This is a genomic window from Micromonospora sp. NPDC047467 (assembly GCF_040643095.1).
Taxonomy (GTDB): domain Bacteria; phylum Actinomycetota; class Actinomycetes; order Mycobacteriales; family Micromonosporaceae; genus Micromonospora.
Genome location: NZ_JBEYTO010000003.1, coordinates 516,928 through 747,613 on the forward strand (window position 1 = coordinate 516,928; position 230,686 = coordinate 747,613).

204 protein-coding genes and 3 tRNA genes (2 of these 207 running past the window's edge) are annotated in these 230,686 nt (G+C 72.3%); 72 read left to right on the forward strand and 135 right to left on the reverse strand.

Translation table 11 applies throughout. The annotated features are described in order from the left end of the window. The 5 genes from ABZ780_RS11070 to rimP form a co-directional block, all read right to left on the reverse strand. A protein-coding gene (locus tag ABZ780_RS11070; RefSeq protein ID WP_357485651.1) for a DUF503 domain-containing protein crosses the window boundary here: on the reverse strand, positions 1 to 21 show its 5' end (the start). The gene continues 276 nt to the left of window position 1, outside the view; 21 of the gene's 297 nt are visible here — the first part of the coding sequence; its start codon is at positions 19 to 21; its stop codon lies off the left edge, out of view. A gap of 90 nt (positions 22 to 111) precedes the next feature. Next, positions 112 to 3,135, reverse strand: coding sequence for a translation initiation factor IF-2 (gene infB, locus ABZ780_RS11075; protein ID WP_357485653.1), 3,024 nt, complete (start codon positions 3,133 to 3,135; stop codon positions 112 to 114). Positions 3,136 to 3,228: 93 nt separating this feature from the next. Further along, entirely contained in the window at positions 3,229 to 3,561 is a 333-nt protein-coding gene (locus ABZ780_RS11080; RefSeq protein WP_357012086.1) for a YlxR family protein, read from the reverse strand. A 16-nt stretch (positions 3,562 to 3,577) separates the two neighbouring features. Next, on the reverse strand, positions 3,578 to 4,621 hold the full coding sequence (gene nusA, locus ABZ780_RS11085) for a transcription termination factor NusA (RefSeq protein ID WP_357012084.1): 1,044 nt from the start codon (positions 4,619 to 4,621) through the stop codon (positions 3,578 to 3,580). Then, positions 4,618 to 5,337 (reverse strand): ribosome maturation factor RimP, encoded by a 720-nt coding sequence (rimP, locus tag ABZ780_RS11090; RefSeq protein WP_357485654.1) that lies wholly within the window; start codon positions 5,335 to 5,337, stop codon positions 4,618 to 4,620. Before rimP ends, nusA begins: the two co-directional genes overlap by 4 nt. 154 nt (positions 5,338 to 5,491) lie before the next feature. Between rimP and ABZ780_RS11095 the strand changes: the two genes are divergently transcribed. The 6 genes from ABZ780_RS11095 to ABZ780_RS11120 all read left to right on the forward strand — a co-directional run bounded on the left by ABZ780_RS11095 (position 5,492) and on the right by ABZ780_RS11120 (position 11,192). Beyond that, on the forward strand, positions 5,492 to 6,019 hold the full coding sequence (locus tag ABZ780_RS11095; protein WP_357485656.1) for a hypothetical protein: 528 nt from the start codon (positions 5,492 to 5,494) through the stop codon (positions 6,017 to 6,019). Further along, positions 6,016 to 6,453, forward strand: a complete 438-nt coding sequence (locus tag ABZ780_RS11100; RefSeq protein ID WP_357012078.1) for a ferritin-like domain-containing protein — start codon at positions 6,016 to 6,018, stop codon at positions 6,451 to 6,453. Before ABZ780_RS11095 ends, ABZ780_RS11100 begins: the two co-directional genes overlap by 4 nt. A 54-nt stretch (positions 6,454 to 6,507) precedes the next feature. Continuing rightward, positions 6,508 to 7,110 carry a PadR family transcriptional regulator gene (locus tag ABZ780_RS11105; RefSeq protein WP_357012075.1) on the forward strand — a complete coding sequence of 201 codons (603 nt, stop codon included), beginning with the start codon at positions 6,508 to 6,510 and terminating at the stop codon, positions 7,108 to 7,110. Continuing rightward, positions 7,107 to 7,841, forward strand: coding sequence for an ABC transporter ATP-binding protein (locus ABZ780_RS11110; protein ID WP_357485658.1), 735 nt, complete (start codon positions 7,107 to 7,109; stop codon positions 7,839 to 7,841). The genes ABZ780_RS11105 and ABZ780_RS11110 overlap by 4 nt, the downstream gene beginning before the upstream one ends. 89 nt (positions 7,842 to 7,930) lie before the next feature. Then, the gene (locus ABZ780_RS11115; RefSeq protein WP_357485659.1) at positions 7,931 to 10,612 is read left to right on the forward strand and encodes an FtsX-like permease family protein; all 2,682 of its coding nucleotides are present in this window, start codon (positions 7,931 to 7,933) and stop codon (positions 10,610 to 10,612) included. 97 nt (positions 10,613 to 10,709) lie between these two features. After that, the gene (locus ABZ780_RS11120) at positions 10,710 to 11,192 is read left to right on the forward strand and encodes a nitroreductase family deazaflavin-dependent oxidoreductase (protein ID WP_357485661.1); all 483 of its coding nucleotides are present in this window, start codon (positions 10,710 to 10,712) and stop codon (positions 11,190 to 11,192) included. A 28-nt stretch (positions 11,193 to 11,220) separates the two neighbouring features. On the opposite strand, the gene ABZ780_RS11125 is transcribed toward ABZ780_RS11120, so the two are convergent. Together ABZ780_RS11125 and map are read right to left on the reverse strand one after the other, a co-directional pair. Beyond that, the gene (locus ABZ780_RS11125; protein ID WP_357012068.1) at positions 11,221 to 11,934 is read right to left on the reverse strand and encodes a VIT1/CCC1 transporter family protein; all 714 of its coding nucleotides are present in this window, start codon (positions 11,932 to 11,934) and stop codon (positions 11,221 to 11,223) included. Then, positions 11,931 to 12,788 carry a type I methionyl aminopeptidase gene (gene map / locus ABZ780_RS11130; protein WP_357012066.1) on the reverse strand — a complete coding sequence of 286 codons (858 nt, stop codon included), beginning with the start codon at positions 12,786 to 12,788 and terminating at the stop codon, positions 11,931 to 11,933. Before map ends, ABZ780_RS11125 begins: the two co-directional genes overlap by 4 nt. A gap of 95 nt (positions 12,789 to 12,883) precedes the next feature. On the opposite strand from map, the gene ABZ780_RS11135 reads away from it, so the two are divergent. After that, positions 12,884 to 13,198, forward strand: a complete 315-nt coding sequence (locus ABZ780_RS11135) for an STAS domain-containing protein (protein ID WP_357012064.1) — start codon at positions 12,884 to 12,886, stop codon at positions 13,196 to 13,198. A gap of 10 nt (positions 13,199 to 13,208) precedes the next feature. On the opposite strand, the gene ABZ780_RS11140 is transcribed toward ABZ780_RS11135, so the two are convergent. From ABZ780_RS11140 to pcaF, 11 genes are all read right to left on the reverse strand, one after another. Beyond that, on the reverse strand, positions 13,209 to 16,865 hold the full coding sequence (locus tag ABZ780_RS11140) for a SpoIIE family protein phosphatase (protein ID WP_357485662.1): 3,657 nt from the start codon (positions 16,863 to 16,865) through the stop codon (positions 13,209 to 13,211). Positions 16,866 to 17,055: 190 nt separating this feature from the next. Further along, on the reverse strand, positions 17,056 to 17,607 hold the full coding sequence (locus tag ABZ780_RS11145) for a pyridoxamine 5'-phosphate oxidase family protein (RefSeq protein WP_357012059.1): 552 nt from the start codon (positions 17,605 to 17,607) through the stop codon (positions 17,056 to 17,058). A 46-nt stretch (positions 17,608 to 17,653) separates the two neighbouring features. Beyond that, positions 17,654 to 18,409 carry a gamma-glutamyl-gamma-aminobutyrate hydrolase family protein gene (locus ABZ780_RS11150; RefSeq protein ID WP_357485664.1) on the reverse strand — a complete coding sequence of 252 codons (756 nt, stop codon included), beginning with the start codon at positions 18,407 to 18,409 and terminating at the stop codon, positions 17,654 to 17,656. Between the two features lie 44 nt (positions 18,410 to 18,453). Beyond that, positions 18,454 to 19,221, reverse strand: coding sequence for a 3-oxoacyl-ACP reductase (locus ABZ780_RS11155; RefSeq protein WP_357485665.1), 768 nt, complete (start codon positions 19,219 to 19,221; stop codon positions 18,454 to 18,456). 5 nt (positions 19,222 to 19,226) lie between these two features. Further along, a complete protein-coding gene (locus ABZ780_RS11160; protein ID WP_357485666.1) occupies positions 19,227 to 20,582 on the reverse strand; it encodes an aldehyde dehydrogenase family protein in 1,356 nt (451 codons plus the stop codon). A 207-nt stretch (positions 20,583 to 20,789) separates the two neighbouring features. Further along, positions 20,790 to 22,154, reverse strand: a complete 1,365-nt coding sequence (locus ABZ780_RS11165; RefSeq protein ID WP_357485667.1) for a glutamine synthetase family protein — start codon at positions 22,152 to 22,154, stop codon at positions 20,790 to 20,792. A 158-nt stretch (positions 22,155 to 22,312) separates the two neighbouring features. After that, a complete protein-coding gene (locus ABZ780_RS11170; protein WP_357012048.1) occupies positions 22,313 to 23,899 on the reverse strand; it encodes an amino acid permease in 1,587 nt (528 codons plus the stop codon). A gap of 298 nt (positions 23,900 to 24,197) precedes the next feature. Beyond that, a complete protein-coding gene (locus tag ABZ780_RS11175; protein ID WP_357485669.1) occupies positions 24,198 to 24,698 on the reverse strand; it encodes a DUF456 domain-containing protein in 501 nt (166 codons plus the stop codon). Further along, positions 24,695 to 26,860, reverse strand: coding sequence for an EAL domain-containing protein (locus tag ABZ780_RS11180; RefSeq protein ID WP_357485670.1), 2,166 nt, complete (start codon positions 26,858 to 26,860; stop codon positions 24,695 to 24,697). The genes ABZ780_RS11175 and ABZ780_RS11180 overlap by 4 nt, the downstream gene beginning before the upstream one ends. A 4-nt stretch (positions 26,861 to 26,864) precedes the next feature. After that, positions 26,865 to 27,677 carry an SAM-dependent methyltransferase gene (locus ABZ780_RS11185; protein ID WP_357012042.1) on the reverse strand — a complete coding sequence of 271 codons (813 nt, stop codon included), beginning with the start codon at positions 27,675 to 27,677 and terminating at the stop codon, positions 26,865 to 26,867. A 153-nt stretch (positions 27,678 to 27,830) separates the two neighbouring features. Next, the gene (pcaF, locus tag ABZ780_RS11190; protein ID WP_357012040.1) at positions 27,831 to 29,036 is read right to left on the reverse strand and encodes a 3-oxoadipyl-CoA thiolase; all 1,206 of its coding nucleotides are present in this window, start codon (positions 29,034 to 29,036) and stop codon (positions 27,831 to 27,833) included. 107 nt (positions 29,037 to 29,143) lie between these two features. Here pcaF and ABZ780_RS11195 point away from each other — a divergent pair, with 107 nt between their 5' ends. From ABZ780_RS11195 to ABZ780_RS11210, 4 genes are all read left to right on the forward strand, one after another. Then, positions 29,144 to 30,109: a glutathione S-transferase C-terminal domain-containing protein gene (locus ABZ780_RS11195; protein WP_357485672.1), complete on the forward strand. Its 966-nt coding sequence runs from the start codon at positions 29,144 to 29,146 to the stop codon at positions 30,107 to 30,109. Beyond that, positions 30,102 to 30,788 (forward strand): DUF998 domain-containing protein, encoded by a 687-nt coding sequence (locus ABZ780_RS11200; RefSeq protein WP_357485673.1) that lies wholly within the window; start codon positions 30,102 to 30,104, stop codon positions 30,786 to 30,788. Before ABZ780_RS11195 ends, ABZ780_RS11200 begins: the two co-directional genes overlap by 8 nt. Before the next feature lie 201 nt (positions 30,789 to 30,989). Next, the gene (locus ABZ780_RS11205; RefSeq protein ID WP_357012415.1) at positions 30,990 to 32,294 is read left to right on the forward strand and encodes a dicarboxylate/amino acid:cation symporter; all 1,305 of its coding nucleotides are present in this window, start codon (positions 30,990 to 30,992) and stop codon (positions 32,292 to 32,294) included. A gap of 68 nt (positions 32,295 to 32,362) precedes the next feature. Then, positions 32,363 to 33,427 (forward strand): NADH:flavin oxidoreductase/NADH oxidase, encoded by a 1,065-nt coding sequence (locus tag ABZ780_RS11210; RefSeq protein ID WP_357485675.1) that lies wholly within the window; start codon positions 32,363 to 32,365, stop codon positions 33,425 to 33,427. A gap of 45 nt (positions 33,428 to 33,472) precedes the next feature. Here the strand turns inward: ABZ780_RS11210 and ABZ780_RS11215 are convergent, their stop codons facing one another. Further along, positions 33,473 to 37,087, reverse strand: a complete 3,615-nt coding sequence (locus ABZ780_RS11215; RefSeq protein ID WP_357485677.1) for an ABC transporter ATP-binding protein/permease — start codon at positions 37,085 to 37,087, stop codon at positions 33,473 to 33,475. A gap of 771 nt (positions 37,088 to 37,858) precedes the next feature. Between ABZ780_RS11215 and ABZ780_RS11220 the strand changes: the two genes are divergently transcribed. Then, positions 37,859 to 38,443 carry a hypothetical protein gene (locus tag ABZ780_RS11220; protein ID WP_357485678.1) on the forward strand — a complete coding sequence of 195 codons (585 nt, stop codon included), beginning with the start codon at positions 37,859 to 37,861 and terminating at the stop codon, positions 38,441 to 38,443. A gap of 246 nt (positions 38,444 to 38,689) precedes the next feature. Here the strand turns inward: ABZ780_RS11220 and ABZ780_RS11225 are convergent, their stop codons facing one another. Continuing rightward, a complete protein-coding gene (locus ABZ780_RS11225) occupies positions 38,690 to 39,529 on the reverse strand; it encodes a GNAT family N-acetyltransferase (protein ID WP_357011599.1) in 840 nt (279 codons plus the stop codon). A 57-nt stretch (positions 39,530 to 39,586) separates the two neighbouring features. Continuing rightward, a complete protein-coding gene (locus ABZ780_RS11230; RefSeq protein ID WP_357485680.1) occupies positions 39,587 to 40,810 on the reverse strand; it encodes an MFS transporter in 1,224 nt (407 codons plus the stop codon). 108 nt (positions 40,811 to 40,918) lie between these two features. On the opposite strand from ABZ780_RS11230, the gene ABZ780_RS11235 reads away from it, so the two are divergent. Beyond that, positions 40,919 to 41,500 (forward strand): PadR family transcriptional regulator, encoded by a 582-nt coding sequence (locus ABZ780_RS11235; RefSeq protein WP_357485681.1) that lies wholly within the window; start codon positions 40,919 to 40,921, stop codon positions 41,498 to 41,500. Between the two features lie 73 nt (positions 41,501 to 41,573). Here the strand turns inward: ABZ780_RS11235 and ispG are convergent, their stop codons facing one another. From ispG to ABZ780_RS11265, 6 genes are all read right to left on the reverse strand, one after another. Continuing rightward, a complete protein-coding gene (ispG, locus tag ABZ780_RS11240) occupies positions 41,574 to 42,746 on the reverse strand; it encodes a flavodoxin-dependent (E)-4-hydroxy-3-methylbut-2-enyl-diphosphate synthase (protein WP_357011593.1) in 1,173 nt (390 codons plus the stop codon). Positions 42,747 to 42,755: 9 nt separating this feature from the next. Beyond that, on the reverse strand, positions 42,756 to 44,006 hold the full coding sequence (locus ABZ780_RS11245; protein ID WP_357011591.1) for a site-2 protease family protein: 1,251 nt from the start codon (positions 44,004 to 44,006) through the stop codon (positions 42,756 to 42,758). Next, on the reverse strand, positions 44,006 to 45,217 hold the full coding sequence (gene dxr / locus ABZ780_RS11250; RefSeq protein WP_357485683.1) for a 1-deoxy-D-xylulose-5-phosphate reductoisomerase: 1,212 nt from the start codon (positions 45,215 to 45,217) through the stop codon (positions 44,006 to 44,008). The genes ABZ780_RS11245 and dxr overlap by 1 nt, the downstream gene beginning before the upstream one ends. A gap of 163 nt (positions 45,218 to 45,380) precedes the next feature. Continuing rightward, on the reverse strand, positions 45,381 to 46,034 hold the full coding sequence (locus ABZ780_RS11255) for a Uma2 family endonuclease (protein WP_357485684.1): 654 nt from the start codon (positions 46,032 to 46,034) through the stop codon (positions 45,381 to 45,383). A 422-nt stretch (positions 46,035 to 46,456) separates the two neighbouring features. Beyond that, a complete protein-coding gene (locus tag ABZ780_RS11260; protein WP_357485686.1) occupies positions 46,457 to 50,143 on the reverse strand; it encodes a CARDB domain-containing protein in 3,687 nt (1,228 codons plus the stop codon). 441 nt (positions 50,144 to 50,584) lie between these two features. After that, positions 50,585 to 51,136, reverse strand: a complete 552-nt coding sequence (locus ABZ780_RS11265; RefSeq protein ID WP_357485687.1) for a GNAT family N-acetyltransferase — start codon at positions 51,134 to 51,136, stop codon at positions 50,585 to 50,587. Between the two features lie 51 nt (positions 51,137 to 51,187). Here ABZ780_RS11265 and ABZ780_RS11270 point away from each other — a divergent pair, with 51 nt between their 5' ends. After that, entirely contained in the window at positions 51,188 to 52,018 is an 831-nt protein-coding gene (locus ABZ780_RS11270) for a YhjD/YihY/BrkB family envelope integrity protein (protein WP_357485689.1), read from the forward strand. 34 nt (positions 52,019 to 52,052) lie between these two features. Next, positions 52,053 to 53,648 carry an NAD(P)/FAD-dependent oxidoreductase gene (locus ABZ780_RS11275; RefSeq protein ID WP_357485690.1) on the forward strand — a complete coding sequence of 532 codons (1,596 nt, stop codon included), beginning with the start codon at positions 52,053 to 52,055 and terminating at the stop codon, positions 53,646 to 53,648. Positions 53,649 to 53,756: 108 nt separating this feature from the next. Here ABZ780_RS11275 and ABZ780_RS11280 read toward each other — a convergent pair whose 3' ends face one another. Continuing rightward, a complete protein-coding gene (locus ABZ780_RS11280; protein ID WP_357011575.1) occupies positions 53,757 to 55,337 on the reverse strand; it encodes a Rieske 2Fe-2S domain-containing protein in 1,581 nt (526 codons plus the stop codon). 198 nt (positions 55,338 to 55,535) lie between these two features. Here ABZ780_RS11280 and ABZ780_RS11285 point away from each other — a divergent pair, with 198 nt between their 5' ends. After that, on the forward strand, positions 55,536 to 55,757 hold the full coding sequence (locus tag ABZ780_RS11285; protein WP_357011573.1) for a DUF2631 domain-containing protein: 222 nt from the start codon (positions 55,536 to 55,538) through the stop codon (positions 55,755 to 55,757). Between the two features lie 88 nt (positions 55,758 to 55,845). On the opposite strand, the gene ABZ780_RS11290 is transcribed toward ABZ780_RS11285, so the two are convergent. The 8 genes from ABZ780_RS11290 to ABZ780_RS11325 form a co-directional block, all read right to left on the reverse strand. Continuing rightward, on the reverse strand, positions 55,846 to 57,027 hold the full coding sequence (locus ABZ780_RS11290) for a DivIVA domain-containing protein (protein ID WP_357011571.1): 1,182 nt from the start codon (positions 57,025 to 57,027) through the stop codon (positions 55,846 to 55,848). A gap of 31 nt (positions 57,028 to 57,058) precedes the next feature. Continuing rightward, a complete protein-coding gene (rlmN, locus tag ABZ780_RS11295; protein WP_357485692.1) occupies positions 57,059 to 58,216 on the reverse strand; it encodes a 23S rRNA (adenine(2503)-C(2))-methyltransferase RlmN in 1,158 nt (385 codons plus the stop codon). Positions 58,217 to 58,320: 104 nt separating this feature from the next. Further along, on the reverse strand, positions 58,321 to 59,787 hold the full coding sequence (locus ABZ780_RS11300; RefSeq protein WP_357485694.1) for a phosphatidate cytidylyltransferase: 1,467 nt from the start codon (positions 59,785 to 59,787) through the stop codon (positions 58,321 to 58,323). 399 nt (positions 59,788 to 60,186) lie between these two features. After that, entirely contained in the window at positions 60,187 to 60,744 is a 558-nt protein-coding gene (gene frr, locus ABZ780_RS11305) for a ribosome recycling factor (protein WP_088946658.1), read from the reverse strand. Between the two features lie 84 nt (positions 60,745 to 60,828). Beyond that, a complete protein-coding gene (gene pyrH, locus ABZ780_RS11310) occupies positions 60,829 to 61,596 on the reverse strand; it encodes a UMP kinase (protein ID WP_110562390.1) in 768 nt (255 codons plus the stop codon). Positions 61,597 to 61,755: 159 nt separating this feature from the next. Then, a complete protein-coding gene (gene tsf / locus ABZ780_RS11315) occupies positions 61,756 to 62,583 on the reverse strand; it encodes a translation elongation factor Ts (protein ID WP_357011565.1) in 828 nt (275 codons plus the stop codon). A gap of 135 nt (positions 62,584 to 62,718) precedes the next feature. Further along, entirely contained in the window at positions 62,719 to 63,624 is a 906-nt protein-coding gene (gene rpsB, locus ABZ780_RS11320; protein WP_357011563.1) for a 30S ribosomal protein S2, read from the reverse strand. A gap of 358 nt (positions 63,625 to 63,982) precedes the next feature. Next, on the reverse strand, positions 63,983 to 65,179 hold the full coding sequence (locus ABZ780_RS11325; RefSeq protein WP_357485695.1) for a hypothetical protein: 1,197 nt from the start codon (positions 65,177 to 65,179) through the stop codon (positions 63,983 to 63,985). Positions 65,180 to 65,385: 206 nt separating this feature from the next. Here ABZ780_RS11325 and ABZ780_RS11330 point away from each other — a divergent pair, with 206 nt between their 5' ends. From ABZ780_RS11330 to ABZ780_RS11350, 5 genes are all read left to right on the forward strand, one after another. Then, positions 65,386 to 65,745, forward strand: coding sequence for a YraN family protein (locus ABZ780_RS11330; protein ID WP_357011559.1), 360 nt, complete (start codon positions 65,386 to 65,388; stop codon positions 65,743 to 65,745). Between the two features lie 39 nt (positions 65,746 to 65,784). After that, positions 65,785 to 67,305 (forward strand): YifB family Mg chelatase-like AAA ATPase, encoded by a 1,521-nt coding sequence (locus ABZ780_RS11335; protein WP_357485697.1) that lies wholly within the window; start codon positions 65,785 to 65,787, stop codon positions 67,303 to 67,305. Continuing rightward, positions 67,302 to 68,522, forward strand: a complete 1,221-nt coding sequence (gene dprA, locus ABZ780_RS11340; RefSeq protein ID WP_357485698.1) for a DNA-processing protein DprA — start codon at positions 67,302 to 67,304, stop codon at positions 68,520 to 68,522. The genes ABZ780_RS11335 and dprA overlap by 4 nt, the downstream gene beginning before the upstream one ends. A 126-nt stretch (positions 68,523 to 68,648) precedes the next feature. Then, positions 68,649 to 69,620 carry a tyrosine recombinase XerC gene (locus ABZ780_RS11345; RefSeq protein ID WP_357485700.1) on the forward strand — a complete coding sequence of 324 codons (972 nt, stop codon included), beginning with the start codon at positions 68,649 to 68,651 and terminating at the stop codon, positions 69,618 to 69,620. A 44-nt stretch (positions 69,621 to 69,664) separates the two neighbouring features. Next, on the forward strand, positions 69,665 to 70,846 hold the full coding sequence (locus tag ABZ780_RS11350; RefSeq protein WP_357485701.1) for an aminotransferase class V-fold PLP-dependent enzyme: 1,182 nt from the start codon (positions 69,665 to 69,667) through the stop codon (positions 70,844 to 70,846). A gap of 6 nt (positions 70,847 to 70,852) precedes the next feature. On the opposite strand, the gene ABZ780_RS11355 is transcribed toward ABZ780_RS11350, so the two are convergent. After that, positions 70,853 to 71,500, reverse strand: coding sequence for a M23 family metallopeptidase (locus tag ABZ780_RS11355; protein ID WP_357485703.1), 648 nt, complete (start codon positions 71,498 to 71,500; stop codon positions 70,853 to 70,855). A gap of 193 nt (positions 71,501 to 71,693) precedes the next feature. Between ABZ780_RS11355 and ABZ780_RS11360 the strand changes: the two genes are divergently transcribed. Next, positions 71,694 to 72,821 (forward strand): sulfite oxidase, encoded by a 1,128-nt coding sequence (locus ABZ780_RS11360; RefSeq protein ID WP_357485704.1) that lies wholly within the window; start codon positions 71,694 to 71,696, stop codon positions 72,819 to 72,821. 57 nt (positions 72,822 to 72,878) lie between these two features. Here ABZ780_RS11360 and ABZ780_RS11365 read toward each other — a convergent pair whose 3' ends face one another. The 12 genes from ABZ780_RS11365 to proS form a co-directional block, all read right to left on the reverse strand. Further along, on the reverse strand, positions 72,879 to 73,202 hold the full coding sequence (locus tag ABZ780_RS11365; RefSeq protein WP_007075222.1) for a DUF2469 domain-containing protein: 324 nt from the start codon (positions 73,200 to 73,202) through the stop codon (positions 72,879 to 72,881). After that, positions 73,199 to 74,011 carry a ribonuclease HII gene (locus tag ABZ780_RS11370; RefSeq protein WP_357485706.1) on the reverse strand — a complete coding sequence of 271 codons (813 nt, stop codon included), beginning with the start codon at positions 74,009 to 74,011 and terminating at the stop codon, positions 73,199 to 73,201. The genes ABZ780_RS11365 and ABZ780_RS11370 overlap by 4 nt, the downstream gene beginning before the upstream one ends. Further along, positions 74,005 to 74,484 carry an NUDIX domain-containing protein gene (locus ABZ780_RS11375; RefSeq protein ID WP_357485707.1) on the reverse strand — a complete coding sequence of 160 codons (480 nt, stop codon included), beginning with the start codon at positions 74,482 to 74,484 and terminating at the stop codon, positions 74,005 to 74,007. Before ABZ780_RS11375 ends, ABZ780_RS11370 begins: the two co-directional genes overlap by 7 nt. 48 nt (positions 74,485 to 74,532) lie before the next feature. Continuing rightward, positions 74,533 to 75,168, reverse strand: coding sequence for a signal peptidase I (gene lepB / locus ABZ780_RS11380; protein WP_357011543.1), 636 nt, complete (start codon positions 75,166 to 75,168; stop codon positions 74,533 to 74,535). A gap of 10 nt (positions 75,169 to 75,178) precedes the next feature. Beyond that, positions 75,179 to 76,048 (reverse strand): signal peptidase I, encoded by an 870-nt coding sequence (gene lepB / locus ABZ780_RS11385; RefSeq protein WP_357485709.1) that lies wholly within the window; start codon positions 76,046 to 76,048, stop codon positions 75,179 to 75,181. Between the two features lie 181 nt (positions 76,049 to 76,229). Continuing rightward, entirely contained in the window at positions 76,230 to 76,586 is a 357-nt protein-coding gene (gene rplS, locus ABZ780_RS11390) for a 50S ribosomal protein L19 (protein ID WP_238648843.1), read from the reverse strand. A 143-nt stretch (positions 76,587 to 76,729) separates the two neighbouring features. Then, positions 76,730 to 77,503 (reverse strand): tRNA (guanosine(37)-N1)-methyltransferase TrmD, encoded by a 774-nt coding sequence (trmD, locus tag ABZ780_RS11395; protein WP_357485710.1) that lies wholly within the window; start codon positions 77,501 to 77,503, stop codon positions 76,730 to 76,732. Between the two features lie 13 nt (positions 77,504 to 77,516). Further along, on the reverse strand, positions 77,517 to 78,074 hold the full coding sequence (gene rimM, locus ABZ780_RS11400; protein WP_357485712.1) for a ribosome maturation factor RimM: 558 nt from the start codon (positions 78,072 to 78,074) through the stop codon (positions 77,517 to 77,519). Beyond that, positions 78,074 to 78,334: an RNA-binding protein gene (locus ABZ780_RS11405; protein ID WP_200212006.1), complete on the reverse strand. Its 261-nt coding sequence runs from the start codon at positions 78,332 to 78,334 to the stop codon at positions 78,074 to 78,076. Before ABZ780_RS11405 ends, rimM begins: the two co-directional genes overlap by 1 nt. Continuing rightward, entirely contained in the window at positions 78,309 to 78,800 is a 492-nt protein-coding gene (rpsP, locus tag ABZ780_RS11410) for a 30S ribosomal protein S16 (protein ID WP_357485713.1), read from the reverse strand. Before rpsP ends, ABZ780_RS11405 begins: the two co-directional genes overlap by 26 nt. Before the next feature lie 241 nt (positions 78,801 to 79,041). Beyond that, positions 79,042 to 79,662 (reverse strand): DUF402 domain-containing protein, encoded by a 621-nt coding sequence (locus ABZ780_RS11415; RefSeq protein WP_357485714.1) that lies wholly within the window; start codon positions 79,660 to 79,662, stop codon positions 79,042 to 79,044. A 49-nt stretch (positions 79,663 to 79,711) separates the two neighbouring features. Continuing rightward, positions 79,712 to 81,118, reverse strand: a complete 1,407-nt coding sequence (gene proS / locus ABZ780_RS11420) for a proline--tRNA ligase (protein WP_357485716.1) — start codon at positions 81,116 to 81,118, stop codon at positions 79,712 to 79,714. Between the two features lie 144 nt (positions 81,119 to 81,262). Here proS and ABZ780_RS11425 point away from each other — a divergent pair, with 144 nt between their 5' ends. Then, the gene (locus tag ABZ780_RS11425; RefSeq protein ID WP_357011529.1) at positions 81,263 to 81,865 is read left to right on the forward strand and encodes a TetR family transcriptional regulator; all 603 of its coding nucleotides are present in this window, start codon (positions 81,263 to 81,265) and stop codon (positions 81,863 to 81,865) included. A gap of 134 nt (positions 81,866 to 81,999) precedes the next feature. On the opposite strand, the gene ABZ780_RS11430 is transcribed toward ABZ780_RS11425, so the two are convergent. The 7 genes from ABZ780_RS11430 to ftsY form a co-directional block, all read right to left on the reverse strand. After that, entirely contained in the window at positions 82,000 to 83,079 is a 1,080-nt protein-coding gene (locus tag ABZ780_RS11430) for an amidohydrolase family protein (protein WP_357485717.1), read from the reverse strand. Between the two features lie 113 nt (positions 83,080 to 83,192). Next, entirely contained in the window at positions 83,193 to 84,752 is a 1,560-nt protein-coding gene (gene ffh / locus ABZ780_RS11435) for a signal recognition particle protein (protein ID WP_357011525.1), read from the reverse strand. Positions 84,753 to 84,966: 214 nt separating this feature from the next. Next, positions 84,967 to 87,240 (reverse strand): [protein-PII] uridylyltransferase, encoded by a 2,274-nt coding sequence (locus tag ABZ780_RS11440; RefSeq protein WP_357011523.1) that lies wholly within the window; start codon positions 87,238 to 87,240, stop codon positions 84,967 to 84,969. A gap of 16 nt (positions 87,241 to 87,256) precedes the next feature. After that, positions 87,257 to 87,595 (reverse strand): P-II family nitrogen regulator, encoded by a 339-nt coding sequence (locus ABZ780_RS11445; protein WP_007456507.1) that lies wholly within the window; start codon positions 87,593 to 87,595, stop codon positions 87,257 to 87,259. 25 nt (positions 87,596 to 87,620) lie between these two features. Beyond that, the gene (locus tag ABZ780_RS11450) at positions 87,621 to 89,033 is read right to left on the reverse strand and encodes an ammonium transporter (RefSeq protein ID WP_357011521.1); all 1,413 of its coding nucleotides are present in this window, start codon (positions 89,031 to 89,033) and stop codon (positions 87,621 to 87,623) included. 277 nt (positions 89,034 to 89,310) lie between these two features. Then, on the reverse strand, positions 89,311 to 90,174 hold the full coding sequence (locus ABZ780_RS11455; protein WP_357011519.1) for an aminoglycoside phosphotransferase family protein: 864 nt from the start codon (positions 90,172 to 90,174) through the stop codon (positions 89,311 to 89,313). A 6-nt stretch (positions 90,175 to 90,180) separates the two neighbouring features. After that, a complete protein-coding gene (gene ftsY / locus ABZ780_RS11460) occupies positions 90,181 to 91,371 on the reverse strand; it encodes a signal recognition particle-docking protein FtsY (RefSeq protein WP_357485719.1) in 1,191 nt (396 codons plus the stop codon). An 83-nt stretch (positions 91,372 to 91,454) separates the two neighbouring features. Between ftsY and ABZ780_RS11465 the strand changes: the two genes are divergently transcribed. The 5 genes from ABZ780_RS11465 to ABZ780_RS11485 all read left to right on the forward strand — a co-directional run bounded on the left by ABZ780_RS11465 (position 91,455) and on the right by ABZ780_RS11485 (position 96,407). Further along, positions 91,455 to 93,167, forward strand: a complete 1,713-nt coding sequence (locus ABZ780_RS11465) for an alkaline phosphatase D family protein (protein ID WP_357485720.1) — start codon at positions 91,455 to 91,457, stop codon at positions 93,165 to 93,167. Positions 93,168 to 93,193: 26 nt separating this feature from the next. After that, complete coding sequence (locus ABZ780_RS11470; RefSeq protein ID WP_357011513.1) at positions 93,194 to 93,634, forward strand: MarR family transcriptional regulator; 441 nt, start codon at positions 93,194 to 93,196, stop codon at positions 93,632 to 93,634. Positions 93,635 to 93,727: 93 nt separating this feature from the next. Continuing rightward, a complete protein-coding gene (locus ABZ780_RS11475) occupies positions 93,728 to 95,332 on the forward strand; it encodes an MDR family MFS transporter (protein WP_357485722.1) in 1,605 nt (534 codons plus the stop codon). Between the two features lie 10 nt (positions 95,333 to 95,342). Further along, on the forward strand, positions 95,343 to 95,837 hold the full coding sequence (locus ABZ780_RS11480) for a universal stress protein (protein ID WP_357011509.1): 495 nt from the start codon (positions 95,343 to 95,345) through the stop codon (positions 95,835 to 95,837). Between the two features lie 42 nt (positions 95,838 to 95,879). Then, positions 95,880 to 96,407, forward strand: a complete 528-nt coding sequence (locus ABZ780_RS11485) for a DinB family protein (RefSeq protein ID WP_357485723.1) — start codon at positions 95,880 to 95,882, stop codon at positions 96,405 to 96,407. Positions 96,408 to 96,415: 8 nt separating this feature from the next. On the opposite strand, the gene ABZ780_RS11490 is transcribed toward ABZ780_RS11485, so the two are convergent. The 3 genes from ABZ780_RS11490 to ABZ780_RS11500 all read right to left on the reverse strand — a co-directional run bounded on the left by ABZ780_RS11490 (position 96,416) and on the right by ABZ780_RS11500 (position 101,207). After that, the gene (locus tag ABZ780_RS11490; protein ID WP_357485725.1) at positions 96,416 to 97,036 is read right to left on the reverse strand and encodes an HAD-IA family hydrolase; all 621 of its coding nucleotides are present in this window, start codon (positions 97,034 to 97,036) and stop codon (positions 96,416 to 96,418) included. After that, positions 97,036 to 100,653, reverse strand: a complete 3,618-nt coding sequence (gene smc / locus ABZ780_RS11495; RefSeq protein WP_357485726.1) for a chromosome segregation protein SMC — start codon at positions 100,651 to 100,653, stop codon at positions 97,036 to 97,038. Before smc ends, ABZ780_RS11490 begins: the two co-directional genes overlap by 1 nt. A 359-nt stretch (positions 100,654 to 101,012) precedes the next feature. Beyond that, positions 101,013 to 101,207, reverse strand: a complete 195-nt coding sequence (locus tag ABZ780_RS11500) for a hypothetical protein (protein WP_007456482.1) — start codon at positions 101,205 to 101,207, stop codon at positions 101,013 to 101,015. 371 nt (positions 101,208 to 101,578) lie between these two features. On the opposite strand from ABZ780_RS11500, the gene ABZ780_RS11505 reads away from it, so the two are divergent. Next, positions 101,579 to 102,706 (forward strand): CAP domain-containing protein, encoded by a 1,128-nt coding sequence (locus ABZ780_RS11505; RefSeq protein ID WP_357485728.1) that lies wholly within the window; start codon positions 101,579 to 101,581, stop codon positions 102,704 to 102,706. A 37-nt stretch (positions 102,707 to 102,743) separates the two neighbouring features. Then, positions 102,744 to 103,667: an endo alpha-1,4 polygalactosaminidase gene (locus ABZ780_RS11510; protein ID WP_357485729.1), complete on the forward strand. Its 924-nt coding sequence runs from the start codon at positions 102,744 to 102,746 to the stop codon at positions 103,665 to 103,667. A 59-nt stretch (positions 103,668 to 103,726) separates the two neighbouring features. Here ABZ780_RS11510 and ABZ780_RS11515 read toward each other — a convergent pair whose 3' ends face one another. The 9 genes from ABZ780_RS11515 to rsmD form a co-directional block, all read right to left on the reverse strand. Beyond that, entirely contained in the window at positions 103,727 to 105,946 is a 2,220-nt protein-coding gene (locus ABZ780_RS11515; RefSeq protein WP_357485730.1) for an MMPL family transporter, read from the reverse strand. 222 nt (positions 105,947 to 106,168) lie between these two features. Continuing rightward, positions 106,169 to 107,026, reverse strand: a complete 858-nt coding sequence (gene mutM, locus ABZ780_RS11520) for a bifunctional DNA-formamidopyrimidine glycosylase/DNA-(apurinic or apyrimidinic site) lyase (RefSeq protein WP_357485731.1) — start codon at positions 107,024 to 107,026, stop codon at positions 106,169 to 106,171. Further along, complete coding sequence (gene rnc / locus ABZ780_RS11525) at positions 107,019 to 107,927, reverse strand: ribonuclease III (protein ID WP_357485733.1); 909 nt, start codon at positions 107,925 to 107,927, stop codon at positions 107,019 to 107,021. Before rnc ends, mutM begins: the two co-directional genes overlap by 8 nt. Continuing rightward, the gene (locus tag ABZ780_RS11530; protein WP_357011617.1) at positions 107,924 to 108,889 is read right to left on the reverse strand and encodes a phosphate acyltransferase PlsX; all 966 of its coding nucleotides are present in this window, start codon (positions 108,887 to 108,889) and stop codon (positions 107,924 to 107,926) included. The genes rnc and ABZ780_RS11530 overlap by 4 nt, the downstream gene beginning before the upstream one ends. A 135-nt stretch (positions 108,890 to 109,024) precedes the next feature. Beyond that, a complete protein-coding gene (gene rpmF / locus ABZ780_RS11535; RefSeq protein WP_030335284.1) occupies positions 109,025 to 109,198 on the reverse strand; it encodes a 50S ribosomal protein L32 in 174 nt (57 codons plus the stop codon). A 5-nt stretch (positions 109,199 to 109,203) separates the two neighbouring features. Continuing rightward, on the reverse strand, positions 109,204 to 109,767 hold the full coding sequence (locus tag ABZ780_RS11540) for a YceD family protein (RefSeq protein ID WP_357485734.1): 564 nt from the start codon (positions 109,765 to 109,767) through the stop codon (positions 109,204 to 109,206). Between the two features lie 110 nt (positions 109,768 to 109,877). Beyond that, positions 109,878 to 110,375 (reverse strand): hypothetical protein, encoded by a 498-nt coding sequence (locus tag ABZ780_RS11545; protein WP_089017300.1) that lies wholly within the window; start codon positions 110,373 to 110,375, stop codon positions 109,878 to 109,880. Between the two features lie 263 nt (positions 110,376 to 110,638). Continuing rightward, the gene (gene coaD / locus ABZ780_RS11550; RefSeq protein ID WP_357485735.1) at positions 110,639 to 111,121 is read right to left on the reverse strand and encodes a pantetheine-phosphate adenylyltransferase; all 483 of its coding nucleotides are present in this window, start codon (positions 111,119 to 111,121) and stop codon (positions 110,639 to 110,641) included. Continuing rightward, a complete protein-coding gene (gene rsmD, locus ABZ780_RS11555; protein WP_357011485.1) occupies positions 111,118 to 111,681 on the reverse strand; it encodes a 16S rRNA (guanine(966)-N(2))-methyltransferase RsmD in 564 nt (187 codons plus the stop codon). Before rsmD ends, coaD begins: the two co-directional genes overlap by 4 nt. A gap of 306 nt (positions 111,682 to 111,987) precedes the next feature. Here rsmD and ABZ780_RS11560 point away from each other — a divergent pair, with 306 nt between their 5' ends. Together ABZ780_RS11560 and ABZ780_RS11565 are read left to right on the forward strand one after the other, a co-directional pair. Continuing rightward, positions 111,988 to 113,496 (forward strand): cell wall anchor protein, encoded by a 1,509-nt coding sequence (locus ABZ780_RS11560; protein ID WP_357485737.1) that lies wholly within the window; start codon positions 111,988 to 111,990, stop codon positions 113,494 to 113,496. Positions 113,497 to 113,819: 323 nt separating this feature from the next. After that, positions 113,820 to 114,848, forward strand: coding sequence for an LPXTG cell wall anchor domain-containing protein (locus ABZ780_RS11565; protein ID WP_357011481.1), 1,029 nt, complete (start codon positions 113,820 to 113,822; stop codon positions 114,846 to 114,848). 318 nt (positions 114,849 to 115,166) lie between these two features. Here the strand turns inward: ABZ780_RS11565 and recG are convergent, their stop codons facing one another. Continuing rightward, on the reverse strand, positions 115,167 to 117,365 hold the full coding sequence (gene recG / locus ABZ780_RS11570) for an ATP-dependent DNA helicase RecG (RefSeq protein ID WP_357011479.1): 2,199 nt from the start codon (positions 117,363 to 117,365) through the stop codon (positions 115,167 to 115,169). Further along, the gene (locus ABZ780_RS11575) at positions 117,362 to 118,975 is read right to left on the reverse strand and encodes a DAK2 domain-containing protein (RefSeq protein WP_357011477.1); all 1,614 of its coding nucleotides are present in this window, start codon (positions 118,973 to 118,975) and stop codon (positions 117,362 to 117,364) included. The genes recG and ABZ780_RS11575 overlap by 4 nt, the downstream gene beginning before the upstream one ends. Before the next feature lie 281 nt (positions 118,976 to 119,256). Between ABZ780_RS11575 and rpmB the strand changes: the two genes are divergently transcribed. Further along, the gene (gene rpmB / locus ABZ780_RS11580; RefSeq protein ID WP_007456456.1) at positions 119,257 to 119,448 is read left to right on the forward strand and encodes a 50S ribosomal protein L28; all 192 of its coding nucleotides are present in this window, start codon (positions 119,257 to 119,259) and stop codon (positions 119,446 to 119,448) included. 103 nt (positions 119,449 to 119,551) lie between these two features. Here the strand turns inward: rpmB and ABZ780_RS11585 are convergent, their stop codons facing one another. Both ABZ780_RS11585 and ABZ780_RS11590 read right to left on the reverse strand, forming a co-directional pair. After that, positions 119,552 to 120,013 (reverse strand): GNAT family N-acetyltransferase, encoded by a 462-nt coding sequence (locus ABZ780_RS11585; RefSeq protein WP_357011475.1) that lies wholly within the window; start codon positions 120,011 to 120,013, stop codon positions 119,552 to 119,554. A 29-nt stretch (positions 120,014 to 120,042) separates the two neighbouring features. Continuing rightward, positions 120,043 to 121,032: a thiamine-phosphate kinase gene (locus tag ABZ780_RS11590; RefSeq protein ID WP_357011473.1), complete on the reverse strand. Its 990-nt coding sequence runs from the start codon at positions 121,030 to 121,032 to the stop codon at positions 120,043 to 120,045. 96 nt (positions 121,033 to 121,128) lie between these two features. On the opposite strand from ABZ780_RS11590, the gene ABZ780_RS11595 reads away from it, so the two are divergent. Then, on the forward strand, positions 121,129 to 121,362 hold the full coding sequence (locus ABZ780_RS11595; RefSeq protein ID WP_357011471.1) for an Lrp/AsnC ligand binding domain-containing protein: 234 nt from the start codon (positions 121,129 to 121,131) through the stop codon (positions 121,360 to 121,362). Continuing rightward, positions 121,363 to 122,055, forward strand: a complete 693-nt coding sequence (locus ABZ780_RS11600; RefSeq protein ID WP_357485738.1) for a DUF3515 family protein — start codon at positions 121,363 to 121,365, stop codon at positions 122,053 to 122,055. Between the two features lie 179 nt (positions 122,056 to 122,234). On the opposite strand, the gene ABZ780_RS11605 is transcribed toward ABZ780_RS11600, so the two are convergent. Both ABZ780_RS11605 and ABZ780_RS11610 read right to left on the reverse strand, forming a co-directional pair. Further along, positions 122,235 to 123,335, reverse strand: a complete 1,101-nt coding sequence (locus ABZ780_RS11605) for a D-alanine--D-alanine ligase family protein (RefSeq protein ID WP_357011467.1) — start codon at positions 123,333 to 123,335, stop codon at positions 122,235 to 122,237. Between the two features lie 162 nt (positions 123,336 to 123,497). Continuing rightward, on the reverse strand, positions 123,498 to 123,716 hold the full coding sequence (locus tag ABZ780_RS11610; protein WP_357011465.1) for a hypothetical protein: 219 nt from the start codon (positions 123,714 to 123,716) through the stop codon (positions 123,498 to 123,500). A 277-nt stretch (positions 123,717 to 123,993) separates the two neighbouring features. On the opposite strand from ABZ780_RS11610, the gene ABZ780_RS11615 reads away from it, so the two are divergent. Together ABZ780_RS11615 and ABZ780_RS11620 are read left to right on the forward strand one after the other, a co-directional pair. After that, the gene (locus ABZ780_RS11615; RefSeq protein WP_357011463.1) at positions 123,994 to 124,839 is read left to right on the forward strand and encodes a helix-turn-helix transcriptional regulator; all 846 of its coding nucleotides are present in this window, start codon (positions 123,994 to 123,996) and stop codon (positions 124,837 to 124,839) included. A 5-nt stretch (positions 124,840 to 124,844) separates the two neighbouring features. Further along, complete coding sequence (locus ABZ780_RS11620) at positions 124,845 to 125,045, forward strand: DUF397 domain-containing protein (RefSeq protein ID WP_357011461.1); 201 nt, start codon at positions 124,845 to 124,847, stop codon at positions 125,043 to 125,045. A 167-nt stretch (positions 125,046 to 125,212) separates the two neighbouring features. On the opposite strand, the gene ABZ780_RS11625 is transcribed toward ABZ780_RS11620, so the two are convergent. From ABZ780_RS11625 to ABZ780_RS11645, 5 genes are all read right to left on the reverse strand, one after another. Then, positions 125,213 to 126,262: an ROK family protein gene (locus ABZ780_RS11625; protein ID WP_357485740.1), complete on the reverse strand. Its 1,050-nt coding sequence runs from the start codon at positions 126,260 to 126,262 to the stop codon at positions 125,213 to 125,215. Positions 126,263 to 126,655: 393 nt separating this feature from the next. Then, positions 126,656 to 127,444: a putative protein N(5)-glutamine methyltransferase gene (locus ABZ780_RS11630; protein WP_357485741.1), complete on the reverse strand. Its 789-nt coding sequence runs from the start codon at positions 127,442 to 127,444 to the stop codon at positions 126,656 to 126,658. Positions 127,445 to 127,478: 34 nt separating this feature from the next. Then, positions 127,479 to 128,582, reverse strand: a complete 1,104-nt coding sequence (locus ABZ780_RS11635; RefSeq protein WP_357485743.1) for a cystathionine gamma-lyase — start codon at positions 128,580 to 128,582, stop codon at positions 127,479 to 127,481. A gap of 7 nt (positions 128,583 to 128,589) precedes the next feature. Continuing rightward, on the reverse strand, positions 128,590 to 129,597 hold the full coding sequence (locus ABZ780_RS11640) for an NAD(P)H-dependent glycerol-3-phosphate dehydrogenase (RefSeq protein WP_357485745.1): 1,008 nt from the start codon (positions 129,595 to 129,597) through the stop codon (positions 128,590 to 128,592). Then, positions 129,594 to 130,334, reverse strand: coding sequence for a lysophospholipid acyltransferase family protein (locus ABZ780_RS11645; RefSeq protein WP_357485746.1), 741 nt, complete (start codon positions 130,332 to 130,334; stop codon positions 129,594 to 129,596). The genes ABZ780_RS11640 and ABZ780_RS11645 overlap by 4 nt, the downstream gene beginning before the upstream one ends. 126 nt (positions 130,335 to 130,460) lie before the next feature. Between ABZ780_RS11645 and cofC the strand changes: the two genes are divergently transcribed. From cofC to ABZ780_RS11670, 5 genes are read left to right on the forward strand one after another with little or no spacing between them, the layout of a single operon-like run. After that, positions 130,461 to 131,108, forward strand: coding sequence for a 2-phospho-L-lactate guanylyltransferase (gene cofC, locus ABZ780_RS11650; protein WP_357485747.1), 648 nt, complete (start codon positions 130,461 to 130,463; stop codon positions 131,106 to 131,108). Between the two features lie 22 nt (positions 131,109 to 131,130). Next, positions 131,131 to 131,328, forward strand: coding sequence for a cold-shock protein (locus tag ABZ780_RS11655; RefSeq protein WP_151489789.1), 198 nt, complete (start codon positions 131,131 to 131,133; stop codon positions 131,326 to 131,328). Between the two features lie 54 nt (positions 131,329 to 131,382). Beyond that, positions 131,383 to 133,716, forward strand: a complete 2,334-nt coding sequence (locus ABZ780_RS11660; RefSeq protein WP_357011447.1) for an RNA degradosome polyphosphate kinase — start codon at positions 131,383 to 131,385, stop codon at positions 133,714 to 133,716. A gap of 24 nt (positions 133,717 to 133,740) precedes the next feature. Further along, entirely contained in the window at positions 133,741 to 135,261 is a 1,521-nt protein-coding gene (locus ABZ780_RS11665) for a CYTH and CHAD domain-containing protein (RefSeq protein ID WP_357485749.1), read from the forward strand. Continuing rightward, positions 135,249 to 136,127 (forward strand): NUDIX hydrolase, encoded by an 879-nt coding sequence (locus ABZ780_RS11670; RefSeq protein WP_357011443.1) that lies wholly within the window; start codon positions 135,249 to 135,251, stop codon positions 136,125 to 136,127. The genes ABZ780_RS11665 and ABZ780_RS11670 overlap by 13 nt, the downstream gene beginning before the upstream one ends. A gap of 71 nt (positions 136,128 to 136,198) precedes the next feature. Here the strand turns inward: ABZ780_RS11670 and ABZ780_RS11675 are convergent, their stop codons facing one another. From ABZ780_RS11675 to leuC, 4 genes are all read right to left on the reverse strand, one after another. Continuing rightward, entirely contained in the window at positions 136,199 to 138,121 is a 1,923-nt protein-coding gene (locus tag ABZ780_RS11675) for an endonuclease/exonuclease/phosphatase family protein (RefSeq protein WP_357485750.1), read from the reverse strand. A 140-nt stretch (positions 138,122 to 138,261) separates the two neighbouring features. Further along, a complete protein-coding gene (locus ABZ780_RS11680) occupies positions 138,262 to 138,954 on the reverse strand; it encodes an HU family DNA-binding protein (protein WP_357485752.1) in 693 nt (230 codons plus the stop codon). A gap of 172 nt (positions 138,955 to 139,126) precedes the next feature. Beyond that, a complete protein-coding gene (leuD, locus tag ABZ780_RS11685) occupies positions 139,127 to 139,714 on the reverse strand; it encodes a 3-isopropylmalate dehydratase small subunit (RefSeq protein WP_357011437.1) in 588 nt (195 codons plus the stop codon). Positions 139,715 to 139,728: 14 nt separating this feature from the next. After that, positions 139,729 to 141,174, reverse strand: coding sequence for a 3-isopropylmalate dehydratase large subunit (gene leuC / locus ABZ780_RS11690; RefSeq protein ID WP_357485754.1), 1,446 nt, complete (start codon positions 141,172 to 141,174; stop codon positions 139,729 to 139,731). Between the two features lie 49 nt (positions 141,175 to 141,223). Here leuC and ABZ780_RS11695 point away from each other — a divergent pair, with 49 nt between their 5' ends. Further along, positions 141,224 to 141,910 (forward strand): IclR family transcriptional regulator, encoded by a 687-nt coding sequence (locus ABZ780_RS11695; RefSeq protein ID WP_007456408.1) that lies wholly within the window; start codon positions 141,224 to 141,226, stop codon positions 141,908 to 141,910. A gap of 131 nt (positions 141,911 to 142,041) precedes the next feature. Here ABZ780_RS11695 and ABZ780_RS11700 read toward each other — a convergent pair. From ABZ780_RS11700 to ABZ780_RS11715, 4 genes are all read right to left on the reverse strand, one after another. After that, positions 142,042 to 142,114 (reverse strand) — tRNA-Glu (locus ABZ780_RS11700). A 155-nt stretch (positions 142,115 to 142,269) separates the two neighbouring features. Further along, positions 142,270 to 142,342, reverse strand: a tRNA-Glu gene (locus tag ABZ780_RS11705). Between the two features lie 137 nt (positions 142,343 to 142,479). Then, positions 142,480 to 142,551 (reverse strand) — tRNA-Gln (locus ABZ780_RS11710). 108 nt (positions 142,552 to 142,659) lie between these two features. After that, positions 142,660 to 143,463, reverse strand: a complete 804-nt coding sequence (locus tag ABZ780_RS11715; RefSeq protein ID WP_357011433.1) for a fumarylacetoacetate hydrolase family protein — start codon at positions 143,461 to 143,463, stop codon at positions 142,660 to 142,662. A 175-nt stretch (positions 143,464 to 143,638) separates the two neighbouring features. Here ABZ780_RS11715 and ABZ780_RS11720 point away from each other — a divergent pair, with 175 nt between their 5' ends. Together ABZ780_RS11720 and ABZ780_RS11725 are read left to right on the forward strand one after the other, a co-directional pair. Beyond that, the gene (locus tag ABZ780_RS11720) at positions 143,639 to 145,084 is read left to right on the forward strand and encodes a hypothetical protein (RefSeq protein WP_357485756.1); all 1,446 of its coding nucleotides are present in this window, start codon (positions 143,639 to 143,641) and stop codon (positions 145,082 to 145,084) included. 34 nt (positions 145,085 to 145,118) lie between these two features. Continuing rightward, a complete protein-coding gene (locus ABZ780_RS11725) occupies positions 145,119 to 145,985 on the forward strand; it encodes a 3-methyladenine DNA glycosylase (protein ID WP_357485757.1) in 867 nt (288 codons plus the stop codon). Positions 145,986 to 146,080: 95 nt separating this feature from the next. On the opposite strand, the gene ABZ780_RS11730 is transcribed toward ABZ780_RS11725, so the two are convergent. From ABZ780_RS11730 to ABZ780_RS11770, 9 genes are all read right to left on the reverse strand, one after another. Next, on the reverse strand, positions 146,081 to 146,677 hold the full coding sequence (locus tag ABZ780_RS11730; RefSeq protein ID WP_357011427.1) for a TetR family transcriptional regulator: 597 nt from the start codon (positions 146,675 to 146,677) through the stop codon (positions 146,081 to 146,083). A gap of 73 nt (positions 146,678 to 146,750) precedes the next feature. Then, positions 146,751 to 147,749, reverse strand: coding sequence for an aldo/keto reductase (locus tag ABZ780_RS11735; protein ID WP_357011425.1), 999 nt, complete (start codon positions 147,747 to 147,749; stop codon positions 146,751 to 146,753). 118 nt (positions 147,750 to 147,867) lie between these two features. After that, positions 147,868 to 148,293, reverse strand: a complete 426-nt coding sequence (gene arfB / locus ABZ780_RS11740) for an alternative ribosome rescue aminoacyl-tRNA hydrolase ArfB (RefSeq protein WP_357011423.1) — start codon at positions 148,291 to 148,293, stop codon at positions 147,868 to 147,870. A 34-nt stretch (positions 148,294 to 148,327) separates the two neighbouring features. Beyond that, entirely contained in the window at positions 148,328 to 148,624 is a 297-nt protein-coding gene (locus ABZ780_RS11745; protein ID WP_357011421.1) for a hypothetical protein, read from the reverse strand. A 109-nt stretch (positions 148,625 to 148,733) separates the two neighbouring features. Next, positions 148,734 to 149,594, reverse strand: a complete 861-nt coding sequence (locus tag ABZ780_RS11750; protein ID WP_357011419.1) for a trypsin-like peptidase domain-containing protein — start codon at positions 149,592 to 149,594, stop codon at positions 148,734 to 148,736. Between the two features lie 34 nt (positions 149,595 to 149,628). Further along, positions 149,629 to 150,588: a VWA domain-containing protein gene (locus ABZ780_RS11755; protein ID WP_357011417.1), complete on the reverse strand. Its 960-nt coding sequence runs from the start codon at positions 150,586 to 150,588 to the stop codon at positions 149,629 to 149,631. Next, the gene (locus ABZ780_RS11760) at positions 150,585 to 151,568 is read right to left on the reverse strand and encodes a DUF58 domain-containing protein (RefSeq protein ID WP_357011615.1); all 984 of its coding nucleotides are present in this window, start codon (positions 151,566 to 151,568) and stop codon (positions 150,585 to 150,587) included. The genes ABZ780_RS11755 and ABZ780_RS11760 overlap by 4 nt, the downstream gene beginning before the upstream one ends. Before the next feature lie 26 nt (positions 151,569 to 151,594). After that, a complete protein-coding gene (locus ABZ780_RS11765) occupies positions 151,595 to 152,644 on the reverse strand; it encodes a MoxR family ATPase (RefSeq protein WP_357011415.1) in 1,050 nt (349 codons plus the stop codon). Between the two features lie 231 nt (positions 152,645 to 152,875). Next, the gene (locus ABZ780_RS11770; RefSeq protein ID WP_357011413.1) at positions 152,876 to 153,382 is read right to left on the reverse strand and encodes a hypothetical protein; all 507 of its coding nucleotides are present in this window, start codon (positions 153,380 to 153,382) and stop codon (positions 152,876 to 152,878) included. 306 nt (positions 153,383 to 153,688) lie between these two features. Between ABZ780_RS11770 and ABZ780_RS11775 the strand changes: the two genes are divergently transcribed. Continuing rightward, complete coding sequence (locus ABZ780_RS11775) at positions 153,689 to 154,684, forward strand: endonuclease/exonuclease/phosphatase family protein (RefSeq protein ID WP_357011411.1); 996 nt, start codon at positions 153,689 to 153,691, stop codon at positions 154,682 to 154,684. 181 nt (positions 154,685 to 154,865) lie between these two features. Here the strand turns inward: ABZ780_RS11775 and cimA are convergent, their stop codons facing one another. Continuing rightward, on the reverse strand, positions 154,866 to 156,449 hold the full coding sequence (cimA, locus tag ABZ780_RS11780; RefSeq protein WP_357485759.1) for a citramalate synthase: 1,584 nt from the start codon (positions 156,447 to 156,449) through the stop codon (positions 154,866 to 154,868). 289 nt (positions 156,450 to 156,738) lie between these two features. On the opposite strand from cimA, the gene ABZ780_RS11785 reads away from it, so the two are divergent. Both ABZ780_RS11785 and ABZ780_RS11790 read left to right on the forward strand, forming a co-directional pair. After that, entirely contained in the window at positions 156,739 to 157,197 is a 459-nt protein-coding gene (locus tag ABZ780_RS11785; protein ID WP_357485761.1) for a PRC-barrel domain containing protein, read from the forward strand. Positions 157,198 to 157,254: 57 nt separating this feature from the next. Next, entirely contained in the window at positions 157,255 to 157,998 is a 744-nt protein-coding gene (locus ABZ780_RS11790; protein WP_357011407.1) for a tyrosine-protein phosphatase, read from the forward strand. A 55-nt stretch (positions 157,999 to 158,053) separates the two neighbouring features. On the opposite strand, the gene ABZ780_RS11795 is transcribed toward ABZ780_RS11790, so the two are convergent. Further along, positions 158,054 to 159,151, reverse strand: coding sequence for a branched-chain amino acid aminotransferase (locus ABZ780_RS11795; protein WP_357011405.1), 1,098 nt, complete (start codon positions 159,149 to 159,151; stop codon positions 158,054 to 158,056). A 162-nt stretch (positions 159,152 to 159,313) separates the two neighbouring features. After that, positions 159,314 to 160,348 (reverse strand): 3-isopropylmalate dehydrogenase, encoded by a 1,035-nt coding sequence (locus tag ABZ780_RS11800; RefSeq protein ID WP_357011403.1) that lies wholly within the window; start codon positions 160,346 to 160,348, stop codon positions 159,314 to 159,316. 212 nt (positions 160,349 to 160,560) lie between these two features. On the opposite strand from ABZ780_RS11800, the gene ABZ780_RS11805 reads away from it, so the two are divergent. Further along, complete coding sequence (locus ABZ780_RS11805) at positions 160,561 to 161,403, forward strand: FAD:protein FMN transferase (RefSeq protein WP_357011401.1); 843 nt, start codon at positions 160,561 to 160,563, stop codon at positions 161,401 to 161,403. A 378-nt stretch (positions 161,404 to 161,781) separates the two neighbouring features. Next, a complete protein-coding gene (locus tag ABZ780_RS11810) occupies positions 161,782 to 162,138 on the forward strand; it encodes a hypothetical protein (protein ID WP_357011400.1) in 357 nt (118 codons plus the stop codon). Between the two features lie 85 nt (positions 162,139 to 162,223). Here the strand turns inward: ABZ780_RS11810 and serA are convergent, their stop codons facing one another. From serA to ABZ780_RS11835, 5 genes are all read right to left on the reverse strand, one after another. Beyond that, on the reverse strand, positions 162,224 to 163,822 hold the full coding sequence (gene serA / locus ABZ780_RS11815) for a phosphoglycerate dehydrogenase (RefSeq protein WP_357011398.1): 1,599 nt from the start codon (positions 163,820 to 163,822) through the stop codon (positions 162,224 to 162,226). A gap of 472 nt (positions 163,823 to 164,294) precedes the next feature. Continuing rightward, positions 164,295 to 165,308, reverse strand: a complete 1,014-nt coding sequence (gene ilvC, locus ABZ780_RS11820; RefSeq protein ID WP_357011396.1) for a ketol-acid reductoisomerase — start codon at positions 165,306 to 165,308, stop codon at positions 164,295 to 164,297. A 96-nt stretch (positions 165,309 to 165,404) separates the two neighbouring features. After that, positions 165,405 to 165,920 carry an acetolactate synthase small subunit gene (gene ilvN, locus ABZ780_RS11825; RefSeq protein ID WP_089017348.1) on the reverse strand — a complete coding sequence of 172 codons (516 nt, stop codon included), beginning with the start codon at positions 165,918 to 165,920 and terminating at the stop codon, positions 165,405 to 165,407. Between the two features lie 58 nt (positions 165,921 to 165,978). Beyond that, positions 165,979 to 167,856 (reverse strand): acetolactate synthase large subunit, encoded by a 1,878-nt coding sequence (locus ABZ780_RS11830; protein ID WP_357485762.1) that lies wholly within the window; start codon positions 167,854 to 167,856, stop codon positions 165,979 to 165,981. 185 nt (positions 167,857 to 168,041) lie between these two features. Beyond that, complete coding sequence (locus ABZ780_RS11835) at positions 168,042 to 170,414, reverse strand: bifunctional diguanylate cyclase/phosphodiesterase (protein WP_357485764.1); 2,373 nt, start codon at positions 170,412 to 170,414, stop codon at positions 168,042 to 168,044. Between the two features lie 110 nt (positions 170,415 to 170,524). Between ABZ780_RS11835 and ilvD the strand changes: the two genes are divergently transcribed. Continuing rightward, positions 170,525 to 172,372, forward strand: a complete 1,848-nt coding sequence (gene ilvD / locus ABZ780_RS11840; protein WP_357485766.1) for a dihydroxy-acid dehydratase — start codon at positions 170,525 to 170,527, stop codon at positions 172,370 to 172,372. A gap of 110 nt (positions 172,373 to 172,482) precedes the next feature. On the opposite strand, the gene ABZ780_RS11845 is transcribed toward ilvD, so the two are convergent. Further along, positions 172,483 to 173,664, reverse strand: coding sequence for an ROK family transcriptional regulator (locus ABZ780_RS11845; RefSeq protein ID WP_357485767.1), 1,182 nt, complete (start codon positions 173,662 to 173,664; stop codon positions 172,483 to 172,485). A 163-nt stretch (positions 173,665 to 173,827) separates the two neighbouring features. Between ABZ780_RS11845 and ABZ780_RS11850 the strand changes: the two genes are divergently transcribed. The 6 genes from ABZ780_RS11850 to ABZ780_RS11875 are packed head-to-tail and all read left to right on the forward strand — an operon-like array spanning position 173,828 to position 178,836. Beyond that, positions 173,828 to 174,556, forward strand: coding sequence for an amino acid ABC transporter ATP-binding protein (locus ABZ780_RS11850; protein ID WP_357485769.1), 729 nt, complete (start codon positions 173,828 to 173,830; stop codon positions 174,554 to 174,556). A 19-nt stretch (positions 174,557 to 174,575) separates the two neighbouring features. After that, positions 174,576 to 175,544, forward strand: coding sequence for a glutamate ABC transporter substrate-binding protein (locus ABZ780_RS11855; protein WP_357485771.1), 969 nt, complete (start codon positions 174,576 to 174,578; stop codon positions 175,542 to 175,544). Between the two features lie 16 nt (positions 175,545 to 175,560). Further along, positions 175,561 to 176,205 carry an amino acid ABC transporter permease gene (locus ABZ780_RS11860; RefSeq protein ID WP_357485772.1) on the forward strand — a complete coding sequence of 215 codons (645 nt, stop codon included), beginning with the start codon at positions 175,561 to 175,563 and terminating at the stop codon, positions 176,203 to 176,205. After that, positions 176,202 to 177,071 (forward strand): amino acid ABC transporter permease, encoded by an 870-nt coding sequence (locus tag ABZ780_RS11865; protein ID WP_357011380.1) that lies wholly within the window; start codon positions 176,202 to 176,204, stop codon positions 177,069 to 177,071. Before ABZ780_RS11860 ends, ABZ780_RS11865 begins: the two co-directional genes overlap by 4 nt. Continuing rightward, positions 177,068 to 178,042: an asparaginase gene (locus ABZ780_RS11870; protein WP_357485774.1), complete on the forward strand. Its 975-nt coding sequence runs from the start codon at positions 177,068 to 177,070 to the stop codon at positions 178,040 to 178,042. The genes ABZ780_RS11865 and ABZ780_RS11870 overlap by 4 nt, the downstream gene beginning before the upstream one ends. A gap of 50 nt (positions 178,043 to 178,092) precedes the next feature. Continuing rightward, positions 178,093 to 178,836: a copper homeostasis protein CutC gene (locus ABZ780_RS11875; protein ID WP_357485775.1), complete on the forward strand. Its 744-nt coding sequence runs from the start codon at positions 178,093 to 178,095 to the stop codon at positions 178,834 to 178,836. Positions 178,837 to 178,917: 81 nt separating this feature from the next. Here ABZ780_RS11875 and ABZ780_RS11880 read toward each other — a convergent pair whose 3' ends face one another. The 6 genes from ABZ780_RS11880 to ABZ780_RS11905 form a co-directional block, all read right to left on the reverse strand. Next, positions 178,918 to 180,603 (reverse strand): SulP family inorganic anion transporter, encoded by a 1,686-nt coding sequence (locus tag ABZ780_RS11880; RefSeq protein WP_357485777.1) that lies wholly within the window; start codon positions 180,601 to 180,603, stop codon positions 178,918 to 178,920. Next, a complete protein-coding gene (locus ABZ780_RS11885) occupies positions 180,600 to 180,938 on the reverse strand; it encodes a metalloregulator ArsR/SmtB family transcription factor (RefSeq protein WP_357485778.1) in 339 nt (112 codons plus the stop codon). Before ABZ780_RS11885 ends, ABZ780_RS11880 begins: the two co-directional genes overlap by 4 nt. Positions 180,939 to 181,087: 149 nt before the next feature. Continuing rightward, the gene (locus ABZ780_RS11890; protein WP_357485779.1) at positions 181,088 to 183,529 is read right to left on the reverse strand and encodes a glycoside hydrolase family 2 protein; all 2,442 of its coding nucleotides are present in this window, start codon (positions 183,527 to 183,529) and stop codon (positions 181,088 to 181,090) included. Next, positions 183,526 to 184,368 (reverse strand): carbohydrate ABC transporter permease, encoded by an 843-nt coding sequence (locus tag ABZ780_RS11895; protein WP_357011611.1) that lies wholly within the window; start codon positions 184,366 to 184,368, stop codon positions 183,526 to 183,528. The genes ABZ780_RS11890 and ABZ780_RS11895 overlap by 4 nt, the downstream gene beginning before the upstream one ends. A 53-nt stretch (positions 184,369 to 184,421) precedes the next feature. Then, positions 184,422 to 185,441 carry a sugar ABC transporter permease gene (locus ABZ780_RS11900; protein ID WP_357011366.1) on the reverse strand — a complete coding sequence of 340 codons (1,020 nt, stop codon included), beginning with the start codon at positions 185,439 to 185,441 and terminating at the stop codon, positions 184,422 to 184,424. A gap of 87 nt (positions 185,442 to 185,528) precedes the next feature. Continuing rightward, positions 185,529 to 186,809, reverse strand: a complete 1,281-nt coding sequence (locus ABZ780_RS11905; RefSeq protein ID WP_357011364.1) for an extracellular solute-binding protein — start codon at positions 186,807 to 186,809, stop codon at positions 185,529 to 185,531. 380 nt (positions 186,810 to 187,189) lie between these two features. Here ABZ780_RS11905 and ABZ780_RS11910 point away from each other — a divergent pair, with 380 nt between their 5' ends. Next, complete coding sequence (locus ABZ780_RS11910) at positions 187,190 to 188,209, forward strand: LacI family DNA-binding transcriptional regulator (RefSeq protein WP_357011362.1); 1,020 nt, start codon at positions 187,190 to 187,192, stop codon at positions 188,207 to 188,209. Between the two features lie 19 nt (positions 188,210 to 188,228). On the opposite strand, the gene ABZ780_RS11915 is transcribed toward ABZ780_RS11910, so the two are convergent. Further along, on the reverse strand, positions 188,229 to 190,712 hold the full coding sequence (locus tag ABZ780_RS11915; RefSeq protein WP_357485781.1) for a GGDEF domain-containing phosphodiesterase: 2,484 nt from the start codon (positions 190,710 to 190,712) through the stop codon (positions 188,229 to 188,231). A 217-nt stretch (positions 190,713 to 190,929) separates the two neighbouring features. On the opposite strand from ABZ780_RS11915, the gene ABZ780_RS11920 reads away from it, so the two are divergent. Further along, positions 190,930 to 191,322, forward strand: coding sequence for a PH domain-containing protein (locus tag ABZ780_RS11920; protein WP_357485783.1), 393 nt, complete (start codon positions 190,930 to 190,932; stop codon positions 191,320 to 191,322). Between the two features lie 12 nt (positions 191,323 to 191,334). Here ABZ780_RS11920 and ABZ780_RS11925 read toward each other — a convergent pair whose 3' ends face one another. Next, positions 191,335 to 192,261, reverse strand: coding sequence for a 2-hydroxyacid dehydrogenase (locus tag ABZ780_RS11925; protein ID WP_357011356.1), 927 nt, complete (start codon positions 192,259 to 192,261; stop codon positions 191,335 to 191,337). A 185-nt stretch (positions 192,262 to 192,446) separates the two neighbouring features. On the opposite strand from ABZ780_RS11925, the gene ABZ780_RS11930 reads away from it, so the two are divergent. The 3 genes from ABZ780_RS11930 (at position 192,447) to ABZ780_RS11940 (ending at position 197,153) form a co-directional block, all read left to right on the forward strand. Then, positions 192,447 to 194,264, forward strand: a complete 1,818-nt coding sequence (locus ABZ780_RS11930; RefSeq protein WP_357485785.1) for a SpoIIE family protein phosphatase — start codon at positions 192,447 to 192,449, stop codon at positions 194,262 to 194,264. Between the two features lie 80 nt (positions 194,265 to 194,344). Beyond that, entirely contained in the window at positions 194,345 to 195,517 is a 1,173-nt protein-coding gene (locus tag ABZ780_RS11935) for a PQQ-dependent sugar dehydrogenase (protein ID WP_357011352.1), read from the forward strand. A gap of 61 nt (positions 195,518 to 195,578) precedes the next feature. Then, the gene (locus ABZ780_RS11940; RefSeq protein ID WP_357011350.1) at positions 195,579 to 197,153 is read left to right on the forward strand and encodes a metallophosphoesterase; all 1,575 of its coding nucleotides are present in this window, start codon (positions 195,579 to 195,581) and stop codon (positions 197,151 to 197,153) included. Between the two features lie 25 nt (positions 197,154 to 197,178). On the opposite strand, the gene ABZ780_RS11945 is transcribed toward ABZ780_RS11940, so the two are convergent. From ABZ780_RS11945 to ligA, 6 genes are all read right to left on the reverse strand, one after another. Beyond that, positions 197,179 to 199,536, reverse strand: a complete 2,358-nt coding sequence (locus ABZ780_RS11945) for a pyruvate dehydrogenase (RefSeq protein WP_357485786.1) — start codon at positions 199,534 to 199,536, stop codon at positions 197,179 to 197,181. Positions 199,537 to 199,678: 142 nt separating this feature from the next. Continuing rightward, the gene (gatB, locus tag ABZ780_RS11950; RefSeq protein WP_357485788.1) at positions 199,679 to 201,178 is read right to left on the reverse strand and encodes an Asp-tRNA(Asn)/Glu-tRNA(Gln) amidotransferase subunit GatB; all 1,500 of its coding nucleotides are present in this window, start codon (positions 201,176 to 201,178) and stop codon (positions 199,679 to 199,681) included. Between the two features lie 13 nt (positions 201,179 to 201,191). After that, a complete protein-coding gene (gene gatA, locus ABZ780_RS11955) occupies positions 201,192 to 202,667 on the reverse strand; it encodes an Asp-tRNA(Asn)/Glu-tRNA(Gln) amidotransferase subunit GatA (RefSeq protein ID WP_357485790.1) in 1,476 nt (491 codons plus the stop codon). A 76-nt stretch (positions 202,668 to 202,743) separates the two neighbouring features. Next, on the reverse strand, positions 202,744 to 203,049 hold the full coding sequence (gatC, locus tag ABZ780_RS11960) for an Asp-tRNA(Asn)/Glu-tRNA(Gln) amidotransferase subunit GatC (RefSeq protein ID WP_088991147.1): 306 nt from the start codon (positions 203,047 to 203,049) through the stop codon (positions 202,744 to 202,746). Between the two features lie 157 nt (positions 203,050 to 203,206). Further along, a complete protein-coding gene (locus tag ABZ780_RS11965) occupies positions 203,207 to 205,921 on the reverse strand; it encodes a bifunctional diguanylate cyclase/phosphodiesterase (protein ID WP_357485791.1) in 2,715 nt (904 codons plus the stop codon). A 146-nt stretch (positions 205,922 to 206,067) separates the two neighbouring features. Further along, on the reverse strand, positions 206,068 to 208,203 hold the full coding sequence (ligA, locus tag ABZ780_RS11970; RefSeq protein WP_357011339.1) for an NAD-dependent DNA ligase LigA: 2,136 nt from the start codon (positions 208,201 to 208,203) through the stop codon (positions 206,068 to 206,070). A gap of 187 nt (positions 208,204 to 208,390) precedes the next feature. Between ligA and ABZ780_RS11975 the strand changes: the two genes are divergently transcribed. Further along, a complete protein-coding gene (locus ABZ780_RS11975; protein WP_357011336.1) occupies positions 208,391 to 208,933 on the forward strand; it encodes a type II toxin-antitoxin system PemK/MazF family toxin in 543 nt (180 codons plus the stop codon). A gap of 139 nt (positions 208,934 to 209,072) precedes the next feature. Here the strand turns inward: ABZ780_RS11975 and ABZ780_RS11980 are convergent, their stop codons facing one another. The 7 genes from ABZ780_RS11980 to ABZ780_RS12010 all read right to left on the reverse strand — a co-directional run bounded on the left by ABZ780_RS11980 (position 209,073) and on the right by ABZ780_RS12010 (position 216,173). Beyond that, a complete protein-coding gene (locus ABZ780_RS11980) occupies positions 209,073 to 210,083 on the reverse strand; it encodes an ADP-ribosylglycohydrolase family protein (RefSeq protein WP_357485793.1) in 1,011 nt (336 codons plus the stop codon). A gap of 31 nt (positions 210,084 to 210,114) precedes the next feature. Further along, positions 210,115 to 210,483, reverse strand: a complete 369-nt coding sequence (locus tag ABZ780_RS11985) for a VOC family protein (protein WP_357485795.1) — start codon at positions 210,481 to 210,483, stop codon at positions 210,115 to 210,117. Between the two features lie 36 nt (positions 210,484 to 210,519). Continuing rightward, a complete protein-coding gene (locus ABZ780_RS11990) occupies positions 210,520 to 211,524 on the reverse strand; it encodes a methionine synthase (RefSeq protein WP_357011330.1) in 1,005 nt (334 codons plus the stop codon). 53 nt (positions 211,525 to 211,577) lie between these two features. Further along, positions 211,578 to 212,651: a tRNA 2-thiouridine(34) synthase MnmA gene (gene mnmA, locus ABZ780_RS11995; protein WP_357011328.1), complete on the reverse strand. Its 1,074-nt coding sequence runs from the start codon at positions 212,649 to 212,651 to the stop codon at positions 211,578 to 211,580. A 751-nt stretch (positions 212,652 to 213,402) separates the two neighbouring features. After that, a complete protein-coding gene (locus tag ABZ780_RS12000) occupies positions 213,403 to 214,578 on the reverse strand; it encodes a cysteine desulfurase family protein (protein ID WP_357011326.1) in 1,176 nt (391 codons plus the stop codon). A gap of 114 nt (positions 214,579 to 214,692) precedes the next feature. Next, positions 214,693 to 215,346: a class F sortase gene (locus ABZ780_RS12005; RefSeq protein ID WP_357485796.1), complete on the reverse strand. Its 654-nt coding sequence runs from the start codon at positions 215,344 to 215,346 to the stop codon at positions 214,693 to 214,695. Then, positions 215,343 to 216,173: a DUF4397 domain-containing protein gene (locus ABZ780_RS12010; protein ID WP_357485798.1), complete on the reverse strand. Its 831-nt coding sequence runs from the start codon at positions 216,171 to 216,173 to the stop codon at positions 215,343 to 215,345. Before ABZ780_RS12010 ends, ABZ780_RS12005 begins: the two co-directional genes overlap by 4 nt. A 232-nt stretch (positions 216,174 to 216,405) precedes the next feature. On the opposite strand from ABZ780_RS12010, the gene ABZ780_RS12015 reads away from it, so the two are divergent. Beyond that, positions 216,406 to 217,008, forward strand: coding sequence for a sigma-70 family RNA polymerase sigma factor (locus tag ABZ780_RS12015; RefSeq protein WP_357011321.1), 603 nt, complete (start codon positions 216,406 to 216,408; stop codon positions 217,006 to 217,008). Beyond that, positions 216,962 to 217,789, forward strand: a complete 828-nt coding sequence (locus ABZ780_RS12020; RefSeq protein WP_357485800.1) for an anti-sigma factor — start codon at positions 216,962 to 216,964, stop codon at positions 217,787 to 217,789. Before ABZ780_RS12015 ends, ABZ780_RS12020 begins: the two co-directional genes overlap by 47 nt. A gap of 96 nt (positions 217,790 to 217,885) precedes the next feature. Here the strand turns inward: ABZ780_RS12020 and ABZ780_RS12025 are convergent, their stop codons facing one another. The 4 genes from ABZ780_RS12025 to ABZ780_RS12040 form a co-directional block, all read right to left on the reverse strand. Beyond that, positions 217,886 to 218,845 carry an electron transfer flavoprotein subunit alpha/FixB family protein gene (locus ABZ780_RS12025; RefSeq protein WP_357485801.1) on the reverse strand — a complete coding sequence of 320 codons (960 nt, stop codon included), beginning with the start codon at positions 218,843 to 218,845 and terminating at the stop codon, positions 217,886 to 217,888. 14 nt (positions 218,846 to 218,859) lie between these two features. Next, positions 218,860 to 219,639, reverse strand: coding sequence for an electron transfer flavoprotein subunit beta/FixA family protein (locus ABZ780_RS12030; RefSeq protein WP_357011315.1), 780 nt, complete (start codon positions 219,637 to 219,639; stop codon positions 218,860 to 218,862). A gap of 187 nt (positions 219,640 to 219,826) precedes the next feature. Next, positions 219,827 to 220,240 (reverse strand): hypothetical protein, encoded by a 414-nt coding sequence (locus tag ABZ780_RS12035; protein WP_357485803.1) that lies wholly within the window; start codon positions 220,238 to 220,240, stop codon positions 219,827 to 219,829. Continuing rightward, complete coding sequence (locus ABZ780_RS12040; RefSeq protein WP_357485805.1) at positions 220,237 to 221,034, reverse strand: GNAT family N-acetyltransferase; 798 nt, start codon at positions 221,032 to 221,034, stop codon at positions 220,237 to 220,239. The genes ABZ780_RS12035 and ABZ780_RS12040 overlap by 4 nt, the downstream gene beginning before the upstream one ends. Before the next feature lie 41 nt (positions 221,035 to 221,075). Between ABZ780_RS12040 and ABZ780_RS12045 the strand changes: the two genes are divergently transcribed. Genes ABZ780_RS12045 through ABZ780_RS12055 form a run of 3 tightly spaced genes read left to right on the forward strand, consistent with a single transcriptional unit; the run spans position 221,076 to position 222,217 of the window. Further along, positions 221,076 to 221,468 carry a DUF202 domain-containing protein gene (locus ABZ780_RS12045; RefSeq protein WP_357485806.1) on the forward strand — a complete coding sequence of 131 codons (393 nt, stop codon included), beginning with the start codon at positions 221,076 to 221,078 and terminating at the stop codon, positions 221,466 to 221,468. Then, a complete protein-coding gene (locus ABZ780_RS12050) occupies positions 221,465 to 221,770 on the forward strand; it encodes a DUF202 domain-containing protein (protein WP_357011306.1) in 306 nt (101 codons plus the stop codon). Before ABZ780_RS12045 ends, ABZ780_RS12050 begins: the two co-directional genes overlap by 4 nt. A 27-nt stretch (positions 221,771 to 221,797) precedes the next feature. After that, positions 221,798 to 222,217, forward strand: a complete 420-nt coding sequence (locus tag ABZ780_RS12055) for a PLD nuclease N-terminal domain-containing protein (RefSeq protein WP_357485808.1) — start codon at positions 221,798 to 221,800, stop codon at positions 222,215 to 222,217. 49 nt (positions 222,218 to 222,266) lie between these two features. On the opposite strand, the gene ABZ780_RS12060 is transcribed toward ABZ780_RS12055, so the two are convergent. Continuing rightward, complete coding sequence (locus ABZ780_RS12060; protein ID WP_357485810.1) at positions 222,267 to 223,889, reverse strand: acetolactate synthase; 1,623 nt, start codon at positions 223,887 to 223,889, stop codon at positions 222,267 to 222,269. Between the two features lie 91 nt (positions 223,890 to 223,980). Further along, entirely contained in the window at positions 223,981 to 224,754 is a 774-nt protein-coding gene (locus ABZ780_RS12065) for an enoyl-CoA hydratase-related protein (RefSeq protein WP_357485811.1), read from the reverse strand. 98 nt (positions 224,755 to 224,852) lie between these two features. Here ABZ780_RS12065 and ABZ780_RS12070 point away from each other — a divergent pair, with 98 nt between their 5' ends. Then, positions 224,853 to 225,335 carry a DUF6232 family protein gene (locus ABZ780_RS12070; RefSeq protein WP_357011298.1) on the forward strand — a complete coding sequence of 161 codons (483 nt, stop codon included), beginning with the start codon at positions 224,853 to 224,855 and terminating at the stop codon, positions 225,333 to 225,335. Positions 225,336 to 225,872: 537 nt separating this feature from the next. Beyond that, positions 225,873 to 226,355 (forward strand): DUF6232 family protein, encoded by a 483-nt coding sequence (locus ABZ780_RS12075; RefSeq protein ID WP_355593503.1) that lies wholly within the window; start codon positions 225,873 to 225,875, stop codon positions 226,353 to 226,355. A gap of 16 nt (positions 226,356 to 226,371) precedes the next feature. Here ABZ780_RS12075 and ABZ780_RS12080 read toward each other — a convergent pair whose 3' ends face one another. After that, the gene (locus ABZ780_RS12080; RefSeq protein WP_357485813.1) at positions 226,372 to 227,754 is read right to left on the reverse strand and encodes an alpha/beta fold hydrolase; all 1,383 of its coding nucleotides are present in this window, start codon (positions 227,752 to 227,754) and stop codon (positions 226,372 to 226,374) included. Between the two features lie 81 nt (positions 227,755 to 227,835). On the opposite strand from ABZ780_RS12080, the gene ABZ780_RS12085 reads away from it, so the two are divergent. Next, entirely contained in the window at positions 227,836 to 228,564 is a 729-nt protein-coding gene (locus ABZ780_RS12085) for a hypothetical protein (RefSeq protein ID WP_357485814.1), read from the forward strand. 8 nt (positions 228,565 to 228,572) lie between these two features. On the opposite strand, the gene ABZ780_RS12090 is transcribed toward ABZ780_RS12085, so the two are convergent. Both ABZ780_RS12090 and ABZ780_RS12095 read right to left on the reverse strand, forming a co-directional pair. Further along, positions 228,573 to 229,469, reverse strand: coding sequence for a ribokinase (locus ABZ780_RS12090; RefSeq protein WP_357011292.1), 897 nt, complete (start codon positions 229,467 to 229,469; stop codon positions 228,573 to 228,575). A 22-nt stretch (positions 229,470 to 229,491) separates the two neighbouring features. After that, on the reverse strand, positions 229,492 to 230,334 hold the full coding sequence (locus tag ABZ780_RS12095) for an ABC transporter ATP-binding protein (RefSeq protein ID WP_357485816.1): 843 nt from the start codon (positions 230,332 to 230,334) through the stop codon (positions 229,492 to 229,494). Positions 230,335 to 230,464: 130 nt separating this feature from the next. On the opposite strand from ABZ780_RS12095, the gene ABZ780_RS12100 reads away from it, so the two are divergent. Continuing rightward, a protein-coding gene (locus ABZ780_RS12100) for an ABC transporter ATP-binding protein (protein WP_357011288.1) crosses the window boundary here: on the forward strand, positions 230,465 to 230,686 show its start. Its footprint extends 786 nt past the window's final position; 222 of the gene's 1,008 nt are visible here — the first part of the coding sequence; it begins with the start codon at positions 230,465 to 230,467; its stop codon lies beyond the right edge, outside the window.

Consider the following 230,686-nt stretch of genomic DNA (forward strand, 5'->3'; position numbering starts at 1 on the left):
GACCGCGGTTCCGGTGAACATCGCTCCGGACGATACCGGTAACCCACCCCGCATGATCAAGGGGTTTACGCCGGTCGGCGTAAACCCCTTGATCAGCGTGTCACTGCCGGATCAGGCGCGAACCTTCTCCCGCATCTCGAAGGTCTCGATGACGTCGCCGACCTGGACGTTGTTGTAACCACCCAGGGTCAGACCACACTCGAAGCCCTCGCGGACCTCGGTGGCGTCGTCCTTGAACCGCTTGAGCGAGGTGATCGTGAGGTTGTCCGCCACGACCGTCCCGTCCCGAAGCAGCCGAGCCTTCGCGTTGCGTCGGATGATGCCCGACCGGACGATACAACCGGAGATGTTGCCGATCTTGGACGAGCGGAAGACGTCGCGGATCTCCGCGCTGCCCAGCTCGGCCTCCTCGTACTCCGGCTTGAGCAGGCCCTTGAGCGCTGCCTCGATCTCCTCGATGGCCTGGTAGATGACGGTGTAGTACCGGATCTCCACGCCCTCGCGGTCGGCCATCTCACGGACCTTGTTCGAGGCCCGCACGTTGAAGCCGATGATCGTGACCGGCTCGGACGAGGCACTCGCGAGCATGACGTTGCTCTCGGTGATCGCGCCGACGCCCCGGTCGAGGACCTTGAGCTGGACCTCCTCGGGGATGTCGAGGTTGAACAGCGCGTCCTCCAGGGCCTCCACCGAACCGGAGACATCGCCCTTGAGGATGAGGTTGAGCGAGGTCTTCTCGCCCTCCTTGAGCTGCTCCATGAGCGTCTCGAGGGTGGCCCGACCACGGGAGTTGGCGAAGGACGCCGCCCGCCGCCGTGCCTGCCGCTGCTCGGCGATCTGCCGCACCGTGCGGTCGTCCGCCGCGGCGAGGAACGTGTCTCCCGCGCCGGGCGGCGCGGTCAGACCCAGCACCATGACCGGACGCGCCGGCCCAGCCTCGGAGAGCTGGTTGCCGTTCTCGTCGAGCATGGCCCGGACCCGGCCGTGCGCCCCACCGGCGACGATCGAGTCGCCCGCCCGCAGGGTGCCCTTCTGCACCAGCACCGTCGCCACCGCACCGCGGCCCTTGTCCAGGTGCGCCTCGATGGCCACACCCTGCGCCGGCCCGTCGATCGGAGCGGTCAGCTCCAGCGACGCGTCGGCGGTCAGCAGGACGGCCTCGAGCAGCTCCTCGATGCCGATGCCCGGCTTGGCTGCCACGTTGACGAACATGGTCTCGCCGCCGTACTCCTCGGCGACCAGGCCGTACTCGGTCAGCTGCTGGCGAACCTTGTCCGGGTTGGCCTCCGGCTTGTCGACCTTGTTGACCGCGACCACGATCGGCACGTCGGCCGCCTTGGCGTGGTTCAACGCCTCGATGGTCTGCGGCATCACACCGTCGTCGGCCGCGACGACCAGGATCACGATGTCCGTGACCTGGGCGCCACGAGCACGCATGGCGGTGAACGCCTCGTGACCCGGGGTGTCGATGAAGGTGACCGCCCGGTCCTCGCCCTCGTGCGGGACGTGGACCTGGTAGGCACCGATGTGCTGGGTGATGCCACCCGCCTCACCGGCCACGACGTTCGCCTTACGGATGGCGTCGAGCAGCTTGGTCTTACCGTGGTCGACGTGACCCATGACGGTCACCACCGGCGCACGGCTGACCAGACGCTCCTCGGCCACCTCCGCGTCGAGGTCGATGTTGAACTGCGCGAGCAGCTCGCGGTCCTCGTCCTCCGGGCTGACGATCTGGATGTCGAAGCCCAGGTGCTCACCCAGCAGGTGCAGGGTGTCGTCAGAACAGGACTGGGTCGCGGTCACCATCTCGCCCAGGTTGAACATCTCCTGGACCAGCGAACCCGGGTTGGCGTTGATCTTGTCCGCGAAGTCGGACAGCGAGGCGCCACGGGAGAGCCGGACGACCTGACCCTGACCCCGGGGAGCACCCGAGCTCATGGTCGGAGCCGACAGGTTGTCGAACTCCTGTCTGCGCTGCTTCTTGGACTTGCGACCGCGCGTCGGCCGACCACCCGGACGCCCGAAGGCACCCGCGGCGCCGCCGCCACGGCCACGACCGCCCGCACCCGGACGACCGCCGCCACCGGCCGGACCACCCGGACGGAAACCGCCACCGGGAGCACCCGCACCGCCGCCGGGACCGCCACGGTAGCCACCGCCACCGCCGGCACCCGCGCCGCCACCAGGGCCGCCGCGGTAACCGCCGCCACCGGCGCCACCGCCGCCACCGCCGGGACCGCCACGGAAACCGCCGCCACCGCCACCGGGACGACCTGCGCCGCCACCGGGACGACCGGCGCCACCGGGACCGGGGCGACCGGCAGCCGGACGCTGGCTCGGCATGGACGCCGGGCTGGGCCGCGGCGGCATGGAGTTCGGGCTCGGCCGCGGCGGCATGCCCGCCGGGCTGTTGGGCCGAGGGCCACCCGCACCGGCGGCCGGGGGCCGCTGCTGCTGGCCACCCTGGATGCCGAACGGGTTGTTACCGGCACCGCGCGCCGGCGGACGACCGCCCGGCCGGGCACCCGGACCGGGAGCCGGCGTGCTCGGACGAGCTGCCGGCGAACCGGGACGGGGCGGCATCGCCGCGGGACCCGGCCGAGGACCGGGCCGGTTACCGCCGTCTGCCGGAGGCTCCCGGCGAACGGGGTTGTCCCGCTGCTGCTGGCGGGCGGCCTGCGCGGCCTTGACCGCGGCCTCCTGCTCAGCCTTCAGCGCGGCGGCACGCGCCTCCGCGGCCGCCACCTCGATGTCGTGGGCACTCGCCGGCTTGGCGACCGGGGTCACCGTCTGCGGGGCACCGGGAACCGGCCCCTTGGGCTTCGGACCGGGTGCCGGCGCGGCCGGCCGCCGAGGCGGCATCGGCTTGGCCGAGACCCGGGGCGCGCCCGGGGTCGGGGACGGCGTGGGGCTCGGGGTCGAAGCCGGCGCCGACGCGGGCGCCGACGGGGCGGCCGGCGCCGGAGCACCGGTCGACGCGACGAATGCGTTACGCAGTCGTCGGGCGACGGGCGCCTCGACGGTGCTGGACGCGGACTTCACGAACTCGCCCATTTCCTTCAGCTTGGCGAGAACGGTCTTACTCTCGACCCCGAGCTCTTTTGCAAGCTCGTGTACGCGGGCCTTGCCTGCCACTGCACTCCTCACTCCGAGGTCGTGCGGGCAGCACCCGCAGCGACCTCACTCGTGCACTTGAAGCCTGGTCATTTCAGGGACTTCATCGTGTGCTCATGTCGGTCGTCCTACCTTGCTAGCGACCCTCGCCCGGTCGGGCTGACCGGACGTAGTGGTTGGCGCATCGACGTGCTCCGCCAGCACACCGTGGTCGAGGACCTCGGTGATGCGCAGCGCTCGCCCGAAGGCTCGGCGCCGCACCGCCAGCGCGAAGCAGGCCGGATCCGGGTGCATGTTCGCTCCCCGACCCGGCAGCCTGCGGAGCGGATCAGGCCGGAGGCTGTAACCAGCCTCGTCCCCGATCGCGACGACCCGCAGCAATTCGCTGGCCGGCGCACGCTTCCGGCAACCCACACAGGTGCGCTCCGGCTGCGCGCGTCGTACCACTGGAGGAAGTCTACCCCTAGCTGCCCGAGATCGCGCCGCCCGGCTCCGGTACCTGATCAGCTCCGCCACGTGCGGCCGGCGCGGCCTGCTCCGCGTCGGAACGGATGTCGATCCGCCAACCGGTCAAACGGGCAGCGAGACGGGCGTTCTGCCCCTCCCGGCCGATGGCGAGAGAGAGCTGGAAATCCGGAACGGTCACCCGGGCAGCCCTGCCGGCCAGGTCCACGACCTCGACCCGCAGCGCCTTGGCCGGCGACAACGCGTTGCCGACGAAGGTTGCCGGGTCGTCCGACCAGTCGATGATGTCGATCTTCTCGCCGTGCAGCTCGCTCATCACGGCTCGGACCCGCTGACCCATCGGGCCGATGCAGGCGCCCTTGGGGTTCACCCCGGCGGTGGTGGAGCGTACGGCGATCTTCGTACGGTGACCTGCCTCACGCGCGATCGCGCCGATCTCCACCGTGCCGTCGGCGATCTCCGGAACCTCCAGCGCGAACAGCTTCTTGACCAGCGCCGGATGCGACCGGGACAGGGTGATCTGCGGCCCGCGCATGCCCTTGGCCACGTGCACCACCACGCAGCGGATCCGCTCGCCGTGCGCGTACCGCTCGCCGGGCACCTGCTCGGACTGCGGCAGCACGCCCTCCAGCTTGCCCAGGTCGACGCTGACGATGCCCTTCTCGATCCGCGTCTCGTGCGCCTGCACCACGCCGGTGACGAGGTCACCCTCGCGGCCCACGTACTCGCCGAAGTGCACCTCGTCGGTGGCCTCCCGCAGCCGCTGGAGGATCACCTGCTTCGCGGTCATGGCGGCGATCCGGCCGAAGTCGTGCGGGGTGTCGTCCCACTCCCGCACCAGGCTGCCGTCGGAGTCCATCTCCTGCGCGTACACCAGGGCAGCGCCGGACTTGCGGTCGATCTCCACCCGGGCGTGCGGCTCAGCGCCGTCGGTGTGCCGGTAGGCGGTCAGCAACGCGGTCTCGATCGCCGCGAGAATCGTGTCGAACGGGATCTCCCGCTCGCGCTCGAGTGCGCGTAGCGCCGCGAGGTCGATGTTCACCTCTCCTCGTCCTCCACATCATCTTCGTCGTCGATGTCGTCTGAATCGTCGATCTCGTCCGAGTCGTCCGCGTCGTCGATCTCGTCGTCCGGCTCGCCCAACTCGGCGAGGCGGGTGAACTCGACCTGAACCCGGCCCGGCCCCAACTGGGCGTACGCCCAGGAGTCCCGGCCGGCGTCGGTCTCCAGCTGCACTGTCTCGTCGTCGGCCCCGACCACCCGGCCGGTCAGCTGGCGGTCCCCGGAGGGCTGCTCACCGCGCTGGCCGGGCAGCGCGACCGCGCCCCGGACGGTGACCTTGACGAGCCGACCCACGTTGCGCCGCCAGTGCCGGGGCAGGGTGAGCGGCCGGTCCACACCCGGCGAGCTGACCTCGAGCTGGTACTCCCCGGCGAGGATGTCGCCGCTGGCCTCCTCGGCCGCGTCCAGAGCGGCCGAGACCGCCCGGGAGACGTCGGCGACGGCGTCCAGGTCGATCCCGCCGTCGGTGTCCACGATCACCCGCACCACGTGCCGGCGACCGGCCCGGGAGACCGACAGGTCCTCCAGGTCGTAGCCCGCGTCGTTGACCACCGGCTCAATCACGGCCCGCAGCCGGGTGCGTCGCGCGGCGAGATCACCGCCGCCGCGCGGGCCGGTGGTGTCGCGCGGGCCGCGGGGACCCGCGGCGTCGCGGGGTCGACCCGTCGACCTGGTGGCACGGCCACGCTGTGTCATCTCCGCACCCTCTCACTGGTCGACCGGGACGCTCGTCCCGCCATGCCGGCACGCCACCGGAGCGGACGCGCCGGCGGCTGCGCAGAGCGTAACGCGCCCGCCGGTCGCCGGACCGGGCGGCGCACCGACGCCGGTGGCCCCCGGAGCGGCGCGGATGGTGTTGACTTGCCCGGTGGGGATCGGCAGAACGACACAGCGCGACCATGCATCCGGACATTCCCGGCGAAACCTCCTGCGTGCCGGGGCACTGGTGGCGCTCGGCACCAGCGTGGCCCCGCTGGCCGGCTGTGATCTTTTCGATCGGGACGACGAGCCGACACCGCCACCAGACCCGCTACGACCGATGGTCGACGAGTCGCTCGGCCTGGCCGCCGCGTACCGGGAGAGCGCCGTGACCCACCCGGACCTGGCCGGCCGCCTCGATCCGATCGCCGAGACGCACACCGCGCACGCCACCGAGCTCGCCCGGGTCATCGGCGTCCCGCTCCCCTCCGCGCCCGCCGCCGCACCGAGCACCACCCCGGCGACCGACCCGGCCGGCGCGCTGGCCGCCCTCCGCGCGCTGGAGAAGACCGCCCAGCAGTCCGCCACCGCCGCCTGCGCGTCCGCCCCGGCGGAACGCGCCGCGCTGCTCGGCTCCATCGCCGCCGCGCGGGCCACCCACCAGGAGGCACTGAAGTGAGGCAGCCGACCGCCGCGGAGGCGCTCGCCACCGCCCTCTCCGCCGAGTACGCGGCCATCTACGCCTACGGGCGCATCGGCGTCCGGCTCACCGGGGCGGCCCGCGACGCCGCACGCCAGGCCGAGGCCGCGCACCGACGCCGGCGCGACGCGCTGGTGGTGCAGCTCAGCACCACCGGCGGCACCGTGCCGCCGGACCGGGCCGGGTACGCGCTGCCGTTCGCCGTCACCGATCGGGCAACTGCGTTGCGACTGGCCGTCGACGTGGAGGAGCGGACTGCGGCGCACTGGCGGGCCGCGCTGGCCTCCACCACCGGCGCCGACCGCGACCAGGCGCTGGCCGCCCTCGTCGAGTACGCCGTACGCGCCACACGGTGGCGCAAGACCGCCGGCGTCACCCCGCTGACTGTCGCTTTTCCCGGTCGCCCGAGCTGAGCCGGATCCGCTCCGGTTGCGGTACGGGATACCAGGTATGCATACTCCGTTGCCATGTCCATCCGTCACGGGCTGCTCGCCCTCCTCGAACGCGGCCAGATGTACGGCTACCAGCTGCGCGCCGCATTCGAGGAGTCGACCGGCTCGACGTGGCCGCTGAACATCGGGCAGGTCTACACCACGCTGTCCCGGCTGGAACGGGACGGTCTGGTGCGCCCGCTGCCGGAGAGCGAGGCCGGGCAGCGCCCGTACGAGATCACCGACGCCGGCCGGGCGGACCTGACGCTGTGGTTCGCCACCCCGATCAGCCGCACCGACCGCCCCCGCGACGAGCTGGCGATCAAGCTGGCGTTGGCGCTGACCACCCCCGGGGTGGACGTCCGTTCGGTGGTGCAGGCCCAGCGCAGCGCGACGATGCGCGCCCTGCAGGAGTTGACCCGGTTGAAGTACGGCAGCGACCGGCCGGAGGACCTGCCCTGGCGGCTGGTCCTGGACTCGATGGTGTTCCAGGCCGAGGCGGAGGTGCGCTGGTTGGACCACTGTGAGAGCAGCCTCGTCCGGCACCAGCCGAGCGGCCCGCCGCCCCCGCTGCCGGGGCCGGGCGGCGGCGGGGTGTCCGACCCGGCGCGGTGGGCCGACGAGGGGGCACGACGGTGAGCGGATCGGACGTCGCGGTGCTGGAGCTACGCGCCGTCCACCGCACCCACGGGAGCGGCCCGGCGGCGGTGCACGCGCTGCGCGGGGTCAGCATGGTCGTCCGGCCGGGTGAGCTGGTCGCCGTGATGGGCCCGTCCGGCTCCGGCAAGTCGACGCTGCTGGCCCTCGCCGGCGGCCTGGACCGCCCGACCCGCGGTGACGTACGGGTCGAGGGGCAGCAGCTCGGGGCGTTGGACCCCCGAGGGCTGGCCCAGCTGCGCCGCCGCCGCATCGGCTACATCTTCCAGCAGCTCAACCTGCTGGGCAGCCTGAGCGCGTTGGAGAACGTCGCGCTCCCGCTGGAGCTCGACGGCGTCGGCGGACGGAAGGCCCGCACGGCGGCCCTGGCCGCGCTGGCCGAGGTGGGCCTGCCTGCGCTGGCCGACCGTTTCCCCGACCAGCTCTCCGGCGGCCAACAGCAGCGGGTCGCCATCGCCCGCGCGCTGGTCGGCGAGCGGCGACTGGTGCTCGCCGACGAACCGACCGGGGCACTGGACTCGCAGACCGGCGAGGCGGTGCTGCACCTGCTGCGTCGCCGGGTCGACGCGGGCGCCGCCGGCATCCTCGTCACCCACGAGGCGCGGCACGCCGGCTGGGCGGACCGGGTGGTGTTCCTACGCGACGGGGTGCTGGTCGACACGACGGCCCCGCTGGGCAGCGTCGAGCAACTGCTGTCCGGCAGCGACCGTTGACCCTCCGCCGGGCGTCGCGGGCACCCGGTCCGGACGTCGGCACGCCGGGGTCTCCTCCCACTCCCCCGGGCCGGCGGCGCTTCGCCGAGATGGCCGGCTCGTGGCGGACGGCGCTGCGGATCGCCCGGCGGGAGTCGCGCCGGGCGCGTAAACGTACCGCCCTGGTGCTCGCGATGATCGCCCTGCCGGTGCTGGTGCTGTCCTTCCTCGCGGTGAGCTACGACATGGCCGAGCTGACCCCGCAGGAACGGGTCGACCGGCGCCTCGGTGTCGCCGACGCGGAACTGCGGTGGTTCGCCGACACCCCGATCGACCAGGACGAGTGGGGCGAGAGCTGGTATCCCCGCAACGGCGACCCGGAGGCGTTCAGCCATCAGGCCACCGCCGCCGAGGTGGCCGCGTTGCTCGGCCCGGACAGCCGGTTCACCGAACTGCGCGACGAGGTCTCCCTGACCGTGCAGGGCCCGGAGGGCGACGAGAACATCCGAGGGCGGGTGCTCGACCTCACCGACCCGCTGGCCCGAGGGCTCGTGCGGTTCCGGTCCGGTCGGGCGCCGCAACAGCCCGGCGAGGTGGCGGTGAGCCCGGCCGCGCTGCGCCGCCTCGACCTACGCCTGGGGTCGGCCGTGGCCACCGCCGACGGGACCACGGCGTACACCGTGGTGGGGGTGGTCGAGTTCCCCGACGATCTCGGCGCGGTGGTGGCGCTGCACCCGTCGGCCGTCCCCCGGGCCGATCCGCAGGCCGTCAGCAGTTGGCTGGTCGACGTGCCCGGCAGCGCCGACGCCGCGCTGGTGGCCCGGCTCAACGACCGCGGCGTGGTGGTCACGACGCGCGAGCCGAACGGCACGGGGACACCGGCCCGCAGGTGGCTCGGGTCCGTCGCGCCGGGCGACGCCGACGACCTGAGCACCGGAGTGCTGATCGCCGGCCTCGGGTTGCTGGAGGTGGTGCTGCTGGTCGGGCCGGCCTTCGCGGTCGGCGTCCGCCGCCGTCGCCGGGACCTGGCGCTTGTCGCGGTGGCCGGTGGAGACGCCGCCCAACTGCGTCGGGTGGTGCTCGCCGACGGCGTGGTGCTGGGTGTGCTGGGCGCCGCCGTCGGACTGCTGCTCGGGGTCAGCGCGGCGTTCGCCGGTCGCCCACTCATGGAGCAGTACGTCTTCGGCGCCCGACTCGGCGGGTATCGCTGCTGGCCGGCGGCGCTGCTGGCGCTCGGCGGGGTCGCGGTGCTGGCCGGTGTCCTCGCGGCGCTCGCGCCGGCCTGGATGGCCGCCCGGCAGGATGTCAGCGCCGGGCTCGCCGGACGGCGTACCCCGCCCTCGTCCCAGACCAGGTGGCTGGTCCTGGGGCTGACGCTGGCCGGCGGTGGGGCGGCGCTCGCCGCGTACGGCGCCACTCAGACGTCTGCGGCGGTGATCCTCACCGGCCTGATCCTCGGCGAACTCGGCCTGGTGTGCTGCACGCCCACGTTGATCGGCGTGCTGGCACGGCTCGGCCGGCTGCTACCGCTCGCTCCCCGGATCGCACTGCGCGACGCCAGCCGCAACCGGGCCGCCGCCGCGCCGGCCATCTGCGCCGTGATGGCCGCCGTGGCGAGCAGTGTCGCACTCGGCGGATACCTGGCCAGCGACCACGTCCGGGACGCGAGCACCTACCAGCCGCTGCTGCCGACGGGCCACCTGCTGGTCAACCCGGCGAGCGAGGCCCGGCAGCCCACACTGACCCAGGTCACCGCCGCGGCCCGGGAACATCTGGGCACCGACGCGGTCGCCCCGGTGCAGGGGATAGCCTGCGCGACGACGGGCAACGGCTACTGCGACGTCACCCCGCAGCTCCCGCCGGAGCAGATCTGCCCCTGGCAGCCCGGGGAGGTTCTCTCCGCGGCGTACCGCCGGCAGGCACGGGCCGACCCGCGCTGCCAGATCCGCGACACGGACTTCTACGGCCCCTCGGCGCGGCCCCTGGTCGACGACGGGACGGCACTGCCGCTGCTCACCGGCGCGGACGCGGCGGTGACCGCCACGGCCGCGGGCGTGCTGCGGTCCGGCGGCGTCGTGGTGACCGACCCCCGCTACCTGCACGACGGCCGGGTGACGGTACGCGTGACCCAAATGGACGGCGAGGTGGAACAACCGCCCGTCACCATTGACTTCCCCGGGTACGCGCTGCCCGCGCCCATCGGCGAGTCCCGCCTACTGCTGTCCGCGGCCTCGGCCCGCAGCCTCGGCCTGGGCCTGTCCCCGGCCGGTTGGGTGATCGGCGCCACCACGCCGCCGGACAAGGACCGGCAGGAGCGGTTCTTTATGGCTCTGCGGCCCTTCGGATCGGTGTCACTGAGCGTCGAGTACGGCGCCGCCCCCAGCGACATCTCACCGCTGCTTCTCCTGCTCGCCGCGGCGGCCGGGCTGATCACGGTGGGGGCCGCTGGAATCGCCACGGCGCTCGCCGCCGCCGAGGGGCGGGCCGAGTTGTCCACCCTCGCGGCGGTCGGCGCGGCCCCGGCGGTACGCCGGCTGCTGGCGATCTGCCAGGCCGGGGTCATCGCCGGTCTCGGCTCGGTGCTCGGCATCGTGGCCGGGCTGGGCACCGCCGCGATCGTGCTGTTCTCGGTGAACCGCCAGTACGCGACGGACTGGCCGACGCCCGCGCCGTACCCGTACCTGGTGCCGTGGCCGGTGCTCGGTGTCCTCGTGCTGGTGCCCCTGGTGGCGATGCTCGGCGCGGGCCTGTTCACCCGCGCCCGGCTGCCGATCGAGCGTCGGTTGGACTGAGCTGGCGCGGCACCGACCCGGGCGAGATTCGATGAACCCCAAACCCGGGGCCGTCCGGGGGTGCCGCCGGGGCGCGGCAGCCGGCAGACTGATCCGCGTGTCAGCGCTCGGAACCCTCACCCGTCGGGTCGGCCACCACCGCTGGTTCGGCGCCGCCGCCCGCCTCCTGGTGCCCGCCGACCGCATCGTCGGCCGGCTCACCCGGGGCCGGGTGGTCGCGCTCGGCCTGATCCCGTCCCTCGTCATCACCACCACCGGCCGCCGCTCCGGCAAGCCACGCAGCAATCCGCTGCTCTACGTGCCCGACGGCGACGCGTACGTGGTGATCGGCTCCAACTGGGGGCAGACCCAGCAGCCCAGTTGGGCGCTGAACCTGCTCGCCGAGCCGACCGCCGAGGTGGACGTGCGGGGTCGGCGGATCCCGGTGCGGGCCGACCTGGCCACTGGCGCGGAACGGGACCGGTTGTGGCAGCTTCTCGTCACCGAGTGGCCGGCCTACCGCACCTACGTCGAGCGGGCCGGCGACCGGGAGATCCGGGTGTTCCGGCTGGTGCCGGCCGGGCCGCCGTCTGCCGGCTAGGCCGACCTCGGGTTCGAGGCCACGGGCGTCAGAGCCCGCCCTGCACACCGATCAGCGAGCCGATGAGATAGGTGGCACCGGCCGCCGCGGCGCCCAGCAGCAGTTGGCGCAGCCCGCTGGTCCACCAGGGTCGGCTGGTGAACCGTGCCACCACCGCGCCGGCGGCGAACAGCCCGAGCCCGCCCACGGCGAGCGCCAGCCAGAGTTCGGTGGCGCCGAGCAGGTACGGCAGCAGCGGGACCAACGCGCCCACCGAGAAGAACGCGAACGAGGAGATCGCCGCCGCCCACGGGCTCGGCTGGTCGTCGGGGTCGACGCCCAGCTCCTCCCGGACGTGCACCCGCAGCGCCTCCTCCGGGTCACGCCGCACCGCCTCCGCGACCTGGGTGGCGAGGTCCCGGGGCAGGCCACGGGCCACCCACGCGTCGGCCAACTCCCGGGCCTCCGCCTCGGGGTGCCGTTCCAGTTCGCGCCGCTCCTTGGCCACCTCGGCGGCGACCTGCTCGTTGGCGGAGCGCACGCTCGTGTACTCGCCGAGCCCCATCGAGATCGCGCCGGCCACCAGGCCGGCGGAGCCGGTCAGCACGATGCTGCGCGGCGACACCCCACCGCCGCCAACCCCGGCGATGAGGGCGATGTTGGTGACCAGCCCGTCCATCGCGCCGAAGACGGCCGGCCGCAGCCAGCCGCCGGACACGTCCGCGTGGTGAGCCTCGCGCAGCGCGGCAGGGGTGTCGGTCACGGCAGGGTGAGGATCTCGTGGCCGTCGTCGGTCACCACGATGGTGTGCTCGAACTGGGCCGTCCACTTGCGGTCCTTGGTGACCACGGTCCACCCGTCGTCCCACATGTCGTACTGGTAGGTGCCCAGCGTGATCATCGGCTCGATGGTGAAGGTCATCCCCGGCTCCATGATGTCCGTGGGGCGAGGACTGTCGTAGTGCGGCACGTAGAGCCCGCTGTGGAAGGACTCGCCGATGCCGTGGCCGGTGAAGTCACGGACCACGCCGTAGCCGAACCGCTTGGCGTACGACTCGATGACCCGGCCGATCACGTTGATCTGCCGGCCCGGCTTCACCGCCCTGATGCCGCGCATCATCGCCTCGTGGGTCCGCTCGACCAGCAGCCGGGCCTCCTCGCTGACCTCCCCGACGCAGAAGGTGGCATCGGTGTCACCGTGCACCCCGCCGATGTACGCGGTCACGTCGACGTTGATGATGTCGCCGTCCTGAAGGGGGGTGGAGTCCGGGATGCCGTGGCAGATGACCTCGTTGATGCTGGTGCAGCAGGACTTGGGGAAGGCCCGGTAGCCCAGCGTCGACGGGTACGCGTCGTGGTCGCAGAGGAACTCGTGCACCACCCGGTCGATCTCGTCGGTGGTTACGCCGGGCTTGCAGTGCTCCCCGGCGAGCTGCGTCGCCTGGGCGGCGAGCCGGCTGGCGACCCGCATCTTCTCGATGGTCTCCGGTGTCTGCACATGCGAGCCGCGCCACTCCTGTGGTTGCTTCTTACCCACGTACTCCGGGCGGGGAATGTGGGCGGGCACCGATCGCCACGGGGAGAGCGTGCCGGGGGTCAGCGGCGGACGGACGGTCATGCCCCCAGCCTATCGCCGGATTCGCCGGTGACCCGCGCCACGGCGGGCCCGTCCCGGTTGTTGCCCTGTCAGGTCGGCTGTGCCATGGTGTCTGCGTGGATCAAGGGGGAGCACCGCCCGTCTTCTCCGCCAGCGCGGAGATCGACGGTGATCACCTCCAGGTTGTGGTGACCGGCGAGGTCGACATGGCGACCGCCGACACCATGCTCCAGACCGCGCTGCGCGAGCCCGCCCAGCGGATCACGCTCGACCTGCGCGCGGTCACCTTCTTCGACTCGGCCGCCATCCACGCGCTGGTCCGGCTCGCCCAGCAGTTCTCCGGCACGCTGTCCGTGCTGCCGTCCCGGCAGGTCCGCCGAGTGCTGGAGATCTCCGGTCTGGGCGACCAGAGCTGGCTCGAACCGGCCTGACCCGCCCCGCTCAGGCCCGCAACTCCCGGCGCAGTGTCACCTCGGTGCCGTCATCGGTACGCCGCACCGTCAGGTCACCCAGGGCGCTGATCAAAGACAGCCCGCGCCCCCGGAACCCGGAGTCGGTCGACTCGCGCCACTGCCCGCTGTCGCGCACCGTGGCGACGACCGTCCGGTCCTCGATGGCCACCTCCACGCCGATCACCGGCTCGGCGGGGTGGAGCGGGTGCTCGATGGCATTGGCGGCGGCCTCCGAGACCGCCACGGTCAGGTCGAACAGGTCGGTCTCGTCGACGTCGTGCGCGACCAGGAAGTCCTCCAGGCGCTTGCGCAGCACACTCAACCGGGTCGGGTCCGCCGGCAGCCGCAACGCGAACCGGTTCAGCTCAGCCGCCTCCAGGGCGAGCACCGCCACGTCGTCGCGGCGCGGTCGGCTGGCGACCCGGTCGACCACCGTGTCGATCAGGTCCGCCACGTGCTCGCCCGGGGTGGCCGCATCGACGCGCAACTGGGCCAGCGCGGCGTCGATGCCGACCTGCCGGTCCTCGATCAACCCGTCGGTGTAGAGCAGCAGCCGACCGCCGGCGGTCAGCTCCCCCTCGACCGTCTGGTACGTCGCGCCCGGAATGGCGCCGACCGGCGGGCCGAGCGCACGGTCGTGCAGGAACGCCGCGTCGCTCCCCCGGATCACCAGGGGGGACGGGTGACCGGCACTGGCATAGCGCAACCGGCCGGTACGCGGACTGAACACCAGGCAGACCACTGTCGCGAAGGAGCGCCCCTCGGTGGACCCGACCAGCCGGTTGAGCCGGGTCAGCGACTCACCCGGGTCGAAGCCCTCCAGCAGGTACGCGCGCAGCGCGTTGCGCAGCTGCCCCATCGCCGCGGCGGCCTGCACGCCCTTGCCGACCACGTCGCCGATGACCAGCACCAACTCGTCGCTCTCCAGCGCGATCGCGTCGTACCAGTCGCCGCCGACCTCGACGTCGGCGGTGCCCGGCAGGTAGCGGCTCGCCACCACCGCGCCCGGCATCTGCGGCAGCGTCCTCGGCAGCAGGCTGTGCTGCAACGTGGTGGCGATGCGGTGCTCGGCCTCGTAGAGCTGGGCGTTCTCCAACCGCACCCCGACCAGCCGGGCCAGTTGGGTAAGCGCGGCCTCGTCGGCCTGCGACTCGTCGCCGGCCGCCTGCCACACCCGCAACTCGCCGAGTTGTTCGCCGCTCGTGCCGGTCAGCTCGGCCACGAAGGACGGGTCGGCGGCCGTGGCGCCGCCCGCGTCGGCCTCGAACCGGGCTTCGGCCGAGGTGACCACCACCCGGGCCGCCTCGGCGAGACTGAGCGCGTGCCGGGCGGCGACCTCGAGGACGTCACCGGTGGAGCGGGCCGTGTTCACCGCCACCGCCGCGTCGGCCAGTGCCCGCAGCCGACGGATGATCTGCCTGCGCAGTTGGCCCAGCTCGACGTTCGCCCGGACCCGGGCGACCAGCTCCTGCCCCGAGAACGGCTTGGTCAGGTAGTCGTCGGCGCCGACGGAGAGGCCGGCCACCGCCTCCGCGGAACCGGCCCGGGCGGAGAGCAGCACGATCGGCACATCCCGGGTACGCGTATCCCCGCGCAACGCGCCGACCAGCCCGAACCCGTCCAATCGGGGCATCATCACGTCGGTGAGCACCAGGTCGAAACCGCCCTCGCGGGCCAGCTCCAGAGCCGCCAGACCGTCGCTCGCGGTGACCACCTCCCAGGTCGGGGAGAGCAACCGGGTGACGTGCTCACGCAGGTCGATGTTGTCGTCGACGACCAGGATCCGGCCGGCGGGAGTGCCCGCGGACGGTTGGCTGTCGAACTCCGGACCCGTGTCGGCGCCGGACCACAGCGCTGTCTCCGCCACGTAGAGCCGGGCCTGCTCGGGCTGGCCGGCCGGCAGGGGGGCGAACCCGGCCGCCCGGTCGGCGGGCAGGTGCGCCGACCCGAACGGGATGGTCACCGTGAAGGTACTGCCCTCGTCGACCTGGCTGGTCAGCCCGACCGTGCCGCCGTGCATCTCGACCAGCTCGCGGACCAGCGCGAGACCGATCCCGGTGCCCTCATGGGTGCGGGCGCGCACTCCGGGCACCCGGTGGAACCGCTCGAAGACGTGCGGCAACTCGGTCGGCACGATGCCCACGCCGGTGTCGGTGACGTCGAGTCGGGCCGCGCCGTCGACCGCACGGACCCGCACCCGGATCTCGCCGTCGAAGGTGAACTTCAGGGCGTTCGACACCAGGTTGAGGACGATCTTCTCCCACATATCCCGGTCGACGAAGACCGGCGTCGGCAGCGGTGGGCAGTCCACCACCAGGCGCAACCCGGCACGGTCGGTGGCCGAACGGAAGGTGCTGGCGAGCCGGGCGGTGTAGCCGGCCAGGTCGGTGGGCTGGTAGCGGGCGGCGAGCCGACCGGATTCCAGCCGGGAGAAGTCCAGCACGGTGTTGACCAGCTTGAGCAGGCGCAGCGCGTTGCGGTGCATCATGGTGAGCCGGTCGATGTAGGGGGCGGGCAGCTTCGGGTCGGCCAGCATGTCCTCCATCGGGCCGAGCACCAGCGTCAGCGGGGTGCGGAACTCGTGGCTGACGTTGGCGAAGAAGTTGGTCTTCGCCCGGTCCAGTGCGGCCAGCTCGGCGGCACGGGCCCGCTCCTGCTGGTACGCCCGCTGGATGCTCACGGCCCGGGAGATCTGCGCGGCCACCAGGTCGAGGAAGTCGCGGTACTCGTCGGCGAGCGGCAGCCGACGGTCCACGCCGACGACCAACGCGCCGACCGTCTCGTTGGTCGCCATGAGCGGCAGCACGCGGGCGATGTCGGCCACGTCGGCCGGCGGCTGGTCGAACAGGTCGGAGACCTCGACGGTGGCGGGCCCCTCGGCGACCAACTGGGCGAACGCGTCCGCGGTCATGCCGACCGCGGCCGGGTCGGCGCCGGTCGCGCCGGTCAGGACGAACCGGCCGGCGGAGTCGGCCTGGTAGATCAACGCGAACGGCACGTCGGCCGAGTGTCGACCGAGCACGCTGACCGCGGTACGGCCCAGCTCGGCCGCGCTTGTCACGTCGACCAGCTCCGCGCCCAACTCCGCGAGTGCCCGCAGTCGACGCTCGCCGAGCACCCGCCCGGTGGTCTCGTTGACGATGCAGTAGACGCCGCTGACCGCGCCGTCGGCACCCCGGATCGGGTCGTACGCGATGTCGAAGTAGGTCTGCTCGACGAAGCCGTGCCGGTCCAGCAGGAACGGGTGGTCCTCGGCGCGGTAGGAGCGCCCGGTACGTCGTACCCCGTCCAGTAGCGGACCGAGCACCTCCCAGGTCTCCACCCAGTGCTGCCGGGCCGGCTGCCCGAGCACGTGCGGATGCTTGCCGCCGATCGTCGGCCGGTAGGCGTCGTTGTAGAAGGCGAGCTGGTCGTCACCCCAGAACATGACGATCTGCGCGCTGGAGGCGAGCATCATGCCGACCGCGCTGGAGAGGGCCACCGGCCAGCGGGACGGCGCGCCCAGCGGCGCCGTGGACCAGTCGAAGGCCCGCAGCCGCTCGCCCAGCTCGCCGCCGTTCGAGAACGCGGCGGCCAGCAGCGGGGGGACCTCATCGCCGTCCGTGACGGAATGCCCCGCGTCCGCGCCCCCCTGAGCCGAGCTCATGCAGCCTCCCGCTCCGGCCGTGCCCCCAGCCGTTGATCTTCCGCGCCGTGCATCGACTTGTACCCAGGCGGATCAGCAACGTAACGCACGGCGGACCGTAGACGCTGGTTACCTACGCCGGGCCGGTCGGACACCCGACAGCGCGGGGCGGGCACCGGCCCCACCGGTGGCGCGGAAGCGGCCCGACGGCTCAGAAAACGGGCAACCCGTCGATGCTCGCGGCATTCTTGGTGGCCCGGTAGGTCACCAGGTCGTCGGCCGTACGCCGGGAGTGTGAGGTGAGCAACAGGTCGCGTTCCGCGCGGAAGTCCATCAGCGGCACGGCATAGCCGCAGGAGTCACTGACCCGCTCCACCTCGACGCTGATCACGGCCCGCACGGCGTGCACGTCCGGCGGCGCGGGGAACTCGGCGAGCCGGTCGGCGAAGGCGGCCTCGGTGACCGCGACGCTGCTGCCCCGGCCGTGCAGGCGGACGATCTTCGGCGGCCCCTCGAACGCGCAGAACATCAGCGTGATGCGGCCGTTGTCCCGCAGGTGGGCGATGGTCTCCGCACCGCTGCCGTGGTAATCCAGGTAGGCCACCCGGTGCGGGCCGAGGATCACGAAGGTGCCCGTCATGCCCTTCGGCGACACGTTGACGTGCCCCTGCGCACCGGACGGCGCGGTGGCCACGAAGAAGACCCGCTGGGCCTCGATGAAGTCACGCAGACGACCGTCGATCTCCGCATACACCTTCCCCATGCGCTGATCCTTGCACCGGCCGCACCATCGGGCGGGGGGACGTACGTCACACCGCCGTCGGCCGGGCCGGACCCCGACCCTCGTCCCGGACGGTGACCGGAGGGGTGGGCCCTCGCCGACCGGCGGCTCTGACCAGCGCGGTGATTGGGCGAGGGTCCGCCTCGTTCTCCGGATGCCACTGCACACCGAGCACGAACGGGCGGTCCGGATCCTCGACAGCCTCGATCACCCCGTCCGCCGCCCACCCGGTGACCACGAGCCGCCCCGGGTCGGCGACCGCCTGATGGTGGTACGAGTTGACCCGCTCCACCCCGGCCAACACCGTGGCGGCAAGACTGCCCGGCGCGAACCGCACCGGATGGGCGCCGTAGACCCCCGGCGCCGGCCGATGCGCCTCGTGACCCACCACGTCGGGCAGATGCTGGTGCAGAGTGCCGCCGTAGGCCACCGCGAGCAACTGCATCCCCCGGCAGACGCCCAGCACCGGCAGCCCGGCGTCGAGCGCGGCGGCCAGCAGGGTCAGCTCACCGGCGTCCCGGTCCGGCCGGTCCTCGGTCCGCGGGTCGGGCGACTGGCCGTACCGCCCCGGGCCCACGTCCGCGCCGCCGGCCAGCAGCAACCCGTCGAGGACGGCCAGCACGTCACCATCCTCGTCGTCCGGCGGCAGCACCACCGCCCGGCCACCCGCGGCGGTCACCGCCCGGACGTACGCCTCGGGCACCAGCACCGCCCGCACGCCACGCCAGACCGCCCAGTCCGCGGGCTCGACGTACGCGCTGATCCCGATCAGTGGCCGCCTCACGGGACCGGCACCGTTCGCTCGCAAACCCGGCCCACTCCTCGCGCTCACAGCGGAGTGACGTACGCGCCGGTGATGCCCCCATCCACCACGAACTGCGCGGCGGTCATGAACGAGGCGTCGTCGCTGGCCAGGAACGCCACCGCGGCGGCGATCTCCTCCGGCTGCCCGAACCGGCCCATCGGCACGTGCACCAGCCGACGCGCGGCCCGCTCCGGGTCGGCGGCGAACAACTCCAGCAGCAGCGGGGTCGACACCGGGCCGGGGCAGAGCGCGTTGACCCGGATGCCCTCCCGGGCGAACTGGACACCCAACTCCCGGGTCATCGCCAGCACGCCCCCCTTGCTCGCGGTGTACGCGATCTGCGACGTCGCCGCACCCATCAGCGCCACGAACGAGGCGGTGTTGATGATCGAGCCCTTGCCCTGACGGCGCATGTGCGGAATCGCGTACTTGCAGCACAGGTAGACGCTCGTGGTGTTGACCCGCAGCACCCGCTCCCACGCGTCGAGCCCGGTGTCCAGGATGGAGTCGTCGTCCGGTGGGGAGATACCGGCGTTGTTGAACGCGACGTCGACCCGGCCGTGCCGCTCGGCGACCCCGTCGAAGAGGTCACGCACCGCCGCCTCATCGGCGACGTCGGCGGCCACGAACTCGCCGCCGCACTCCCGCGCGGCCCTCTCGCCGGCCGCCGCGTCGATGTCCACGCAGACCACCCGGGCACCCTCTGCGGCGAACCGCCGGACGGTGGCCAACCCGATCCCGCTACCCGCTCCGGTGACCACGGCCACCCGGTCCTGCAACCGACCCTGCACTGGCGTCACTCCTCTGTCGCGATGAACACGTTCTTGACGTCGGTGAAGGAATACAGCGCGTCCGGACCCAGCTCACGGCCGAGCCCGGAGCGCTTCATCCCACCGAACGGGGTCCAGTAGCGCACCGAGGAGTGCGAGTTGACGCTCAGGTTGCCGGCCTCGACAGCGCGGGCCATCCGGAGGGCGCGACCGACGTCGCGGGTCCAGATCGAGCCGGAGAGACCGTACTCGGTGTCGTTGGCGAGCCGGATCGCGTCGGCCTCGTCGTCGAACGGGAGGACCGAGACCACCGGACCGAAGATCTCCTCCCGCCAGTGCCGGTCGGCGGGTGAGTCGGCCAGCAGCACCGTGGGCGCGTGCCAGAACCCCGGGCCGTCGGGGCAGGAGCCGGTGAAGGCGACAGTCGCCCCGGTCAGGTAGCCGGCGACCCGGTCGCGCTGGGCGGCGGAGATCAGGGGACCCATCTCGGCGGTGTCCCGGGACGGATCCTCCACCCGTACCGCCCGCACCGCCGGTTCGAGCAGTTCCAGGAAGCGGTCGTACACCGGGCGTTGGACCAGGATCCGCGACCTGGCGCAGCAGTCCTGGCCGGCGTTGTCGAAGACCGCGCCCGGCGCGGTCGCGGCGGCGCGCTCCAGGTCGGCGTCGGCGAACACGATGTTGGCGCTCTTGCCACCCAGCTCCAGGGTGAGTCGCTTCACCTGCGCGGCGCAGCCGGCCATGATCCGGGTGCCCACCTCGGTCGAGCCGGTAAAGCAGATCTTGCGGACGGCCGGGTGGCTGACGAACCGCTCCCCCACCACCGCGCCCTCGCCGGGGACGACGGTGAACACGTCCTCGGGCAGGCCGGCCTCGCGGGCCAACTCGGCCAGGCGCAGCGCGGTGAGCGGGGTCAGCTCGGCGGGCTTGAGCACCACGGTGTTGCCGGCGGCGAGGGCCGGGACGAACCCCCAGGCGGCGATCGGCATCGGGAAGTTCCACGGCACGATCACGCCGACCACGCCGAGCGGCTCGTGGAAGGTGACGTCGAGCCCGCCGGGCACCGGGATCTGCCGCCCGGTCAGCCGCTCCGGCGCGCCCGCGTAGTAGTCCAGCACGTCCCGGACGTTGCCGGCCTCCCAGCGGGCGTTGCCGATGGTGTGCCCGGAGTTGCGAACCTCCAGCGCGGCCAACTCGTCCAGGTGCGCGTCGACAACAGCGGCGAACCGCCGCAGCAACCGAGCCCGATCCCCCGGCGTGACCTTCCGCCACGCCTCGAACGCGGCGAAAGCCCGCGAGATCGCGGAATCAACGACCTCCACGGAGGCCCCCGGCACGTCCCGAAACCCCACCCCAGAAGCCGGATCAACAACCAAAGCCACCCCCACCACCCCTCTCCCGCGCTCCGCCGCGCTCCCCACGCTCCCCGCGCTCCCGCGCTCCCGCGCGCTCCCCGCCCTCTGCCGCGATCTTGCAGTTACTGCCCCGACATAAGCCGCGATCCATCACGAATCAGCGACAGAAAGTGCAAGATCGCGGCGGAGGGTGGCGGCGCGGAACGCGGCGCGGTGGGGGCGGGCGGCGCGGGGTTACAGGCGTTCGAAGCCACGGGTCAGCTCCCAGTCCGTCACCGCTGCGTCGAAGGCTTTCAGCTCGACTCTTGCCTGGTTGGCGTAGTGGGCTACCACCTCGTCGCCGAAGGCGTCGCGGGCCACGGTGGAGTTTTCCCAGAGGGTCAGGGCGTCGCGGAGGGTACCGGGGACGCGCTCGGCCTCCGGGTCGTCGTAGGCGTTGCCGGTGCACTCGTCGCCCAGCTCCAACTCCTGGTCGATGCCGTGCAGCGCGCCGGCGACCAGACCGGCGATCGCCAGGTACGGGTTGACGTCGGCGCCCGGCACCCGGTTCTCCACCCGCATGCCCTGCCCGTGCCCCACCACCCGCAGCGCGCACGTGCGGTTGTCCACGCCCCAGCGCAGCGCCGTCGGGGCGAACGACCCCGGCTGGTAGCGCTTGTAGGAGTTGATGTTCGGGGCGAAGAGCAGGCTGAACTCCCGCATGGTGGCGAGCAGCCCGGCAAGCACCCGCTGGCCGGTCTGCGACAGGTGCGCCGGCCCGTCGCCGAGCATCGCCGACGAGCCGGCCGCGTCCCGCAGCGAGAAGTGGATGTGGCAGGAGTTGCCCTCCCGCTCGTTCGGCTTGGCCATGAAGGTGATCGCCATGCCCTCCTGGGCGGCGATCTCCTTGGCCCCGTTCTTGTAGATCACGTGGTGGTCGGCGCACGCCACGGCCTCGTCGTAGCGGAAGGCGATCTCGTGCTGCCCGAGGTTGCACTCGCCCTTGGCGCTCTCCGGGGTGAGCCCCGCGCCGGCCATCTCGGTGCGGATGCGGCGCAGCAGCGGCTCCACCCGGGCGGTGCCGAGCAGCGAGTAGTCCACGTTGTATTGATTCGCCGGGGTGAGATCGCGGTAGCCGCGCCGCCAGGCGTCCTCGTACGAGTCGCGGAACAGCACGAACTCCAGCTCGGTGCCGGCGTACGCGGTCAGCCCGTGCTCGGCCAGCCGGGCCAGTTGCCGGCGCAGGATCTGCCGGGGCGAGGCGACCACGTCACCGGAGCCGTCCAGCCAGGTCAGGTCGGCGAGCAGCAGCGCGGAGCCGGGCTGCCAGGGCGTCCGGCGCAGGGTGTCGAAGTCGGGAACCATCGCGAAGTCGCCGTAGCCGCGTTCCCAGCTCGACATCGCGTACCCGTCGACGGTGTTCATGTCGACGTCCACGGCGAGCAGGTAGTTGCAGCCCTCACTGCCGCCCGCCACCACCTGGTCGAGGAAGTAGGGCGCGTGGAACCGCTTGCCCTGCAACCGGCCCTGCATGTCGACGAGGGCCAGCACCACGGTGTCGATCTCGCCCTCGGCGACGGCGACCCGCAGTTGTTCCAGCGTGAGCGGTGCTTTCCTCATTCGCGGGCCTCCATCACCAAGGTCTACTGGCAAACCGGACCACCGTCAATGCCCGCTGCGGCGACCCCCGCAAACGGGATCGCTCGGATGTGCGCAGGCGGCGGGCTGCGGCCGTACCCGCGTCCCGGTCCGCCGTGCGACGGACCAGGACGGTCGGGTCAGCCCGGCCCGTCGACCGGCGCCGGGTCGGGCGACCGGGCCGGGTCCTCGACGGTACGCACGGGGCCGGTGAACCACTTCCGGGCCGAGGCGTACCACCAGACGGCGACCACCAGCAGCACCCCGCCGACGGCCAGCGGCGCGTAGTTCACCGCCGACCAGGCGAAGTCGTCGTTGCCGGGCACCCCGGCGGGCACGATCGGCAGCACGAAGTAGACGGCGATGACCACGATCTCGATCACCGCTATCCAGCCGAGCACCTTGTACTTGCGCCCCAGCGTCCACGGGCCGGGGGTGAACCGGTCACCGAGGCGCAGTCGCAGCGCGATCGGGATGAGGAAGGACAGGTAGAGCCCGAGCACCGCGACGGAGACGACCGCGTAGAAGGCGATCGGGATGCCGGCCGAGCTCTCGTAGAGCGCCGGCAGCGTGAGCACCAGGCCGGCCAGGGTGGCGCCGATGATCGCGTTGGCCGGGGTGCCGTTGCGGTCGACCTTGGACCACAGCCGCCAGCCGGGCACGGCCCGGTCGCGGCTGAACGCGTACGTCATGCGGCTCATCGAGGTCACGCAGCTCATGCCGCAGAAGAACTGCCCGATGGTGGAGATGATGATGACGATCTTGAAGAAGACCGGGGTGAGCGCCGACTCGAAGATGGCGCCGGAGAAGCCGCCCGCGGCGTTGACCGCTTCCACGTCGGTGGCCGCGAAGAGGAACGCCAGCAGCAGGATCCAGCCGCCGATCGCCGAATAGAAGATCGACTGCCAGAGCCCGCGGGCGGCGGCCTGCGAGGCGCCGCGGGTCTCCTCGGAGACGTGCGCGCAGGCGTCGAAGCCGGTGATCGTGTACTGGGTGAGCAGGAAGCCCAGCGGCAGCACGTAGAACCAGAAGGTCAACCCGCCGATGTCCCCGTCACCGAAGCCGGAGTTGTTGAACCGCTCGGTGAACACGAACTGGAAGCTCTGGTGGTTGTCCGGGACGAAGACCAGGATGGCCACCACGGCGGCAGCGCCGGCCACGTGCCACCAGACCGAGACGTTCTGGAGTACGTCGATGATCCGGTGCCCGAAGACGTTGATCAGCCCGTGCAGCGCCAGGATGATCACGAAGAGGATGAACGCCTGGCGCAGCGTGCCGGCCCAGCCGTCGAAGAGCGCCGACAGGGTGAGGTTGAGGAACGTCGCGCAGCCGTAGTCGACCGACGCGGTGACCGCGACCAGGCCGATCAGGTTCAACCAGCCGGTGAACCAGCCGTGCACCGGACGACCCATGGTGGCCGCCCACCAGTAGATCCCGCCGGCCGTCGGGTACGCCGACACCAACTCGGCCATGCAGAAGCCGATGATCAGGATGAACAGTGAGATCAGCGGCCAGCCCCAGGAGATGGCGACCGGCCCGCCGTTGTTCCACGCCTGGCCGAACGTGGTGAAGCAGCCGGCCAGGATGGAGATGATGGAGAACGAGATGGCGAAGTTGGAGAAGCCACTCCACTTACGGCGCAGTTCCTGTTTGTAGCCGAGTTCGGCGAGCCGTCGGGCGTCCTCGTCCATCGGTTGCTCGGCGGTCGGCACGGGGGTCGTGGCCACTGCACACCTCCCTGAGGTGGTTCCGCGTGCGAGTGGGCAAAGTGTGATCCTGGCCGATTAAGGCGGTCAATACGTTGGTCGGTGGGAATCGCACCGCCGTCGCGGTAATTGTGTTGCCACGCCGGCCACCCCAGCCGCATCCTTGACCTCGTGACCAGGCCCGTTCACGACGGGCCGACCCCGGGCGCTCGGACCGCCCGGACCGCGGCGGCGCGGGGCACAGCCTCTCTCTCACGGACGGCACCGCCGTACCCAAATGTGCCCCGCGCCCCCTCTCCTCCTGATCGCCGACGAGTGGTCAGGTGAGGAGGAGGCCTGCTGCCCAGAGGACCGCGATGACCAGGCCGGCCAGGAACTCCACCAGCATCGACAGGCCGGCCGCCTTGAGCGCCTGCACGGTGGACGGCCAGGCGAGCTGGTGGCTGCCGAGCCGCAGCCGCTCCGCCGCCCACACCCCGCCGACGAAGCCGAGCACCAGCCCCACGATCGGCACCACGAAGAACCCGACGATGCCGAGCACGCTGCCCGCGAGCAGCGTGGACGTCGGCACGCCGGTGCGTTTCAGGTTCCGCCCGGGCCACGCGTACTTGATCACGGCGCCGGACACGGCGACAAACGTGGCGGCGGCGAACACCGCCCAGCCACCCACGCCGGCACCGCCGAAGATCGCCCAGACCAGGACACCGCCCCAGCACAGCGGCAGCGCCGGCAGACCGGGCACCACCACGCCTGCCAACCCGGCCAGGATGGCCAGCGCGGCCACCACGGTCACCACCGTCTGTGAGTCCGTCAGGCTCACGCCGCCACCCCGCCGCGTAGTCGGGCCGTGATCACATCGGCCGGGGCCGGGGCGCCGAAGTACCGCCCCTGACCGGTGTCGCAGCGCAGCGCCCGCAGCCGCTCCGCCTGCACCCCGGTCTCCACCGCCTCGGCGGTGACCCACAGCTCCAGGGCGTGCGCGAGCCGGACCAACGCGTCGACGATCCGCTCGTCCCGGTGGTCGGCCACGACGTCCGTCCCGTCGGCGCGGATGCCCTCGACGAACGGGCCGGCCAGTTTCAGACAGTGGATCGGCAGCCGGCGCAGGTACGCCAGGTTGGAGTAGCCGGTGCCGAAGTCGTCCACGGCCAGCCGGACGCCGAGCGCCGCGAGCCGGTGCAGGCTGCGCAGCGGCTCCCCGGCGCTGCCCATCACGGCGCTCTCGGTCAGCTCCAACTGGAGAAGCTCCGCCGGCAGCCCGCTGGTGGCCAGCACGTCCGCCACCGTCTCGACGATCGCCGGGTCGTCGGCCTGCCGGGCGGCCAGGTTCACGCTGACCACCAGCTGAGCCTCGGGGAACTCCCGCCACCAACGCTCGGCGTCCTGGCAGGCCTGCCGCAACACCCACTCGCCGAGCCCGACGATCAGGCCGGTCTCCTCGGCCAGGCCGATGAACCGGTCCGGGCCGATCAGGCCCAACTCCGGGTGCTCCCAGCGGACCAGCGCCTCCACCGCGAGCATGGTGCCCTCCAGCAGCGACACGATCGGCTGGTAGTGCACCACGAACTCGCCCCGGTCAAGCGCGGCGGGCAGCCCGGCGACCAGCGCCGACCGGGCGATGTCGCGGGCGCTGCGCTCGGGGTCGTACACCGCCCACCGGCCCCGGCCGGCGGCCTTGGCCCAGTAGAGCGTGGTGTCGGCGGCCTTCATCAGCTCCGAGGCGGTGGTCTCCGCGGCCGGGCAGTCCACGATGCCCACGCTGGCGGAGACCGCCAACTGCTGGTCGCCGACGTGCACCGGGGCGGCGACGGCGGCCAGCGCCGCCTCCGCCACGGCCACCGCGTCGGCGGTGCCGGCCCCGCCGTCGACCAGGATCACGAACTCGTCGCCACCCATCCGGGCGACCAGGTGGCCGTGGTCGGCCACGCACTCGGCCAGCCGCCGGCCGATCACCACCAGCAGCCGGTCACCGAGGTCGTGGCCGAGGCTGTCGTTGATCGCCTTGAAGCCGTCCAGGTCGAGGAAGCACACCCCGACCCGCTGCCCGGCACCCGCGGTGTCGAGGACCCGGCCCAGCGTTTCGAAGAACAGCGTCCGGTTGGGCAGCCCGGTCAGCGGGTCGTGGGACGCCTGGAAGAGCAGCCGCTGCTGGAGTTCGTACCGCTCGGTGATGTCCTCGATCATGGCGACGGTGAAGCGGGGTCGGCCGTCGTCGTGCCGGATCAGCGAGACGACCAGGTTGGTCCAGACGACGCTGCCGTCCTTGCGGTAGTAGCGCTTCTCGGCCCGCGCCGACTCGTGCTTGCCCTCGATCAACTCTTGGTACAGCTCCCACATGCCGGCGGTGTCGTCGGGATGGAACAGCCCCGCCACGTTTGTCTCACACAGCTCCTCGATCGAGTAGCCGAGCATGTCGGCGAACGCCTGGCTGACGTCGAGGATCTGACCGTCCACCCCGGCGATGCCGATCCCGATGGCGGCGCCGGTGAAGACCGCCCGGAACCGCGCCTCACTGTCGCGCAGCGCCTGCTCGACCTCGTCGCGTGCCTGCCACGCCGACCGCGCGATCCGCTCCTGCTGGGTGAAGGTGCGGTCGCGCAACGCGCGGGCGAACCCGGCGGCCAGGCCGCCCTGCACGGCCGCGATCCGCCGGGTCAGGTCGACCGGTCGGTCGTCGGCGGTCAGCACCCGCTGGGGAAAGTCGTCACCGAGGGCGCGCAGCGACCACTCCAGCGCCCGGGGCTCGGTCAGGTGCGCCTCCACCAGCGCCCGCCCGACCTCCTCGGCGGGACGGACCGAGAACGGCTCTGCCCGCAGGGCCTGGGCCAGCCGGAGGGTGTGTGCCAGCAGCAGCCGCTCGGTCTCGGCCGCGCTGAGCGGCACGAAACCGAGGCGGCGTACCGCGCGGGCCCAGTCGGCGGCGTAGCCCTGGGCGTCGGCACGGCCGACGTCGACTCCGGTGGGGTCCGGGACGGCGGCCACGGGGTCAGCCGACGGACTGGTCGTACCGGGCCACCGCCCCGAAGGCGCCGAACCTCTCGGGGTGCTCGTCCACATCGGACGGCGAGTCGGGACGCCAGAGCGGCATGTGCACGACGCCCGGTTCGAGGACGGTCCAGTCGCCGAAGAACCCGGTGACCTGCGCGCGGGAGCGCAGGGTGATCTCGGTGTCGGTGCGGGAGGAGAGACGCTGGGCGTCCAGCATCTCCTGCGGCTGGTCCTCGAAGGTGGAGTGCGAGATGACCAGGAAGCTGCCGGGCGCGGCGGCCGCCCGCAGGGTCGCCAGGATGTCGTCGGGCCGGTCGGCGTCCGGGATGAAGTGCACCACCCCGGCCAGCAGGATGCCCATCGGCCGGCTGAAGTCGATCAACCCGAGCCGCCGGGTCTCGTCGAGGATGCGCTCCGGCTCACGCAGGTCGGCGTGGATCACCCCGGTCAGGTCGTTGCCGGCGAGCAGTTCCCGGCTGTGCGCGACGGCCACCGGGTCGATGTCGACGTAGACCACCCTGGCCTTCGGGTTCGCCGACTGGGCCACCTCGTGCACGTTGCCCACGGTGGGAATTCCGGAGCCGATGTCGAGGAACTGATCGATGCCGGCGTCGAGCAGCGCGCGTACGGCCCGGCGCAGGAACTCCCGACCGGAGCGCATGGTGGCGGCGAGGTTCGGGGTCATGCTGGCGATCTGCTCGGCCAACTGCCTGTCGATCTCGAAGTTGTGTGCCCCACCCAGGAAATAGTCGTACACCCGGGCCGCGCTCGGCCTGGTCAGATCGATCTCGGTCGGCAGTCCGTCCGGCATCAGCGTGCTCCCCAGTTCATCGCCGCGGCGCGAGGCGGCTCCGGCGTCGGCGGGCCCGCGCGACCACCGGCCGACCCCGCGGGTCGTGTGGTGTGGACCACTCTAGGCCGCCGACTCCCGCGTTCGGGAGATCCCTTCACGCTCTTTCCGCGCTCAGGCCGCCGACTCCAGCAACAGCGAGATGCCCTGACCGACGCCGATGCACATGGTGGCCAGCGCCCGGCTGCCACCGCGACGACGCAACTCCAGGGCGGCGGTCAACGCCAGCCGGGCACCGCTGGCGCCGAGCGGGTGCCCGAGCGCGATGGCACCGCCGTTCGGGTTGACGTGCTCGGCGTCGACCGGCAGGCCCAGCTCCCGCAGCACCGCCACCGACTGCGCGGCGAACGCCTCGTTCAGCTCGATCACATCCACCGCGCTCAACTCGACACCGACGCGGTCGAGCAGCTTGCGGGTGGCCGGCACCGGGCCGATCCCCATGATCCGGGGCGGCACGCCGGCTGCCGCCGCACCGCCGATGCGGGCCAGCGGGGTCAGGCCGTACCGGGCGACCGCCGCCTCGCTGGCCACCAGCAGCGCGACCGCACCGTCGTTGACGCCCGAGGAGTTGCCCGCGGTCACCGTGCCGCCGTCGCGGAACGGGGTGGGCAGCGCGGCCAACTTCGCAAGCGTGGTCTCCCGGGGGTGCTCGTCGGCCTCGACCAGCCGGGTCTCCCGGCGGCCGGCCGGCACGGTGACCGGCACGATCTCCTCGGCGAACCGGCCGTCGGCCTGCGCCTTGGCCGCGCGCTGCTGTGAGCGGTACGCGAAGGCGTCCTGCTCGGCGCGGCTGACGCCGTACTCGGCGGCCACGTTCTCCGCCGTCTCCGGCATCGAGTCGACCCCCCAGCCGTCGCGCATCAGCGGGTTGACCAGCCGCCAGCCCAGGGTGGTGTCGTGCACCTCGGCCGAGCGGGAGTACGCCGACGTGGCCTTCGGCATGACGAACGGCGCCCGGCTCATGCTCTCCACCCCACCCGCGACCACCAGCTCCGCCTCGCCGGCCACGATGGACCGGGCGGCGGTAGCGAGGGCGTCCAGCCCGGAGCCGCAGAGCCGGTTGACCGTGCTGCCCGGCACCTCCTCGGGCAGACCGGCCAGCAGCGCCGCCATCCGTGCCACGTTGCGGTTGTCCTCGCCGGCCTGGTTGGCGCAGCCCAGCACGACGTCGTCGACGCGGGCCCAGTCCACCGACGGGTGGCGGGCCACCAGCTCGCGGATCACGTGCGCGGCCAGGTCATCGGGGCGGACGCCGGCCAGCGCGCCGGCGTACCGGCCGATCGGGGTACGGACACCGGCCACCAGGTATGCCACGGTCATCGCGAGTCCTTCGGGGGTGCAGACGGCGGGGGTGGGGGCACGCCCACCGGGTCGCGAGGGCTGCCGGCCGCCAGGATATCCGCGCCGGCAGCGGATAGGTTGACGGCATGGCCCGGGCCCAGTTCAGCGCAGAGACCAGCGGCGACGGCGCGTTCGTCCGCCAGCCCAACCGGTTCACCGGTCGGGTCACCCCGCACTCGACCTCCCCGCCCGGCGGCGGCCCCGACGATCAGGACCGCTGGCCGCTGGAGGCCGGGCGTTACCGGCTGATCTGGTGCCGCGCGTGCCCGTGGGCGCACCGGGCGAAGATCGTGCGCGGCCTGCTCGGCCTGGACGGCGCGATCTCGCTGGGCACCGTCGACCCGATCCGGGACGAGCGCGGCTGGGCGTTCGCCCTCGACCCGGACGGCTTCGACCCGGTCCTCGGCGTCGGTTTCCTCTCCGAGGCGTACCTGGCCACCGACCCGGACTACACCGGCCGGGTGACCGTCCCGGCGCTGGTCGACACGCTGACCGGCCGGGTGGTGACCAACGACTACCCGCAGCTCACCCTCGACTTCTCCACCGAGTGGCGGCGGCTGCACGCCCCCGACGCACCGGATCTGTACCCGGTCGAACTGCGCCCCGAGATGGACGCGCTGATGGCCGAGATCCACGCCGACGTCAACAACGGCGTCTACCGGTGCGGGTTCGCCACCTCGCAGCAGGCGTACGACGAGGCGTTCCGGGCGCTCTTCGCCCGGTTGGACGCGCTGTCGCGGCGGCTGGCCGGGCAGCGCTACCTGATGGGCGACGCGATCACCGAGGCCGACGTGCGGCTGTTCACCACGCTGGTCCGCTTCGACGCCGCGTACCACGGGCACTTCAAGTGCAACCGCGACAAACTGACCGAGATGCCGGTGCTGTGGGCGTACGCCCGGGACCTGTTCCAGACCCCGGGCTTCGGCGAGACGGTGGACTTCGACCACATCAAGCGGCACTACTACGGCACCCACCGGGAGATCAACCCGAGCGGCATCGTGCCGCTCGGGCCTGACGAGGCCGGCTGGACCACGCCGCACGGGCGTGACTGAGCCGGGCCGGGCCGGCACCGGGACCGCGTCCGTCGCCCGCAGGGACATCGCCCGCCGGGCCGCCGCGTCGGCCGCTGCCGGGGGCGCGCTGGCCGGCGCGGTCGCGGTGACGTTCGCGGTGGTCTTCGGTCCGGGTCCGGGCCTCACCGGGTACGTGAGTGAGGCGGGCATCGCCGGCAGCGCGTACGCCGCGGCGTACCGGATCGGGGTCCTGGCGTTGGCCGGCGCGTTGCTGCTGCTCGCCGTGGCGTTGCCGCCGGGGGTGCGGGTGGCGGCCCCGGCGCTGCTGGCCACCAGCGCGGTGTTCACCGCCGTGTCCGGGGCGGTGACCTGCTCGGCCGGCTGCCCGCTGCCGCCGTTCGAGCGGGCGACGGTGGCCGACCTGGTGCATGGCGGCGCGAGCATCGTGGCGACCGCGGCGGTAGTCCTCACCATGGCCGTGCTGGCCGGGTCCGAGCAGTCGGGTCCGGCGGTGCGCCGGCTGGCCGCTCGCGCGGCGACGCTCGCCTTTCCGCTGTGCGCGGCGGTCGGGGTGGCCATGCTCGTCGTCGGCCGGGGAACCCTGGTGGGCGTGTTGGAACGGCTGGTCCTCGGGCTCGCGGTGCTGTGGGCGGTGGCCACCGCCACCACGCTGGCCCTGAGCAGGTTTATTCCGCAGCTTGAGGTCGCGCGACGGTAAGGAGCATCACGGCCAGCACTCCTTGCGGTGGCCCACCATCGGCGTAACCTCGCTCAGCGATGACCAATGTCTGGGGCCTCACCGTTCGCCTGTATGTCGATCTTCGACTGCAGGCCAGCGGCATCTGTCCGGCGTAGCCGCCCTCCCCGCGCCTACCTCGACCAGACCCCGACAATTGGATACGTTCTCATGTCTTTCGGCCTGCGCAAGATCCCCTTCTCCGTGCAGATACTGCTCGGCCTCGTGCTCGGCGTCGCACTCGGTTTCGTTGCCCGAAGCAATGACCTGAGCTGGCTGACCACCACCCTGCACACCGTCGGCAGCCTCTTCATCCAACTCCTCAAGCTGGCCGTGCCGCCGCTGGTCTTCACCGCCATCGTGGTCAGCGTGGTCAGCCTGCGCGGCGTGGCCAACGCCGCCCGGCTCGCGCTGAAGACCCTGATGTGGTTCGGCATCACCGCGCTGATCGCGGTGAGCATCGGCATCGGCATCGGCCTGCTCACCAACCCGGGCAGGGGCGTCACCCTCGACCTGGGCGGCGCGGCACCGCCGAAGAACACCGGCTCCTGGACCGACTTCCTCACCGGCATCGTGCCCACCAACCCGGTCGGCGCGTTCGTCGAGGGCAACGTCCTCCAGATCGTCTTCCTCGCCCTCGTGGTCGGCGCCGCGGCGCTGCTGGTCGGCGACGCCGCCGAGCCGTTCGTGGCGCTGAACCGCTCCCTGCTGGAGATCGTGCAGAAGGCACTCTGGTGGGTGATCCGGCTCGCCCCGATCGGCACCATCGGCCTGCTCGGCAACGCCGTCGCCTCGTACGGCTGGGACCTGCTGGCCCCCCTCGCGAAGTTCGCCACCGACGTCTACGTCGGCTGCGCCATCGTGCTGTTCGTGGTCTACCCGCTGGTGCTGATCCTCGCCGGCCGGCTCAACCCGCTGCGCTTCTTCGCCGGCGCCTGGCCGGCGATCGAACTGGCGTTCGTGTCCCGCTCCTCGGTGGGCACCATGCCGGTGACCCAGCGCTCCGTCGAGCGGCTCGGCGTGCCCCGCGAGTACGCCTCGTTCGCCGTGCCGTTCGGCGCCACCACGAAGATGGACGGCTGCGCCGCCATCTACCCGGCGCTCGCCGCGATCTTCGTGGCCCAGGTGTTCGGCGTGCACCTCGGCATTACCGACTACCTGCTCATCGCCTTCGTCTCGGTCGTCGGCTCGGCGGCCACCGCCGGCCTGACCGGCGCGATCGTGATGCTCACCCTCACCCTGAGCACGCTGGGTCTGCCGCTGGCCGGCGCCGGCCTGCTGCTGGCCATCGACCCGATCCTGGACATGGTCCGGACCGCCACCAACGTGGCCGGGCAGGCACTCGTGCCGACCGTCGTCGCCGCCCGCGAGGGCACCCTCGACCGGGCCGCGTACAACGCCGCCGGTCGACGGGACCTGACCGATCCGGAGCCGGCTCCGCCGGCGCGCCCCGACCGGCGGGACGAGCTGAGCCCCGTCCCCGCCTGACCTCGGCACACCGACATCGACGGACCCCTCCGCACGGGGTCCGTCGACGTTTCCGAAAGGATGACGATATGAGCTCCCTGTTCGCACCGCTGGCCCTGCGCGCGGTCACTCTGCCCAACCGGATCGCCCTGGCGCCGATGTGCCAGTACTCCGCCGGCCCGGACGGCCTGCCCACCGACTGGCACCTGATCCACCTCGGCAGCCGCGCGGTCGGTGGCGCCGGGCTGGTGCTGAGCGAGGCGACGGCCGTGCTGCCCGAGGGCCGGATCAGCCCGCAGGACACCGGGCTGTGGTCCGACGCGCACGTCGACGCGTGGCGACCGGTGACCGCGTTCGTGGCCGCCCACGGCGCGGTGCCGGCCGTCCAGCTCGCGCACGCCGGGTTCAAGGCCTCCACGTACCGGCCGTGGGCACCGGAGCGCGGCGGCGTACCGGACGCCGAGGGCGGCTGGACGCCCGTCGCCCCCGGGTCGGAGCCGTTCGCCGCCGACTACCGGACGCCGGCCGCCCTCGACGCGGCAGGCATCGCCGGGGTCGTCGAGGCGTTCGGCACCGCCGCCGAGCGGGCCCTCGCCGCCGGCTTCGCCGCCGTGGAGATCCACGCCGCGCACGGCTACCTGCTGCACGAGTTCCTGTCGCCGCTGAGCAACCACCGCACCGACGGCTACGGCGGTGACCGGGCCGCCCGGATGCGGCTCACCCTGGAGGTGGCCCGGGCGGTACGCGCCGCGGTCGGCGAGAGCGTGCCGGTGCTCACCCGGATCTCCGCCACCGACTGGGTCGAGGGCGGCTGGACGATCGAGGACAGCGTCGTGCTCGCCGGCGAGCTGGCCGGTGTCGGCGTCGACCTGGTCGACGCGTCCTCTGCCGGCATCAGCGTGGCCCAGCGCATCCCGCTCGGCCCCGGCTACCAGGTGCCGCTGGCGGCGCAGATCCGCCGCGAGGCCGGCGTACCGACCGGCGCGGTCGGCCTGATCGTCGAGCCGGAGCACGCCGAGCAGATCATCGCCAGCGGCGAGGCCGATCTGGTGCTGCTCGGCCGGGAACTGCTGCGTGACCCGTACTGGCCCCGCCGGGCCGCCGCGAAACTCGGCGTCGCGTACAACGGGCCGGCGCAGTACGCCCGCGCCTGATCCCCGCCGGCCGGGCGGCTGCCGCGTTCGGCAGCCGCCCGGCCGTCAGCCGGCCAGGTGCGACCAGTCACCCTCCAGGTCCCGCCAGGTGCCCTGGGCCGCCACCGTGCCACCGAGCAGCACCACCACGTGATCGGCACGGACCAGCGCCGCCCGCTTCGCGGTCGAGCCGACCACTGTCACCCCGTGCGCCCGCAACGCCTGCCACAGCGCCAGCTCGGTGGTGACGTCCAGCGCCGACGACACGTCGTCGGCGACCAACAGTTCGGTACGCGGTGCCAGCGCCCGAGCCAGCGCCAACCGCTGCAACTGCCCGCCGGAGAGCCGGGTGCCCTTGTGCCCGATGAGCAGCCCCAACCCTCCGCCAGCGGCAGCCAGGTCGTGGTCGAGCTGCGCGGTGCTGACCGCCCCGGCCGCGTCCACCTGGTGCCCGAGCGCGATGTTGTCGGCCACCGTGCCGGACAGCACCCGGGGCAACTGGCCGACGTAGCCGACCTGGTTGGGGCGCAGGAACAGCTCCGGTTCGGTGACCGGGTCGCCGTTCCAGGTCAGCTCACCGGTGTGGTGCACGATCCCGGCCAGCGCCCGCAACAGCGACGACTTGCCCGAGCCGACCGGCCCGACGACCAGCACCAGTTGACCGCGCCGCACGGTCAGGTCCACGTTGCGGACGGCGACCGTACCGTCGGAGTGCACCACCCCGAAGTCGCGCAGCTCCAGGTGGCGCAGCGGATGCCGGGGCGGCATGCTCGGCGCGGGCGCTGTCCCGGCGGCCAGGTCGACCGCCGGCACCCCCTCGGAGTACACGTTCGCCCCGGTCATCGCCACCGTGCGTCGGGTCCAGACCCGCGCCGACGGCAACTGGGAGATCAACGACGCTGTCGTCCAGGCGAACCAACGGGCCGCGCCCAGGGTGGAGACGGCCACCAGCACCGCCCCGGCGGAGAGCCCACCGCTCAGATAGAGCGCCCACGCGCCGATCGGCAACAGCCCGCTGGCCACCGACGGCGTGGAGCGCGACCACACCTGCACCGAGATCTCCCGCCGCTGCCGGTCGCTGCGCAGCGCGTCCAGGGCCGCCAGGTGGTGTAGCACCGCCGCGGTCGCACCGGCGAGCTTCACCGTCCGCGCCGCCGAGAGCGCGGAGACCAGCGCGGTGGCGAAGGCGGCCCGCGCCGCCACCGTCGCTCGGGCCGCGCGCTCCAGCGTCGGCCCGAACAGCGTCGCGGCCAGCCCGGAGACGACCATCGTGCCGAGGAAGAACAACGCCGGTACGACGCTGCCGGTGACCGCCGTCATGGCGACCACCAGGACCACCGCGACGGCCTGGTCCAGCACGTTGTCGGCGAGCTGCACCACCCGCTCGGTGTCGCCGCCCTGCGCCACCACCTCGGCCGGGGTGTGCGAGCTGACCCGGCGCGGCCCAGTCTGACCGTGCACCAGACGCAGGCCGATCCGCAGCATCTGCCGCACCCACCACTGCGGGAACCAGACATGGGTGTAGAACGGCACCGGCAGGGTGACCAGCAGCCCGGCCACGATCCCCACCGCCGGCAGGTACGGGTCGCCGGTCCCGTCGACCAGGTCGGCCCAGAGCCAGGGCAGCACGGGACCGTCCAACCCCAGCAGGGTGACCACGAGGAACAGCCCGACCGCGGCCAGCCCGTACCGGGGATCGTTGGTGCAGAGCCGGGCGATCTCCCGCAGCGTCCGAGCCGGCGGCACCGGCGGCAGCGGCGGCGGATCGGCACGGGTCGGCGCGCCCTGCGCGCCCAGCCCGCTCAGCTCTGCCCGCTCGCTCAGCTCTCTTCGCTCGTCCAGCTCTCTTCGCTCGCCCTGCTCGATCCGCTCGGCCAGCTCGATCCGCTCGGCGGCCTCCACCGACGCGAGCGCCGGCCCGGTCGGCCAGGCGGCGGCCGGGTCGGGGCCGACCAGCAAGTCGATGCCGGCACCGCCGCGGCCGGTCGGCGCCGCTGCCGCGTACGCGGCGGCGTGACTGGTCGCCAGCAGTTCGGCGAAGCGCGTCGACGTCGCCAGCGGACCGGCCTCGACCACCGCGCCGTCGGCCAGCACCACCACCTCGTCACAGCGGCGCACAGAGGAGAGGCGGTGGGCGATGACGATCCCGATCCGGTCGCGCAGCAGTCGTTCGGTGGCCCGCTGCACCCGTGCCTCGGTGACCGGGTCCAGCCGTGCGGTGGCCTCGTCGAGGATCACCACGTGCGGCTCCCGGACCAGGATCCGGGCGAAGGCCACCAGCTGCTCCTGACCGGCGGAGAGCACGTGCCCACCCTCCCCCAACCGGGTCGCCAGCCCGTCCGGCAGCTCGGCGATCCAGCCGGCGAGGCCCAACTCGTCCAACGCCCGGGCGGCGGCATCGAGCAGCTCCGGGTCGAAGAGCGCGACGTTCTCGGCGAGCGTGCCGGCAAGGATCTCGGTGCGCTGCGGCACGAGTGCCACCCAGCGGCGCAACTGCTCGACGTCGAGGTCGCACAGGTCGGTGCCGCCGAGGAAGACCGTTCCGGGCGGCACGTCGACGGCCCTGGTGAGCACCTTCGCCAGAGTCGACTTGCCGGAGCCGGTGCGCCCGATCAGCGCGTACGAACGGCCGCGCGCGAAGGTGAGGCTGAGCCCGCGCAGCGCGGCCCCCCGGCCGCCCTCCTCGCCGCTCACCTGGTACCCGAACGTCAGATCACGGATACGCAGATCACCCTCGGTCGGGCTGGCTCCGCCGACGGGCTCCTGCCGGGACTTCTGAAGCAACTGCACCCGGGCCCACGCGCCGAGGGCCTCCTGGATCTCCGGCACCATCCGGCTGACGTGCTCCGCGGTGGCCCCGAAGGCCAGAGCGAGCAGCCAGATGGCGGTGAGGCGGGCGGCGTCGACCCGGTCGGTGGCCAGCGCCCACGCCCCGCCGAGCACCACCACGCCGATGCCAGCCCGGATCGTCGCGGTGGCGGCCGTGGCCACCCGCGCGGACAACACCCAGACCACGCGGCCCCGGGACAGCACAGCGGCTGCCCGCTGGGCGTACAGGCGCAGCACATAAGGCCGGGCCAGACTGGTCCGTACGTCATCCTGGCCGTGCACCGCCTCCTCCATCACCGCGGCCAGGTCCGACCAGGCCTCCTCCTCGGCCATCCGGGCCGGGCCGATCCGCGCCGTGGGCCGGCGCAGCCCGACCGCGAGCACCACCGTGAGCAGCAGCATCGCGACACCCGCCGGCCACCACACGGCCAGCGCGACGACCATCGACAGCAGACCGACGCAGAGGCCCTGCGCGAGCCGGGTGCCCTGGTTACGCACCGCCGACGCCACCTGGTAGACGTCCCCGTCGATGCGGTCGAGCATCTCGCCCACCGGGGTGGTCTCCAGGGTGGGCAGGTCCTGCCCGAGGGCAATCCGGCAGAGCCGGCGGCGCACGTCAGCGGACCAGTCGGCGGTCAGGCCGGCCATCAGCAGGCTCACCGCGAGGTCGCTGAGCACCACGGCGACGAGCGCCGCGGCCAGCACGGTGAAGAAGGCGGCCGAGCGATGCACCAGCACCGCGCCCGCGAGCGCCGACGCGCCGGCCTGGCCGGCCGCGCCGAGCACGATCAGGACCGCCACCAATGTCATACGACGTGAAGAGGTGCCCCACAGATCACGGAGCAGGCGCATGGGTGTCCCCCCGGACGTGGTTGGCGGCGACCCCAGCGTGCCGGTACGGAGCAGGTCCACTCAACCGATTTACCGGCCCTGAGCAGGACCTCCGGTCAGGGCCGCACGACCCGACGGACGATGGCGATATGCCACCGCAGGTCGGAAATCGGCCAGCGGGCCTCTCGTCGGAGATCGCCCGAGGTGATCGACTCCGTATCGCCGACAGTGCGGTATCCCGTGCCGACGATGCCCCCATGTCGGGGACCTGGAGTTGACCATCCCCAAGCGGTCCGGTCCGGACACCGGAACGCCGGCGCATCGCGCGCCCGATGTCCGGTATCTGCCCCTATAAGCCGTGACGGGCGTCACAGGGTTGGTGGAATGGGGGCCGGCCCGGGGTCGTTACATACCCTGACGATCGCAGGACCACGGCCCTGCGCCCCCGCTCGCCGGGGGTTGGCAAGCCGCTCGGGGTTGGAATGCTGGTCCCCGCCCGGTCGTTACATCCCCACGGACGACCGCACCGGTTCGACGGGCCCCCGGAATGGCCCCGGCCCCTCGGTCGTTACAACCCCCACGATCGAGGTTCGACGTGTGGATGGGCCGCTCCCCGGAATGACCCCGGCCCGCCGGTCGTTACACATGGACCCGGCGCCACGAGCCCCCCGCCCGTAGGCCGCCGACGTTAAGACTCTCCCCCCGTTTGTGCAGCGCCGGACGAGGTGCTCACACCCGCGCCACCGTCCCCCTGGTGGGTGGGTGTCCTTACCCCCGAAGGAGCTAACCCTCATGAACACGATCATTCGTAAGAGTGTGCTGTCTGTTGCTGGTCTCGCGTTCGCCGGTGGCGTCTTCGCCGGCCCGATCGCCCACGCCGCCACCCCGGTGGATGCCAAGCCGGCAGCGGTCGCCGTGCAGGCTGACAAGCCCGACACCGCCAAGCTGATCCCGCACGGCGTGCAGGGCGCCCAGTCGCACATCACCCTCAACGACGAGCAGACCGCCAACGTCAAGGCGATCATCGCCGCGACGAAGAAGGCCGGCCTGCCGGAGCGGGCTGCGGTGATCTCGATCGCGACGAGCTTGCAGGAGTCGAAGTTGGAGAACCTGGGCCACCTGGGTGACCGTAACGACCACGACTCGCTGGGCCTGTTCCAGCAGCGCCCGTCCAGTGGTTGGGGCACGCCGGAGCAGATCACCGACCCCGACTACTCCACCACCGCCTTCCTCAAGGGCCTCAAGCAGGTCGACGGTTGGCAGGACATGCCGCTGACCGACGCCGCGCAGACCGTGCAGGTCTCGGCCTACCCGGACGCCTACGCCCAGTGGGAGCAGCAGGCCGCCGACCTCGTCGGCCAGTACTGGAACAGCTGACCCCCTCGCACGACACCGACCGCTGGCCGGCACCCCGAGCACGGGGCGCCGGCCAGCGGCATGTCACCTCCAGATCTTGGACAGTTTCCGTTAGCAGGGCCCGCCCGGATAACGGAAACTGTCCAAGATCTGCTGACCGAGCCCAGCCACGGCGGCCAGGCCAGGCCCAGGGCCGGGCCGGGCCGGGCCGGGCCGAAGGCAACCCGCGCCCGGGGGGGCTGACCCGCCCACGAGAGAGGTCGGCGGTTAGAAGAGGATTGTGGCGAGGGTGCCGATCGGCTGGAAACCGCAGCGCTCGTAGACCCGGCGGGCTGGCAGGTTGAAGTCGTTGACGTACAGGCTGACCGTGGGGGCGACCCGCAGCAGCGCGTCGCGGACCACGGCCGCCATGGCGGCGGCGGCGATGCCCCGGCCCCGCCACTCGGGCGCCACCCAGACTCCCTGGACCTGCGCGGTCCGCTTGGTCACGACGGCCAGTTCGGCCTTGAACACGACCTTGCCGTCGACGAACCGGGCGTACGCGCGGCCGGAGCGGACCAGGTCGTTGACCCTGCGGCGGTAGCTGCGCCCGGCGTCCTCGGCCAGCGGGGAGACGCCGACCTCCTCGGTGTACATCGCCACGGCTGCTGGAAAGAGTCGGTCGACCTCGCCGGAGCGGACCTGACGTACCTCCGGGTCGGCGGGGATGGCCGGCAGTGTCTCGGTGGCCAGCAGCGGCTGGTTGGGGCGGACGTCTCGCGCTGGCCCCCACGTGTCGGAGAGCCGGTCCCAGAGACCGAGGACGGCGTCAGCCCGGCCGACGATCGAGGAGCAGAGCCGCTCCTCCCCCGCGAGCAGGTCGGCGAAGGCCGCAACGGCGGCGTCGTTGGCGAGCACCGGGGTCAGGTTGCCGCCGAGCCAGCAGAGTGATTCGAGGTTGCGCCGCGCACCGTACCCCAGGATTCTGCCCTCGGCCCGCCACCAGGACAGCCCGCGCGCGGTGATTCGCTCAGCGACCTGCGCGCTCGCGAACGGGTCACGGTCAAGCAGTCGCTCGACCGCGCGGCGTTCCGATTCTCCCAGTTGCCGTACCGGCACCGTCAGCACGTGTACCAGCCTGCCAGATCGGAACCCCGCCCCGCCGGCCGAGTGACGAGCCCGGCCTCAGACGGGCACGGGCTCGGCAGGAAGGCTGGTCGGTCGGGTGCGGCCGGCCCACCGGACGACCGGGGGCACCAGAGCCCCGAGCAGGAGGAACAGCCCACCGAGCAGCAACCAGCCCGGTACGCCCCAACCGAGTGCGAGGCTGGTCACGACGACTGGAGCGAGCATCTTGCCCAGTTCGTACCCCATGCCGTAGGCCCCCTGGTACTGCCCCTGTGCGTCGGCGGGTGCCAGCCCGAAGGAGATTCCCCACCCGGCTGCCGAATGCCACAACTCCCCGATGACGTGCGCCAGTGACCCGCAGCAGAGCAGGGCGACGGCGGCCACTGTGGGCAGCGTCCCGCTGGCGGCGAAGAGTACGCAGGCCAGCGCGATGGCGACCCCGGCTCGGCGGGAGGCGCGGGCGGCTCCCGGCAGGGTGACGGCGCTGCGGGCGGCGCGTACCTGCAGGAGCACCACCAGCAGGGTGTTGACCAGCGTCAACCCGGAGATCATCCAGGCGGGTGCCCGGGTGTGCCCGGCGATCCACAGCGGCAGGGCGATGGTGAGCAGGCTGAAGTGCATGGACATCAGCCCGTCGAGCAGGGTGAAGGCGAGGAACGGGCGGTCCCGCAGGGCGATCAGGCGGGGGCCCTGGGTGGGGGCGGCGACCGGCGCGACGGTGGGCAGTCGGAGGAAGACCAGTGCCGCGCCCAGCGACGCGGCCGCCGCGGTCAGGATCAGCGCGACGTACCCGGTGCGGGTGTCGGCGGCGATGGCGAAGCCGCCGAGGACGGCGCCGACGGAGATGCCGACGTTGGTGGTTGCCCGCAGGTAGGCGCGGGTGTGCACCCGCTGGTCGGCGGGGATCGCGCCGGCGATCAGCGCGCCCCGGGCGCCGCGCTCAATAGCGTCGGCGAGTGCCGTGGCGGCGCCCACCACCAGGAAGGCGGCGAACGAGCGGACGGTGATCAGGCCGGCGGTCAGGGTGCCGGCGGCGATCAGCCCGCCGACCTGCGCGCCGCGCGGCCCGATGCGGTCGGCCAGGTAGCCGCTGGGCGCGCTGGCGAGTACGCCGACGAGCGCCGAGATGGTCAGCCCGACACCCACCTGGGTTGGCGATAGGCCGACCGACCGGGTGAGGAAGAGCGCGCTTGCGACCAGCCAGAGGCCCCGCCCGACGGTCTTGACCAGGGTGCCGAGGGTGAGGGTCCGGGCCGGGCCGGGTGGGGGAAGCAGTCGCATGCCCGGACTTTAACAAGACGTACGTACGGTTTGCAGTCCCTCCCTTGTCGGCGATGCATTGCCGATATATCGTTGATGCATCAGCGATAGTTACAGGAAGGATCGGACATGAGATTCCATCGACAGCACCACCCGATGCACGAGGCCCGGATGCGCGGCTTCGGCTTCCCACCGTTCCCGCCCGGTCCGCCCGGCCACGGCCACGGCGGGCCCTGGGGTGGACGCGGTCGTGGGCGCGGCAGGGGCCGCCGTCCCAACGTTCGGGGCGCCGTGCTGGCCCTGCTCACTGAGCGGCCGATGCACGGCTACGAGATGATCCAGGAGATCGACTCCCGCACCGGCGGTGCGTGGCGCCCGAGCCCCGGCTCGATCTACCCCACCCTCCAACTCCTGGAGGACGAGGGCGTGATCGTCGCCAGCACCGAGGAGTCCGGCGGCGGGCGGAAGCGGTTCACGGTCACCGAGGCGGGTCAGGCCGAGGCCACCGCGGCCGCGCAGACCCCGCCGTGGGCGGACGTCGCCGAGGGCACTGTGAGCAGTTGGCACGACATCCGCGACTCGGGCGCGCAGGCGATGAACGCGCTACGTCAGGTGATGATGAACGGCACCGACGACCAGCGTGAGCGGGCCGCCCAGGTGCTCGACGAGACGCGGCGCAAGCTGTACGCGATCCTCGCCGAATCCGAGTGACGCGCGGCAGCACCGCACAGAAAAGCGGCCGTCTCCCCCTCGGGGAAGACGGCCGCTTTTTCCAAATGGAAAATCAGTGCACGGTGACGGTCGGGCCGGTGACCAGCCCGCGCAGCTCCTCGGGAAGCTCGGCGCCCATCTCGTCGGCGATCCGCAGCGCCTCCTCGATCAGCGTCTCCACGATCTGCGCCTCGGGCACCGTCTTGACGACCTTGCCCTTGACGAAGATCTGGCCCTTGCCGTTGCCGGAGGCGACGCCGAGGTCGGCCTCACGGGCTTCGCCCGGGCCGTTGACGACGCAGCCCATGACGGCGACCCGCAGCGGCACCGGCAGCCCTTCCAGGCCGGCGGTGACCTCCTCGGCGAGCTTGTAGACGTCCACCTGGGCCCGCCCGCAGGACGGGCAGGAGACGATCTCCAGGCCGCGTTCGCGCAGGCCCAGCGACTCCAGGATCTGGTTGCCGACCTTGATCTCCTCCACCGGCGGGGCGGAGAGCGACACCCGGATGGTGTCGCCGATGCCCTCGGCGAGCAGCGCGCCGAAGGCGACCGCCGACTTGATGGTGCCCTGGAAGGCCGGGCCGGCCTCGGTGACACCCAGGTGCAGCGGGTAGTCGCACTGCTCGGCCAGCTGCCGGTACGCGCGGATCATCACGACCGGGTCGTTGTGCTTGACCGAGATCTTGATGTCGCGGAACCCGTGCTCCTCGAACAGCGAGCACTCCCACAGCGCCGACTCGACGAGCGCCTCGGCGGTGGCCTTGCCGTACTTGGCCAGCAGCCGCTTGTCCAGTGAGCCCGCGTTGACGCCGATCCGGATCGGCGTACCGGCGGCGGAGGCCGCTGCCGCGATCTCCTTGACCTTGTCGTCGAACTGGCGGATGTTGCCCGGGTTGACCCGGACCGCCGCGCAGCCGGCGTCGATGGCGGCGAAGACGTACTTCGGCTGGAAGTGGATGTCGGCGATCACCGGGATCTGCGACTTCTTGGCGATCGCGGGCAGCGCCTCGACGTCGTCCTGGGACGGCACCGCCACCCGGACGATCTGGCAGCCGGACGCGGTCAGCTCGGCGATCTGCTGGAGGGTCGCGTTGACGTCGGAGGTGAGGGTCGTGGTCATCGACTGCACGGACACCGGCGCACCGCCGCCCACGGGGACCGAACCGACCATGATCTGGCGGCTGGCCCGGCGGGGAGCGAGCGGCGGGGGCGGCGCGGCGGGCATACCGAGACTGATTGCGGTCACTTCAGGCACTCACCTTGAGAAGAGCGTGATCGGGTTGACGACATCCGCGGCGATGGTCAGCAGCGTGAACGCGCCACCGATCAGGATCACCACGTACGTGAAGGGCATCAGTTTGAGGTAGTCGACCCGGCCCGGATCGGCCCGGCCGATCCGAGCGTAGACCCACGAGCGGACCCGTTCGAACCAGGCGACGGCGATGTGGCCGCCGTCCACCGGGAGCAGCGGCAGCAGGTTGAACACACCGATGAAGAAGTTCAGCGACACGAAGAGCATGAAGAAGACCAGCCAGGCGTTGTTCTCCACGGCCTCGCCGCCGAGCCGGCTCGCGCCGACCACGCTGATCGGGGTGTCGATGTCCCGCTCGCCGCCGGTGAGGGCGGTCCACAGGGCGGGGACCTTCTGCGGGAGGCGTTGCAGTGCCTGGGCGGTGCCGACGGCCAACTGGCCGGTGAAGTCGGCGGTGGCTCCGAAGGCGCCGACCGGCCCGTACGTCACGCGGGTGGGGGTGCTGGGGACGAGGCCGACGCCGAGTGCGGCCACCGGCGCGGCGGCGCCGGTCGGGTTGTCCAGCGGCGGGCGCTGGGTCTGCGCGAGCACCGTGCTGGTGTTGCCCGGCTGCCCGTCGCGGACGTACTGGATCTGCGCGGTGTCCCCCGGCTTGAGGTTGCGCAGGGTGGTGAGCAGGTCGCCGTAGTTGGCGATCGGCGTCCCGTTGATCGCGGTGATCCGGTCGCCGTCGCGCAGTTGCGCCTGGGCGGCGGGGCTGGCGGCGTCGGCGGGGGTGCACGCCCGCGCGGCGTTCTCCGGCACCACGCATTCGCTGAGCTGGATGACCGCGGGCTCCTGGCGGGCCTGCGCGTCGGTGGTCGGGAAGTCCGGGTTGGGCAGGCCGGCGGAGACGGCGAGGATCCAGATGGTGATCAGGGCGAGCGCGAAGTGCGTGATCGACCCGGCGGCCATCACGATCGTCCGCTTCCAGACCGGGTAGCGCCACATCACCCGCGACTCGTCGCCCGGCTCGACGTCGTCGTCCTGCGGGGTCATCCCGACGATCTTGCAGAAGCCGCCGAGGGGGATGCCCTTGAGGCCGTACTCGGTCTCACCTCGCTTGAACGACCAGATGGTGGGGCCGAAGCCGACGAAGTACTTGGTGACCTTCATCCCGAATGCCTTGGCGGTGAGCAGGTGCCCCGCCTCGTGCAGACTCACCGAGATGAGGATGGCCAGGGCGAAGAGAACCACCCCGAGCAGGTACGACATCAAGCTCCTTCCACCGAACCCGCGATGATCTCCTGCGCGTGCGCGCGTGCCCACGACTCAGCCGCGAGCACGTCCTCGACGGTACCTGGTTCGGCGAAGTCCGGAGCGTCCTCCAACACGCGTTGCAGGGTGTCGACGATGCCGAGGAACGGCAGCCGGCCCGCCACGAACGCCGCCACGCACTCCTCGTTCGCCGCGTTGTAGATCGCCGGGCGGCTGCGCCCGGCCTCCCCCGCGGCCTTCGCGAGGGCGACGGCCGGGAACGCCTCGTCGTCCAGCGGCGCGAACTCCCAGGTGTGCGCGGCCGTCCAGTCGACCGCGGCGGCGGCCTCGGGCACCCGGTCCGGCCAGCCGATGCCGAGGGCGATCGGCAGCCGCATGTCCGGTGGGCTGGCCTGGGCGATCGTCGAGCCGTCGACGAACTCGACCATGGAGTGGATCACCGACTGCGGATGCACCATGACGGTGATGTCGACATACGGCACGTCGAACAGCTCGTGCGCCTCGATCACCTCCAAGGCCTTGTTGACCATGGTCGCGGAGTTGATCGTGACGACCGGACCCATGTTCCAGGTCGGGTGCGCGAGGGCCTGCTCGGGTGTGACCTGCATCAACTCGTCGCGGCCCCGACCCCGGAACGGGCCGCCGCTGGCCGTGACGATCAACCGCCGCACCTCACCGCGCGTCCCGGACCGCAGGCACTGGGCCAACGCCGAATGCTCCGAGTCGACCGGGACGATCTGCCCCGGCCGCGTCACCGCGGCCTTGACCAGCGGGCCGCCGGCCACGAGCGACTCCTTGTTGGCCAACGCGAGAGTACGGCCACAGCGCAGCGCGGCCAGCGTAGGAGCGAGGCCCAGCGAGCCGACCACCCCGTTGAGCACGATGTCGCACGGCCACTGGGCCAGCTCGGTCATCGCGTCGGGGCCGGCCACGATCTTGGGAAGCTTGAAGTCGCCGGTGGCCCACCCGCGCCGGCTCGCCTCGGCATAGAACGCGAGCTGGAGATCCTGCGCGGCGGACGCCTTCGCCACCCCGACCGCCTCGACACCCAACTCGAGGGCCTGCGCGGCGAGCAGTTCGACGTTGCCGCCGCCCGCACCGACCGCGACCACCCGGAACCGGTCCGGGTTACGCCGAACGATGTCGATGGCCTGCGTGCCGATCGAACCGGTGGACCCGAGCAGGACGAGGTCGCGGGGGGAAGTCACCCGGCCATTCTTCCCCACCCCCGCTGCACGCCCGCTGGGAGCCTCAGCCCTCCCCGCCCACCTGCGGATCGACGGCCACCTCCGGCCGATGATCGACTCGACTTCACGGAAGTCGGGGTATCCCGCGCATCCGGACACCCCGACTTCGCCGAACTCGTGTCGATCAAGCGTTGTCGTCAGCCGAGTCACCGGCGGTCGCGTCTGGCGGCGCCTCCTCGCCGAGCAGGTCACCCGGGTCGATGGAGAACTCAAACGGCTCCCGCATGACGAACCGCGTCCCGGCAGCGGCGGCAGCCACCGGCCGGTACTCCCCCTCGGTCAACTCGTACAACGCGATGGTGGGCACCCGATTGCGCAGGTCGACCCGGAGGAAGAAGGGCACGCCGACTGCGGCGTACTCACGCGGGCGGTCGATGATGTCCTTGCGCCGATTCCCGGGAGAGACGATCTCACCCAACAGCACCGCGTGCCTGATGTTCATCGTCGTTCGGCCGCCACCCGGCGCGTCGAGAATGACGATGTCCGGAATGAAGAGATTCTCGCCCGAGACGACGTTCGCCTCAAGATAGAGCCACAACTTGGCGCGGCGGGCTGCCTGCTTGAGGTGATAGGCGAGATCCAGCTCCGCGTCCTGATGGTCATACCCGGCATGTGGTGTCACGATCACGCTTCCGCTCAGGACCTCAACCTTGGGGCCGTTGGTCTCCGGCAACAGGTCGAGGGCGAGCTGCGCGGTCCACGGCTCGTCGTGCCACCGCAGCACGTCGAACGACGGCTCGGTGTGCTGCGGCGCCGGCTCGAACGCTGCCTGGGCCATCCGGGCTCACCCCCTCAGCGGGACAATCTGCTCAGCTCAGCCTAGCCACCGCAGCCCGCACGACGCGTCATCGCACACCGAGTCCGCCACCGAAGACGAATGGACTGCGACAACAGAAATGCTCGCGCGGCTCGCGCAGATCCTGGACAGTTTCCGTCATCGCGAGGCTGGCTGACACCGTGAACTCGACGAAGGCGGTCCAGGGCGAGGGGGTGAAGGTCAGCGCCGTGGCCGTGGCGCTACGCGATTCGCTCGGTCACCTCGCCGTCGTCGACTCCTGCGCGGCGACGCCCGACGATGGTCGACTCCAGATCGCCGATATCGGGGTATCCCCGGCGCTGGGACACCCCGATATCGGCGAAACGGTGTTGATCAAGGGAAAGCGGGTGACCGAGGGCCGCCGGAGCGGCCCTCGGTCCGGACTAGCCGCCGTTGATAACGAACTGCGAGCCGGGCTGGACGACGATGTTGCCGTCGGCCGAGTTGGTGATGGTCACGTTCGTGAGGTTGGCGTTGCCGCGCGCACCGCCCATCGCGAGGATGCCGGCACCGTTGTTGGACTTGTCGATCCGCACGTTGGTGATCGCCACGTTCGGCATGTTGCCACCACCGTTCTTGAACTGGATCCCGTCGTACGTCGAGTCGACGATCTCGGTGTCCCGGATGGTGACGCCGACGATGTCCCTGGTCGCGGGGAAGAGGGTGATGGCACCGAACTCCTGGTCCTCGTTCCAGAACGCGCCGCCGGTGCGGTAGAGCCCGTTGTTGGCGATCAGCGTCGTCCCGGAGAAGGGCAGCGGGTCGTGGTCGGTCGCCAGCATGATGCCCGGGTAGTTCGCGGTGTCGTAGATCAGGTTGTTCTCGATCGAGTTGTCGTAGCCGCCGTAGATGGCGATGCCGTTCGCCCGCCAGGGCAACTGGATGGTGTTGTTGACGAAGTGGTTGTCGTGCGCGATGTCGACGCTGCGGTCCTTGACGTACGGGTTGGCCCAGACGGCAAGCGCGTCGTCACCGGTGGTCCGGAAGGACGAGTTGAACACCCGCGAGTTCCGCGTGCCGTTGCTGAAGTTGATGCCGTCGGCGTACGTGTTGCGGATCCGCATGCCGCTGAACTCCAGCCCGTCGGCCGGCCCCCAGAGATCGGGGATGTTGTCGTAGTCGCGGCCCACCCAGACACCCACGTTGGCGTGCTCGATCCAGACGTTGCTGATCCGGGTGCCGGTGCCGAAGCGACCGTTGAGTCCGACGCCACCCTCGGCGTTGCCGTCACCGCCACGGATCCGACCCGAGCCGAAGATGGCGATGTCGGAGATCTGGGTGTTCTTGTCGATGTCGAAGCCGAAGTTGCCCTCGTGCGGGTGGTTGATGCCGCCCGCGTTCTGCGGCTCGGTCAGCGTGTAGAGCTGCGAGTGCCACATCCCGGCGCCCCGGATGGTGACGTTGCTGATGCCGACCTGGTTGTGCGTGCCCCGGTTCAGCGGGTCGTCGGTCAGGATCTTCTGCTCCTGCCGCCACTGCCCGGCGGGAATCCAGACGCAGCTGATGACACCGTTCTGGTCGTCGGTCACGGCCCGCTGGATGGCGGCGGTGTCGTCGAGCCCGTCGTTCGGGACCGCGCCGTACGCGGTGATCGACGTGCAGCCGGCCGGCTGGCTCGCCGCCGGTGCCACCTGCTCCAGGTCGATCATGTCGATGACGTAGAACGAGGCGGTGTCACCCGAGTCGCGCTGCAACTTGAACCGGGTGCCGGCCGGGTACGACTGCGCCAGCAGCGCGTTCGACTCGTCGAACAACCGCCGGGCGTCGGCCTGTGGCGTGTTGGTCAACGACTCCGGCTGGTCGCTGTTGCCGTAGAGCCAACTGTGGCGCGACGACAGGGTCAGCTTCCGGGAGAAGACGTCGTTGACGTAGAGGCTGATGGTCGCCTCGATGCCGCCGCCACCGGGCGCGTCCGGGATGGAGTTGCGCACCACGATCGAGTTGGCCTGGTTGGTGGAGGTGAACTCCACGAACTGGCCGGTGCTGTTCAGGCGTACCGACTTGCGGCCCGAGGACTCGGTGGCGAAGTTGGTGTGCCCGAAGGTGCGCAGCGGGTCGGTCTCCAACAGCGTGCCCTGGTAGCGGGCGCCCTCCGCCTCGTAGGAGACGTACGGGACCGCCGCTCCCCGCCCGACCACGATCGACTGGCTGAGGGCGTTGTTGGTCTCGTTGGTCTCGGTCACCGCGTTGGTGGCGTCGGCGGTGGCGGTGATGGTGGCGCCACCGCTGGTGGCAGTCCAACTGCCGGTGACGGCGACGGTGACCGTCGCGCCGGCCGCGATCGAGGCGGTGGTGGTGTTGAGGGTGGTGCCGCCCACCACCAGCCGGGTGACAGTGGTCGCGCCGGTCGCGGTGGTGCCGCGGTTGCGGACCGACACGGTGAAGGTGACGGACGCCCCAACGGCCGGGTTCGGCGGGTTGGAGGCGATGCTCAGCACCTGGAGATCGGGCCCCGGTGCCTGCGCGACCACCAGCGGCGACGGTGCGGTGAAGCTGTTGTTGCCGTTGTTCTGCTCGACGATCGTGTTCGCCGGGTCGACCACCGCCGCGACGGCGTAGCTGCCCATCGGTCGCGTACCGGCGTTGAACGACACGGTGGTCGACGCGCCCGCGCCGAGCGCGCCCACCGTGGCGCTGCCGACGACCGTGCCGGCCAGGCTGAAGTTCACCGTGGTCGCTCCGGCAGCGGCGGACCCGACGTTCTGCACGACGGCCGAGAGCGTGACCGGGCTGACCTCGCTGGGTGACGTCGGCGACCAGGTCAGCGAGCTGATGACCAGGTCCGGGTTGGGTGCCGGGGTGCCACACACCTCAAGCTCGGCCACCTGGCCGGATGGGGCGCCGGTGTTGCCGGTGAACCGCAACTGCACGTCCGCGGTGGTCGCGGTGACCGGGATGCTCACCACGTTGACGCCCTGGACGAACTGGTAACTCGCCGCCGACACCAGGTTGGTGTACGCGGACGAGGCCTGGTCGCGGCCGAGGACCTGGATGGTCTGGGTACGGGTGCCCCAGGCCGGGTCCGGGTTGAGTTTGACGGTGACGCCGGAGATGGCATGGTTCGCGCCCAGCGCCACGGTCAGGTTCTGCGGGTAGCTGGCCGCGCCCTCCCAGTACGTGCCGAGCTGCCCGTCGTTCGCCTTCTCGGGGGTGAAGGTGAAGGTGGAGCCGCTCGCCGTCATGCTCTTGCCCTGCGCCACGTTGGTGCAGGGCGGCGGGTTGCTACCGGTCCGGGTCACCGTATTGCTGTTACCGGACAGGTTGCCCGCGCCGTCGCGGGCACGGACGTAGTACGACACGGTGGCCGTCGCCGGCTGGGTGTCCTGGTAGGTGAGCACCGTGCCCAGCGTCGCGATCAGGCTGCCGTTGCGGTAGACGTCGTAGCCGGCCAGCCCGCTGCCACCGGAGTCGGTCGAGGCGCCCCAGTTGAGGGTGATCGTGCTGCCCGACGTGCTCTGCGACAGCGTCCCCGGGACACTCGGCGCGGTGGTGTCACCGCTGGTGCCGCCGCCGTACACCTCCAGCTCGGAGAGTTGCCCGGCCGGCCAGCCGCTGTTGGCGGTGATGGTGATCCGCACATAGCGGGTGGCGGCCTGGTTGACGTTGATCGTGACCGTGCTGCCGCTCGCCGGGTTGAACGTGTACGTCTGCGACGCGACCAGGTCGGTGAACGACGACCCGTTGGCGCTGCCCCGCACGCTCAACGTCTGCGTCCGGGTCGCCCAACCGGCGGTCGGCAGCTTCAGCACGACCTGGTTGACGGTCTGCGACGAGCCGAGATCGACCTGCACCCACTGGGGGAAGGAGTTGTTGACGCTCTCCCAGTAGCTGCCCGCGTTGCCGTCGACGACCCTCGACGAGTCGTAGACGTCGGCGTGGCCGCTCTCCTGGGTGGGGCGGCCCTGGGCGAGGTTGGTGGCCGCCGGGGCGAAGCTGGCGCTCGGTGCGGCCGCCACGTCGGCGGGGCGGGCGGCACTGGCCGGGTTCGCGAGGGCGGTGACCCCTGCGGTGGCGATCAGCGTGGCCGCGGCTGTCGCCGCCACCATCCGGAACAGATTCGTTCGTCTCATCACTGTCCTTGTCGTCGGGGACGGGTGCGGTGAGGGGGGCCGGCGCCGAGGGATGCGAGGAAGACGGGGTACGGGTGGCGCGGGGGCGCCACCCGCCCTGGGACACCAGGTGGGTACGACCATCAACGGACCCCTCTCAGGGGTCCGTTGAATCTTCCGGGGTAGTGCGCGGAATCGCGCATGTGTTTGTCGAAATCTTGCGCGACTTTGGCCAAAGGTTACTGACGTGCTACGAGAGCGTCAACACTTCGACCGCCTTGACTATTGATGGCCATGCGCGCCCTGTGGCTGCCACCGCCGGCGTCACGGCAACCTCAGCCCGGTCGGGGCTGGTCGCCAAAGGGTGATGCCGATGAGTCATCACGATGACTCACCGGCATCACGTTCCTCGGTGCGTTGGGCCCCTCGCGCGGCCGTGCGGGCACCGACCCGCCGGAGTGCTCAGACGCCCGGCGCCGCCAGGACGAAGGTCTCCACCTCCTCACCGCCGTACCAGTCGGTGCGCCGGCCCACGTGCGTCATGCCGAGTCGTCGGCACACCGCCATCGACGGCTCGTTGCCCGGCGACACGACCGCGTAGACCCGCTGCGTGCCGGTGGCGAACTCCCGTGCCACGACCGCGCGTGCCGCCTCGGTGGCGTACCCGTGGCCCCACGAATCCGGGTGCAGGTGCCAGCCCACCTCGATGTCGTCGGAACGCACCGCCTCGTCCCGCCCCGGCAGTGGCTTGAGCAGTACCGTGCCCGCCACCAGGCCGGTGTCACGCGCCTCGATCGCCCAGGTGCCGTACCGGCCGTGGTCGGCGGCGTGCCGGTCCTGCCACGACCGCAGCCGTTCGGCGGCCTGAGCCGGGTCGGTCATCGGCAGCCCGGACGCCACGCCCAGCCAGCGGGCGATCTCGGGACGGGAGTAGATGTCGTAGATGCGGGCCAGGTCGGCCGGGTCGGCGGTCCAGTCGCGCAGGATCAGGCGTTCGGTGGTGACAATCGTCATGGCGGGCGATCTTAATGAGTGACGTACGCCCCGGCAGGGAAAGAGATCGCGATGGGTAGCGGATGGCAGCGGGCGAAGCGGATCACCAGCGCCGCGTTCCGTCCCCTGCGCGGACGGGACCTGTCGCTGCACGCCGCCGCGATCACCTTCTACGGTGCGATCGCCGTGGTGCCCGTGGCGTTGCTCGCCATCTGGCTCACCTCGCTGATCGCCGGAGCCGACCGGGTACGCCGGCTCACCTCGTACGCCGTCGAGGCCCTGCCCACCGCGATCGGCGCACCCCGGGCGGTGGAGGCGCTCGTCAACGCCGGGGTGGAATTGACCCCGCTGCTGGCGCTGGCCTCACTGCTGCCCGCATCGCTGTACGGCGAGGGGCTCCGCCGGGCGTTCGTCTCAGTGGCAGCGCCCCGCACCGATGAGAACCTGGTCGGCTGGCGGGGCCGGTTGCTGTTGCTGCCGCTGCTCGCGCCGGCCCCCGCGCTACTGCTGTCGATCCTGCTGGCGCTGCCGCTCACCACCCGCCTCGTCCGGCAGGGCGGCTGGGCCGGCGCGCTGGGTGTGGTGCTGTCGTTCCTGGCGGTCTGGCTGGTGCTCACGCCGGTGGTGGTGTGGGTGTTCCGGGTGGTCGGGCCGGCCTCGCCGGACTGGCTCTCCACGCTCGGGATCGGCTCGTTCACGGCGGCGAACCTGTCCGGCTTCATGCACGGCTTCGTGCTCTTCGCCTCGCTCCCGCTGGACCTGGGCGTGCCGTTCGGCGGCTTCGACGAGATCGGCGCGGGCGTCGCCGTCCTCCTCTGGCTCTACCTGTTCCACGTGATCGTCCTGGCCGGTTACTCCGCCACCCTGGCCCTCTCGCAGTGGCGAGCCAAGCGCACGAGCTGATCAGGCCGGGCGGCTCCGACTAGGCTCCCGCAGCATGAGCAGTGAACTTCCCGGACGCGCCGACGTCGTGATCGTCGGCGCCGGGCACAACGGCCTGGTCTCCGCCATCCTGTTGGCCCGCGCCGGCCTGGACGTGCTGGTGCTGGAGGCGTCCGACGTGATCGGCGGCGCGGCCCGCACCGAGAACCCGTTCCCGAAGGTGCCGGGGCTGCGTCACTCCACCGGGTCGTACCTGCTCGGGTTGATGCCCCCGGAACTGCTCGCCACGCTCGACGTGCGGATCCCGGTGCTGCGCCGCGACCCGCACTACTTCCTGCCCACACCGGGCGGCCTCGGCTCGCCGTACCTGCTGTTCGGCAGTGACACCGCCGCGACCCGGGCGCAGCTCGCCGAGTTCTTCTCCCCGGCCGACGTGGCCGCCGACGACGCCATGCAGGCCGAGTTGGCCGCGCTGCGCGAGGATCTCGCCCCGGCGTGGCTCGCCGAGCCGCTGACCGCCGAGGAGACCGCCGAGCGGCACGTCCGCCCGGCGCTGCGGCAGGTCTTCGTCGACCTGGTCCGGGGCTCGGTCGCGGACTACCTGGCCCGGTTCGAGTTCCGCTCCGAACTGCTGATCAGCATGTACGCCGTCACCGACGGGCTCTCCGGCCTCAACGCCGGCCCGGACGACCCCGGCACGGGCCACAACTTCCTGGTGCACAACATGTGCAGGCTCCCCGGCTCCGGCGGCACCTGGATGATCGCCGAAGGCGGAATGGGCACCGTCTCCGCGACGTTCGCCGGGGCCGCACGCGCCGCCGGGGCAACAATCCTGACGGGTACGCCGGTGAGCGCCGTGACTGTTGACGGCGGCGCGGTGAGCGGTGTCGTACTGGCCGACGGCCGGCAGGTCACCGCCCCGGTGGTGCTCGGCGCGTGTGACCCGTACCGGCTGATGGACCTGGTGCCCGACGGCGCGCTGCCGGCGGCGCTCGGCGAACGGATGGCGGCGGTCCGCCGCCCCGGCACCACGTTGAAGCTCAACCTGGCGCTGGCCGGGCTGCCCCGGTTCTCCTGCCTGCCGCCCGACGCGCCGAGCCCGTTCGGCTCGACCATCCACCTGCTGCCCGGCTCCGCGTCGCTGGTCGGTGGGGAGGCCGCCTCACCGATGACCGCGCTGCGGGCCATGTGGGCGGACGTGCAGGCCGGCCGACTGCCGGCGGAGCCCACCATCGAGTGGTACCTGCACACCACCGTCGACCCGTCGCTCTCTGACGCCGCCGGACACCACTCGTCGGCGCTGTTCGTGCAGTCGGTCCCCTACGAACTGGCCGGCACCACCTGGGACGCGGAGCTGCCCGGCTACGTGGACCGGCTCATCGAGATCGTCGAGCGGTACGCCCCCGGCACCGGCGACCTGATCGCCGACGCGGTGCCACTGACCCCGCCCGGCATCGAGGCGCACTTCGGCATCACCGGCGGGCACATCCACCACGTCGACAACACCGTCTCGTTCACCGACCGGATGCCCTACGCCACCGGCATCGACGGCCTGTACGCCGGCAGCGCCGGCTGCCACCCCGCCGGCAGCGTCATCGGCGCCGCCGGCCACAACGCCGCCCGCCGCATCCTGGCCGACCTCCCGAGCTAGCCCCCGCCCCACCCCCCGCGCGATCTTGCACTTTCGGTCGCACTTCTGGGGCATATACCCTTTTCGCCCCGGCAGGAAGTGCAAGATCGCCGGGGATGGGGTGCGGGGTTAGCTCTGGGTTTTGGCGGCTGGGGCTGGGGTTTCTGCGTCTACTCGGTGTGCTCGCACCTTGTGGCCGACGCTGGTTAGACAACGGCCGCTGGGCAGGTCGAAGCGCCAGCCGTGCAGCTGGCAGGTGAGCTGGTCACCCTCGACGATGCCGAACCGGGTCAGGTCGGCCTTCAGGTGCGGGCAGCGGCGCTGCACCACCCAGTCGCCCAACGTGATGTCCTCGGCGTCGGTGCTGCGCTCGTGCTCGTCGTACCAGCCTTCCGCGTACTGGAGCCGCTCCTCGGAGAGGCACTTGAAGAACGCGTAGACGAACTCGTTGTACTGGCCGATCCGGGCCGCCGAGAAGCGGCAGGAGAGGAAGAGCGAGTTGACCCAGTCCACCTCGTCGATGAACAGCAGGTGCTCGATCAGCGACCGCTCGGTACGGAACCGGTAGCGGACCTTCTCGTCCGCGTACGGCCGGACCTCCTTGCCCGGGAAGTCCACCACGATCGACTCGACGCTCTCCCCGTCGTAGCCGACGAGGTCGAAGCGCACCGGACCGCCGACACCCTTGGCCAGGTAGATCGACTCTTCGAGCAGCGGCTCGATCCGGCTCTTCATCTGGCCGAGGACATCCACCTCGGGGTGCCGCCAGGACGCTTTCTCCGCCTCGATGACGGGCCGCTTGCGCTCCCGCATCTCCTCCAGGTGGGCGACCTTGTTCGCGAAGAACTCGTCGACCGGCACCGGGTGGGTGGTGGTCGCGCCCTCGGTGGTGACCTCGGTGACGCTGCCGGGCAGCAGCACGATGCCGTTGGTGCCGCCGACCTTGGCGTACTCGGTCAGGAAGACCGACTGGTCGGGGAAGATGTTGCCCTCGTCGTCGTGGATGTCGTTGAACTGCCACAGCGCGTCATCGAGGAAGCACGGCGGGCCGGCGATCGGGAAGACGTGGTCGGCCTTCAGGTCGTCGATGTAGCGCCAGGTCCGGTCGAACTGCCGGTCGCGCTTCTGCTTGCCGAACGCGGTCTTCGCCGCCTGCGGCAGTTCGTAGACCATCGGGTACCAGATCGCACCGGAGAACTGGAGCATGTGCGCGTGCACGTGCCCCAGCTCGGCGAAGACGCTCAGGTCGGTCGGCCGGGCGTCGTTCTGGTTGAGCAGCCGCACCCCGTCGTACTCCACCCAGAGCGACGAGTCGCCGATCGGGCCGTCGGTGGGGCTGGTGAGCGCCTGGATCATGATCTTGAGGCCGCCGGGCAGCTCGACGACCTGCTCGTTCGGCGCCTTGAGGAACTTCGTGAAGCCCAACTCCCGGAACTCGTCCTCCATCTCGGAGGTGGGGAACTCGGGGAGCAGGACCGTGGCGTCCTTGGAGATGAAGTCCCGCAGGTGCTTGGCGTCGAAGTGGTCCCGGTGCAGGTGGGAGACGTAGAGGTAGTCGACCTGGCCCAGAGTCTCCCAGTCGAGCAGCGAGTTGTCCGGGAAGGGGAACCAGGAGGCGAAGTACGCAGGATTGACCCACGGGTCGCACAGGATGCTGCCCGCAGCCGTGTCGATCCGCATGCTGGCGTGCCCAGTTCCGGTCACTCGCACCGCACAGTCCCCCTCAAACAGACAATCAGGTGTACGCCAAACGCTACCGGAGCAAGTCTGACGCCCGCCCAGTGACGCCCGTAGTGCCATCAGTCCCTGATCGACCGGGCCGGGCGACCAGGAAACCCCCACCGCGTCGCCCCGGGCAGGAGGCGTGCCAGACTAACCAAAGATCCGATCGCGAGGGAAGGACCGACAGTGGCAGGAAGCGAGCCGGTAACGTCGCCAGACCAGCACAAGCCCGGGCACCGGAAGTCCGGGCGAATCGGCGCGGTGCTGACCGCGCTGGTGCTGCTGGCGATGATCTGCGGCAACCACGAGGGCAGGGTCGAGGACATCTGGCTGGTCGGCCTGGCCGCGCTGCTGCTGATCATCGTGATCGGCGACGCCGTACTGCGGCGCAACGGCCTGCGCTCCTGACCCGACCGGCCGCCGGACGACCGGCTGACGACGCCGAGGGCCCGCCCCCACCCGGGGGACGGGCCCTCGTCCGTACGCGTCGTCGGCGTCAGCGCCCGAAGAGGATGTCCTGGACGTCCTTGAGCGCGGCGTCGACCTCGGCCTCGAAGTAGCCGCCGGGCACCAGGCCGAACCGGAGCGTGTCGAGGTCCTTCGGGTTGACCGGCATCGGGTTGCGGCCCTGCATTCCACCGAGCAGGCTGTCGAAGAACCGGTCCACCTGGTCCGGGTCGTACCCGCTGCCGAAGCGGCGCACCTGGAAGCTGCGGCGGATCTGGTCGACCCGGTACAGGTCGCTGCCGGGCGGGCCGGCCATCGGCGGGCCACCCATCGGCGGGCCGGCGACGGCGGGCGGACCGGCCATCGGCGGGCCACCCATGCCCTGCTGCGGCATCGGGGGCGGGCCGGCCGGGCCACGACGCATGTCGCGCAGCTCCCGCTCGGGCATCCGGATCTCGGCGGTCATGTCGGCGCGACCGTGCCGACCGGCCTCGAAGCCGTCGAAGCGCGGCTCCTCCGGCGGGTAGCCGCCGGGCGTGCGCTGGTCGTCCGGCGGGCCGTAGCCACCCGGCATCCGCTGGTCATCGGGAGGGCCGTAGCCACCCGGCATCCGCTGGTCGTCCGGCGGGCCGTAGCCACCGGGCATCCGCTGGTCATCGGGAGGGCCGTAGCCACCGGGGCCGGCGGGCAGGCCACGCGGCGGGACACCACCATGCCCACCCATCGGACCGCCAGGACCCATCTGGCCGGGGCCACCCGGGCCGCGCGGCGCGTCGTACCCGCCGCGGGGGTTGTCGTAACCGCCAGCGAAGGCGCCCGTCGGCTCGTCGTAGCGGCCGTAGCGATCGGCGGGCGGCCCGGACTGCGCCGGCATCGGCCGGGGAGGCAGGGGCTGCATGCCGCGGTCGTCGCGCATCGGCGGACCCATCCGGTCCGGCGGGCCCAACCGGTCAGCCATCCGGGGGTCGCCACCGCGCCCGGCGCTGGTGCGCTCCTCCAGCTCGGCCAACTGCCGCTCGACCCGGTCCAGGTGCAGGTCGACCTGCCACTCGTCATAGCCGTTGAACCGGACCCGGAAGACGACGTCGTGGACCTCCTGGGAGGCCACCGGCGCGCCGACCTGACGGCCGTCGAGCGTCGCCTCGACCCGGTCGAGGAAGGCATCCACCTCGTCGACCTTGTATCCCCGGCGGAGCGCCTTGCGCCGGAAACGCTGACCCTGACTCGCCACTATGTCTCCTGGTCTCGTTCGCCACGCCCGGTCACGCCGGTGCCTCTCCGGCGCGGTCGGTGTTGGTGTCGGTGTCCTCGGCGGCGGCGAGCTGGCCACACGCGCCGTCGATCTCACGACCTCGGGTGTCCCGCACGGTGGTGGACACCCCGGCGTCGCGCAACCGCCGGACGAACTCCCGCTCGACCGGCTTCGAGCTCGCGTCCCAGCGGCTGCCCGGCGTCGGATTGAGCGGAATGAGGTTCACGTGCGCCAACTTGCCGGCCAGCAGCCGCCCGAGCAGATCGGCTCGCCACGGCTGGTCGTTCACGTCCTTGATCATTGCGTACTCGATCGACACGCGGCGGCCCGTCCGCGCGGCGTAGTCCCACGCTGCGTCCAGCACCTCGGCAACCTTCCAGCGCTGGTTTACCGGCACGAGTTCGTCGCGCAGATCATCATCGGGGGCGTGCAACGACAACGCAAGGGTCACAGAGAGGTCTTCGCTGGCCAGTCGGCGGATGGCCGGGACCAGGCCGACCGTGGAAACGGTGATGTGCCGCTGCGACAGGCCCAGACCCTCCGGGGCGGGGCTGACCAGCCGGCGGATCGCCGCGATCACCCGGTTGTAGTTGGCCAGTGGCTCGCCCATGCCCATGAAGACGACGTGCGACAGCCGCGACGGTGAGCCGGCGACCGCGCCGGAGGCCGCCACACCGGCCAGGTAGACCGCCTGGTCGACGATCTCGGCCGTGGACAGGTTGCGGGTGAGCCCAGCCTGCCCGGTGGCGCAGAACGGGCAGGCCATGCCGCAACCCGCCTGGCTGGAGATACAGACCGTGACACGGTCCGGGTAGCCCATCAGCACGCTCTCCACCAGCGCGCCGTCGTGCAGCCGCCAGAGCGCCTTGCGGGTCGCGCCGTCGTCACAGGCCAGCTCGCGCACCGGGTTGAGCAGCGTGGGGAGCAGCTGGCCGGCCAGCCGTTCCCGGCTCGCCGCCGGCAGGTCGGTCATCTCCTGCGGGTCGCGGACCAGCCGCCCGAAGTAGTGGTTGGAGACCTGCCGGGCGCGGAACGCGGGCTCACCCAGCTCGGTGACCAGCGCCTGGCGGCCGGCCAGGTCCAGGTCGGCAAGGTGCTGGGGCGGCATGGAGGCTCGGCGTGCGGCGGCGGCGTCCGAGAGGGCGGGGATCAACGGCAGGCTCGTCATGGCTGGTCCAGTGTGTCACGCCATCGGCCGCGGACACCCGTCCGGAGGTCCCGAAGCCGACCCGGCCGACGGATCGAGAGGGTCGGACCGCCGTGATCCATGCCTCACCCCACCACCGGCACGAAGACCACCAGCAACAGGTACGCGGTGGGCAGCGCGAACAGGATCGAGTCCAGCCGGTCCATCAGGCCACCGTGCCCGGGCAGCAGGTTGCTCATGTCCTTGACGCCGAGGTCCCGCTTGATCATCGACTCGGCGAGGTCACCGAGGACCGCCGCACCGGAGACAGCCACCCCGAACAGGGCACCCCACCAGGGCGCCACGTCGAGCAGCAGCCACAGCAGCAGGGCGCTGCCCAGCGCCGCCGCCGTGACCGAGCCGGCGAACCCTTCCCAGGACTTCTTCGGGCTGATCGACGGCGCCATCGGGTGGCGGCCGAAGGAGACACCGGCCGCGTACCCACCCGTGTCGGACAGGACCACCGCGACCAGCGTCGCCAGGATGCGCAGCGGCCCGTCGTCGGGGGACGCCGCCAGCAGCGCAGCGAACCCACCGAGGAACGGCACGTAGACCGCGATCAGGGTCGCCGCGGTCAGATCCCGTTGGAAGCCGGCCGGACCGTCACCCAACCGCCAGATCATCGTACCCAGGACGGTGACCAGCAGACCCAGGCTGAGCGCATCGGGGCCGGCGAACCACGCCAGGCCGATGGTCAGCACGCCACCGGCGACCAACGGCACCAGCGGCGGGTGCGCGCCACTGCGTCGGACCGCCCGGGTCATCTCCCAGATGCCGACAGCGACGGCGGCGGCGACCACCACGAGGAACGCCTGGGGGTAGAAGACCAGCGGCACCACGATCAGCGCGCCGAGGCTGAGCCCGACCCCGATGGCCGCCGGCAAATTCCGGCCGGCGCGCCCGGTGCCCACCTGCTGGGTGGCCGGTCGGTCGGCGCTGGCCCGCCGTCGGCCCTTCGACCGTCGACCGGCCGGCGGCTCCGGGTCGGTCACCGGGCCCGGGTCCAGGTCCGGCGCGAGTTCGGCCCCGATCGGCGCGAGCTGGGCGGTCGGATAATCGGCGTCATCGTCGTAGCGGACCGGACCGTCACGGTCGTCGTACCGCACGGGACCGCCAGGTTCGTCGTAGCGAACCGGACCGTCACGGTCGTCGTACCGAACCGGACCGTCACGGTCGTCGTAACGGACCGGACCGTCGGGTTCGTCGTAGCGGACCGGGCCGTCGGCTGTTGGCGGGCGGTCGTCGTACCGGCCGGAGCGGCTCCGGTCGTCGAACCGGTCGGCCTGGTTCCGGTCGCCCTCGTGCCGGTCCCGGTCGTCGAAGCGGCCCCGGTCGTCCGCGCGGGCTGCCCGCCCGCGCTCGTCGTACGGGCCTGCCGGGTGCGGCTCGACGTCGGGGCGGGTGCGTGGCTCGGCGTACAGCTCGGGGCCGGCGGCCGGACCGCGGCTCCACTGGCCCGCCTCAAGCTCCTGCTCGGGCCAGGGCAGGGCCACCCGGCGGTCCGGTCGGTCCCAGCCGCGAGGCTCGCCTGTGTAGGGGTCGGGGTGGGACATCACGCACCGCGACGCGGCACGAGAACCACCACATGACGCAAGACCACAAGCATCCCCTACAAGCGCGATGTTCCTCTGATTGACCGCCCCGACGGTCGGTCGATCCCCGGTGTTCACCGCCCGGTGGCCGGGAATCCTGACGAGCCTACTGCACACGCCGCCGGGGCGAGGCGGACGAGGGCCTCGGCCATTTCACCACGCTCGGCGAGCGGTGCGACACCAGCCCAGGCTCGGCTGCCCGGCGGCCGGCGGCCGATCCACGCCGGCCGTCGATCCACCGGCGCCGATCCGAACGGGAGGTCGGGGCCAGGGCCTCTCCCCACATGTCGCTGGACGGCACGAGGCCCGGCCCCGGATCAGGGTCGGGCCTCGCGTCGACTGCGCAGCGGCGGTGGGTCCTCAGACCTCCAGCAGCTCGGTCTCCTTGTGCTTGACCAGGTCGTCGATACTGGCGACGTAGCGCTGGGTCAGGTCGTCCAGTTCCTTCTCGGCGCGCCGGCCGTCGTCCTCGCCGGCCTCGCCGTCCTTGACGATCCGGTCCAGCTCCTCCTTGCCACGGCGGCGGACGTTGCGGATCGCCACCTTGGCCTCCTCGCCCTTGTGCCGAGCCACCTTGATCATGTCGCGGCGGCGTTCCTCGGTCATCTGCGGGAGCAGGATGCGCAGCTGGTTGCCCTCGTTGTTCGGGTTCACCCCGAGGTCCGAGTCACGGATCGCCTTCTCCATCGCGTTGATCTGCGAGTTGTCGTACGGCTTGATGATGGCCATCCGCGGCTCGGGGACCGCGATGGACGCCATCTGCGTCAGCGGAGTGGGCGTGCCGTAGTAGTCGATGATGACCTTGGAGAACATGGCGGCGTTGGCGCGACCGGTACGGATGGCGCCGAACTCCTCCTTGGCGTGCTCGACCGCACGCTCCATTTTCTCCTCGGCCTCGAGGAGGGTGTCGTCGATCACCGGTCTCCTCGCCTCCTTCTGTGCTCGTCGTGGGCTGCTGAAAGTCGTCAGACCGCCGTTGCCGGCGCCCCGGTGGGGCGAGGATCAGGCGGTGATCAGGGTGCCGATCTTGTCGCCACCCACCGCGCGGATGATGGTGTCGTCACCCTGCGCACCGAAGACCAGCATCGGCAGGCCGTTCTCCATGCAGAGGCTGAACGCCGCCGCGTCGGCCACCCGCAGGTTGCGGCGCAGCACCTCGGAGAAGGTGATCGAGTCGAGCTTGCTGGCGGTGGGGTCGATCCGCGGGTCGGCGGTGTAGACGCCGTCCACGCCGTTCTTGCTCATCAGCACCACGTCGGCCCGGATCTCCAGCGCCCGCTGGGCGGCCACGGTGTCGGTGGAGAAGTACGGCATGCCGGCGCCGGCGCCGAAGATGACCACACGGCCCTTCTCCAGGTGCCGGATCGCCCGCAGCGGGATGTACGGCTCGGCGACCTGGGCCATCGTGATGGCACTCTGCACCCGGGTCTCGATGCCCTCCTTCTCCAGGAAGTCCTGGAGGGCGAGGCAGTTCATCACGGTGCCGAGCATGCCCATGTAGTCGGCGCGGGCCCGGTCCATCCCACGCTTCTGCAACTCCGCGCCGCGGAAGAAGTTGCCGCCGCCAACCACCACGGAGACCTGCACACCACGGCGGACCACGGTGGCGATCTGCCGGGCGATCGCCTGGACGACGTCCGGGTCGACGCCGATCGCGCCACCGCCGAACACCTCACCGGAAAGCTTCAGCACCACCCGGCGGGCACGACCGGGCGGCGGCGCCGTCGGATCGTCCATCGCCAGCGTCCGGTCACTCACAACCTGCGTCATCCGCCCCGCCTTCCCCACCGCACGCCCCGTGCGTGCGTTACCGCGAACCTGCCGCTGACGACCCTATGTGACGAGGAGGCCGCGGTGCCTGTCACGTACACCGGCGGCCTCCTCGTCGACGTCTCCTGCCCACGGGCGCCCACGGCGCCCGGTGGCGGCTCAGGCCTGGCCGACCTCGAACCGCACGAAGCTGGTGACCTCGATGCCAGCCTCGGCCAGCATCTGCTTCACCGACTTCTTGTTGTCGGCCACCGACGCCTGATCGATCAGGACGTAGTCCTTGAAGAAGGAGTTCACCCGACCCTCGATGATCTTCGGCAGGGCCGCCTCGGGCTTGTTCTCCTCGCGGGCGGTCTGCTCGGCGATGCGCCGCTCGGACTCGACGACCTCGGCCGGAACCTCGTCCCGGGTGAGGTACTTCGGCCGCATCGCGGCGATCTGCATGGCCACACCACGGGCGTCAGCGTCGCCCGCCTCATCGGTCTTGCCGGTGTACGACACCAGCACACCAACGGCCGGCGGCAGGTCCTGGGCCTTGCGGTGCAGGTAGACGGCGATGGTGCCCTCGACCCGGGCGAACCGGTTGAGCACCAGCTTCTCGCCGATCTTGGCGGACTGCTCCTGGATCAGGTCCGCGACGACCTTGCCGTCGAGCTCGGTGGCGAGCAGCTCCTCGGCGGTGTTCACACCGGCGCGCTCACCGTGCTCGACCAGCTGCTGGGCCAGCGCGATGAACGACTCGGTCTTGGCGACGAAGTCGGTCTCGCAGTTGAGCTCGAGCAGCGCCTTGCCGGAGTGGGCGACCAGGCCGTTGGCGGCCGTACGGCCGGCCCGCTTGCCGACGTCCTTGGCGCCCTTGACGCGCAGGATCTCGATGGCCTTGTCGAAGTCGCCCTCGGCCTCGGTCAGCGCCTTCTTGCTGTCCATCATGCCGGCGCCGGTGAGGTCGCGGAGCTTCTTGACGTCCGCGGCGGTGATTTGGGACATGGCTCTCTCTTCGATGTTGAGGCGGCGTGTGGATGGTCAGAGGTGCCGGTTACCCGGATCCGGGCGGTTCGTGCCCGGCGTACCGCCGCTGCCCCGCCGTTTCGGAAAACGGACGGCGGGGCAGCGACGGTGCGGTCACTCCGCGGTCGCGGCCGCCGGCTGCTCGGTGGCGGCCTGCGCCGGCTGCTCGGCCGGGGCGGCGGGCTGCTCGGCGGCGGCAGCGGCGGGCTGCTCGGCCGGGGCGGCCGACTCGTCGGCCTTCTTCGGCTCGAGAAGCTCGCGCTCCCACTCGGTCAGCGGCTCGTCGGTCGCGACACCCTCGGGCTTTTCGTCGGCGCCCCGGCGACGGCCGGAACGGGCGATCAGACCGTCCGCGACGGCGGCGGCGACGACCTTGGTCAGCAGCTCGGCCGAGCGGATCGCGTCGTCGTTACCCGGGATCGGGAAGTCGACCTCGTCCGGGTCACAGTTGGTGTCCAGCACCGCGATCACCGGGATGCCCAGCTTGCGGGCCTCGTCGACGGCGATGTGCTCCTTCTTGGTGTCGACGATCCAGACCGCGGCCGGCAGCTTCTGCATGTCCCGCAGACCACCGAGGGTGCGGGTCAGCTTGATCTTCTCGCGGGAGAGCTGCAGGGTCTCCTTCTTGGTGTAACCGGCGGCGGTGCCGCTGAGGTCACCCAGAGCCTCCAGCTCCTTCATCCGCTGGAGCCGCTTGTACACCGTCTGGAAGTTGGTCAGCATGCCACCGAGCCAGCGGTGGTTGACGTACGGCTGACCGACCCGGGTCGCCTGCTCGGCGATGGCCTCCTGGGCCTGCTTCTTGGTGCCGACGAAGAGGATGCTGCCACCCTCGGCGACGGTCCCACGCACGAACTCGTACGCCTTCTCGATGTACTCGAGGGTCTGGCGCAGGTCGATGATGTAGATGCCGTTGCGCTCGGTCATGATGAAGCGCTTCATCTTCGGGTTCCAGCGCCGGGTCTGGTGCCCGAAGTGGACACCGCTCTCCAGCAGCTGGCGCATGGTCACGACGGCCATGGTTGGGGTACTCCTCAAGGTCCCTGGTTGTCACGCCCGGCCGGTGGCCGGGCGTCCTGGCGCCTGGTCGCCGGCCCATGGTGGACCCGATCAAGATCGGGACCAGGGAGGCCGTCGCCCCACGACGATTCGTGGAGAGGGCGCGCGAGGTCGACCGCACGAGGCGGTCGCCAGTTGGCCAGTGTACGCCCCTCACCCGCTCTGCGGCCCTCGGGTGCTGCACCGCCACTCCCCGCCTGATTGCGCCAGTCACGGGGAAGATCGCGCTAGTTCATGGAAATAGTGGCCTCCGGGTCACCGGAGGCCACTATTTCCTGGTTGTCGCGTGCATCATCGGCCGCGACGGGCGGGCTGCGGGTCAGCCGGCGGCGAGCGCCGCGGCGAGGAAGAGGCCCAGGCCGACCGTCAGATAGGCAGTCGGGGGGCGCAGCCAGCCCCGTCCGCCGTCGGAAAGCGCCAAACCTCCGGTACGCAGCCCGTACAGCCCGATCGCGAAGATCGGCAGCCCGGCGACCAGGGCAATGCCCACCACCACGTTCCCGGAGTCCACCGGATCACCTGTCACGCCCGCCAGCAGCACCCGCAGCGCGGGGACTTCGAAGATCAACACCAGCAGGGCGAAGAGTACGGCCAACACCGGCCGGCGGGTCCGATAGACGCCGTCGGCGGCCGGCGGATACACCGACGGCTCGCCCGCCGGCAGCCCACCCCGAGGGCTGATCGGGGTCATCGGGCCGGTCGGCATCTCCAGCGGGTGCGGCGAGTCGCCGCCCCGGGTCGGCTCGACGATCGGGTACCCGCCCAGTGGTGCCGGGCGAGCCTGGTCGGCGAGCACACCCACCGCCGGGTCGCCCGCGGGCGCCACCTCGCGTGCGGCCTCGTCGCGACCCGCGGTAAGCGGCGCGCCAGTCGCGGTCGACTCCCGAGCAGCCCGGCGTCCGGGCAGCTCGCCGGAGACCTCCGAGGGGTCCCGGTCCGCCCGCCGCGATCGGGTGGCCCGGTAACCATCCGCGTCCGGCCGGGCGTCACCGAGCGGGTCGACCGCTGCGAAGCGCCCGGACTCCCCCTCGGGCGTACCGAACCGCCCAGCCTGCGCATCCACGGCCCCGAATCGTCCGGAGTCGGCCTCGGGCGAACCGAACCGCCCGCCCTGCGCCTCGAAGCGACCGGAGTCAGGTTCCGCCGGGGCGAAGCGGGCGGCATCCACGGCCCCGAAGCGACCCGAGTCAGCCTCCGCAGTGCCGAACCGCCCAGCCTGCGCCTCGACAGCCCCGAAGCGACCCGAGTCAGCCTCCGCAGTGCCGAAGCGAGCGCCGTCCACCGCGCCCAAGCGCCCGGAGCTCGGCTCGCCGAGCCGGTCGGGCACCGCCGCGAACCGGCCGGACTCGCTCTCGCCGGAGCGATCCGTCTCGGTGCCCCGCTGCTCGGGAACCTCGCTGTCGCGGTATCGCGGTTCGCCCGCGCCACGCCACTCCGACTCGCCGTAGCCGCGCCCCCGCTCGTCGGAATACCAGCGCGGCTCCTGGTCTTCGGGGAAACTCCGTCGTCCGTCCACGTCCGGCACCGTATGCGACAGGCTGCGCCGACGCCATTTCAGGCCCACCCGTTGAGTGGTCGCCCACCAGCCCGGACACGTCCTCGACGATGCTCCCGTAGCACGCGATGGACATGATCGTCCGGTTGTCCACAGGACACCCGTCGTCCACAGGCGACAGCCTTCGGGGTCGCGGCGTTCCTGTCTCGGCGGGCACCGTGCCGGCCATGACGAAGCGGAACCAGGCAGTCGGCGCGTACGGCGAGCGTTGCGCCGCCCAGCACCTGACCGAGGCGGGGCTGCGCCCCATCGCCCGGAACTGGCGCTGCCCGGAGGGGGAGATCGACATCATCGCCTGGGACGGGCCGGTGCTCGCCTTCTGCGAGGTGAAGACCCGTCGGGGCGACGCCTTCGGCACCCCGGCGGAGGCCGTCGTACCGGCCAAGGCCCGCCGGCTGCGCGGGCTCGCCGCGCGCTGGCTGGCCGAGACCGGGACGACCGCAGACGAGGTGCGGTTCGACGTGCTCTCGGTGCGGTTGCCCGACGCCGGCCCGGCCCGGGTCGACCACCTCAAGGGTGCGTTCTGAGATGCGCGCCGCGCGGGACCAGGCCGGCGGTGACGTGCCGTGAGCTACGCGAAGGTGCTCTGCGTGGGGCTGGTCGGGGTCACCGGCCACCTCGTCGAGGTCGAGGTCGACCTGGCCGCCGGCCTGCCGGCTGTGGTGATCTCCGGGCTGCCGGACACCGCCCTGCACGAAGCCCGCGACCGGGTTCGCGCCGCTGTGGTCAACTCCGGCCAGCGCTGGCCGAACCGACGGATCACGCTGAACCTGCTGCCGGCCACGCTGCCGAAATTCGGCTCGGCGTTCGACCTGGCCATCGCCGCCGCTCTGCTGGGCGGCTCGGGTGAGCTGCCACTGCTGCCCCTGGAGGGGGTGGTGGTCCTCGGGGAGTTGGGGCTGGACGGGACGGTCCGGCCGGTGCGCGGGGTCCTGCCGATGGTCGCCGCCGCAGCCCAGGCCGGTGTCGGGCGGGTGATCGTGCCGGCCGGCAACGCCGCCGAGGCTTCGGTCATCCCCGGCGTACGGGTGCGGGCGGTGGACACCCTGCACCGGCTGGTCGCCTTCGTTCGCGACGGCAGTCCGCTGATCGAACCGCCGGCGGCCACCCCGGCACCGGCGGTCGACGGGCCGGACCTCGCCGACGTCGCCGGGCAGCAGATGGGCCGGCGCGCGTTGGAGGTCGCCGCCGCGGGCGGGCACCACGTGGCACTGCTCGGCCCTCCGGGCGCCGGCAAGACCATGCTCGCCGAACGGCTGCCGTCGATCCTGCCCGAGTTGGACGACGACGCGGCGCTGGAGGTCACGGCGCTGCACTCGGTCGCCGGGCTGCTGCCACCGGGCGGCCGGCTGCTGCGCCGCCCGCCGTTCCAGGCACCGCACCACACCGCGACCATCCCGGCGCTGGTCGGTGGCGGCTCGGGGCTGGCCCGACCCGGCGCGGTGTCACTGGCACACCGGGGTGTGCTCTTTCTGGATGAGGCTCCCGAGTTCAGCAAGGGCGCGCTGGAGGCGTTGCGTCAGCCCTTGGAGCAGGGCCGCATCCAACTGAGCCGCAGCGGGGGCGGCACGGTCTACCCGGCCCGGACGCAGTTGGTGCTGGCCGCCAACCCGTGCCCGTGTGCCCAGCCGGCCGGCGACGCGCACTGCGAGTGCAGCCCGCTGGTCCGCCGCCGCTACCTGGGCCGGCTGTCCGGGCCGCTGCTCGACCGCATCGACGTGCAGGTCCGGCTCATGCCGCTGCGGGCCGCGCAGCTGATGGCGTCCGAGGGTGACGCCGAGTCCTCGGCGACGGTCGCCGCCCGGGTGGCGGCGGCCCGGCAGGCGGCGGCCAAACGCTGGGCCGACATCGGGCGGCGCCTCAACGCCGAGGTGGACGGTCCGCACCTGCGCCGACCGCCGTGGCGGCTACCCGCCCAGGTCACCGCCGAACTGCGTGGCCGGCTCGACTCCGGCTCGCTGTCGGCGCGGGGCTTCGATCGGGTGATCCGAATGGCCTGGACCATCGCCGATCTGGATGGCAGGGACCGGCCGGACCGCGATGACGTGCGGGAGGCGATCCAACTACGGACGGGGGAGGCGGCGTGAGCGCCGACGATGAGGGCAGGCTGGCCCGGGTCGCACTGACCTGGTTGGCCGAACCGGGCACCCGCGTGGTGTACCAGTTGGTCGAACGGCTCGGCCCGGTGGCGACCCTGGATCTGCTGCTCGACGGCGGCAGCCCCGACGGCTGGTTGCACAGCACGGTGGCGGCCCGGTCGGCGGCAGGCGACGCGCGGGCGGTGGCGGCCGAGGCCCTGGACCGGGCGGACCGGCTCGGCGCTCGGCTGGTCACCCCGGACGACGAGGAGTGGCCGGCCAGGGTGGCCGACCTGGCCAACCTGCGCCTGCCGGAGGCCAGCCGCCGGGTGGACGCCGAGACCGCCCCGCCACTCTGCTTCTGGGTACGCGGAAGCTGGCCGTTGGGCGAGGCCCTGGACCGCTCGGTGGCCGTGGTCGGAGCACGCGCCGCCACCGGTTACGGCCTGCACGTCGCCACCGAACTGGGGTACGGGCTGGCGGAGCGGGACTGGACGGTCGTCTCCGGCGGCGCGTTCGGCATCGACGCGGCCGCCCACCGGGGCGCTCTCAACGCCGGCGGGCTGACCGTCGCGGTGCTGGCCTGCGGATTGGATCGGCCGTACCCGGTCGGCAACACCGCGCTCTTCGACCGGATCGCCGACACCGGGCTGCTGGTCAGCGAGTGGCCGCCCGGCGCCGAGCCGCTACGGCCCCGGTTCCTGATCCGCAATCGGGTCATCGCCGGGGGCACCGTCGGCACCGTGGTGGTGGAGGCGTCGGCGCGCAGCGGCGCGACGCAGACCGCCCGACGGGCCATCTACACCGGCCGGGTCGCGATGGTGGTCCCCGGGCCGGTGACCTCGGCGATGTCCGTCGGCGCGCACGAGTTGCTCCGCGAGCAGTCGAAGGCACGGCTGGTCACCGGTGTGGCACACGTACTCGAGGAGGTGGGCCGGATCGGCGCGGACCTCGCCCCGCTCGCCCGAGGCCCGCAGCGACCCGCCGACACCCTCGACGACGACGCACGAGCGCTACTGGAGGCGCTGCCCCGCCGGGGCGTACGGGATGTGGACGCGCTCGCCGCACGCGCCGGTGTCGACCTGCGGACCGCGTTGCGCAAACTGTCCCTGTTGGAGGAGTTGTCCATGGTGGTCCGTCGCGACGACGGCTATGCCCTCGTACCGTCCGCCCAGCCCGGGCGTCAAGCTGCGGCGAACACGGCAGAAGCATCCGGAGCAGAGTGAGTGGACGCCCGTTGCGACACCGGCGGCAGGAGACCCTCGCCCGTAGGCTGATGGCGTGCCAGCTGCCAACCCCGGTGCACGAGACGAACAACCGGCCCGCTCTGCGACGCCGTCGGCGTGGCGGCGATGAGCCGGTCCGCCCGGGGCACCCGGGTCACCCACCAGGAGCTGCCACCGGCGCTGCGCGACGCGGTCGACGACTTCGCCGACCACCTGTCCCGGGTCCGCAACCGCTCGACGCACACCGTCCGCGCGTACGTCACCGACCTGGTCTCACTGCTCGACCACGCCGTACGGATGGGGTGCGTCGACCTGGCCGAGCTGGACCTGTCGGTGTTGCGCAGCTGGTTGGCCCGCCAGCGCACCACCGGCGCCGCCCGCACCTCGCTGGCCCGTCGGGCGGCGTCGGCGCGGGCGTTCAGCGCCTGGGCGCACCGGGCCGGGTTGCTGAACGTCGACGTCGGCACCGGGTTGGCCAGCCCTCGCGCGCACCGGGAGCTACCCGCCGTCCTGCGCGCCGACCAGGCCGCCGCCCTGGTCGAGGCACCGGCCCGACGGATGCCACCCGACCCCGCCGCGACAACGGCGGCCGAGGCGGTGCCGCTGCGCGACCGGGTGCTGCTGGAACTGCTCTACGCCACCGGCGTGCGGATCAGCGAGGCCTGCGGCCTGGATGTCGGGGACGTCGACCACGGACGTCGGGTGATCCGGGTGTTCGGCAAGGGCGGGCGGGAGCGCTCGGTGCCGTACGGGGTTCCCGCCCAGCGAGCCCTCGACGACTGGTTGCGGCGGGGTCGCCCGGCACTGGTCGGCGACCACTCGGGGGACGCGCTGCTGCTCGGCGCCCGGGGTGGGCGGCTCAACCCGACGACCGCGCGGCAAATCGTCGGCGGGTACGCCGAGGCCGTCGGCCTTCCCAGGACCAGCCCGCACGGGCTGCGTCACTCCGCCGCCACCCACCTGTTGGAGGGCGGGGCGGACCTCCGGGCCGTTCAGGAGTTGCTCGGTCACTCGTCGCTGGCCAGCACCCAGATCTACACGCACGTCTCGGTGGAGCGGCTGCGGGCCGCGTACCGCCAGGCACACCCCCGCGCCTGATCAAGGAGCGGAGGGCGAGGGACCTCGGCGGTTACGATCATCGTGTGACCGTCCCGCAGCCCCCCGAGCCGATCCCGGGCGCCCGCCTGCTGTTCTCCCTCGACCCGGCGGTCAGTCACCTCAACCACGGCTCGTTCGGCGCGGTGCCGATCGGCGTACAGCGGGCCCAGCAGCGGCTGCGCGACGAGATGGAGTCCAACCCGCTGCGCTTCTTCACCCAGGGGCTCGTCGACCGGATCGCGCACACCCGCCGGCACCTCGCCGGTTTCCTGGGCGCCGACCCGGACGGCAGCGCCCTGGTCGGCAACACCACGACCGCCGTCGCCGTGGTGCTCCAGTCACTCGGCCTGCGAGCCGGCGACGAGGTGTTGAGCACCGATCACGGGTACGGCGCGGTGAGCCTGGCCATCCAGCGGGAGTGCCGCCGGACCGGAGCGGTCAGCCGGGTCCTGCCGATCCCGCTGGCCGCCACCGACGAGCAGATCGTGCAGACCATCCGCGCCGGTCTGCGGCCGGGGCGGACCCGGCTGCTCGTCGTCGACCAGCTCACCTCGGCCACCGCCCGGCTCTTTCCGACCGCCGCCATCGTCGGGGTGGCCCGGGAACACGGCGTGCCGGTCCTGGTGGACGCCGCGCACGCGCCGGGCATGCTGTCGACCCCGGTGGCCAGCGTCGGCGCCGACTTCTGGGCGGGCAACCTGCACAAGTGGGGGTACGCCCCGAGGGGCACCGCCGTGCTGGCGGTGGCGCCGCAGTGGCGGGACCGGATCGAACCGCTGGTGGTCTCCTGGGAGCAGGAGGCCGGCTTCCCGGCCCGCGTGGAGTGGCAGGCCACCCTCGACTACACGGCCTGGCTGGCCGCCCCGGCGGGGTTGTTCACACTGCGAAGCCTCGGCGTCGACCGGGTCCGTGAGCACAATGCCGCGCTCGCCGCGTACGGGCAGCGGGTGGTCGGTGACGCGCTCGGGGTGCCCCCCGCCCAACTGCCCGACCCGGGCGGGCCGGGGGTGGCCCTGCGTCTCATTCCCCTGCCGGCCGGCACGGCCACCACCATCGACGCGGCGCGGGCGCTACAGACGCGGATCGGTGAACGCCTCGCCACCGAGGTGGCGGTGATGAACTGGAGCGGACGGGGTTGGCTGCGGCTGACCGGTCAGGTCTACAACACCGCCGACGAGTACGAGCGGTTGGCCGTGCGGCTGCCGGCCCTGCTCGCCCAGCGCTGACCCCGCTCACCCGTCGACCGGGAGCAGGCGCACCGGACCCAGGCCGAGCAGTGCCAGGGGGTCGAGGTACTCGTCGCCGCGCCGCAGCCCCCAGTGCAGGCAGGCGTCGGCCGGGCAGCCCGGATGGCCGGGCAGCAACTCGCCCAGCGGCGTGCCAGCGGTGACCGGCTGGCCGGGGCGTACCGCCGGTTGGACCGGCTCGTGGGTGGTCCGCAGCCCGTCGGCGTGGCCCACGGTGACCACCGGTCGGCCGGCCACCACGCCGGCGAAGAGCACGGTGCCCGCCCCGGCACTGCGGATCACCGCGCCGGGCGGGGCCGCGAGGTCGACGCCCCGGTGCCCGGCCAGCCAGGGTCGGGGTGGCGGGTCGAAGAGGCGGACCGGGTGGGGCGGCCCGTCGACCGGCCACCGGAACCACCCCGGCCCGCGGTCGGCGGACGCCAGCACCCCGACCGGAACGGCCGGCATCGACCGCCCCGGCCCGGCGTCGGCGGACGCCAGCACCGCGACCGGGACGGCCGGTGTCGGCGGGCTGCCGGGCACCGCCGCGAGCAGCACCGCCAGGCCGCTGAGCTGGACGGCCAGGGCGAGCGGAAACGCGGCGCAGAGCAGCACGGTGTGGTGGATCGCGCGGGTAGGCGGTGGCAGTCGCATGACGGCAGCCTCGGGCCGGGCCGGGTTCGTCCGCCACCCCGCGGGACGAAGCTGTGGACAACCGACGGTCCTGTGGACGACCACCCGAAGCGACGAATGATCTGCTACACCAGCCCCGACTGGGCGAGCGTCCCGAAGGGCCTAGGCTGGGCCGGGTACGGCGGGGCGCCGCCGTACGGACCGGGGAGGCCGCATGACCACTGTCGATGACCGGACGCCGGCGGTGGCCGACGTGAGCGGGCCGTCCCGGCTCGCCGAGCCGGATGAGGCGATCAGCGCCGAGGAGTTGCAGCTCGCCACGCGCAACCACGGCATCCCGCTGGAGGCGCTGCGTTACGACGTCACGCCGGCCGGGTTGCACTACCTGCTGATCCACTACGACATCCCGGACGTGGACCCGGCGACACACGCGTTGACCGTCGGTGGCGCGGTCGACCGGCCGCTGACCGTCAGCCTGGCGGAGCTGCGCGAGCGGCCCCGGGTCACCCACCAGGTCGCCATGGAGTGCGCCGGCAACGGTCGGGCCCTGCTGCATCCCCGGCCGGTGAGCCAGCCCTGGCTGGTCGAGGCGGTCGGCAACGCCGAGTGGACCGGGACGCCGCTGGCGCCCCTGCTGCGCGAGGCGGGCCTCGGGCCGGACGCGGTCGACGTGATCTTCACCGGCGCCGATCACGGGGTCGAGCGCGGGGTGGAGCAGGACTTCCAGCGGGCGCTGCCGGTCGCCGACGCGCTGCGCGAGGAGGTGCTGCTGGCGTACGAGATGAACGGCTCTCCCCTGCTGCCGCAGCACGGCGCGCCGCTACGGCTGATCGTGCCGGGTTGGTACGGCATGGCGCACGTGAAGTGGCTCCGCTCGATCGAGGTCCGGACCGAGCCGTTCGAGGGCTACCAGAACGCGGTGGCCTACCGGGTCCGCCGCGACGCCGACGACCCGGGCGTGCCGGTCACCCGGATCGAGCCTCGCGCGCTGGTCCGCCCGCCCGGTTTCCCCGACTTCATGTCGCGCCGTCGGGTGGTGCGGCCGGGACCGTGCACCGTGGACGGTCGGGCCTGGTCGGGGCACGCGCCGGTGGTGTCGGTGGAGGTGACCGTCGACGGCGGGGCGAGCTGGGTGCCGGCCGAGCTGGACCCGGCGGCGGGCGGGGACTTCGCCTGGCGGCGGTGGCGGCACGAGTGGACGGCGACGCCCGGCCGGTACGTGCTCAGCGCGCGGGCGACCGACGCGTCGGGGCGTACCCAGCCGGTCGAGCAGCCGTGGAACCGTGGCGGTTTCGCCAACAACCTGGTGCAGCGCGTCGAGGTCGTGGTGCCGGCCGAGTGACCGGCTACGGCTGCGCCACGGGTGGGGGCCTGTGGCGCGGCCGGAACCCCGGGCGGGTCAGCCCCCGAAGCCGGAGTCGGCCGGCAGCGAGATGTCGGGCTTCTCCAGCTCTTCGACGTTGACGTCCTTGAAAGTCATCACTCGGACGTTCTTCACGAAGCGGGCAGGACGGTACATGTCCCACACCCAGGCGTCGTGCATCTCGACCTCGAAGTAGACCTCGCCGTCGGAGTTACGCACGTGCAGATCGACCTGGTTGGCCAGGTAGAACCGGCGCTCCGTCTCCACCACGTAGGAGAATTGGCGGACAATGTCGCGGTACTCCCGGTAGAGCTGCAGCTCCATCTCGGTCTCGTACTTTTCGAGATCTTCCGCGCTCATCGCACTCCGCCTTCCATGGCCACATCTTCCCCCACCGGCGCCGGAGGCCGAGGCTGCTCGCCCAACGCCACGCCGACGGTACCCCCTGACGCCCAGGAGCGCCCCATCGGCTCGTCCGAGGCCGGGCCGACGGGCCGCCGGGCGCGCGGCGGCCGGCCGTCGCGGCCGGAGACGGCGGCGACATTGACGTACGAGAACCGGTGCTCACGGCATGGTCCGTGCTCCCGCAGCGCCGCGCTGTGCTCCGGGGTGATGTAGCCCTTGTGCTCGGCGAAGCCGTACGCCGGGAACACCTCGTCCATCTCCACCATGATCCGGTCCCGGGTGACCTTGGCGAGCACGCTGGCCGCCGCCACACACGCCGCCACCCGGTCGCCCTTCCACACGGCCAGCCCCGGCACGCCCAGACCGTCCACGCCGAAGCCGTCGGTCAGCACGTAGTCGGGGCCGGTCGTGAGCAAGGCCAGCGCCCGGCGCATCGCCGCCAGGTTGCACACGTGCAGCCCTCGGGCGTCGACCTCCTCGGCCGGAATGATCACCACGGCGTACGCCAGGGCTCGGTCCACGACCTCGGCGTACACCCGCTCCCGGCTGGCCGGGGTGAGCAGCTTGGAATCGGCCAGTCCGTCGATCTCGCCGCGTCGCCCCTCGGGCAGCACCGCCGCGGCGGCCACCAGCGGGCCGGCGCAGGCCCCCCGCCCGGCCTCGTCGGCGCCGGCCACCTGCCGGAAGCCGCGCCGTTGCAGCGCCCGCTCCAGGGCGTAGAGGCCGGCCTCGCGGCGCACGACGGTACGCGGCGGGGTCAGCACGGCGTCTCCGCCCCGGAGGTGGAGGGCAGGACCCGGGTCAGCAACGCGGGCAGCTCGGAGGGGTAGAAGCGCTCGCCGCTGGCCGCGAGTTCGTCGGGAAGCCACCAGCGGTGATCGGAGATGCTGCGCTGCTCGATGTCGTCGAAGCCCGCGGTGTCCACCTGCCAGGACGGCACCCGGTACAGGAAGAAGTCCTGCTGCTGGCGGTACCAGGTGCCGTCGAACGGGAACTCGGTCGTGTCGGACCAGACCGGCTCGCCCAGGTCTGCCGGGGCGAGCCGCAACCCGGTCTCCTCGGCCAACTCCCGGGCCGCGCCGGCCGCCGGGGTCTCCTGTGGGGCCAACCCGCCGCCCGGGGTGAACCAGTAGCGGTGCCCGGGGCGGGCCGGGTCGAAGCCGTGAAAGAGCAGCACCCGGCCGGCCGCGTCGACGAGCAGCACGCGGGCCGCGCGTCGAGGGGTGTAGACGGTCACCGCCTCAGCCTGCCAGACGGGCGGCCGATCGCCCACGCCCGGTGCGGTCTACGGCTTGGGGATGCCGTCGTACTGGTCCGGCACCGTCAACCAGGTGGCCCGGTTGACCGGCCAGAACACGGTGAACGCCCGCCCGACCACGTCGTCCTCGGGGATGGTGGCCTCGGTGATGTCCTGCCCGGACTGCTGCCAGTGCTCCAGCGAGTCGCCCGAGGCCGAGCGGTGGTCGCCCATCACCCACAGCCGCCCCTCCGGCACGGTGATGTCGAACTCCTGGTCGGCCGGCTTGTCGCGGACCCCGTCGATCGAGAAAATGTACGGCTCGTCGAGCGCCTTGCCGTTGATGATCAACCGTTCCTGCGGGTCGCAGCAGACCACGTGGTCGCCGCCGACGCCGATCACCCGCTTGATGAAGTCCTCACCGTCGGGGTTGCCGCTCCACGCGGTGGGGGCCTTGAACACGACAACCTCGCCACGGTGCGGTGACCGGAAGTCGTAGACCAGCTTGTTGACCAGCACCCGGTCATCGATCTTGAGAGTGTTCTCCATGGACGGGGAGGGGATGAAGAAGGTCTGCAGCACAAAGGCGCGGACCAGCACCGCGACCAGGATCGCCACACCCAGCAGGATCGGCAGCTCCTTCCAGAAGGAGCTGCGGGGCTTGTCGGTCTGCTCGTCAATCACGCCAGGAAGCCTACGTTGCCCGACTGGACGTCATCGTCCGGAACGCGCGGGATCGCCCCAGCGCGGCCGCCAGCGGGAGGATCAGCAGCACACCGCCCTGCGGCGTAGGCCGGACCGGAGGCGCCCCGGTGGAGGCGGCGGAGGGCACGGACACGTCGTCGAAGGTCGACGGCACCGACAGCGCACTCCAACGGGAGGACGGCCAGACCACCATGAAGGCACGGCCGACGACGTTGTCGATCGGCACCGGGCCCTGGCAGCGCGCGTCCTGGGAGACCAGCCGGTGGTCACCCAGCACGAAGATCTGGCCGGGTGGTACGACCACCTCGTCGAAGCGCCGCGAGCGGCACTCCCCCGGGTTGGGTGGCAGATCCAGTGGGGAGTCCCGCAGCACGTACGGCTCGTTCAGCGGGGTGCCGTTGACGGTGACCCGGCCCTGGCTGTCGCAGCACGCGACCCGGTCGCCGGGCAGGCCGATGACGCGCTTGATGAAGTCCTTCTCGCCGGGGCGGCTCACCCCGACCAGGTCGCCGACCGTCCGGCTGATCCTTCCGACGACGCCCGGCGCCGGCTGCTCGTCGACCTGCGGCGCCCAGCGGTCGGTGCCCCGGAACACGACCACCTCGCCGCGCACCGGGTCACGCGTGTCGTAGACGACCTTGTTGACCAACACCCGGTCGCCGATCAGGAGGGTGTCCTCCATCGAGCCGGACGGGATGAAGAACGCCTGGAGCAGGAAGGTACGGATCAGCACCGCGAGGCAGAACGCCACGACCAGCAGCAGCGGAAGCTCCTGCCAGAGGGGCATCTGGCGGCGGCTACGGCGGGCTCGCCGACGCCACGGATCGACGGCGCCGTCCTCGTCAAGCGTCTGCACCACGCCACTCCCCGGTCCGCAGAAACACCACCGCCCGGGAGCCTCGTCGAGGCTCCACGGGCGGTTGTGGACGGCTGCCCGCCACGTGGGCGGGGCCGCCGCCTGACTGCGCCCGTACGACCAGGGTAGTGCTGTCCGGTCGGTACGGCATACGCGCAGTTCAGGCGGCGTGGTGAGCGGGAAGTCAGCTGGGCTGCTTCTCCCGCTTCTCCTTGATCTTGGCCTTCTTGCCGCGCAGCTCGCGCAGGTAGTAGAGCTTGGCGCGACGCACGGCACCGCGGGTCACGATCTCGATCCGGTCGATGCCCGGGCCGTTGATCGGGTAGGTCCGCTCGACGCCGACACCGAAGCTGATCTTGCGGACCGAGAAGGTCTCGCGCAGACCGTCACCCTGGCGGCGGATCACGACGCCCTGGAAGATCTGGACACGGGACCGGTTGCCCTCGACGACGCGGGCGTGCACCTTGACGGTGTCACCGGCCCGGAAGTCGGGAAGGTCGGTCCGCTTCGACTGGGCGTCAAGGGCGTCCAGGATGTTCATCGCTGCGTCCTCGTAAGGCTCACGGCGCACCGTCACTCGGTGCGCGGGTGGGTGATTCTGATCCCCGGGTGGTGGTCGGCGGGCCGACCCCGGTCGGTGATCCTCGTAGCCACCCGCGGGCGCGGACGGCTACGGCAACCCCCCTACTTTGCCACATCTCCCGGCGGGGGCTGAAATCCGGCCCGGTCCAGGGCCGCGATGTCCCGTTTGTCGAGACGATCGGCGGGCAGCGCGGCGAGCAGGTCCGGGCGCTGGGCGGCGGTCCGCAGCAGCCCCTCCTCGCGCCGCCAGCGCGCGATCTTGCCGTGGTCACCGGAGCGGAGGACCTCGGGCACGTCGTGCCCCCGCCAGCTCGGCGGCTTGGTGTAGATCGGCGCTTCCAGCAGCCCGTGGGCGTGCGACTCCTCGTCCAGCGAGCCGGCGTTGCCCAGCACCCCGGGCAGCAGTCGGGTGACCGCCTCCAGCATCACCAGGACCGCGACCTCGCCACCGAAGAGCACGTAGTCGCCGAGCGAGACCTCGGTGACCGGCATGCGGGTCGCGGCGTGCGCCAACACCCGCTGGTCGATCCCCTCGTACCGGCCGCAGGCGAAGAGCAGGTGCGACTCGGCGGCCAACTCGTACGCCATGGCCTGGGTGAACGGGACACCGGCCGGCGACGGCACCAGGAGCCGGGGCGGCGAGGCCCCGTCCGGCGCGAGGGCGTCCAGCGCCTCACCCCACGGCTCGGGACGCATCACCATTCCCGGCCCGCCGCCGTAGGGGGTGTCGTCCACCGTGCGGTGCACGTCGTGGGTCCAGGTCCGCAGGTCGTGCACGGCGAGCTGGAGTACGCCGTTGGCGCGGGCCCGCCCGATCAGGGACAGGTCCAGCGGGGCGAAATACTCAGGAAAGATCGACACGACGTCGACGCGCATGCGGGGTGGCCCTCTAGAGGTCGAGCAGGCCGGCTGGCGGGTCGACGATGACGCGTCCACCGGTCAGGTCGACCTCCGGCACGATCGCCAGGACGAACGGGATCAGCGCGGTACGCCCGTCGGGGCGCCGCAGCACCAGAAGGTCGGAGGACGGCGCGTGGTCGATGCGGACCACCTCGCCCAGCCGTTCACCGGCCGGCGTGACCGCCGCCAGCCCGACGAGCTGGTGGTCGTGGAACTCCTCCGGATCGTCCGGCGGGGCCACGTCGGCGCTGTCCACCACGAGCAGGGTGCCGCGCAGCGCCTCGGCGCCGTCGCGGTCCAGGACGCCGTCGAACGCGACAAGCATCCGACCCTGGTGGAAGCGCGCGGCCTCGATGGTCAACTTGGCGGGAACCCGGAACGGCACCCCGAGCCCGTCCGCCGACTCGGTCGGGGGTGTCGCCCCCGGCTCAGTGTTCATAACTGTGCCGGGGGCGAACCGTGCTTCGGGCTCGTCGGTCCGCACTTCCACGGTGACCTCACCGCGGACGCCGTGCGGCTTGCCGATCCTTCCGACGACGAGCTGCATCAGTACGAGTCGACGATGTCGACGCGTACCCCGCGCCCGCCGATGGAGCCGATCACCTGGCGCAGCGCCTTGGCGGTCCGGCCGGACCGCCCGATCACCGTGCCGAGGTCCTCGGGGTGGACGCGGACTTCGAGCCGCTTGCCCCGACGGGAATCGACCATCCGCACCCGGACGTCGTCCGGGTGCTCGACGATGCCCTTGACCAGGTGCTCCAACGCCGGACGCAGAGGCATGTCAGGCCTGCTCACCGGCGTCGGCAGTGGCAGCCGGGGCCTCGGCCGGAGCCTCGGCAGCCGGAGCCTCGGCAGCCGGAGCCTCGGCCTTCGGGGCCTCAGCAGCCTTGGCGGCCTTCTTGGCCGGCTTGGCCGGGGTCTCCGGGGCCAGCCCGGCGGCGGCCTTGGCCTCAGCCTCGTACGCCGCCTTGCGGTCGGCCTTCTCGGGGGCGACCAGGAGCGGCGGCGGGGCCGGCAGACCCTTGTACTTCTGCCAGTCACCGGTCAGCTCCAGCAGCCGCTGCACCGCCTCGCTCGGCTGGGCGCCGACGGACAGCCAGTACTGGACCCGCTCCGACTTGACCTCGATGATCGAAGGGTCTTCCTTGGGCTGGTAAACCCCGACGAACTCGATCGCCCGACCGTCACGCTTGGTGCGCGAGTCGGCGACGACGATGCGGTACTGCGGGTTGCGGATCTTGCCCATCCGCAGGAGCCGGATCTTTACGGCCACAGTTGTTTCGCTCCTGTTGCGATCTCACCAGCCCGTACGGGCGGTGTGCATGGGTGAGCGCCGACCGGACCCGTGGGGTTGGGCCGGAGACTACTCGGTGGACTAGCGACGTGCCCGGGTTAGAGGGCGCCGGACGCGCGCCGGATACCAGCGACCTATTCTGCCAGATCCGTCGCCGATCTCTCACACCGGACCCGGACACACCGCCCCGGGTCGCCCGACCGGTGACCAGGAACACCACTCAGCGCACCGGCTGGCGATCCCACCCCGGCGGAAGTTCGTCCGGTACGCCCCAGTCTGGCGGGGGTTCGAAGTCGCACCAGGTGCCGTCGAACGGGAACGCGCCAGCCTCGGCGAGCGCGATCACCCGTTCCCCCTCGGCGCGGACCGCCTTCTCGTCGCGTACCCAGTAGTCGTCGCCGAAGGCGAGCCGCTCGACGAACTCGTCCTCGTCCTTCCACTCCCAGCTGAGGTCCGGGCGCACCACCACGTCGAGGTCCTGGTCCACCACGTCGACGCCGGCCACCGAGCCGTCGTCCCAGCGCACGCCGGGCTCCTCCAGGTTGACGTACCAGTTGACGAACCGGCCGTGGGTGTCCCGGAACCACCAGACGGAGTGCGCCGCCCCGGTGGGCAGGAACTTCAGCAGCGGCGGGCCGTTCCAGCGGCCGTGCGCCAGCCGGTACGTCGACGAGATCCACTGGGCGAACGGCACCGCCCGCATGTTGAGCCCCGCCTCGGTGACCTCGTGGGCCACCGGGGAGTCCCGGGCGATCCAGACCAGCAGGCCCCGCTCGTCGTCGCTGACCACCCGGCCCGGCCGGACCCATCCGATCCGGCCGTGCCGCACGTTGCGATGCATGATCAGCCGGCCCGGCGCGAACCGGTCGGCTGGGCCGCCCGGGCGCACCTCAGTAGGCGCGGGCGAGGATCGCGACCAGGTCGGGCTCGTCCTCCGAGTCCGGTACCGAGCCGTCGGCGCGCACCAGACAGCGCACCGTGACGCCCTGCCCGTTGGCCTCGGCCTCGCCGGCCACACCGACCGCAGACCACGGCACCCGGGCCCAGCCGTTCGCGGCGGCCTCGATCGCCTCGGCCAGAGTGGCCACCTCGACGGTGCGCGACTCGCGGTTGGCCAGCGCCTGGTCGTGCAGCACCTGCTGGTCGGCCTCCAGCGCGGCCAGCACCGCGCCGACCACGTCGGCCACCGGCGTCGGCGACTTCGACCCGTCGGTACGGCGCACCACCGTCGCGTTGCCCACCGCCAGGTCCCGGGGGCCGACCTCGACGCGTACCGGATAGCCCCGCAGCTCGGCGTCGACGGCCCGGCGGCCGAACGCGGTGTCGGTCCGGTCGTCGAGCGCGACCCGGACACCGGCGTCGCGCAGGCCGTCGCGCAGCTTGGCCGCCGCCTCGGCGACGCCCTCGCCATCCTTGACGATCATGACGTACGCCTGGATCGGGGCCAGCCTCGGAGGCACCCGCAGACCGTTGTCGTCGCCGTGGGCCATGATCAGGCCGCCGAGCATCCGCGTCGACGTGCCCCACGAGGTCGTCCAGACGTGCTCGCGGCCACCCTCCTTGGCGGAGTAGCTGATGTCGAACGCCTTGGCGAAGTTCTGGCCCAGCTCGTGGCTGGTGCCCAACTGAAGCGCCTTGCCGTCGCCCATCATGCCTTCGCAGGTGTACGTCGCCGTCGCGCCGGCAAACCGCTCCCGGGTGGTCTTCAGACCCACCACCACCGGGATGGCGAGCACGTTGACCATCAGGTCCTCGTACGCCTCGTGCAGGATCCGCCGCGCGTACGCCCGAGCGTCCTCGCGGGTGGCGTGCGCGGTGTGCCCCTCCTGCCACAGGAACTCGCTGGTACGCAGGAAGATCCGCGGGCGCAGCTCCCACCGGACCACGTTCGCCCACTGGTTGAGCAGCAGCGGCAGGTCCCGGTACGAGTCGATCCACTTGGCCATGAACTCGCCGATGACCGTCTCGCTGGTGGGGCGCACCACCACCGGCTCGGCGAGCTGCTTGCCGCCACCGTGGGTGACCACCGCCAGCTCCGGCGAGAAGCCCTCGACGTGCTCGGCCTCACGCTTGAGGTAGCTCTCGGGGATGAAGAGCGGGAAGTACGCGTTCTCCGCGCCGGCCGCCTTGATCCGGGCGTCCATCTCGGCCTGCATACGCTCCCAGATGGCGTAGCCGGCCGGTCGGATGACCATGGTCCCTCGGACCGGGCCGTTGTCGGCCAGCTTCGCCTTGGCGATCAGGTCCTGGTACCAGCGGGGGAAGTCCTCCGCGCGGGGAGTGAGCACGCGTGCCATGACCACAGATCCTATGCGCCGTGCGGGGCACCACCGCGCCCGGGAGGCACTCCGCCGCGCCGATCAGCGCCGCGCGCCCGCCCACCACCGCCGCGACGGCGGCCCTGGGCTGATGGGAGGGCGCGATCGTAGACTTCGATCACCATGACTGAATCGACGCACCCGCCGCGGCAGCGACTGCGGGACACGATCGTGGACGCGGCCCGCTCGCGGACCATCGCCTCCGGCTGGGACGCGGTACGGATGGGCGGCGTGGCCACCGCGGCCGGGGTGAGCCGGCAGACCGTCTACAACGAGTTCGGCAGCAAGGCCGGGCTGGCCGAGGCGCTCGCCCGGCGTGAGGTGGACCGGTTCGTCGGCGATGTGCGGGCCGCGCTGGTGGCGCACGGCTCCGACGTCCAGGCCGGCGCGTACGCGGCGATCGCGCACACCCTCGCCACGGCGGCGGACAACCCGCTGGTCAAGGCGATCCTGACCAGTGCCCGGGGCGGCTCGGACGAGCTGCTGCCCTACCTGACCACCCGGGCCGAGGTGGTGCTCAGCGAGGCGTCCGGCGCGCTGATCGAGTGGGCCGACGTCCAACTGCCCGGCGCGGACCGGGCGGCGCTGACCTTCGCCGCCGACACGATCGTCCGGCTCGTGGTGAGCCACATCGTGCTTCCCCGCTCCCCGATCGACCAGACCGCCTCGGCCCTGACCGACCTGGCCGTACGCCTCTTCAGCGCCGCGATCCGCCCGACCCGCTGACCGATGCCCCGCCCGCGTCCGCGCGCCCCAAGATCGCGCTTCTTCGTGGATGTAGTGGCATCCCAACAACAGCGAAGCCACTACATCCAGGATCGAGCACGATCTTGCGGTGGTGGGCGCGCGTCCGCGTGGCGTCAGCGGATGACGCGTCCGCGCAGGATCGTGCGGGACGGTGACCGGACGACGCGCAGGTCGCGGCGGGGGTCCTCGGGGTAGACGGTCAGGTCCGCGAGGCCGCCCTCGACCAGGCCGGGGAAGCCGAGCCACTCCCGGGCGCCCCAGGAGGCGGCGGCGAGCACATCGGTCGCCGACATTCCGGCCTGCTCGTGCAGCAGCAGCATCTCCTCTGCGGCGAGCCCGTGGTCGATGCCGCCGCCGGCGTCGGTGCCCACGTAGATCGGCACGCCCGACTCGTGTGCCGCCCGCACCACCTCGGGAAAGCGGTCGCGCAACGCGAGCATGTGCTCGGCGTACCGGGGGAACTTGGCCTGCGCCTGTTCGGCGATGCCCCCGAAGGTGGCAATGTTGATCATCGTCGGGACCAGGGCGGTGCCCTGGCGGGCCATCTCGTCGATCAGGTCGAGGCTCAGCCCGGTGCCGTGCTCGACCGAGTCCACCCCGGCCCGCACCATGATCTCCACAGCGGACTCGGAGAAGGTGTGCACCGCGGCGCGTACCCCGGCGTCGTGCGCGGCCCGCACGGCGGCGGTGAGGGCGTCGGCGTCCCAGGCCGGCGCCAGGTCACCCACGCCACGGTCGATCCAGTCGCCGACCAGCTTGACCCAGCCGTTGCCGGCCCGCGCCTGCGCGGCCACCGTCGCGGCCACCTCGGCCGCGCCGACCTCCACGCCGATGTCGCGCAGGTAGCGCTTGGGGGGCGCGACGTGCCGGCCCGCGCGGGCCAGTCGCGGCAGGTCCGGCTCGTCGTCCAACTCGGCGTACGGGTACGGCGAACCGGCGTCGCGGATCGCCAGCACCCCGGCGTCCCGGTCGGTACGGGCCAGTGTGCGGGCCTGGTCGAGGGAGGTGATCGGGGTGCCGCCACGGGCGATGCCGAGGTGACAGTGCGCGTCGACCAGGCCCGGCAAGACGAAGCCGCCGTCGACGACCGTCTCTGCCCCCGGCACCGGGGTGAAGGTCACCCGGTCGTCGACCAGCCAGAGATCGCGAACCTCGTCGTCGGGGAGCAGGACACCGCGCACATGGAGAGCCATGTGCACAGTCCTACCCGATCACTCGCCGTCGGGGGCGAGCAGGTCGTTCTTGCGCAAGGTCAGGGCCGGCAGATCCACGGAGACCAGCAACGTCGCGCCGTCACCGACACGCGTCAGCGTGGGCCCTTGTCGCCACCCTTGCCGAGCTTGTTGAAGTCGATCTTCGGCAGCTTGAAACCGGGCGGCAGGCCCTGGCCACCAGCGAGATCGTTCGGGTCCATCCCCGGCGGGAGCTGCGGCATGCCACCCGGGAAGCCGCCCGGCATCCCGGCGCCGGCCCCGGTGCGCGGACGACCGCCGCCCTTCGTGCCCTTGCGCTTGTTCTTCGGCGACTTGGTCGCCTTGCGCCGGCCGCCGCCGGGCAGGCCCATCATGCCGCCCATCTGCTTCATCATCTTCTGCGCGTCGGCGAAGCGGTTGAGCAGCTGGTTGACGTCCATCACGGTGACCCCGGAGCCGTTGGCGATGCGCGCCCGGCGGGAGCCGTTGATGATCTTCGGGTTGGTCCGCTCGCCCGGGGTCATCGACCGGATGATCGCGGTGACCCGGTCGAAGTGGCTGTCGTCCAGCTCGGCGAGCTGGTCCTTCATCTGCCCCATGCCCGGCATCATGGCCAGCACGTTGGCGATCGGCCCCATCCGCCGCACCGCGATGAGCTGGTCGAGGAAGTCGTCCAGGGTGAACTGCTCACCGCCCATCAGCTTGGCGGTCATCTTCTCCTTCTGATCGGAGTCGAAGGCCTGCTCGGCCTGCTCGATCAGAGTGAGGACGTCGCCCATGCCAAGGATCCGGCTGGCCATCCGGTCGGGGTGGAAGACGTCGAAGTCCTCCAACTTCTCGCCGGTGGAGGCGAAGAGGATCGGCTGCCCGGTGACCTCGCGCACGGACAGCGCGGCACCACCACGGGCGTCACCGTCGAGCTTGGACAGCACCACGCCGGTGATGCCGACGCCGTCGCGGAAGGCCTCGGCGGTGCGGACGGCATCCTGACCGACCATCGCGTCGATGACGAAGATGACCTCGTCCGGCTGGACCGCGTCACGGATGTCGGCGGCCTGCTGCATCATCTCGGCGTCGATGCCGAGTCGGCCGGCGGTGTCGACGATGACGATGTCGCGGGCCGCCCGCTTCGCGTGCTCGATCGAGGCGCGGGCCACCTGCACGGGGTCACCGGTGCCGTTGCCGGGCTCCGGGGCGTACACCTCGACGCCGGCCCGGCCACCGAGCACCTGGAGCTGCCCGACGGCGTTGGGACGCTGGAGGTCGGCGGCGACGAGCAGCGGCTGGTGCCCCTGGCTCTTGAGCCAGCGGGCCAGCTTGCCGGCCAGGGTGGTCTTACCGGAACCCTGGAGGCCGGCCAGCATGATCACCGTCGGTGGCTGCTTGGCGAACTGGAGCCGTCGCCCCTCGCCGCCGAGCACGTTGATCAGCTCTTCGTTAACGATCTTGATGATCTGCTGGGCCGGGTTCAGCGCCTGGGAGACCTCGGAGCTGCGGGCACGCTCCTTGACGGCCGCGATGAAACCCTTGACCACCGGCAGCGCGACGTCCGCCTCCAGCAGCGCGAGGCGGATCTCGCGGGCGGTGGCGTCGATGTCGGCGTCGGTGAGCCGCCCCTTGCCGCGGAGCTTGGTGAAGATCCCGGACAGGCGGTCACTCAAGGTGTCAAACACGCGAACATCCCGTTTGTCAGTGTTTCGGCGGGCACAACCCGGCCGGCACTGCGGAGTCCGGCCACCGCTAGGGTAACCGGCCCACCGCAGGGCCGCTGTCGCCCGGCCCGGCCCGCGTTCCGGGCCGCAACCCAGAGATCAGACCCAACGGGTACGCGAGGATGACGACCTGGCCCACTACCGGGCTCCCAGTTGCCCAACGGGCGTGCGGGAGCTAGACGGCGGCCAGGACCGCGGCCTCCAGGCGGGCGCGAGTGGCGTCGTCCGGCCAGCCGCCGACCAGGTAGAAGGCGTCCACGACGTCGGCGCCGAGGGTGGAGATGCGGGCGGCGCGGACCAGGGCGCCCGCCTCGTCGAGCGCGCAGGTGACCCGGTAGAGCAGCCCGGCGGCGTCGGCCGCGCGGAGTTCGAGCAGCACGGCGTCGGTGGCCGCCTCGCGGTGCCAGACGACCCGGGGCGCCGCGCCGCCGCCCCGGGCGGTGAGCGCACGGCTGCGCAGCCGCTGGGTGACCGACACGTCGCCGGCGACCGCTCGGCGAAGGTCGGCGCGCAGCGGGACCGGATCGGCCGGCAGTCCGTACCGGGGTTGCACCCGGCACTCGACAAGGGCCCGGCCGTCGACCACGGAGGCGTCCGCGGAGATCACTTCCAGCCGGTGCAGGGCCAGGCAACCGGCCACCGTGGCGAGCAGGCCACGCCGGTCGGCCGCGGCCACCGCCACGCGGTCACCGGTCAGGTGTACGACCGGCAGCGGCCCGGCCAGCAGCGCCGGGTCCGGGGCGGGCGGTTCGGGCAGCACACCGGTGTCCAGTGCGGTGCGGACCCGGGCGACCAGTTCGGCGACCAGCCTGCCCTTCCAGTCCGACCAGGCGGCCGGGCCGGTGGCCGCCGCGTCCGCGCGGACCAGCGCGTGCAGCAGGTCGAGTGTGCCGGTGTCGCCCACCGCCGCGACCACCGACGCGATGGTGACCGGGTCGGCGAGGTCCCGGCGGGTGGCCACGTCGGGCAGCAGCAGATGCAGCCGGACCATCCTGCCGATCAGCTCGACCTCCGGGGCGGGCAGACCGATCCTGGTCGCCACCGCCTCGGCGAGCGGCACGCCGACGGTGCTGTGATCGCCGGGTAGGCCCTTGCCGATGTCGTGCAGCAGGGCGCCCAGCAGCAGCAGGTCGGGGCGCTCCACCTCGCGGGCGTGGCGGCTGGCCTCGTGGGCGGTCTGCACGAGGTGCCGGTCGAGGGTGTAGCGGTGCACCGGGTTGTGCTGGGGCAGGCTGCGCAAGCGGGTCCACTCGGGCAGCCAGCCGTCGACCAACCCGTACCGGTCGCAGGTCTCCCAGGCCGGCACCAGGCCGGGGCCGGCGCCGAGCAGGGTGGTCAGCGCGGCCCGGGCCTCGGCCGGCCACGGCGCGGGCAACGGCGGGCAGTACGCGGCCAGCCACTCGCAGGTCGCCCGGGCGATCGGCAGCCGGGTCGCGGCCGCCGCGGCGGCCACCCGCAGTGACAGGCTCGGGTCGGGGCGTGCGCCGATCGCCGTGCGGGCCAGCACCAACTCGCCGTCGTGCTCGACCACGTCGCGGGCCACCGGGCGGCGGACGGGCCGACCGTTCCCGCTTCGGGACCGGCCGGAGCGCAGCCGGTCGGCGGCACGGAACGCGTCGTCCAGGGCGTGACTGACCGTGCGGGCGTCCCCGGCGACGCGCCGCAGGAGGGCGTCGCCGTCGTCGAGTGCGAGAAGTGCGGCAACGCCGTCGCGTTCCTGGGCGACCAGCCGGTCGACCCGGCGGCCGACCTGCTGGTGCAGGGCGTCCCGGGTGTCCAGCAGGCGCAGGTGGGCGGCGCGTACGGCCGGGCGCAGCGCGTCGGTGATGCCGGCGGCCGAGATGGCCCGCAGCAGCCCCACGTCGCGCAGACCTCCGGCGGCCTCCTTGAGGTCACCCTCAAGGAGGAAGGCCAACTCGCCGTGGGCCTGCCAGCGGGCGGCGGTGACCTCCCGCAGTCCCGCCAGTTGGCGGACGGCGGTGCGCCGCCAGTGGTCGGCGGCGGTGCGGATCAGCGCGTCGGCCAGCGTCGGGTCGCCGGCCACCAGCCGGGCGTCGAGCAGCCCGAGTGCGACCTTGACGTCGTCCTGGGCCACCGAGAGAGCTTCGGAGACGGTACGCACCGAGTGGTCCAACCGCAGGCCGGCGTCCCAGATCGGGTACCAGACCGAGGCGGCCAACTCGTCCGTGCCAGGCACACCGGCGTGCAGCAGAACCAGGTCGAGGTCGCCGAACGGGGCGCACTGCCGCCGGCCCAGCCCACCCACGGCGATCAACGCGACCCCCTCCCGCGCGGGCAGCAACCCGCGCAGGAAGTCGTCGTAGGCCGCCGCCCGCGCCTGCCGCGCCGGCTCGCCGATTCCCCCCGGCACGCCGACGACCTCGTTGATCAAGAGGTTCGCGTCGCCGGTGTGCCCTGCTGACGCGTTCCCCTTGATCAACGAGGTCATGTCGGTCGCTTCCGGATCAGAGGGCGTCGAGGCCGCGCTCGCCGGTACGCACCCGGACGACCTCCTCGACACCGGTGACCCAGACCTTGCCATCGCCGATCTTGCCCGTACGGGCCGCCCCGACGATCGCGTCCACGATCTTTTCCACGTCGATCTCGTCGGTGAGCACCTCGACCCGGATCTTGGGCAGGAACTCGACCGTGTACTCGGCACCCCGGTAGACCTCGGTGTGCCCCTTCTGCCGTCCGTACCCCTGCACTTCGCTGACGGTCAACCCGGCCACCCCGAGGGCGTGCAGAGCTTCCTTCACCGCGTCCAGTTGGTACGGCTTGATGACCGCGGTCACCAGCTTCATGTCCAACCCCTCCATCCCAGGAACGTTAACCGGCGACCTTCGCGCTGACCGGCTCGGCGGAGTCCGCCTCCGGCGTGGCACCGCTCGTCGCGCCGCCACCAGGGGTACCGATGCCGGCCATCGCGAACGCGCTGCCCGTGCCGCCGCCGCTCGGAGACAGGTCGTAACCGCTCTCGGCGTGCTCGGCGATGTCGATGCCGTCGACCTCGGCCTCACCCGTGACGCGGAAGCCGATCGTCTTCTCGATGGCGAAGGCCAGCACCCAGGCGACGGCGAACGACCAGACGGTGACGATCAGACCGGCGAGGGCCTGCCGTCCGAGCTGGGTCACGCCGCCGCCGTAGAACAGGCCGTCGGAGGCACCCACCACGTCGGTGATCGCGGAGTTGACCGAGTTGGTGGCGAACAGGCCCAGCCAGAGCGAGCCGATCCAGCCGCCGACGAAGTGCACGCCGACCACGTCGAGGGAGTCGTCGTAGCCGAGCTTGTACTTGAGGCTGACGGCGACCGCGCACACCGCTCCGGCGACGATGCCGAGCAGGACGGCCGCCCAGGGGGCGATGAAACCGCAGGCCGGGGTGATGGCGACCAGGCCGGCCACCGCACCCGAGGAGGCACCGACCATGGTCGGCTTCCGGTCCTTGATCCACTCGACCACGATCCAGCCGAGCACCGCCGCCGCCGTGGCGAGCTGGGTGTTGATGAAGGCGAGCGCGGCGACCGAGTCGACGGTCAGCTCGGAGCCGGCGTTGAACCCGAACCACCCGAACCACAGCAGACCCGCGCCGAGCGCGACCAGCGGGATGTTGTGCGGCTTCATGCCCTCACGCGGCCAGCCGAGCCGCTTGCCGAGCACCAGCGCCACGGCCAGGGCCGCCGCACCGGCGTTGATGTGCACCGCGGTGCCACCCGCGAAGTCCAGCGCGTGGATGTCACCGCCGATGATCCCGCCGCCCCACACCCAGTGGGCGACCGGGAAGTAGACCAGGGTGGCCCAGCCGAAGGCGAACAGCAGCCAGCCGGCGAACTTGGCCCGGTCGGCGATGGCACCGCTGATCAGCGCGACGGTGATCACCGCGAAGACCATCTGGAAGGCCATGAACACGTAGAGCGGAACCCCGATGCCGCTGGGGTTGTCGGCCGTGGCACCCCACAGGTCGGTCTCGGCGAGGAAGGTCTTGGTGCCGAGGTACGCGCTCGGGTCGCCCCAGAAACCGTTCACGTCGGCCCCGAAGGCGACGCTGAAACCGTAGAACCACCACAGAATAGAGATGAGCCCGATGGCGGAGAAGCTCATCATCATCATGTTGAGTACGCCCTTGGCCCGGTTGAGGCCGCCATAGAACAGCGCCAGTCCGGGGGTCATGAGCAGCACGAGCGCGGTCGAAACCAGCAGCCAAACAGTATTGGCGCCGTCGATCGTCGGTGCTTCAGGCACGCTGGCCTCCTAAAGGGTGAAGTCCTCCTTCGCGGCTTTCCGGGGCAGCGTCGCCCGTAGGCCGGTTGCGCGGAAGCTTCGCGGCCGGCTGTTTCGCCCAAGGTCCCGTGCGGGTTTCCGTTTCGTGACGGGTTGTTTCGTACGTGTCACGAAGTCCGCACAGTCGGCTGGATGGACGGTGGTGGATCATCCGGACGACGCACGTCGATGACTGACCGGCCCATACACATCGACCGGCACACCCACCGGGGCCGTCCGGGCATCGACCGGCAGGCGTTCAGCGGAGCGCGTTCTCCAGGGCGTGCCGCTCGTAGTCGAGCAGCCGCAGGTCGCGCATCGGCCGGCGCAGGTGCCCCTTGTGCACGATCCGCACGAATGCCGGCTCACCGGCGGCGGCCATCCGGCGGATGCCCTCGACGTGGTCCACGATCCGCTTGCGGATGGTCCGGATCAGCCGGTGCCGGTCGCGGGGGATCAGCCCGTACGCGTCGGCGAAGAGCCGCAGCCGGCGCGGCCGGTCCGGACGCTTCCAGCCCAGCGTGATCGAGTCCCGGTCCGCGAAGATCGGAACCCAGGTCCACGCCGCGTACGCCACGTCGTAGATCCGGGCGCCGGGTGAGGCGAGGTCGAAGTCGATCAGCCCGAGCGTGCCGTCCGGTCGCCAGATCACGTTGTGCGGCGCGGCGTCGTGGTGACAGATCACCTCGGTGTCCGGCGGTGGGGGGCCGAACGAGCGCCAGACCGCCGTCGGTGGCGGGGTGAAGCCGTACTGCGCGTCGTGGAACATCCGCAGCATGGTGGCGACCGTGACCAGCGCCTCGTCGGTGACCCAGTGCGGGGCCAGCGGATACTCTCCGCACTCCCCCTCCAGGTACGACAGCACCTCGCGGTTGCGTTCGTCCATGCCGAGCGCCCGGGGCGCGCCGGTGAACCCGACGTACTCCAGGTGCCGCAGCAGGGCGTGCACGGACGGGGTCCACGGCCCGGCATTGCGGCGGACCGTGTCCCCGACCCGGACCACGGTGCTCACGTTCCCGCCGTGCAGCGGGATCTCCTGCGAAGTCACGTACGGTCTCCCGAGGCGCTGCGAGGGGTGGCCGGGATCACGCCAGCCCGCGTACGCGCGATCGTCAGTGGTCACCCGAGACTACGCGTCCCGTCCGGCCGGCTCGGTCCCCAGCAACGCGTCGACGAACTGCGCCGGGTCGAACGGCGCGAGATCGTCCTTGCCTTCGCCGAGCCCGACGAGCTTCACCGGGATGCCGAGTTTGCGTTGCACGGCGATCACGATGCCGCCCTTCGCGGTGCCGTCGAGCTTGGTCAGCACCACGCCTGTCACGTTGACCACCTCGGTGAAGACCCGGGCCTGTTCCAGACCGTTCTGGCCGGTTGTGGCGTCGAGGATGAGCAGTGTCTCGTCGATCGGGCCCTGCTTCTCGACCACCCGCTTGACCTTGCCCAGCTCGTCCATGAGGCCGACCTTGTTCTGCAGCCGGCCGGCGGTGTCGATGAGCACGGTGTCCACGCCGGTGTCGGTGCCCCGGCGGACCGCGTCGAAGGCGACGCTGGCCGGGTCGGCGGCCTCCGGGCCACGGACGGTCTCCGCGCCGACCCGCTCGCCCCAGGTCTGCAACTGGTCGGCCGCGGCGGCTCGGAAGGTGTCGGCCGCGCCGAGCAGCACGGTTCGGCCGTCGGCGACCAGCACCCGGGCGATCTTGCCGCAGGTGGTGGTCTTGCCGGCGCCGTTGACGCCGACGACCAGCACGACCGCCGGTACGCCGTCCTTCGGGGCGGTCCGCAGCGACCTGTCCATCTCCGGGTCGAGGGCGTTGACCAGCTCGGCGGCGAGCAGTGCGCGCAGCTCGGAGGCCGAACGAGTGCCCAGCACCCGGGTCCGCTCACGCAGCCGGTCGACGATGTCGCGGGTCGCGTCGACGCCGACGTCGGCGGTGATCAGGCTGTCCTCGATCTCCTCCCACACGTCCTCGTCGAGGTGGTCGCGGGCGAGCAGGCCGAGCAGGCCCTTGCCGAAGACGTTCTGCGACCGGGACAGCCGCGAGCGGAGCCGGACCAGCCGTCCGGCGGTCGGCTCGGGCACCTCCACGGTGGGCGCGGGCGCCTCGATCACCGGCGGCGGCTCGACCAGGACGCCGGTGGACAGATCGGACTCCGGTGCCTCGACCGGCGGGCCGGCGAGATCCTCCTCGGCGCGGGTGTCGACCTCGGTGCGCGGCAGCGGGGGCTCGGGCCGCCGCCGCAACCGGGGCACGACCAGCCCGACTGTGCCGGCGATCAGCACACCGAGCAGGACCAGAGCGAGGACGAGATATTCGGCCATGCCGGAATCCTGTCAGATGCCGGCGGCGGCGTCCCAGCCACCGCACCCGCCCGGTCTCACGAACCGGCGGTAGGCTCGGCCGCATGCCCGCCGCACACCTCCTGATCGGCCCTCTGCTGCGGCGCGTGGTGGACACCCGGGCGACGGTCTGGGTGGAGACGGCGGCGCCCGCCGTGGTCACCGTCCGCACCGCCGACGGCGCCACCGGCACCGCACCCACCTTCTCGGCGTACGACCACCACTACGCGCTCGTGGTCGTGGAGGGGCTCACCCCGGACAGCACGACCACCTACGAGGTGCTGGTCGACGACGAGGTGGTCTGGCCGGTGCCGAGCAGTGGCTTCCCGCCGAGCGTGATCCGCACCCGGGCCGCCGACGACCTGGACCAGCCGGTCAACCTGATCTTCGGTTCGTGCCGGGAGACCACCCAGCACGCCACCACCCGCAAGCTGCCCCCGGACGCGCTGGACGCGTACGCCCGGCGGTTGATGGCCGATCCGGAGTCGAACCCGGCGCCCGACCTGCTGGTGCTGCTCGGCGACCAGGTCTACGCCGATGTGACCTCGCCGACGGTGCGCCGGCTGCTGCGTCGGCGCCGGCGGCGGCCGAAGGGCGCCCCGGCCGACCAGGTGGTGAGCTTCGACGAGTACACCAAGCTCTACCTGGAGTCCTGGCGCGATCCGGAGATCCGCTGGCTGCTCTCCACCGTGCCGAGCGTGATGATCTTCGACGACCACGAGATCATCGACGACTGGAACACCTCCGCGTCGTGGCGGGCCGAGGTGCGCGAGCAGCCGTGGTGGGCCGAGCGGATCGGCAGTGGGCTCGCCTCCTACTGGGTCTACCAGCACCTGGGCAACCTCTCCCCCGACGAGATCGCCGCCGACCCGGTCTTCGCCAAGGTCTCGACCGCCGAGGACGCCACCGGCGTGCTCCGCGAGTTCGGGCACCGGGTCGACAAGGAGTCCGACCTGGCGCACGACACCGAGCGCTGGCGCGCGGTGCAGTACCAGTGGAGCTACGCCCTCGACCTGGGCCGGACCCGGCTGGTCATGCTGGACAACCGGTGCAGCCGGGTGCTCGAACCGGGCAACCGGGCGATGCTGCCGCCGGGTGAGTGGTCCTGGTTCCTCGACCAGGCGCACGGGGTCTACGACCACCTGGTGGTCGGCAGTTCGCTGCCCTGGCTGCTGCCGCAGGGCATCCACCACATCGAGTCGTGGAACGAGAAGCTGGCCGACTCGCGCCGGCCGTGGGTGGCGCGCGGTGCCGAGAAGCTGCGCCGGGCACTGGATCTGGAGCACTGGGCGGCCTTCCGGCGCTCCTTCGAGGCGCTCGCGGAGACCTTCGCGCGGATCGGCACCGGCACGCCGAAGCAGTCCGGCGCGCGGGTCGGCGCCGGGCCGGCGTACGCCCCACCGGCGTCGATCAGCGTGCTCTCCGGGGACGTGCACCACTCGTACGTGGCCGGGGCCCGGTTCGCCGACCCCTCGGTGGTCACTCCGGTGCACCAGCTCACCTGCTCGCCGATCCACAACCAGGTGCCGGCCGGAATCCGTCCGCTGATGCGTCTGGGCTGGTCGTCCGGTCCGGCGGGGGCCACCCGGGCGCTGGCCCGCTCGGCCGGCGTCCGACGACCGGGGGTGCGCTGGCGCAAGCTGGCCGGGCCGTACTTCGGCAACGCCGTCGGCACCCTGACGCATCAGGGTCGCCGGGCCGAGGTGACCATCGAGGGCACCACGGACGAGGGGCACCTACGCCCGGTGATGAACCGCCGCCTCTCCAGCGACGGCTGATGCGGCCCCGCCGTAGTCTCTAGCGCGTGAGCGAGCACCTTCCGGAGCCGATCCGGGCAGTCGAGCACGAGTTGACCGCACTGCTGCGTCGGGGTCGGGCAGTTTCCTGGGAGATCGCCCGGGAGGTACACCCGAATCTCGAACCGAACACGTACGGACTGCTGCTCTGGCTTCGGCGCAGCGGGTCGATCCGGTTGACCGAACTGGCGGCGCGGCTCGGTGTGGGCAAGGGCACGTTGAGCCGGCAGATCAACGGGCTGGAGGCGCTGGGCCTGGTCCACCGCGACCCCGACCCGAGTGACCGGCGGGCCGCGCAGATCAGGTTCACCGAGGAGGGCCAGCGCCGGTTCGACGCCGCTCGGGCCGCCCGGGTGGGAGAGTTCCTGCGCACGCTGGACGACTGGCCGGCCCGGGACGTCGAGGAGTTCGCACGGCTGCTCGGCCGGTTCAACGACTCCTGGAAGTGACTCCGGTGGTGGGGGAATGCCGCGGCCGTCCGACAAGTTGTTGCTTCAGGCAACCAAAACACCCCCTCTACTCTCCGCACGGAGGCAGCAACGATGAGCCAGGCGACAGCGTCGGCCCCGACGCCCGCCGTCGACATGACCCACCGGCAGATCCTGAGAGCCCTCTCCGGCCTGCTGCTGGGCATGTTCGTCGCGATTCTCTCCTCCACGGTCGTCTCGAACGCGCTACCGCGGATCATCACCGAACTGCACGGCGGCCAGTCCGCGTACACCTGGGTGGTCACCTCGGCTTTGCTCGCGACCACCGCAACCACCCCAATCTGGGGCAAACTTGCCGATCTGGTCAGCAAGAAGACATTGGTCCAGTTGTCGCTGGTGATCTACGTGCTCGGCTCGGTACTGGCCGGAGCGGCGCAGGGCACCGGCGAGTTGATCGCCACCCGGGTGTTGCAGGGCATCGGCGCCGGCGGCCTCACCGCGCTGGCCCAGGTGATCATGGCAACGATGATCGCGCCGCGTGAGCGTGGCCGCTACAGCGGATACCTCGGCGCGGTGATGGCGGTCGGCACCATCGGCGGCCCGCTCATCGGTGGCGTGATCGTCGACACCTCGTGGCTCGGCTGGCGCTGGTGCTTCTACGTCGGCGTGCCCTTCGCCATCGCCGCGCTGGTCGTGCTCCAGAAGACCCTGCGCCTGCCAGTGGTCAAGCGCAAGGCCGAGATCGACTGGTGGGGCGCCACGCTGATCACGGCGGCCGTCTCGGTACTGCTGATCTGGGTCTCGCTCGCCGGCAACCAGTTCGCGTGGGGCTCCTGGCAGAGCATCGTCATGGTGGTCGGCGCGCTGGTGCTCGCCGCGCTGGCGATCCGGGTGGAGACCCGGGCCGCCGAGCCGATGATCCCGCCACGGCTGTTCCGCAACCGCACCATCGTCCTCGCCGTCGTCGCCAGCATCGCGGTCGGCGTGGGCATGTTCGGCGCCTCGGTCTTCCTGGGCCAGTACTTCCAGATCAGCCGCGGCCAGAGCCCGACCATGTCCGGCCTGATGACCCTGCCTATGATCCTCGGCCTGCTGGTCTCCTCGACCCTCAGCGGCCGGATCATCACCCGTACCGGCCGCTGGAAGCGGTTCCTGGTGATCGGTACGGCGCTGCTCACCATCGGCTTCGCGCTGATGGGCACCCTGCGGGCCGACACCAGCTTCACCCTGCTCAGCATCTACATGGCGCTGATCGGCATCGGCCTGGGCATGTCCATGCAGAACCTGGTCCTCGCCGTGCAGAACACCGTCGACCCGCGAGAGCTCGGCGTGGCCAGCTCGGTGGTGGCGTTCTTCCGCAGCCTCGGCGGCGCGATCGGCGTCTCCGCGCTCGGCGCGGTGCTCGCCCACAAGGTCAACGACTACACGGCCGCCGGCCTGTCCCAGCTCGGCATCCCCGCGTCCAGCTCCGGCAGCGGCGGGAGCCTGCCCGACGTGCACACCCTGCCCGGCCCGATCCGGCTCGTGGTGGAGAGCGCGTACGGCCACGGTGCCGGCGACATCTTCCTGACCGCCGCCCCCTTCGCGCTTATCGCGCTGATCGCGGTGATCTTCATCAAGGAGGTGCCGCTGCGGCAGCACAGCAGCTCCCCGACGACCGGCGGGGTCGAGCGGGAATCGGCCGGCGTGGCCGTGGTCCCAACCGGCGCGCAGAGGTGAGGTGGGCGGCATGAGCGTGGGAGCACCGGACCGTGAGGAATTCGGACCCCGAACCCGTCCGCTTCCCTTCGAGCGGGGGACGGACGGGCCCCGGGTCGTCCTGGTCGGCGTGGACGGCACCCGCACCTCCGAGCGGGCCGGCGCGTACGCCGCCGGCCTGGCCCGGCGGCAGGGTGCCGCCCTGGTGGTGGTCTTCGTCAGCTCGTCGAGCGGGCTGACCGCCCTGGTGCCCGGGATGGACGCCGCCGCGGTCCAGCGCACACACGACGAGCTGGCCGACGAGCTGCGTCGCGAGTGCCGGCGTGGCGCCGAGGAGTACGGGCTGCCGGTGACCTTCCTGTGCCGGCGCGGCGACGCGTACGCCGAGCTGTGCGCGGCGGCCGATGAGTGCCAGGCCGACATGGTCGTGGTGGGTGCGTCCGAGCAGGCCGGTCACCGGCTGGTCGGCTCGGTCGCCACCCGGCTGGTCCGTACCGGCCGCTGGCCCGTCGTCGTGGTGCCCTGAAAACCCGTCGCGACTGTCGTACCCGGACCGCAGGATGACCGGATGACATGGAGAGCACCCGAAATCGACCGCACACCCGAGCCACTCGTCGCTGACGAGCGCACCATGCTCGAGGGCTGGCTCGACTATCACCGCGAGACCCTGCTGCAGAAGTGCGCCGGCCTGACCGCCGAGCAGTTGCGCACGGCGAGCGTCGAGCCGTCCGGCCTGAGCCTGCTCGGGCTGGTCCTGCACATGACCGACGTGGAGCGGTCCTGGTTCCGCCAGCGCTTCGCGGGCGAGGTCCTGCCCGATCTGTTCGACTTCGACACCGACAACGACGCCGACTTCCACGCTGCCGCCGACGCCGACCCGGAGGCGGCCTTCGCCACCTTCCGGGCCGAGGTCGAGGCGGCCCGGGCCGCCACCGCGGGACGATCCCTGGACGAGACGTTCATGCTGACCCGCAGCGACGGGGAACGCACCTTCAGCCTGCGCTGGGTCTACGTGCACATGATCGAGGAGTACGCCCGGCACAACGGGCACGCCGACCTGATCCGCGAGCGGATCGACGGCGTCACCGGCGACTGACGGCGTGCTCAGTACGCCAGGGCCGCCCGCAGATAGCGGAGGTCGGCGTGCCCGCCCCAACGGTGCGCCGACAGCCCGGCCGCGCGGGCACCCCGGATCGCCCAGTCCTCGTCGTCGACGAACAGCACCTTGGCCGGCGGGGTCTCGACCGCCACGCAGGCGGCCTGGAAATACTCCGGAGCGGGCTTGTGCACACCGACGGTCGAGGAGTTGACCACCACGTCGACCTCGTCGGCTAGGTCGAGGGCGGCCAGGTCGGCGTCGAGCAGATCGGTGGCGTTGGTGGCCAGGCCGACCCGGATGCCGGCGGCGCGCACCTCCCGGACGAAGTCGAGCACCTCGGTGTCCACCTCACCCCGGTAGCGCTGCCACTGCTCCACCGCCGCCCGAGCCTGCTCCGGGCCACCGGCCGGCTCGGTGAGCGCGTCGGCCACGCTGCTCATCCAGTCGGCGTGGCTGACCTGCCCGGTGAGCACCGGCTGGAGCCGCCCCCACTGCATCGCGATCTCGCTGAGCACGCCGTCGGCCAGTCCGTACTCCCGCTCCACCCCGGCGGCGACCGCCGGGTCCCACCGGCGCAGGACGCCATCCAGATCCAGCAGGAGTGCCGTCGCACGTTCCCGAGCCACTACCCGTTCTCCTCGCCGCGGCCGTGCCGCTGGTCGTCCTCGTCGGCCCGGTTGAGCCGTTGACTGATCACCTGGGTGACCCCGCTGCGCATGGTCACGCCGTAGAGCGCGTCAGCGATCTCCATCGTCCGCTTCTGGTGCGTGATGACGATCAGCTGGCTCTTCTCCCGCAACTGTGCCAGCAACGTGATCAACCGGCCCAGGTTCACGTCGTCGAGGGCCGCCTCCACCTCGTCCATGATGTAGAACGGGCTGGGCCGGGCGCGGAAGATCGCCACCAGCATGGCCACCGCGGTCAGTGACCGCTCGCCACCAGAGAGCAGCGACAACCGCTTGATCTTCTTGCCCGGCGGGCGGGCCTCCACCTCGACGCCGGTGGTGAGCAGGTCGTCAGGGTCGGTGAGGATCAGCCGGCCCTCGCCGCCGGGGAAGAGCACCGTGAACACCTGCTCGAACTCCCGCGCCGTGTCCTCGAACGCGCTGGCGAAGACCTCCAGGATCCGCTCGTCGACGTCCTTGACCACGGTGAGCAGGTCCCGCCGGGTGGCCTTGAGGTCCTCCAGCTGCTCGGAGAGGAACTTGAAGCGCTCCTCCAGCGCGGCGAACTCCTCTAGGGCGAGCGGGTTGACCTTGCCGAGCAGGGCGAGCTCCCGTTCCGCCTTGGCGGCCCGCTTCTCCTGCACCGGCCGCTCGTAGCGGACGGGCTCGGGCACCGGCAGACCGTCGCGTTCGGCCGCCGCGACGTCGACCTGGGTCGGCGGGACGGGCTGAGCCGGGCCGTACTCGGCGACCAGGGTCTCCACGTCCAAGCCGAAGTCCTCGGCCGCCTTCGCCTCCAACTGCTCGATGCGCAGTCGCTGCTCGGCGCGGGCCACCTCGTCGCGGTGCACCTGGCTGGTCAGCCGCTCCAGCTCCGCGCCGAGTCGCTTGGCCGCGCCGCGTACCTCCTGAAGCTCCGCCTCGCGAGCGGCCCGTTCCCGGGCGACCTCGTCGCGGTGCTCCTCGGCGGCGGCGATCGACGTGGTGAGCCGGGTGAGCGCCTCCCGGGCGCCACCGGCGACGGCCCGGGCGATGCCCGCGCCCCGGGTGCGCGCGGCCCGCCGGGCAGCGGCGCGTTCCCGGGCGGCCCGCTCCGCGGTGGCCTGCCGAGCCAGCGAATCGGCGCGGCCGGCGATCGAGGAGACCCGCTCCTCGGCGGTACGCACCGCGAGCCGGACCTCCATCTCGTTCTGCCGGGCCTGCGGCACCATCGCGGCGAGCTGGTCCCGTTCCTCGGTGGAGGGCTCGGCGTCGACCGGGGTCTCCTCGGCCAGTCGCAGCCGCTCCTCCAGCTCGGCCAAAGCGGTGAGGTCCCGCTGCCGGGCCGCCTCGGCGCGGGCCCGGGACTCGCCCAGGCGATCGGTCTCCGCCTTCGCCGAGCGGGCCGCCGCGCCCAGCTCGGCCAGCCGGCGGGCGGCGGCGTTGCGGTGGCTCTCCGCCTCGCGCTTCTCGGCGGCGGCGTGCTGCACGGCGTCCTTCGCGGCGGCCACCTCGGCACGCGCCTCGACGAGTTGCTCGCGCAGCTCCGCGCCGGAGCGTTCGGCGGCGAGCCGGTTGGTCCGCGCCTCCTCGACGGCTGCCTGCACCTCGATGTAGCTGGGCGCCTTGGCCGACCCGCCGGCCGCCGCGTACGCCCCGACCACGTCACCCTCGGGGGTGACCGCGCGCAGTTCGGGGTTGCCGGCGACCAGCTCGGCCGCGGCGGCGAGGTCGTCGACCAGCGCCACGTCACGCAACGCCCGGTGCACGGCGGGGCGCAGCTCGGCGGCCGTGCACTCGACCAGGTCGGGGGCCCACCGGGCACCCTCGGGCAGCTTCGGGCGCAGCGCGTCCGGGGAGCCGGTCATGCCGGGCCCCGCCGGGCTGCCGATCAACAGGCCGGCCCGGCCGGCGTCGGAGATCTTCAGAAGGCGCATCGCCTCGACGGCCTCGTCCACCCCGCTGACGGCGACCGCGTCGGCGAGCCCGTCGAGCGCGGCGGCCAGCGCGGCCTCGTGCCCCGGCGCGACGGTGAGCAGCCCGGCGAGGCTGCCGAGCAGGCCGGGTACGTCCCCGGCCCGGGCGAGCAGTGCTCCCGCGCCGTCCTTGCGCCGCAGGCCCAGGGCGAGCGCCTCCTCGCGGGCCTTCCAGGTGGCGGCGTCCTTCTCCGCCGCCCGCTCGGCGTCAGCCAGCGACCGGACGGTGGCCTGCGCCCGGTCCTGCACGGCGACCGCCTCGGCGTGCCGGGCGTCCAGGTCGGCGTTGTCCCGGTCCGCCTCGGTGGACTGCGCAGCCACCGCGTCCAGGTCGGCCTGCGCCTGCTCGGCGCGGCCAAGCGCGTCGGCGTGCGCCACGGCGAGCCGTTCGATCTCCTCACCGGCGCTGGTGGTCCGGGCTCGGGCCGAGTTGACCTGGCCGGTGAGCCGGGCCATGCCCTCGCGCCGGTCGGCGATGGCCTTGGCGGCGGAGACCAGCTCCCGTTCGGCGGCGGCGAGCTGCCGTTCCAGCTCCTGGCGGTGCTCGACCGCCTCGGCCAGCCGGATCTGGTCGTCGGTGAGCGCCGCGCGCAGCTCCTCCTCCTGCTCGCGGACCCGCTCCGACTCGGCCTCCAGCTGGTCGGGGTCCCGGCCGGGCCGCTCGTCGTCGCCGCTGGCGCTGAGGTGCCGCAGCCGTTCCCGGGCCAGCTGCTCGATCGATCGAAAGCGTTCCTGCAGCGCGGACAGCTTGTACCAGGTGTCCTGGGCGGCGGCGAGCAGCGGAGCGTCCTCGGCGAGGGCGGCCTCCAGCTCGCCGAGCCGGCCCTGCACCTCGGCGTGCTCGCCCTCGATCTCCTCGCGCCGCTCCCGCAGCGCGGTCTCGTCGGCGATCTCCCGGTCGAGGGTGGTCCGCAGGGTGGCCAGGTCGTCGGCGAGCAGCCGGAGCCGGGCGTCGCGCAGGTTGGCCTGGATGGCGGCGGCACGCCGGGCCACCTCCGCCTGGCGGCCGAGCGGCTTGAGCTGGCGGCGCAGCTCGGCGGTGAGGTCGGTCAGGCGGTTGAGGTTCACCTGCATGGCGTCGAGCTTGCGCAGCGCCTTTTCCTTGCGCTTGCGGTGCTTGAGGACGCCGGCCGCCTCCTCGATGAACGCGCGGCGGTCCTCCGGCTTGGCGTGCAGCATGCCGTCGAGCCGGCCCTGGCCGACGATGATGTGCATCTCCCGGCCGATGCCGGAGTCGGACAGCAGCTCCTGGATGTCGAGCAACCGGCAGGAGTTGCCGTTGATCTCGTACTCGCTCTCGCCGGAGCGGAACATCCGGCGGGTGATGGAGACCTCGGTGTACTCGATGGGCAGCGCGCCATCGGTGTTGTCGATGGTGAGGGTGACCTCGGCGCGGCCCAGCGGCGCCCGGCCGGCGGTGCCGGCGAAGATGACGTCCTCCATCTTGCCGCCGCGCAGCGCCTTGGCGCCCTGCTCGCCGAGCACCCAGGCGATGGCGTCGACGACGTTGGACTTGCCGGAGCCGTTCGGGCCCACCACGCAGGTGATCCCGGGCTCCAGCTTCAACGTCGTGGCGGAGGCGAAGGACTTGAAGCCCCGCACCGTCAGGCTCTTGAGATACACCTTCTCGATCCTCGTCCGGTGGCCGCCGTACCGTCGCCGGCTGCGCGGACCTGGGTGAACCCGCAGACTAACCCGGTGCCGGGAGCGGGCCGGCACGCGACCCGCCCCGGGTCACGCCGACAGTCGGCGCGGGAGGCGACCGCATTGTTGTTCCGAGTGTGGCCGAAAAGACAAACCCGATTCATGATCAGCCAACTGGACGGCACGTTTACGGAAACTGCCCGAGCGGATGACACGGCGCCCACAACAAGATCATGAATCGCCGGCCGCGGAAAAGGGCCCGGACAGCGTTGCGCGCCGGCACAGAGGTGTCGGCGCGCATTTTTGCGGTGGTGCGATTCAGTTTTCCGACCCGGAGATCAGGTCAGCGCCGGCTCGGCGAGACGAAGCAGGTCGTCTGCTTCCGCCGCAGCCGCCGCGAGCCGATCATTGTCGGCACGCAGACGCGTGATCTCGAACTCCAGTGCCTGAACCCTGGCACGCAGTCGGGTGACCTCGTCGAGCAGACGCCGGTCGGGCGCTGCACCTACGTGGCCGTAGAGGGCCTTCGCCATGCTGACTCCTTGATATGCGCTGCCGGAAAGGCCGGCCAACGCGCGCCCATTTATACGCGGCTGTCATTCCAGGTGTATCTGGGCATGACCGGGCGCGACTGGCGACACCTATATATTGAGCCGCAAACCCCTCCTTCGTCAAGTTCTCGCAGGCCGTAGATCATCTCCACGTCGACCTGTCCACTTGTCGGGGGGGCTGCCGCAAGGCACGGACACGCTCTGTCCGGACACCTTTACTGTACGCCCGGATTCTCGGAAGTCCGCCCCTTGGCGTCCGACTTCCCCTTAACTCTTCCTTAGCCACGTTGCCGCAGCTCGTGGGCTGGTCGTAGCGTCACCCCGGCCCACAACCGACCCCGTGGAGGCATCGCGTGCACGGCTGGACCGACCCGATGGACCCGAACGGCGCCCCCCGGCGCGCCGAGCGGCCGACCGACGAGCCGGACTGGCTGAGCGATCGCCCGGAGCCCCGCTCGGCCTACCTGTTCGGCGACGACCCCGACCAACCCGGCGACGAGTGGCACCGCGCGGAGCCCACCGCCCGGTGGCAGCCGGCGCCCTCGGCCAAGGCACCCACCGCCGCCTGGCCGGCCGACGAGCCGGCCGACTGGCGCGGCAGCACCCCACCGTCGGCGGCGACCGGCGGCTGGCGCACCGAGGCCGACGCAGAGGTCACGGGAGGCTGGGGCACACAGACCAGCGCTCCGGGCACCGAGGGTCGGGAGGGCCGGCCCGGCGAGGGACGACACCGCTCCCCCCGGCGCTGGCGTCGCCCACTGTTGATCGGCGGCGCCGCCGCGGCGGCCACCCTCGTGGTCAGCTTCGGCGCCGGCGCGCTCGGCCTGCCCGGCTCAGGTGGGTCGGCCGGCGAGCCGACCGCGGTCGACGACACCGTCGCCGCCGCGCCCGCCGTACCGACCGAGCAGCTGGCCGGCGACAATCTGGTCGCACCCTCCCCCACCGACACGCCCAGCCCGGCACCGCCGAGCCCGTCGCCGAGCAAGGTCGTCAAGCCCACCCCGGCACCGTCGCGGACCACCGCCGCGTCCCGGCGCACCGCCCCGCGCAGCACCGCGCCGAGCACCACCAGCGGCTCCGGCGGCTCCAGTGGCTCCGTCAGCGCCCAGGCCCGCGAGGTGGTGGACCTGGTCAACGCCGAGCGGGCCAAGGCCGGCTGCAAGGCGCTGAGCATCGACGACAAGCTGATGACCGCGGCACAGCGGCACAGCCAGGACCAGGCCGACCACCAGAACATGTCGCACACCGGCAGCGACGGCAGCAACCCCGGCGTCCGGCTGGACCGGGTCGGCTACACCTGGCGCACCTACGGCGAGAACGTGGCCTGGAACCAGAAGACGCCGGCCAGCGTGATGGACGCCTGGATGAACAGCTCCGGCCACCGGGCCAACATCCTGAACTGCGCGTTCACCGAGATCGGCATCGGCATCGCCAGCAGCAACGGCCCGTACTGGACGCAGGTCTTCGCAGCGCCGCGCTGACCGCGCGTCGTCCGCGCCCCCGCGCTCGTTTGACCCGATGAGGTACGTCGGGCCGGAGCGTGGGGGCGGCGTGCCGGCCGACGGCGGCGACGGGCCGCCCAGGACCCGGGAGCTGCCGATGCGGATCCGGTCACGGCGACGAGCCGCCGTACGCCCGCTGCGCCGGATCGTGTCGGCCGGCGTCGCGCTCGTCCTGGTGGTGCCGGCGTACGGCTGCCGGGCTGAGCTGACCCCGCCCGGCGCGCCCACCCCGTGGCCGGCCGAGCAGGCTCGCCACTGGCAGTGGCAGTGGCAGCTCAGCGGCCCGCTCGACCCGGCGGTGGACGCCGACGTGTTCCTGCTCGACCCGGTGGCCACCACCACCGCGCAGACCGCCGAGCTGCGCTCGCGCGACCGCCGGCTGATCTGCCAGGTGTACGTCGGCTCGGTGCGCTCGACCGACCCGGACGCCAGCCGGATCCCCGCCGCCGTGCAGGGCTCGGTCGGGCGTCGGCCCGACAGCCGGTGGCTGGACGTACGGGGATGGGACGCCCTCGAACCGGTGCTGGCCGACCGGTTCCGGCTCTGCCGGGGCAAGGGCTTCGGTGCGGTGGCGATCGCCGACGCCGACGGGTACGAGCACCGCACCGGGTTCGCCCTCGACTTCGACGACCAACTGCTGTTCAACCGTCGGCTGGCCCAGCTGGCCCGGTCGCTGGACCTCTCCCCCGGGCTGGTCAACGACGTGCCGCAGCTCGCCGCGCTGGCCCCCGACTTCGACTTCGCGGTCAACGAGGAGTGCGTCCGGCTGGACCAGTGCGCCAAGTTGTTGCCGTTCGCCGACGCGGGCAAGCCGGTCTTCCACGTCGAGTACACCGGCTCGACCGGCGACTTCTGCGTCACCACGGTCGGCTACGGCTTCGCGTCGATCCGCAAGGAGCGGACGTTGGACGCCTGGCGGGAAGCCTGCGCGCTGCCCTGACCGGCTGAGGACACACCGCTGGGCCGGGCCGCGGTCACGGCCCGGCCCAGCGTCTCGGGTCAGGGCACCGGCACCAGCTCCGGCGTGGCGGCCGGCGGATCGGCGGGAACGGGCGCCGGGCGCGGGCGCAGGAAGCGTGGCGCCCACCAGTTGGCGTCGCCGAGCATGGTCATCAGCGCCGGCAGGACCACGCCCCGGATGATCGTGGCGTCCAGCAGGATCGCCGCCGCCAGACCGACGCCGAGCTGCTTCATGTCGATCGTGCTCAACGTGGCGAAGATCGAGAACACGCCGACCATCACGACCGCCGCGCTGGTCACGACCCCCGCCGACGAGGTGATGCCGTACGAGACCGCGTCCCGGGTGGCCATGCCGGCCCGGACCCCCTCGCGGATCCGGCTGACCACGAAGACGTGGTAGTCCATCGAGAGACCGAAGAGCACCACGAAGAGGAACAGCGGCAGCCAGGACACGATCGCGCCCATCGATGTGAAGCCGAGCAGCCCCTCGGCCCACTCCCCCTGGAACACCAGCACCACAAGCCCGTACGCGGCGCCGACGGAGAGCAGGTTCAGCACGATCGAGCTGGCCGCCACCACGACCGACCGGAAGGTGAACACCATGACCAGGAAGGTGAGCACCAGCACGAAGCCCATCACCAGCGGCAGCTTGTCGCGGATGTGCTGCGCGTAGTCCTCGCTGTCGGCCACACTCCCGCCGACCGCGTACTCGATCCCGGGGATGCCCCGCAGTTCGGCCGGGACCAGGTCCTCGCGCAGCTTCTCCAGCGACCGCACCGACCGGTCGTCCCGGCTGGCGTACGGGGTGGCGACGTCCAGCACCGACACCCGCCGGTCGGCCGACACCTCGATCTTCGGGCCGTCCGCCTCGACGGGAGCGAACAACGGGTCACCGGCGGCACGGCCGGCCAGGTCGGTGAGCGCGGCATGGACCCGGTCGGCCTGCTCGGCCGGCGCGCGGACCGCCACCACGTGGTTGGTGCCGGTGCTCGGGAAGGCAGCGGTGAGCCGGTCGTACGCCTGCATCGCCGGCGTGGTGCGCGGCAGGTCCTCCATGCCGGGGAACTTCAGCTTCATGCCCAGCGCCGGCGCGGCCAGCACGAGCAGCAGGCCGACCGAGATGACCAGCGTGACGACCGGGGCGCGCAGCGCCGGCCGGAGCACCGCCGGCCAGAGTCGGGGTGCGCGGGGCGCGCCGTGCCGGTCGGTACGCGGCGCGGTCAACCGCCAGAGCAGCGGCACCCGGGGCCGGTCGACCCAGCGACCGAGCTTGGCCAGCAGGGCCGGCAGCACGGTCAGCGAGCCGGTCACCGCGACGGCGACCACCAGGATCGAGCCGACGGCCAGGGAGGAGAAGACCACGTCGCCGGCGAGCAGCAGCCCGGCCATCGAGATGATCACCGCGAAGCCGGAGACCACCACGGCGTGCCCGGAGGTCTCCGCGGCGATCTCCACCGCGTCCAGGCCGGAGCGGCCCTTGGCCCGTTCCTCCCGTTCCCGGCGGATGTAGAACAGCGAGTAGTCGACCCCGACCGCCATGCCGATCAGCAGGATCACGGGGGCCGTCGTGTCGGTGGCCGGGACCAGGTGCGAGGCGAGGGTGGAGAGCCCCATCGCCGCGGCGACCGAGGAGAGCGCGAGCAGCACGGGCACGCTGGCCGCGATCAACGCGCCGAACGCGATGATCAGGATGGCCAGGGTGACCGGCAGGCTGAGCAGCTCGGCACGCTTGAAGTCCTTGCCCAGGGTGTCGTCGAGGGCCTGATTGATCGACGGGCCGCCGACCTGCTCGACGCGGAGCCCCGGGTGAGCGTCCTGCACGGTCGCGGTGGCGTCCCGCAGCGACTGCACCCGGTCCGACGCGGTGTCCGGGTCGCCGGACATGGTGATCGGCAGCAACACCGCCGAAGCGTCCCGCGCGGTGACCGGCTGGCCGATCTCGGCAACCCCGGTGACGGTACGCAGCCGGGCCGCGGCGTCGTCGGCCACCGTCTTCGCCGCCACCAGGTCCAGGGCGCCGCCCCGGGAGGTGATCAGCACGTTCTCCACGGCCGGCTTGTCGAACGCGCCGGAGTCCACGATGACGCCGGCCCGCCCCGCCTCGCCGATCGCCTGCTCACTATTGGTCGCCTCGTTGAGGCCGGCGGCGTTGCCACCGACGAAGCACACCGCCACGAACACAGCCCACAGCGCGATCGCCCGCCACGGGTGCTCGGCGCTCCACCGCGCCATCCGCACCGTCACCGGTCTTGCGCCCATCTCGGGTCCCCCTGTCACGTCCATCCCCTGTCAACTGTGCTGACGTTAGGGACGCGACGAGACGATCACATCGGGGATTGGCCCCGGCCCGCCCCGGAGTCCGTCCACGGTGGGCGGCCGGTCCTCTGGACTCGCATCAACCCGCCATTCGGACGGTCATCCGGGGCCAACCCGGGGTGCCCGGCCACGACCCGCCGATGCCGACCCGGAGCCCGCTCCGGGTCAACCCCGAAGGGAACCCCTGGGCCGGGGCTGACAGCGCGGGCAACTGTACGAGGAGCGGTTCATGAACGCCTCGCGGCGGATCGGCGCGCCGCACCGCCGGCACGGCTCGCCCTCGCGGCCGTACACGTTCAGCTCCCGGTCGAAGTAGCCGCTCTCGCCGTTGACGTTGACGTACAGGGCGTCGAAGCTGGTGCCGCCCTCCTTGATCGCCTCACCGAGCACGTCGCGGACGTGGCCGAGCAGGCGCTGCGCGGCCGGGCCGGTCAGCGCGTCGGTGGGGCGGACCCCGTGCAGCTGGGCACGCCAGAGCGCCTCGTCGGCGTAGATGTTGCCCACCCCGGAGATCAGCGTCTGGTCGAGCAGGGCCCGCTTCACCTCGGTCCGCCGTCGGCGCAGCGCGGCGACGAACGCCGTGTCGGAGAACTCCGGGTCCATCGGATCGCGGGCGATGTGCGCGATCTCATCGGGCAGCTCGGCGCCGCCCTCGCTGACCGAGAGCCCGCCGAACGTGCGCTGGTCGACGAAGCGCAGCTCCGGCCCGTCGTCGGCGAACCGGAACCGGACCCGCAGGTGGGTCTCGTCCGGGGTGCCGGGAGGTTGGAGCAGCAGTTGCCCGGACATGCCGAGGTGCCCGATCACCGCGTCGCCGCTGTCGAGTGGGAGCCACAGGTACTTGCCACGGCGGCGGACGTCCAGGACGGTCCGGCCGGCGAGCACGTCGGCGAAGTGCGCGCCACCCGGGACGTGCCGTCGGACGGCGCGCGGGTGGCGGACCTCGACCGAGGCGATCCGCCGGCCGATGACCCACTGGGCCAGCCCTTGCCGGACGGTCTCCACCTCGGGCAACTCAGGCACGGCGTACGCCCGTCTCGTGCTCGTCGGACAGGGTCTGTGCCAGGTGGTCGGCCTGCTCGGTCTGGACCGCCTGGTCGGCCCGCTCCAGTGGGTCGAACCCCCGCTGGTCGTCCTGGCCGCTCAGGTCCCGGTGGCCGTTCTGGCTGGTCTGGTCGTCCTGGCTGGTCTGGCTGCCCTTGTCGTCCTGCTCGTGCTGGTCGGCGAGCATCCGCCAGGCCGCCTCGGCGGCCCGCTGCTCGGCCTCCTTCTTGCTGCGCCCCTCGGAGCCGCCGTACCGGTTGCCGGCCACCACGACCCAGGCGGTGAACGTCTTGAGATGGTCCGGCCCGGTGCCCTCGATCCGGTACTCCGGAACGCCGAGCGCCAACGCCGCGGTCAACTCCTGGAGGCTGGTCTTCCAGTCCAGGGCGGCGCCCCGGCCGGCCGACTCGGCCATCAACGGGTCGAAGAGCCGGTGGATCACGATCCCGGCGGTGTCCAGCCCGTACTGCAGGTAGATCGCGCCGAGCAGCGCCTCCAGGGTGTCGGCGAGGATGCTCGCCTTGTCCCGGCCGCCGGTGGTCTCCTCGCCCTTGCCGAGCAGCAGGTACGCGCCGAGGCCGTCCGGGCCCAGGCCACGGGCGACGTCGGCGAGCGCCCGCATGTTGACCACGCTGGCCCGCAGCTTCGCCAACTGCCCCTCGGGCAGGTCGGGGTGGTTGTGGAACAGCGCTGTGGTGATCACGACGCCGAGCACCGAGTCGCCGAGGAACTCCAGCCGCTCGTTGGTGGGCAGGCCGCCGTTCTCGTACGCGTACGAGCGGTGGGTCAGCGCGCGTTGCAGCAGGTCCGGTTCCAGGCTGACGCCGAACGCGGCTTCCAGGTGACCGACGGACGCCCGCCGCCGCTTGTCGTTGCTCATGATGTGCGTACCTCGGTGTCGGTGGAGCGGTCGGTGCGGTCCGTCGCGGCGTCGCCGTCGAGCAACGCCGAGACCAGGTCGGTGGCGCGTCGCCGCCACAGGTGGGCGGCGAGGGCGATGCCGGAGGCGATGTCCTCGGCGTGGGCGGAGCCGTGGCAGATGACCACCGTTCCGGCGACGCCGAGCAGGGCTGCGGCGCGGGGCGCACGGCCGCCGACGGGCGGGCCGCCGGCCATCGCGTACGCGCCCTCGATCGCCTTGAGCAGCACGTTACCGGTGAAGCCGTCGGTGACCACCACATCGGCGCGCGCGCCGAGCGCCACGTCGTACCCCTCGACCAGGCCGACGTAGCGCGCCCCGCTGGGCAGCGGTTCGACGGCGAGCAGGGGGTCGGTGGCCCGGCGTACCCGGTCGCCCTTGCCGGCCTCGGTGCCGACCGAGAGCAGGCCGACCCGTGGCGCGTCGACCGAGTGGGCCACCGCGGCGTACGCGGCACCGAGCACGGCGTGCCGGGCGAGGGTGGCCGGGCGGGGCTCCAGCGAACCGCCGACGTCGAGCAGCACGACCGGCCCGGCGACCGCGGGCAGGGTGGCGACCAGGGCGGGTTGGCGGATCTCGGGCCAGCGGCCCAGGCCGAGCACGGCGGCGGTGACGGTGGCGCCGGTGGCGCCGGCCGAGACCAGAGCGTCGGCGGTGCCGTCGCGGACGGCGGTGACGGCGGCCCGGACGGTGCTCTCCGAGCGGGCGGCGCTGGGGTGGTCGGTCATGCCGACCGCGTCGCGAACCGGCCGCACCGCGATGCGGGCACGTTGGGCCGGATCGAGGGCAGCGATCAGCTCGTCGGCAACCTCACTCGGGCCGACGAGCAGCAGGTGCAGGTCCGGGTCGGCGCGCATGGCCCGCAGAGCGCCGTCAACCACGACGGCGGGAGCGTCGTCCCCGCCGAGGAGGTCAACGGCGATCCGCGCGGTGCCCGGCTCCGCCGGAACATCGGCCGGGTTGGGCCGGCCGGTTTCGGAGGGAGCCGGGGCACCGGGCGAATGCCAGGGTGCGCGCGCCGCCCGACCTGGGGTCGGGGGCGTCACTCGGCGTCCAGGTCAGACCTCGAGAACCTGGCGGCCGTTGTAGGTGCCGCAGACGGAGCAGGCGGCGTGCGGCAGCTTCGGGGACTTGCACTGCGGGCACGCGACGGTCGCGACCACGGTCGCCTTCCAGTTCGCCCGGCGGGACCGGGTGTTGCTGCGCGACATCTTGCGCTTCGGGACGGCCACGGTTCTTACTCCTCTGTACGGGTCAGTTGCGACAGGCCCGCCCAACGCGGGTCGACCTGCTGGTGACTGTGGTCGGCCGGCAGATCGTCCCAGTGCGCCCCACATTCGGGGCACAGTCCTGGGCAGTCCTCCCGGCAGCGCGGGTTGGTCGGCAGCGTGAGCACCAACGCGTCCCGCAGCGCCGGCTCCAGGTCGATCAGATCGCCCTGCATCCGGCCCACCTCGTCCTCGTCGGTCGTGGCGTCCGTGGTGCTGTTCTCGTACGCGTACAGCTCCTGGATCGTCACGGCCATCGAGTCGTTGATTTCGCGCAGGCAACGCCCGCACTCGCCCCGGACGGGACCGGTGATGGTCCCAGAGACGAGCACACCCTCGGACACCGACTGCAACCTCAGATCGAGGTTGAGGTCCGCGCCCTCCGGCACGCCGATCAACTCCACACCGAGGTCCGTCGGTGCCGCCACGACCCGCTGGACCTCACGCAACGCGCCAGGTCGGCGCGGCAGGTCCCTCGTGTCGAGGACCAGCGGCGACCTGGGGTCGAGTGTCGATGGCGAGCGCTTGGGCATAGTTAGACTCCGGCCGGTGAGAGGCCGACAAAAAAGGTTACCTGGGCGACCGCCGGACCGTCGAACCGGGGGCGACGCCCGCCCTAGAGTGTCGGCTGGTGAGGTGCCGCTCAGAAGGGTAGCGGGCGTTCCGCCTCATCCCCACCGAAGGTGCCGATCTCTCGTAGTGCGTGCATTTTGTCCCGGCCACGCTCTATCGAGGCGAGCGCCCGGGTGAGGAACTGCTCGAAGTTGGCGAGCGCCGTGTCGACGTAGTCGTCGACCTCCTCGCGCAGGCGCTGCGCCTCGGCCCGGGCCTCGGCGATGATCCGGGCACCCTCGTGCTCGGCCGACACGGTGATTTCGTTCACGGAGACCAGGCGGGCGTGTTCTGCCTCACCCTCGCTGATGATCCGGTCCGCCTCGCGCTTTCCCGCTTCCATGATCTTGTCGCGCTCGTCGAGGAGCGCGGCGGCGCGACGCAGGTCGGCGGGGAGTTCGGCGCGCATCTCGTCGAGAGCGGCGATCATCTCGCCCCGGTCGACCATGCAGTTGTTGCGCGACATCGGGACGGAGCGGGCCTGCTCCACCATGGCGATCAGTTCGTCGATGCGATCGAGCGGGTCCACCGGTACCTCACTCCTGTCGTTCGTCGGCCGACGTCCATGATGCGGGCTACGGCCGGTTCCCCGCTCCACCAATCATGTCCTGCCCGCCCCACCCACGCCCCATCCACCCCAACCCGGCGCGTCGCGCCGCCATCGCGTTCCGCAACGCCCCCGGCCCCCAATCCCGGCGATCTTGCACTTTCTGCCTCGACAATTGCCGCAAAAATGCACGATCCTGCGACCGCAACTGCAAGATCGCGGGGGCGGTGGGGGCGGGTTCGGGGTTAGACGCCGGGGGTTAGGCGGGTTTGGAGAGCTTCTCGAACCAGGTCGGGGACGTGGGCCGAGATGTCGCCGCCCCACTTGGCCACGTCCTTGACGAGGCTGGAGGAGAGGAAGGAGTAGAGCGGGTTGGTGGGCATGAAGAGCGTCTCGACGCCGGCCAGCCCGATGTTCATCTGGGCCATCTGGAGCTCGTAGTCGAAGTCGCTGACCGCCCGCAGACCCTTGATCAACACGCTTGCCTGCTGGGCCCGACAGAAGTCGACAAGCAGCCCCCGAAACGACTCGACCCGTACGTTGCCGTACGAGGAGGTCACCTCGCGGAGCATCTCGATCCGCTCCTCGACGGTGAACAGGCCGCTCTTCGACTGGTTCACCAGCACGCCGACGATCACCTCGTCGAAGAGCCGACTGGCCCGTCCGACGATGTCGAGGTGACCGTTGGTCACCGGGTCGAACGAGCCAGGACACACCGCGCGTCTCATGATCGGCGACCGTACCAAAGCGTGGTCTCGCCGTAACGACGACTACGCCCGGGGGTGATCCCGTCCACCCAGTCGAACTGCCTGGTGCGACTGGACCGCTCCACCACCACGAGCGCGTCCGGCGCCAACCAGCCGCCGTCGACCAGCGCGGTCAGCAACGCGGTGATCTCCGCATCCGGCACGGCGTACGGCGGGTCGGCGAAGACCACGTCGTACGGGCCGCCGTCCGGACCGGCCGCCAGCACCGTCGCCACCTTGCCGGAGACCAGCCGGACGGCCGGGCCAGCGCGCAGGGTCGCCACGTTCTCCCGGATCACCCGGGCCGCCCGCGCGTCGGACTCGACCAGCAGGACATGCCGGGCACCCCGGGAGAGCGCCTCCAGCCCGACCGCGCCGGAACCGGCGTACAGGTCGGCGAAGCGCGCCCCGTCGAGATCGACCTCGGCCTGGACGGCGCTGAAGAGCGCCTCCCGGACGCGGTCCGAAGTGGGTCGGGTGCCGGCGCCGGGGGGCGCGGCGATCCGCCGGCCGCCGAGTGTCCCGGCCACGATCCGGGTCACCGCCTCCTCCTGCTCATGGCCCCGACGCTACGCGACCCGCCGGGACCGGCAACCGACACGGTAGGTATCGACACGACGATCACGTGATCACTTCTCGTATATCAATGATCTCAAATTCATATCATCAGCCTTAGTGAATCCTGAGGCCTGTATCACTCGCGGCGATCTCGCTAGGGTCTGCCGGGTGCCGGCGGCAACCCACCGGCCCACGGCATCGGGAGGACGCTTCACCGTCCGGACGTGCAGCGACCGTCCACAGTCCCTCCCCTGCCACACCCCTGACGCTTCAGCACTCCAGGAGTACCCGTGATCCGTCCCAAGCTGTCGCTACGGCGACCGCTGGCCGTCCTGGGAGCCGCCCTCATCGGCCTCACCGGGGTCGTCGCGGTAGCCACCCCGGCCAGCGCCCACCACACCACCATCAGCGCCACCACGAGCTGTGACCAACTCAGCGGCGAGCGCGTGATCACGTGGAAGGTGCAGAACAGCGAGCGCGACAAGGCCGTGACGCTCAAGAGGGTGACCGCGCAGCCGTCGACCGAGGTCACCGTGCCGGTGGAGGGCGCCAAGGCGGTCCCGCTCCAGGGCTTCGTCATCCCTAAGGGTGGCACCGTCCTGGCCGTGCAGCGAGTGCCGGGCGACACCGCCACCGCCAAGCTGACGGTGTTCGGCAAGTGGAAGAAGAACGGCAAGGAAGCCACCAACGAGGGCAGCGTCAACCTCGCCGCCGACAAGTCCTGCACGCCGGCCCCGAAGTGCGTCGACGCCAGCAAGGCCAAGTACAGCCACACCTTCGACGGCCCGAAGGGCACCGCCACCGTCAAGCTCGACGGTGACCTGCCGCTGTGCGGCGAGGGCAAGCAGTGGTTCACGCTGGTGTCGTACTTCGCGCCGCGGCCGCAGTTCGCCACCCCGCAGTACGTGTACGGCACGCCGGACAGCGACTGGATCGGCGGCACCCAGACCGAGATCGAGCTGAACGTCGAGATCCCGGACTGCCACACCCAGGTCGACCTGATCTGGGGTGACGGCGAGCAGGTCATCGACCCGCTGGTCGAGGGCGGCAAGCGGTACGACAACAAGAAGCTCGGCTCGCCGGGCGCGCCGGGCAACCGGTCCAAGGGCGTGCAGGGCTGGTACAACGGCGGCGACAAGAGCTGCACCACTCCGGCGTCGACCTTCGCGTCCAACTGCGACGGATCGGTGGCCGTCTCGCTGAGCAACGACGGCAAGATCAGCAAGTACCCGGTCGAGTTCGAGGTCAAGGGCGAGGACGGCTGGTCCAAGAAGGTCTCCGTCGAGGCCGGCAAGGCCGACAACAGCATCGTGGTGCCGGCTGCCAACGCCGGCAAGATCGAGGTGCTGGTCGACGGCAAGGTGGTCGGGAACGGCACGTACTCGTGGCAGCGCCCCGAGGACTGCCCCCTGCCGGCCGTCACCACCGAGGCCGACTGCAAGAACTTCGCGCTCACCGTGACCAACCCCGAGGGTGGTCTCCCGGTGAAGGCCACCTTCACCTACGGCGACAAGACCGAGACCCGTACGGTGGCCGCCGGCGGCTCGGAGAAGGTGACCTTCAAGGCCGGTAAGGCCGAGTCGGCGCTCGTCACCCTGCCGGACCTGGAGCTGGAGTTGGAAGCCATCTACACGCCGGAGGAAGACTGCGGCGGCGGTGGCGGTGGCGGCGACGAGCCGGGCCTCCCGGTCACCGGTGCGGCGGCCGGCGGCATCGCCGCCGGTGCGATCGCCCTGCTGATCGCGGGCGCGGTGCTCTTCGTCATCGCGCGGCGGCGTCGGGTGACCTTCACCGCCTGACCTGTTCGGCCCCACGGGCGCGCCGGCCACCCGGCCGGCGTGTCCGTGGGGGTCCCGGTCCACTGCGGATCGCCACCACGTGGATCCAGCAGTGACCAGAACAACACCCACCGCTCATCAATGATCACGAATCAGCCAAGTTGCCTAACGGCAATGATCTGAACCCCCCTCATTCATGAGTCGTCAGTACAGTCACCCTCTGTTCCCGTCTCGCATGGGAGCAGAACCACGTCGCGCGACACCCCAGTGAGCAGACGACCCACCCGGTCGTTCGGCCTCCCGGCCTCCCGCACGTGATCCGTACACCCTTACCAGGAGCCTGCGTGAACCCTCCCAAGTCTCCGTTCCGGCGCATCGCGGCCATCGTCGCGGGCGCGCTGATCGGCCTCACCGGTGCAGCGACTTTCGCCACCCCGGCGCTCGCGCACCACACGACCGTCTCCGGCACCGCCTGCAAGACGGACACGAAGGGCGTGTACCGCGTTGAGTGGAAGGTGGTGAACAGCGAGCGCGACCTCCCCGGCACCATCACCAAGGTGTGGTCCCCGTCCGGCACCGCCATCACCGGCATCGCGGCGGGCACCAACCTGCCGAAGCCGTCCGAGGGCAACGTGACCGGCGTGCAGTACACCACCAAGGGTGCGGCGCTCGAGGTGAAGATCACCGCCGAGTGGCTGCGCAACGGGCGGCTGCACACCAACACCGCCATCGGCAAAGCCAATGTGAAGAAGAACTGCACCACGCCGCCGACGGCCACCCCGACGCCGACGACGCCCACGGCGTCGCCGACCGTGACGCCGAGCGCCGAGCCTTCCAGCCCGGCGCCGACGACCCCCGTCCCGACCAGCCCGGTCCCGACCGAGCCGGTTCCGACCAGCCCGGTTCCGACCGAGCCGGTCCCGACCAGCCCGGTGCCGACCCCGCAGCCGAGCGAGCCGACCGGCCCGCTGGTGCCGGAGGAGCCCGACGCCCCGGTGTTCGAGATCGTCTTCGACTGTGACGTGCTGGTCATCACCGCCGACAACCCGGCGGACGGCGTCACCGAGACCGTCCTGCTCACCTCGGAGAAGAACGTCGTCAAGAAGCTCGAACTGATCCCGGGCAAGAAGACCGAGGTCTCCTTCGACGCGTACGAGGGTCTGACCGTCACGCCCAGCATCGAGGGCGAGGAGGGCGACCCGGCCGAGGCCGTGAAGTGGGTCAAGCCGACCGACTGCGGCGGCGAGGGTGGCGGCCTGCCGCTCACCGGCACGAACACCACCCTGATCGCTGGCGGTGCCATCGTGCTCCTGGCCGCCGGTGCGGGCCTGTTCGTGATGGCGCGTCGTCGCCGGCTCCGCTTCACCGTCTGAACCGAACCGCGCTGAACCCGAGGGCGTGTCGACCACCCGGTCGACGCGCCCTCGGGCGTTTCCGGCTCGGCCGCGGTCCCCCGCCTCCAGATCGCGGTCACCGCAGTGACCGGCGGCGACACCGGGGACAGGTCATCACGCGTCCTTTGCTCTGCTTACCCCCACGCAACAGTCGCCGTCCGGCATGCGGACGGCGACTGTTGCGTACGTTGAAGCAGAGCAAAGGACGGGCGGAGGTGCCCGCCGCCCGGCGGCCGTGACGATCGGCCCCCAAGCCGTTCGAGGGGCGCGAAAGGGGCGGCCAGCGGTAGCAGGCGGTCAGCCCTTTTCCAGGTACTCCGCGCGGTCCTCGTCGACCAGGGCCGCGACCGACGCGGCAAGCGCCGGGTTGCGGGTCAGCTCCGGGTCCTCCTCGATGAGGACAATCGCCTCGGCGCGGGCGTCGCGGATCAGGTCGGCGTCGCGTCGCAGGGACAGCAGCCGCAGGTGTGAGCGGTGCCCCGACTGGGTGGCGCCCAGCACGTCACCTTCGCGGCGCTGCTCCAGATCAAGCTCGGCGAGCTTGAAACCGTCGCTGGTGGACGCGACCGCGTCCAGCCGTTCCCGCGCCGACGACCCCTCGGCGGCCTCGCTGACCAGCAGGCAGAGCCCGGCGGCGGAACCCCGGCCGACCCGGCCCCGCAGCTGGTGCAGTTGCGAGACACCGAACCGGTCGGCGTCCAGCACGATCATCACGGTCGCGTTCGGCACGTCCACACCGACCTCGATGACGGTGGTCGCCACCAGCACGTCCAGGTCACCGGCGGCGAAGGAGCGCATCACCGCGTCCTTCTCGTCGGCCGGCAGACGGCCGTGCAGCACGCCGATCCGTAGCCCGTGCAGCGGCCCCTCGGCCAGCAGCGGGGCCACCTCGGTCACGGCGAGGGGCGGGCGGCGCCCGTTGTCGTCGACCGGCGGCGGCTCCTCGTCGCTGACCGGCCCTTCGCCGATCCGCGGGCACACCACGTACGCCTGGTGACCGGCGGCCACCTCCTCGCGCAGCCGGCGCCACGCCCGGTCCAGGAAGGCCGGCTTCTCGGCGGCCGGCACCACGTGCGAGGCGATCGGTGACCGGCCCCGGGGCAGCTGCGAGAGGGTGGACACCTCCAGGTCGCCGTAGACGGTCATCGCGACCGTGCGCGGGATCGGGGTGGCCGTCATCACCAGCACGTGCGGCGGCTGGGCGGCCTTGGCCCGCAACGCGTCGCGCTGCTCCACACCGAACCGGTGCTGCTCGTCGACCACCACCAGACCCAGGTCGGCGAAGTCCACCCCCTCGTAGAGCAGGGCGTGGGTGCCGAGCACGATGCCGGCGTTGCCGCTGGCCACCTCGCCGAGCGCCCGACGCCGGGCCGCCGCGCCCAGCGAGCCGGTCACCAACTCGACCTGGGTGGCGTGCTCGGCGGAATCCAGCTCGCCGGCCCGCCCCAACGGCCCGAGCAGGTCGCGCATGCCCCGGTAGTGCTGCGCGGCCAGCACCTCGGTGGGCGCCAGCAGCGCCGCCTGCCCGCCCGCGTCCACCACCTGAAGCATCGCCCGCAACGCCACCACCGTCTTGCCCGAGCCCACCTCACCCTGCAACAGACGGTGCATCGGATGCGGGGCCGCCAGGTCCGTGGCGATCTCCACGCCGACGTCGCGCTGCCCGCCGGTCAGCTCGTACGGCAGCCGGGCGTCGAACGCGTCCAGCAGCCCACCAGCGCGTGCCGGACGGGGACGGGCCGGCCAGTCGGCGGCGCGGTGCTTGCGCTGCACCAGCGTCAACTGGACGGCGAACGCCTCATCCCACTTGAGCCGCCGCCGCGCCCGGTACAGCTCCTCCTTGCTGGACGGCCGGTGGATCTCCCGCAGGGCGGTGCCCAGGCCGACCAGGTTGCGGCTGGCCCGCACGGTGGCCGGCAGCGGATCCTCCGGCGGGGTGAACGTGTCCAGGACGACGCGCACGCAGCGGGCGATCACCCAGGTCGGGACGGCGGCGGCGGCCGGGTAGACGGGGATCAGCGCACCGGCGAACTCCTCGATCTCGTCGCTGACCGCCGCCTCGCCCTCGCCGCCCTCGCCGAGCAGGACGTACTCCGGGCCGTTGAGCTGCCGTTTCCCCCGGAACTCGGTGACCTTGCCGGCGAACAGCCCCCACCGGCCCGGACGCAACTCCCGCTCGCGCCACGCCTGGTTGCCGAAGAAGGTAAGCGTCAGCAGACCACCGGAGCCGTCGCCGACGGTCACCTCCAGCAGGTTGCCCCGGCGCTGGCGCATCGGGCGGACGGCGGTGCGCTGCACCTGCGCCAGCACGGTGACCTGCTCGCCGACGTCCAGGGAGCGGATGTCGGTGTGCTCGCCGCGCTCGTCGTAGCGACGCGGGAAGTGGTAGACGAGGTCACCCGCGGTGTGCAGGTCGAGCTGGGCGGCCAGGGCCTTGGCCGTCTTGTCGCCGACGAGCTTCTTCAGCGGAGTGTCCACCGTGGCCGGCTCACTCATTCGACCCCCACCAGGAGCGGATAGAACGGCTGGCCGCCCGGGTATGCCTGCACCTCGACGAACGGCCAGCGCCGCGCGACGTGCGCGCGGACGGCGTCGGTGAGCCCGGCGGGCGCGTCCACCCCGGCCAGCAGGGTGACCAGCTCCCCACCGCCGCCGAGCATCTGGTCGACGACCGCCGCGCAGGTGTCGGTCAGGTCGGTGCCGATCAGGTGCACCTCCCCCTCGACGAGCGCCAGCACGTCCCCGGGGCGGCACGGGCCGGCGACGGTCAACGCGTCGCGGCTGGCGTGGCAGATCTCGGCGTAGCGGCAGGCGCCCGCCGCCTCGGCCATCGCGATCACGTCGTCCTCGAAGCGGCGGGTGCCGTCGCGGACCGCGAGGGCCGCGAGGGCCTGCACCGGCGAGCGGGTCGGCACCACGCTCACCTTGATGCCGTAGCGGTCTGCCTCGCGGGCCGCCGCGCTCGCCACCGCCCCGGTGCTCGGGTCGTTGGGCAGCACCACCACCCGGGCCGCACCGGTGCTGCGCACCGCGTCCAGCAGCTCGCCGATGGACGGGTTACCCGGCACCACGGTGGCACCCTCGGTGGCGAACAGGTCGGCGATCCCCACGCCGGTGGCGACCACCACGGCGGCCCGGCCGTCCTCGACCGGGCCGTGGGACGGCCCCGGCTGGTCGGCGAAGCGGGTCACCGAGATCCGGTACGGGCGACCGGCGGTGACACCCGCCTCGACGGCCGCGCCCACATCGTTGACGTGCACGTGCACGTTCCAGGTGGCTTCCGGCTCGCGCCCGTCGCCGACCACCACCAGCGAATCCCCCAGCGCGGCCAGCGCCCGGCGCAGCACGGCCACCGCGTCGGCCCGTGCGTCGAGCAGGTACTGCACCTCGTAGGCGTACTCCTCGGAGCCGGTCTCCCGTGCGACGACGGCGGCCGGGCGGGCGGTGCGCGGTGCCGGCGCGGGCCGGGCGGCGCTCTCCCCGGTGAGCACCTCGACGAGGGCGTCGAGCAGGACGCAGAAGCCCCGGCCGCCCGCGTCGACCACGCCGGCGCGGGCCAGGGCCGGCAACTGCTCCGGGGTGCGTTCCAGCGCCTCGGCCGCCGACCGCGCCGCGAGCCGGGCCACCGTGGGCAGGTCGTCGCTGTCGGACCGTTCGGCTGCGGCGGCTGCCGCGGCGACCACGGTGAGCAGGGTGCCCTCCACGGGCTGACCGACCGCCGCGTACGCGGCGGAGGTCGCGGACCGCAGCGCGACGGCCAGGTCCCGGCCGCGCACCGCCGGCACCGCGGCGACGGCGTCGGCGAAGCCGCGCAGGATCTGCGAGAGGATGACCCCGGAGTTGCCCCGCGCGCCGAGCAGTGCTCCCTGGGCCATCAGCCGCAACGCGTGCCCGTGCGCGGTCGGGCCGCTGTCGGGAAGGGTGTCCAGGTCCATCGAGAGGGCCTGCTGGGCCGAGGTGAGGGTGAGCACCAGGTTGGTGCCGGTGTCACCGTCGGGCACCGGGTAGACGTTGAGCTGGTCGATCTCGCCCTGGTGGCGCTTGAGCGCGGCCAGCCCGCTCGCGCACCAGCGGCGGACCGCGGCGGCGTCGAGGGTGTCCAGCACGGCCCGAAGCCTACTGGCGCGCACCGACACGCGTCGGACTCGCCGGGCGTGTCCGTTCGACCCCGGGCCGGTGGTGCTCCGGGCCGGGGTGACCCCCTCCGGTACGGTTGCCGCCGGGCCGGTCCGCCACCAGGCGGTCGGACCCACCGCCAGGCCAGGCCGCGGACGACCGCCCGGCCGGGCCGGTTGGCCGGGTCGGCGGGTCATCGGGTAACCTGACCAGGTTGCCCGGGCAGCACCTGCCGGCGACCTCATGAACGTTTCAATCCCAGGAGTATCCCGTGGCTAGCGTGTGCGACGTCTGTGGCAAGGGACCGGGCTTCGGCCACAACGTGTCCCACTCGCACCGGCGGACCAACCGCCGCTGGAACCCGAACATCCAGTCGGTGCGTACCCCGGCCGGTGGCGGCAACACCAAGAAGTTGCAGGTCTGCACCTCGTGCATCAAGGCCGGCAAGGTCACCCGCGCCTGACGCGGCGGCACCCACTCTTCTCGTTCGGCTCAGCCGGCGGACCTCTGCGGTCCGCCGGCTCTGTCGTGTCCGCACCCGGGTCGGCACGGGCCGGCTCGGCTGCTCAGAGCACGCGGCCGAAGGACACACAGCCCTCCGCGTCCTTGTAGAAGCCGAAGTTCGGGATCCGGTCGTAGCCGGCTGACGTGTACATGGCGATCGCCTCGGGCTGCCGGTCCCCACACTCCAGGACCATCCGCTTGCGGCCCTGCTCACGGGCCGAACGCTCGACGGCCGCGAGCACCGTCCGCGCGACGCCGCGTCCACGGGCCGCCGGGGCGGTGTACATCCGCTTCAACTCCGCGGTGTCCGGGCCGTGGCTGCGCCAGCCGCCGCAGCCGACCGGCTCGCCGCCCAGGTAGGCGATGAGGAACGCGCCGTCCGGCGGCTCGAACTCGGTGGCGGCCACCGGGGTGTCGTCGCCGGTGCCCCCGTAGCGGGCCCCGAGGTCGGCCAGCGCGTCCCGGATCAACTGCTGCGCCACCGGCGCGTCGAACCGCGCCAGCCGGATCTCGATCTCACTCACGGTGTCCAGCGTACGGCCGGCGCGGGACCTCACCGGAAGTGGTCCCAGCCCCTCGGCCCGTCGTAGGACGCCCCGTCGACCGTGACCCCGGCACCGGCCGTGACCAGGCCGATCGGCCGCCATTCCGGCGGCAACGCCACCGCCGGGGGGAAGGTCGCGGCCAGCGCGTGATCCTCGCCACCGGCCAGGATCCAGGTGTACGGGTCGACGCCGAGCGCCCGCGCGGCGTCGGCCATCTGCCGGGGCACCTCGAACGCGTCCCGGCGCACGTCGATCGCCACCCCGCTGGCCCTGGCCACGTGCCCCACGTCGGCGAGCAACCCGTCCGACACGTCGATCATCGAGGTGGCGCCGAGCAGGGCGCCCTGCGGCCCGGCCGCGTACGGCACCTGCGGTTGCCGGTACGCCTCGACCAGCAGTCGGGGTGTCCGGAAGCCGCGGGTGAGCACGGTCAGCCCGGCCGCCGCGTACCCGATGCGGCCGGCCAGGGCCAGCACGTCCCCGGGGCGGGCCCCCGAGCGCACCACCGGCGCTCGGCCGCCGAGGTCACCCAGCGCGGTCACCGCGATGGTCAGGGTGGGGCTGGCCGACATGTCCCCGCCGACCACGCTCGCGCCGACCGTGGCCGCCTCGGCGGCCAGCCCGTCGGCCAGGCCCTCCGCCCAGCTCGTCTCCAGATCCGCTGGCATGCAGAGGGCGACCAGCAGGGCGGTCGGGGTGGCGCCCATCGCCGCGATGTCGGCCAGGTTGGCCGCCGCCGCCCGATGGCCGACGTCGCGCGCCGAGCACCAGTCCCGCCGGAAGTGCCGGCCGTCGACCAGCACGTCCGTGGAGGCCGCCACCCGGCCGTCCGGTGCGGCCACCACCGCCGCGTCGTCCCCGGGGCCGAGCAGGGTCGTGGGGCCCATCGCCAACCGGGCGGTGACCCGCCCGATCAGCCCGAACTCGCCGATCCCGGCCACGCTGGCCCCACCGCCGGCGTTCCGCCCGTTCTGCCCGGCACCGCCGTGCTCGCTCACCGCTGCTCCTTGACCACCGATAGGGATCAGACCTGGTCCGTAAGGTAGTTTCACCCTTCGGGCCGCCCCTGGGCGGCGACGGACGGAGGTCGAGTCGTGGTACAGGCGTACATCCTCATCCAGACCGAGGTCGGCCGCGCACGTGACGTGGCGGGTTTCATCGCGGACATCGCCGGCGTGGTACGCGTCGACGCCGTCACCGGCCCGTACGACGTGGTCGTCCTCACCGAGGCGAACACCGTCGACGAACTCGGCAAACTCATCGTCAGCAAGGTGCAGATGGTGCCCGGCATCACCCGCACCCTCACGTGTTCGGTGGTGCGGCTGTAAGTGGACGAGATGACGACCTCCTCGGCTGATCTCGACGACGACGGGACGCGCGACGCGGCCGACGGGACGCCCGAGCGGGCTGACGGTAACCGCGGGACCGGCGACCCGGCTGCCGACGCGCCGGCCGGGCGTGATCGGACCATCCGGGGCGCCGCTCTGCTGGCCACGGCGATCGCGTTGCCGATCACGCTGCTGGTGGCCGTGCTGGCCTTCACGAAGCTCACCCCGGCCACGCCGGCCGCCGCCCCGAGCCCGTCCCCGACCACCGCCCGGGTGCAGTCCACCACCCCGGTCGAGATGGCCGCCCCGGCGCTGGCCACCCGCCCGGCCACGGTCTGCCGTGCGCTGCTCTCCCAGCTGCCGCAGACCATCCGCGACCTGGCCCAGCGTCCGGTCACCGCCGGCCCGGAGCAGAACGCCGCGTACGGCGACCCGGCGCTCACCGTGGCCTGCGGGGGCGCCGAGCCGACGATCCCGGCCACCGACGAGGTCTGGACGGTCAACGGGGTCTGCTGGCATCCCGTCGAGCAGGCAGACGCGACGGTGCTCACCACCGTCGACCGGGAGACGCCGGTGGCGGTACGCGTCCCGCGCTCCTACGAGCAGCCGCTGCAGTGGGCCGCGCCGATCTCCAGCACGATCGTGGCTACGGTGCCCTCCGGCGGCGAGATCCCGGCCGGCTGCCGGCGCTGACCCTGACCGCGCCGCCGGCCGGGCGATCCGCACCGGCCGGAGCCGCTCGTGACGCCCACCGGCCGTGGCCGCTCGTGACGCCCACCGCCCAGGCCGCTCGTGACGCCCACCGCCCAGGCCGCTCGTGATGCCCGCCGTCCCAGGCCGCTCGTGATGCCCGCCGGGGCGGCGGGGTGGCGTCAGTGCAGACCGACGCCGCGCCGCTGGGCGGTGCGGATCAGGCGGTTGACCAGCTTCGGGTACTCCAGGCCGGAGGCCGCCCACATCCGCGGGAACATCGACGTCGGCGTGAACCCGGGCATCGTGTTGATCTCGTTGAGGTAGACGTCCAGCTCGGGGGTGACGAAGAAGTCGGCCCGGGCCAGGCCGGCGCAGTCCAGGGCGGTGAACGCGCGGACCGCGTACTCCTGCACCTGGCGGGTCACCTTCTCCGGCAGACCAGCCGGGATGTCGTACTCGCAGGAGTCGTCGAGGTACTTCGCCTCGAAGTCGTAGAAGTCGTGGCCAGCGACGACCCGCACCTCGGCCAGCACGGACGCCTCGGGCGCACCGCCGGCCTCACCCTCCAGCACACCGCACTCGATCTCGCGGCCGACGATCCCGGCCTCGATGATGACCTTCGGGTCGAACTGCCGAGCGGTGGCGACCGCCTCGTCCAGCCGCGCCCAGTCGGTGACCCGGGTGATGCCGAACGACGACCCGGCACGGGACGGCTTGACGAAGACGGGCAGGCCGAGCCGCTCCTTGTCCTGCTCGCTGAGCGTCATCCCGTTGCGCAGCACCGCGTACGGGCCGACCGGGATGCCCTCGGCCGCGCAGAGCTTCTTGGTGAACTCCTTGTCCATGGCGGCGGCGGAGGCGAACACGTTCGCACCGACGTACGGGATGCCGGCCATCTCCAGCATTCCCTGGATGGTGCCGTCCTCGCCGTACGCGCCGTGCAGCACCGGGAAGACCACGTCCACGTCGGCCAGTGCCCGGGGGCCCTCGGTCGGGTCGAGCACCATCAGCCCGTTGCCGGTGGGGTCGGCGCGCAGCACGATGTCGTCGCCGGAGTCGGCGGTGATCTCCGGCAACTGCCGGGCGCTGATCGCGAGTTGGGCGGGATCTCCGCTGGTCAGAACCCATTGGCCGGCGCGGGTGATGCCCACCGGCACCACCTCGTACTCGTCCGGGTCGAGGGCGGCGAACACGCTGCCGGCGCTGACGCAGGAGATGCCGTGCTCCGGGCTACGGCCGCCGAAGACGATCGCCACGCGGGTCTTGCCTGGGGTGGTCACTCCGGTCACCTCTTCGTACGCGACTGCGGCTGGCCGTGCTCGCCGATGGCGCTCACCCGGTTGACCTTACTGTGCGTGGCGGTAGGGCGAGGCGATACCCGGTGAGCCACGGCGCGACACGGCATTCGGTCAACAGAGGCTATACGGTGCGTGACGGGATGGTCAGTCCCGGGCGTGGCGGCGGCCGACCGCGATCACCTTGACCCGCTGCCGGCCGGCCCGCACCATGCCCAGGGCCATGAACGCCCCGGCGATGCGGTCGGCGGCCTCGCGGCTGCTGGCACCGACCACCTGCCGGCGCCGCTCCGGGACGGTGCGCTCGTTGCGGTCGATGCCCTCGACGGGACGCACGTCGGTGAGCACGACCAGGAATCGGGTCATCGTCGGCCGTCCGGGGGAACGGCGGGGCACTCCGGACCGGTACGCACGTCGTCTCCTTCCGGCGGACCGAAATGGCGGCGGCACGCGGCGATCGGGTACGGGGGAGAAACCCGATCGCCGCGCGCCCTTATCCCCTCCGGTCGCTCACCACCACCGTCGCCACGACAACCGGCGGTGAGGACGTGATGACAGCCTGACACGTACACAGCCATGAATGCAACTCTCATCGGCGATATCTCATGCACACGTTCCCGCAAATGTGTGCGACCATCGATGCATGGCTCCGAAGACCGCTCGCGCCCGCCGGCTCGGCATCGCCCTGCGCCACCACCGGGAAGCCGCCGGGCTGACCCTGGAGACAGCCGCGGATGAAATCAACAGCACCCGCAGCACCCTCTCCCGATACGAGAACGCCCAGACACTGATCAGCCCGGCCACCGTGCGCGCCCTGCTCACCTCGTACGGGGTGGGCGCCGACGAGGTGGCCGCTGCGGTGCAGCTCGCCAAGGACGCCCGCAAACCGGGCTGGTGGGTGTCGTACTCGTACGTGCTGGACCCGCGCACCATCGACTTCATCGCCCTGGAGGCGGAGGCCACCGCCATCGCCAACTTCGAGCCGTCGGTGGTGCCCGGCCTGCTGCAGACGGCCGACTATGTCCGCGGGGTGATGCGCGGCGGGCCGCACACCCTCGGCGACGACATGGTGGAGCAGCGGGTCAAGGCCCGGCTCGACCGCCAGCAGCGCCTCACCGCCGACGACCCACCCATCTTCGACGCCATCATCGACGAGGGCGCGCTGCTGCGCCCGGTCGGCGACCAGTCAGTGATGGACGGACAACTGCGGCACCTGGTCAAGATGGCCGAGCTGCCCAACATCACCGTCCAGGTGATCCCGCTCTCCGCCGGCTACCACCGGGGCACCCGGGGCTCGCTGCACATCCTGGAGTTCGCCGACCCGGAGGACCCGATCATCGCCTCGGTGGAGACCGTCGCCGGTCAGATGATCCTCGACCGGGCAGGCGAGACTCGTACCTGCACCAAGATCATGGAGCATCTGCGGAGCGTGGCGCTCAGCCCCGCCGACAGCCGCGAACAGCTCCTGTCACTCCTGAAGGGACGGTAGGAACCATGACACCGACAATCCACGCGGCGCTGGCCGCGGCGACATGGCACAAGAGCAGCCGCAGCGGCGACGAGGGCGCCTGCGTGGAGGTCGCCTCGATCCCACGACTGGTGGCCGTTCGCGACTCCAAGGACCCGGCCGGCCCGGCCCTGCTGTTCCCGCCGACGGCCTGGGCCGCCTTCTCCCAGGCTCCACCCCGCCGCTGACCACTCTCTCGACCTCGGGCCCGGCGCGCCACTGACCCCGCCGGGCCCACGGCGTGTCCACAGCCGACCGCCGGCAACAGCCAGCGGCCCGGGCGACAGCGGCGGGCGGGCCGGGCAGCAGCGGCGGGCCGGGCAGCAGCGGGCCGGGCAGCGGCAGCCGACCAGCGTCAGGCGACCAGCGGGCGGGGCTCCGGCACGGCGCGCAGCGCCTCCAGCGCGGCGATCGCCACGCCACGGGCGCCCGCCATGTCCCGGTCCGGCACCAGGGCGAACGTGGTCAGCGCCGCCTGCTCCTGCCGGAGCACGGTGTGCTCGCGGACCGTCGCCAGGAACCAGTCCCGGAACTCCGGCGCCGCCTCCACCACGCCGCCGCCCACGAAGTAGGCGTGCGGGTCGGTGAAGTTGGCCGCCACGGTGAACAGGCGGCCCAGCGCCATCGCCTGCTGGGTGAACAGGTCTCGGGCCAGCGCGTCGCCCCGCTCGCCGTAGCCCCGGACCAGCTTCGCCGCCCGGGCCACCGGCTCGGCGGCGAGCGGGTGGTCGGGATAACGGGTCAGCCAGTACGGCAGCAGGTTGCGCTCGATGCCGGTCAGCGACGCGACGCTCTCGACGTCGCCGGTGAAGCCGCAGGCGCAGGTCGGCTCGGGCTGCCCCGGGCCGAGCAGCCCGTTCAACGGGATGTGCACGTGGCCCAGTTCGCCGGCCATCCCGGCGACGCCAGCGATCACCCGACCGGCCTCGACCACGCCACCGCCGAGCCCGGTGCCGACGATCGCGGCGACCGACGACCTGGTCATCGCCTCGTCGCCGAAGTACACGTGGTGGGCGTAGAGCGCGGCGGCGTTGCCGTCGTTGTGGTAGATCACCGGCAGGCCGAGCCGCCGCTCCAGCGCGCCCCGCACGTCGAAGCCGCGCCACGCGGGCTGGGAGAAGTTGGTCGAGCCCCGCGACGAGATGACCCCGGTGGCGCTCGCCGGACCGGGGGTGTCCAGGCCGACGGCGCGGACCAGCTCGCGCGGCACACCCGTGTGGGCCAGCGCACCGTCCAGCGCGCGGGCCAGCGCCTCGATCGCCGCCTCCGGCCCGGCGCGCACCTCGCTGGGGATCTCCAGCAGCCCGTCCACCAGGAACCGGCCGTCCACGGTCAGCACGGTGGCGTTGTTGCTGGTGCCTCCGTTGTCCAGGCCGACGACCACCGGCATCCCTGCACTGCCCACCGAAACCGCCTCCCGCTGTCCTGGGTGTGAGCCGAGGCTAGTGCCAACCCCGCTCCCCCCGCCATGCCGGCCACCTCAGGAGACGTGCAAGCCCCGACATTCGCGGGCAGCGGGCGTTATGTCACGGCGCCTTCGCGGGTGCCCAGGTCGCTGTCGCGCCCCCTTTGCTCTGCTTCACCCCACGCAACACAAACGGTCCCAGAGTGTTGCGCCGGTTGAAGCAGAGCAAAGGGGGCGAGACATGGGGTACGGGCGGCCCCGGTCTCCGGCGTGGCCAGGCCAGGCGAGTGCGGGCCAAGCCAGGCCGAGCCAGTGCGGGCCAGGCCGGTGCGATGGGCTGCGGAACGGCAGGCCCAGGCGCGGGGGTGGTGGTGAGCGATCAGGCGGGCGGGCTCAACCGGGACGGCGGGCGGTCACCGCGGTGGCGTCCAGGTCCTCGTCGTGCCGCAGGTTCGGCTCCAGCCCGACCGCGCCGAGGGCCGCGCAGAGCGCGTCCACCTGACCGAGGCTGACCTCCACCACCAGGTGCCCGCCGGGTGCCAGCCATCCGGCTGCGCCGTCGGCCACCCGGCGCAACACGGCGAGCCCGTCCGGCCCGCCGTCGAGCGCCACCGGCGCCTCGTGCAGCCGCGCCTCGGCGGGCATCAGCGCCACCGCGTCGGTCGGCACGTATGGGGCGTTGGCGACCACCAGGTCCAGCTGGCCCCGCCAGCGCGGCGGCAACGGCGCGAACAGGTCGCCCTCGAACACCTCGGCGGCCAGCCCGGCGAGGTTGCGTCGGGCGCACGCCACGGCGGCCGGGTCGATGTCGGCGGCGGCCAGCCAACGCGGCGCGAGCCGGTGCGCCAGCGCGACAGTGGTGGCCCCGGAGCCGCAGCACAGATCGACCACGGCCGGCGCCGCGCCGGTCACGGTGGCCGCCGCCTCGACCAGCAGGGCGGTCCGGCCACGCGGCACGAAGACGCCCGCGTCGACGGCGATCCGCAGACCGCAGAACTCCGCCCAGCCGAGCAGGTGTTCCAGTGGTTCGCCGGCCACCCGGCGGTCGGTCAGTTCCGCCAACACGGCGGGGGACTCGGCGGCGGCGAGCAGCAGTTCGGCCTCGTCCTCGGCGTAGACGCAGCCGGCGGCGCGCAACCGGCTCACGAGGACGGACCGGTCGGCGGGAAGTGCTGGTGTCATGGGAGATCCTCCGGGAAACGTCCGGCGCTCCCACTCAGCCCAGCGCGGCGGCGATGTCGGCCACCAGGTCGGCCGTGTCCTCCACACCGCAGGAGAGCCGGACGAAGCCGGGCGAGGTGTCGTCGCCCCACTGCGCCCGCCGGTCGGCGGTGGTGTGCAGGCCACCGAAGGAGGTGGCAGCCGCCACCAGCCGGGCGGCGGCGATGAAGCGACCCACCCGGTCGGCGTCGCCCAGGTCGAACGAGACCACGCCGGGCATGCGGCGCATCTGCGCCGACGCCACCGGGTACGCCGGGTCCTCCGGCCGCCCCGGCCAGCGCAGGCCGGTCACGTCCGGCCGGCCGGCCAGCAGCTCGGTGACCGCTGCGGCGTTCGCGCTCTGCCGGGCCAGCCGCAGGTCGAGGGTGCCCAGCGACCGGTGTGCCAGCCAGGCGTCGAACGCCCCCGGCACCGCGCCGGTGACCGTACGCCAGGCCGTCACCGCCTCCACCAGCTCGGCGGACCGGCTGGCCAGGTAGCCCAGCAGCAGGTCGGAGTGGCCGGTGAGCGCCTTGGTGCCGGACGCGACCACCAGGTCGGCGCCGAGGTCCAGCGGGCGCTGACCGAGCGGGGTGGCGGTGGTGTTGTCCACCGCGAGCAGCGCGCCGGCGGCGTGTGCACGCTCGGCCAGGGCGGTCACGTCGACCACGTCCAGGCCGGGGTTGGCCGGGGTCTCCACCAGCACCAGGCGGACGCCCTCCAGCGACGGGTACGGCCCGACGGTCGGCACGAAGAGCACCCGGACACCGATCGTCTCCAGGACGTCGGTGGCGAACGCCCGGACGGGGAAGTATCCGTCGGCGGGCAGCACGACGGTGTCCCCCGGGCGCAGCAGGGTGAGCAGCAGGCCAGTGATGGCGGCCTGGCCGGTGGCGAAGACCCGGCAGTCACCGCCCTCCAACTCGCCCACCGCGGCTTCCAGCAGGCGCCGGGTCGGATTGTCGGGACGGCCGTAGCCGTTCGGTGACGAGCCCTGGCCCTGCCACGGGTCGAGGTGGTACGGCGCGGCGAAGACCGGCCCCGGCAGGAACGGATCCCCCGGTGTCGGCTCGGGCAACCCCGCGCGTACGGAGCGGGTGCCGTCTCCCAGATCGGTCATCGGATCCTCACTCGTACGATTCGGGCTTGGCGGTCCGGCTCATCAGGGCCTCCACGGCGAGCCGCGGGTCCATACCCTCGTGGCAGATCCGCTCGACGTGCTCGGTGATCGGCATCTCCACGCCGTGCGCGCGGGCCAGGTCGCGGATCGCCAGGCAGCTCTTCACGCCCTCGGCGGTCTGCCGGGTCGCGGTCTGCGCCTGCTCCAGGGTCTCACCCCGGCCCAGGTGCTCGCCGAAGGTGCGGTTGCGGGCCAGCGGGGACGAGCAGGAGGCGACCAGGTCGCCCATGCCCGCCAGGCCGGCGAAGGTGATCGGGTCCGCGCCGAGCGCCACGCCCAGGCGGGCCGTCTCGGCCAGCCCGCGGGTCATCAACATGGCCCGGGTGTTGTCGCCGAAGCCCATCGCGGTGGCGATGCCGTACGACAGCGCGATGACGTTCTTGACCGCGCCGCCCAGCTCGCAGCCGATCACGTCGTCGTTGGTGTACGGACGCAGGTAGGGCGTCCGGATCGACGACTGCACGAGGGTGGTGCGATGGGTGTTCGTTCCGGCGACCACCGTGGCGGCCGGCTGCTCGGCGGCGATCTCCGGGGCCAGGTTCGGGCCGGAGACCACCACCACCCGGTCCGCGGCGACCCCGGCGGTCTCGACGATGACCTCGCTCATCCGCTTGGTGGTGCCGAGTTCGATGCCCTTCATCAGCGACACCAGGGTGGCGTCCGGGTGCAGGTGCCCGGACCACTCGGCGAGGTTGCCGCGCAGGGTCTGCGCCGGCACGGCCAGCACCACCAGCTCGGCGCCGGTGATCGCCTCGACGGCGTCTGCGGTGGCGGTGACCCGGGCCGGCAGCAGCAGGTCCGGCAGGTACTCCGGGTTGCGACGCTCGGTGCGGATGCTCTGCGCCACCGGTGCGCGTCGTGCCCACACCGTGACGTCCCGCCCCGCGTCGGCGAGGATCTTGGCGAACGCGGTGCCCCAGGAGCCGGCACCGAGAACCGCGACGTGGCCGCTCACGCGACACCCCCCTGCTGCTGGCGCTCGGCGGAGGGCCGGACGGGTCGTTCCCACAGCGGCGGCGGTGTTCCGCCCCGTATCTCGGCGAGCATGTCCCGCAGCCGCAACATGATGGCGTCCGTCATCTCTTCGAGGGTGGCCCGGTTCGGCTCGGCGCCCGCCCACCGGGTCAGGTCGACCGGTTCGCCGGCGACCACGGTAACCGGGATCCGGGGGCGGGGGTTCAGCCGGTTGGTCCGCGGGTCGAAGATCCGCTCCGGCCCCCACATCACCAGCGGCACCACGGGCGCGCCGGTGGCCAGCGCCAGCCGGGCCGCGCCGGTCTTGGCCTTCATGGGCCACAGGTCGGGCTGTTTGGTGGTGGTGCCCTCCGGGTAGATCACGACCGCGCCGCCGTCGTCCAGTGCGGCGACCAGCGCGTCCAGCGAGCGCACCGCGTCCACGCTGCCCCGCTCCACCGGGATCTGCCGGCACCGGCGCAGGATCCAACCGACCAGCGGCACCCGGAACACGCTGGCCTTGCCCAGGTACTGCGGCCACCGGCCCGAGTCGTAGATGAAGTGCGCGGAGACCAGTGGGTCGGCGTGCGAGATGTGGTTCGCCACGATGATCACGCCGTCGCCGTCCCGGCCGAGGTGCTCGCCGCCCCGCCACGTCCGTCGGGTCCACACGAGCATCACCGGTTTGACCAGCACCACGGCGAACCGTTGCCAGAACCCCAGCCTCCGCCGTGCCACTGTGCCTCCTCGTCGCGCCCCGAACCGCCACGGGTCCGGCCCACGACACCCGCAGCCGAAATCATGCCTGCTCGCCCCCGGTACGGCCAGGGAGGGTCCCGCCGCCCTGCTGGCAGGATTGCGGGCGTGAGTCAGCCGAGGTGGGCCGTGGTGGTGCCGGTGAAGCGTCTGTCGGCGGCCAAGAGCCGGCTGCGGGGCGCGCTGTCCGGCGTACCCCATGAGGAACTGGCACTGGCGCTGGCGGCCGACACGCTCCGCGCGGTGCTGGCCTGCCCGGCGGTCGCCGAGGCCCTGGTGGTCACCGACGACGCCCGCGTGGCGGCGGCGGCCCGCGCCGCCGGGGCGCGGGTGCTTCCCGACCAGCCGGACGCCGGCCTGAACGCCGCCTTCCGGCACGGCGCGGCACACACCGGCAGCGGGTGGGTGGCCGGGCTCACCGCCGACCTGCCGGCGCTGCGCCCGGCCGAGCTTGCCGGCGCGCTGCTCGCGGCCCGGACCGGCCACGACGGGGTACGCCGGTTCGTGGCGGACGCGCCCGGCACCGGCACGGTGCTGCTCGCCGCGCCACCTGGCGTTGATCTTGACCCACGGTTCGGAGTGGGCTCGGCGGTGGCGCACACGGCGAGCGGCGCCCTGCCGCTGACCGGCGACTGGCCCAGCCTGCGCCGGGACGTGGACACCGCCGGCGACCTGGCCACCGCCGCCCGGCTCGGCCTGGGGCCGCGCACCGCCGCGCTGCTGGCGGCCGGCTGCCGGGCGCGCTCCGCGAGCTGACCCCTGGGTGTACGGTGCCAGCATGCAGGGCACGGTGGCCAGCTATGACGCGGCGACACGCAGTGGGGTGCTGCTGCTCGACGACGGCACCGAGCTGCGTTTCCCCGCTCGGGCCTTCGACGCCTCCGGGTTGCGGCTGCTCCGGCTCGGTCAGCGGCTGCACATCGACACCGATCCCGACGGCGAGGTTGTCCGGGTGACATTGCCGACGATGATCTGAGCCGGCGAGGCCAAGTTCATTTTGCGTTAACCGGAATCGGGTGATTATGAGCGGGTGAGCACCCCTCGCGAGCACCCGACCAGCCCGTCCACCACCGATCCCCGCAACGGCACCCGCATCCGTGGCACCGACGGCCGCTTCGGCCCGTCGCGGGCCGAGCGGGCCGGCGCCGCCCGCGCGGACACGCTCGCCGACGATCCGGGCGCGGCCTCCTCCGGGCTCGACGAGGTCCTCGAATCCGCCGCCCCGCCCACCGAGACGGATGGCCCGGCGGCCGGCGCCGCCCTGACCGCCACCGGCGGGGAGGACGAACCCCCCGCTCCCCCGCTGCCGGAGGACCGGTTCCTCAACCGGGAGCTCTCCTGGCTCGACTTCAACGCCCGGGTGCTCACCCTCGGCGAGGACCCGCGCACCCCGCTGCTGGAGCGGGCCAAGTTCCTCGCCATCTTCGCCAGCAACCTCGACGAGTTCTACATGGTGCGGGTCGCCGGGCTGAAGCGGCGACTCTCCGCCGGTCTGCCGGTCCGTGGTGGGGACCGGCTGCCCCTGCGTACGCAGCTGGACCTGATCGCCGAGCGGGCCGCCGAGCTGGTCGCCCGGCACGCCGCCTGCTTCGTCGACGACGTGCTGCCCAAGCTGGCCGACGAGGGCATCCGCATCCTGCGCTGGGGCGAGCTGGGCGACCCGGAGCGGGAACGGCTGCGCACCTACTTCCGGGAGCACATCTTCCCGGTGCTGACCCCGCTCGCGGTCGACCCGGCACACCCGTTCCCGTACATCTCCGGGCGTTCGCTGAACCTCGCCGTCGCGGTCCGCGACCCGGACGGCGGTTCCGAGCTGTTCGCCCGGGTGAAGGTGCCCAACAACGTGCCCCGCTTCGTCCGGGTGGACCGGGACCAGCCGGGCGTACGGATGCTGCCGGTGGAGGACCTGATCTCGGTGCACCTGGGTCAGCTGTTCAGCGGCATGCAGGTGGTCGAGTGCCACCTGTTCCGGGTCACCCGCAACGCCGAGGTGGAGGTCGACGAGGACCGCGACGAGGACCTGCTCCAGGCGCTGGAACGGGAGCTGGCCCGTCGGCGTTTCGGCCCGCCCGTCCGGTTGGAGGTCGCCGCGTCGATCTCCGACCACATGCTGGAGCTGCTCGTCCGTGAGCTGGACATGGACGACCAGGACGTGTTGCGGGTGCCCGGCCTGCTGGACCTCTCGGCGCTGTGGCAGGTGTACGGCGAGGCCGACCGCCCGGATCTGAAGGACCCGCCGTTCGTGCCGGCCACCCATCCGCGGCTCGCCGAGGGCGAGGTGCCGCGCAGCGTCTTCTCCACCCTGCGCGACGGGGACATCCTGGTGCACCACCCGTACCACTCGTTCGCCACCAGCGTGCAGCGCTTCATCGAGCAGGCCGCCGCCGATGAGAACGTGCTGGCCATCAAGCAGACCCTCTACCGCACCAGCGGTGACTCGCCGATCGTCGACGCGCTGGTTGACGCGGCGGCCGCCGGCAAGCAGGTGGTGGTGCTGGTGGAGGTGAAGGCCCGCTTCGACGAGGTGGCCAACATCGGTTGGGCGCGCACCCTGGAACGCGCCGGCTGCCATGTGGTGTACGGCCTGGTCGGCCTGAAGACGCACTGCAAGACCGCGTTGGTGGTCCGGCAGGAGGGCAACCAGATCCGCCGGTACTGCCACATCGGCACCGGCAACTACCACCCGAAGACCGCCCGGCTGTACGAGGACTTCGGCATGCTCACCGCCGACCCGGAGATCGGCGCGGACCTCACCGACCTGTTCAACGTGCTCACCGGGTACAGCCGGCAGACCGCGTACCGGCGGCTGTTGGTCGCCCCGCAGGGCATCCGCAGCGGCCTCATCGAGCGGATCGAGCGGGAGATCGCCCACGTCCGACTCGGCATGCCTGGCCTGGTCCAGTTCAAGGTCAACTCCTTGGTCGACGAGGGCATCACCGACGCGCTCTACCGGGCCTCCCGGGCCGGCGTCCACGTCGACCTGCTCATCCGGGGCATGTGCACGCTGCGTCCGGGGGTGCCGGGGCTGTCGGAGAACATCCGGGTCCGCTCGATCCTCGGCCGGTTCCTGGAGCACTCCCGGGTCTTCCGTTTCGGCAACAACGGCGAGGCCGAGTTCTGGATGGGCTCGGCGGACCTGATGCACCGCAACCTGGACCGTCGGGTGGAGGCGCTGGTGCAGGTGAGCGACCCGATCGCCCGCGCCGAACTGGACCACGTGCTGACCGCCGCGATGAGCCCGGACGTGGACGCGTTCGAACTGGCCGGCGACGGCACCTGGACCCGGCGCGCGGCCGACGACGAGGGGGCCCGGGTGCATCTACAGGAACTGTTGCTGCGACGCGTCGGTGGCACCGCCGGCTGACCGATCGCGGCATAGGCTGAGCTGATGGTCGAGGAGGAGCTGAAGTACGAGGTGGACGACACCTACGTGCTGCCGGACCTGTCCGCCGTGGCCCCGGCCGGTGGTCGGGTCCGGGCGCTGCCACCGGCGACGCTCGTCGCCCGCTACCTCGACACGGTCGACCTGCGGCTGGCCCGCGCCGGTGCCTCACTGCGGCACCGCGAGGGCGACGAACTGCCGTGGACGGTGAAGCTGCCCACCGGCACCCCGGGCGTCCGGCACGAGATTTCCCGCCCCGGGCCGGTCGGGCAGCCGCCGCCGGAGCTGGTGGAGCTGGTCACCGCGCTGCACCGGGGCGCGCCACTGGCGCCGGTGACGGTGGTGCGGACGATCCGGCACGCGCACGAGGTGTGCGACAGGGCCGGCGCGGTGCTCGCCGAGGTGGTGGACGACCGGGTGACCGTGGGCGACGACGCCGGTGCGGCCACCGGCGCGTTCCGCGAGCTGGAGGTGGAGCTCAAGGCCGGCGACCGCGAGCTGCTGGACCGGATCGGCGGCGTGCTGGCCGAGGCCGGCGCCCGGGGCGGCTCCTTCACCCCGAAACACGTACGGGCGCTGGGCTCGGCGGCCCAGGCCGAGCCCGACCTGGTCGCGCCGGGCGAGCTGACGACCGACCCGAGCGCCGGCGAGGTGGTCACCGAGGTGGTCCGCAAGGAGGTACGCCGCCTGCTGACGCACGACCCGCTGGTGCGACTGCGCGCGTCGGCCGGTGGCGGTGACACCGCCGTGCACCAGATGCGGGTGGCCTCCCGACGGCTCCGCAGCGACCTGCGTACCTTCACGCCGCTGGTCCGCAGGTCGTGGTCCCGTCCGCTGCGCGCGGAGCTGCGCTGGCTGGCCGGCGTGCTCGGCGCGGCCCGCGACGCCGAGGTGCTGCGCGACCGACTGCGACGCACCGCGGCCGCCGACCCGCTCAGCTCGCTCGACCAGGGCGCGGTGGGCCGGCTGGACGACGCGCTCGCCGAACGGCAGCGGCAGGCGCTCGCCGCCATCGACGAGGCGCTGCGCTCCCCGCGTTACCTGGCCCTGGTGGACGCCCTGGTGCTGGCCGCCCGCGCGCCCCGGCTCACCCGCCGGGCGTCCGAGCCGGCAGCGCGGACGCTGCCCGCGCTGGTGGCCCGCCCGTGGAAACGGCTCACCGGCCCGGACGGCGTCGACGGGCTCGACCCGCTGGCGCCCGACGACCGCTGGCACGGGGTGCGCAAGGAAGCCAAGCAGGCCCGGTACGCGGTAAACGCGGTCCTCCCGGCGGTCAGCGGGGGCGCGCGCCGGCTGTCCCGCGCGCTGGCCCGGGTGCAGGACGTGCTCGGCGAGCACCAGGACGCGGCGGTGGCCGCGGACACCTGGCTCGGCCTCGCCGCCGACCGACCGGACGACCACGAGTTGGCGGTCACCGCCGGGCGGCTTGCCGAGCGGGAACGCGAGACGGTCCACCGGATGCGGGCCAGGTTCCCCGCCGCGTGGCACCGGGCCACCCGGCGACGGCGGACCAGATGGCTGCCGTGACGGGCATCCGAGCCGCCGGCGGGGTCTGCTGGCGTCCCACCGCCGACGGCGTACGGGTGTGCGTCGTGCACCGCCCCCGCCACGGGGACTGGACGCTGCCCAAGGGCAAGCTGGAGCCGGGCGAGCATCCGATGGTCGCGGCCGTCCGCGAGGTGGCCGAGGAGGCCGACGTACGCGGCGTGCCGCAGGTACGGCTGCCGTCGGTGCGCTACCGCAGCGAGGGGCAGGACAAGCTGGTCGACTACTGGTCGATGCGTACGGTCGCCAGCGGCGGTTTCCAGCCCGACACCGAGGTGGACGACGTGCGGTGGCTCGCCGTGGACGACGCGATCCGGCTGGTCAGCTACCCGCACGACGCCGAGGTGCTGGCCGCGTTCGCCGCGCTGCCACCGGTTACGGCCACCGTCGCGCTGGTCCGGCACGCGCACGCCGGCAAGCGGGCCACCTGGACCGGCCCGGACACCGCCCGCCCGCTCGACGACGAGGGGTGGACCCAGGCGTACGCCCTCGCCGCGCTGATCGCCCTGGTCCGGCCGGCCCGGTTGGTGTCGGCGTCGCCGCGTCGCTGCGTACAGACCCTGGACCCGGCCGCCGCACTACTCGACCTGCCGATCGAGATCTGCGGCGATCTGGACGAGCCTCAGCCAGGCCAACAGCACGACGAGCGGGTGCTCGCCACCGCCGCCCAGTTGCTGGCGCTCGCCTGCGCGGGCGGGCAGGTGGCGGTGTGCGGCCAGGGCAAGGTGCTGCCGGGCGCGTTGGAGCAGCTCACCGGCCGCGCCGACGACGATTTCACCACTCCGAAGGGCGGCGGCTGGCTGCTCGCCTTCAGCGGTGACCGGCTGCTCGCCACCGACCGCCTGTAACCGACGCCCCGCCGGGCGGCCTGGATGCCCCGAGGCCGCCGATCCGGTGTGGATCAACGTCTGTCGGGCGGTCAGCGGGGCGGCAGGGTGAGGGTCACCGCGACCGGCAGGTGATCGCTGGCCGTGCCACGCGGCGCGACCGGGTCGGTCGGGGTCACGCCGGGCGAGACGAAGACGTGGTCGATCTGCTGGCGCGGATCGTCGGCCGGGCTGGTCGCCAGCGGTCGGGCGGCCGCCATCGCGTCGACGAGACCGGCCGAGGTGAACTGCCCGAACGCCTCGTCGCCCGGCTCGGTGTTCAGGTCACCGGCCACCACCAGCGGTCGGCCGGCCGCGTACCCGGTGGCGAAGTCGGCGACCGCGCGGGCCTGGACCACCGGGCCCGTGTCGGGCGGCGGTTGCAGGTGCGTGCTGACCACGGCGAGACGGACGCCGTCGCCGAGGTCCAGGGTGACGGCGAGGGCCTGAGCGCCCGTGGGCGCACCGACGGCCGGCAGTGGGAGGGACCGCGGATCCGTGAGCGGCCAACGGCTGAGCACCGCGTCGCCCCAGACGGGGTCGGCGGCCGGCCCGAACACGTACGGCATGTCGAGGCGGTCGGAGAGCAGGTCCAGGGTGTCGTGGCCGCCGTTGAGCAGCCAGCCCCGGTCCACCTCGCTGAGCAGCACCACGTCGGGCCGCTGCCGGTCGATTGCGGCGGTCAGCCCGGCCAGGTCGAACCGGCCGTCCAGGCCGAAACCCATCCGGATGTTGTACGCCACCACCCTCAGCCGGTCCGGCGGCCCATCCCGGTTGCTGGCCACCGCCACCCGGTCGGCGAACAGCGGTGCCAGCAGAGCCAGCGCGGTGACCAGGGCCGTGGTCGGCAGTGGCGCCAGCGACCCGGCGGGCCGGTGGTCGGTCGGGGGCCGCGCCGCGACGGGACGGGCCGCGAGCGCCACGACGGCGACCAGCCCGGCGACCAGCACCGGCACCGCGCCGTTGGGGTAGCCGAGGTCGTAGGCGGAGTAGTAACCGACCGCCGCCAGCACGAAGACGAGCATTCCGGCGACGACCGCGTACCCCCGGCGGGCCGCCGCCCGTAGGGCATCCGCCGCGCCCGCACCGACGGCCGTGTCGGGTCGGCTCACCGCGTCGGTGAGAGCGAGGCAGGCACCGAGGCCGACGGCGGTGAGCAGGATGGCCGGAACGAGCAGATCACCCCGGTCGAGGGCGAAGAGCACCGCGCCCGACAGCAGGGCCGCCGGCCCGAGCGGTCGCCCCCACCGCCGTCGGGGCGGACCGGTCAGCGCCGCCAGCAGGAAACCGGCGACGGCCACCGGCACCGGCGCCAGGCCGAACAGCGGCGAGCGGGCGACGCCGTCACCGGCCACCAGGTACGACATCCCGGTCTGGGCGAGTGCCGGGGAGAGGGCCACCATGCCGGCCAGCAGCAGCACCGGCCCGGCCAGCAGCCAGGACCGGGCGCCGTCGGGGCCGGGTGGCGCGCCCTTCAACGCCGTACCGGCCAGGAACAGCGTGACCGCGACGGCGCTGAGCAGCCAGGCCACCCAGCCACCCCGCCAGGTGAGGTCGTAGGTGTCCAGCAGCGCGTGTACGGCCGCGTTGACCGCCAGCCCCAGGGCCAGCCCCGGCACCGGTCGGTCGGTGTCGCCGGCGACGCCCACCAACCAGACCAGCCCGGCGAGCAGCCCGGCGGTGGCCAACCAGAGCTGTGGACGCCCGCCTGGAGTGCTGGTGAGCGCGAGCCGGGCGGCGGCCAGCAGGACGGCCGCCGTGATGGTGACGGGACGGGCGCCCACCCGGCGGACCAGCGCCGGTGCGGCCGCCGCCAGGACGAACCAGCCGAGGGCGAACGCGCCCATCAGCTCGGCCGGGGTGGACGCGGCCTGACCGAAGATCGTGATGATGCCGGGCAGCCAGACGCGCAGCACGTCGATGAGCAGAATGACGCCCAGCGCGAGCGATCCGGTGGTGAGCTGGCGGTAGCGCACCGGCGCCCCATTTCCGTCGGCGGGCCGGCAGAGGGGGCCGGCACGGCGATTCTGCGCGTCCACGGCGGGCGGGTCAACGGCCCCGGTACGCCCAAAGGGCGCCCACCGCGCGGGTGGACGCCCTGTGGATCGAGGGTCGGTCAGCGCTTGCTGGCCGCCTTCTTGGCCGGAGCCTTCTTCGCGGGAGCCTTCTTGGCCGCCGTGGTCTTGCTCGCCGCCGCGGTGGTCTTCTTCGCCGTGGTGGACTTGGCCGCCGCGGCGCTCTTCTTCGTCGGCGCGGCCTTCTTGCTGGCGACCGTCTTGGTCGCCGTGGTGCTCTTGCTCGCCTTGGCCGGGGCGGTCTTCTTGCTGGCCGCCGTCTTGGTCGCCGTGGCGGTCTTGCTCGCCTTGGCCGGGGCGGTCTTCTTGCTGGCCGCCGTCTTGGTCGCCGTGGCGGTCTTGCTCGCCTTGGCCGGAGCGGTCGTCTTACTGGCCGCCTTGGTGGCGGTGGCCTTGGTGCCAGCGGCCTTGGCCGTCGTGGTGGCGGTCTTCTTGGCCGCCACCGTGGCCTTCGGCACCTTGCCGCTGGCCACCATCTCCTTGAACCCGGCGCCCGCACGGAAGGTCGGGACGGATGTCTTCTTGACCTTCACCGCCTCGCCGGTACGCGGGTTGCGCGCTGTTCGTGCGCCACGCACACGCTTTTCGAATGCTCCGAATCCGGTGATCGCCACCTTCTCGCCCTTGGTGACCGCCGCCTGGACCTCAGTGAGGACCGCGTCGAGCGCGGCCGTCGCCGTCTTCCGGTCCCCCAGGCGAACGGCGAGCGCCTCGATGAGCTCGGCTTTGTTCACGACTTCCTCCCGATTGTGCAACTGACTCGACGCGAGCCATTCTGCGCGCACGGTATGCCCTGTGCTGCCTGGACACAAACATTCGGTAGAAAAAAGCCCTTGTGTCGTAACGGATTCGCCCCCACCGGTTGGACCGGTGAGGGCGAATCCGATGTGCGGATGGGCGTACGGGCTATGCCACCGAGGGCAGGAACGGCAGTCGACCCGCCTCGTACGAGTCGATGTCGGCGGCGTGCCGGAGGGTGAGTCCAATGTCGTCCAGACCCTCCAACAGGCGCCACCGGCTGAAGTCGTCCAGCGGGAACGACCACGTGGCGTCCCCTGCCCGGAGCTGTCGGGCGGTCAGGTCGACCGTCACCGGAGTGGTCGGATCGGCCTCGACCAGATCCCACAACTCCTCGACGGCTTTCAATTCCAACTCGACCGGCAGCAGGCCCTCCTTGAGGGCATTGCCGCGGAAGATGTCACCGAAACGCGGCGACACCACGGCGCGGAAGCCCCAGTCCCGCAGCGCCCAGACGGCATGCTCCCGGGAGGAGCCGGTGCCGAACTCCGGGCCGGCGATGAGGATCGACGCACCGGAATAGGATTCATCGTTGAGCACGAATGTCGGATCTTCCCGCCAGGCGTTGAACAGCCCGTCGGCGAACCCGGTGCGGGTCACCCTCTTGAGGTACACGGCCGGGATGATCTGATCCGTGTCCACGTTGGACCGCCGCAACGGCACGGCGGTGCCGGTGTGGGTGGTGAACTTGTCCATCTCCTCGGTCCCTTCTACAGATCGGCGGGGGCGGCCAGCCGGCCGACCACGGCGGTGGCGGCGGCGACCGGCGGGGAGACCAGGTGGGTACGCCCACCCCGGCCCTGCCGGCCCTCGAAGTTGCGGTTCGAGGTGGAGGCGGAGCGCTCGCCCGGCTTCAGCGTGTCGGGGTTCATTCCCAGACACATGGAGCAGCCGGCGAACCGCCACTCGGCGCCAGCGTCGGCGAAGACCTTGTCCAGCCCTTCGGCCTCGGCGGCCTCCCGCACGGCGGCGGAGCCGGGCACCACGAGCATCCGGACCCCGTCGGCGACCCGGTGGCCGCGCAGAACGTCGGCGGCGGCCCGCAGGTCCTCCAGGCGACCGTTGGTGCAGGAGCCCACGAAGACCACGTCGATGGGGAGTTCCCGCAGCGGGGTGCCGGGGCGCAGGTCCATGTACTCCAGCGCGCGGCGGGCGGCGACCCGCTCCGAGTCGGTGGTGAACTCCTCCGGGTCCGGCACGGGCGCACTGAGCGGCGCGCCCTGCCCGGGGTTGGTGCCCCAGGTGACGAACGGCGTGACCTGGCTGGCGTCCAGGGTCACCTCGGCGTCGAAGCGGGCGTCCTCGTCGGTGGGCAGCGTCCGCCACCAGGCCAGCGCCGCGTCCCAGTCCGCGCCCTGCGGCGCGTTCGGGCGACCCTTGAGGTACGCGAAGGTCGTCTCGTCCGGCGCGATCATGCCGGCCTTGGCGCCCCACTCGATGGACATGTTGGCGATGGTCATCCGCCCCTCCATGGAGAGGGAGCGGATCGCCTCGCCGCGGTACTCGACGATGTGACCACGACCACCGCCGGTGCCGACCTGGGTGATCAGCGCCAACACCAGGTCCTTGGCGGTGACGCCGGGGGCGAGCTGGCCGGTGACGTTCACGGCCATGGTCTTCGGGCGGCTCTGCGGCAGCGTCTGGGTGGCGAGCACGTGCTCGACCTCACTGGTGCCGATGCCGAAGGCGAGCGCGCCGAACGCGCCGTGGGTGGCGGTGTGCGAGTCGCCACAGACGATGGTCATGCCCGGCTGGGTCACCCCGAGCTGCGGGCCGATGACGTGCACGATGCCCTGGTTCTCGTCACCGAGCGGGTGCAGTCGCACGCCGAACTCGGCGCAGTTGCGGCGCAGCGTCTCGATCTGCGTCCGCGACGTCGGGTCCGCGATGGTGAGCAGGTCACCACGGCGGAGCCGGAAGGCCGGGTCGTCGTACCCGGTCGGGGTGTTGTGGTCCTCGGTCGCGAGCGTCAGGTCGGTTCGGCGCACCCGGCGACCGGCGAGCCGCAGCCCGTCGAACGCCTGCGGGCTGGTCACCTCGTGCAGCAGGTGCAGGTCGATGAAGAGCAGGTCCGGCTCACCAGCGGCGGACCGAACGACGTGCGCGTCCCAAACCTTTTCGGCCAGGGTCCTCGGCTCAGGAGTGACTCCCACCATCTGGACATCCTAAATTCTGGGAGGTATGTTTCGGCTTGTGGGACACAGTATGAGCGGTGTTGGCGTTCTCGACAAGGCGGTGGTCATCCTGGCCGCCTGTGTCGACGGCGCCAGCCTGGCCGAACTCGTTGAACGCACGAAGCTGCCGCGGGCCACCGCGCACCGGCTGGCGCAGGCGTTGGAGATCCATCGGATGCTGGTCCGGGACACCCAGGGGCGCTGGCGCCCCGGCCCGCGGTTGGGCGAGTTGGCCAACGCGGCACCCGACGTTCTGCTGACCGCCGCCGAGCCGCTACTGGCCGCGCTGCGCGACGCCACAGGTGAGAGCGCGCAGCTCTACCTGCGCCGCGCCGACGAGCGGATCTGCGTGGCGGCGGCGGAGCGCGCCAGCGGCCTCCGGGACACCGTTCCGGTCGGCTCGGTGCTGCCGATGACCGCCGGCTCCGCCGCCCAGATCCTGCTCGCCTGGGAGCCGCCGGAGGCGGTGATGCCGCTGCTGCCGCGCAGCAAGTTCACCGGCCGCACCCTCGCCGAGGTACGCCGCCGAGGCTGGGCGCAGAGCGTCGCCGAGCGCGAGGCGGGTGTGGCGAGCGTCTCCGCACCGATCCGCGACCGCACCGGCCGTGTGATCGCCTCAGTCAGCATCTCCGGCCCCATAGAGCGCCTGGGCCGCCGCCCCGGCGAGCGCCACGCCATGGCGGTGGTGAGAGCCGGCCAACGCCTCTCCGGCCTCTGACCCGACGCGGTGATCATGAAGTTGGCGTCACCGACACCGGCGTGTCGCGCCGCTAACTTCATGATCACCGCCAGGTGAGCGGGTACGGAGAAAGGCTCGTCTCGCTTTCGCGAGACGAGCCTTTCTGGTTGTAGCCCCGACCGGATTCGAACCGGCGCTACCGCCTTGAGAGGGCGGCGTCCTGGGCCACTAGACGACGGGGCCAGAACTTTCCTGTTCACCGCCCTCGCGGGCGGTGCGGCTTGTAGTCTAGCGGCACCATCACCGGGTTCGAGCACGGGGTGCACGCCCATCGGCAGGCTCTGCGGGTGGACACGAAACAGCCCGCCTCACCAGGTGAGACGGGCTGTGCACAGATGTAGCCCCGACCGGATTCGAACCGGCGCTACCGCCTTGAGAGGGCGGCGTCCTGGGCCACTAGACGACGGGGCCAGAACATGCTTTCGCTCCTCGACCCTCGCGGGCAGAGGAGCTGCACTCTACCGGAGATCACTCTCCGCCCCCGCTAAGGGGCGGAGTCGAACTCCGTCAGAATCCAGCGTCCGGGATTCTCGCGAATCCCAGCTGCGCTGGGGTACCAGGACTCGAACCTAGACTAACTGAACCAGAATCAGTCGGGCTGCCAATTACCCCATACCCCATTGGCACCTTGCGGCGCCGGGAGTGAACATTACCCTCCCGGTGCCGGCAGGCCAAATCCGATCCCCCCGAAACACCTGTGAGCTGCGGAAACGGGGGCATCGGACGGATCAGGCGACGGGGACCACCGGGTTGCTGAGCTCACCGATGCCCTCGATCCGCACGGTGACGGTATCCCCCTCCACGAGCGGGCTAACCCCCGCCGGCGTGCCGGTGAGAACCACGTCGCCGGGCAGCAGCGTCATCACGTGCGAGATGTACGACACCAGGCCGGCCACGTCGAAGACCATGTCCTTCGTCCGGCCAAGCTGGCGCACCTCCATCTCGTCGGGGTTGCGACCCACCTCACACCGGATCTCCAGGTCGGAGACGTCCAGCCCGGTGGTGATCCACGGACCGATGGGGCAGAACGAGTCGAAGCCCTTGGCCCGGGTCCACTGCCCGTCGGAGCGTTGGAGGTCCCGTGCGGTGACGTCGTTGGCGCAGGTGTAGCCGAAGATGGCACGTTCGGCGGCGGCCCGGTCGGCGCGGCGGGCACCCGGCGCGCCGATCACGACCGCCAGTTCCGCCTCGTGCTCGACCTGCTTGGAGAAGATCGGCAGCCGGATGGCGTCCCGGGGGCCGATCACCGAGGTGGACGGCTTGAGAAAGAGCAACGGCTCCTTGGGTACGTCGTTGCCGAGTTCGGCGGCGTGGTCGGCGTAGTTGCGGCCCACGCAGACCACCTTGCTGGGCAGGATCGGCGAGAGAAGCCGGACGTCGGAGAGGGCCCAGCGGGCCCCACTGAAGGACAGTTTGCCGAACGGGTGACCTTCGATCTCGGCGATGGTCAGGCCCTGCGGCCCGGCCTCCGGTTCGCCCTCGACGGCACCGAACGACATTCCCTTGGCATGAGCGAAACGAGCGATACGCACCTGGCCAATCTAGCCCCGCCGACGGGTCCACCGGCCACGACCGGCTGCGGGGTGTGCGCAACCCGTCAACGCGGCGGCACCCTACCGGCCGCCAGGGTGACCGGGGCGAGATTCCTGACTTCGTACCCGCACGGAGGGAGCACGCCCTTAGCGTCGGCTCCGGAGGTTCGTTCGTATGCCTGCATCGACACGACACCACAGAGCCCTCGCAGTGTTCGTCCACTGCCTCGGCATCCTCGCCGCCGTGCCGGCCCTGCCCGCGGTGGCCCCGGAGGCGGCGGCCGTGCCACGACCACCGGCCGTCACGCCACAACCAACGGCACCCACGCCAGGACCGACGGCGGTCACACCGCCCGCGCCCGTCAGCCCGCCGCCCGCGGTGGCGGTGGTCGCCCGGCCACCCGCGGCGGCGAGCGCGGAGCCCACCCCGCCGTCGGCGCCACCGGCGATGGCGCCGCCGTCGCGGACACCGGCGTCGGTGCCCGCGCCGCCGGTCACCGTGGCGGTCGCGCCGGAGAGCAGCCCAGCGCCGCGGTACCGGATCCACGTGCGCAACGTGGGCGACTCGCCGGTCGACACGACGGTGCGCCAGGAGTTGCCCTCCGGGTCGTCGCCCACCTCGATCAGCGACGGCGGCCGGTCCACCCGTTCCGGTGGGTCCGCCACCGAGGTGACGTGGCGGCTGCGGCTGCCCGCGCACAGCACGACCACGCTGGGCACCGCGCTGGCCGCGACCGCGCCGGGCCAGGCACTGACCGCGCCGGCCTGTGCCTTCACCAGCGACGGCAGCCGGCCGTACGACTGCGCGTCGGCCACCTGGCAGGCGGCGGGCACACCGGCGGCCGAGGTCACCGACGCGCAGCCGCTCTGGCGGCAGACCCCGGTGCTGCTGGCCGGCCTGGCGGTTCTGCTGCTGCTGCTCGGTGCCGCCCTGTTCTGGGTGTGGCGTCGTCGGCGCGGCCGGCGGGTGACCGCGGCCGCCCTGTCCAGCGGCGGCGGATCAGACGACAGGCGCGGAACGATCTATCCGCGTCCGGCCACCCCGAGCCCGGTGCGGCGTCGGCGCACCCCGCCGGTCGCCCTGCTGGTCGGCGCGGCCGTGGTGGTGCTGGCCGCCGTGGTCGGCACGGCCGGCTGGACGGCGACCCGGCGGGTCTCCGAGATCGACACCCAGAAACAGCCGACCAGCGGCGCGTGGATGGGCACCGGGGTGTCCGGGCCGGTGGGCGTGCCGCTGCGCGAGTCGGCGTTCGAGTTCACCGTCTACCGGATGTCCTGCGGCGCGCACGGCAGCGCGGGCGCGGCCGACGGGGGCACTGCGGCTCCGGCCTCCGGCCGGCGGTGTCAGGCCACCGTGGGGGTGCGCAACGTCACCGGCGACCAGCAGCCCTGGCACGGCCAGATGCAACGGGTCTACCTGCCCGGCGGTCGCTGGGTGAGCACCGACGAGCCGGCCACCCGGGCGGCCAACCTGGGCCGGGACGTCTTCGCCAACCCGGTGGCCGCCGGCAGTCGGGTGGTGCTGCCGCTGGTCTTCACCGTCGACGGGCGGGACCCGCCCCGACAGTTGGAGCTGCGCAGCGGCGTCTTCTCCGCCGGTGTGCGGGTGCAGATGCCCTGACCGGTGGTCGGGCGGCGGTCGTACCCTGGGGTCCGTGACCGCCGCCCTCGCCCCCGCCGTGCTCGACGTGGCGACCTGGCAGGCCCGTCGCCGGGCCCACGAGGAGCGGGTGGACGTCTGGCTGACCCCGCACCTGGCCCGTCGGCGTCGGGGCGAGCGGCATCCGGTGGCCGACTTCCTGTTCACCTACTACTCGCACCGGCCGGCCCAGCTGCGCCGTTGGCATCCGGGCGCGGGGGTCGAGCTGCGCGACGCGGATCCGGCCGACTTCGGCCGGGACTACCGCGCCACCGCCGCCGGGGTCACCCTCGACACCGATGCGGTACGCGAGCGGCGTGGCGAGTCGATCGGGTGGATCCGCTCCCTGCTCGTGGCCACCGCGGGGCGGGCGCCACACTTCGGCTGCTTCGGGATGCACGAATGGGCGATGGTCTACCGGCAGACCCGCGAGGAGTTGCGGCACAACGCCTGGCCGTTGCGGCTGGATCCGGAGCGGACCGCCACGGTCGTCGAGGAGCGCGGGGTGCGGTGCAGCCACTTCGACGCGTACCGGTTCTTCACCCCGCCGGCCCGCCCGTTGAACCTGCTCACACCGACCCGGGACACCCAGCACGAGCACGAGCAGCCGGGCTGTCTACACGCCAACATGGACGTCTACAAATGGGCGTACAAGCTGTCGCCGCTGGTGCCCTCGGAGCTGGTGGCGGACTGTTTCGAGCTGGCCCGGGAGATCCGCGCCCTCGACATGCGGGCCAGCCCGTACGACCTGGCGGCGCTCGGCTACCCGCCGGTGCGGGTGGAGACGCCGGAGGGCCGGGCGGAGTACGCCGCCGCGCAGCGCGGCTTCGCCGACCGGGCCGGCGTGCTGCGCGATCGGCTGCTCGCGGCCGTCCCGGCCTGAGCGATGGGCGATCGGCTGCTCGCGGCCGTCCCGGCCTGAGCGAAGGGCGACCGGCTGCTCGCAGGGCCGTCCCGGCCTGACCGGGGCGGGCGCGGTCAGCTCGCCGGCCGGGTCCGCAGGCCGTCGATGAGCAGCGCGATGACCGCCGCCAGGTCGTCGTCGAGGCCGGGCTCGCTCCACTCGGCCCGGTGTGCGGGGTGGTGGAAGCGGGCGGTGGCCTGCAACAGCGCCCGGCCGGCCACCGCCGGGTCGGGGACGCTGAACTCGCCAGCCGCCATCCCGTCGGCGACGATCAGGCTGAGCTGACCGGCGAGGACCTCCAGGTGTTTGGCGACCGCTCCCTCGGAGAGGGTGGCGAGCTGGTGGAAGTTGTCGAACAGCTCCGGGTCCTCCCGGGCCATCCGGCGCTTGGTGCCGCTCAGCTCGGCCAGCCACCGACGCAGCCGCTGCGGGGCGGGGCCGGCGCCGGTGGCCACCTCGACGAGCGGGGTGGAGACCCGGGCCAGCCAGCGTTCGGCGACCGCGTCGCGTAGCGCGGCCTTGCTGGCGAAGTGCCGGTAGACGCTGCCGTGGCTGACGCCCAGCGCGCGGGCGACGTCCAGCACGGTGGCCTTGGCCGGCCCGTACCGGCGTAGCGCCTCCTCGGCGGTGTCGAGGATGCGGTCGGCCGTCAGGGCGGTGGCGTCGCTCATCACACCAGCCTCCCTGACCGCGTCCACGGCCGTGGCGCGACCCCCGGGTGGCGGTCGCGCCACGGCCGGGCGGTCACGCCCGCTCGCTGTCCAGGAACGCCATCTGCGCCTCGGCGTAGCGGCTGCCGGCTGCCGCGTCGGCCGGGATGGCGGCCTCGATGGCGGCCAGGTCCGCGTCGGTCAGGACGACTGCGGTCGCGCCCAGTGCCTCGGTGAGCCGGTCCCGGCGGCGGGCGCCGACCAGGGGCACGATGGTCTCGCCACGGGCGAGCACCCAGGCGATGGCGATCTGCGCCACGGTGACGCCGCGGGCCTCGGCGATGGCGCGCAGGGCGTCCACCAGGGCCAGGTTGCGGTCCAGGTTCGCGCCGGAGAACCGGGGCAGGTGGCTGCGGAAGTCGGTGGCGACGGTGTCCCGCCGCGCCGTCCAGTGGCCGCTGATCAGGCCACGGGACAGCACCCCGTACGCGGTGACCCCCACGCCCAGCTCGCGGGCCGTCGGCAGGATGTCGGTCTCCGGGTTGCGGGAGATCAGCGAGTATTCGATCTGGAGGTCGGTGATCGGGTGCACGGCGTGTGCCCGGCGCAGCGTCTCCGCGCTCACCTCGGACAGGCCGATGTGCCGGATGTGGCCGGCCTTGACGAGCTCGGCCAGGGTGCCCACCACCTCCTCCACCGGAACATCGGACGCGAGGCGGGACGGGCGGTAGATGTCGACGTGGTCGGTGCCGAGCCGGCGCAGCGTGTACGCGAGGAAGTTCTTGATCGCGGCGGGCCGGAGGTCGTAGCCGTTCCAGCCACCGTCGGCGTCGCGCAGGGCGCCGAACTTGACGCTGATCACGGCGTCGTCCCGGTCGCGACCGCGCAGCGCCTCGCGCAGCAGCAGCTCGTTGTGGCCCATCCCGTAGAAGTCGCCGGTGTCCAGCAGGGTGATGCCGGCGTCCAGGGCGGCGTGGATGGTGGCGATGCTCTCGGCCTCGTCGGCGTCGCCGTAGAGGTCGGACATGCCCATCAGGCCGAGGCCGAGGGCGGAGACGGTCGGACCGGTGGTGCCGAGGGTGCGGGTGTCCATGGGGTGTTCCTCTCCTGGATGACTCACTCACCATACATACTTCGGCTGACAGATTCCAGATTCTGTCACTCGATAGTCCGATGATCTCCCGCAGGAGCGGTTCTCGATGATGGTTCGACTACTCGCCGTCGACGCGGCGGTCGCGCTTGCGCTGCGACTGGCGCTTCTTCTCGGCCAGCCGGCGCTCCTTGGCGCCTCGCGACGGCCGGGTGGCGCGTCGAGGTGGCGGCGGGGGTGCCGCGGCTTCACGCAGCAGCGCCACCATCCGCTCACGGGCCGCCTCCCGGTTGGCGAGCTGCGCCCGGTGCTCGCTGGCCGCGATCGTCAGCACCCCGTCCACCAGACGGTTGGCGAGCCGCTCCAACGCCCGCGTCCGCACCCAGTCGGGCACGGACGGGGAGTTGGCCAGGTCGTAGCTCAGCTCGACCCGGGAGTCGGCGGTGTTCACGCCCTGCCCACCCGGCCCGGACGAGCGGGAGAAGCGCTCCCGCAGCTCCCCGGCGGGGACGACCCACCGGTCGGTCACCCGCAGTCCGTCGTCCACGCCCCGAGGCTAACCCGCACCGGCGCGCCGAGGATCACCGGTGCGGAGGCTCACTCAGCGTCGAGGACGGGCTGGGCGTCGGGCCGGCCGTCTCGTCGTCGGAGCCGACCGCCGCGTACGCCACCGCGCCGAACAGCAGCAACCCGATCACCGCGGCTTTCACGGCGACCCCCCGGATCAGCAACCAGGCGCCACGGCGTGCAGTTGGCACCGTTTTCTTGACCGTCTGGTAGTCGGTCCACCCGCGTCGCGCCCGCGCGTACGCCGACCCCACCGCACATCCGATGACCAGGCCCACCAGCAGGAGGACCGTGAGAAGAGGACGCTCCACCTCCGCCAGTATCCATACGGAGCGTCATATTTCCATGATTTGATGCCGTCCGGCCGGATATCCGACACTGCCGGCGGCCGAACCGGCCGCCGGCAGCTGTCCGGGCAGCTCAGCCGCCCTTGCCGATGATCGTGTCGGCGGTCTGCTGCACCTGGTCGATCGGGATGGCGAAGCCGATGCCGATCGACCCGTTGCCGTCGATGGTGGCGATCGCGGTGTTCACCCCGACCACCTCCCCACGGGCGTTGACCAGCGGCCCGCCCGAGTTGCCGGGATTGATCGACGCGTCGGTCTGCACGGCGCTGTGCCGGTTGTTGCCCAGCCGCACCTGACGGTCCAACGCGCTCACGATGCCCGCGGTGACCGTGCCGGACAGGCCGAGCGGCGAGCCCACCGCCAGCACCGGCTCACCGACCCGGGTGGCACCCGGCTTGGCCAGCGGCAACGGGGCGAGCCCGGCCGACGGCGGCACCTTCAGCACCGCCAGGTCGCTGCGCGGCTCCCGGCCGACCACCTCGGCTTCGTACCGGCGGCCGTCGGGCAGCTCCACGGTCACCGGCCCACCGCCCCCCTTGGCCAGGATGTGGTCGTTGGTGACGAGGTGCTGCTGGTCGTCGATGGCGAACCCCGAGCCGGTCGCGGACGCGCCGTTCGCGCCGCCGGCGAGCACCGAGACCACGCCGGGCACGGTCCGCTCGGCGGCGGTGACCAGCTCCGCCGGCACCGGGGCGGCCGACGCCGCCGCCGGACCGGCGGCACCGTCCCGGCTGGCCACCACGCCGCCGGCCAGAGCGCCCGAGACGGCGGAGACGGCCACCACTCCCAGCACGGCGAGCAGCCGGCCCGAACGCCGCCCGCCGGGATCCCGCCCCGAGCCGGGCGCGTCCCACCACCCGCGCCCGTCCGGGTCGAGTTCGGGCGAGATGAACCAGGGACCGCGCGGTTCACCCAGTCCGGTCTGCACAGCCATGCGTACTCCTCACGGTCGACGTCGGCGCGGCGGATCAGGGCAGTCGGGAGAACCAGCGCATCGAGCCGGCTGCCGCACCCATCGCGAAGACGAGGCCGAGGCCGATGAACCGGGCCGAGACGTCCTGGCGTTCGGTGCGGTAGCCGACCGAGCTGCCGATGTCGTCGTAGACGGCGCGCAGCTCGTCGATGGTGCTGGCCTCGTGGAACATCCCGCCGGTCTCGTCGGCGACCGCTCGCAGCGTCTGCCCGTCGACCGGCACCTGGATGGGCCGTCCGCCCCGGTCCACGAATCCGGACGGGGTGCCGAAGGAGATCGCGTGCACCGGCACCTTCGCCGTCACCGCCTCCGCCGCCGCCTCCATCGGGTCCATTCCCGAGGTGTTCGCCCCGTCGGAGAGCAGGATGATCCGGGCAGGCGGCGGCTCCTTCGCGGCCTCGCTGTCCAGGCTCTTGACCGCGCCCAGCGAGGTGTTGATGGCCTCGCCGATCGCAGTGCCCTGCACCCCGGTCACACCCTCGGCGAGCCGGCCGATGCCCTCGTCCAGGGCATCTCGGTCGGTGCCGGGCGGCACCAGGACGGCGGCGCTGCCGGCGAACGCGACAAGCCCCACGTTGAACTCGTCCGGCAGGCCCTCGACGAACCGCCGGGCCGCCTGTTTGGCCGCCGCCAGCCGGTCCGGTTCCACGTCGGTGGCGAGCATCGAGGTGGACACATCCACCGCCACCATCACGGTGGCGCGTTCCCGGGGCACCCGAACCTCGGCGCTGGGCCGGGCGAACCCGACCACGAGCAGCGCCAGCATGGCCAGGAACAGCCCGGCCGGGACATGTCGGCGCCAGGCCGGCCGCTCGGGCGCCACCCGGTCGAGCAGCCGCAGGTTGGTGAAGCGGACCGCGTACCGGCTGCGTCCGCGCTGGATCACCAGGTACGCGACGATCAGGGCGAGCACACCGAGCAGCAGCCAGAGCCGCAGCGGGGACTCCCAGTTCACGCGGCACCTCCCCGGGCGACCCCGGCCGGCGCGGCGGCCAACCGTCGCTGGGCGTGCACGTGCCGGACGATGTCCGCGCCCCAGTCCCGGTCGGTGCGTAGCGCCAGGTGGGTTGCCGCGCTGCGGCGCAGGGCCTGGCGGACCTGCTCACGCTGGGCGACGGCGGCCGCGGCGTACCGCTCGCGCAGCCGACGGTCCGATGTGCACACCTCACGACAGCGGCCGGATTCCGGATCGACCAGTGTGATCAGGCCGACGTCGGGCAACTCCAGCTCGCGCGGGTCGGTCACCTCGATCGCCAGCACCTGGTGGCGGACGGACAGCCGGCGCAGGGTCGCCTCCCAGGGCGGCGGGTGGTCGGGGTCGTCGGGCAGCCCGTCGAGGAAGTCCGAGACCACCACGACCAGGCCGCGCTGGTTGGCGACCCGGTGCAGCGCGTCGAGCCCGTCCGCCAACTCCGGCGATCCGACCGACGACTGGTCGCTGGGACCGGACGTGCGCGGGGCGGTCAGCAGCATGCGGAGCAGACCAAGCAGATGGGTACGCCCGCTGCGGGCGGGGAAACGGCGTACCCCGTCGGCACGCAGCACCTGCGCACCCAGTCGGTTGCCGACGCCGGCGGTCAGGAAGCCCACCGCCGCCACCGCGGCCACCGCCAACTCCCGCTTGTCCAACTCGGCGGTGCCGAACTCCATGCTGGCACTGCCGTCGACCAGTAACCAGGTGGTCAGTTCCCGGTCGGCGTCGACCTGCCGGACATGCGGCACGGCGGTCCGGGCGGTCACCGCCCAGTCCATCCGGCGGACCTCGTCCTCCCCCGGCCGGTATTCGCGGCTGCCCGCGGGCTCGCTGCCCGGCCCGGGAAGCAGGCCACGGTACTGGCCGTGCAGCAGACCGTTGAGCCGCCGGGTGACTGTCAACTCCAGACGCCGCAGTCGCTGATCCGGGCTCAGCTCGGCCAGGCCGGGATCCGGCGGCACGGCCACCGGCGCGAGGCTGGCGCGCCTCATGCCGCCGCCAGGTCCGGCGTCTGCTGCGGATGCCCGGTCGCCACCCGGGGCGGCGGAACCGCCTCCACCAACCGGCGCACCAGGCTCTCGGCCGAGACCCCGTCGGCGACCGCGTCGAAGGAGAGCACCAGCCGGTGGGCGAGGACGTCGACCGCCAACTCCCGGACGTCCTCGGGCAGCACGTACTCCCGTCCACGCAGGAGCGCCTGCGCCCGGGCGGCCGCGACCAGCCCGAGGGTGGCGCGGGGGCTGGCACCGTACGCCAGCAGTGGCGCGATCTCCGGCAGCCCGAACCGGCCCGGGTCACGGGTGGCGAGGATGAGCCGGACGACGTACTCGGCCAGCGCGTGGTGGACGAAGACCTGCTCGGCGCGGCTCTGCAGGTCCTGCAACCGTTGCGCGTCGAGCACCTGACGTGGGCTGGGCCGGTCGGTGCTCATCCGGTAGAGGATGGCCAGTTCGTCGGCGTCGCTGGGGTAGTCGACCACCACCTTCATCAGGAACCGGTCGCGCTGCGCCTCGGGAAGCTGATAGACGCCCTCCGACTCGATCGGGTTCTGGGTGGCCAGCACCAGGAACGGCGACGGCACCGGCCAACTGCGGCCGCCGATGGAGACCTGCCGTTCCGCCATCGCCTCCAACAGCGCCGACTGGACCTTGGCCGGGGCGCGGTTGATTTCGTCGGCCAGCACCAGGTTGGCCATGATCGGGCCCAGTTCGATGTCGAAGGTCTCCTTGGAGGCCCGGTAGATCCGCGTGCCGACGATGTCGGAGGGAACCAGGTCCGGGGTGAACTGGATCCGGGAGAAGGTGCCACCGACCACGGTGGCGAGGGTCTGCGCGGCAAGCGTCTTGGCCACGCCGGGGACCCCCTCCAGGAGGCAGTGCCCGTTGGCGATCAAAGCGGTGAGCAGGCGTTCGACGAGTCGATCCTGCCCGACGATCACGCGTTTGACCTCGAAGAGCGTCTGTTCCAGCTCGACGCCGGTCGGCTCGGGATCGACCGGGCTGGGCATGCTGGCCAGGGTGTCCGAGATGTCCGTCACGGTGCTTGCTTCCCGGGCGGAGGGGGCGGCAAACGTCGGATTGTGAGCACCGGACCGGCCCGTTGTGCCCCGGATGAGGACGAGCCGCCCGAACGGGGGACGACCGGGATGAGCCGGCCGCAAGAGTGCGTCGACCCCGAGCCGGCAGGGCGAGGGTCGACGGTGACGAGGTGCGCCGGGCGGACACGGCGCGGCCCCCGCACACCGGTGCGGGGGCCGGACGTCGGTCGGTCAGGAAAGGTGGACAACCAGGTGGAAGCCCAGGTCGGTCGGGGTGCCGGCCGAGTTGCGGGTCTGCACGAAGACCGCGTTCGGCGTGCTGAGCCGGGGCGCGACCGAGACCTCGCCGCCCGGCGGGATGCAGCAGGAGTCGGCCCGGCCGACCGAGGCCACGAAGACGCCGGCCGTGACGACGTGGCTGAACTGCACCTCGTACTGCCCGGCGCCGTACTTGATGACGGTGCCGGTGCCACGCGCCTTGGTGCCGTTGGAGTTGACGACGACGATGGTGGTCGAGGCGACGAGCGTGCTCGCCTTGGCGTTCAGCGCGGCCTTTGCCTTGCGGGCGGACTCCGCCGTCACCGGCGGTTGGGTGTTCGTGCTGCGTGCAGCCGGCTGGGCTGCCTCGACCGGGGCCTTCGCCGTCGGTTGGGCGACGGCGATCCCACCTCCGGCGAGGGTGAGCCCCAGGACGGCGAACGTGACCGCCGCCGCCTTACGTCGGAAGGATGTGCTCATGACAGGTCCCCCTTGTGTGACCGTGCGAATTCGGCCGACCCGCGGGGCGGGACGGATAACTGCCAGAAAATAGGGTTGAGGACGACGCGTAACCGATTGAAGCTCTGACCTACACCTGGTCCGAGCTGGCATTACTACTCAGAGTTGCGTCGCTTTGACCAGGTGAAACGTAGCACCGCAAAAAGCTGAGCGTCAATAGTTGATCTCGCTTTATCGGGTTGGCGACCGACCTTCATATAATTGCGAAATGTGAGCGGCCCGCCATTCACGAATGGGACGGAACAGAAGACCGTTAGGCTGTTCGCCATGATCGTCGATGCCCTGCCCACGCCTACCCGCCGCCGCGCGGCACCGGTCGGCACGGCGCTCTGCTGGCTGGCGATCGGGCCGACGGCTGTCTGGGCCGCCCTACGGCTGGGCGGGCTGGACCGGGGGCCACTGGTGCAGGCGCTCGCCTTCACCCCGTACGTCGCGGGATGGAGCGTGCTCGCCCTCGCACTCGCCATCGCCCTGCGGCGCTGGTGGCCGGCGGCGGTCGCGGCCCTGGCCGCGGTGGCGCTGCTCGGCGCGGTCGCGCCCCGTGCGCTGGCCGCCTCGCAGCCGGCGACGACCGGCCCCACCATCCGGGTGCTCACCGCCAACCTGCTCGCCGGCTCCGCCGACGCGGCCACGCTCGTCGAGTTGGTCCGGCGGCACCGGGTCGACGTGCTCACCGTGCAGGAGTTCACCCCGGACGCGCAGGCCGCCCTGGACCGGCTCGGCCTCGACCAACTGCTGCCCCACCGGCAGCTCAACCCGCACATCGGCACGCCCGGCTCCGGGCTCTACTCGCGGTGGCCGCTCAGCGACGTCGGCATTCGGCACAATCGCGGCGGCTGGGGGTTCAGCCAGGCGTACGGCACGGTGGCCGTCCCCGGCGCTCCCCCGGTCCGTGTCGAGTCGGCCCACCCCTCGGCGCCGTCCGCGCTGGACCAGGTCGGCGCCTGGCGTGCCGACCTCGCCGCCCAGCCACCGGCCACGCCGGACGGTGAGCTGCGGATCCTTGCCGGGGACTTCAACGCCACCCTCGACCACAGCCCGCTGCGGGCGCTGCTGGGCACCGGTTACGTGGACGCGGCCGACGCCGTCGGGGAGGGGTTGACCGGCACCTGGGGTCCGTACGACGGCGACCTGATCCCGCCGGTCACCATCGACCATGTGTTTGTCGACCGGCGCATCGCGGTCCGCTCGCTGACAGTGCTGGCCCTACCCGGCAGCGACCACCGCCCCGTCCTGACCACCCTCCGCCTCCCCACCCCCTAACCCGCTCCCCGCTCCCCGCTCCCCGCTCCCCGCTCCCCGCTCCCCGCTCCCGCGATCTTGCACTTGATGTCGCGACAATGGTGCACAAAAGCCGCATAACGGCGACACAAAGTGCAAGATCGCGGGGGCGAGGGGCGGGCGAGGGCGCGGAGGGGCGGGGCGGGGCGGGCGAGGGGGCGGGTTAGACGGAGGCGGGGGCCAGGCCGTAGGTGAGGGCGTCGACCAGGGCGTGCCAGCTCGCCTCGACCACGTTGTGGTGCACGCCCACGGTGGTCCAGTCCCGGCCATCACCGTCGGAGGTCTTCAGCAGCACCCGGGTGACCGCGCCGGTGCCGTGGCTGCCCTCCAGGATCCGCACCTTGTAGTCGGCCAGTTCGAAGTCGCGCAGCTGCGGATAGTGCCGGGTCAGCCCCACCCGGAGCGCCTCGTCCAGCGCGTTGACCGGGCCGTTGCCCTCGGCGGTGGCGATCACCCGCTCGCCGCGTACCCGGATCTTCACCGTCGCCTCGGAGACGACGGCGCCGTCCTCCCGGTGCTCGACCAGCACCCGGTACGACTCCAGGGTGAACGGACGGGCCGGGCTGCCCTCCGGCAGTTCGGAGCGGACCAGCAGCTCGAAGGAGGCGTCCGCGGCCTCGAAGGACCAGCCGGCGGCCTCCAACTCCTTGACCCGCTTGGTGACCCGGGTCAGCGTCTCCGGACGGCCGGCCAGGTCCAGGCCGAGCTCACGGCTCTTGAGCTCGATGCTGGCCCGGCCGGCCATCTCGGTCACCAGGATCCGCATGTCGTTGCCCACCACCGACGGGTCCACGTGGTTGTAGAGCAACGGGTCGACCTTGATCGCGCTCGCGTGCAGCCCCGCCTTGTGGGCGAAGGCGGCGGCCCCGGCGTACGCCTGGTGGGTGTCGGGGGCGATGTTGGCGATCTCGGCGATGGCGTGCGAGACCCGCACCATCTGCGCCAGGCAGCCGTCCGGTAGGACGGGCATGCCCAGCTTGAGTTGAAGGTTGGCGACGACCGCGAAGATGTCGGCGTTGCCGGGGCGCTCGCCGTATCCGTTGGCGGTGCCCTGGACGTGGCGGACGCCGGCCTCCACGGCGGCGATCGTGTTGGCGACCGCGCAGGAGGTGTCGTTCTGCGCGTGCATGCCGAACAGCCCGGCGTCGACCCCGAGCCGGCTGGTGAGGTCGACGATCGCGGCGGTCACCTGGGACGGCAACATGCCGCCGTTGGTGTCGCAGAGCACCATGCGCTCGGCGCCGGCGGCGAGCGCGGTCTGCACCACGGCCGCGCCGTACGTCGGGTCGTGCCGGTAGCCGTCGAAGAAGTGCTCGCCGTCGACGAAGACCCGGCGGCCCTCGCGCACGAGGTGGGTGACGGTGTCGTGGATCATCGCCAGGTTCTCGGCGCCGGTGGTGCGCAGCGCTCGCTCGACGTGGCGGATGTCGGCCTTGGCGACCAGCGCGACCGCCGGGGTCTGCGCGTCCAGCAGGCCGCGCACCTGGGGGTCGTCGGCGACCGCGACACCGGCCTTGCGGGTGGCGCCGAACGCGACCAGCACGGCGTGCCGCAGGTCGAGTTCGGTGCGCGCTCGGCGGAAGAACTCGGTGTCCTTGGGCACCGCGCCCGGCCAGCCGCCCTCGATGAAGCCGACGCCGAACTCGTCGAGCAGCCGGGCCACCGCCAGCTTGTCGACCACCGAGTAGGTGAGCCCTTCGCGCTGGGCACCATCACGCAACGTCGTGTCGTAGACCTGGAACGTCATCAGGGTCCTTTCTCGGAGCAAACAAAAAGACCTCCCGCGGATGCGGGAGGTCTGCGCGCTCGGCGGAGGGGGATGCCGGCGCGCTAGGTCGCAATAATCAGGGCGGTGCTGGTCACGTCCACTACTCTGCCACCGCTTCCCCGTTTCTGGGAGGAGCAATCCACATCGCGGGACGCGCCGAGCGGCGCGGCGGCACGCGTCGCCGTTTCCGGCCCCCGGCCGCCGGGTAGCTCGTGGGGGGACACACCACCGACGCCGAGACGATCGGCGACAGTCAGGAGTGAACGGCATGGACAGGATCGATCCGCACGCCACCCACGCCGGGCCGGACCCGCTGCGCGGCGGCGACCAGGGCACCATTCCCGGCGGTGCACCGGCCGGCACCTTCGGCCCCTGGCGCTACCGGGACCAGGCCGAGGTGGCCGACGCCGACCTGGTCGGATACAAGGTCGAGGCCACCGACGGTGGCATCGGCAAGATCGACAGTGCCAGCCACGAGGTGGACGGCAGCTACCTGGTGGTGGACACCGGCCCGTGGATCTTCGGGAAGAAGGTGATGCTGCCGGCCGGAACGGTCAACCAGGTCGACCACGACCAGCGCACCGTCTCGGTCGACCGCACCCGCGACCAGATCAAGGCCGCCCCCGAGTACGACGAGACCAGCCACAGCGACCCGGCGTACCGGGACCAGCTAGGTGGCTACTACGACGAGACGTACGGCGCACTCCCGCCCGGCACCGCTCGGTAGCCGATCGAACCCCGACGGCCGGTGGGACGCGGCCCCACCGGCCGCTACGGTGTGAGCGTGGACGCCATCGACGACAACCGACGCATCCCACTGCCCGCGACCTTCAACTTCCGCGACGTCGGCGGCTACCTCGGCCACGACGGCCGCGCCGTACGCCGGGGCCGGCTCTTCCGCTCCGACTCCCTGCACCGCCTCGACGAGCAGGACCGGGACGCGTTCGCCGCGATCGGCATCCGCACCGTCATCGACCTGCGCCGGCCGACCGAGGTGGAACGTGACGGCCGGGTGCCGGCCTACCAGGGGCTGACCTACCGGAACATCCACCCGGAGCACGAGGACTGGGCCGCCACGCCGCACGAGGAGGGCGCCGACCTCGCCCGCTACCTCGCGGACCGTTACGCCGACCTGGCCCAGACCGGCACCGCCGGCCTGGCCGAGGCGATCGGGCTCATCGCCGACTCCTCGAACGCCCCGGCGGTGGTGCACTGCGTCGCCGGCAAGGACCGCACCGGCATCGTCTGCGCGCTGACCCTCGCCGTGCTGGGCGTCGACGACGCCGACATCGTCGCCGACTACGCGCTCAGCACGGAGGCGTCGGCCCGGTTCAGCGCCTGGCTCACGGCCACCCTGCCGCACGTGGTGGACGTGCCAGCGCCGTTCCTGGCGTCACCCGCCGAGGCGATGCAGATCTTCCTGGACGAGCTGCGCGAAGGGTACGGCTCGGTCGAGGCGTACCTGCGTCACGCCGGGGTGACCGACGAACAACTCGCCGCGCTCCGCGACCACCTGCTCGACGCATAGGCCGTCGAGGTCTGTGCCGGCCCGACCGTTCGGACGGGCCGGCGCGTGACGGAGGTCAGAGGACCCGCTGCACCCAGCCCTGCTCGTCGGGGGCCTTGCCCCGCTGGATGTCGACCAACTGCTGACGCAGTGCCATGGTGACCTGGCCGGGCTCGCCGCCGCCGATCAGGAACTCGCCGTCCGGGAAGCGGACCCCGCCGATCGGGGTGATGACCGCGGCGGTGCCGCAGGCGAACACCTCGCGGAGCCGGCCGCTGGCCGCGTCGGCCTGCCAGTCGGCGAACGCGACAGGCCGCTCCTCGACCCGGTGACCGGCAGCCCCTGCCAGCGTCAAGACCGCGTCGCGGGTGATGCCGGGCAGGATCGTGCCGGTCAGCGGCGGGGTGACCACCGTGTCGTCGTCGTAGACGAAGAAGACGTTCATGCCGCCCAACTCGTCGACGAACCGGCGCTCCACCGCGTCCAGGAAGACGACCTGGTCGCAACCCGCCTCGATGGCCTCGGCCTGGGCCGCCAGCGACGCGGCGTAGTTGCCGCCACACTTGGCCGCGCCGGTGCCGCCGGGCGCGGCGCGGGTGTAGTCCGGTGAGACCCAGACGGTGACCGGCTTGACCCCGCCGGTGAAGTAGGCCCCGACCGGCGACGCGATCACCATGTAGAGATATTCGTTGGCCGGGCGGACGCCGAGGAAGACCTCACTGGCGAACATGAACGGCCGCAGGTAGAGGCTGCCGTCCTCGCCGGTCGGGATCCACTCCCGGTCGATCTCGATGAGCTTGTGCAGCGAGTCGACGAAGACCTCGGGCGGCAGCACCGGCATCGCCATCCGCTGCGCCGAGGTGGCGAAGCGGGCGGCGTTGGCGTCCGGCCGGAACATGGTCACGCCACCGTCGGCCGTCCGGTAGGCCTTGAGCCCTTCGAAGATCTCCTGCGCGTAGTGCAGCACGGCACTGGCCGGGTCCATCGGGATCGGCGCACGCGCCTCCACCCGGGCGTCGTACCAACCCTTGCCGTCGGCGTAGCGGACGGTGACCATGTGGTCGGTGAAGACCCGGCCGAACCCGGGGTTGGCCAGCAGAGCGGCCCGATCGGCGGCGGATACCGGCGCGGGATTCGGACGGATCTCGAAGTCGAGCATGTCACCACCGCTCATCGCGCTGACCTCCCTGCGGGACAACGGCGTGCGGGATCGCACGCCGACATGGCTGTGCCAGAAACTTACCCCGAACGGTCGTTCAGCGGAAAGCGCCGCTCGGGGCGGGCGGAGTGCCCGGACAGGCGGGGATACCGCCCCGGCGTTGGGAGGCCGGGGCGGTCAGGCTACGGCGTGTGCGGCGAGGCGGTCGCCGACCTCGGCGGTACGCAGGGCGACGCCCGGGGTGCGACCGGCCAGCTCGGCGGCGACCGCCGCGTTGACCCGGGAGGCCGCCTCGGCGTGCCCGAGCTGCTCCAGCAGCAGCGCGGCGGAGAGCACCGCGGCGACCGGGTCGGCGACGCCCTGCCCGGCGATGTCCGGAGCGGAGCCGTGCACCGGCTCGAACATCGAGGGGTACGCCCCCTCGGGGTTGATGCAGCCGCTGGCGGCCAGGCCGATACCACCGGTGACCGCGGCGGCGATGTCGGTGAGGATGTCGCCGAACAGGTTGTCGGTGACCACCACGTCGTAGCGCTGCGGCTGGGTGACCAGGAACATCGCGGCCGCGTCGACGTGCTGGTATTCGGTGTCGATGTCCGGGTGCTCGGCGGCGACCGCGTCGAAGGTGCGCGCCCACAGCGACCCGGCGTGGGTCAGCACGTTGGTCTTGTGCACCAGGGTGACCTTGCGCCGTTCCCGGCGGCCGGCCCGCGCGAACGCGTCACGGATGACCCGCTCCACGCCGTGCCGGGTGTTGAGGCTCTCCTCCGTGGCGACCTCGGCCGGGGTGTCGCGGTGCAGCGACCCACCGGCGCCGGCGTAGAGACCCTCGGTGCCCTCGCGCACCACCACCAGGTCCACCTCGCCGGGCTTCACGTTGCCCAGCGGGCCGGCGACACCAGGCCAGAGCCGGGAGGGGCGCAGGTTGACGTACTGGTCGAAGGCGAACCGGAGCTTGAGCAGCAGCCCGCGCTCCAGGACCCCCGGCGGGACCGTCGGGTCGCCCACCGCGCCGAGCAGGATGGCGTCGTGCCCGGCCAGCTCGGTCAGCACCGAGTCGGGCAACACCTCTCCGGTACGGTGCCAGCGGGCGGCACCGAGGTCGTACTCGGTGGCCTGGACACCGCCGGGCAGCACCGCGTCGAGGACCTTGCGGGCCTGGGTGACCACCTCGGGTCCGATGCCGTCCCCGGCCACCACCGCGATCCGCGCCACGACCGCACTCCCTACGTCGACTGCCCTTGTCCGGGCAACGGTACGTCCCCGTCCCGATTCCCGGTACGCAGCTTCCACAATATGGGAATGCTGATCCACAGCATCCTCTCAGCCAGGACCCATGTGGGAGTCATCTCCGCTGCCTACGGTCGACGTCAGCGGGTCAGGAGACCCGCGAACGGCGACTCGCCAACTGCGAGGGGGCAGATGCCATGCGGATCGACGAGCAGCCACGGACCCGCTGGCCGGACCCGTCCGCATTCCGCAACCGCCGGCCCGACCTCCGGCTCGGCAGTCGCCGACACCGGATCGACGCGGCCGGCGCCGCGCAGGGCCGGATCGCCGTTCAACACACCGTGCAGACCGCGACCGCCGAATACACCCTGCTGCTCAACGCCCCCGAGTGGCTCGGCCGCCGGGGCGTCGGCGAGGCGCTGCGGGACAGCGTCGCGGAGTTGCGCGCCATCGACCTGACCTATGGCCCGAACCGACCGGAGAGCCTGGTCTCCAAACTGCGCCGGGGCGAGATCAGCCCCGAGTCGTACCCCCCGCTGGCCGACCTGGTAGACCGCTGCACCGCCATGCGCGCCGCCACCGACGGTTGGTTCGACGCCTGGGCGGTGCCCGGCGGCTTCGACCCGGGCGGCCTGCTCGGCGGCTGGGCCGTGGAACGCGCCGCCGCCCGGCTGCGTGCCGCCGGCATTCACGACTACGCGGTGCTGACCGGCGCCGACCTGGTGGTCCGGGGCCGGGCGCCGCACGGCGGGCCGTGGCGGGTGGCGGTGCACCACCCGACGGCGCCCGACCGCGCGCCGCTGGTGCTGGAGATGACCGCCGGCGCCGTCGGCACCTCCGGGGTGACCGGTCGACAGGGGCATGTGGTGGACCCGCACACCGGCGAGCCGGCCACTCAGCTCGCCGCCGCCACCGTCGTCGGCCCGGACCTGACGGTCGCTGACGCCTACGCCACCGCGCTCTACGCCGCCGGCCCCACCGGCCTGGCCTGGTTTCGTGGTGGCTCCGACTATCGCGCGCTCTTCGCCCACCGGCACTGAACTCGCCGCACGAGCCCCGTCTCCCCGCGGGTGCTCCGGCCCGATTCGCACCTCGGCCGCCCACGCGGTCGGCCGGTCGGGCTGCGATCGGCCCCCACCGCCTCGGCAACGGCTGTGGGGGCCGGTCAGCGACGAGTGCGCGTGGCTTGCGCAATCGAGGGGTGCGGACCGGTCGGACCGGACGTCGGCCGCGCCACCCGAAGACGGGCCGGCGCCACGACCTCGGCCAGTGAACGCAGTCGTACGCTAGCGAATCGACGCAACTCGACGCAAGAGTCTCCACAGCGGACTGTCACGAACGGCACGTCACCGGGTCGGCGATCAGCCTGCGGCGAGGCAGTTTCGACATGGTGAACGGCGGATGGCACGCTGTCCGCCGTGAGTTTCGATCTGAGTGTGTGGGCCCTGGAGGACGGGGCGACGCCCGAGGACGTGCGGGCAGCGGTCGATGGTTGCCGGCAGGGGCAGCACGTGGACCGTTACCCGGACCCGCGAGTTGTCGGCTTCTACCGGGCGATCACCGCCTCCTATCCGGACCGGCACCCCGGCCCGGACAGCCCGTGGGCCGTCGCGCCCCTGCACGCCGCCCACGACCATGTCGAGTTGAAGCTGCACCCGACCTGCGCGGACCAGGTGCTGCTGGACATCGAGCGGCTGGCCGGCGCGCACGGGCTGATGCTCTTCGACCCACAGGACGGCTCGGTCTACCCGCCTCCGGCCCGGCTGACCAACTGACCCGACCGGGGTCGGGCCGTAACCCACCCCGGGTACGACAGAGGGGCCCGGCGTGACGCCAGGCCCCCCGTGGTGTTGCCGTCGACTACTCGTCGCGCAGGTCCGCCGCGCTGGCAGCCGTCGCGCCGATCGAGTCTGCCGCGGAGGTGAGCAGGTCGGCGCCGAGCGCCTGGTCGACGGTGAGCGTCATCAGCGTCTCGCCGCCCGCCTCACGCCGGGCAACCTGCATCGCGGCGATGTTGATGCCCGCCTCGCCGAGCAGGGTGCCGACAACGCCGACGACGCCCGGCCGGTCGGCGTAGCGCAGGAAGAGCAGGATGCCCTCCGCGCTGATCTCCACGTCGAAGCCGTCCACCTCGGTGAGCTTGATGATGTCCCGGGCACCCGAGTGGGTCACCGTCCCGGAGACGCTGACCGTCCGGCCGTCCGGCAGCGCGCCGCGTACCGTGACCAGGGTGGGCTGCTCGGCCGTCTCGGCCAGGCTCGCGAGGGTGACCTCGACGCCCCGCTCGGCGGCCAGGTGCGGGGCGTTGACGTAGGTGACCTGATCCTCGACCACGGAGCTGAACAGCCCCTTCGTGGCGGCCAGCTTGAGCACCGACACGTCGTGGCCGACGATCTCGCCGCGAACCTCCACCGTGACGCTGGCGGCCACCCCGCCGGCGACCGCGGTGAACGCCCGGCCCAGCTTCTCGGCCAGCGGCAGCAGCGGCCGGACGTCCTCCGCGACCAGACCGCCGGCCTGCACGTTGACGGCGTCCGGAACGAACTCGCCCTGCAACGCCAGCTTCACGCTCTTGGCCACGGCCAGGCCGGCCTTGTCCTGCGCCTCGTGCGTGGAGGCGCCCAGGTGCGGGGTGGCCACCACGTTGTCGAAGGCGAACAGCGGCGACGAGGTGCAGGGCTCCTTGGAGTACACGTCCACGCCGGCCCCGGCGACCCGGCCCTCGGCGATGGCGTTCGCGAGCGCCTGCTCGTCGACCAGACCACCACGGGCGGCGTTCACGATTCGCACGCCCGGCTTGACGATCGCCAGTTCCTTCTCACCGATCAGCCCCATCGTCTCCGGGGTCTTCGGCAGGTGGATGGAGATGAAGTCACTCTCGCGCAGCAGCTCGTCGAGCCCGACCAGGCGTACGCCGAGCTGCGCCGCGCGAGCCGGCTGGATGTACGGGTCGTACGCGATCAGCCGGGTGCCGAACGCGGCGATGCGAGACGCGAAGAGCACTCCGATGCGGCCGAGCCCGACCACGCCGACGGTCTTGCCCTGCACCTCGACGCCGGTGTACTTCGACCGCTTCCACTCCCCCGCCTTGAGCGCCGCGCTGGCGCTCGCGGTGTTGCGGGCCACGGCGAGCAGCAGGGCGACTGCCTGCTCGGCGGCGGAGACGATGTTCGAGGTGGGCGCGTTGACGACCATCACGCCACGCGCGGTGGCCGCCGGCACCTCGACGTTGTCCAGTCCGATGCCCGCGCGGGCGACCACCTTGAGTCGCGGCGCGGCGGCGATCGCCTCGGCGTCGATCTGGGTCGCGCTGCGCACGATGACGGCGTCGGCCTCGGAGAGCGCCGAGAGCAGGGCCGGACGGTCGGTGCCGTCGACGTGACGGACGTCGAAGTCGTGGGCGAGCACCTCGATGGCGGCGGGGGCGAGTTCTTCGGCGATCAGTACGACAGGAGTCATCGGTCCTCGTAGAGGTCGTGTATGCGATCGGCCCGGGCGGCAGGGCGCCGCAATGCGTCCTGCGCTGACCGTGCCGTGGCTGTCAGGTGCCGGCTACGAGCACCTACCCGCGATCGTAGGGCCCCGTTGGCCGGCATGTTCCGGTCTGTGAGGTGAGGGCCCTCACACGCCCGCTCGGGCGACGGACGGGGCCCGTTAACGGGACCGACATCAGGTTGTCGCACGGTCGACCGCTGCCGGGGCCAGCACCGGTTCCGGAGGGAGCGGTCCCGCGGCGGGTCGGCCCGCGCCGATCGGGCGCGTTCGCCGCGGTCCGGCAGAGGCGTTGATCACCCGGTCTCAGCAAGTGAGCATCGGCAGCGGCCACGTGCACGGCCGACGGCCGGTGACCCGCGCTGGGGAGAGCGCCCGGTCACCGGCCGTCGGTGGACCATCCACCGCTCGGGACGGCTGGACGGTGCTGCGGAACCTGTCAGGCGGTTTCGGTGATCGGGCGGTCGACCCAGCTCATCATGCCGCGCAGCTTCGCGCCGGTCTCCTCGATCGGGTGCGCCGCGCCCTCGGCCTGCCACTTGGTGAAGTTGGGCCGGCCCGCCTCGTCCTCGGCGACCCACTCGCGGGCGAACTCGCCGGACTGGATCTCACCGAGGATCTTGCGCATCTCCTCCTTGACCCGGGCGTCGATGATGCGCGGGCCACGGGAGAGGTCGCCGTACTCGGCGGTGTCGGAGATGCTGTACCGCATCTTCGCGATGCCGCCCTCGTACATGAGGTCGACGATCAGCTTCAGCTCGTGCAGGCACTCGAAGTAGGCCACCTCCGGCGCGTAGCCGGCCTCGGTGAGCACCTCGAAACCGGTCTGCACCAGCGCCGCCGCACCGCCGCAGAGCACCGCCTGCTCACCGAAGAGGTCGGTCTCGGTCTCCTCGGTGAAGGTGGTCTTGATCGCACCGGCGCGGGTGCCGCCGATCCCCTTGGCGTACGCCAGCGCGAGCGCGAGCGCGTTGCCGCTGGCGTCCTGCTCGACGGCGACCAGACAGGGCACGCCCTTGCCGTCGGAGTACTGGCGACGAACCAGGTGGCCGGGGCCCTTCGGCGCGACCATGGCGACGTCCACCTCGGCCGGCGGCTTGATCAGGCCGTACCGGATGTTGAAGCCGTGGCCGAAGAAGAGGGCCTTGCCCGGGGCGAGGTGCGGGGCGATCGACTCGGTGTAGAGCGAGCGCTGGGCGGTGTCCGGCGCGAGCACCATGATCACGTCAGCCTCGGCCGCGGCCTGCGCCGGCGTGAGCACCCGCAGGCCCTGCTCCTCGGCCTTGGGACGGCTCTTCGAGCCCTCCGGCAGACCGATCACCACGTCGACGCCGGAGTCGCGCAGCGACAGCGCGTGGGCGTGGCCCTGGCTGCCGTAGCCGATCACCGCGACCTTCTTGGCCTGGATCAGGCCGAGGTCGGCATCGTCGTCGTAGTAAACCTCAACGCTCATGAGACTTCCCTTTCGTACGACGGCCCGGGCGGCCCGTCGTGGTGTGTGCGGATGGGTTCGGAGGACGGCCCTTCGCCAGGGCCGACCGGCGGCGGGTCAGGCGGCCCGCAGGGCGGGACCGGCGGTGATCGAACGCGAGCCGCGCCCGATCGCCACCAGCCCGGACTGGACCATTTCCTTGATGCCGAAGGGCTCGAGGTCGCGCAGCAGCGCGTCGAGCTTGTCGGGGGTGCCGGTGGCCTCGATGGTCAGCGTGTCCGGTGCCACGTCGACCACCCGGGCGCGGAACAGGTTGACCGTCTCCAGCACCTGGGTCCGTGCGGACCGGTCGGCGCGGACCTTCACCAGCAGCAACTCCCGGGCGACCGAGACCTGCGGGTCCAGCTCAACGATCTTGAGCACGTTGACCAGCTTGTTGAGCTGCTTGGTGACCTGCTCCAGTGGGGACGACTCGGCGTTGACCACGATCGTGATCCGGGAGACGTCCGGGTTCTCGGTCTCGCCGACGGCGAGGCTGTCGATGTTGAACCCGCGCCGCGAGAACAGGCCGGAGACGCGGGCGAGCACGCCAGGCTTGTTCTCCACGAGCACGGACAGGGTGTGCATGGTCACTGCGTCTCCTTTGTCATGCCCTCATGGCCCTCGCTTCGCTCGGTGCATTCGGTCATGACTAGATGTCGTCCTCGTCGAAGGCCGGGCGAACGCCGCGGGCGAACATGATCTCGTCGTTGCTGGTGCCGGCGGCGACCATCGGCCAGACCATGGCGTCCTTGCCGACCACGAAGTCGATCACCACCGGAGCGTCGTTGATCGCCATGGCCGCGGCGATGGTCTTGTCCACGTCGTCGGCGTTCTCACAGCGCAGCCCGACGCAGCCCAGGGCCTCGGCGAGCTTGACGAAGTCGGGAATGCGGTGCTTGTGGGTGCCGAGCTCGGTGTTGGAGTAGCGCTCGTTGTAGAACAGCGTCTGCCACTGCCGGACCATGCCGAGATTGCCGTTGTTGATCACGGCGATCTTGACCGGGATGCCCTCCAGCGCGCAGGTGGCCAACTCCTGGTTGGTCATCTGGAAGCAGCCGTCGCCGTCCACCGCCCACACCACCGTGTCCGGCTTGCCGACCTTCGCGCCCATCGCGGCCGGCACCGCGTAGCCCATCGTGCCGAGCCCGCCGGAGTTCAACCAGGTGTACGGCTTCTCGTACGAGATGAACTGGGACGCCCACATCTGGTGCTGCCCCACCCCGGCCACGAAGATCGCGTCCGGACCGACGATCTCGCCCAGCCGCTTGATCACGTACTGCGGGGAGAGCGTGCCGTCGGACGGCTCGTCGTAGCCCAGCGGGTAGCGGTTGCGCAGGTCGTCCAGCTGGGTCCACCAGTCAGCCAGGTCGGTGGTGTGCCCCGCCGACCGCTCGACGGTCACCGCGGCGATCAGCTCGTCGATGACGTGCCTCGCGTCGCCGACGATCGGGACGTCCGCGTGCCGGTTCTTGCCGATCTCGGCCGGGTCGATGTCGGCGTGCACCACCGTCGCGTCCGGAGCGAACGAGTCCAGCTTGCCGGTGACGCGGTCGTCGAAGCGGGCGCCGAGCGCGACGATCAGATCGGCCTTCTGCAGGCCGTACACGGCGGCGACGGTGCCGTGCATGCCGGGCATCCCCAGATGCTGCGGATGCGAGTCGGGGAAGGCGCCGAGCGCCATCAGGGTGGTGACCACCGGGACGCCGGTCAGCTCGGCGAGCCGGCGCAGCCCGTCGGTGGCGCCGGCCTTGAGCACACCGCCACCGACGTAGAGCACCGGCCGGCGGGCGGCGGCGATCAGGCGGGCCGCCTCCCGGATCTGCTTGCCGTGCGGGTTCAGGGTGGGCCGGTAGCCGGGCAGGTCCAGCGTGGGCGGCCAGACGAAGGTCGTCGGCGCCTGGAGCACGTCCTTGGGGATGTCGACCAGCACCGGGCCGGGCCGGCCGGTGCTGGCCAGGTGGAACGCCTCCGCCAGCACCTGCGGGATCTCCTCGGGGCTCTGCACGAGGAAGTTGTGCTTGGTGATCGGCAGGGTGATGCCCTGGATGTCCGCCTCCTGGAAGGCGTCGGTGCCGATCGACGGGCGGGCCACCTGGCCGGTGATCGCCACCATCGGCACCGAGTCCATGTACGCGTCGGCGATCGGCGTGACCAGGTTTGTCGCACCCGGGCCGGAGGTCGCGATGCAGACGCCGACCTTGCCGGTGGCCTGCGCGTACCCGGTCGCCGCGTGACCGGCGCCCTGCTCGTGGCGGACCAGGATGTGCCGGACGCTGGAGTCGTAGAGCGGGTCGTACGCCGGCAGGATCGCGCCGCCCGGGATACCGAAGACGACGTCGACGCCGAGCGCTTCCAGGGACCGCACCAGCGAACCGGCGCCGGAGACCTCGGTCGGGGCGGATGGCCGTACCGCCGGGGCGGCCGGAACGGCGGCGGCGCGTGCGGCGGGGTCGACGGTGCCGGCCGGCTCGGCCGCGCGGGCCCGCCGGGCGGTGTGGGCGAGTGTCTCGGGCGTGGGTCTCGTCATGGCGGTTCTGGCCTTCGGCTGGAATGGCTGGGGCTTGTTCAGCGATGCGGCGACGGGCGGGGCCCGTCGCGACAGGTTCCGACGGCAATAAAAACGGCCCTCGTGCAGATGCACGGGGCCAGCGCACTCTCGGTGAGGGAGAGTGCGCTCAGGTAAGTACTCGCGACCGGTACGACGACATGCGGCTAAGCCTGACGCATCTCACGCGATGAGTCAACTGATCTCACATGTTGGTCAACGGACGACGGCGCGTCGGCCGACGACGCGCCACCACCAGAGGGGATGACCTGCTCGGAACCGCCCGGAACCCGGCGCGGAGCGGGCAGCGGGCCGGGCCGGGCACCCGGCGAGGTGGCCGCCTCCAGCATCGCCTCCAGGTGCTCGGCCGGCACTCCCCAGCCGAAGAGCGCGCCCTGGCCGAACCGGCAGCCGGCGGCCACCACCGCGGCCAACTCGGTGGGCGTGGTCACACCCTCGGCGATGACCTCCAGCCCCAACTGGTGGCCCAGCCGCATCACGATGTCGACCATGGGCGCGAACGCCGGGCCCTCCCTGCCCACCGGGCGGACCGGCTCGTGCTCGGCCACCAGACTGTGGTCGATCTTGAGAATGTCGATCGGCAGCCGGCGCAGCTGCCCCAGCGAGGAGTAGCCGGCGCCGAAGTCGTCCAGGGCGATCCGCACACCGGTCAGCCGCAGCGCGGTCAGCCGCCGGATCAGCTCGTCCAGGTCGGTGGCGACCGCGTGTTCGGTGACCTCCAGCACAAGCCGCTGCGGCGGCACGTGGTGGGCGCGCAGCGCCTCGGCGACCTGGACCACGTACTCCGGGGCGTGCAGCTCACGGGGGGAGACATTCACCGAGACCCAGACGTCGTGCCCGTCGGCCAGCCACCGGGAGAGCTGGTAGCAGGCCTGGTGCAGCACCCAGGCGCCGAGTGTGCCGATCATGCCGCACTCCTCGGCGAGCGGGATGAACTCGTCCGGACGGACGTTGCCCAGCTCGGGGTGGCGCCAGCGGAGCAGCGCCTCGGCGCCGACCGGCCGCACCGACGGCAGCGACGCCACCGGCTGGAAGGCCAGCCGCAGCTCGTCGCGCTCGATGGCGCCACGCAGCTCGTGCTCCAGCGTCGTGCGCCGGCGCAGCAACTGGTCGTACGCGGCGTCGTAGCGCTCGATCCGGTTCTTTCCGCGCTGCTTGGCGTAGCGCAACGCCAGGTCGGCGTGGCGCAGCAGCAGGTCCACGTCCGGCTCGCCCGCCCACCCGGCCACCCCGATGCTCACCGACAGGAAGACCGGCCCCTCCTCCTGGTCGTACGGCCGGTTGAGCACCCCCAGCAGCCGCTCGGCGACCCGGTCCGCCTCGGCCGGCCGGGCCGGCATGAGCACGGCGAACTCGTCGCCGCCGAGCCGGGCCGCGACGTCGCCGGGGCGCAGGTTGCCGCGCAGTCGGCTGCCCACCTCGGCCAGGACGGTGTCGCCCACGTCGTGGCCGCGCATGTCGTTGACGTGCTTGAAGCCGTCCAGGTCGAGGCTGAGCAGGACGCACGGGGTGCCGGCCGCCGCGCTGTCGTGCAACGCGCGCAGCAGACCCCGCCGGTTGGCCAGCGACGTCAACGGGTCGGTGTGCGCCAGCTCACGAAAGTGCGCCTCCCGCTCGGCCAGCCGGCCGGCGTAGTCCCGGACGTCCTTGAGGGTGAGGTACTGCCGGGCCACCAGCGCGAAGCCCTCCACGGTGCCGGCCACGATGCCCGGCGCGGTGAACCGGCCGTCCTGCAGGAGGTGGTACATCGCCGACGCCGCCATCGCCACCATTGGGGCCACCGCGTACTCGCCGTCACGCCCGATCAGGTCCAACTCGATTTGCCCGAGCCGGTCGTCCCGGTACACCGCGAGCGCGACGGCCAGCAGACCGGCGGCGAGCACCACCGCACCGGTCAACGCCATGGTCGGCCCGGACTGGCAGAGCCCGGCGCTGAGGCCCAGCCCACCGCAGCTCACCGCGCTGATCCCGGCGGCGAGCACGGCCAGCCGCCAGCGCGGGGCGGCGGCCCGGAAGACCACGATCACGGCGAGCCCGGCACCGAGTGCGGCGCTCACCGTGGCCACCAGGATCGCCGGGCAGGCCATCGGGGTGGCGGCGCCCAGCAGCCGGGTCGGCTCGGAGAAGAGCACCCAGCCGACGAACCACAGCGCCGCCGCCATGGTCACGCCGTCCAGGGCGAGCCGGGCGGTGCCCGCCGCGGTGGCGGCCACCCCCGGCAGCCGGAGCAGACCGGCCGCGAAGGCCAGCCCGCTCAGCGCGGTGCCGATCGCCGCCGCGGTGGCCCAGCCGGTGCGCAGACCCTGCTCGTGTGCCCAGTGGTCGCTCGCGGAGAGCACGGCCACCACACCGGCCAACATGCTGAGCAGGGACGTCCCGGCGGCCACCGCGAGCAGCACGTGCGCTGGCCGACGCGGCCCCGTGCGCTGCCGGGCGACCACGGTCAGCAGCACGGTGGCAGTGACGGCGACCAGCCCGCTCAGCGCCGCGACCGCGACCATGCCCGGGGGGAGATGCACGTCTCAAGAGTGCCGGATGGCCGCGCGTCGTGGGGGACTGGATGTGCATCTGTTGGGACACGGCACATTCGCCGGACGGCCAGTGCGCCAACGGTGTCATGCTGGTACGCATGCCTGAGCTGCGGTCGAGGACCTCCACACACGGTCGGACGATGGCCGGCGCCCGGGCCCTCTGGCGGGCCACCGGGATGACCGACGACGATTTCGGCAAGCCGATCGTCGCCATCGCCAACAGTTTCACCCAGTTCGTGCCTGGTCACGTACACCTGAAGGACATGGGTGGCCTGGTCGCGGACGCGGTCGCCGAGGCCGGCGGGGTGGGGCGTGAGTTCAACACCATCGCGGTCGACGACGGCATCGCGATGGGCCACGGCGGCATGCTCTACTCGCTGCCCAGCCGGGAGTTGATCGCCGACGCGGTGGAGTACATGGTCAACGCGCACTGCGCCGACGCCCTGGTCTGCATCTCGAACTGCGACAAGATCACCCCGGGCATGCTGCTGGCCGCGTTGCGCCTCAACATCCCGACCGTCTTCGTCTCCGGCGGTCCGATGGAGGCCGGCAAGACGACGGCGATCGAGGGCGTCGTGCACAGCAAGATCGACCTGATCGACGCGATGATCGCCTCCTCCAACGAGGCGGTCACCGATGAGCAGCTCGGCGAGATCGAGCGCTCCGCCTGCCCCACCTGCGGCTCCTGTTCCGGCATGTTCACCGCCAACTCGATGAACTGCCTCACCGAGGCGATCGGCCTGGCGCTGCCCGGCAACGGCTCGACGCTTGCCACCCACGCCGCGCGCCGGTCGCTCTTCGTCGAGGCCGGCCGCACCATCGTGGAGATCTCCAAGCGGTGGTACGACGGTGACGACGACTCCGTCCTGCCCCGCATCGTCGCCTCCAAGGCCGCCTTCGAGAACGCGGTCGCCCTGGACGTGGCGATGGGCGGCTCCACCAACACGGTGCTGCACCTGCTCGCCGCCGCCCGCGAGGCGGAGATGGACTTCGGCGTCGCCGACATCGACGCCATCTCCCGACGGGTGCCGTGCCTGGCGAAGGTCGCACCGAACTCGCCCAAGTACCACATGGAGGACGTGCACCGGGCCGGCGGCATTCCGGCGATCCTCGGCGAGCTGGACCGGGCCGGGCAGCTCAACCGGGACGTGCACGCCGTGCACTCCCCCTCGCTGGCGCAGTGGCTGACCGACTGGGACGTCCGCAGCGGCTCGCCCACGCCGACGGCGGTCGAGCTGTTCCACGCCGCCCCCGGCGGGGTGCGCACCACCCAACCGTTCTCCACCACCAACCGCTGGTCGTCCCTGGACACCGACGCCGCCGAGGGCTGCATCCGCGACCTTGAGCACGCGTACTCCGCCGACGGCGGCCTGGCCATCCTGCGCGGCAACCTGGCCCCGGACGGCTGCGTGGTGAAGACCGCCGGCGTGCCGGATGACTGCCTGACCTTCCGCGGGCCGGCGAAGGTCTACGAGTCCCAGGACGACGCCGTGACCGCGATCCTCGCCAAGGAGATCGTCGCCGGTGACGTGGTGGTGATCCGGTACGAGGGCCCGAAGGGCGGCCCCGGCATGCAGGAGATGCTCTACCCGACCTCGTTCCTCAAGGGTCGGGGGCTGGGCCGGTCCTGCGCGCTGCTCACCGACGGCCGTTTCTCCGGCGGCACCTCCGGGCTCTCCATCGGGCACGCCTCCCCCGAGGCCGCCTCCGGTGGGCTGATCGCCCTGGTCCGCGAGGGCGACGAGATCGTCATCGACATCCCCGGCCGTTCCATCGAGCTCAACGTGCCGGCCGAGGAGATTGAGGCGCGACGGGTGGCCGAGGAGAAGCGCGACAAGCCGTACACCCCGACCAACCGGCAGCGGCCGGTGTCGGCGGCGCTGCGGGCGTACGCCTCGATGGCCACCTCGGCCAGCGACGGCGCGTACCGCCGCGTCCCGGAGTAACAAGCCCGAGGCCGCTAGATCACCACGAGATCGCCGATGTTGGGGTATCCGGTCGACGGGATACCGCGATATCGGCGATCTCGTGGTGATCAGCGCTGCCCGAGGAGCGGTCAGTTGACCGCTACGACGTGGTCGATCACCAGGTGGGCGGCGCCGGTGATGCCGACGTCCTGGCCGGTGGTGACCCGCTCGATGAGCAGGGTCTGAATGGCCAGCGGTAGGCACCGCTCGTAGAGGGTGGCCCGCATGCTGGCCATCAGCGGTTCACAGTCGGCCAGTCGGCCGCCGATGGCCACCACCTGCGGGTTGAAGAAGTTGACCACCACGGCCAGGATCTCGCCGATGGCCCGGCCGGCCTGCCGGGCGAGCGCGGTGGCGTGCAGGTCGCCGTCGTCGATCAGGCGGATCACGCCGGTCAGGTCGTCGACCGGCACGCCCTGCTCACGGAGCGCGGTGACCAGGGCCGCGCCGCTGGCTACCGCCTCCAGGCAGCCGGAATTGCCGCAACTGCACGCGGGCGCCGGGTCGGCGACCACCCGGCAGTGGCTGATGTCCCCGGCCGAGCCCTGTGCGCCCCGGTGCAGCTGTCCACTGGAGATCACTCCGGAGCCGATCCCGGTGCCGGCCTTGATGTAGACCGCGTGGTCCAGTTCGGAATGTGCCGTGCGGTGCGCGCCCAGCGCCATCAGGTTGGCGTCGTTGTCCACAATGATCGGCGCCTCGATCCGGTCGGCGCAGAACGCGGCGACGTCGAAGCCGTTCCAGCCGGGCATCCGGGACGGGCTGACGATCCGTCCGGTGGCGTGCTGCACCGGGCCGGGGATGCCGACGCCGACGCCGCGCAGCACGCCCGCCGACGGCGCGTCACCGGTAGCCGCTGACGTGCCACCGGCCACCAGCGCGGAGACCTCGGCCAGCAGCGCGCCGAGCACCTCCTCCGGGCCGTCCTCGATGCGTACCGGCAGGGTGCGGGCCCGCACCACCCGCCCGGAGAGATCCAGTGTGCCGACACGGGCGTGGTGCGCGCCGAGGTCGATCGCGCCGACCACGGCACCGCCGGTGGGTACGGCGAGCTGGCGCGGTCGCCGGCCGCCACGGGACCGCCCAGCGCCGGTCTCCTCCAGCAGCCCCTGGCTGATCAACGCCTCGACCCGTTGGGAAACCGTCGAGGGGGACAGCCCGGAGAGCCGGGACAGGTCGGCACGACTGACGGCCGCCCCGGTAGCGACCCAACGCAGCAAATCCCGGGGGCTGCTGCGGAGGGCTTCGCGTGGCGCCTCGTCAATCGTCACGTCAGCTTCTTAGCACCCCCAGTTAATTCAGGCAACCAGTTGACTTAGTTTGCGCGCTACCTTTAACTGTCGCTGTTGGTTCGATATGAAGCCGACTTAGTTCGGTGGTCGAAGAAAGTGGGGCCGGGTGGTGGCACCGGGGACGACGGGTGCGGACCGACCGATGGTGTCGGTACGCGGCCTGCACAAGTGGTTCGGTCCGCTGCACGTGCTCAAGGACATCGACCTCACGGTGGCAGCCGGCGAGGTGGTCGTCGTGGTGGGGCCGTCCGGCTCCGGCAAGTCGACCCTGTGCCGCTGCCTCAACCGGCTGGAGACGATCGGGCAGGGCGCCATCGAGATCGACGGTGAGCCGCTGCCGGCCGAAGGTCGCGCGCTGGCCCGACTGCGCGCCGACGTCGGCATGGTCTTCCAGTCCTTCAACCTCTTCGGGCACAAGACGGTGCTGGACAACGTCACCCTCGGCCCTACCCGGGTCCGCAGGATCGCCCGGCCCGAGGCGCGTCAGCAGGCCATGAACCTGCTGGAACGCGTCGGCATCGCCGACAAGGCGAACCACCACCCCGCCCAGCTCTCCGGCGGGCAGCAGCAGCGGGCCGCGATCGCCCGGGCACTGGCGATGCAGCCGAAGGTGCTGCTCTTCGACGAGCCGACCTCGGCCCTCGACCCGGAGATGGTCAACGAGGTGCTCGACGTGATGGTCTCCCTCGCCGCCGAGGGGATGACCATGATCGTGGTCACCCACGAGATGGGCTTCGCCCGCCGCGCCGCCGACCGGGTCGTCTTCATGGACGACGGTCGCATCGTCGAATCCGGCGCCCCCGACGAATTCTTCGCAGCTCCGCGCTCCGAGCGGGCCCGCGATTTCCTTTCCAAGATCCTCCAGCACTAGCCCCCAACGGGAGGGTGTCATGTCAATTTTCCAGAAGAGCCTCACCCGGCGGCGCTCGCTCGCCCTCACCGCAACGGCGGTGGCGGTGGCCCTCGTCGCCACCGGCTGCGGCGGTGACGGCGACAGCAGCGCGCCGAAGCTGCCCGGCGACTCCGGCCTGGGCGGCGACGGTGTGGTCGCCCAGTCGGTGTACGACGCAGCCCCCGTGGCCACCGACGCCGAGATCCCGGCCGGTTCCACCATGGATGCGATCCGCAAGCGCGGCTACCTGAACATCGGCGGATCTCTCGACGCGCCGCTGCTCGCCCAGCAGAACCCGGTGAGCGGCACCATCGAAGGCTTCGACGCCGACATGGCCAAGCTGCTGGCGAAGTACATCATCGGCAAGCCCGAGGTGAAGACGACGACCATCGGCACCCAGACCCGGGAGGCCATGCTCCAGGCCAAGTCGGTCGACGCGGTCTTCCAGACGTACACCATCACCCCGCAGCGGGCCACCCAGGTCGCCTTCGCCGGGCCGTACCTCACCTCCGGCCTGGCGGTCGGGGTCCGCAAGGACGACACCTCGATCAAGAGCGTCAAGGACCTCGCCGGCAAGACCGTCATCGTCGGGGCGAACACCCCCGCGGTCACCGCGCTGCCGTCGGCCGCCCCCGGCTCGAAGCAGATCGCCTTCGGCACCGACCCGCAGGCGTTGCAGGCCCTGCTCCAGAAGCGCGGCGACGCGTACGTGCAGGACTTCACGCTGCTCGCCTCGGGCGCCCAGGCGAACCCGGGGATGAAGGTGGTCGGCGAGCCGTTCACCACGGAGGCGTACGGCATCGGCCTCAACCGGGAGGACGCGCAGTTCAAGGAGTTCGTCAACAACTGGCTGAAGAAGATCCAGGCCGACGGCACGTGGGCCAAGGTCTGGGAGGGCACCCTCGGTTCAGTCGTGGAGGGTGGGGCCCCCACCCCGCCTGCCCTCGGTTCCGCCGACGGCTCCTGAGCATCCTCTCGTACCGATGGACGCCCTCACCGCCCACCTGAGCGAGCTCGGCCACGGCCTGGTCACGACGGTCGAACTGACCGTCGTGACCACCATCGGCGCGATGCTGCTGGGCATCCTCGTAGCGACCCTGCGGATCGCTCCCGTCCCACTGCTGCGCGCCATCGGCACGGCGTACGTCGAGGTGTTCCAGAACCTGCCGCTGCTGGCTCTCCTGGTGCTCTTCGTCTTCGCGCTGCCGGCCATCGGAATCACGTTCCCGCTGTTCACCTCGGCCGCGATCGTCATCGCCGTGTACGAGGGGGCGTACCTGGCGGAGGCGATCCGGGCCGGGATCAACACGGTCGGCGTCGGCCAGGCTGAGGCCGCGCGGGCCATCGGGCTCACCTTCGGTCAGTCCCTGCGGCACGTGATCCTGCCGCAGGGACTGCGGGCGGTGATCCAGCCGATCGGCAACATCTGCATCGCGCTGCTGATGAACACCTCACTGGCCGCCGTCGTCGGAATCGTCGAGCTGACCCAGGCGGCCAACACTGTAAACCTCGTCGAGGCTCAGCCGATCGCCGTCTTCACCGGCGCGGGTCTCGCCTACATGCTGCTGGCGTTGATCATCGGTCAGGTCACCGGCTTGCTCGAACGAAGGCTGGCGATCGTCCGATGAACCAGGCCCAACAGATTCTCTTCGACGAGCCCGGCCCCCGTGCCCGGCGACGGATCCGGATCGCCACGGTGCTGGGCGCCGTCGTCCTGGCCGGGGCGATCGTCGCGGCCGTGTACCAGTTCGCCAGCCACGGCGAGCTGGCCGCCGAGCGGTGGGAGCCGTTCACCACCTGGCCGATCTGGCGGTACCTGCTCAACGGGCTGTGGGCCACCGTGCGCGCGGCCGCCGCGACGGCCGTGCTCAGCGCCGCGCTCGGGTTGCTGCTGGCGCTCGGCCGGCTGTCGGTGCATCGACCGCTGCGCTGGCTGTCCGGCGCGTACGTGGAGATCTTCCGAACCGTCCCCACCCTGCTGCTGATCTACGTGACGCTGTTCGCCCTGCCGCAGTACGGCATGAACTTCCCGCTGTTCTGGAAGCTCGTGGTGCCGCTGGTGGTCTCCAACTCGGCGGCGTTCGCCGAGATCTTCCGCGCCGGCATCCTGGCCCTGGACCGTGGGCAGACCGAGGCCGGCCTCGCCGTCGGGCTGCGTCGTGGGCAGGTGATGGCGCTGGTGGTGCTGCCCCAGGCGCTGGTCCAGCTCGCCCCGTCCCTGGTCAGCCAGCTGGTCGGGCTGCTCAAGGACACCTCGCTCGGCTTCGTGGTCAGCTACACCGAGTTGCTCTACAGCGGTCAGGTGCTCTCCTCCTACACCCACCTGCTGATCCAGACGTTCATGGTGGTGGCGCTGATCTACCTGGTGGTCAACGCCTCGCTGTCGAAGTTCGCCCGCGTGCTCCAGGCCCGCAACGGCCGCTTCGGCGGCCGGCGTGGACGACGGAGCGCGGACCTGCCCCCGCCGCTCATCGAAGGGAACAGCCCCCGGTGACCACCTTCCGCTACGCCGAACTGGCCCGGGTCGTCCGGAACGGCTTCGTCGAGAGCAGGCACTACGGCAGCGCCGTGGTGCTCGCCCCGAACGGCGAGATCGTCCTCGCCGCCGGCGTGCCCGACGAGCCGGTGCTCCCCCGCTCCACCCTGAAGCCGGTGCAGGCGTTGGCCTGTCGGGTCGCGGCCACCGGGCTGGACGGCGTCGACCCGCTGACCGGCCCGGCGCTGGCCCTGGCCGCCGGCAGCCACACCGGCGACGACCGGCACGTCGAGGTGGTCCGGGTGATGCTCGCCGGCGCCGGCCTGACCGAGGACGCGCTCGGCTGCCCGGCGGACTGGCCGGAGGACGAGCAGACCCGGGACCGGCTGATCCGCGCCGGTGGGCAGCGCGAACGGATCCGGATGAACTGCTCCGGCAAGCACGCCGCGATGCTTGTCGCCTGCGTCGCCCGGTCCTGGAGCACGCACGACTATCTCGACCCGAATCACCCGTTGCAGCGGGAGACCGCCGCGACGGTCGCCCGGCTGGCCGGCACGCCGATCGCGCACCACGCGGTCGACGGCTGCGGCGCGCCGCTGTTCGGTCTGCCGCTGACCGGCCTGGCCCGCACGTTCCAGGCGTTGGTCGCCGCGCCGGCCGGGAGCGACGAGGCGCTGGTGGCGCAGGCCATGCGCCAACACCCGGAGTACGTGGGCGGTTGGCACGGGCACCCGAACACCGACCTGATGCGGGCACTGCCCGGTGTGCTCGCCAAGGGCGGGGCCGAGGGCGTGCTCGCGGTGGCGGCCCCGGACGGTCACGCCGTGGCGGTGAAGGTCATCGACGGCTCACCCCGAGCCACCACCGCCATCGCGCTCGCCGCGCTCGACACCGTGGGCGTACCGGTGGGCGGAGCCGACGCACTGCGCCGGGTGCCGGTGCTCGGTGGCGGCGAACCCGTCGGCGCGGTCACCGCCGTCATCGAATAAACGCGTCTCGCACCCGAATCGGCCCCGTCCCGCACCGAAAAGGAACAGTCATGAGCACATTCGAGATCTGCATCGACAGCGTCGAGGGAGCGGTCGCCGCCGAGGAGGCCGGCGCCGCCCGGGTGGAGCTGTGCTCCGCGCTCTTCGATGGCGGGCTGACCCCCAGCCTGGGCACCATCGAGACGACTCTGCGCGCCGTCACCCGGATCCGGGTGCACGTGATCGTCCGGCCACGGGCCGGCGACTTCATCTACTCGCCGTTGGAGATCGAGGCGATGGAGCGGGACGTACGGGCGGCGGTCGAGGCTGGCGCGCACGGCATCGTGATCGGCGCGCTGACCGCCGACGGTGACGTGGACGTGCCGACCACCCGCCGGTTGATCGCCGCCGCCGGCGACGCCAGCATCACCTTCCACCGGGCGTTCGACATGACCCGCGACCCGATCGCGGCGCTGGAGCAGCTGATCGAGTTGGGCGTGCACCGGGTGCTCACCTCGGGCCAGGAGGTCAGCGTGCTGGAGGGTGCTCCGCTCATCGCCGACCTGGTCCGCCGGGCCGCCGGGCGGATCATCGTGATGCCGGGTGGTGGCATCACGCCGCGCAACATCACCCGGATCATCGAGGCGACCGGTGCCGACGAGTTCCACTTCGCCGCCCTGGTCAGCTCGGACAGCCCGGCCGTGCACCGCAACCCCGCCCCGCTGATGGGCGGCTCCCTGCACCGGCCCGAGTACGAGCGGTCCGGCACGTCCGGGTCGCTGGTCGGCCAGGTGCTCGCCGCCGCCCGCGCCTGAGTAGCAACACGTTCGACGAGCGGCGGGTCTCCTTCGGACCCGCCGCTCGTCGCGTCAGCGGACAGGGCCGGCCCCAGCCCGTCACATCCCGTCGGCCGGGTCGGCTGTCGCAGTGAGCGCGGCACCCCGGGCGTAGCGGATCGCGGCCGGGGTGTCGGGGAAGACCAGCCCCTCGCGACGTAGGTCGTCAGCCACTCCGAGAGTCGCGAGGACCTGGTCATGGGCGGGCGTGATGCCGGAGAGCAGGACGACGATCCCGCGTCCGCGTAGTCGTCCGATCGCGTCGCCGAGGACGTGTGCACCGGTGGCGTCCATCGTGGTCACCCGGGACATCCGCAGGATGACGACACGGACGTCGGCGATCTCGGAGAGCTGGAGCAGGAACGTGTGCGCCCCAGCGAAGAAGAGCGGCCCGTCCAGCCGGTACGCGACGATGTGCTCGGTGAGCAGCGCGTACTCCTCGGCGCTGTGTTCACCGGGATCGAGGGTCACCTGTTCCAGTCGGGCGCTGCGGGCCACCGCGCGCAGGGCGAGCACCACGGCGACGCCGACACCTACCGCGACGGCTGTCACCAGGTCCCAGATCACTGTGACGGCGAAGGTGAGCACCAGCACGACGGCGTCGCCCCGGGTCGCCCGGGCCAACGCCCACAACGAGCCGGCCTCCACCATGCGTACCGTGGTGGCCAGCAGCACCCCCGCCAGGGCGGCGAGCGGGATCCGGCCGACAAGCGGCGCGGCGGCCAGCACGATCGCACCGAGGGCTATCGCGTGGGTGAGGGCGGCCAGCTTCGAGGCCGCCCCGGCGCGGACGTTCACCGCCGTACGGGCGATGGCGGCGGTCGCCGGGATACCCCCGAAGATCGGGGCGGCGAGGTTCGCCAGGCCCTGACCGAACAGTTCCCGGTCCGGGTCGTGCCGTTCACCGACTGTCATGCCGTCGGCGACGGTGGCGGAGAGCAGGCTCTCCAGGGCGGCGAGCGCGGCGACCGCGAGCGCGCTGGGCAGCAGCACGCCGAGAGCACCAATGTCGAAGAAGCCGAGCGAGGGCGCGGGGAGGCCCTGCGGCAGCGCGCCGATGCGGATCAGGTCGACCGGCACGACCTCGGCGAGAACTGTGGCGGCGCCCACGCCGAGCAGCGAGAACGGCAGGCCGGGGCGCCACCGGGCGCCCAGCAGCATCAGCGCCGCGACGCCGAGGGCCACCGCGAGCGCCGCCGGCTGCGGGTGCGCGGCGAACCGGGCGACAGCACTCGCGGCGACCGCCCAGACCTTCTCGCCGTGCACGTCTGTGACGCCGAGCGCGGCCGGCACCTGTTGCAGGGCGATGACCACGGCGATGCCGGCGGTGAAGCCCTCCAGCACCGGGGTCGGTAGGTAGCGGACGTACCGGCCCAGGCGGGCCACGGCGAGCGCGATCAGCACCAGGCCGGCCATCGCACCGACCATGAGGACGCCCTTGGCGCCGAACTGCTGCACCACGGGCACCAGGACCACTGTCATCGCCCCGGTCGGCCCGGAGACCTGGAGGTTGGAGCCGCCGAACACGGCGGCCACCGCGCCGGCGACCACGGCGGTGATCAGCCCGGCCTCGGCCCCCAGCCCGGAGGTGACGCCGAACGCCAGGGCCAGCGGCAGTGCCACCACCGCCACGGTGAGCCCGGCCAGCACGTCCCGACGCGGCGAGCGATGGACAGCCGCCCAGTCGGCCCGCCCCGGCAACAGACCGAGAAGCCGTTCGCGGACGACGGTGATCGCGCCGCTCACCTGTCCCCGCCGGTGGCGCGCAACTCGTCGAGGAGGCCGTCGCGGTCGGTGAGGACCGCGCCGAGGATTCGCCGCCCGGCGGCCAGCAGGTCTGCCACGTCCGGGGTGCTGAGGGCGTACATGACGAGAGGGCCGTCGCGGTATGAGGTGACCATTCCCGCGCGGCGCAGCACGGCGAGCTGCTGGGAGAGGTTGGAGGCCTCGACCTCGATCACGGCGAGCAGGTCGCGAACCGGCTTGGGGCCGTCCTGGAGCAGTTCGAGGACCCGGATACGCACCGGGTGCCCGAGGGTGCGGAAGAGTTCCGCCTTCGCCTGGTACAGCGGGACCGACATGACCATCCTCCCGATCGATACGAAGACTTTAGCACTTGAAGAAGTCTTCAATCGGTGGATCGCGATGGCGCGGCGTTCCGCCCAGGTTGCCCGGGTTGCCCAGGACGGGCCCCTCCTGGACCGGAGAGGTCGAGGAAGGGCCCGTCCGGTCAGATGTCGTTGACGCAGCGAAGCACCGGACGGCTGGTCAGCGCCGCCGGGTCCAACGCGGTGTCGGCACGCACGGTGAAGGCGACCGACTCACCCGGCAGCAGGGTGACCAGGGCGTTGTCCACCTCGGCCGAGGCGTCCAACCGGTCCGCGAAGATGCTCAGATCGCGCAGCACCGTCCGCGCGGTGACCAGGACCCGCTGGCCGCCATCGGCCGGCTCGACCGTCGCGTCCCACTGCGCCGCCGGCCACTCGACGTCGCGGTCCTCGGCGAAGAACCACAGCGCCCGCTCCGCGGTGTCGCCGGCTTCCGCGACCAACAGCTCACGCCGGCCCTCGTTCGGCCGTGCCAGTTCCGCCGGCAGCGCCAGCACCACCGAGGAGTACGCCGGGACGTCGAGGTTGACCGACGTCTTCGCCCTCGGCTCCCCGGTGAGGGTGAGTCGGGTGATGGTGGCCGGCCCGGCCCATGCCTGCGCGGTCTCGTTCACCGCGACCAGCGCCAGCCCGCCGTCGCGCGGCTGCACGGTGAGCAGCCGGTCGGCGTACGCGCGGCGCAGCGCGTACCACAGGGGTTTGCGCCGGCCGTCGCCGTCGACGGCCGACCAGGAGGTGACCGGCCAGCAGTCGTTGAGCTGCCAGACGATGGTGCCCATGCACACCGGCCGGTACGAGCGGAAGTGCTCGACGCCGAGTTGGATGGCGCGGGCCTGGTTGAGCTGCGTCAGGTAGTGCCAGTCGTCGAAGTCGGCTGGGGCGGGCAGATGGGCGTCCAGGCCGCGCTGGAGCTTGCCGTCCCCGCCGGCCGCCTTCTGGTGGTGGGCCATGCCCGGCGAGTCGTGAGCGAGGGGCTCGTCGGAGATGGACCGGCGCAGCGTGGCGTACGCCGGTGGGGCCTGGTAGCCGAACTCGGCGACGAAGCGCGGCACGTACTCCCGGTATTTGGTGTAGTCGTCGGTGTTCCACACGTCCCAGATGTGGGTGGTGCCGTGCGCCGGGTCGTTGGGGTGGATCTCCTCACGGCCCGACCAGGGGCTGCCCGGCCAGTACGGACGGGTCGGGTCGAGCGCGCCGACGATGCGGGGCAGCACGTCCAGGTAGTAGCCGCGCCCCCACGTGCGCCCGTCGAGGGCCTGCTGCCAGTCCCAGTCGTGCCAGCCCCAGATGTTCTCGTTGTTGCCGGTCCAGAGCACCAGCGACGGGTACGGCGCCAGCCGGGTCACCTGCTCGGCGGCCTCGGCGGCCACCTCGCTGCCGAACGGCTCCTCCTCCGGGTACGCGGCGCAGGCGAACAGGAAGTCCTGCTGGACGAGCAGGCCGCGCTCGTCGGCGAGGTCGTAGAAGTCGGCCGACTCGTACCGGCCGCCGCCCCAGACCCGCAGCAGGTTGATGTTGGCCGCGGTGGCCTGGTCGAACCGCTGCGCCAGCCGGTCCCGGGTGATCCGGGTGGGGAACACGTCGTCGGGGATCCAGTTGACCCCGCGTACGAAGACCGGGACGTCGTTGACCGACAACGCGAACGGGGTGCCGTGCTCGTCGGGTGTGGTGTCCAGTCGCACCGAGCGGAAGCCGATCCGGTGGGACCAGGTGTCCAGGGTGTCGCCGTCCGGCGCGTGCAGGGTCACCTCCAGCGGGTGGCGCGTCTGCTCGCCGTACCCCCGGGGCCACCACAGTGCGGGCTCGCGGACGGCGAGGGTCAGCACGGCCGTGCGCTGCCCGACCGGGACGACGACCTCGGCGTGGGCGTCGGCGACGGTGGCGCGGACGGTCAGCGGGACATCCGCGGCCCGCTCGACCTCGACGTGCAGCTCGACCCGCCCGTCCCGACCGTCCAGTGTGACAAGCGGGCGGACGGTGGCCAGCCGGGCGGTGGACCAGGCGTGCAGGCCGATGTCCTGCCAGATGCCGGCGGTGACCAGGGTCGGCCCCCAGTCCCAGCCGAAGTTGCAGGCCATCTTGCGGATGAAGTGGAACGGCTCCGGATAGGCGTTGGGCCGGTCACCGAGTCGCTCCTGCTGCCCCTCGGCGTAGCGGTACGCGGAGTCGAACGCCACGACCAGGTCGTTGTCACCGTCGCGCAGCAGCGAGCCGACGTCGAAGCGGTAGCCGCGGTGCATGTTCTCGGTGCGGCCGACCTCGACGCCGTTGAGGGTGAGGGTGGCGACGGTGTCCAGGCCGGCGCAGACCAGGTCGACGCGCTCGTCGTCGCCCGGCTGGTGGACGAACGTGGTCTGGTAGACCCAGTCGGTGCGGCCGATCCAGGCCAGCGCCAGTTCGTTGTCGTCGAGGTACGGGTCGGGGATCAGGCCGGCGTCGAGCAGGTCGGTGTGGACGCAACCGGGCACGGTCGCCGACACCACCCGGCCGACGATCTCGGTCGGCACCTGCGCTCCGGGTGCCGCTCGCAGGGTCCAGCCGTCGTGGAGTGCCTGTCGGCTCAAGACTTCACCGCACCTTCCATGATTCCGCGGACGATCTGACGTCCACCGATGAACAGCATGATCAGCAAGGGGATGGTAGCCACGAACGCACCCGCGAGGACCCGGCGGTAGATGACGTAGTTGCCGCTGGCCAGGTCGGAGATGGCCACCATCGAGGTCGGATAGTCGGTGCCGCCCAGGGTGATCAGCGGCCACTGGAAGTCGTTCCAGGTCGCCACGAAGGTGAGCAGGCCGAGCACCGCGAGGGCCGGCCGGATCGCCGGCAGGACGATGGACCGGTAGACGCGCATGGTGGTCGCGCCGTCCATCCGGGCCGACTCGACCAGCTCGTCGGGCACGGTGTTGAGGATGAACTGCCGCATGTAGAAGACCCCGAACGCGGTGACCAGGCCGGGCACGATGACCGCCAGCAGGGTGCCGTTCCAGCCGAGCTTGCCCATCACGATGTAGAGCGCCACCACGCCGAGCTGGTTGGGCACGGTGAGGGTGAGCACCACGAACAGCATCAGCCAGCGGCTGCCGGCGAAGCGCAGCTTGGCGAAGGCGAACCCGGCCAGCGAGCAGAAGAACAGCATCGAGGCTGTCACCACGGTCGAGACGATGACGCTGTTGACCAGCGAGGCGGCGAAGTAGACGTCCTGGAGGGAGAAGACCTCGTCCAGGTTGACCAGGAACCGGTCGCCGGGGATCACGGCCGGCGGGATCCGGGCCAGGGCCTCGTCGTTGCTGGTGGCGATGACGAACATCCAGTACAGCGGGAACGCCGCGAAGAGCATGGTGGTGGCCAGCAGCAGGTACGTCCCGATGCCGGCCGGGGTGTCCTGCGGCGCGCGGCCCATCAGGGCGGCCCGTCGGCGGGTCCTGGTGGCCGGCGGTGCGGTGTCGACGGCGCTCACCTGGATCGCCCTCCGGAGAGTCGGTTGGTCAGCAGGGTGTTGATCCCGGCCACGACCAGGATGATCAGGAAGAGTGCCCAGCTCATCGCGGCGGCGTACCCGAGGTTGAGGTCCTTCCAGCCGACCTTGTAGATCAGCTGCGCGATGGTCTGCCACTCGCCGTTGGGTCCGCCAGTGGCGGCCTGGGCGTTGAGGTCGAAGAGCATCGGCTCGATGAAGAGCTGGAACCCGCCGATGGTGGAGAGGATGACGGTGAACACGATCACCGGCTGGATCATCGGCACAGTGATCCGCCAGAGCTGACGCCACGGGCCGGCGCCGTCGACCGCGGCGGCCTCGTAGACGTCGCGCGGGATGGACTGCATGGCGGCCAGGTAGAGCAGCGCGTTGTAGCCGATCCACTTCCAGTTGACCATCGTGGCGATGGCAATCCAGGAATGCAGCTTGTCGGCCCGCCAGTTGATCGGCTCGGCACCGCCGATGCCGAACAGGCCGAGCACCCAGTTGGCCATCCCGAAGTCGCGGGAGAAGAAGACGCTGAACACCATCGTCGACGCGACGATCGGGGTGACGTACGGCAGCAGCACGCCGACCCGCCACCAGGTCTGCGCCCGCAGCCGGCGGTTGAGCAACGACGCCACGATCAGCGCGAGCAGGAGCTGTGGCACCGAGGAGAGCAGGAAGATGCCGAAGGTGTTGTAGAGCGCGTTCCAGAAGTCCTCGTCGCCGAAGAGTTGGCGGAAGTTGGCCAGCCCGGCCCAGCCGGTCAGCGTCGGGTCGTCCAGCCGGTAGTTGCGCAGCGCGACGATGCCGTTGAAGACCAGCGGGAACAGGCCGAACACCAGGAAGATCAGGAAGAAGGGCGCGATCAGCACGTACGGCATGTAGCGCATGTCGAACCGGTACAGCCGGTCGCGCCAACTGGGCCGGCGGTGGTCCGGGTCGGTGCCGTGGCCGTGCCGCCCGTCGGCGGCTCGGCGGCCCGGCGACGCGGGCGCGGCGCGGGTGGTGGACATCGGGACACTCCAGGGCCGAAGAGACGGGGGTACGCGCGGGTGGCGCGGGGGCGGCCCGGTGCCCGGACCACCCCCGCGCCGACGGGCTCAGGAGGTGCTGGCCTTCTCGGCCTCCTTGACCGCCTCGGCCCAGGCGGCCTCGGGCTTGAGGGTCTTGTTCTGCACCCGGATCAGCACGTTCTCCACGGCCACCCGGGTCGGGCCGTTCTTCTTGCCCAGGTACTGCGGGGTCAGGCCCTGCGCCATCTTGGGGAAGATCTGCCCGACGGGTGCGTTGGTGAAGAACGGGTTCTTGAAGTCGGCGATGGCCGGGTCGCTGTAGAGGGCCGGCTGCGAGGGCAGGTTGCCGACCTTCTTGAAGATCTCGATCTGCTGCTCCGGCTGGACCAGCCACTCGACCAGCTTGTACGCCTCGTCGACGTTCTTGCCCTGCTTGGGGATCGTCAGGAACGAGCCACCCCAGTTGCCGCCGCCACCGGGGACCGCGGCGATGTCCCACTTGCCCTCGGTGCCGGGGGCGGTGTCCTTGATGTGCCCGAGCATCCAGGCAGGGCAGGCGAGCACCGCGAAGGAGCCGCTGGTGAAGCCCTTGTCCCAGTCGGCCTGGAAGCTGGCCAGGTTGGCGGAGAGCCCGGCCTGGATCGCCCTGATGGTGTAGTCGAAGGCGATCTTCGGACCTTGCTCCATCTGGAGCTGGTCCTGTTCGTTGTAGAAGCCGACCGGCTGCTGGCCGAGGATCGGGTTGAACAGGTTGCTGCCGGCGTCGATGAACTTCTTGTTGCTCTTGGCGGTGTAGTCCTGGCCGACCTCGATGAACCTGTCCCAGGTGGGCCAGAGGGCGGAGACCTGGTCGCGCTCGGTGGGCAGCCCGGCGGCCTTGAATAGGTCGGTGCGGTAGCACATCGCCAGGCCACCGGTGTCGGTGCCGAGACCGATCTGGGTCTTGCCGTCGGCGGAGAGCGACTGCTTCCACTTCCACGGCAGGTACTTGCTCTCGTACCCCCCGGCGCCCTTGTCGAGCAGGTTGACGAACTTGTCCGACTGGCTGCGGAACTGCACCATGAAGCCCTCGTCGACGGCGGCGATGTCCGCCGCGCCGGAGCCGGCGACCAGCTTCTTCTGCAGGTCCTCGTGCTGGGCGTTGTACTCCCCGGAGTTCAGCTGGATCTTGACGTTGGGGTTGGCCGCCTCGTACTTCGTCTTGAGATCCTGGAGGCCGAAGTCGCCCCAAAAGTTGATCTTCAAGGTGACCTGCCCGCCCGCCGCATCGGAGTCCTGCCCGCTCTTGCCGCTGCACGCGGCGATCAGGGCGAGGCCGACGACGCCTGCGGCGACCGCGCGGGCCCACCGGGTCCCGGACCGTTCCATGTCATCCTCCGTACGCGCGCTCCCGAACATCGAGAGACGTTGACTGAACCGGATAAGTTACGCCACCGTACGGTCCGGTTCCAGGAGTGTCAACGGCCGGTTAACGCCCGGCCCGATCGATCCATGAAATGACATCACCCAGCGTGGAAATGCGTGGTGAGGGCCCTTTCGTGGCAGCTTCACGCAGCAGCGCCCACCCCACCTCCGAGACTTCCCGATGTGCTGAACCGGGCAAGTTCAGCGCTTCGCCGACCGTGCACGTCCGGCCGCGACCGGTTGCGCTACGTTGGGGCCGCCGACACGCCACCCACGGGCTGGCCCGGTCATGGCAAGGTCAGCAACCCCGGCGACCCCCGGGGCGAGAGTGGAGGAGCACGCCGGTGAAGCGGCCGACCATCGCCGACGTCGCCCGACGCGCCGGGGTGTCCAAGGGCGCCGTGTCGTACGCGCTGAACGGGCAGCCCGGCGTCTCCGAGGCCACCCGGCAGCGCATCCTCGCCATCGCCACCGAGATCGGGTTCAGCCCGAGCAGCGCCGCCCGGGCGCTCTCCGCCGCCACCGCCGAGGCCGTCGGCCTGGCCCTCTGCCGGCCGGCCCGGATCCTGGGCATCGAGCCGTTCTTCATGGAGCTGATCAGCGGCGTCGAGGCGGAGCTGTCCGCCCGCTCGTACGCCCTGACCCTCCAGGTGGTGGCCGACCACGACGCCGAGATCGCGGTCTATCGGCGCTGGTGGGGTGAGCGCCGGGTCGACGGTGTGCTCGTCTGCGACCTGCGCACCGACGACCGACGCATCCCCGCGCTGGAACAACTCCAGCTGCCGGCGGTGGTGATCGGCGGGCCGGGCGGCACGGGCGAGCTGGCCAGCCTCTGGTCCGACGACGCGGCAGCGCTGACCGAGACGGTGGAATACCTGGTCGCCCTCGGGCACCGGCGGATCGCCCGGGTCGGCGGTCTGCCCGACCTGCGCCACACCGAGATCCGCACCGACGCCTTCACGGCGGTGTGCCAGCGGCTAGGCCTGGTCGACGCGGTCACCGTCTGGTCCGACTACACCGGCGAGGAGGGTGGCCGGGCCACCCGTCGGCTGCTCAGCTCCGGGCAGCGACCCACCGCCGTCATCTACGACAACGACGTGATGGCGATCGCCGGGCTCTCCGTCGCCCAGGAGATGGGGCTCACCGTGCCGGCCGACCTGTCCATCGTGGCCTGGGACGACTCACCGCTGTGCCGGCTCGTGCACCCGCCCCTGACGGCCCTCGGCCGCGACATCCCGGCGTACGGCGCGCACGCCGCCCGCCAACTGCTCGCCGTCATCGCCGGGCAGCCCGCGACCCGCGTTCAGGACGAGACGCCGCACCTCACCCCGCGCGGCAGCACCGCTCCGCCGCGGGTGAGGTGAACCGGTTCAGCGCTCGGGCTCAACGGGACGCCGAGGGGAACTCCTCGAAGTACGCCTCGACCCGCTCGGCGGTGGCCGGACGGGCCAACGCGAAACCCTGCCCGTAGTGGCAGCCGGCGCGATGCGCCCCCTCCACCTGGGCCGGTAGCTCCAACTCCTCGGCGACGATCTCCACGCCCAGCCGCTCGCCCACGCTGACCACCACGTCGATCAGCGGCGGCTGCCCGGTCGGCCGGGAACCCACCAGCTCCGGGCCGATCTTCAGCAGGTCGATCGGCAGCCGGCGCAGGTGGGCCAGCGAGGCGTGCTCCGCCCGGAAGTCGTCCAACGCGGTGCGGACGCCCAGGGACCGCAACCCGGCCAGCCGGGCCACCACTGTCGACAGGTCCCCGCCGATCCTCGGCTCCGCCACCTCCACCACCAGCCGCTCCGGCGCCACCCCGTACGCGGCAAGCACCGCCGCGACCCGCTGCACGAAGTCGGGAGTGGTCAACTCCCGGGTGGTGACGTTGACGGCCATCCACAGCTCCCGGGTGCCCGCCGACCAGTCGGCCAATTGCCGGCAGGCCCGGTCCAACACCCACCACTCCAGCTCCCCCACCAGGTCCAGATCCTCGGCCACCGGCAGCAGCTCGCCCGGAAGCACCGTGCCGAGCACCGGGCTTCGCCAGCGCAGCAACGCTTCGGCGCCCACCGGCTGCCGGTCGGCCAGGTCGAGCACCGGCTGGTAGACCAGATCCAGCTCGCCACGCGCGACCGCACCCGGCAACTCGCGTTCCAGGTCGAGCCGGCGCACCAACTGCTCCTCCAGGAACGCGTCATACCACTCGACCCGGTCCCGGCCCAGCTGCACCGCACGCCGCCGGGCCAGCTCGGCCTGCCGGAGCACGTCCGCCGGCCCCGCACCAGCCACCTCGGCCAGCCCGATGCTCGTCTGGACCCGCAGCACCGACCCGGCCAACCGGTAGGGCGGGGCGAGCGCGGTCAGCAGCCGGGTGCCCAGCGCGTACGCCAGCACCGGACCGGCAGCGGTGACCACGGCGAAGCCGGTGCCCGTGCAGCCGGTGACCAGGTCGCCGGGCGCGACGACCGCGCGGGCGCGCAGGGCCGCCTCGGCCAGGACGTCCTCCCGGGCCACCGGACCGAGCCCGTCGGCGCCGTGCAAATCCACCAGCAGCAGCGCGCCGGCCGGCGCCGGCACGTCGCCGATCGCGACCAGCGCGTCCAGCAGAGCCGCCCGGTCTCCCGGACCGCCGACGCCCGCAACGGACCCGGAGCCGAGCGGCGACCAGGCGACGCCATCGTCGGGCCAGGCCGTGCCGCCGGTCGAGGTGCCGGCGCCGCCGTCGGACAGCCAGGCCCCGCCGCCACCGGTCGACGTGCCGGCGTCGTTGTCGGACAGCCAGGCCCCGCCGCTGCCGGTAGAGGTGGCCGGGACGCGCTCGGACGGCTCGTCCGGTGCTCCCGGCCAGAAGGGTCGCACAGCGCGGCGGTGCCGGACGGCGCGGCGCGTACGGCGGCGGTGCGCGGCACGCCGTTCGCCGGTGGCCGCGTCGCCGCCCCGCAGCAGCTCTCGCAGCACGAGCGGCGGCACGGCCGCCAGGGCCAGCAGCACGCTCGTCCGATCCGGTGTCCGGCCGGCAGCCGCGTGCAGGCCCGCCGCCAGCAGCAACACCGCCGCCGGAAGCACCACCCGGGGCCAGGTCGGCGCGGCGGGCCCGGCCGTCGGCGCCGCGCCGCCCGTCGCCACCGCGGCGTCCGCGCCGAGCGCGGTCAGCAGCATCCCGAGCACCAGCGGCGGCACCGCCAGCAGCGCCGCCCGACCTGCGGGCGCGGGCGGCAGGGTGGTCAGCAGCGCCAGCCCGAGCAGGGTGAGCAGGACGCCACCTCGACAGATGGCGGCACCCGAGCGCCGGCCCGGGCCGGTAAACACGCTGAGCGCGGCCATGCCCAGCCCACCGAGCGCCAGAGCGGCGACCAGCCGGGCCGGCCCCGACAGGGTGTCGCTGGGAAACAGCAGCCAGCCGGCGAGGGCCAACCCCACCGCCGGACCGGCCGCCGCCACGAGCCCCCGCAGCCGGACGGGGGACCACGGTGGTGTCCCGCCCGGCAACCGGAGCAGCCCGGCCACCGACAGGACAGCCACGATCAGTGACCCGACCAGCGCGGCGACGCGGTGCCCGGTGTCGATCAGCGGCAGCGTGGCGGCGGTGAGGCCGGACGCCACCACCGCCGCGTCGAGCAGCACGCCCAGCGCCAGCGGGGACGGCTCGGTGGGCGACGGGCCAGCGCGGGACGCGTCGACCGGGCGGCGGCTGGCCAGACGGGACAGTCGCACCCCGGCGAGCGTGGCACCCGCGCCGCCGGCCAGCGCGATCACCACCGAGGTCGGCACCAGGTCGACGGTGCCGGCGAGGACGAGCAGCGCGACAGCCGTGAGCACGGCGGCCTCCGGTGCCGCCCGGCGGGGGACGAGGACACGGAACGGGTACGCGAGGGGCACGGCGGTCGCCTTCGTGAGGGGGCACGGGGCGGTGCGGCGGTGCGGGACGGCGGACGTTGCGGGTCCGCTGCCCAACAGTCGAGAACGATCGGCGACCAGATTGGTTACGCGTCGGCCACCGGCGCGAGCCAGTGACCCGTGTCACTGTACGGGGTGCCGGGCCGGCGCGGCACCGCCCGCCGCGAGCCGGATCGGCCTGGGGTGGGATCATCGCAGGGTGAGTACGCCCGACACGGTCCGCTTCCGGTACAACCAAGCCATCCTGGCCGCCGCGATCATCGCCTTCGTCGGTGCCCTGCCGCTGGCCAACGCCCAGGCGTACCTGCTGCCGGTGCTGCTCGTCCCGCTCGCCGTCGGGGTGTGGGCCTGGCGGGCCGGCACCGACGCCAACCCCCGGGAGCTGCGCCTGCGTGCCCTGGCGGGGCAGCGCCGGATCGACTGGGACCAGGTCGTCGAGCTGGCCACCGATCCACGCGGGCGGGCGGTCGCCCGGCTCGACGACGGCCAGCAGGTCGTCCTGCCGGCGGTACGCGGCAGGGACCTGCCCCGGCTTGTCGCGGCCACCGGTCAGACGCTGCCGGCCGAGGCGGACGAGACCCCCGGCCAGTAGCGACGCCGACCGTCAGTAGCCGTCGACCACCGTGTTGATCAGCGGCTGACCGGCGGCGAACCGACGCACCTGCTCACCGACGAGCCGGTACGCGCGCGGCAGCAGCCCGCGCACCGAGCCGGCCACGTGGGGCGTGAGCAGGACGTTCGGCATCGTCCAGAGCGGGGAGTCGGCGGGTAGCGGCTCCGGGTCGGTGACGTCCAGCGCGGCCGAGATGCGGCCGGTGCCCAGCTCCGCGACGAGCGCCTCGGTGCGGGCCACCGGACCCCGGGACCCGTTGACCAGCAGCGACCCGTCCGGCATCGCGGCCAGGAACTCCTTGTCGATCAGACCACGGGTCTGGTCGGTGAGCGGCACCAGCACGACCACCACGTCGGCCTCGGGCAGCAGCCGGGGCAGCTCCGCCACGGCGTGCACCTCCTGCTCGGGCCGGGCGGTCCGGGCGACCAGGGTGAAGCTCACCTCGAACGGGGCGAGCCGGTCCCGCACCGCCGTACCGATCGAACCGGCGCCGACGATGAGCACCCGCTTGCCGGTCAGCTCGTCGGTCGGGGTGTTCCCGTCGAACGCCCACCGCCGGTCGGCCTGCGCCCGGACGAAGGCGGGGAACGCCCGCAGCTGGGTGAGGATCGCGGTGACGACCCACTCGGCGGTGGAGGGGTCGTGCACGCCCCGGGCGTCGCAGAGGGTGACCCCCTCCGGCATCCGGCCGGCCCAGGCGTCCGCCCCCGCCGAGAGCAGCTGCACCACGGCCAGGTCGGGCAGCTCACGCAGCAGCGCGGTCGCGTCCGACCCGCTCAGGAACGGCGGCACCCAGAAGCGGACGTCGGCCACGTCGGAGGGCAGCCGCTCGGGATGCTCGGCGACCTCCACCGTCACGGTCTCGGGCAGCTCGCCGACGAGATTCAGACCAGCCTGATGCGGAATCCATACCTTCACGTCCGCCGACGATAGTCCCCGGCTCGGCGGCCGGGGCGAGCACGGCGGCGAACCGGCGTCCCGGGGGATGGCGCGCGGAGGCGGTGCGGGCGAGACTCGGCACACCGAGGTTCGGTCCAGGCCCGAACGAGGTATAACCAAGGCCGGAGGGCCGGTCGGCCTCCACCCCCGCAGACAGGTGTTCGATGACCGACGGCTCCCCCGCCAGCCCGCGACGCGCGACTCCCCCGCCCCCGGGGCTCGCCGACGCGGCGCGGCTGCGCGCACTCGCCGACACCGGTCTGGACGCCGCCCCGGACGAGGCGTTCGACCGGTTCGCCCGGCTGGTCAGTGATCTGCTGGAGGTCCCGGTCGCGCTGGTCTCCCTGGTCTCCGCCGACCGGCAGTTCTTCCCGGGCGCGGTGGGGTTGCCCGAGCCGTGGTCCGAGCAGCGGCAGACCCCGCTGACCCACTCGTTCTGCCAGCACGTGGTGGACATCGAGGTGCCGATGGTGCTGCCGGACGCCCGGCTCTACCCCCGCGTACGGGACAACCTGGCCGTCGAGGACCTCGGCGTGGTCGCGTACGCCGGGATGCCGTTGACCGACCTCTCCGGCCGGGTGCTCGGCGCGCTCTGCGCCATCGACAACAAGCCGCGGGCCTGGACAGCCGGGCAGCTGCGGACGCTGGCCGACCTGGCCGCCGCCTGCTCGTCGGAGCTGCGGCTACGGATCGCGCTGGACGGGGCCCAGGAGGCGCGCCGGCGGGTCGTGCAGGCGCACGAGCGGCTGGAGCTGCTGGCCGGGGTGAGCGAGACGCTCGCCGGCACCCTCGACGTGGGCACCGCGCTGCGCCGTCTCGCCGCCACCATGGTGCCGCTGCTCGCCGACTGGTGCCTGCTCACCCTGGTCGGGCCGTCGGGTCTGCCCCGCGAGGTGGTCGCGGTGCACCGCGACCCGGCCCGGACGGCGGACGTCGACGACTTCGCCGCGCTGCTGGGCACCGGGCTGAGCCAGGAGTCGACCATCCGCGCGGTCCTGCGCACCGGCCAACCCCGCCTCGGCGCCGTGGCATCGCTGACCGACGTCGCGCGGGGCACCACCGACCCGGAGATGGTGGCGATCGCCGAGCGCCTCGGCATCGCCTCCTACCTCAGCGTGCCGGTGCGGGCCGCCAGTGGCACCGTGCTGGGCGCGATCACCCTGGTCAACGCTGCCGGGCGTCAGCAGTTCGACGACCGCGACGTGCTCACCGCGGTGGACATCGGCCGCCGGGCCGGGCAGGCCATCGGCAACAGCTCGATGTACGGCGAGCAGCGGCACGTCGCCGAGGTCCTGCAACACAGCATGTTGCCGCGGCTGCCCGTCGTGCCGGAGCTGGAGCTGACGGCCCGCTACCAGCCGGCGGCCGACCGGGTGGAGGTCGGCGGCGACTGGTACGACGCCTTCGTCCAGCCCGACGGCGACCTGATCGCGGCGATCGGGGACGTGGCCGGGCACGACATCGAAGCGGCGGCGACCATGGGCCAGCTGCGCAACCTGGTGCGCGGCAACGCCTTCGGTCGGCCGGACGCGGTTGCGGCGCTGATGACCCATCTGGACGGCGCGATCCGCGGCCTGCGGCTGCCGATCGCGGCCACCGCGACGCTGGTCCGGGTCTGCCGCCGATGCTCCGGCGTGCGGGAGGTGACCTGGTGCAACGCCGGGCACCCGCCGGCCCTGGTGGTCCGCGTCGGCGGTGCCGTCGAGGTCCTCGAAGCGACGCCGGAGCCGTTGCTCGGCCTGGCCCGGCCGTCGCCACGGACCAGCCAGTCGACCAGCCTGGCCACCGGCGACACGCTGCTGCTCTACACCGACGGGCTGATCGAGCGCCGGGACCGGTCCATCGACGACGGGCTCGCCGAGCTGGTGGGCCGGTTGACCGGCACCGACACGATGCCCCTCGACGACCTGTGCGACCTGCTGCTCGCCTCGATCCAGCACCGTGAGGACGACACGGCACTGCTGGCCGTACGGGCCCGTTGAGCGGCCCATCGGCTCGGCCGCTCGGCGCTGTCCGCCCTGGCGGGCCCGGCTGGGTCGTTCGGCGGGCTACCCTGGGCCGGGTGAGAGCCCGTCCCCCGTACCCTCGCACTCGCCGCCTCCGGGCGGTCCTCGCGGCGTCCTGCGCGGCGCTGCTGTTCGTCACGGGTTGCAGCTTCGGCGAGCCGGAGCCCGACCCGGCTGGCGAGCCGCCCAACCTGCCGACCCCGTCGACCTCGGCCAGCCCCGGCGGCGCCGGCCAACAGGCAGTGGCGACCGTGCTCGCCAAGGGGCTGCGGGTGCCGTGGGCCATCGCCTTCCTGCCCGACGGCGGCGCGCTGGTCACCGAACGGGACAGCGGCCGGATCCTCCAGGTCGGCCCGGAGTCCGGGCCGGACGGGCTACGGGTCCGTGTCGTGCAGACGATCACCGACGTGGCGGCGGCGGGCGAGGGTGGCCTGCTCGGCATCGCCGTCTCCCCCGACTACGCCCGGGACCGGTCGGTCTTCGTCTACTACACGACCGAGCAGGACAACCGGGTCGCCCGCCTACAGGTCGGTGGCCAGCCCACCCCGATCCTCACCGGCATCCCCAAGGCCAACGTGCACAACGGCGGCGGCCTGGGCTTCGGCCCGGACGGCCAGCTCTACGTCAGCACGGGTGACGCCGGGGAACGCCCCGCCGCACAGGACGTGAAGAGCCTCGGCGGCAAGATCCTGCGGGTCACCGCCGACGGCAAGCCCTCGGCGGGCAACCCGTACCCCGGCTCCCCGGTCTGGTCGCTGGGGCACCGCAACGTGCAGGGCTTCGCCTGGGACGACGCCAAGCGGATGTACGCCGTCGAGTTCGGCCAGAACACCTGGGACGAGATCAACCAGATCACCAAGGGCGGCAACTACGGCTGGCCGCAGGTCGAGGGGCGGGCCGGCGACAAGCGGTACACCGACCCGCTCACCCAGTGGGCGACCTCCGACGCGTCCTGCTCGGGGCTGGCCGCCACGGATCGGCTGCTGGTCACCGGCTGTCTGCGCGGTAAGCGACTCTGGGTGATGGAGCTGACCGACACCGGCACCCTGCTCGGTCAGCCCAGCGAGCTGCTCACCAACCGGTACGGTCGACTGCGCGCGGTGGCCGCCGCGCCGGACGGGTCGCTCTGGGTGAGCACCTCCAACCACGACGGGCGGGGCACCCCGGCAGGCGACGACGACCGGCTGCTGCGGGTCGTCTTCGCCGGCGGCGACGGCGGTCGCAGCTGACCTGCGTCACCATCCACGCGGGTTTGCCAAGATCCTCCGACGGGCAGGTCAGAATCTCAGCATGGACGGGCAGCGCGACGAGCAGCACGACGACGACGCCGAGGGCCGGGACGACCCGGTGACCGGCGGCGAGCCGGCACGCCCACAGAGCCGGCGGATCGGCCGGCCGGGTGGGCCGGTACGCCGCGTCGGCGTGATCCTCGCCGTGCTCGCCGTGGGCCTGGCCGGGGCGGTGCTGGGGGTGCTGGCCGGCGGCCGGGTGGACACCGACATCGGGCCGTTCCGGGCCAGCCTCACCCTCTCCCCTGCCAGCGAGGGCGGGACGACCATCGACGTGCCGCCGCTCGGCGCGCTGCTGCTGGACAGCCATGACGGGCCCACCCACCTCACCGTGCGGCTGGGCGCCCTGGACCAGGGGCGCACCGAGGCGCTGCTCGACGATCCGGCGAGCATCAGCCGGGCCAGCCAGAGCGCGGTGGAGGACGTCCGCAGCGGGGTGATGCGGCTCGGCCTGCGGACCCTCGCCACGGCGGTGCTGGTCACCCTGATCCTGGCCGGGTTGATCTTCCGGGATGTGCGGCGGACCGCCTGGGCGGGCGGGCTGGCTCTGCTGGTCACCGCCGGCAGCCTCGGAACGGCCGCGGCGACCCTGCGCCCGCAGGCGATCGAGGAGCCGCGCTACGAGGGCCTGCTCGTCAACGCGCCGGCCATCGTCGGCGACGCCCGCCGCATCGCCAACGACTACACCAAGTACGCCGAGCAGTTGCAGCGCCTCGTCGGCAACGTCAGCCAGCTCTACACCACCGTGTCGGCGCTGCCGGTGTTCGAGCCGGCGCCCGGCACCACCCGGGTCCTGCACGTCTCCGACATGCACCTCAACCCGACCGGCTGGCAGCTCATCCGGACGGTGGTGGAGCAGTTCGGCATCGACGTGGTCGTCGACACCGGCGACATCACCGACTGGGGCAGCGAGCCCGAGGAGTCCTTCGTCGGCTCGATCGGGCTGCTCAAGAAGCCGTACGTGTTCATCCGGGGCAACCACGACTCGGGCCGTACGGGAGCGGCGGTGGCCCGCCAACCGAACGCGATCGTGCTGAACAACTCGACCACCACGGTCGGCGGGCTGACCATCGCCGGCATCGGTGACCCGCGCTTCACACCCGACAAGAACACCTCCCCGGCGGGCAGCGGGCTGACCCAGCAGGTGGCCGACCAGGTGATCGGCGCCGGTGAGCAGCTCGCCGCCACGGTGCGCAGCTCGCCGCGCCCGGTCAACATCGCGCTGGTCCACGACCCTGCGTCGGCCGGGCCGCTGGCCGGCACCTGCCCGCTGGTGCTGGCCGGGCACACCCACGCCCGACAGGTTTCCAAGCTGCCCGAGGCGCCCGGTCAGCAGCCCACCACGCTGATGGTGGAGGGCTCCACCGGCGGGGCCGGGCTGCGCGGCCTGGAGGGCGAGAAGCCGACCCCGCTGTCGATGAGCGTGCTCTACTTCGACCAGCAGAAGATGCTCCAGGCGTACGACGACATCACCGTCGGCGGCACCGGGCAGGCCCAGGTCAACCTGGAACGCCACCTGGTGGAGACCCCGTCCGCCGGGCCGTCCGCAACCCCCACCCCCACCCCGACGCGCTGAGCGCGGGGCGGGGGCGGGCAGCGGGTCAGCGGAGGGCGAGGGCGGCCAGGGCGGCGTTGACGATGCTGCCGGGCAGCAGGTCGTGCAACTCGTACAGGTCGGCCACACTGCCGGACTGGCCGAACTCGTCCACGCCGAGCGGCACCGCCGGAGCGCCGAGCGCCGACCCGAGCCAGGCCATCGCGTGCGACGCGGCGTCGTGCACGGTCACCACCGGCACCCGGTCGACGAACGCGGACCGCAGGGCACCCGGGACGCTGGGCACGGTGGCGGTGCGGACGCCCTGGCGCAGGGTGCGCTGCCACGCCCGGTAGAGCCGGTCCAGCGAGGTCACGTCCACCACGTGCGCGGCGACACCCTCCTCGGCCAGCTCCGCCGCGGCGGCCAGCACCTCGGGCAGCACCGCGCCGGAGGCGGCCAGTTGCACCACCGGGGCGTCGGCCAGGTGCGGGTACGTCTGGTGCGCGTCGACCAGCCGGTACGCCCCGGCGACCACCTGCCGGCGCAGCACCGCGTCGCCGAGCCGGGCGCGGGCCGTCTCGAACGGCGCCTGGTCCAGCGGTCGGGTGCTCAACCGGAAGTAGTACGCCCCGTCCTCGGTCGGCGCGGCGGTCGCGGCCGGCGAAGACCCGCCGGCGATCTGCCCGAGCGCGTCGCAGAGCAGCCAGTCGAGGCTGCCCGCGTACGCCGGTTCGAGGAACGTCACCCCGGGCAGCTCCAGGCCGACCGAGGCGGTGATCGTGGACTGGTGTGCGCCGCCCTCCGGGGCCAGGGTGATGCCCGACGGGGTGCCGGCCACCACGAACCGGGAACCGGAGTACGTGCCGTACAGGAACGCGTCCAGGCCGCGCAGCACGAACGGGTCGTAGACCGTGCCCACCGGCAGCAGCGGCTGCCCGGACAGGTCCCAGGAGAGGCCGAGCTGCCCGAGCAGCAGGAACAGGTTCATCTCCGAGATGCCCAGCTCGATGTGCTGCCCAGCAGGGCTCTCGGTCCAGCGCAGCATCCGGTCCTCGGTCCAGGAACGCTGCTCGGTGGGGGCGAACACCCCGGTCTTGTTGATGAAGCCGGCGAGGTTGGTGGAGGTGGCCACGTCCGGCGCGGTGGTCACCAGGTAGCGGCCCACCTCCCGGTCCCGCGCCAGGTCCACCAGCACCCGACCGAAGACCTCCTGCGTGGAGATCGGCTTGTTGGCGCGTACTCCCGTGCTCTCCGGAACGGTGACCCCCAACGCGCGCTCGCGCGGCGCGCGGGACAGCGACTCCCGGCGGGCGCCGGCCCGGATGCCGGCCGGTGACGCCGGGTCGAGACGGTCCCACTCGGTCTCCGCGGTCAGACCCTGCGCGGCCCGCAGCGTGTCCACCTGCTCGGTGCTGAGCAGCGCCGAGTGGTTGCGCGGATTGCCGGCGATGGGCAACCCCCAACCCTTGACGGTGTACGCGAAGACGACGCTGGGCCGGTCGGTGACCGCGTCGCACTCTGCGTAGGCGTCGAGCATCGCCGCCAGGTCGTGCCCGCCCAGGTCGGTGACGAGCGGGCGCAGCTCCTCGTCGTCGATGCCCTCCACGAAGGCACCCACCTCGGCCGGTGCGCCGTCCAGGAACTGCGTGCGCAGCGCCGGGCCGGTCAGCCCGAACAGCGACTGGTACTGCTCGTTGGGCATCGCGTCGATCCAGTCGCGCAGCGCCTCGCCACCCGGCCGGGCGTACGCCTCGGCGAGCCGACGGCCGTACTTGACCTCCACGACGTGCCAGCCGGCCGCCTCGAACTGCCCCCGCCACTGGTTGATCCGGATGCCCGGCACCACGCGGTCCAGCGACTGCCGGTTGAAGTCGACAAGCCACATGACGTTGCCCAGCCCGGTGGTGGCCGGGTCGGCGACCGCCTCCCAGATGTTGCCCTCGTCCAGCTCGGCGTCGCCGATCAGCGCCACGAACCGGGAGTGCGGGCGGGCGCCGAAGTGCGCGTCGACGTAGCGCCGGGTGGCGGCGGCGAAGAGCGGCGCCGCCGCGCCGAGCCCGACCGAGCCGGTGGAGAAGTCCACCTCGTCCGGGTCCTTGGTGCGCGACGGGTACGACTGGAGGCCACCCCGGGCCCGCAGCCGGGGCAGGTACGAGCGGTCCAGGTTGCCCAGCAGGTACTGGATGGCGTGGAACACCGGGGAGGCGTGCGGCTTGACCGCGACCCGGTCCTCGGCGTCCAGGTGCTGGAACCACAGCGCGGTCATCGCCGTGACGAGGGACGCGCTGGAGGCCTGGTGGCCGCCGACCTTCACCCCGTCGCCGGTGGCCCGGTCGTGGTTGGCGGCGTCCACGATCCGGGTGGCGAGCCAGAGCACCCGCCGCTGGATCTCGTCGAGGACATCGAGGTCGTGTTGGTTCACGGTGGCTCCATCCGGGCGTCGCCGTTGACGCCCTCGCGAGGGGTGTGCGTTCACGCCGCCCGGGGTGCCCGGCGCGCGTCGAGACGTCAGTAAGGGCCCCTTCGCGATGCCTGACGCATCAGAAGGGGCCCTTACCGACCGATCAGCCCTGAACGCCGAGGCGCTCCAGGATCAGCTCACGGACGGTCTTCGCGTCGGCCTGACCACGGGTGGTCTTCATGACCGCGCCGACCAGGGCGCCGGCCGCGGCGACCTTGCCGCTACGGATCTTGTCGGCGATGCCGGGGTTGGCCGCGATGGCCTCGTCCACGGCGGCGGTGAGGGCGCCGGTGTCCGAGACGACCTCAAGCCCTCGGTTGGTCATGATCTCGGTGGGCGAGCCCTCGCCGTCGACCACGCCCTCCAGGACCGTCCGGGCCATCTTGTCGTTGAGCTTGCCGGCGTCGACCAGACCCTGCAACTCGGCGACCTGCCTCGGGGTGGCACCGATGTCGGCCAGCTCCACGCCGCTCTCGTTGGCCCGGCGGGACAGCTCGCCCAGCCACCACTTGCGGGCCGCGGCCGGCGTGGTGCCGGCGGCCACGGTCGCCTCGATCAGCTCGACCGCACCGGCGTTCAACACCGACTGCATGTCCAGGTCGGAGAGCCCCCACTGCTCCTGCAACCGACGCCGGTGCACCCGGGGCAGCTCCGGCAGGGCGGCCTTCAGCTCGGCGACCCATGCCGGGTCCGGGGCGATCGGCACCAGGTCCGGCTCCGGGAAGTACCGGTAGTCGGTGGCCGTCTCCTTCGAGCGACCCGAGGTGGTGTCGCCGGTGTCCTCGTGGAAGTGCCGGGTCTCCTGGGTGATCCGGCCGCCCGCCTCCAGCACCGACGCCTGGCGCAGCATCTCCGAGCGCACCGCCCGCTCGACCGAGCGCAGCGAGTTGACGTTCTTGGTCTCGGTGCGGGTGCCCCACTCCTGACCCGGCAGGTTGAGCGACGTGTTGACGTCGCAGCGCAGCGAACCCTCCTCCATCCGCACGTCGGAGACACCGAGGGTGCGGATCACGTCCCGCAGCTCGGCGACGTACGCCTTCGCCACGTCGGGGGCGAGCGCGCCGGTGCCGGTGATCGGCTTCGTGACGATCTCGACGAGCGGAATGCCGGCCCGGTTGTAGTCGACAAGCGACTCCGTCGCGCCGTGGATGCGGCCGGTCGCGCCACCGACGTGCAGGGTCTTGCCGGTGTCCTCCTCGAGGTGCACCCGCTCGATCTCGATGCGTACCGTCTCGCCGCCCACCTCGACGTCCAGGTAACCGTCGACGCAGATCGGCTCGTCGTACTGGCTGATCTGGAAGTTCTTCGGCATGTCCGGGTAGAAGTAGTTCTTCCGGGCGAACCGGCACCATTCGGCGATCGAGCAGTTCAACGCAAGGCCGATCCGGATGATCGCCTCGATGGCCGCCTTGTTGGCCACCGGCAGCGAGCCGGGCAGCCCCAGGCAGACCGGGCAGACCCGGGTGTTCGGCTCGCCACCGAAGTCGGTCGGGCAGCCGCACCACATCTTGGTGTTCGTGCCCAACTCGACGTGGGTCTCCAGGCCGATCACCGGTTCGAAGCGCGCAACGACCTCGTCGTACGCGGGCAGCGTCGTCGTCATCTGGGCTCCTGCCTCACAGCGCCGGTGGGGTGAACGTGCCGACCGCGGACTCCAACGCGGCGGCGACCCGGTACATCCGGTCGTCCGCCATGGTCGGCGCCATGATCTGGAAGCCGACCGGGAGCCCGTCGGACAGGCCGCACGGCACCGAGATGCCCGGCCCGCCGTACAGGTTGGTCGGAATCGTGTACAGGTCGGCCAGGTACATCTGGTACGGGTCGGCGGTCCGCGCGCCCATCGGGAACGCCACCGACGGGGTGGTCGGCGAGATCAGCGCGTCGACCCGCTCGAACGCGGCGGTGAAGTCCCGGGTGATCAGCGTACGGACCTTCTGCGCCTGCCCGTAGTACGCGTCGTAGTAACCCGACGACAGCGCGTACGTGCCGATCATGATGCGGCGCTTGACCTCCGGGCCGAAGCCGGCCTCCCGGGTCAGCGACATGACCTCCTCCAGCGACCGGTTGCCGTCGTCGCCGACCCGCAGGCCGAACCGGACGCCGTCGAACCGGGCCAGGTTGGAGGAGCACTCGCTCGGGGCGATCAGGTAGTACGCCGGCAGCGCGTACGCGAACGTCGGGCAGGACACCTCGACGATCTCCGCACCCAGCTTCGCCAGGGCGTCCACCGACTCGCGGAACGCGGCCATCACACCGGGCTCGGCGCCCTCGCCGACGAACTCGCTGACGATGCCGAGCCGCACACCGGTCAGGTCGCCGGTCGCGCCGAGCTTCGCCGCCGCCACCACGTCCGGCACCGGCTGCGGGATCGACGTGGAGTCACGCGGGTCGTGCCCGCCGATCACCTGGTGCAGCAGGGCCGCGTCGAGCACGTTCCGGGCGCACGGGCCAGGAGTGTCCAGCGACGAGGAGAAGGCCACCAGCCCGTAGCGGGAGGTGCCGCCGTAGGTGGGCTTCGCGCCGACGGTGCCGGTGACCGCGCCGGGCTGGCGGATCGAGCCGCCGGTGTCCGAGCCGATCGCCAGCGGCGCCTCGTACGCGGCCAGCGCGGCGGCGCTGCCACCACCCGAGCCACCCGGGATCCGGCCGAGGTCCCACGGGTTGTGCGTCGGGCCGTACGCCGAGTATTCGGTGGAGGAGCCCATCGCGAACTCGTCCATGTTCGTCTTGCCGAGCATCACCGTGCCGGCCTCGCGCAGCCGCTGCACGATCGTCGCGTCGTACGGCGGGCGCCAGCCCTCAAGGATCTTCGAGCCGACGGTGGTGGGTACGCCCCGCGTGGCGAGCACGTCCTTGACCGCGACCGGCACACCCGCGAGGGGGCCCAGCTCCTCGCCGGCCGCCCGGCGCTCGTCCACCGCGCGGGCGGCGGCGAGCGCGCCGTCGGTGTCCACGTGCAGGAAGGCGTGCACCCGGTCGTCGACCGCGGCGATCCGGTCCAGGTGCGCCTGGGTCACCTCGACGGCGGAGGTCTCGCCACCGGCGACGAGAGTGGCGATCTCCGTCGCGGTCATCCTGGTGAGATCACTCATGCCGTCACTCCGCTTCGCTCCGTGACGCCACGAGGCACCACCGCGCTGCACTGCTGATTCGCTCGCTGACGCTCGCTCATGAGGCCACATCCTCGCTCAGGATCCGCGGGACGCGGAACCGCTGGTCCTCGGCGTCGGGCGCGCCCGACAGCGCCTCCTGCGGGGTCAGGCACGGCGTGACCACGTCCTCGCGGAAGACGTTGGTCAACGGCACCGAGTGCGAGGTCGGCGGGATGTCCGCGGCGGCGACCTCGCCAACCTGGGCGACCGCCTGGAGGATCACGTCGAGCTGGCCGGCGAACGTGTCCAGCTCCTCCTCGGTGACGGCGAGCCGCGACAGGCGCGCCAGGTGCGCGACCTCCTCGCGGGAGATGGCGGCCATCCGTGCCCCCTTCTGATGTCCTGCTGGTCGGGCGGTGTGCCGGCCGCGCGGCGGGTGCAGCGTGACGCGCGGTGACCGGAGCGAGTCTATTGTTCCGCTCCGGCGGCGCGTCCCCCACTCCCCCTCCGTCAGCCGGCGTGCCGTGCCGGCGGGCGAGTCAGCGGGTCGGGCGGCGACCGGCGTCCGGTTCGGTGGGACCGCTGCTCGGGCGGACCGGCCGGTACCGGGCCAGCCAGGTGACCAACTCCTCGGCGGGCATCGGACGGGCGTAGAACCAGCCCTGCGCGGCGTCGCAGCCGGCGGCGTGCAGCATCCGCCAGGTCCGCTCGTCCTCCACGCCCTCGGCGACGACCCGCAGCCCCAGCGCGCCGGCCAGCTCGATCATCGACCGGACGATCGCCGCGTCGTCGGCGTCATCGGCCATGCCGAGCACGAACGACCGGTCCACCTTCACCTCCGACAGCGGCAACCGGCGCAGGTGTTGCAGAGACGAATACCCGGTGCCGAAGTCGTCCAGCGCGATGGCCACCCCGATCTTGTGCAGCCTGGAGATGGTGGCCAGCACCCGGCGCGGGTCGGCCATCAGGGCACCCTCGGTGATCTCCAGTTGCAGCCGCTCGGCCGGCACCCCGTAGCGGGTCAGCCGGTCGGCGATCTGGTCGGCGATCTCCCCGGTGTGCAGGTCCCGCACGCTCACGTTCAGCGCCGCGCGCAGCCCGATGCCGGCCGCCGACCACTTGGCGAGCTGCTCCACCACGTCGTCCACCACCCGCCGGGTGAGCAGCCGCATCACCGCGCTCTGCTCGGCGACCCGGATCAGCTCCTCCGGGTCGACCATCCCCCGGCGCGGGTGCCGCCAGCGCAGCAGCGCCTCGACACCGACCACCTCGCCGGTCGCGATGGCGATCTGGGGCTGGTAGTACATCGTGATCTCACCGGCGTCGTCGGCCGGCTCGCCGTCGTGCGCCCACCCGGTCGACCCGAGCGGCTGGTCGGCGGGGCCGGACCCGCCGCCGTGCCCCGCACGGCCGCCACGCGGCGTCGGCCCCGCGCCGCCGCTCGGTGACCGTCTCCCCTGCCCGCTGACACGTCGGTCCCGAGATAAACCGGGGCGCGTGCCGGGGACCGTGGCGCGGGCGTTCCGGCCGCGGATCGGGTCGGCGCCGGTGGCGATCTGCTTGATCAGCTCGTCGGCGTGCGCCAACTCGGCGCCCGAGCGCCGGCGGCGACCCCACCAGCGCCCGCCGGTCGTCGGCGTCGCGGCAATCGCCGGCGCCGGGTGCGGCGCGGCCTCCGCACCGGTGGGCAGCGCCGCGCCGTCACCGCCGCGCACCTCGGCCGGGGCGACGATGGGTACGTCAGTCGCCCGCTCGGAGCCGACCGACTCGGTCGACCCGCCCGGCCCGGCCTCCCGGTCGACCTGTCCCGCCGACGCGACCTGTCCCTCCGACGCGGCGTGCCCCGACGACGCGACCTGCCCCGCCGACGCGGTATGGCCCGCGGACGCGGCATCGACGGGGTCGCGCTGCTCCGGTGCGGCGGCGTCGAGAGTCTCGTCGGCCGGCGGGCCGGATTCCAGCACCCGACGCAGGTCGGCGAGGAGGCCGAGACGCTCGGCCGAGTTGTGGTCGGACTCCGGGGCGTAGACGGCCACCGTGTCGTTGCGGTGCTTGGCGTCGTACATCGCCACGTCGGCGTGCCGCATCAGGGTGGCGAAGTCCTCGCCGTGCTCGGGGAAGAGGGCGATCCCGATCGAGCCGCCCACGTCCAACGGCAGCCCGTCCAGCGGCACCGGCTCGGCCAGGGCCCGGACCACCCGGTCGGCCAGGTCACGCGCCTGACTGACGTCGGTCAGCCCGGTCATCACGATGGCGAACTCGTCCCCACCCAGTCGGGCGATCATCTGCGGGCGGGGGTCGACGTCGGTGAGCCGGGCGCTGACCTCGACCAACAGCCGGTCACCCACCGCGTGCCCGAGCGCGTCGTTGACGTTCTTGAAACGGTCCAGGTCGATGAGCAGCAGCGCCAGATGCCCGCCGGGTTCGCCCCGGGCGGTCCGCTCGGCGTGCAGGTGCACCTGCTCGGCCACCTCGGCCAGCAGCGCCTTGCGATTGGGCAGCCCGGTGAGCGGGTCGGAGGCGGCGAGGTGCTGCTGCTCGACGGTCAACCGGGCCATCCGGTACACGGCGAAGAGCGGCACCAGCACCAGCGGGATCAGCGCCGCGCTGAGGCGGGCCGCCGCGACCAGCACCGGGGCGAGCAGCAGCAGCGAGCCGGTGGAGAGCAGTTCGAAACCGAGGCCCTGCCGGACGGTGGGCCACCACCGGTCGCCGAAGCGCAGCCGCACCGCCCAGCTGACCAGCCCGTAGTTGACCAGGAACCAGGCCACCGTGGCGCCGCCGACAGCGGCCACGTCGGGCCAGTGCAGGTGCCCGCCCGCGAAGATCGGGCCCGGACCGAGCTGGATGATCCCGTACGCGGCGGCGAGGGCGCAGGCGTACTGGCCGACGTTGAACGCCGTCCGCCACGGTGCGTGGCGCATCCGCCAGCCCGAGACGACCACGCCCAGCGCCTGCACCGCCACCGCCGGGCCGAGCCCCCAGCCGAGCAGGATCGCGAAGGTGAAGCAGGTGGACGGGAAGACCGCGGAGGACTGCCGGCGCCCCGGAGGGACGAACGGGCGCGCGTCGCACACCACGGCGAGCGCGGCCATCGTCCAGAACGCCACCGGCAGTCGGGACAGCTCGTCGGAGAGCGTCGTGAGTGGACCGGCGGCGGTCAGCGCCGCGACCGTCAGGATGCCGACGACAAAGGCGGCGAACGGCGCCACCCGCCCAGGCGGGAGGGAGTTACGGGGGTCGGCGACCTCCATCACACCTCCCGACCGACGGTCGACGCGCCGGTGAGCACGCCGTGACCCAATGAAACGCCCTCAGCCCCGGGTTTCCCGGTATGACAGTCACGAATCGGTCGTAGTCGTAATTAAGTTGGTATGCGCGGCCACCCGTCGCGTCGAGGTCAGCCCTGCACCTGGGCGACCTCTCGCGCGGCATCCGGCCCCGCGTCCAGCAGCACCCGGAACCCGTCCTCGTCGAGCACCGGCACCTTGAGACTGGCCGCCTTGTCGGCCTTGGACCCGGGGTTGTCCCCCACGACGACGAAGCCCGTCTTCTTGGAGACCGACCCGCTGACCTTGCCGCCCCGGCTCTGCACGGCCTCGGCTGCCTGGTCGCGGGAGAAGCCGGCGAGCGTGCCGGTCACCACGACCGTCAAGCCCTCCAGCGGGCGCGGCCCCTCGTCGACGGCCTCCTCGGCCATCCGTACGCCCGCGTCGGCCCACTTGCGGACCACCTCGCGGTGCCAGTCCACCGCGAACCACTCGCGGATGCTGGCCGCGATGGTCGGCCCGACCCCGTCGACCGAGGACAGCTCCTCCTCGGTGGCCGCGTCGATGGCGTCCATCGAGCGGAAGTGCCGGGCCAGCGCCTGGGCCGCGGTGGGGCCGACGTGCCGGATGGACAGCGCCACCAGCACCCGCCACAGGTCGCGTTCCCGGGCGACGGCCAGATTGTCGAGCAGCTTGACGGCGTTGGAGCCGAGGCTGCCGTCCTTGTTGACGAAGAACGGGGACCGGGACAGCTGGTCGGCGTCGAGCTGGAAGAGGTCGCCCTCGTCGGCGATGATCTCCGCGTCCAGTAGCGCCGCCGCGCCCTTGTAGCCGAGCACCTCGATGTCGAACCCGCCGCGCCCGGCGAGGTGGAAGACCCGCTCCCGGAGCTGGGCCGGGCAGCTGCGGGTGTTGGGGCACCGGATGTCGATGTCGCCCTCCTTGGCCGGCGCCAGCGGGGTGCCGCAGGCCGGGCAGGTGGTCGGCATGACGAACGGCCGGGCGTCGGACGGCCGCAGGTCGACCACGGGGCCGAGCACCTCGGGAATCACGTCGCCGGCCTTGCGCAGCACCACCGTGTCGCCGATCAGCACGCCCTTGCGCTCGACCTCGCGGGCGTTGTGCAGGGTGGCGAGCGCGACGGTGGAGCCGGCCACCCGCACCGGCTCGAGAACGGCGAACGGTGTGACCCGGCCGGTGCGTCCCACGTTGACGTCGATGTCGAGCAGCTTGGTGGTGACCTCCTCCGGCGGGTACTTGAAGGCGATCGCCCAGCGGGGGGCACGGCTGGTCGAGCCGAGCCGGCCCTGGATGGAGACCGGGTCGACCTTGACCACCACGCCGTCGATCTCGTGCTCGACGTCGTGCCGGTGCGCCGCGTAGTAGGCGATGTATTCCGCCACGCCAGCCAGATCCGGCACGACCCGCCACCGGTCGCTGGTGGGCAGCCCCCACGCCTTGAGCGCCGCGTACGACTCGGACTGGGCCGTGGGCTGGAAGCCCCGGCGGGCGCCGATGCCGTGCACCACCAGGCGCAGCGGACGGGAGGCGGTGACCCGAGGGTCCTTCTGCCGCAGGCTGCCTGCGGCGGCGTTGCGCGGGTTGGCGAACGGGGCCCGGCCCTGCTCGACCAGGCCGGCGTTGAGATCGGCGAACGCGGCGATCGGGAAGTAGATCTCGCCCCGGACCTCCAGCAGCTCGGGAATGGCCGGGAACTCGGCGGACGGCGTGAGCTGGCTGGGCACGTCCCGGATGCTCCGCACGTTGGCGGTGACGTCCTCGCCGGTGCGACCGTCACCCCGGGTGGCCGCCCGGACCAGCCGGCCGGCCTCGTAGGTCAGGTTGATCGCCAGCCCGTCGACCTTCAACTCGCAGAGGTAGGGCACCGGCCCGCCCGCGTCCCGCTCGACCCGCTCGGCCCAGGCCGCCAACTCCTCGTCGGCGAAGGCATTGTCCAGCGAGAGCATCCGCTCGGCGTGCGAGACCGGGGTGAAGTCGGTGGAGAACGTGCCGCCCACCCGCTGGGTCGGCGAGTCGGGCGTGCGCAGCGCCGGGAACTCCCCCTCCAACGCCTCCAGCTCGCGCAACTGCTTGTCGAACTCGGCGTCGGCAACGATCGGCGCGTCCAGCACGTAGTAGCGGTACTGGTGCTCGGTCAGCTCGCGGCTGAGGGTGGCGTGCCGCTCCCGCGCCTGCGGCGTGGGCTCGGCGCCGGCCGCCGCCTCCTGCGCCGCGCTGACCTGCTGGCCGATCTGCTCCTCGGACACTCCACCACCTTCGGACACGCCGCCACCTCCCTGGTCACGCTACTAAGGCACGGTATCCGGCGGGTGAGACAGTCCGTCGCCCACCGCCACCGCCCACCGGCCGGGTGGTTGACGGGCGACGTGCTGGTCGGCGTGCGAGGATCGCCGGACGAAGCGGCCGGCGTGCCGCCCTGAGGCGGAGGTGGCGATGCCCGAGGCACTGCTCTGGGCGGCGGCGATCCTGCTGGCCGTGGCGGCCGGCTGGGCGTGGAACAGCTGGCGACACCGCGTGGCCAACCGGCGCCCGGGGACCCGGCCGGGCAAGGGCGCCACGTCGCGTACCGGTGGCCGTCGGCCCGCGCCGCCCCGGCCGCGCGGCGACCGTCCGGCTACCAGGCCCCGGTCCCGCGACGCCGACCGTGCGGTGGGCACGCCGGCGCCGGGTGAGATCTGGTGGGCCGACGTGCCGTACGCCGATGGCACCGGGTCGAAGGTCCGGCCGTGCCTGGTGCTGCGGGCCGACTCCCGGGGCGCCGACGTCCTGAAGATCACCAGCCAGGACAAGAGTGACCGCGACGACCATGTGCGGATCCCCACCCGGGACTGGGATCCCGGTGCCGAGCACGACAGCTACCTGAGCCTCACCGAGCCGACCCGGATCAGCGCTGCCGCCTTCGCCGACCGCGCCGGCACCTGCGACGCCGGCCTGTGGCGCAAGGTTCGCGGCCTTCGCCACCTGCCCACCGGCTGACCACGCTCGTGGGACGACCCCCTGGCCGTGATCGACTCCGGTTCCTGGAAGTCGGGGTGTCCGCGATCCAGGAACACCCCGACTTCCAGGAAAGCGAGTGGATCACGCCGGGCGCCGCTGCGGGGTCGGCCGCAAAGGGTCAGTCCCAGGCCGCGCCGAGCGTGGCGAGATGGTCGGCGTACTCGATCCGGTCGGCCCACCCCGACGGCCAGGCGCTCATCCCGGCGACCGCACCCACGAAGGCGCCGGCCAGGGCGGCGATCGAATCGGAGTCACCGGCGGTGGTGGCACCCCGGGCCAGGGCCGCCACCGGGTCGTCGGCGTGGCGGACGGCGCAGAGCAGCGCGGTGGCCAGCGCCTCCTCGGCCACCCAGCCCTCCCCCGTGGCCCGGCACGGGTCGCCGCCGTCATCCGGCTCGCCCAGGGCGGTCGTCAGCCGGCCCAGCACCGCCAGGCACTCGTCCCAACCCTGGGCGATGAACTCCTGCGGCGTGCCCACCCCCGCGCGCTGCCAGAGGTCACCCAGCCACTCCTCCCGGTACACCCGGCGCTGCGACCGCGCCCGCTCGGTGAGCAGCACCGGAAGCTCGGCCAGCGCGGCGCCGTCGCGCAGCACGTAGACCGCGTACGCGGTCAGCTCACTGGCCGCCAACCCGGTCGGGTGGCCGTGGGTCAGCCCGGCCTGCAACTGGGCCAACCCGGCAAGCGTGTCCAGGTCGACGTCGAGCAGCCCGACCGGGGTGACCCGCATGGTGGCCCCGCACCCCTTCGACCCGGCGACGGTCGCCTCCTGCCAGCGCAGCCCGCGACCCAGCTCGGCGCACGCCCGTAGGCAGGTCATCCCCGGGGCACGGTTGTTGTCGGGGCTGACCGACCAGGCCACGAAACGCTCTCGCAGCAGCGGCTCCACCGCCTCGGGGTGAAGCGACGGTGACTCGTGCAGCGCCCAGCCCACCGCCAGTGCCATCTGGGTGTCGTCGGTGACCAGCGCCGGCTCGCCGGTCAGCTCACGCGGGCCGGCGGGGCCGTAGCGGTGCTCGATCTCCGCGACGGTGAGGAACTCGGTCGGCTTGCCCAACGCGTCACCGTAGGCGAGGCCGAAGAGCGAACCAGAGGCGCGCAGCGCGGGGGTGGGGGTCACGGCGGCCAATGATGCCCGACTGCCGCAACCCCCGCGCGGGTCAGTCCCAGCAGAGGCAGAACGGGTGGCCGGCCGGGTCGGCGTAGACCCGGAAGCCCTCACCCTCGCCCGGCAGCCGGCGGGCACCGAGCGCGAGCGCCGCCTTCTCGGCGGCCTCGACGTCGTCGACCGTCACATCCAGGTGGAACTGCTGTGGACGCTCCGGATCCGGCCAGGCTGGCGCGCGCAGGTTGAGCGCCCGCTGGAACGCCAGTCGGGGCTGGTGCCCAGGCGGGCCGCCCAGCACCACCCATTCGTCGTCATCGGTGTCGCCCTCGACCAGGGGCAGGCCGAGCAGCTCCGCGTAGAACGCGGCCAGCGCCCGCGGATCGGGGCAGTCGATCACCACTGAACGTAGCTGTCCAATCATGACAATCATCCTGCCCACCGGGTACGACAGGAAACGTCAGCTCTCGGCGAGTCGCCGGCCCGCGTCCCGGCAGGCGGCGAGCACCGTCCGGGCGTACCTGTCACTGGCACCGGCGAGGCCGCAGGCCGGCGTGATGACCACCTGCTCAGCGAGCTGCCGACGGGGAAAGCCGAGACGGTCCCAGAGCTGGCGTACCCGATCGGCGACCTGTGCGGAGGTCGGCGCCGGGCCGGCCGACGGCGGCAGCGTCGGCACGGCCCCGGCCAGCAGCCCGAGGCCAGCGTCGATCGCCTCGCCCAGCGGGTCCAGCTCGGTGATCAGGCCCAGGTCCAGGGCGACCGCGACGGCGCCGGTGGAGCGGATCAGCTCCAGCGGCACCTCCGGTGCGCAGCAGTGCACCACGGTCGGCACGCCAACCGTCTCGATGATCGTGCGCAGCAGCGCGGCCGCGTCCGCCGAATCCACCGCCCGGTACGCGCCCAGCCCGCTCTCGGTCGGCACCCGCCCGGCCAGCACAGTCGGCAGCGACGGCTCGTCGAGTTGCAGGAGGACCGACGCGCGGGGCAGCCGTCGGGCGACCGCCGCGACGTGGGCGCGCAGCCCCTCGGCGAGGGAGCCGGCGAGGTCACGCACAGCGCCGGGGTCACGCAGCAACCGACCGCCGATCGGCAGTTCCAGCGCGGCGGCCAGGGTGAGCGGGCCGCCGGCCTGCACCTTGACCGGGCCGGCGTACGCCTCGGCCTGCTCGCCGAGCTGGTCCAGGTCACGTTCCATCAGGTCCCGGGCCCGGCGCAGGTCGCGGCCGGAGCGCGGGGCGACGCGCCAACGCCCGGCGTACAGCTCGACGGGCAACTCCACCAGCAGCCCGGCGGTGCGGCCGATCAGGTCGGCGCCGGGCCCGCGCGCTGGCAGCTCGGGAAGGTGGGGCAGTGCGGGAAGCTCACCGAGGACCACCCGTTGGGCCTCGGCGATGTCGGTGCCGGGCAGCGAACCGATGCCGGTCGCCGCGCCAGCCGGCCAGGGCCACGCCTGATCTGTCACGGCCGAAGGCTATCCCGGTGTACGCGCCGACCACGCGGCGACCGTGCGACAGGTCAGCCGCTGATGGTGGCGGAGCCCAGGACCACGTCGCCAGCCGGATCCGGCCGGTACGCCACCACGGCCTGACCGGCGGCGACACCGCGCACCGGCCGGCGCAGCTCGGCGTGGAACGTGTCACCGTCGAGGTCGACGGTCGCGGGCACCACGTCCCCGTGCGCGCGCAGCTGCACCTCGCACTCGACCGGCGAGTCCGGACGGGGGCCGCCGGTCCAGACCGGGCGGGTGGCCCGCACCCGGGACACCTCCAGCGCCTCGGCGGGGCCGACCGTCACCGTGTTGGTCTTCGGCGTGATGGAGAGCACGTAACGCGGCCGGCCGTCCGGCGCCGGCCGGTCCAGGTGCAGCCCGCGCCGCTGACCCACCGTGTACGCGTACGCGCCGGTGTGGCTGCCCACGACCGCGCCGGTGCTCGCGTCCACCACGTCGCCGGGTGCCTCGCCGAGCCTGCCGGCCAGGAAACCGCGGGTGTCGCCGTCCGCGATGAAGCAGATGTCGTGCGAGTCCGGCTTGTCGGCGACCGCCAGACCACGCTCGGCGGCCTCCGCCCGGACCTGCGCCTTCGTCGAGTCGCCGAGCGGGAACATCGACCGGTCCAGCTGCTCGCGGGTCAGAACCGCCAGCACGTACGACTGGTCCTTCGCCACGTCGACGCTGCGTCGCAGCAGCCCGTCCGGGCCGAGCCGGGCGTGATGGCCGGTGACCACCGCGTCGAAGCCCAGGGCCACCGCCCGGTCCAGCACCGCGGCAAACTTGATCTTCTCGTTGCAGCGCAGACAAGGGTTCGGCGTACGACCAGCGGCGTACTCGGCCACGAAGTCGTCCACCACGTCCTCGTGGAACCGGTCGGCCATGTCCCAGACGTAGAACGGGATGCCGATCACGTCGGCGGCCCGCCGGGCGTCCCGGGAATCCTCCAGGGTGCAGCAACCGCGCGCCCCGGTCCGGTAGGTCTGTGGATTGCGAGCCAGCGCCAGATGCACGCCGGTCACGTCGTGCCCGGCCGCCGCCGCCCGCGCCGCCGCCACGGCAGAGTCAACCCCGCCCGACATAGCCGCCAACACCCTCACCAGCAACCCCCTCCCAAACCCCCACGACAACCCTATCCACCAACCCATTCCAACCCCCACCCCCGCCCCCGTCCCGCCACCCAGGGCGCCGCACCCCGCCCCACCCGAGGCGCGCGCCCGCCCCACCCGAGGCGCGCGCCCGCCCTCACCCAGGGCTCGACCCCGACCCCGACCCGAGGCTCGCGCCCCGCCCCGGGCTCGCACCCCACCCCGAGCTCGCGCCTCACCCCGGGCTCGCACCCCACCCCGGGCTCGCACCCCACCCCGGGCTCGCGCCTCGCCCCACCCAGTGCTCGCGTCGATCATGGAGTTGTGGTGCCTGAAAAGCGACGATGGGCACCTTCTGCCCCCCACCACAACTCCATGATCGACGCGCCCCACCGCGTCCCCACGCCCCTGACCCGCGCGATCTTGCAGTTTCTGCCCGGACATAAGCCGCGAAGGTCACGAACGGGCGACCGAAAGCGCAAGATCACGCGGAAGGGCGGCGCGGGGCGGGCAGCGCGAGCGCGAGGCGGGGCGGGCAGCGCAGGCAGCGCCAAGCGGGGCAGCGCGGCGCGGGGCAGGGCGGCGCGGGGCAGGGCAGGGTGGACAGCGCGGGGCAGGGCAGCGCAGCCCAGGGTGGACAGCGCAGGACAGCGCGGGGCGGGACAACGCGAAGCAGCGCGGGGCAACGCGAAGCGGGGCAGGGCGGGGCGGGGCGAGGCGGGACAGCACAGCGCGAGGCGGGACAGCGCAGGGCGGGGCGGGGCTAGCGGGGGGTTCGGGGGGAGGCTGCTCGGCGGGCTCGGTCTACCGCTGCCGGGAGGGCTGCGATGAGGGCGTCCACGTCGGCCTGGGTGCTGGTGTGGCCGAGCGTGAAGCGCAACGAGGAGCGGGCGCGGTCGTCGTCTGCGCCCATGGCCAGCAGTACGTGCGAGGGCTGCGCCACCCCCGCCGAGCAGGCCGAACCCGTTGAGCAGGCGATGCCCTGCGCGTCGAGCAGGAGCAGCAGCGCGTCGCCCTCGCAGCCCGGGAAGGAGAAGTGCGCGTTGCCGGGCAGCCGGTCGGTCGGGTCACCGTTGTAGATCACCTCGGGCACCGCCCGGCGGACCCGCTCGATCAGGTCGTCGCGGAGCGCGGCCACTCGGGCCGCGTACTCCTGCTGGCCCTTCACCGCCGTCTCGACGGCGACCGCGAAGGCGACGATGCCGGCGGTGTCCAGCGTGCCGGACCGGACGTCGCGTTCCTGACCACCGCCGTGCAGCAGCGGGGTGGCCGCGACGTCCCGGCCGAGCAGCAGCGCGCCCACCCCGGTCGGCCCGCCCAGCTTGTGGCCGGTGACGGTCAGCGCGGCGGCGCCGCTGGCGGCGAAGTCGACCGGCACCTGGCCGACCGCCTGGATGGCGTCGGTGTGGAACGGTACGCCGTGCTCGGCGGCGACGGCGGCCAGCTCGGCGACCGGCTGCACGGTGCCGACCTCGTTGTTGGCCCACATGGCGGTGACCACGGCCACCCGGTCGGCGTGGGCGGTCAGCTCGGCGCGCAGATCCTCCGGGTCGAGCCGGCCGGCGGAGTCCGGTGGCAGCCATCCGACCTCGGCGCCCTCGTGCTCGGCCAGCCAGTCGACGGAGTCGAGGACCGCGTGGTGTTCGACAGCGCTGGAGACCACTCGCCGACGGTCGGAGCCGGTGCCCCGGCGGGCCCAGAAGATGCCCTTGACGGCGAGGTTGTCGCTCTCCGTGCCGCCACCGGTGAAGATCACCTCGGACGGCCTGGCGCCCAGCACCGCGGCGACCCGCTCGCGCGACTCCTCGACCCGGCGCCGGGCACGACGACCCTCCGCGTGCAGTGAGGACGCGTTGCCGACCTCGCGGGCGGTAGCGACGTACGCCTCCAGTGCCTCATCGAGCATCGGAGTGGTCGCCGCGTGATCCAGGTAAGCCATCACCGCCCAGCCTACGGCCGACATGGCGGGGACCGGATGCCGGTCGGCCGGCGAAGCATCGCGGCCGGGGCGGGAGGATGCTCCCGCCCCGGCACGACGCCGGTCAGGGCCAGGTCAGGCCGGTACCGCCGTGACGACGATGTTGTCGCGGTACTTGCGGGCCTTTGCGTCGAACGGCCCACCGCAGGTGATCAGGGTCAGTCGTGCTTCGCCGTCGCGGGCGAAGTACCGGTCCAACGGGATCTTGGTCTTGGCGTACTCCTCCCGGGCGACGACCCGGTACTGCCGTGCCGTGCCGTCGCTGCCGGTCGCGGTGAGGGTGTCGCCCTGGTCCAGCTCGCGGAGCCGGAAGAACGCACCCTTGCCCTGCTTGGCGCTGTCCACGTGACCGGCGATGACCACCGAGCCGGCGTCCGCCTCCAGGCCGGGGCCGTAGCGGTACCAGCCGATCTGGTCGACGCTGGGCGGCACCTCGAACTCGTTGGTCCGCTCGTTGATGCCGACCGCGTTGACAGTGGCGGTGACGTTGATGTCCGGGATCACCAGCCGGACCGGCGGGACGACCTCCGCGCCGGCCGGCAGGTCACCGGCGGCTACCGGGACGCCCCCGGTGGCCGGCGGGGTTGCGGTGACGGTGGCCAACGCGCTCGCCTCCTGCGCGCCGACGTCCTCGGCCGGCTGGGAGTCGCAGGCCACCAGTGTGGCGACGGTGAGCGCGGCAACGCCGGCGGCCATGGCCGCCAGCGCGCCGCGGTTGCGCACCGTCACTGGCGACCGGTCCGCGCGGTGGCCACCCGCACCCCGCCGCCGAGCAGCAGCAGGACGCCGGCGCCGGTGAGCACGTACCACCAGGTGTCCACGCCCGTGCCGGCCTGACCACCGTCACCGCTCGGTACGCCGCCCGGGGCGGAGTGCAGGCCGGTGATGGTCTGGGCCACCACGTCGAGGGTCTTGCCCTCGGCGGAGCCGATCGCGTAGACGATGGTCGCGGTGCCCTCCTTGAGGTTGAGGTCCGCCGGGCCGATGGCCACGGTGTCGGTGCCGGCCAGCACCACGTCCGCCTTCACGCTGCCCGCGTCGACGTCGCCCTTGGCCTCGTTCGGGTTGGTCAGGTCCTCGAAGACCGGGGTCCCGCCGGCCCGGACGTCCACCGCCGGGGCGGCGGCGGTGTGCCGGACGATCAGCCGGGCCTTGCCGGCGCTGACCTTCGAGACGTCGTTGACGAAGGGGGTGATCTTCGGCTGGCCGGCGGCGTCGAGGTGCGCGGCGATGCTGATGTTCGCCCCGCCCGGCACCGCCGCGTTGTCGACCTTGAGAATCGCGCTGCCGACCGGCTCACCCGGCTTGGTGAGGGCGATGTCGTACTCGCCCTCCTCCAGGTTCAACGGTCCGGCCACGTCACCGGGCTTGAAGTTGTCCAGCGTCTTCTCGCCGTTGACGTAGACGTCGACGGGGGTGTCCGGAATGCCGTGCACGACGGAGACCTTCGACGTGGCGGCGTACGCCGGGGTGGCGGTGAACGCGCCGACACCGGCGAAGGCCAGCGCGGCGACCGCGCCGCCTGCGGCGACCCGACGGAAGTACGAGAGCTGCATCTGTCTGCCTCCTGCTGATTACTGCTGATTCGTCAGGCTTGGCTTGCAGAACGGGTTACGCCGGGTACGCGACGGGCGGATGCGCGCCGGACGCACTTTTTTTCGTGGCCCTCGCCCGCATCCGAATCGGGCCCGCGGAACGAAGAGCTGGTGAGATGACATCGACCGGGAGAGTGGGGCGCAGGCTGTGGCAGCTACAGTCGGGTATGCCCCATCGAAGGCGAGCTGCCCGATGACGGCGCCACCTGAGAATCCAGATCCCCACGTGGATGACGTGGCCCTCCGATTCCGCGCTGGTGACGAGGTGGCGCTCCGCGAGACGTACGACCGCTATGGCCGCGCCGTGCTCCACCTGGCCACCTCCATGCTGGCCAACCGTGCCGACGCCGAGGACGTGACCCAGGCGACGTTCGTTGCCGCCTGGCTGGGGCGGGACACCTTCGACCCGGCCAAGGGTTCGTTGGTCGGCTGGTTGCTCGGCATCGGTCGGCGCAAGGTGATCGACCGGATGCGAGCGTCGGCCCGGGAGACCCGGGTGGTGGAGACGGTCCGGCAGCTGCCCGAGCCGACACAGACCGGCCCCGACCCGGATCGGGTGGTGGACCGGCTGGTGATCGCCGACGAGCTGGCCCGTCTCCCGGACGACCAGCGACGCATGCTGGAGCTGGCCTTCTACGACGACCTGACACACCAGCAGATAGCGACGGTGACCGGCGTGCCGTTGGGCACCGTGAAGAGTCACATTCGACGCGGCATGGCGAGCTTGAAACGCAGATGGGAGGTGGACGGTGCAGCACCTGGACCACGACCGGCTGGTCTTTCTGGCGCTCGGTGAGATCGAGGCGGACAACGGGGACAGCACCCACCTCGACACCTGCGAGGACTGCCGGGTGGAGATGGCCGCCCTTCAGCAGGTGGCCGGGCTCGGTGCGGAGACGCAGGGCCTGTCTGCTCTGCCCGACCCGCCGGAGCACATCTGGCAGGGCATCGCGGCCGAGATCAGCGCGGCGCAGGCTCTGCCGTCGCTGACGACGGCCCCCCGCCAGCAGAGCGTTGACCAGCCGATCAGCGGCCCGATCCCCGAGCGGTCGACCAACGACCCAGTGCCCGAGCGTACGGCGCAAGGCCCCGGCAGCCTCCGGTCGAACGGCAGGTCACGGGCCGGTCGGCGCGGCTGGTCGCGCTGGGCGGCCACCGCGGTGACCGCGGCCGCCGCCGCGGCGGTCGGGGTGGTGGGCACGGTGTCCGTGCTGCGGCCGGACGATCCGGCGCCCGCGCCGACACCGGCGGTGGTGGCCAGTGCGCCGCTGGCGGCGTACGGGTCGACGCCGCCGGCCGCCACCGGTGATGCGCGGGTTCTCGATGGCGGCCAACTACATCTGCACGTGGCGAATCTCCCGAGCGTGCCGGGGTACTACGAGGTCTGGCTCATCAACCCGACGACGATGCAGATGTTCTCGGTCGGCACCCTGGGTGGGAGTTCGGACGCGCTGCTCCCGCTGCCACCCAACGTCGACCTGAGTGCCTACTCGGTGGTGGACGTCTCCGCCGAGCAGTACGACAACAAGCCCGCCCACTCCGGCGACAGTCTGCTGAGGGGCACCCTGACGGGCTGATCGGCGGGCCGGCTCAGCTCCCCGGCCCGCCGATCAGCTCCCCACGACAAAGTGGCCGCCCGGAAACGGGCGGCCACTTTGTCGTTGACGGAAACGTCACTTGCGCTTGCGGATCTCCTCAGCGGCCTGCGGGACGATCTTGAACAGGTCGCCCACCACGCCGAAGTCGGCCAGCTCGAAGATCGGCGCCTCGCCGTCCTTGTTGACCGCGACGATGGTCTTCGAGGTCTGCATGCCGGCCCGGTGCTGGATGGCACCGGAGATGCCGAGCGCGACGTAGAGCTGCGGGGAGACCGTCTTGCCGGTCTGCCCCACCTGGAACTGGTGCGGGTAGAAGCCGGAGTCGACGGCCGCGCGGGACGCGCCGACGGCGCCGCCCAGCAGGTCGGCCAACTCCTCGACCAGCTTGAAGTTGTCGGCGTTGCCGACACCACGGCCGCCGGAGACGACCACGCCGGCCTCGGTCAACTCCGGGCGGGAGCCCTTCTGCTCGGCGACCCGCTCGACGACCCTGGCCAGCTTGTCGGTGTCGGTGACCGACACGGTGAGCTGCTCGATCGCCGGGGTGGCCGCGGCCGGGCTCGGGGTGACCGAGTTGGGCCGGACGGTGACCAGCGGCAGGCCCTTGGTGACCTTGGACTTGACGATGGCGGAACCGGCGAAGGCGACCTGGGTGGCGGTGCCGTCGGCGGCCAGGCCGACCACGTCGGTCAGGATGCCGTTGTCCAGCTTGACGGCGAGGCGGGCGGCGATCTCCTTGCCCTCCTGCGCCGATGCCAGCAGCACGGCGGCCGGCTGTACCCGCTGGACGAGTTCGGCCAGCACGGTGGCCTTGGGGGCCACCAGGTAGCCGTCGATCTCGTCACCCTCGGCGGCGTAGATCTTCTCCGCGCCGTACTCGCCCAGCTTGGCGCTCAGCGCCTCGGCCGCGCCAGCGCCGCCGAGCACGACCGCGCTGGGCGTGCCCAGCTCGCGGGCGATGGTGAGCATCTCCAGGGTGACCTTCTTGACGCCGAATTCCTTGGTGGCTTCGACGACGACGAGAACCTCAGACATGTCCAGACCCGCTCTCACACGAACTTTTCGGTGGCGAGGAACTCGACCAGCTTGACGCCGCCCTCGCCCTCATCGGTGATCTTGGCGCCGCCGGAGCGCGGCGGACGCTTGCTGTGCTCGACGACGGCGCTTGTCGCGCCGTCGAAGCCCACCTCGTTGGGCGCGACGCCGAGGTCGGCCAGCGAGAGCGTCTGCACCGGCTTCTTCTTGGCGGCCATGATGCCCTTGAACGACGGGTAGCGCGGCTCGTTGATGGTGTCCCAGACGGAGACCACGGCCGGGGTGGAGGCGGTGACCACCTCGTAGCCCTCCTCGGTCTGCCGCTCGACGGTCAGCGTGGCGCCGTCGACGGTGAGCTTGCGGGCGCCGGTGAGGGCCGCGACGCCGAGTCGCTCGGCGATCATGTGCGGCATGACCTGGACCCGGCCGTCGGTGGACTCCGCACCGCAGATCACGAGGTCGGCGTTGAGCTGACCCAGCGCGGCGGCGAGCACCTTCGAGGTGGCCACGGCGCAGGAACCGTGCAGGGCGTCGTCCACCACGTGCACGGCCTTGTCCGGGCCCATGGAGAGCGCCTTGCGGATCGACTCGGTCGCCCGGTCCGGACCCATGGTCAGGATCGTGACCTCGCCACCGTGCGCCTCCTTGATCTTCAGCGCCTCCTCGATGGCGTACTCGTCCATCTCGTTGATCACGTTGTTCGCCGAACCGCGGTCGACGGTGTTGTCGTCACTGCGCAGGTTGCGGTCCGCGCCCGAATCAGGCACCTGCTTGACGAGTACGACGATATTCATCGCGCTTCGACGACCCTCCTGTGTGGTGTTGCCATTGGCTCGCCCGGTCTGGGCCGCAGCCTCGCGCGTCTACTGACGCCCGGTCAACCGCGGACTGTTGTGCAGTTGCCCACGGCGCAATGTTACCTGCCAGTAGGTTGCGGCTCTCGGGCACTCAGAGTGACACAGCTCACCGACAGCCGCGCGGTCAGGCCGGCTCGGCCAGCGCGCTGCGGATCTGGTCGATGACGGCGGCCTCCGCCGGGGCGACCCCGTCGTGCGCCCGGGCCACCCGGTCCGCTGCGGTCAACACCACCGTCCGGTACGCCCCGACATCCGCCGGTGATTTCTCCCGCAGGATCCGCATCGCCCGGCCGAGCGCCGGCAGCACCACCGACTCGATCTCCAACTGGGACGTACGGGGCAGCCGGGGCAGCGGACCGGTGGTCAGCGCCTCCTTCACCACCCCGCTGGCGCCGGCCAGCGCGCCGGACGCGGCGAAGCTCTCCCGGAACACCGCCAGCATCCCGGGGTCGGCGTTGGCGACCAGGGCGACGGCACCGAAGGCACCTGTCTTGAGGGTCAGCCGTTCCTCGTCCGTCAACCGCTGCTCCATGATCACGGAGTGTAGACGTACGGCGTGGTGGTCGTGACCGGGACGAGGCCGAGCCGCTGCAGAATCGGCCGGCTGTCCTCGGACGCGTCCACCTGCAGTAGGGCCCGGCCCCGCTGGTCGGCCAGCCGCGCCCGGTACGTGACAAGCGCCCGGTAGATGCCCTTACGGCGCCACTGCGGCAGGGTGGAGCCGCCCCAGAGCGTGCCGAACCCGGTGTTCGGTGGAAAGCGCACCCAGCCGGCGCTCACGACCGTCCCGCCCGCCTCGGCCACCAGCACGGTGATCGAGTGCGGGTCGGCGTCGATCTCCTTGGCCAGCCCTGTCACCAGGTGCGAGCGGTCCTCCTGCCACACCTCCTCCTCCATGGCGGCGATCCGCTCCAGGTCCTCCCGGGACGTCACCTCACGCAGGCGTACCCCCTCGGGGATGACCGGCAGCGCGGCGGCCAGCGGCGCGACCGGCCCGATCACGACGGTCTCCCGCTCCTGCGCGACGAACCCGGCGGCGCGCAGGCGGTCCGCCAGGTCCGCCGGCTCGTCGTGCTCGTTGAGCTTCCACTCCACCGACTGGCCCCGCTGCCGGAACAACTCGACCTGCCGGGCGATCAACTCGTCCAGCGTCTCGCCGGTCAGGCCGCCGAGGTCGCGGTAGGTGAGGAACCCGCCCGCGTCGAGCCCGATGATCCGGACCAGCGGGCCGTCCCGCTCGACCGTCACGCCGGCCGGAACCGGGTCGGGGATCTCCGGGCGGAGTTGGTTGTCGTAGGCGGCACGCAGCGTCAGCACGTCGATATCGGTCACCGGCCCAGGCTAAGGCGGATGGGAAGCGGATAATCGACGGCGTGTGGCAGGCGATCAAGCGTTGGTTCGACCCGGCGGAGTTGCGCGCCGTCGGCGAGACACCGGACTACCGGTTCTCGCTGGCCAACGAGCGGACGTTCCTGGCCTGGTTGCGCACCAGCCTGGCGCTGGTCGGTGGCGGGTTGGCCGCGGCACAGTTCCTGCCACCGCTGGCGGTGAACCACCTGCGGGAGGCCATCGCGGTCACGCTGCTGCTGCTCGGCGCCGCCGTCGCGGTCCGCGCGGTCGACCACTGGGCACGTACCGAACGGGCCATCCGGCTCGGCGAGGAGTTGCCCGCCTCCCGCTTCCCCGCCGTCCTCGCCCTCGCCGTCGGCGCTGGCGCGGTGCTGCTGGTGATCGCGGTGCTGCTCCGGGCGATCGGCGGGCGGTGAGCGTCATCCGCGACCCGGGGCTGCAACCGGAACGGACCCGCCTGGCCTGGCGGCGCACCCTGCTGACCCTGACCGTGGTGACCGCGCTCGCCGTCCGGCTGGCGTCCGAGGACGGCCCGGTCGGGGCGCTGCTCGCCGGTGTGGCCGTCCTGCTCTGGGGAGCCGTGCTCACGCTCTGTTGGCCCCGGAGCATCGGCACCGGGGCAGCGCGCACCGGCGGTCGCACCCTGCCCCTGGTCGCGCTGGGCACGGTCGGGCTCGCACTGCTGGGGGTGGTGCTGACGACGCACGGAGTGGGGTGATGCGACGCGGTGCGCCATGATAGGTGCATGGCCCGGCTGTTCATACTCCTTTTCCTGGTACAGGTTGTCCTCGCCGCCTGCGCGCTGATCAGTTGTCTCTCCGCCGAGGAGGACCAGATCCGCACCCTCCCCCGGATCGCCTGGGCGCTGATCATCTTGTTCTTCCCGCTGGTCGGGTCGATCGCCTGGTTCGTCGCCGGGCGGGCGCGCCGCCCCGGTGCTGCCGACGGCATCGGCAAGATCTGGCCGGGCGGCAGCGGCACGGCCCAGCGCCGACCGCTGGCCCCCGACGACGACCCGGAGTTCCTGCGCTCCGTGCAGGAGCGCGCCAAGAAGCAGGACGAGGAGCTCTTCCGCCGCTGGGAGGAAGATCTGCGCCGGCGAGAGGGCGACCTGCGCCGCCGCGACGGTGACCCGCCGCGCGAGGGCGACCGACCCGAGGTCTAAGAGCGGACCGCCGTCGCCCCTGCTGAGGGGCGACGGCGGCGGGTGCGACTCAGGCCAGGTTCGACGACCGGGGGTACGCGTCGGTCGGGTCGGTGAGCACGTTGACCAGGTACGGGACGCCGGCGTCGAACGCCCGCTGGAGGGCCGGCCCCAGGTCGGCGGCCTTGGCGACCGTCTCCCCCGCCCCGCCGAGCGCGCTGACCACCGTGTCGTAGCGCAACTCCGGCTGCAGGTCGGCCGCCACGTCGTAGCCGTACATGGCCCGCATCGGGTGCTTCTCCAGACCCCAGATGCCGTTGTTGCCGACCACGATCACCACCGGCAGCTTCTGGCGGACCAGCGACTCGACGTCCATCAGCGAGAAGCCGGCGGCGCCGTCGCCCATCAGCACGCAGATCTGCCGATCCGGGTGGCTGACCCGGGCGCCCATCGCGTAGCCCATGCCGGTGCCCAGGCAGCCGTACGGACCCGGGTCCAGCCAGGTGCCGGGCTGCGCCGGCTCCAGGTACCGACCGGCGTACGAGACGAAGTCACCGCCGTCGCCGATGGTGATCGCGTCCCGGGCCAGCACCCGACGCAGCTCGCCGTAGATCCGGGCCGGGCGGATCGGGTCGGTCTCGGCGGCCATCTCGGCGGCGTCCCGCGCCTTGGCCGCGTCCTCGGCGGCACGCAGGTCGGCGATCCAACCGGTGTGGTCGGCCCGGTCGCCAGCGTGGTCGGCCAGCGCGGAGAGGATCAGGCGCAGGTCACCGACGGGGGCGACGGCCGGCTGCACGTGCGTCGCCCGCTGGGTGGGCGCGTCGACGATGTGCACCACCTTGGCATCGCCGAAGTCGCCGAAGCTGAGCCGGAAGTCCAGCGGGGTGCCGACGACCACGACGACGTCGGCGCCGGAGAGCGCGGCCCGCCGGGCCTTGGCGAAGGCCAGCGGGTGCTCCGGCGGCAGCGAGCCGCGGCCCATTCCGTTGGTGAAGACCGGCACCTGCAACGCCTCGGCGGCCTCACGCAGCGCCGCCACCGCGTCGCCGGCGTACACGTCCGAGCCGGCGATGATGACCGGTCGCTGCGCGCTGGCGATCAGCGTCGCGGCCCGGCCGACCTCCTCGGGGTCCGGCTCGACCGGGTCGACGCCGACCGGCGCGGGCACGTCCGCCTCGGAGACCGAGAAGACCGTCTCCAGCGGAAAGTCGAGGAACGCCGGGCCGCGGTGCGGGGTGAGCGCGGCCGTGAGCGCCGCGCCGATCGCACGCGGAATGTCGTCGGTGCTGAACACCGTCTCGGCGTGCTTGGTGACCGGGGCGACCAGCGGGAGATGGTCCATCTCCTGGAGGCTGCCCGAGCCCCAGCGGAACGCGGGTGCCCGGCCCCCGAGCACCAGCACCGGGGAGGCGTTGAAGAAGGCGCTGGTCATGCCAGAGATGCCGTTGGTGACGCCCGGACCGGCGGTGAGCACGGCGAGGCCCGGTCGGCGCTGGAGCTTGGCCACCGCCTCGGCGGCGAAGACCGCGGACTGCTCGTGCCGGACGTCGTAGATCGGGAAGTCGCTCTTGTGCGCGGCATCGTAGAGCGGGAAGACGTGCCCGCCGGACAGCGTGAACATCTCCCGTACGCCGTGCGCGCGTAGTGCCGCCAGCGCCAACTCCCCGCCGTGACCCTCGATCCGCTCCGTCATGTCGCTCCCATCGTCCGTGGCCGGGATCACAGGTTACCGACCAGTCACCTGGCTCGCCGACCGTGGCCCCGGCGGGTGGGAGCGACCCCGGTCAGCGGCCCGTGAAGTCGGGCTTGCGCTTCTCCACGAAGGCCGCCATGCCCTCACGTCGGTCGTCGGTCGCGAACAGCGCCGCGAAGAGCTGGCTCTCCCACGCCAGGCCCGAGTTCAGGTCCATGTCCAGGCCGCCGTCGACCGCCAGCTTCGCCGCGCGCAGCGCCTGCACAGGCCCGCTGAGGTACGGCGTGACAAGCGTTACCGCCGCGTCGTACACCTCGGCTGCCGGGACGACCCGGTCGGCCAGGCCGATCCGCAGCGCCTCCTGCGCGCCCACCATCCGCCCGGACATAATCAGATCCTTGGCACGGGCCGGGCCGACGAGGCGGGCCAGTCGCTGGGTGCCGCCGGCACCGGGGATGATGCCGAGCTTGATCTCCGGCTGGCCGAGCTTCGCGTCCTCGGCCACCACCCGCCAGTCGCAGGCCAGCGCCAGCTCGCAGCCGCCGCCGAGGGCGTACCCGGTGATCGCCGCGACCACCGGCTTGGGGATCCGGGCGATCGCGCCGAGCGCGCTGGACAGGGCTGCCGCCCGGTCGGCCATGTCCACGTAGGACATCTCGGCCATCTGCTTGATGTCCGCACCCGCGGCGAAGACCTTCTCACCGCCGTACACGATGACAGCGCGGACCTCGGGGTCGGCGGTGGCTGCCGTCGCGGCGGCCCGCAACTCCTCCTGCACCTGGGTGTTGAGCGCGTTCATCGGCGGCCGCTCCAGCCGGATGGTGCCGATGCCGTCCCTGGTCTCCAGCCGAACGAACTCGCCCACGCTGCCCTCACTTCCTCGTCGAAGTCGCGTGCCAACCTTACGACCCGGCTCGTTTGGGCAAGTAGTGTGGTGTCAGCCCCGCAGGCGGGAGGCCAGCCATGGTCACGTATTACGACGACAAGTCGGTAGAGGTAACGTCCACCGCCGTCCGGGTCGACGGCCGCAGCTACCCCCTGGCCGAAATCACCATGGTCTGGCATCGCCGGGGCAGCCGTTCCTGGCGGGTGCTCGTCGGTCGGGGCGCGATCGGCGCGGCGCTGGCCGGTCCACTGGTCGCGGCCGTGCTCGGCATCGGCGTGGCCGTCTGGCTGCACCGCTCACCCACCGTGACGATCGCGATCGTCGGCGCCTCGGTGCTGGTCGGCCTCGCCGTGGGCCCGGTCGCCGACTTCCTCTTCGAACACCTGGACCGCTCGTACGCCAGGGGCAGCCGGCAACTGGAGATCTGGGCCCGCTGGCGGGGCCACCCGGTGCGGTTGCTGCGCACCGGCGACGCGCTGCGCTTCGGTCAGATCTACCGTGCGTTGCAGCGCGCCGTCGAGCAGAGCCAACCCGCTGCCCGACCCGCCGCCCGCCGCTAGCCCGGAGGGAACCCGGTCGGAACCCGGTCGGAGCCCGGCTCGACCGGCAGCAGGCCGCGGCCAGGCGCGCTCGCATCCGAGCCGTAGATCCACACATCCCCTCGGCTACGGCCTTACGGGCCCGACCGTGTGCCGTTGGCCGCGCACCCCTGCGCCCGGGTGTGTCAGCGCGGGGCGGAGGTGGTGCCCCTCAGCACCTTTGGAACTGATGTCGTAGACGAATCACGCCGGAGGCCCGCCACGTGTCAGGCGGGAGGCACGCCACGTGGCACGAGAGGCACGATGCGGGACTCGCCAATTCGCGGCGCTGACGTGACGGCGAGCCCACGACGCAGGGGTGCGACGACGGGAGGCCCCATGACGTCGCGGGAGCAGGGCGAGAGACCACGCTGTCGCGCGATCGTCGGAGCGGGAGAACCCGTGATGTCGTAGACGATTCAGCTCCAAAGGACGACCACACCGCCCCCGCCCCCCGTCGGCGCCATCCTGACGCACAACGGACGGTGCGGGTTTGACCACCGGCGGTTAGGCTTAGTGATGACCCTCTATTACCGGGACGACGCGGTGCAGGTGACCTCCGAGTCGATCCGGGCCGGTGGCCATGTGATCGCCCTGTCCGACGTGACGTTCGTCTGGCACGCGCGGGGGGCCAAGACCCTCGCGGTGCGCGGCCGGGTGCTGGGTCGCGGTGTGCTGGTCCTGCTGCTGTCGCTGCCGCCGTTGGTCGCGGTGGTGTGCGTGCTCTCGCTGGCCTGGTCCGCACAGGACCGGGGCAACTGGCAGTTGGCGCTGATCATCCTCGCCGCCTGCGCGGTGGGGGCGCTGGCGCTGACCCCGTTCCTGGAGATCCCCCTCGGCTGGCTGGACCGCTCCTACGAGCGCGGCAGCCACGTACACGAGCTGTGGGTGCAGCACCACGGTCAGGAGCAGTTGCTGTTGCGCACTCCGGACGCCCTACGGTTCGGGCAGATCTATCGGGCCGTGCAGCGCGCCGTCGAACAGCAGGGTGACCACCGATGACCGCTCGCCACGTGGGTCAGCTCAGCGGCAGGGTGGTGGCGATCGGCCAGCTCACCAGGGCGGCACCCAGCAGGGCCGACAGCCAGCGCGGGGCGGCGTAGCGGCGCAGCACGGCCGCCCAGACGGCGTGCCAGCCGAGCAGCAGCGCGAACAGCGGCACCACCAGCAGCACGAACCCGGGTGCCAGCCCGACCACCGCCGACGTGGCCAGCACGAGCACGGCGACGGCGACGACCAGCAGGTGTCGCCAGGCGCGGTCGGCGGCGGCCAGCTCGACACCGAGCAGGAACAGCAGGCACCCGGCGAGCACCAGCGGGAGCAGCCACCAGCGGGCACCGACCGGCAGCGCCGACGTCAGGCCCAGGTGGATCGGCAGCGCGACGGCGAGGACGGCGTACGCGGTCAGGGTCAGCGCCGCGACGCCGGTCCGTGCCGTCGCGCGACGAGCCGCCGCCTCGACGGCCGGGCCGGGTGGTGGCGCCGGGCCATCGTGCGCGGGGGCCGGCTGTGGCGCGGGGGTCGGCCGTGGCGCGGGCCGACGGCTCGGTGTCGCCCGTGTCGGCAGGAGCAGCGCCGCCAGCGGGACCACCCCGACGCCGAACGCGAGCACCAGCAGCGCCGCCCCGGCGAGCCGGGCGAGCGGCCGTGGCGCGGCGTTCCCGTCCGCACTGGGCAGCCAATGGGCGATCTCCCGGTGGGTACGCGGGGCGAAGAGCACCGAGATGTGCTCCACACCGGGCACCACCACCGCTGGCCGACGCCCCATCGACGCGCCCCGCCCGACGGCGTCGTCGGCCGCGCGCCGAAACGCCGGGAACTCCGCACCGCCGACGATGAGCAGCAGCTCCGCCGGACGGCCCGGGGGCAGCTCGCCGGCGCTGGGCAGCGAGATCGCCACGGTCCGGGCGATCTCCGGGTGGTCGGCGGCGTACCGGGTGACCGCACCCGCGCCCATGGAGTGCCCGACCAGCATGATCTGGTGCTCGTCCACATCGGGCATGGAGCGCAGGTGACCGACTGCGGCGTCCATGTCGGCGGCGAGCCGCGCGGAGGGCACGTCAGCGCCGAGCCGGGCCGGGTTGGCGCCGTGACCGGCGAAGTCGAACAGCAGCGCGACCGCACCTCGACGGGCCACGGTGTCGGCGATCGGGCGCATCAACCGGCCCGAGCCGGCGAATCCGTGTGCGATCACCACGCCGGGCCGCCGCACGTCGGGTGTCGGCGCGCCCGCGCGTACCTCGGTCATCGGCACCCCGCCGACGGTGACCTGCCGGACGGTGAGACCGTCGTCGGCGCGGACTAGCACCAGCGTGCCGAGCGCGGCGGCGACCGCCGCGAGCACGGCGAGCAGGACAGTGGTCCGGGTGCTCGGCGGGCGGTGCGGCGAGGGGGCCGACATGCCGGCACCCTACCGGGGGCCGGGCCATCGGGGACTCCACCGGACGAGCGGTTGTGGCGCGACCGGCGCACACTTGATCCCATGGCGATTCCCCTCCCCACCCCGGCCGCGATGGTCGGCCTGACCCGTTCCGCCCTCGACCAGGCGCTCGGCTCGGCCGCCTCGTTCGCCGCCGTGCCTGCCCGCGCGTTCGCGGTCCTGGACGGGGTGGAGACGCTGCTCGCCCGGATCAACGGCGTGGTGGACCGGATCGAGGCGACCCTGGACCGGACCGACCAGGTGCTCACCGACGCCGAGGGGGCCGTCCGCGAGGTGGCCGTCATCAGCGCCGCCGCGACCACCGCCATCGACACGGCCACCGAGGTCGCGGCGGCCGCCGCCGTGGTCGTCGGGGAGGCCGAGCAGGTCTCCAGGGCCGCCGGCACGGTGGTCGCCGAGGCCGGGACGGTCGCCGGCACCGCAGCGGTCACGGTGGGCAGCGCGGCGCAGGCCGCGACCACGGCAGCCGAACTGCTGGCGGCGTACGAGCCAGCGCTGCGGCGGGCCGCCCCGATGGCCGGGAGGTTCGTGGAGGAGCTAAGCCACGAGGAGATCACCGCGGCGATCCACCTGATCGACGAGCTGCCCAAGCTCAAGGAGCACCTGACCGCCGACATCCTGCCGATCCTGTCCACCCTGGACCGGGTCGGACCCGACCTGCACGATCTGCTGGACGTCACCCGCGACCTCAAGCTCGCCGTGGCCGGCATCCCCGGCCTGGGGATGCTGCGCCGGCGCGGCGAGAAGCTCAGCGACGAACCCGCCGGCTGAGCGCCCGGTCAGGCCGGGACGTACAGCTCGTCGATCTCGGCGCGTCGCGGCAGCGCCACCGAGGCGCCGAGCTTGCGGACGCAGGCCGCCCCGGCCGCCGCCGCCCAGCGCACCGCGTCGACCACGTCGCGACCCTCGCCCCAGCCGACGGCCAGCGCGGCCGTGAACGCGTCGCCGGCCGCCGTGGAGTCGACCACGTCGACAGCGACCGCGGGTACGTGCACCTCGGTGCCGTCCCGGTCGACGTACCAGGCGCCGTCGCCGCCGAGGGTGAGCACGGCGCGGGGCACCAGGTCGAGCAGCGCCCGTGGGTCCTCCCGGCCCCGACCGGTGAACGCCTGCGCCTCGCCCTCGTTGACGACCAGCAGGTCCACGGCCGCGAGCAGTTCCGGCGGCAGGTCCCGGGCCGGTGCGGCGTTCAGGATGACCCGGGTGCCGGCCGCGCGGGCCACCAGGGCGGCGGTGGCCACCGTCTGCACCGGGATCTCCAGTTGGGCGACGAGGACGTCCGCCGCGCGTACGGTGGCCAGTTCCTCTTCGGTGAGGCCGACCAGCGCGTCGTTCGCGCCGGGGGTGACCACGATGGCGTTCTCCCCCTGCGCGTTGACCATCACCACCGCCACGCCGGAGGCGCCGTAGACCACCCGCAGTTGGTCGGTGTCCACACCGGCCGCGGTGATCCGGGCCCGGAGGGTGACACCGAACGCGTCGGAGCCGATGGCGCCGAGGAAGGCGCAGGAGGCCCCGGCCCGGACGGCGGCGATGGCCTGGTTGGCGCCCTTGCCGCCGGGCACCATCACGAAGTCGGTGCCGAGCATGGTCTCACCCGGCCGGGGCAGCGAGGGCGCCATCGCGACCAGGTCCATGTTGGCGCTGCCCACCACGACCACGCGGGTCTGCGACACGGTCACCTCCCCGGTCGGCTGATCAGGCGGCGCGGGCGGTGTAGCGGTCGCCGGACCGCTCGACCACCAGCGGCAGGCCGAAGGTCTTGGAGAGGTTGTCGCCGGTCAGCGTCTCGGCGAGCAGGCCCTGGGCGACCGCCGCCCCCTCGCGCAGCAGCAGCGCGTGGGTGAACCCGGGCGGGATCTCCTCCACGTGGTGGGTGACGAGCACCAGGGCCGGGGCGTCCGGGTCGTACGCCAGCTCGGCCAGCCGGCCGACCAGGTCCTCACGTCCACCCAGGTCGAGCCCGGCGGTGGGCTCGTCGAGCAGCAGCAACTCCGGGTCGGTCATCAGTGCCCGGGCGATCTGCACCCGCTTGCGTTCGCCCTCGGAGAGCGTGCCGTAGCGGCGCTCGGCGAGGCCGCCGACGCCGAGCTGGCTGAGCAGCGCCCGCGCCCGCGCCTCGTCGCCGCGGTCGTAGCTCTCCCGCCAGCGGCCGACCACCGACCAGGCGGCGGTCACCACCACGTCACTGACCAGCTCGTCGGCGGGCACCCGCTCGGCGAGCGCGGCGGTGGAGAGCCCGATCCGGGTACGCAGCTCGTTGACGTCGGTGCGGCCGATCCGCTCACCCAGGACGTGCGCGACGCCGGTGGTGGGGTGCAGTCGGCCGGCGGCGAGGTTGAGCAGGGTGGTCTTGCCCGCGCCGTTGGGGCCGAGCACCACCCAGCGCTCGTCCAGCTCGACCCGCCAGGTCAGGTCCTGCAGCAGTGCGGTGCCGGAGCGGCGTACGCCGACACTGTCGAGGCTGACCACCAGATCCGGGTCCACGGGGGTGGCGGCGGGCGCGGCGCCCGCGGCGCCGGGGATCAGGTCACCAGTCACCCGCCCATCCAACCACGCAGCGTCGACGTACCCCCCATGGGCGGCGTGCCGGTCATAGGGTGAACGCCGTGTCTTTGATCACCACCCCCGGAGGGCGGCTCATGCCAGGTCGAGGTTCGGAGCCGCGCGGATGAGCGCGGTCATCGAGATCGAGGGTCTGCGCAAGACCTTCCACAGCGTGCGCAACGGCCGACGGGTGGCGGTGGACGGTTTCGATCTGCTGGTCGAGGCGGGTCAGATCCACGGTTTCCTGGGCCCGAACGGCTCCGGCAAGACGACGACCCTGCGTGCGCTGCTCGGGCTGATTCGCGCCGACGGCGGGCGGATGAGGGTGTTCGGCGAGCCGTCGCCG

Bases quoted from the DNA above. Each gene is read 5' to 3' on its own strand.
- rimP (WP_357485654.1), bottom strand. From the start codon at position 5,337: ATGACACAGCGTGGCCGTGCCACCAGGTCGACGGGTCGACCCCGCGAC.
- ABZ780_RS11095 (WP_357485656.1), top strand. From the start codon at position 5,492: ATGGTGTTGACTTGCCCGGTGGGGATCGGCAGAACGACACAGCGCGAC.
- ABZ780_RS11105 (WP_357012075.1), top strand. From the start codon at position 6,508: ATGTCCATCCGTCACGGGCTGCTCGCCCTCCTCGAACGCGGCCAGATG.
- ABZ780_RS11115 (WP_357485659.1), top strand. From the start codon at position 7,931: ATGGCCGGCTCGTGGCGGACGGCGCTGCGGATCGCCCGGCGGGAGTCG.
- map (WP_357012066.1), bottom strand. From the start codon at position 12,788: ATGACCGTCCGTCCGCCGCTGACCCCCGGCACGCTCTCCCCGTGGCGA.
- ABZ780_RS11140 (WP_357485662.1), bottom strand. From the start codon at position 16,865: ATGAGCTCGGCTCAGGGGGGCGCGGACGCGGGGCATTCCGTCACGGAC.
- ABZ780_RS11145 (WP_357012059.1), bottom strand. From the start codon at position 17,607: ATGGGGAAGGTGTATGCGGAGATCGACGGTCGTCTGCGTGACTTCATC.
- ABZ780_RS11165 (WP_357485667.1), bottom strand. From the start codon at position 22,154: ATGAGGAAAGCACCGCTCACGCTGGAACAACTGCGGGTCGCCGTCGCC.
- ABZ780_RS11185 (WP_357012042.1), bottom strand. From the start codon at position 27,677: ATGCCGGACGGACTGCCGACCGAGATCGATCTGACCAGGCCGAGCGCG.
- pcaF (WP_357012040.1), bottom strand. From the start codon at position 29,036: ATGACCGTGGCATACCTGGTGGCCGGTGTCCGTACCCCGATCGGCCGG.
- ABZ780_RS11195 (WP_357485672.1), top strand. From the start codon at position 29,144: ATGGCCCGGGCCCAGTTCAGCGCAGAGACCAGCGGCGACGGCGCGTTC.
- ABZ780_RS11210 (WP_357485675.1), top strand. From the start codon at position 32,363: ATGAGCTCCCTGTTCGCACCGCTGGCCCTGCGCGCGGTCACTCTGCCC.
- ABZ780_RS11215 (WP_357485677.1), bottom strand. From the start codon at position 37,087: ATGCGCCTGCTCCGTGATCTGTGGGGCACCTCTTCACGTCGTATGACA.
- ABZ780_RS11220 (WP_357485678.1), top strand. From the start codon at position 37,859: ATGAACACGATCATTCGTAAGAGTGTGCTGTCTGTTGCTGGTCTCGCG.
- ABZ780_RS11230 (WP_357485680.1), bottom strand. From the start codon at position 40,810: ATGCGACTGCTTCCCCCACCCGGCCCGGCCCGGACCCTCACCCTCGGC.
- ABZ780_RS11235 (WP_357485681.1), top strand. From the start codon at position 40,919: ATGAGATTCCATCGACAGCACCACCCGATGCACGAGGCCCGGATGCGC.
- ABZ780_RS11245 (WP_357011591.1), bottom strand. From the start codon at position 44,006: ATGTCGTACCTGCTCGGGGTGGTTCTCTTCGCCCTGGCCATCCTCATC.
- ABZ780_RS11255 (WP_357485684.1), bottom strand. From the start codon at position 46,034: ATGGCCCAGGCAGCGTTCGAGCCGGCGCCGCAGCACACCGAGCCGTCG.
- ABZ780_RS11260 (WP_357485686.1), bottom strand. From the start codon at position 50,143: ATGAGACGAACGAATCTGTTCCGGATGGTGGCGGCGACAGCCGCGGCC.
- ABZ780_RS11265 (WP_357485687.1), bottom strand. From the start codon at position 51,136: ATGACGATTGTCACCACCGAACGCCTGATCCTGCGCGACTGGACCGCC.
- ABZ780_RS11270 (WP_357485689.1), top strand. From the start codon at position 51,188: ATGGGTAGCGGATGGCAGCGGGCGAAGCGGATCACCAGCGCCGCGTTC.
- ABZ780_RS11275 (WP_357485690.1), top strand. From the start codon at position 52,053: ATGAGCAGTGAACTTCCCGGACGCGCCGACGTCGTGATCGTCGGCGCC.
- rlmN (WP_357485692.1), bottom strand. From the start codon at position 58,216: ATGACGAGCCTGCCGTTGATCCCCGCCCTCTCGGACGCCGCCGCCGCA.
- ABZ780_RS11300 (WP_357485694.1), bottom strand. From the start codon at position 59,787: ATGTCCCACCCCGACCCCTACACAGGCGAGCCTCGCGGCTGGGACCGA.
- pyrH (WP_110562390.1), bottom strand. From the start codon at position 61,596: ATGACGCAGGTTGTGAGTGACCGGACGCTGGCGATGGACGATCCGACG.
- tsf (WP_357011565.1), bottom strand. From the start codon at position 62,583: ATGTCCCAAATCACCGCCGCGGACGTCAAGAAGCTCCGCGACCTCACC.
- rpsB (WP_357011563.1), bottom strand. From the start codon at position 63,624: ATGGCCGTCGTGACCATGCGCCAGCTGCTGGAGAGCGGTGTCCACTTC.
- ABZ780_RS11330 (WP_357011559.1), top strand. From the start codon at position 65,386: ATGACGAAGCGGAACCAGGCAGTCGGCGCGTACGGCGAGCGTTGCGCC.
- ABZ780_RS11345 (WP_357485700.1), top strand. From the start codon at position 68,649: ATGAGCCGGTCCGCCCGGGGCACCCGGGTCACCCACCAGGAGCTGCCA.
- ABZ780_RS11355 (WP_357485703.1), bottom strand. From the start codon at position 71,500: ATGCGACTGCCACCGCCTACCCGCGCGATCCACCACACCGTGCTGCTC.
- ABZ780_RS11360 (WP_357485704.1), top strand. From the start codon at position 71,694: ATGACCACTGTCGATGACCGGACGCCGGCGGTGGCCGACGTGAGCGGG.
- ABZ780_RS11365 (WP_007075222.1), bottom strand. From the start codon at position 73,202: ATGAGCGCGGAAGATCTCGAAAAGTACGAGACCGAGATGGAGCTGCAG.
- rplS (WP_238648843.1), bottom strand. From the start codon at position 76,586: ATGAACATCCTGGACGCCCTTGACGCCCAGTCGAAGCGGACCGACCTT.
- trmD (WP_357485710.1), bottom strand. From the start codon at position 77,503: ATGCGCGTCGACGTCGTGTCGATCTTTCCTGAGTATTTCGCCCCGCTG.
- rimM (WP_357485712.1), bottom strand. From the start codon at position 78,074: ATGCAGCTCGTCGTCGGAAGGATCGGCAAGCCGCACGGCGTCCGCGGT.
- ABZ780_RS11415 (WP_357485714.1), bottom strand. From the start codon at position 79,662: ATGCATCGCAACGTGCGGCACGGCCGGATCGGATGGGTCCGGCCGGGC.
- proS (WP_357485716.1), bottom strand. From the start codon at position 81,118: ATGGCACGCGTGCTCACTCCCCGCGCGGAGGACTTCCCCCGCTGGTAC.
- ABZ780_RS11425 (WP_357011529.1), top strand. From the start codon at position 81,263: ATGACTGAATCGACGCACCCGCCGCGGCAGCGACTGCGGGACACGATC.
- ABZ780_RS11430 (WP_357485717.1), bottom strand. From the start codon at position 83,079: ATGGCTCTCCATGTGCGCGGTGTCCTGCTCCCCGACGACGAGGTTCGC.
- ABZ780_RS11440 (WP_357011523.1), bottom strand. From the start codon at position 87,240: ATGACCTCGTTGATCAAGGGGAACGCGTCAGCAGGGCACACCGGCGAC.
- ABZ780_RS11445 (WP_007456507.1), bottom strand. From the start codon at position 87,595: ATGAAGCTGGTGACCGCGGTCATCAAGCCGTACCAACTGGACGCGGTG.
- ftsY (WP_357485719.1), bottom strand. From the start codon at position 91,371: ATGGCCGAATATCTCGTCCTCGCTCTGGTCCTGCTCGGTGTGCTGATC.
- ABZ780_RS11465 (WP_357485720.1), top strand. From the start codon at position 91,455: ATGCCCGCCGCACACCTCCTGATCGGCCCTCTGCTGCGGCGCGTGGTG.
- ABZ780_RS11475 (WP_357485722.1), top strand. From the start codon at position 93,728: ATGAGCCAGGCGACAGCGTCGGCCCCGACGCCCGCCGTCGACATGACC.
- ABZ780_RS11480 (WP_357011509.1), top strand. From the start codon at position 95,343: ATGAGCGTGGGAGCACCGGACCGTGAGGAATTCGGACCCCGAACCCGT.
- ABZ780_RS11485 (WP_357485723.1), top strand. From the start codon at position 95,880: ATGACATGGAGAGCACCCGAAATCGACCGCACACCCGAGCCACTCGTC.
- ABZ780_RS11500 (WP_007456482.1), bottom strand. From the start codon at position 101,207: ATGGCGAAGGCCCTCTACGGCCACGTAGGTGCAGCGCCCGACCGGCGT.
- ABZ780_RS11510 (WP_357485729.1), top strand. From the start codon at position 102,744: ATGAGGTACGTCGGGCCGGAGCGTGGGGGCGGCGTGCCGGCCGACGGC.
- ABZ780_RS11515 (WP_357485730.1), bottom strand. From the start codon at position 105,946: ATGGGCGCAAGACCGGTGACGGTGCGGATGGCGCGGTGGAGCGCCGAG.
- rnc (WP_357485733.1), bottom strand. From the start codon at position 107,927: ATGAGCAACGACAAGCGGCGGCGGGCGTCCGTCGGTCACCTGGAAGCC.
- ABZ780_RS11540 (WP_357485734.1), bottom strand. From the start codon at position 109,767: ATGCCCAAGCGCTCGCCATCGACACTCGACCCCAGGTCGCCGCTGGTC.
- coaD (WP_357485735.1), bottom strand. From the start codon at position 111,121: ATGAGACGCGCGGTGTGTCCTGGCTCGTTCGACCCGGTGACCAACGGT.
- recG (WP_357011479.1), bottom strand. From the start codon at position 117,365: ATGAGTGAGCCGGCCACGGTGGACACTCCGCTGAAGAAGCTCGTCGGC.
- ABZ780_RS11610 (WP_357011465.1), bottom strand. From the start codon at position 123,716: ATGACCCGATTCCTGGTCGTGCTCACCGACGTGCGTCCCGTCGAGGGC.
- ABZ780_RS11615 (WP_357011463.1), top strand. From the start codon at position 123,994: ATGGCTCCGAAGACCGCTCGCGCCCGCCGGCTCGGCATCGCCCTGCGC.
- ABZ780_RS11620 (WP_357011461.1), top strand. From the start codon at position 124,845: ATGACACCGACAATCCACGCGGCGCTGGCCGCGGCGACATGGCACAAG.
- ABZ780_RS11630 (WP_357485741.1), bottom strand. From the start codon at position 127,444: ATGACACCAGCACTTCCCGCCGACCGGTCCGTCCTCGTGAGCCGGTTG.
- ABZ780_RS11635 (WP_357485743.1), bottom strand. From the start codon at position 128,582: ATGACCGATCTGGGAGACGGCACCCGCTCCGTACGCGCGGGGTTGCCC.
- ABZ780_RS11655 (WP_151489789.1), top strand. From the start codon at position 131,131: ATGCAGGGCACGGTGGCCAGCTATGACGCGGCGACACGCAGTGGGGTG.
- ABZ780_RS11665 (WP_357485749.1), top strand. From the start codon at position 133,741: ATGGTCGAGGAGGAGCTGAAGTACGAGGTGGACGACACCTACGTGCTG.
- ABZ780_RS11670 (WP_357011443.1), top strand. From the start codon at position 135,249: ATGGCTGCCGTGACGGGCATCCGAGCCGCCGGCGGGGTCTGCTGGCGT.
- leuD (WP_357011437.1), bottom strand. From the start codon at position 139,714: ATGGACAAGTTCACCACCCACACCGGCACCGCCGTGCCGTTGCGGCGG.
- leuC (WP_357485754.1), bottom strand. From the start codon at position 141,174: ATGGTGGGAGTCACTCCTGAGCCGAGGACCCTGGCCGAAAAGGTTTGG.
- ABZ780_RS11695 (WP_007456408.1), top strand. From the start codon at position 141,224: ATGAGCGGTGTTGGCGTTCTCGACAAGGCGGTGGTCATCCTGGCCGCC.
- ABZ780_RS11720 (WP_357485756.1), top strand. From the start codon at position 143,639: ATGCCTGCATCGACACGACACCACAGAGCCCTCGCAGTGTTCGTCCAC.
- ABZ780_RS11730 (WP_357011427.1), bottom strand. From the start codon at position 146,677: ATGAGCGACGCCACCGCCCTGACGGCCGACCGCATCCTCGACACCGCC.
- ABZ780_RS11735 (WP_357011425.1), bottom strand. From the start codon at position 147,749: ATGGACACCCGCACCCTCGGCACCACCGGTCCGACCGTCTCCGCCCTC.
- ABZ780_RS11750 (WP_357011419.1), bottom strand. From the start codon at position 149,594: ATGGCTGTGCAGACCGGACTGGGTGAACCGCGCGGTCCCTGGTTCATC.
- ABZ780_RS11770 (WP_357011413.1), bottom strand. From the start codon at position 153,382: ATGAGCACATCCTTCCGACGTAAGGCGGCGGCGGTCACGTTCGCCGTC.
- ABZ780_RS11775 (WP_357011411.1), top strand. From the start codon at position 153,689: ATGATCGTCGATGCCCTGCCCACGCCTACCCGCCGCCGCGCGGCACCG.
- cimA (WP_357485759.1), bottom strand. From the start codon at position 156,449: ATGACGTTCCAGGTCTACGACACGACGTTGCGTGATGGTGCCCAGCGC.
- ABZ780_RS11785 (WP_357485761.1), top strand. From the start codon at position 156,739: ATGGACAGGATCGATCCGCACGCCACCCACGCCGGGCCGGACCCGCTG.
- ABZ780_RS11795 (WP_357011405.1), bottom strand. From the start codon at position 159,151: ATGAGCGGTGGTGACATGCTCGACTTCGAGATCCGTCCGAATCCCGCG.
- ABZ780_RS11805 (WP_357011401.1), top strand. From the start codon at position 160,561: ATGCGGATCGACGAGCAGCCACGGACCCGCTGGCCGGACCCGTCCGCA.
- serA (WP_357011398.1), bottom strand. From the start codon at position 163,822: ATGACTCCTGTCGTACTGATCGCCGAAGAACTCGCCCCCGCCGCCATC.
- ilvC (WP_357011396.1), bottom strand. From the start codon at position 165,308: ATGAGCGTTGAGGTTTACTACGACGACGATGCCGACCTCGGCCTGATC.
- ABZ780_RS11830 (WP_357485762.1), bottom strand. From the start codon at position 167,856: ATGACGAGACCCACGCCCGAGACACTCGCCCACACCGCCCGGCGGGCC.
- ilvD (WP_357485766.1), top strand. From the start codon at position 170,525: ATGCCTGAGCTGCGGTCGAGGACCTCCACACACGGTCGGACGATGGCC.
- ABZ780_RS11850 (WP_357485769.1), top strand. From the start codon at position 173,828: ATGGTGTCGGTACGCGGCCTGCACAAGTGGTTCGGTCCGCTGCACGTG.
- ABZ780_RS11855 (WP_357485771.1), top strand. From the start codon at position 174,576: ATGTCAATTTTCCAGAAGAGCCTCACCCGGCGGCGCTCGCTCGCCCTC.
- ABZ780_RS11860 (WP_357485772.1), top strand. From the start codon at position 175,561: ATGGACGCCCTCACCGCCCACCTGAGCGAGCTCGGCCACGGCCTGGTC.
- ABZ780_RS11865 (WP_357011380.1), top strand. From the start codon at position 176,202: ATGAACCAGGCCCAACAGATTCTCTTCGACGAGCCCGGCCCCCGTGCC.
- ABZ780_RS11875 (WP_357485775.1), top strand. From the start codon at position 178,093: ATGAGCACATTCGAGATCTGCATCGACAGCGTCGAGGGAGCGGTCGCC.
- ABZ780_RS11885 (WP_357485778.1), bottom strand. From the start codon at position 180,938: ATGTCGGTCCCGCTGTACCAGGCGAAGGCGGAACTCTTCCGCACCCTC.
- ABZ780_RS11895 (WP_357011611.1), bottom strand. From the start codon at position 184,368: ATGGGCCGCGCGCCGCAGGACACCCCGGCCGGCATCGGGACGTACCTG.
- ABZ780_RS11900 (WP_357011366.1), bottom strand. From the start codon at position 185,441: ATGTCCACCACCCGCGCCGCGCCCGCGTCGCCGGGCCGCCGAGCCGCC.
- ABZ780_RS11905 (WP_357011364.1), bottom strand. From the start codon at position 186,809: ATGGAACGGTCCGGGACCCGGTGGGCCCGCGCGGTCGCCGCAGGCGTC.
- ABZ780_RS11930 (WP_357485785.1), top strand. From the start codon at position 192,447: ATGACCGACGGCTCCCCCGCCAGCCCGCGACGCGCGACTCCCCCGCCC.
- ABZ780_RS11940 (WP_357011350.1), top strand. From the start codon at position 195,579: ATGGACGGGCAGCGCGACGAGCAGCACGACGACGACGCCGAGGGCCGG.
- gatB (WP_357485788.1), bottom strand. From the start codon at position 201,178: ATGACGACGACGCTGCCCGCGTACGACGAGGTCGTTGCGCGCTTCGAA.
- gatA (WP_357485790.1), bottom strand. From the start codon at position 202,667: ATGAGTGATCTCACCAGGATGACCGCGACGGAGATCGCCACTCTCGTC.
- gatC (WP_088991147.1), bottom strand. From the start codon at position 203,049: ATGGCCGCCATCTCCCGCGAGGAGGTCGCGCACCTGGCGCGCCTGTCG.
- ABZ780_RS11965 (WP_357485791.1), bottom strand. From the start codon at position 205,921: ATGGAGGTCGCCGACCCCCGTAACTCCCTCCCGCCTGGGCGGGTGGCG.
- ABZ780_RS11975 (WP_357011336.1), top strand. From the start codon at position 208,391: ATGCCCGAGGCACTGCTCTGGGCGGCGGCGATCCTGCTGGCCGTGGCG.
- ABZ780_RS11985 (WP_357485795.1), bottom strand. From the start codon at position 210,483: ATGATTGGACAGCTACGTTCAGTGGTGATCGACTGCCCCGATCCGCGG.
- ABZ780_RS12000 (WP_357011326.1), bottom strand. From the start codon at position 214,578: ATGGCTTACCTGGATCACGCGGCGACCACTCCGATGCTCGATGAGGCA.
- ABZ780_RS12010 (WP_357485798.1), bottom strand. From the start codon at position 216,173: ATGCAGCTCTCGTACTTCCGTCGGGTCGCCGCAGGCGGCGCGGTCGCC.
- ABZ780_RS12015 (WP_357011321.1), top strand. From the start codon at position 216,406: ATGACGGCGCCACCTGAGAATCCAGATCCCCACGTGGATGACGTGGCC.
- ABZ780_RS12025 (WP_357485801.1), bottom strand. From the start codon at position 218,845: ATGTCTGAGGTTCTCGTCGTCGTCGAAGCCACCAAGGAATTCGGCGTC.
- ABZ780_RS12030 (WP_357011315.1), bottom strand. From the start codon at position 219,639: ATGAATATCGTCGTACTCGTCAAGCAGGTGCCTGATTCGGGCGCGGAC.
- ABZ780_RS12055 (WP_357485808.1), top strand. From the start codon at position 221,798: ATGGCCCGGCTGTTCATACTCCTTTTCCTGGTACAGGTTGTCCTCGCC.
- ABZ780_RS12060 (WP_357485810.1), bottom strand. From the start codon at position 223,889: ATGACGGAGCGGATCGAGGGTCACGGCGGGGAGTTGGCGCTGGCGGCA.
- ABZ780_RS12070 (WP_357011298.1), top strand. From the start codon at position 224,853: ATGGTCACGTATTACGACGACAAGTCGGTAGAGGTAACGTCCACCGCC.
- ABZ780_RS12075 (WP_355593503.1), top strand. From the start codon at position 225,873: ATGACCCTCTATTACCGGGACGACGCGGTGCAGGTGACCTCCGAGTCG.
- ABZ780_RS12080 (WP_357485813.1), bottom strand. From the start codon at position 227,754: ATGTCGGCCCCCTCGCCGCACCGCCCGCCGAGCACCCGGACCACTGTC.
- ABZ780_RS12085 (WP_357485814.1), top strand. From the start codon at position 227,836: ATGGCGATTCCCCTCCCCACCCCGGCCGCGATGGTCGGCCTGACCCGT.